General features: G+C 38.4%; 127 protein-coding genes, 1 tRNA gene and 6 pseudogenes (1 of these 134 running past the window's edge). 55 read left to right on the top strand and 79 right to left on the bottom strand.

Annotated elements, in window-relative coordinates; genetic code table 11:
• Positions 1 to 575: 575 nt before the first annotated feature.
• From TY21_RS09985 to TY21_RS09970, 5 genes are all read right to left on the bottom strand, one after another.
• On the bottom strand, positions 576 to 2,372 hold the full coding sequence (locus tag TY21_RS09985; protein WP_130589689.1) for a leucine-rich repeat domain-containing protein: 1,797 nt from the start codon (positions 2,370 to 2,372) through the stop codon (positions 576 to 578).
• Between the two features lie 538 nt (positions 2,373 to 2,910).
• Positions 2,911 to 3,132: a leucine-rich repeat domain-containing protein gene (locus tag TY21_RS11385; protein WP_052354285.1), complete on the bottom strand. Its 222-nt coding sequence runs from the start codon at positions 3,130 to 3,132 to the stop codon at positions 2,911 to 2,913.
• Positions 3,105 to 4,181 carry a leucine-rich repeat domain-containing protein gene (locus TY21_RS09980; RefSeq protein ID WP_197725062.1) on the bottom strand — a complete coding sequence of 359 codons (1,077 nt, stop codon included), beginning with the start codon at positions 4,179 to 4,181 and terminating at the stop codon, positions 3,105 to 3,107. Before TY21_RS09980 ends, TY21_RS11385 begins: the two co-directional genes overlap by 28 nt.
• Positions 4,182 to 4,714: 533 nt before the next feature.
• Positions 4,715 to 6,199 carry a leucine-rich repeat domain-containing protein gene (locus TY21_RS09975; RefSeq protein ID WP_130589688.1) on the bottom strand — a complete coding sequence of 495 codons (1,485 nt, stop codon included), beginning with the start codon at positions 6,197 to 6,199 and terminating at the stop codon, positions 4,715 to 4,717.
• Positions 6,200 to 7,058: 859 nt separating this feature from the next.
• Positions 7,059 to 7,265 carry a hypothetical protein gene (locus TY21_RS09970; RefSeq protein ID WP_042239907.1) on the bottom strand — a complete coding sequence of 69 codons (207 nt, stop codon included), beginning with the start codon at positions 7,263 to 7,265 and terminating at the stop codon, positions 7,059 to 7,061.
• A gap of 484 nt (positions 7,266 to 7,749) precedes the next feature.
• Here TY21_RS09970 and TY21_RS09965 point away from each other — a divergent pair, with 484 nt between their 5' ends.
• Both TY21_RS09965 and TY21_RS09960 read left to right on the top strand, forming a co-directional pair.
• Positions 7,750 to 8,046 carry a transposase gene (locus TY21_RS09965; protein ID WP_052354446.1) on the top strand — a complete coding sequence of 99 codons (297 nt, stop codon included), beginning with the start codon at positions 7,750 to 7,752 and terminating at the stop codon, positions 8,044 to 8,046.
• A gap of 96 nt (positions 8,047 to 8,142) precedes the next feature.
• On the top strand, positions 8,143 to 9,666 hold the full coding sequence (locus TY21_RS09960) for an Ig domain-containing protein (protein WP_042239898.1): 1,524 nt from the start codon (positions 8,143 to 8,145) through the stop codon (positions 9,664 to 9,666).
• A gap of 312 nt (positions 9,667 to 9,978) precedes the next feature.
• Here the strand turns inward: TY21_RS09960 and TY21_RS09955 are convergent, their stop codons facing one another.
• From TY21_RS09955 to TY21_RS09945, 3 genes are all read right to left on the bottom strand, one after another.
• The gene (locus TY21_RS09955; RefSeq protein WP_042239896.1) at positions 9,979 to 10,356 is read right to left on the bottom strand and encodes a hypothetical protein; all 378 of its coding nucleotides are present in this window, start codon (positions 10,354 to 10,356) and stop codon (positions 9,979 to 9,981) included.
• 150 nt (positions 10,357 to 10,506) lie between these two features.
• Complete coding sequence (locus tag TY21_RS09950; RefSeq protein ID WP_042239894.1) at positions 10,507 to 11,106, bottom strand: hypothetical protein; 600 nt, start codon at positions 11,104 to 11,106, stop codon at positions 10,507 to 10,509.
• Between the two features lie 659 nt (positions 11,107 to 11,765).
• On the bottom strand, positions 11,766 to 13,010 hold the full coding sequence (locus TY21_RS09945) for an aminopeptidase (protein WP_042239893.1): 1,245 nt from the start codon (positions 13,008 to 13,010) through the stop codon (positions 11,766 to 11,768).
• Between the two features lie 97 nt (positions 13,011 to 13,107).
• Between TY21_RS09945 and ndk (TY21_RS09940) the strand changes: the two genes are divergently transcribed.
• Together ndk (TY21_RS09940) and ndk (TY21_RS09935) are read left to right on the top strand one after the other, a co-directional pair.
• Positions 13,108 to 13,542 carry a nucleoside-diphosphate kinase gene (gene ndk, locus TY21_RS09940; RefSeq protein ID WP_042239890.1) on the top strand — a complete coding sequence of 145 codons (435 nt, stop codon included), beginning with the start codon at positions 13,108 to 13,110 and terminating at the stop codon, positions 13,540 to 13,542.
• Between the two features lie 73 nt (positions 13,543 to 13,615).
• Complete coding sequence (ndk, locus tag TY21_RS09935; protein ID WP_042239919.1) at positions 13,616 to 14,065, top strand: nucleoside-diphosphate kinase; 450 nt, start codon at positions 13,616 to 13,618, stop codon at positions 14,063 to 14,065.
• 128 nt (positions 14,066 to 14,193) lie between these two features.
• Here the strand turns inward: ndk (TY21_RS09935) and lptB are convergent, their stop codons facing one another.
• The 5 genes from lptB to folK form a co-directional block, all read right to left on the bottom strand.
• Positions 14,194 to 14,934: an LPS export ABC transporter ATP-binding protein gene (gene lptB / locus TY21_RS09930; protein ID WP_042239888.1), complete on the bottom strand. Its 741-nt coding sequence runs from the start codon at positions 14,932 to 14,934 to the stop codon at positions 14,194 to 14,196.
• Positions 14,935 to 14,937: 3 nt separating this feature from the next.
• On the bottom strand, positions 14,938 to 16,470 hold the full coding sequence (locus TY21_RS09925) for a hypothetical protein (protein WP_042239886.1): 1,533 nt from the start codon (positions 16,468 to 16,470) through the stop codon (positions 14,938 to 14,940).
• Entirely contained in the window at positions 16,467 to 17,252 is a 786-nt protein-coding gene (locus TY21_RS09920; RefSeq protein ID WP_042239884.1) for a hypothetical protein, read from the bottom strand. The genes TY21_RS09925 and TY21_RS09920 overlap by 4 nt, the downstream gene beginning before the upstream one ends.
• A 65-nt stretch (positions 17,253 to 17,317) precedes the next feature.
• On the bottom strand, positions 17,318 to 18,139 hold the full coding sequence (gene kdsA / locus TY21_RS09915) for a 3-deoxy-8-phosphooctulonate synthase (RefSeq protein WP_042239883.1): 822 nt from the start codon (positions 18,137 to 18,139) through the stop codon (positions 17,318 to 17,320).
• Positions 18,088 to 18,675: a 2-amino-4-hydroxy-6-hydroxymethyldihydropteridine diphosphokinase gene (folK, locus tag TY21_RS09910; RefSeq protein ID WP_232044363.1), complete on the bottom strand. Its 588-nt coding sequence runs from the start codon at positions 18,673 to 18,675 to the stop codon at positions 18,088 to 18,090. Before folK ends, kdsA begins: the two co-directional genes overlap by 52 nt.
• A 1,078-nt stretch (positions 18,676 to 19,753) precedes the next feature.
• Here folK and TY21_RS09905 point away from each other — a divergent pair.
• Complete coding sequence (locus TY21_RS09905; protein ID WP_158623067.1) at positions 19,754 to 21,079, top strand: leucine-rich repeat domain-containing protein; 1,326 nt, start codon at positions 19,754 to 19,756, stop codon at positions 21,077 to 21,079.
• A gap of 305 nt (positions 21,080 to 21,384) precedes the next feature.
• Here the strand turns inward: TY21_RS09905 and TY21_RS09900 are convergent, their stop codons facing one another.
• Positions 21,385 to 22,200 carry a DUF234 domain-containing protein gene (locus TY21_RS09900; protein WP_042239880.1) on the bottom strand — a complete coding sequence of 272 codons (816 nt, stop codon included), beginning with the start codon at positions 22,198 to 22,200 and terminating at the stop codon, positions 21,385 to 21,387.
• Positions 22,170 to 22,784: an ATP-binding protein gene (locus TY21_RS09895; protein WP_042239878.1), complete on the bottom strand. Its 615-nt coding sequence runs from the start codon at positions 22,782 to 22,784 to the stop codon at positions 22,170 to 22,172. The genes TY21_RS09900 and TY21_RS09895 overlap by 31 nt, the downstream gene beginning before the upstream one ends.
• Positions 22,785 to 23,260: 476 nt before the next feature.
• Between TY21_RS09895 and TY21_RS09890 the strand changes: the two genes are divergently transcribed.
• Positions 23,261 to 24,310: a Fic family protein gene (locus TY21_RS09890; RefSeq protein ID WP_042239876.1), complete on the top strand. Its 1,050-nt coding sequence runs from the start codon at positions 23,261 to 23,263 to the stop codon at positions 24,308 to 24,310.
• 505 nt (positions 24,311 to 24,815) lie between these two features.
• Positions 24,816 to 24,888 (top strand) — tRNA-Arg (locus tag TY21_RS09885).
• A 341-nt stretch (positions 24,889 to 25,229) separates the two neighbouring features.
• Here the strand turns inward: TY21_RS09885 and TY21_RS09880 are convergent.
• Positions 25,230 to 25,487, bottom strand: a complete 258-nt coding sequence (locus TY21_RS09880) for a KH domain-containing protein (RefSeq protein ID WP_039386287.1) — start codon at positions 25,485 to 25,487, stop codon at positions 25,230 to 25,232.
• A 212-nt stretch (positions 25,488 to 25,699) separates the two neighbouring features.
• Here TY21_RS09880 and TY21_RS09875 point away from each other — a divergent pair, with 212 nt between their 5' ends.
• Together TY21_RS09875 and TY21_RS09870 are read left to right on the top strand one after the other, a co-directional pair.
• Positions 25,700 to 25,960: a hypothetical protein gene (locus TY21_RS09875; RefSeq protein ID WP_042239862.1), complete on the top strand. Its 261-nt coding sequence runs from the start codon at positions 25,700 to 25,702 to the stop codon at positions 25,958 to 25,960.
• A gap of 29 nt (positions 25,961 to 25,989) precedes the next feature.
• A complete protein-coding gene (locus TY21_RS09870) occupies positions 25,990 to 27,000 on the top strand; it encodes a hypothetical protein (protein WP_130589448.1) in 1,011 nt (336 codons plus the stop codon).
• A gap of 198 nt (positions 27,001 to 27,198) precedes the next feature.
• On the opposite strand, the gene TY21_RS09865 is transcribed toward TY21_RS09870, so the two are convergent.
• From TY21_RS09865 to TY21_RS09830, 8 genes are all read right to left on the bottom strand, one after another.
• Positions 27,199 to 27,333, bottom strand: coding sequence for a D-aminoacyl-tRNA deacylase (locus TY21_RS09865; RefSeq protein WP_079979848.1), 135 nt, complete (start codon positions 27,331 to 27,333; stop codon positions 27,199 to 27,201).
• 160 nt (positions 27,334 to 27,493) lie between these two features.
• A complete protein-coding gene (locus TY21_RS09860) occupies positions 27,494 to 28,462 on the bottom strand; it encodes an RluA family pseudouridine synthase (protein ID WP_042239670.1) in 969 nt (322 codons plus the stop codon).
• Between the two features lie 64 nt (positions 28,463 to 28,526).
• Complete coding sequence (locus TY21_RS09855) at positions 28,527 to 28,871, bottom strand: hypothetical protein (RefSeq protein ID WP_052354413.1); 345 nt, start codon at positions 28,869 to 28,871, stop codon at positions 28,527 to 28,529.
• A gap of 6 nt (positions 28,872 to 28,877) precedes the next feature.
• Positions 28,878 to 29,147 (bottom strand): hypothetical protein, encoded by a 270-nt coding sequence (locus tag TY21_RS09850; RefSeq protein WP_130589686.1) that lies wholly within the window; start codon positions 29,145 to 29,147, stop codon positions 28,878 to 28,880.
• A 194-nt stretch (positions 29,148 to 29,341) separates the two neighbouring features.
• Positions 29,342 to 29,620, bottom strand: a complete 279-nt coding sequence (locus TY21_RS09845) for a hypothetical protein (protein WP_042239672.1) — start codon at positions 29,618 to 29,620, stop codon at positions 29,342 to 29,344.
• A 347-nt stretch (positions 29,621 to 29,967) separates the two neighbouring features.
• Positions 29,968 to 30,576 carry a regulatory protein RecX gene (locus TY21_RS09840; protein WP_042239675.1) on the bottom strand — a complete coding sequence of 203 codons (609 nt, stop codon included), beginning with the start codon at positions 30,574 to 30,576 and terminating at the stop codon, positions 29,968 to 29,970.
• Positions 30,577 to 30,593: 17 nt separating this feature from the next.
• On the bottom strand, positions 30,594 to 32,495 hold the full coding sequence (locus TY21_RS09835; protein ID WP_039386295.1) for a DNA topoisomerase IV subunit A: 1,902 nt from the start codon (positions 32,493 to 32,495) through the stop codon (positions 30,594 to 30,596).
• A 187-nt stretch (positions 32,496 to 32,682) separates the two neighbouring features.
• The gene (locus TY21_RS09830; protein ID WP_042239676.1) at positions 32,683 to 34,551 is read right to left on the bottom strand and encodes a DNA topoisomerase IV subunit B; all 1,869 of its coding nucleotides are present in this window, start codon (positions 34,549 to 34,551) and stop codon (positions 32,683 to 32,685) included.
• Positions 34,552 to 34,652: 101 nt separating this feature from the next.
• Between TY21_RS09830 and pseB the strand changes: the two genes are divergently transcribed.
• The 3 genes from pseB (at position 34,653) to TY21_RS09815 (ending at position 38,429) form a co-directional block, all read left to right on the top strand.
• Positions 34,653 to 35,672, top strand: coding sequence for a UDP-N-acetylglucosamine 4,6-dehydratase (inverting) (gene pseB, locus TY21_RS09825; protein ID WP_042239678.1), 1,020 nt, complete (start codon positions 34,653 to 34,655; stop codon positions 35,670 to 35,672).
• A gap of 54 nt (positions 35,673 to 35,726) precedes the next feature.
• Positions 35,727 to 36,755, top strand: coding sequence for a glutamyl-tRNA reductase (locus TY21_RS09820; protein ID WP_042239679.1), 1,029 nt, complete (start codon positions 35,727 to 35,729; stop codon positions 36,753 to 36,755).
• 189 nt (positions 36,756 to 36,944) lie between these two features.
• Positions 36,945 to 38,429: a glycosyltransferase family 39 protein gene (locus TY21_RS09815; protein ID WP_232044362.1), complete on the top strand. Its 1,485-nt coding sequence runs from the start codon at positions 36,945 to 36,947 to the stop codon at positions 38,427 to 38,429.
• Positions 38,430 to 38,886: 457 nt separating this feature from the next.
• Here TY21_RS09815 and TY21_RS09810 read toward each other — a convergent pair whose 3' ends face one another.
• The 4 genes from TY21_RS09810 to dnaB form a co-directional block, all read right to left on the bottom strand.
• On the bottom strand, positions 38,887 to 39,618 hold the full coding sequence (locus TY21_RS09810) for a lipoate--protein ligase family protein (protein ID WP_042239680.1): 732 nt from the start codon (positions 39,616 to 39,618) through the stop codon (positions 38,887 to 38,889).
• Entirely contained in the window at positions 39,611 to 41,506 is a 1,896-nt protein-coding gene (gene mnmG / locus TY21_RS09805) for a tRNA uridine-5-carboxymethylaminomethyl(34) synthesis enzyme MnmG (RefSeq protein ID WP_042239681.1), read from the bottom strand. Before mnmG ends, TY21_RS09810 begins: the two co-directional genes overlap by 8 nt.
• A gap of 85 nt (positions 41,507 to 41,591) precedes the next feature.
• Positions 41,592 to 41,678 (bottom strand): AURKAIP1/COX24 domain-containing protein, encoded by an 87-nt coding sequence (locus tag TY21_RS12000; protein WP_079979849.1) that lies wholly within the window; start codon positions 41,676 to 41,678, stop codon positions 41,592 to 41,594.
• Positions 41,679 to 42,020: 342 nt separating this feature from the next.
• A complete protein-coding gene (gene dnaB, locus TY21_RS09795; protein ID WP_039386302.1) occupies positions 42,021 to 43,466 on the bottom strand; it encodes a replicative DNA helicase in 1,446 nt (481 codons plus the stop codon).
• A 406-nt stretch (positions 43,467 to 43,872) separates the two neighbouring features.
• Here dnaB and rpoN point away from each other — a divergent pair, with 406 nt between their 5' ends.
• A complete protein-coding gene (gene rpoN / locus TY21_RS09790; RefSeq protein ID WP_042239682.1) occupies positions 43,873 to 45,357 on the top strand; it encodes an RNA polymerase factor sigma-54 in 1,485 nt (494 codons plus the stop codon).
• A gap of 555 nt (positions 45,358 to 45,912) precedes the next feature.
• The gene (locus TY21_RS09785) at positions 45,913 to 47,583 is read left to right on the top strand and encodes a SulP family inorganic anion transporter (RefSeq protein ID WP_042239684.1); all 1,671 of its coding nucleotides are present in this window, start codon (positions 45,913 to 45,915) and stop codon (positions 47,581 to 47,583) included.
• 378 nt (positions 47,584 to 47,961) lie between these two features.
• Here the strand turns inward: TY21_RS09785 and TY21_RS11995 are convergent.
• Both TY21_RS11995 and TY21_RS11710 read right to left on the bottom strand, forming a co-directional pair.
• Positions 47,962 to 48,184, bottom strand: a pseudogene (locus TY21_RS11995) (transposase).
• 6 nt (positions 48,185 to 48,190) lie between these two features.
• The gene (locus TY21_RS11710) at positions 48,191 to 48,316 is read right to left on the bottom strand and encodes a hypothetical protein (RefSeq protein ID WP_255350931.1); all 126 of its coding nucleotides are present in this window, start codon (positions 48,314 to 48,316) and stop codon (positions 48,191 to 48,193) included.
• A 137-nt stretch (positions 48,317 to 48,453) separates the two neighbouring features.
• Here TY21_RS11710 and TY21_RS11705 point away from each other — a divergent pair, with 137 nt between their 5' ends.
• The 7 genes and pseudogenes from TY21_RS11705 (at position 48,454) to TY21_RS09760 (ending at position 53,758) form a co-directional block, all read left to right on the top strand.
• The gene (locus TY21_RS11705) at positions 48,454 to 48,576 is read left to right on the top strand and encodes a hypothetical protein (RefSeq protein ID WP_255350932.1); all 123 of its coding nucleotides are present in this window, start codon (positions 48,454 to 48,456) and stop codon (positions 48,574 to 48,576) included.
• 180 nt (positions 48,577 to 48,756) lie between these two features.
• The gene (locus TY21_RS11700; RefSeq protein ID WP_255501499.1) at positions 48,757 to 48,882 is read left to right on the top strand and encodes a hypothetical protein; all 126 of its coding nucleotides are present in this window, start codon (positions 48,757 to 48,759) and stop codon (positions 48,880 to 48,882) included.
• Between the two features lie 113 nt (positions 48,883 to 48,995).
• Positions 48,996 to 50,462 (top strand): leucine-rich repeat domain-containing protein, encoded by a 1,467-nt coding sequence (locus TY21_RS09770; protein ID WP_197725061.1) that lies wholly within the window; start codon positions 48,996 to 48,998, stop codon positions 50,460 to 50,462.
• Between the two features lie 99 nt (positions 50,463 to 50,561).
• Positions 50,562 to 52,181 (top strand): leucine-rich repeat domain-containing protein, encoded by a 1,620-nt coding sequence (locus tag TY21_RS09765; RefSeq protein ID WP_130589685.1) that lies wholly within the window; start codon positions 50,562 to 50,564, stop codon positions 52,179 to 52,181.
• Positions 52,182 to 52,277: 96 nt separating this feature from the next.
• A pseudogene (locus tag TY21_RS11990) lies at positions 52,278 to 52,466 on the top strand (leucine-rich repeat domain-containing protein); the annotation flags it as partial.
• Between the two features lie 166 nt (positions 52,467 to 52,632).
• A complete protein-coding gene (locus TY21_RS11695) occupies positions 52,633 to 52,758 on the top strand; it encodes a hypothetical protein (protein ID WP_255350933.1) in 126 nt (41 codons plus the stop codon).
• A gap of 85 nt (positions 52,759 to 52,843) precedes the next feature.
• Positions 52,844 to 53,758 (top strand): annotated as a pseudogene (locus TY21_RS09760) (IS982 family transposase).
• A gap of 289 nt (positions 53,759 to 54,047) precedes the next feature.
• Here the strand turns inward: TY21_RS09760 and TY21_RS09755 are convergent.
• Positions 54,048 to 55,481 carry an F-box protein gene (locus TY21_RS09755; RefSeq protein ID WP_042242288.1) on the bottom strand — a complete coding sequence of 478 codons (1,434 nt, stop codon included), beginning with the start codon at positions 55,479 to 55,481 and terminating at the stop codon, positions 54,048 to 54,050.
• A gap of 601 nt (positions 55,482 to 56,082) precedes the next feature.
• Here TY21_RS09755 and TY21_RS09750 point away from each other — a divergent pair.
• The 4 genes from TY21_RS09750 (at position 56,083) to TY21_RS09735 (ending at position 59,781) form a co-directional block, all read left to right on the top strand.
• Positions 56,083 to 57,342, top strand: a complete 1,260-nt coding sequence (locus TY21_RS09750) for an exo-beta-N-acetylmuramidase NamZ domain-containing protein (protein ID WP_042242285.1) — start codon at positions 56,083 to 56,085, stop codon at positions 57,340 to 57,342.
• Positions 57,343 to 57,454: 112 nt separating this feature from the next.
• Positions 57,455 to 57,748, top strand: a complete 294-nt coding sequence (gene groES, locus TY21_RS09745) for a co-chaperone GroES (RefSeq protein ID WP_039386337.1) — start codon at positions 57,455 to 57,457, stop codon at positions 57,746 to 57,748.
• Positions 57,749 to 57,784: 36 nt separating this feature from the next.
• Positions 57,785 to 59,452, top strand: coding sequence for a chaperonin GroEL (gene groL / locus TY21_RS09740; protein ID WP_042242282.1), 1,668 nt, complete (start codon positions 57,785 to 57,787; stop codon positions 59,450 to 59,452).
• Positions 59,453 to 59,526: 74 nt separating this feature from the next.
• Positions 59,527 to 59,781, top strand: coding sequence for an FmdB family zinc ribbon protein (locus TY21_RS09735; protein ID WP_039386352.1), 255 nt, complete (start codon positions 59,527 to 59,529; stop codon positions 59,779 to 59,781).
• A 419-nt stretch (positions 59,782 to 60,200) separates the two neighbouring features.
• On the opposite strand, the gene TY21_RS09730 is transcribed toward TY21_RS09735, so the two are convergent.
• Together TY21_RS09730 and der are read right to left on the bottom strand one after the other, a co-directional pair.
• Entirely contained in the window at positions 60,201 to 61,040 is an 840-nt protein-coding gene (locus tag TY21_RS09730) for a 50S ribosomal protein L11 methyltransferase (protein WP_052354579.1), read from the bottom strand.
• A gap of 232 nt (positions 61,041 to 61,272) precedes the next feature.
• Positions 61,273 to 62,700 carry a ribosome biogenesis GTPase Der gene (gene der / locus TY21_RS09725; RefSeq protein ID WP_042242279.1) on the bottom strand — a complete coding sequence of 476 codons (1,428 nt, stop codon included), beginning with the start codon at positions 62,698 to 62,700 and terminating at the stop codon, positions 61,273 to 61,275.
• Positions 62,701 to 62,815: 115 nt separating this feature from the next.
• Here der and TY21_RS09720 point away from each other — a divergent pair, with 115 nt between their 5' ends.
• Positions 62,816 to 64,684, top strand: a complete 1,869-nt coding sequence (locus TY21_RS09720; RefSeq protein ID WP_042242299.1) for a SulP family inorganic anion transporter — start codon at positions 62,816 to 62,818, stop codon at positions 64,682 to 64,684.
• 159 nt (positions 64,685 to 64,843) lie between these two features.
• On the opposite strand, the gene TY21_RS09715 is transcribed toward TY21_RS09720, so the two are convergent.
• Positions 64,844 to 67,615 carry a hsp70 family protein gene (locus tag TY21_RS09715; protein WP_042242276.1) on the bottom strand — a complete coding sequence of 924 codons (2,772 nt, stop codon included), beginning with the start codon at positions 67,613 to 67,615 and terminating at the stop codon, positions 64,844 to 64,846.
• Positions 67,616 to 68,931: 1,316 nt separating this feature from the next.
• Between TY21_RS09715 and TY21_RS09710 the strand changes: the two genes are divergently transcribed.
• Positions 68,932 to 71,505: a hypothetical protein gene (locus TY21_RS09710; protein WP_042242273.1), complete on the top strand. Its 2,574-nt coding sequence runs from the start codon at positions 68,932 to 68,934 to the stop codon at positions 71,503 to 71,505.
• Positions 71,506 to 71,748: 243 nt separating this feature from the next.
• On the top strand, positions 71,749 to 74,430 hold the full coding sequence (gene mgtA / locus TY21_RS09705) for a magnesium-translocating P-type ATPase (protein WP_079979959.1): 2,682 nt from the start codon (positions 71,749 to 71,751) through the stop codon (positions 74,428 to 74,430).
• A gap of 492 nt (positions 74,431 to 74,922) precedes the next feature.
• Here mgtA and TY21_RS09700 read toward each other — a convergent pair whose 3' ends face one another.
• The 3 genes from TY21_RS09700 to smc form a co-directional block, all read right to left on the bottom strand.
• On the bottom strand, positions 74,923 to 77,004 hold the full coding sequence (locus TY21_RS09700) for a leucine-rich repeat domain-containing protein (protein WP_052354578.1): 2,082 nt from the start codon (positions 77,002 to 77,004) through the stop codon (positions 74,923 to 74,925).
• A gap of 927 nt (positions 77,005 to 77,931) precedes the next feature.
• A complete protein-coding gene (gene ltrA, locus TY21_RS09695) occupies positions 77,932 to 79,182 on the bottom strand; it encodes a group II intron reverse transcriptase/maturase (RefSeq protein ID WP_174232785.1) in 1,251 nt (416 codons plus the stop codon).
• A gap of 764 nt (positions 79,183 to 79,946) precedes the next feature.
• On the bottom strand, positions 79,947 to 83,498 hold the full coding sequence (smc, locus tag TY21_RS09690) for a chromosome segregation protein SMC (protein WP_042240566.1): 3,552 nt from the start codon (positions 83,496 to 83,498) through the stop codon (positions 79,947 to 79,949).
• A gap of 461 nt (positions 83,499 to 83,959) precedes the next feature.
• Here smc and TY21_RS09685 point away from each other — a divergent pair, with 461 nt between their 5' ends.
• Positions 83,960 to 84,883: a TerC family protein gene (locus TY21_RS09685; protein ID WP_042240563.1), complete on the top strand. Its 924-nt coding sequence runs from the start codon at positions 83,960 to 83,962 to the stop codon at positions 84,881 to 84,883.
• Here TY21_RS09685 and TY21_RS09680 read toward each other — a convergent pair.
• The gene (locus TY21_RS09680; RefSeq protein ID WP_042240558.1) at positions 84,857 to 85,318 is read right to left on the bottom strand and encodes a hypothetical protein; all 462 of its coding nucleotides are present in this window, start codon (positions 85,316 to 85,318) and stop codon (positions 84,857 to 84,859) included. The two genes, TY21_RS09685 and TY21_RS09680, sit on opposite strands and share 27 nt — an antisense overlap.
• 99 nt (positions 85,319 to 85,417) lie before the next feature.
• Here TY21_RS09680 and TY21_RS09675 point away from each other — a divergent pair, with 99 nt between their 5' ends.
• Positions 85,418 to 85,735, top strand: coding sequence for a hypothetical protein (locus TY21_RS09675; RefSeq protein ID WP_042240555.1), 318 nt, complete (start codon positions 85,418 to 85,420; stop codon positions 85,733 to 85,735).
• 221 nt (positions 85,736 to 85,956) lie between these two features.
• On the opposite strand, the gene proS is transcribed toward TY21_RS09675, so the two are convergent.
• From proS to prfB, 6 genes are all read right to left on the bottom strand, one after another.
• Positions 85,957 to 87,480: a proline--tRNA ligase gene (gene proS, locus TY21_RS09670; RefSeq protein ID WP_042240552.1), complete on the bottom strand. Its 1,524-nt coding sequence runs from the start codon at positions 87,478 to 87,480 to the stop codon at positions 85,957 to 85,959.
• Positions 87,481 to 87,806: 326 nt separating this feature from the next.
• Positions 87,807 to 88,817 (bottom strand): hypothetical protein, encoded by a 1,011-nt coding sequence (locus TY21_RS09665; RefSeq protein ID WP_042240549.1) that lies wholly within the window; start codon positions 88,815 to 88,817, stop codon positions 87,807 to 87,809.
• A gap of 592 nt (positions 88,818 to 89,409) precedes the next feature.
• A complete protein-coding gene (locus TY21_RS09660) occupies positions 89,410 to 90,135 on the bottom strand; it encodes a YebC/PmpR family DNA-binding transcriptional regulator (RefSeq protein WP_042240546.1) in 726 nt (241 codons plus the stop codon).
• 45 nt (positions 90,136 to 90,180) lie between these two features.
• Positions 90,181 to 90,858 (bottom strand): hypothetical protein, encoded by a 678-nt coding sequence (locus TY21_RS09655; protein ID WP_042240545.1) that lies wholly within the window; start codon positions 90,856 to 90,858, stop codon positions 90,181 to 90,183.
• A 46-nt stretch (positions 90,859 to 90,904) separates the two neighbouring features.
• On the bottom strand, positions 90,905 to 91,417 hold the full coding sequence (locus tag TY21_RS09650) for a GNAT family N-acetyltransferase (protein WP_042240542.1): 513 nt from the start codon (positions 91,415 to 91,417) through the stop codon (positions 90,905 to 90,907).
• Positions 91,414 to 92,509, bottom strand: a protein-coding gene (gene prfB, locus TY21_RS09645; protein WP_174232796.1) for a peptide chain release factor 2 whose coding sequence is annotated in 2 segments (ribosomal slippage) — positions 91,414 to 92,439 and positions 92,441 to 92,509 — 1,095 coding nt in all. Because the reading frame shifts where the segments join, the coding sequence is not laid out codon by codon here. Before prfB ends, TY21_RS09650 begins: the two co-directional genes overlap by 4 nt.
• Positions 92,510 to 92,969: 460 nt before the next feature.
• Between prfB and TY21_RS09640 the strand changes: the two genes are divergently transcribed.
• Together TY21_RS09640 and TY21_RS09635 are read left to right on the top strand one after the other, a co-directional pair.
• Positions 92,970 to 94,277 (top strand): DUF2851 family protein, encoded by a 1,308-nt coding sequence (locus TY21_RS09640; protein ID WP_042240537.1) that lies wholly within the window; start codon positions 92,970 to 92,972, stop codon positions 94,275 to 94,277.
• Between the two features lie 370 nt (positions 94,278 to 94,647).
• A complete protein-coding gene (locus TY21_RS09635; RefSeq protein WP_042240534.1) occupies positions 94,648 to 95,034 on the top strand; it encodes a hypothetical protein in 387 nt (128 codons plus the stop codon).
• A gap of 30 nt (positions 95,035 to 95,064) precedes the next feature.
• On the opposite strand, the gene TY21_RS09630 is transcribed toward TY21_RS09635, so the two are convergent.
• A complete protein-coding gene (locus TY21_RS09630; RefSeq protein WP_052354502.1) occupies positions 95,065 to 97,275 on the bottom strand; it encodes a UTP--glucose-1-phosphate uridylyltransferase in 2,211 nt (736 codons plus the stop codon).
• Positions 97,276 to 97,505: 230 nt separating this feature from the next.
• Here TY21_RS09630 and TY21_RS09625 point away from each other — a divergent pair, with 230 nt between their 5' ends.
• The 6 genes from TY21_RS09625 (at position 97,506) to TY21_RS09600 (ending at position 100,949) form a co-directional block, all read left to right on the top strand.
• Positions 97,506 to 97,781: an SWIB/MDM2 domain-containing protein gene (locus tag TY21_RS09625; protein WP_039386374.1), complete on the top strand. Its 276-nt coding sequence runs from the start codon at positions 97,506 to 97,508 to the stop codon at positions 97,779 to 97,781.
• A 101-nt stretch (positions 97,782 to 97,882) separates the two neighbouring features.
• The gene (gene lpxG, locus TY21_RS09620; RefSeq protein ID WP_042240531.1) at positions 97,883 to 98,863 is read left to right on the top strand and encodes a UDP-2,3-diacylglucosamine diphosphatase LpxG; all 981 of its coding nucleotides are present in this window, start codon (positions 97,883 to 97,885) and stop codon (positions 98,861 to 98,863) included.
• 4 nt (positions 98,864 to 98,867) lie between these two features.
• Positions 98,868 to 99,551 (top strand): 2-C-methyl-D-erythritol 4-phosphate cytidylyltransferase, encoded by a 684-nt coding sequence (gene ispD / locus TY21_RS09615; RefSeq protein ID WP_042240528.1) that lies wholly within the window; start codon positions 98,868 to 98,870, stop codon positions 99,549 to 99,551.
• A gap of 3 nt (positions 99,552 to 99,554) precedes the next feature.
• A complete protein-coding gene (truA, locus tag TY21_RS09610; protein ID WP_042240525.1) occupies positions 99,555 to 100,304 on the top strand; it encodes a tRNA pseudouridine(38-40) synthase TruA in 750 nt (249 codons plus the stop codon).
• 232 nt (positions 100,305 to 100,536) lie between these two features.
• Positions 100,537 to 100,671 carry a transposase gene (locus TY21_RS11985; RefSeq protein ID WP_079979892.1) on the top strand — a complete coding sequence of 45 codons (135 nt, stop codon included), beginning with the start codon at positions 100,537 to 100,539 and terminating at the stop codon, positions 100,669 to 100,671.
• A complete protein-coding gene (locus TY21_RS09600; RefSeq protein WP_079979889.1) occupies positions 100,665 to 100,949 on the top strand; it encodes a transposase in 285 nt (94 codons plus the stop codon). The genes TY21_RS11985 and TY21_RS09600 overlap by 7 nt, the downstream gene beginning before the upstream one ends.
• A gap of 246 nt (positions 100,950 to 101,195) precedes the next feature.
• On the opposite strand, the gene TY21_RS11980 is transcribed toward TY21_RS09600, so the two are convergent.
• Complete coding sequence (locus TY21_RS11980) at positions 101,196 to 101,408, bottom strand: leucine-rich repeat domain-containing protein (RefSeq protein ID WP_079979891.1); 213 nt, start codon at positions 101,406 to 101,408, stop codon at positions 101,196 to 101,198.
• Positions 101,409 to 101,825: 417 nt separating this feature from the next.
• Positions 101,826 to 103,028 (bottom strand): leucine-rich repeat domain-containing protein, encoded by a 1,203-nt coding sequence (locus TY21_RS11230; protein WP_052354501.1) that lies wholly within the window; start codon positions 103,026 to 103,028, stop codon positions 101,826 to 101,828.
• Between TY21_RS11230 and TY21_RS11545 the strand changes: the two genes are divergently transcribed.
• Entirely contained in the window at positions 103,023 to 103,205 is a 183-nt protein-coding gene (locus tag TY21_RS11545; RefSeq protein WP_042240522.1) for a hypothetical protein, read from the top strand. The two genes, TY21_RS11230 and TY21_RS11545, sit on opposite strands and share 6 nt — an antisense overlap.
• Before the next feature lie 311 nt (positions 103,206 to 103,516).
• Here TY21_RS11545 and TY21_RS09580 read toward each other — a convergent pair whose 3' ends face one another.
• The 3 genes from TY21_RS09580 to TY21_RS09570 form a co-directional block, all read right to left on the bottom strand.
• Positions 103,517 to 104,584 carry a leucine-rich repeat domain-containing protein gene (locus tag TY21_RS09580; RefSeq protein ID WP_130589684.1) on the bottom strand — a complete coding sequence of 356 codons (1,068 nt, stop codon included), beginning with the start codon at positions 104,582 to 104,584 and terminating at the stop codon, positions 103,517 to 103,519.
• Positions 104,585 to 105,124: 540 nt separating this feature from the next.
• Positions 105,125 to 106,396: a leucine-rich repeat domain-containing protein gene (locus TY21_RS09575; protein ID WP_197725059.1), complete on the bottom strand. Its 1,272-nt coding sequence runs from the start codon at positions 106,394 to 106,396 to the stop codon at positions 105,125 to 105,127.
• Positions 106,397 to 106,933: 537 nt separating this feature from the next.
• Positions 106,934 to 108,694, bottom strand: coding sequence for a leucine-rich repeat domain-containing protein (locus TY21_RS09570; protein ID WP_130589683.1), 1,761 nt, complete (start codon positions 108,692 to 108,694; stop codon positions 106,934 to 106,936).
• Between the two features lie 436 nt (positions 108,695 to 109,130).
• Between TY21_RS09570 and TY21_RS09565 the strand changes: the two genes are divergently transcribed.
• Positions 109,131 to 109,655 (top strand): IS982 family transposase, encoded by a 525-nt coding sequence (locus TY21_RS09565; protein ID WP_079979834.1) that lies wholly within the window; start codon positions 109,131 to 109,133, stop codon positions 109,653 to 109,655.
• 291 nt (positions 109,656 to 109,946) lie between these two features.
• Positions 109,947 to 110,216 carry a hypothetical protein gene (locus TY21_RS09560; protein ID WP_042239449.1) on the top strand — a complete coding sequence of 90 codons (270 nt, stop codon included), beginning with the start codon at positions 109,947 to 109,949 and terminating at the stop codon, positions 110,214 to 110,216.
• Between the two features lie 5 nt (positions 110,217 to 110,221).
• Here the strand turns inward: TY21_RS09560 and TY21_RS09555 are convergent, their stop codons facing one another.
• On the bottom strand, positions 110,222 to 110,428 hold the full coding sequence (locus TY21_RS09555; RefSeq protein ID WP_039386384.1) for a hypothetical protein: 207 nt from the start codon (positions 110,426 to 110,428) through the stop codon (positions 110,222 to 110,224).
• A gap of 12 nt (positions 110,429 to 110,440) precedes the next feature.
• Positions 110,441 to 112,600: a hypothetical protein gene (locus TY21_RS09550; protein WP_042239445.1), complete on the bottom strand. Its 2,160-nt coding sequence runs from the start codon at positions 112,598 to 112,600 to the stop codon at positions 110,441 to 110,443.
• Positions 112,601 to 113,302: 702 nt separating this feature from the next.
• Here TY21_RS09550 and TY21_RS11540 point away from each other — a divergent pair.
• Positions 113,303 to 113,437, top strand: a complete 135-nt coding sequence (locus TY21_RS11540) for a transposase (protein ID WP_130589682.1) — start codon at positions 113,303 to 113,305, stop codon at positions 113,435 to 113,437.
• 298 nt (positions 113,438 to 113,735) lie between these two features.
• On the opposite strand, the gene TY21_RS09540 is transcribed toward TY21_RS11540, so the two are convergent.
• A complete protein-coding gene (locus TY21_RS09540) occupies positions 113,736 to 114,419 on the bottom strand; it encodes an HAD family phosphatase (protein WP_052354374.1) in 684 nt (227 codons plus the stop codon).
• Between the two features lie 35 nt (positions 114,420 to 114,454).
• On the opposite strand from TY21_RS09540, the gene TY21_RS09535 reads away from it, so the two are divergent.
• Complete coding sequence (locus tag TY21_RS09535) at positions 114,455 to 115,288, top strand: D-Ala-D-Ala carboxypeptidase family metallohydrolase (RefSeq protein ID WP_042239442.1); 834 nt, start codon at positions 114,455 to 114,457, stop codon at positions 115,286 to 115,288.
• A 291-nt stretch (positions 115,289 to 115,579) separates the two neighbouring features.
• Here TY21_RS09535 and TY21_RS09530 read toward each other — a convergent pair whose 3' ends face one another.
• From TY21_RS09530 to TY21_RS09470, 14 genes are all read right to left on the bottom strand, one after another.
• A complete protein-coding gene (locus TY21_RS09530) occupies positions 115,580 to 116,722 on the bottom strand; it encodes a hypothetical protein (protein WP_042239441.1) in 1,143 nt (380 codons plus the stop codon).
• 1 nt (position 116,723) lies between these two features.
• A complete protein-coding gene (locus TY21_RS09525; RefSeq protein ID WP_042239440.1) occupies positions 116,724 to 118,181 on the bottom strand; it encodes an MBOAT family protein in 1,458 nt (485 codons plus the stop codon).
• 30 nt (positions 118,182 to 118,211) lie between these two features.
• Positions 118,212 to 120,050 (bottom strand): glycosyltransferase, encoded by a 1,839-nt coding sequence (locus TY21_RS09520; RefSeq protein ID WP_130589681.1) that lies wholly within the window; start codon positions 120,048 to 120,050, stop codon positions 118,212 to 118,214.
• A complete protein-coding gene (locus tag TY21_RS09515; RefSeq protein WP_042239435.1) occupies positions 120,040 to 121,314 on the bottom strand; it encodes a hypothetical protein in 1,275 nt (424 codons plus the stop codon). Before TY21_RS09515 ends, TY21_RS09520 begins: the two co-directional genes overlap by 11 nt.
• Before the next feature lie 68 nt (positions 121,315 to 121,382).
• Positions 121,383 to 122,330: a glycosyltransferase family 2 protein gene (locus tag TY21_RS09510; protein WP_042239433.1), complete on the bottom strand. Its 948-nt coding sequence runs from the start codon at positions 122,328 to 122,330 to the stop codon at positions 121,383 to 121,385.
• A complete protein-coding gene (locus tag TY21_RS09505) occupies positions 122,314 to 123,609 on the bottom strand; it encodes a glycosyltransferase (RefSeq protein WP_052354372.1) in 1,296 nt (431 codons plus the stop codon). Before TY21_RS09505 ends, TY21_RS09510 begins: the two co-directional genes overlap by 17 nt.
• Positions 123,610 to 124,428, bottom strand: a complete 819-nt coding sequence (locus tag TY21_RS09500) for an ABC transporter ATP-binding protein (protein WP_052354371.1) — start codon at positions 124,426 to 124,428, stop codon at positions 123,610 to 123,612. It lies immediately after the preceding gene.
• Complete coding sequence (locus TY21_RS09495; RefSeq protein WP_042239432.1) at positions 124,429 to 125,265, bottom strand: ABC transporter permease; 837 nt, start codon at positions 125,263 to 125,265, stop codon at positions 124,429 to 124,431. It lies immediately after the preceding gene.
• Positions 125,266 to 125,591: 326 nt separating this feature from the next.
• Positions 125,592 to 125,978 (bottom strand): hypothetical protein, encoded by a 387-nt coding sequence (locus TY21_RS09490; RefSeq protein WP_042239429.1) that lies wholly within the window; start codon positions 125,976 to 125,978, stop codon positions 125,592 to 125,594.
• A 298-nt stretch (positions 125,979 to 126,276) separates the two neighbouring features.
• Positions 126,277 to 127,191, bottom strand: coding sequence for an NAD-dependent epimerase/dehydratase family protein (locus tag TY21_RS09485; protein ID WP_042239426.1), 915 nt, complete (start codon positions 127,189 to 127,191; stop codon positions 126,277 to 126,279).
• Between the two features lie 25 nt (positions 127,192 to 127,216).
• Positions 127,217 to 129,286 (bottom strand): glycosyltransferase, encoded by a 2,070-nt coding sequence (locus tag TY21_RS09480; RefSeq protein WP_042239424.1) that lies wholly within the window; start codon positions 129,284 to 129,286, stop codon positions 127,217 to 127,219.
• A 57-nt stretch (positions 129,287 to 129,343) separates the two neighbouring features.
• Entirely contained in the window at positions 129,344 to 129,469 is a 126-nt protein-coding gene (locus TY21_RS11690) for a hypothetical protein (RefSeq protein WP_255501498.1), read from the bottom strand.
• Positions 129,470 to 129,472: 3 nt separating this feature from the next.
• Entirely contained in the window at positions 129,473 to 130,321 is an 849-nt protein-coding gene (locus tag TY21_RS09475; protein WP_042239421.1) for a glycosyltransferase family 92 protein, read from the bottom strand.
• Positions 130,318 to 131,058, bottom strand: a complete 741-nt coding sequence (locus tag TY21_RS09470) for a class I SAM-dependent methyltransferase (RefSeq protein WP_052354369.1) — start codon at positions 131,056 to 131,058, stop codon at positions 130,318 to 130,320. Before TY21_RS09470 ends, TY21_RS09475 begins: the two co-directional genes overlap by 4 nt.
• Before the next feature lie 539 nt (positions 131,059 to 131,597).
• On the opposite strand from TY21_RS09470, the pseudogene TY21_RS09465 reads away from it, so the two are divergent.
• Positions 131,598 to 131,888, top strand: a pseudogene (locus TY21_RS09465) (transposase family protein); the annotation flags it as partial.
• A gap of 209 nt (positions 131,889 to 132,097) precedes the next feature.
• Here TY21_RS09465 and TY21_RS09460 read toward each other — a convergent pair.
• On the bottom strand, positions 132,098 to 134,128 hold the full coding sequence (locus tag TY21_RS09460) for a leucine-rich repeat domain-containing protein (RefSeq protein WP_130589680.1): 2,031 nt from the start codon (positions 134,126 to 134,128) through the stop codon (positions 132,098 to 132,100).
• 382 nt (positions 134,129 to 134,510) lie between these two features.
• Here TY21_RS09460 and TY21_RS09455 point away from each other — a divergent pair.
• Positions 134,511 to 134,801: pseudogene (locus TY21_RS09455) on the top strand (transposase family protein); the annotation flags it as partial.
• A gap of 209 nt (positions 134,802 to 135,010) precedes the next feature.
• Here TY21_RS09455 and TY21_RS09450 read toward each other — a convergent pair.
• Both TY21_RS09450 and TY21_RS09445 read right to left on the bottom strand, forming a co-directional pair.
• Positions 135,011 to 136,693, bottom strand: coding sequence for a leucine-rich repeat domain-containing protein (locus TY21_RS09450; RefSeq protein ID WP_130589679.1), 1,683 nt, complete (start codon positions 136,691 to 136,693; stop codon positions 135,011 to 135,013).
• A 538-nt stretch (positions 136,694 to 137,231) separates the two neighbouring features.
• Positions 137,232 to 139,262, bottom strand: a complete 2,031-nt coding sequence (locus TY21_RS09445) for a leucine-rich repeat domain-containing protein (protein ID WP_130589678.1) — start codon at positions 139,260 to 139,262, stop codon at positions 137,232 to 137,234.
• Here TY21_RS09445 and TY21_RS09440 point away from each other — a divergent pair.
• Positions 139,257 to 139,529: a hypothetical protein gene (locus TY21_RS09440; protein ID WP_042239610.1), complete on the top strand. Its 273-nt coding sequence runs from the start codon at positions 139,257 to 139,259 to the stop codon at positions 139,527 to 139,529. The genes TY21_RS09445 and TY21_RS09440 overlap by 6 nt on opposite strands.
• Positions 139,530 to 139,808: 279 nt before the next feature.
• On the opposite strand, the gene TY21_RS09435 is transcribed toward TY21_RS09440, so the two are convergent.
• Both TY21_RS09435 and TY21_RS09430 read right to left on the bottom strand, forming a co-directional pair.
• On the bottom strand, positions 139,809 to 141,566 hold the full coding sequence (locus tag TY21_RS09435) for a leucine-rich repeat domain-containing protein (protein WP_197725058.1): 1,758 nt from the start codon (positions 141,564 to 141,566) through the stop codon (positions 139,809 to 139,811).
• Between the two features lie 563 nt (positions 141,567 to 142,129).
• The gene (locus tag TY21_RS09430) at positions 142,130 to 143,611 is read right to left on the bottom strand and encodes a leucine-rich repeat domain-containing protein (protein WP_197725057.1); all 1,482 of its coding nucleotides are present in this window, start codon (positions 143,609 to 143,611) and stop codon (positions 142,130 to 142,132) included.
• A 384-nt stretch (positions 143,612 to 143,995) separates the two neighbouring features.
• On the opposite strand from TY21_RS09430, the pseudogene TY21_RS09425 reads away from it, so the two are divergent.
• Positions 143,996 to 144,819, top strand: a pseudogene (locus TY21_RS09425) (IS5 family transposase).
• Between the two features lie 133 nt (positions 144,820 to 144,952).
• Complete coding sequence (locus TY21_RS11975; RefSeq protein ID WP_368668642.1) at positions 144,953 to 145,072, top strand: DUF6444 domain-containing protein; 120 nt, start codon at positions 144,953 to 144,955, stop codon at positions 145,070 to 145,072.
• On the opposite strand, the gene TY21_RS09420 is transcribed toward TY21_RS11975, so the two are convergent.
• Together TY21_RS09420 and TY21_RS09415 are read right to left on the bottom strand one after the other, a co-directional pair.
• Positions 145,050 to 145,334, bottom strand: coding sequence for a hypothetical protein (locus tag TY21_RS09420; protein WP_130589677.1), 285 nt, complete (start codon positions 145,332 to 145,334; stop codon positions 145,050 to 145,052). The genes TY21_RS11975 and TY21_RS09420 overlap by 23 nt on opposite strands.
• A gap of 29 nt (positions 145,335 to 145,363) precedes the next feature.
• Positions 145,364 to 145,624 carry a hypothetical protein gene (locus TY21_RS09415; protein WP_130589676.1) on the bottom strand — a complete coding sequence of 87 codons (261 nt, stop codon included), beginning with the start codon at positions 145,622 to 145,624 and terminating at the stop codon, positions 145,364 to 145,366.
• Positions 145,625 to 145,901: 277 nt separating this feature from the next.
• Between TY21_RS09415 and TY21_RS11135 the strand changes: the two genes are divergently transcribed.
• Together TY21_RS11135 and TY21_RS09410 are read left to right on the top strand one after the other, a co-directional pair.
• Positions 145,902 to 146,048 carry a hypothetical protein gene (locus TY21_RS11135; protein WP_158623064.1) on the top strand — a complete coding sequence of 49 codons (147 nt, stop codon included), beginning with the start codon at positions 145,902 to 145,904 and terminating at the stop codon, positions 146,046 to 146,048.
• Positions 146,049 to 146,107: 59 nt separating this feature from the next.
• Positions 146,108 to 153,001 (top strand): hypothetical protein, encoded by a 6,894-nt coding sequence (locus TY21_RS09410; RefSeq protein ID WP_042239295.1) that lies wholly within the window; start codon positions 146,108 to 146,110, stop codon positions 152,999 to 153,001.
• A gap of 72 nt (positions 153,002 to 153,073) precedes the next feature.
• Here the strand turns inward: TY21_RS09410 and TY21_RS09405 are convergent, their stop codons facing one another.
• A complete protein-coding gene (locus TY21_RS09405; protein WP_042239292.1) occupies positions 153,074 to 155,254 on the bottom strand; it encodes an ATP-dependent helicase in 2,181 nt (726 codons plus the stop codon).
• A gap of 243 nt (positions 155,255 to 155,497) precedes the next feature.
• Between TY21_RS09405 and TY21_RS09400 the strand changes: the two genes are divergently transcribed.
• On the top strand, positions 155,498 to 156,262 hold the full coding sequence (locus TY21_RS09400; RefSeq protein ID WP_042239289.1) for a polyphenol oxidase family protein: 765 nt from the start codon (positions 155,498 to 155,500) through the stop codon (positions 156,260 to 156,262).
• 316 nt (positions 156,263 to 156,578) lie between these two features.
• Here TY21_RS09400 and TY21_RS09395 read toward each other — a convergent pair whose 3' ends face one another.
• The 3 genes from TY21_RS09395 to TY21_RS09385 form a co-directional block, all read right to left on the bottom strand.
• Positions 156,579 to 158,453 (bottom strand): hypothetical protein, encoded by a 1,875-nt coding sequence (locus TY21_RS09395; protein ID WP_042239286.1) that lies wholly within the window; start codon positions 158,451 to 158,453, stop codon positions 156,579 to 156,581.
• A 101-nt stretch (positions 158,454 to 158,554) separates the two neighbouring features.
• Positions 158,555 to 159,175: a hypothetical protein gene (locus TY21_RS09390; RefSeq protein WP_042239282.1), complete on the bottom strand. Its 621-nt coding sequence runs from the start codon at positions 159,173 to 159,175 to the stop codon at positions 158,555 to 158,557.
• A 145-nt stretch (positions 159,176 to 159,320) separates the two neighbouring features.
• Positions 159,321 to 160,283: an SDR family NAD(P)-dependent oxidoreductase gene (locus TY21_RS09385; protein WP_042239280.1), complete on the bottom strand. Its 963-nt coding sequence runs from the start codon at positions 160,281 to 160,283 to the stop codon at positions 159,321 to 159,323.
• A gap of 89 nt (positions 160,284 to 160,372) precedes the next feature.
• On the opposite strand from TY21_RS09385, the gene TY21_RS09380 reads away from it, so the two are divergent.
• From TY21_RS09380 to hemH, 4 genes are read left to right on the top strand one after another with little or no spacing between them, the layout of a single operon-like run.
• Positions 160,373 to 160,984: an HAD-IB family hydrolase gene (locus TY21_RS09380; RefSeq protein WP_039386440.1), complete on the top strand. Its 612-nt coding sequence runs from the start codon at positions 160,373 to 160,375 to the stop codon at positions 160,982 to 160,984.
• An 11-nt stretch (positions 160,985 to 160,995) separates the two neighbouring features.
• Positions 160,996 to 162,645: an MBL fold metallo-hydrolase gene (locus TY21_RS09375; RefSeq protein WP_052354344.1), complete on the top strand. Its 1,650-nt coding sequence runs from the start codon at positions 160,996 to 160,998 to the stop codon at positions 162,643 to 162,645.
• Entirely contained in the window at positions 162,632 to 162,829 is a 198-nt protein-coding gene (locus TY21_RS09370; RefSeq protein WP_052354342.1) for a hypothetical protein, read from the top strand. Before TY21_RS09375 ends, TY21_RS09370 begins: the two co-directional genes overlap by 14 nt.
• Positions 162,830 to 162,831: 2 nt before the next feature.
• Positions 162,832 to 163,863, top strand: coding sequence for a ferrochelatase (gene hemH, locus TY21_RS09365; protein WP_042239276.1), 1,032 nt, complete (start codon positions 162,832 to 162,834; stop codon positions 163,861 to 163,863).
• Positions 163,864 to 164,166: 303 nt separating this feature from the next.
• Here the strand turns inward: hemH and TY21_RS09360 are convergent, their stop codons facing one another.
• Positions 164,167 to 164,463, bottom strand: partial view of an F-box/WD40 repeat-containing protein gene (locus TY21_RS09360; protein WP_042239273.1) — the 3' end only. It continues 1,311 nt past the right edge of the window; 297 of the gene's 1,608 nt are visible here — the last part of the coding sequence; the start codon falls outside the window, past its right edge; the stop codon is at positions 164,167 to 164,169.

Raw genomic sequence — 164,463 nt, 5'->3', positions numbered from 1 at the left:
GGAACTGCACAAGCCTCTAAGATAGGGAGCAGCAATTCATTGGGCAAGCTTTCAATAGATGCTGGAGAGATGGGATGCATTTTATTTCCTTGGGTAGTGATAACTTTTTCAGCATTTTAATTTTTTAAAGACAATATAAAAAATTAAAAAAGCAAGTCAAACGAATTCGTATCCTTATCAATGAAAAACAATTCACAGATAATCTACCTCGCTTTTTTTAGGTAAATTCAAGGAAAAGGGGTAGACTTTCCAAGCATTTAGGAGCAGCCACAGGTGTTAGCTATTAAGTGACGCGGCAATTTTGGTTTGGCTAAAAGAATGAGATTGATTCTTTGCTTTATTTAAAAAAATGGCTCTTTTTGGCGCAATGTTTTAATTCTTCTACCGCATGATGGAATACAATACGCCTAGCTTCTTCCTATCAAGAAAGGTTGTTATCCCAGCCATAACACCCTGCAGAAAAAGAGAGAAACTTCTTGCCATTATAAATGTGTAGGTTAGCTTAAGTTACTTAGTTGCGGGAAGGAAAGCGGATGACTTGTTTAAAGATAAGATCGCTAAATTTTTTTTTTATTTCATTTTAGCCCACCCAAATTTAAAAAGTACTTACGGTCAATCCGTAATCGAAAACGCTGCCTTATTTGTTCTGCAATATCTTTCAAAGGATTTTCCGCTAATTCAAGCTTTGTAAGCTGAGACAGCTGCCCGATTTCTGCAGGCAGGCTGGTGAGCTGGTTTTGATTTAATTTAAGCGTTTTCAGCTGAGACAATTGCCCGATTTCTGCAAGAAGACTGGTGAGCTGGTTTTGGCTTAAATCAAGCTCTTGTAGCCGAGACAACCGCCCGATTTCTGTAGGAAGACTGGTGAGCTGGTTTTGATTTAAGTAAAGCCATTGCAGCTGAGGCAGCTGCCCAATTTCTGTAGGCAGAGCGGTGAGCTGGTTTTGATTTAAGTAAAGCCATTGCAGCTTAGACAGCTGCCCAATTCCTGTAGGCAGAACGGTGAGCTGGTTTTGATTTAAGTAAAGCCCTTGCAGCTTAGACAGCTGCCCGATTTTTGCAGGAAGGCTGGTGAGCTGGTTTTCTCTTAAGTCAAGCGTTTGCAGCTGAGATAGCTGCCCGATTTCTGCAGGCAGACTGGTGAGCTGGTTTTGATTTAAGTCAAGCGTTTGCAGCTTAGACAGCCGCCCTATTTCTTCAAGCAGGTTGGTGAGCTGGTTTTGATTTAAGTAAAGATGTTGCAGCTCAGATAGCTGCCCGATTTCTGCAGGAAGGCTGGTGAGCTGATTTTGATTTAAGTAAAGCCATTTCAGCTTAGACAGCTGCCCGATTTTTGCAGGAAGGCTGGTGAGCTGGTTTTCTCTTAAGTCAAGCGTTTGCAGCTGAGATAGCTGCCCGATTTCTGCAGGCAGACTGGTGAGCTGGTTTTGATTTAAGTCAAGCGTTTGCAGCTTAGACAGCCGCCCTATTTCTTCAGGCAGGTTGGTGAGCTGGTTTTGATTTAAGTAAAGATGTTGCAGCTCAGATAGCTGCCCGATTTCTGCAGGAAGGCTGGTGAGCTGGTTTTGTCCTAAGTTAAGACTTTTCAGCTGAAGTAGCTGCCCTATCTCTGCAGGAAGGCTGGTGAGCTGGTTTTGATTTAAGTAAAGCCGTGTCAGCTGAGACAATTGACCTATTTCTGCAGGCAGAGCGGTGAGCTGGTTTTGATTTAAGTCAAGCGTTTGCAGCTTAGACAGCCGCCCGATTTCTGCAGGCAGGCTGGTGAGCTGATTTTGATTTAAGTGAAGCGTTTGCAGCTGAAACAATTGGCATATTTCTGGGGGTAAATAAGTCAAGCCTGCTTTAGATAAATCCAAAGCCGTGATGTTTTTACAATTTTCTTCAATCCAAGCTTTAAATAGCTCTCCTTTTTTTTCTAGAGGCAAGTGCTTAATTTCTTCTCGGCTCAAGTATTCTTCCCCACCAGGAAGTTTTTTCCAAAATAAAAGGCGATTAATATTTAAGAGATAAGAAGAGTAATTAGCCAGCGTTAAGCCTCTTTTTTCTTCTGTTTTCCATTTAAATTCCAAAGGAGAAAAAGACTTGGCTAAAGTAAAGATTTGCTTAAAGATTGCATTTACCTTTGCTGTTTCAGAAAGCTTTTCTTCTAGCTTATAAATCTTATCTACAATAAGAGCCTGCTCCTTAACATTTCCTTCAGGAACATGCACTTTATCTATTTGTCTATAAAGAGGGGGCATGACTTCAGTAGCCAGCAGATGATGCCATCTTTTACAGACGCTAAATAAGGAAGGAACTGCACAAGCCTCTAAGATAGGGAGCAGCAATTCATTGGGCAAGCTTTCAATAGATGCTGGAGAGATGGGATGCATTTTATTTCCTTGGGTAGCGATGACTTTTCAGCATTTTTATTTTTTAAAGACAGAATATAAAAATTAAAAAAAGCAAGTCAACCGAATTCGTATCCTTATCAATGAAAAAAAACTCACAGATAATCTACCTCGCTTTTTTTTCAGATAGATTCAAGGAAAGGGCAGAGACCTTCCAAGCATTCAGGAGCAGCCACAGGTTTTGGGGATCAGGTGAGCGGCAATTTTGGTTTGGTTAAAAGAAGGAGATTGATTCTTTGCCTTATTTGAGAAAAACGGCTCTTTTTGGCGCCTTGTTTTAATTCTTCTAACGAATGATGGAATACAATACACCTAGCTTCTTCCTGTCAAGGAAAGTTGTTCTCCCAGCCATAACACCCTGCAGAAAAAGAGAAAAACTTCTTGTCATTATAAATGTGTAGGTCAGTTCAAGCTTACTTAGTTGCGGGAAGGAAAGCGGATTACTTGTTTAAAGATAAGATGGCTAAAAGATTTTACTTCATTTTAGCTCACCCCCATTTAAAAAGTACTTATGGCCATCCTACAAGCGAAAACGCTGCCTTATTTTTTCTACAATATCTTTCAAAGGATTTTCCGCTAATTCAAGCTTTGTAAGCTGAGACAGCTGCCCGATTTCTGCAGGCAGGCTGGTGAGCTGGTTTTGATTTAATTTAAGCGTTTTCAGCTGAGACAATTGGCTTATTTCTGCAGGCAGGCTGGTGAGCTGGTTTTGATTTAAGTAAAGCCATTGTAGCTGAGACAATTGCCGATTTCTGCAGGAAGACTGGTGAGCTGGTTTTGGCTTAAATCAAGCTCTTGTAGCCGAGACAACCGCCCGATTTCTGTAGGAAGACTGGTGAGCTGGTTTTGATTTAAGTAAAGCCATTGCAGCTGAGGCAGCTGCCCAATTTCTGTAGGCAGAGCGGTGAGCTGGTTTTGATTTAAGTAAAGCCATTGCAGCTTAGACAGCTGCCCAATTCCTGTAGGCAGAGCGGTGAGCTGGTTTTGATTTAAGTAAAGCCCTTGCAGCTTAGACAGCTGCCCGATTTTTGCAGGAAGGCTGGTGAGCTGGTTTTCTCTTAAGTCAAGCGTTTGCAGCTGAGATAGCTGCCCGATTTCTGCAGGCAGAGCGGTGAGCTGGTTTTGATTTAAGTTAAGCCCTTGCAGCTTAGACAGCCGCCCTATTTCTTCAAGCAGGTTGGTGAGCTGGTTTTGATTTAAGTGAAGCGTTTGCAGCTGAAACAATTGGCCTATTTCTGGGGGTAAATAAGTCAAGCCTGCTTTAGATAAACCTAAAGCCGTGATGTTTTTACAATTTTCTTCAATCCAATTTCTAAGAAGCTCCCCTTTTTTCTCTAGAGGCAAGTGCTTAATTTCCCCTCGGCTCAAGTATTCTTCTCCACGAGAAAGTTTTTTCCAAAGTAAAAGGCGATTAATATTCAGCAGATAAGAAGAGTAGTTAGCTAAAGTAAAATATTTTTTTTCTTCTATTTGCACTTTAAATTCTAAAGTTGAAAAAGACTTGGCTAAAGTAAAGATTTGCCTAAAGATTGCATTTACCTTTGCTGCTTCAGAAAGCTTTTCTTCTAGCTTATAAATCCTATCTACAATAAGAGCCTGCTCCTTAACACTTCCTTGAGGAACATGCACTTTATTTATTTGCTTATAAAGAGGGGGCATGACTTCAGAAGCCAGCAGATGATGCCATCTTTTACAGACGCTAAATAAGGAAGGAGCTGCGCAAGCCTCTAAGATAGGGAGCAGCAATTCATTGGGCAAGCTTTCAATAGAGGCCGAAGAGATAGGATGCATTTTATTTCCTTGGGTAGTGATGACCTTTTATCATTTTTATTTTTTAAAGATAAAATAAAAAAATTAAAAAAAGCAAGTCAAACGAATTCGTATCCTTATCAAGGAAAGACAACTCACAGATAATTTACCAGCGCTTTTTTTTTCAGATAGATTCACGGAAAGGGGGTAGATCTTCCAAGCATTTAGGAGCAGCCACAGCTTTTGGCGATTAAGTGACGCGGCAATTTTGGTTTGACTAAAAGAATGAGATTGATTCTTTGCCTTATTTGAGAAAAACGGCTCTTTTTGACGCAATGTTTTAATTCTTCTAACGAATGATGGAATACAATACACCAGTTTCTTCCTATCAAGAAAAGTTGTCCTCCCAGCTATAACACTCAGCAGGAAAAGAGAAAAACTTCTTGCGGTTATAAATGTGTAGGTTAGTTTAAGCTTGCTTAGTTGCTGGAAGAAAACTTGTTTAAAGATAAGATGGCTAAAAGTTTTTTATTTCATTTTAGCCCACCCCAATTTAAAAAGTACTTACGGCCATTCTACAATTGAAAACTCTGCCTTATTTTTTCTGCAATATTCTTCAAAGGATTTTCCGCTAATTCAAGCGTTTGCAACTGAGACAGTTGTTCTATTTCTGCAGGAAGGCTGGCGAGCTGGTTTTGGCTTAAGTAAAGCCATGCCAACTGAGACAGTTGCCCAATTTCTGCAGGAAGGCTGGTGAGTTGGTTTTGATTTAAGTCAAGCGCTTCTAGTCGAGACAATTGACCTATTTCTGCAGGAAGACTGGCGAGCTGGTTTTGATTTAAGCAGAAGTATTGCAGCTGAGACAGCTGCCCGATTTCTGCAGGAAGGCTGGTGAGCTGGTTTTGATTTAAGTAAAGCGATTGCAGCTGTGACAAGTGGCTTATTCCTGCAGGCAGAGCGGTGAGCTGGTTTTGATTTAATTCAAGCGATTGCAGCTCAGACAATTGACCTATTCCTTCAGGCAGGCTGGTGAGCTGGTTTTGATCTAAGTAAAGCCCTTGCAGCTTAGACAGCTGCCCGATTTCTACAGGCAGAGCGGTGATCTGGTTTTCTCTTAAGCCAAGCGATTTCAGCTGAGACAGATGCCCGATTTCTGCAGGCAGAGCGGTGAGCTGGTTGTGATTTAAGTTAAGCACTCGCAGCTGAGACAGTTGCCCGATTTCTGCAGGCAGACCGGTGAGCTGGTTTTGATTTAAGTAAAGCCTTTGCAGCTGAGACAGCTGCCCGATTTCTGCAGGAAGACTGGCTAGCTGGTTTTGGCTTAAGTCAAGAGTTTGTAGCTCAGACAACTTCGCGATTTCTATAGGCAGAGCGGTGAGTTGGTTTTGGCCTAAGTAAAGCACTTGCAGCTGAGACAGCTGCCTGATTTCTGTAGGCAGACTGGTGAGCTGGTTTTGGTTTAAGGAAAGGGTTTGCAGCTTAGATAACTGGCATATTTCTGGGGGTAAATAAGTCAAGCCTACTCCAGATAAATCTAATTCCGTGAAGTTTTTACAATTTTCTTCAATCCAACCTCTAAGAAGCTCCCCTTGTTTTTCTAAAGGTAAATACTTGATTTTTTCTTGACTTAAGTATTCCGCTCCACCAGGCAGTGCTTTCCACATTAACAGACGATTAATATTTATAAGATAAGAGGCATAGTTAGCCAGAGTAAAATACCTTTTTTCCTGGGTTTTCCATTTAAATTCTAGCTCCGCAGGAGCAAGGGATTTAGCTAAAGTAAAGATTTGCCTAAAGATTGCATTTACCTTTGCTGCTTCAGAAAGCTTTTCTTCTAGCTTATAAATCCTATCTACAATAAGAGCCTGCTCCTTAACATTTCCTAGAGGAACATGCACTTTACCTATTTGCTTATAAAGAGGGGGCATGACTTCAGTAGCCAGCAGATGATGCCATCTTTTACAGACGCTAAATAAGGAAGGAACTGCGCAAGCCTCTAAGATAGGGAGCAGCAATTCATTGGGCAAGCTTTCAATAGATGCTGAAGAGATAGGATGCATTTTATTTCCTTCGGTAGGAATGACCTTTTATTATTTTTATTTTTTAAAGACAAAATATAAAAATTGAAAAAGCAAGTCAAACGAATTCGTATCCTTATCATCAGGGTAGGTATCAGCTAACTTGTTAAGCAAAGAGCAAGCTACTATGCCTTGTAGGCAATAGCTAGATATAGAAGGTTTTTGCTCAGCTTTGGGCCGACTAGACGTAGTATGCTTTTGAGTTGCTATCACTTAAGATTTTATAACCTGTATATATTTAATTTTTTTACATACTTATCTAATTGGCGTTTAGTATCGCTTGGACATGAAAACTCTTGCTGCATGGGCTTAATAAAGGCTTTGGCTTCTTTTTCACTGTCCTTAAGGTAATGCTTGGCTAAAGTAGGGCATTCTCTTTAACAGGTCACTTGGCTGAAGATAACTACCCATCTTTGTTCAACGCCTGCATAGCAAGAGGTACTCTCAAAAGCTCGATAGCTTCTATTATCTCTACAGTTTTGTCGTAAGGCGCTTCGAATATGAGTTCTTTGGCCTCCTTGGTTTGCATGGGAACAGGCGTGACAAATAAGCTTATTCTCTTTTAAAGGTTTGCAAGGGAGTTAGCGTATAAAGAGCACTATCTCCTACTTTATAGTCCAACATGATTTAGAGCATTTTTCCCCTGAGGAAAGACTTTAGGAGCATTTTTTTTAAATGCTATATTTCCTTTACAAGTCAATCACTACAAAGCCCTTAATTTCTTGCAAAGTTTACTATAAAACCAAACAAGTTAGATGACCAATAGGGCCACCTTTTTAAATTCTGCTTTAGCGGCGAACTTAATCAAAATCATCCTTTTATTTAAGCTATCTTAAGTTGATTAGATGGAAGCAGCTAGAGGAAGAATTTGATAAGATGTTTGTAGAAAAATAAGCCAACCAGCTAGGCCTGTAAGATTAGTTGCAGGGCTCCTTTGTCTTGCAACACATGGAGGAGATTTCTGATGAAAATAGGGTGTATCGATGGGTAGAGAACGCTTACTGACAATATTTTCGTGGGTATGGCTTTTAGCACCAGGCGCACCCATCCTACTTCTTTAATAAACGCGAGTTATCAGATAAGGAAATAGTTGAAAAAAGGCCTTCACATGTTTTAAAAGCATTTTGCACTAAAAAACTTAAAGCTGGAAGGTCAAAATGGTTGAAAAAGTTATCTACTTAATAATCTCCATTTTTTGCGGTGTAGATGATTTTTTGGAAGCAATTGGAGGTGGAATGACATACAACATGGGTTAAAAACCATTTAAAAACCACTCATTGAAAAAGCAATGAAAGAAGTAGAAGGCTAAAATGATCATTAAGTGAAGCGATGACTATTGTCATCATTTTTCATAAAAGTGGCTATAGAACGTTTAAAGATTACTCTATGCGACAGGTCATTCCCTTGCTGAAGACATATTTTCCTCATGTTCTTTCCTACCATAAGTTCCTCACTTTAATGAAAACATGCTTATTTGTCCTTTTTGTTTATTCACAAGCTTGCTTAAAGAGAGTGTATAGGCATTTCATTCATTGATTCTTCTACTCTATTGGCAGTGTGCCATAATCGTCGCATCCACTCCCTTCCAAGTTTTTAAAAAAATAGCCAAAAGAGGAAAAGCCTCTACCAGGTACTTTTATGGATTCAAACTACATTTAATTATTAATGATAAAGGAGAAATTCTTGCTTCTATGTTAACGCCAGGAAATATGGAGACCCAAGCCCCTGTTTCTGATCTATCTAAAAATATTTTTGGCAAAATGTTTAATGAGTTGGCTTACAGTTTAGGTAGAATTGAAGCAGACTTAGAGTGTTTTCTTATCCGATAACTCACGCTAATTAAGCTTTTATTAAGAAAAAACTTTGACGCCAAAAGCAAAAATATTCTAAAAGGAAAATTTCAAAAAAGTAAGGGGTAAAAAAAAATGAAAAAAATTTTAATATTTTTGCTTGTAATCATGGCAGCTTATAGCCATGTGTACAGCCAAAGCTGTGACCATGCTAGAGGAAGAACCCACAACGCCTTGATTCCTACTTTTAAATTAGCCTTGGCGCCTCGCCCTGCCACCGATGAAACGGCTATAGCTTTTTTTGGGGAAGTAGGCAGAAGGAATTATCGTGCCAATGGAACAGTAGGTTGGCTCTACAGCCATGAAGATCGATTCAAGCTTTCAGCTGAATATTTAACACAAAGATTAGGCTATCGTTTTTCCACCGGGAAAAAAGAACGGTGGATGCATCAGTATGCTCTTGGAGCTAAGTATCAACATGATTTTTATCATCAGTTTTTCAATAAGGTGGAGGCTACAGCCTATTACTCTTACGCCGCGTCTCACAATTTAAAGCCTAAGAGATGTAAAGATTTTCTTTACTGGCGCCGTATTGCTGGCTCTAGCAGCTATGGAGGCTCCCTAGGGATAATCATAACCCCTTGGTATTCCAGCCGCTTTCAGGTAGATGCAGATTTTGATAGCGTAAGCTACCGTCGAAAATATAGATCTAGAAAACATCTATCTGGCTTAGGGGCAAGCTTTGGCTATCAACAACAAATTGCTTCTCATTTTCTTCTTGATCTCTTAGCCGAATTTAAACGCCCTTATAATTATGGAAAAGTACGTTTAAGCTGGTCTCAGCCTGAATGGACAGGATTGACTATAGGATTATTTGGTGCACATACGCGAGGAAAATCTCACCTTCCCAACCTTACCACTGCAGGTATCGAGCTTACCTACGCTTTTGGAACACAAAAACAGATGGATAACAACGCCTGCAACCCCTGCTATTGTGACCCTGCTTTAGCAGGCTGGGTGAGTGCACCTGCAGTTTATATGCCTGAAGTGTTAGCGATTGCGGAAGAAAAAAGAAAGAAAATGATTGTGCCTCCCTCCTGCCATGAATTGAATTATTCTCCTATTCCTAATTTTATCTTTTTAGGTAATGAGCCCTATAGCTTTGATATCAGCCCTTATTTTAGCAACCCCAGTGGAGGAGCTTTAACTTTTAGTGCCTCCGGATTACCGGCAGGGGCAAGTATTAATCCAACGACAGGCCTCATCTCAGGGATAGGTTTACAAGATAATCAGGTATATAACATTGTCATCACGGCTACAGCTAGTGATGCTTGTGCAAGTGTAAGTCAATCTTTTACCATTAGCTTCCCCTGTGCTCCGCCTACATCGACTCCCCTAGAAAATCCAGTAAATTTGGCCATGCTTGGTGGTCAGCCCTATACCTTAGATCAAGTCACAGGACATTTTTTTAGTCCAAACGGTGAGCCCTTCACCTTTACGGCCACAGGATTACCTTCTGGCTCATCCATTAATCCCACAACAGGGGTAATCACAGGAATTTCAAGAGGATCAGGACCTGAATTTAGGGTGACTATTATAGGCACCACGCCTTGTGGTTCAACTAGCCAAAGCTTTGTTCTAACATTTTATTCGGCTTAAGCATGAAGTTTAGGTTGGTAAGCTAAAAATTAAAGGTTGGAAAAAAGTATACAAGAGGATAAAGAATAATGGGCATCGCCCCCTTTAGCAGGGGGCGTCTCGCTCTCATCGCTTGAATCCCTATGGTCCCACCTAACAATGAAAAATTTATAGGAAGAAATAGGAAAAAAGAGGATAGATAGGAGAACAGGAAGGTTTTAGAAAGAGCCGGGAAGTAGGGATTTTTCATCTCTCAGTAAAAAATTGCCCGTTTAAATTATTGCTTAGACATGAGCTGGTATAAGTAAAAGCACACTTCCTTCTTTAACATTTTTAATGAGCACATGTAAAAATCAATTTAACTTGCAAATCTTCGAGGAGAGATTTTTCGCCTTTAAGATTAGAAATTTTGTCTATTAATCTTCGTCTTACACTGTCATTTTGCTTAGCAAGAAGAACCAAATGATCTTTCAATAGGTCAACGTTAGAAGTAGTCAAAGGTACTTCTTTTAAGCTTTTCATCAATTCATTCGTATACTTATCAAGCTTTTTGGCGCTTTCTAACATTTTAATGGAAGAATTAACAGGGTGAGTCTCTATCCACTGACGCAACTCTTCTATTCCTCTATCTTCATCTTTTTTTTCTAAAATCTCATATTCTTGATAGGAGGGGGCTCCACATGAAGTAAACAAACTAAAAATATAATTCATTATTTCCTCTCTTTTTTATAGGTTAATGAATAAAAATATTAGAGCAAAACTCTACTTTTTTTAGCTAAGAAACTAGAAATTTGCTCATCGATTATAAGATGGACTTAAAACTATCATATTCCCTTTTGTAAAGACAGTCCATCAAAAGTTTTAAGGTTCGTCGCCCCTCGCTTTAATAATAGAGTTTAATAGGGGAAAAGCCATAAGGCTTGCTCCTATGAACATATCAGCGCTGCCAGCTCCTTGCCCGCCATCGGTAGCATTTAAAGCAAATATGGAAGATACACCTCGAGTAAAGGTAACAGTTGCACCTGCTAAAAGGTAGGTAGTACCCAAATTCCTATTATTCCCACAGGTCTCAAAGATATGATGACCAAGTTTTCTCACATAGTTGCCCCCAGGGAGCCCCCAGACGCCAGCTGATAAATACTTCACTTTTTTAATTGTAGAAGAAAGCTTCTCATCATATCTAATCGTACTATCCTTGATTGCTTCTTGCGCCTCGGCAGGTTTTTTCTTAGCTAGATCGAAAATTTTTTCCTTTAAATAGCTTTCACACTTTCCTTGAAAAGGCCCATCACTATTAAGCGTTTGAGAAAGACATTGCATGCAAGCGATGAATTTATTTGTAAGAGTAGCATTAGAGGCGTCAATATGGCTGATTACTGAAGTAATATCCCCTGTATTGAGCACATTGGAAGTTTGCCCTGCGGCATCGGTAAATGCTGTCATATTTATATTAACTACCATATCCTATTCCCTCAATCTTTTAAAAATATTGATTACTAAACTTAAACCTAATAGTTATTTTAAAACATAAGGATAAAGGATAAAAATATTACTTTCAAGAAAGAAAACCCTTTTAGTGAGAAAATTAATTATTTTTTCATCTAAATAATGAAGAAATCGAACTATGTTATTCTAATGCTTTAGCAGAAATTTATTATAAGTCACCTAGTAAACTTTCTACCTAGGAAATTTTTAAAAAAAGTTTAAAAACAGAGTTGCTGCTAAAATTATAAATAAATGCTGTTGGAAAAGAGGGGCCTATTTGCGAAAAAGCAAAAATTTAGCGAAGGGAATGAAATCCACAAGCTGCAAGGCCCTAGTAGAAAAAAACATTCAGGATAAACTTCCTTCTCTTAATCCATAAAGAATAGGCCACCTGCATTTTCTCTGCATCCATGTATAAAAGCTTTGTAAGGTAAGAAGGCTAAAGCCGCTAAAAAAGATGAGAGTAAAATTTCTATTTAAAATTTCACTAACTTATCCTTTTTTGTTATTTTTCTTGCTTAGTTTTATATCTTATAAAAGATAACTTAATGGAAAATTTTTAAACCTTTTCTATCAAATGCCAAGCATAAATTTTTGCTATTCCCCTCTCTTAATTTGGACTTGCGGCTACCCATTTACAACCCTTGCATCCATTGCCCTTTACAAATCAACTTAACCTTTTTACCTTCATAAGTAGTTGCCTCCACATCTACATGCTCATCCGAAATCATCATGTCGACATGTACGGTACTTACATTGCATCCTATATCTGCAAGCTGCTCAGGGGACATTGAAGGGCCTCCATCTATACACATACTATAGGCAAAACCCACGGCAATATGGCAGGCAGCATTTTCATCATACAAAATCTCTTCAAATATCTTACCAGTTTGGAATATCGGAGAGTCTGTCCCTACTAAAGCCACCTCACCTAAAAAGCGAGAACCTGCATCGTTATCGATATATCTTGCAAAATTTTCTTCCCCTTCACTAGCCTCAAAATGAACAAGTTTTCCTTCTTTAAATTCCAAATGCAAATCTTTAACTATTTTACCATTCACAAGTACAGGACGCGTAACTTTTACTTTACCGGTGGTTAAACGATAATCAGGAGTAGTGAAGCACTCTTCGGTGGGAATATTAGGCTCAAATTCCCCTCCAGGTCCTTGGCTTCCCCCTCCCACAAAAAGAGCTTGAGGGCTTAAAAAAACCTTTAAATCGGTATCAGGGCCTGTAAAATGCAATTCGCGAATTTTCATTTTAGTCAGGTGCTTGGCACGAGCTTGCAAGACACTATTATGTTTCTTCCATAATTCAAGGCAGTTAGGTTGATCAGCCCGGCAAATTTTGAAAATCTGCTCCCACAGTGCTTCACAAGCTTTTGCCTCCTCAAGTTCAGGAAAAACTTTTTTTCCCCACTGCGGGGTAGCTGCTGCTGCAACTGTCCACTGAACTTTCGACTTACTTACACCCTCAGTATAATATTTTTTAAGAGCTTTAAAATTACTATTGGAAAGAGTGTTAATTTTTTGAGGATTTAAATCTGTAAGGTTATCGGGAAGTTCACTACCAATCAATCGTAAGACAGCAGCTCCTTCTTTTACAAATTCTTCATATTTTTGACTAAGATAGTGAGGCACATACGCTAAATCATCGTCTTCTATCGAATCTAAGAGACGAGTTCGTATTAAACGAGGCTCAATAAAATCTACATTCACATGCTTGGCTCCTCGGCGATAAGCTATCTGGCAAAGCAGATGGGTAAGCTCACGATGGCAAATTTCTGCTGTAATGTTAACAATCTGTCCTTTTTGTACATTTAAGCCATGTTCTATCAGTAACTGTGCATAAGTATAGAGTTTTTGTTTAAAATCCATCATTTTTTTGAGCCTCAAAATGGTTTAATAGTGTGTATTTTTTTCAAGTTTGCTATACTACCTTTTATTTAATAACCTTTAAAGGAGGAAATAAAGAAGAATGACATCACAAGAACGCACACTCTCCATCATTAAACCAGATGCTGTAGGTAAAAATCAGATAGGTGAAATCATTGCTCGCTTTGAAAAAAATGGGTTAAAGATTGTGGCTGCTAAAATGAAACATTTAAGCCAGCAGGAAGCCGAAGGTTTTTATGCTATTCATAAAGAACGTCCTTTTTTTAAAGACCTTGTCAGCTTCATGATTTCAGGTCCTGTACTTATTACGGTATTAGAAGGTAACCAGGCCATCCTTAAAAACCGAGAAATTATGGGAGCTACTGACCCTAAAAAAGCCTCTCCAGGCACTATTCGTGCAGATTTTGCACAGTCTATCGATGAAAATTGCGTACATGGTTCAGATTCTGCTGAAAATGCTCAAACCGAAATTAACTATTTCTTTAAAAGCACTGAAATCTGCCCTCATACCCGTTAAAACTATAAGGATATTTACTATGTTAAGGACTACCCTATTTTTTCTATTTGCTTGTTTAGCTCCTTTTTCGCTAATGGCTGCTGCTGGCGATACTTCTCCTCAACAGACTTTATCTATGATAAAGCCTGATGGCATCGCGAACAAACATGTAGGTGAAATTATTGCACGTTTTGAGAAAAATGGCTTACAAATTTCAGCTGCAAAAATGCTCCATTTGACTGCCGAGCAAGCGGGTCAATTTTATGCAGTCCATAAAGATCGCCCCTTTTACAAAGATCTTATTAACATGATGAGTTCAGGGCCTGTCATGGTGATGGTACTAGAAGGCGAAGATGCTATAGCTAAAAATCGTCAATTAATGGGTGCCACCGATCCTTCTAAAGCTGCTGCTTCTACTATTCGTGCAGATTTTTCTAAATCCGTCACAGAAAATACTGTACATGGCTCAGATTCAGTAGAAAATGCTAAACTAGAGATTGCTTTCTTTTTTAAACCCGAAGAGATTGTCAATCCTATTAAGTAAGCATTTGTAGACTTTTACAAAAAGGGCAAAAAATTAAAAGTGGAGATAGAAGGGTCAAACCTCTGGTTTTATCCTTTTTCTCTGCTGCCCTTTTTTAAAATTTAATGCCTAGCAGTTCTATCGATCTTTTATAATTTAAAATCCTCTCCAAGGTAGGTACGTCGAGCCTGCTGATCATTAACTAAAGTATCGACTGTTCCGGATAGGATGACTTTTCCCTCGCTCACTAGATAACTACGATCGACAATAGAAAAAATCTCTCGTGCATTATGGTCTGTAATTAAAATGCTGATATTTTTCTGCGTCAAATGTGAAATCATCTGCTTGACCTCGTGAACCGATAGAGGATCAATATTCGCAAAAGGCTCATCGAGCATTAAAAGGGTAGGATCGGTCACAAGGGCTCTAGTAATTTCTAAGCGACGTCTTTCCCCGCCTGAGAGGGCTATAGCTTTTTTCTTGGCTAAAGGCTCAAGATGAAGTTCTTGTAACAACTTTTCTAAGCGTAATTTACGCTCTGCTTTATTTAATGGCAAGCACTCTAAAATACACATAATGTTTTCTTCAACAGTTAGGTAACGAAAAACAGAAGGCTCTTGAGCTAGATAGCCCATTCCCATACGTGCGCGCATATGCATAGCAGAACGGGTGACATCATATTGATTAAAAGATACAGTGCCTGCATCAGGGCGAATAAGCCCTACCGTCATATAAAAAGCTGTGGTCTTACCTGCTCCATTAGGACCTACAAGTCCCACGATTTCTCCTTTTTTAACGTAGAAAGATAGACCATTAACGACCTTACGTCCATTATAGCTTTTCTGAAGATCCTGAACCTCCAAACATATGTTATGCTCGTTATTATGCATGATCTAGATACCTATACCTATTTTTGCTTCAAAAGTTGGAAACCGTTCTTGCAACATCTTGCATTCCTTCTCTATAAAATTAAAACGCACATCGCCTATTCCTTGCACCCTATCTTTTTTCGTATAAGGATCTTTTAATACTTTTACAGAAGGGGCACTAATCTGCAAATGATTAGACCCATCCAGAAAAAGCACACGCTTTCCATAATCTGATAAAAACAACATTTCTTGGGTCTCTATATTATATTCTAAGCGATCAGAGATTGCTAGATGGGAAAATTGCTCTTGCTTTTCTTTGTCATTAGCCTTGCGCTTAAGCAACCAAACGCTACCCTTAAGAAATAATTTCACTGGCTTTAGCTGCTGAGCAATTTCATCATAATAAATAAAAACTTCATCAGCATACATCTCACCCATAGAGCCTGTAAGATGCACCTGCTGGCCCTTCATAACTTGGCCATTAGCATCACGTGGACTTTCCAGATGAGCCTGTCTTAACTTTCGATCCACTATAAGCTTATGGTAAGTAGAAAGAGTATAATCTAGATTTTTTGTCTTGTCTTGGTATTTTAAAACCGAAGGACCTCTACATTCAATCAAACTCACTTGCTTGCTTGCATCGATTGAGTGCCTGGATATATAAACCTTTTCAGGGGTTGTCAATTTGCCTAAACCTAAATAATCAATTTCAATTTGCTGATATAAAGTAAGAATATCTTGTTGCTCATCCCAGCTCATTGTTGCACAGGAAAAATTTATTTTATGGGCAGGCTCATAAGCTGTGCCTGTATAAAGAGAGCCGCTAGGTTTATCAAACTCTAATTGCCGCCTAAAAACATCCCAGTCAATTTTCTGAGCATCGATAAAATCTCCTTTAGGATTACTTAGGCGACACATTCCCGAGGATGTATTGGCTTGCAAAGATAAGATCCCCACCCTCTTAGTTTGCAAAGTGTTTTGCTTATCTAGAACAAAGGGTGACTTTGTTCTTTTATAGGTTCCATGATCAGCTTGCGCGAAAATTTCATGATTGTAATTGATAGTAACGTTAGGAGAGGCGGAGATTTCACTTATAGCAAGAGAAGATTTCCCCTCTTGTTCCTGCCGTTGCAGATAGATGGTCAGTTGATGGCTTTTAATTTCTAGAGGTTTAGTAAGAAGGGAAGCTTTCTCTTGAATGTTTTCTTTATAGACAACATATTCATGGTTAGGGCCATTCAAAAATTTTCCCACCAAGTTTTGAGCGTCTATTTCTGCTTCCGAGCAGCTCATCTGTCCACCATCTTGCAAGGCAATTTCAGCGCCTTGGACCATTTTAAGGTGAGAAAGGCTCCTTTTCTTAGTCTCTTTTGCTGGAAAAATAATTATTTCTTGAGCCTTCACCTTTCCTAATTCATGCTCAAGAAACACTTTGCCGCTTAGATGAACTAATTCTCCCTTGTAATGCATATTTTCTGCTTCAACACTCAAAGGTGTTGATTCTTCAGCAAGCAGACAATTGAAAAGGACACAAGATAAGAAGAGGTATTTTCTCATAAAATCCTACCGTCTGGACCAAAAAGTTTAGCTTTAAAATGATAGGCCTTTAAATGAAAAGCTTCTTCCTCGCCCTTCAAAGAAAATTCGACTTTGTCTGCTGTCCCTTGCATTAAAATTTTTTCCTGTTCGACTACTTCTTTTAGTTGATGACCGGCTATCGCATACCGTTTCATTTTTACTTTTTTAGCCACTAAAAGATCTTTTTTATAATGATACTCGGCTGTCTCTGCCTCTATAAAGCGTAAAAGTTGCATAGGACGCAATTCCAACCTACTTTCTGGAGACCAGGAAGAGGAAAGAGAGGTGGCATGAGCGGAACGTAGACGTAATTGCCCATCAGGTTGTAAAACAGCTTCCCGCCCATCAGGAAGAAGGTAATAAAGTTCTTCTTGCATCAAGCATTTAACATTTTGCAGATGTTCTACTACCTGAGGATGAGAATCTTGCTGCTTTAAAAGCAGCTGAGCCGCATCCGCTATTAAACGCATGTGCAAACGTTCGCCTCTTTTGTAAAAATAGATATCCTTTTGAACACCTTCTCTTTCTTGGCGTGCTGTATAAGAATTTAGCTGCATGGCAGACTTAGAGGATTGAGATGCGGCAAGCAGTTTACGATATTCTAGCTCATCTTTTTCATTCACATGCCCTATTTGCCAAACTATTCCGCTTAATAAGGCTACCATAAGCAAGATTATCAGCGCAAACTGAGGAGAAAGCAAAGAGACACGCTGACATTTAGGGGAGAATGCAAAAGGAGAAAAAGAATGTTTTTTGACCATGACCTGAGTTTTTTTAATTGATATAAGCTTTAAAAGCTTTTTTTAGCATGCTTAAGAAATAAGAGTTAGTGGCCCTGGATCAAATCATATAATTTCTCTAGTATAGTTAACAAAGCAGGTAAATCTTTGAAATCTAAAACAGAAGAAGCATCGCTTTTTGCTTCCGCTGGATGAGGATGAGATTCCATAAACAAGCAATTAGCCCCCGCACTGATAGCGGCTTTGGCTAAGATAGGAATAAACTCCCTTTGTCCCCCTGATTTATTTCCTAGCCCTCCAGGCAATTGTACAGCATGGGTAGCGTCAAAACACACAGGCACACCAAATCCCTGCATAATAGGGATCGCTCGCATATCACAGACTAGATTGTTATAGCCAAATGTCGCTCCCCGCTCAGTTAAGATAATATTCTCATTGCCAGCAGCACGGAATTTTTCTACCACATTAAGCATATCCCAAGGAGCCATAAACTGTCCTTTTTTTACAGTAACAGGAATTCCTGTTTGGGCAGCTGCATTAATAAGATCGGTTTGTCTACACAAAAAAGCAGGAATCTGAATTAGATCACAAACCTGACCTGCTGCCTGCGCTTCTTGGGGAGAATGCACATCGGTCACAATGGGCAAATCGAGTTCTTTTTTCACTTTTTCTAAAATGCGTAAACCTTCTTCCAATCCAGGTCCGCGGAAAGATTGGTAGGAAGAGCGGTTGGCTTTATCATAGCTAGACTTATAGATAAGATTAATATTGTGCTTAGAAAATAAATTTTTAAGCGCTTCTGCCGTTGCTAAGCAATGCTCTTCGCTTTCAATGACGCATGGACCTGACAAAATAGCTAAGGGTTGTCCTTTACCGATGGAGAATTTTCTAAAGGGTACAGTCTGCATAAGTTTTTCCTTGAAATTTCTGAAAGTAGGGTGACAGTTTCTTGATGAATATTGGGAAATTCTTGAAGGTATTTCCTTACATTAAAGGGCTCTAGAGATTTAGAATGGCCCGGTTGAGGAACAAATAAGTGAGTGACCAGGTCAGCTAGAGGGGCTATAACAAAAAGTCTTTCATGCCAATAAGGATGAGGAATTTGTAGATCGGGTTCATTCACTATTTCGCTTCCATAAAATAAAATATCTAAGTCCACTCTTCGGGGGGCTTCTTTAGGCTTTGCTTGCTTGCCTAAGCTTATCTCAATAGATTGCAATTGTCTTAACAGTTCTTGAGGTAAAAGAGTTGTTTTAAAGCGACAAACAGCATTGATATAAAATCTTTGAGAGATAGAGCTTACAGGTGTTGTACAATAAAAGCGAGAAACCTCTAAATCGTAAATGCTAGAAAGAGCAGCCATTTTTTCTATAGCATGGGATAAAATTGCATAGCTATCTCCCACATTGCCTCCTAAGCCTACATAAACTTCTGGCAGATGCATTTCAACCTTAATGGCTTTAGAACATTTATCGTATTCTTATCATAAGGATCTCCCTTAAATTTATCCAGCATAAATACTCTTCTACTAGGTGGAGTAAATCGGGTGCTGGCACAGATCCTAAATAGAGCCACAGACTATAATGGTTAAATATTAAAAGCAAAACGTCGTGTTAATCTTTTTCAGGGCAAAACAGGGTGCTTTGATAATTTTTTTTGGCATCTACTCCATTAAAAAGAGGCTTATCTATGGCTCAAGAGAAAATGGCTTAAAAAAGCTAGCGAAACATAAGCATTGCCTGCCTGGCTAGAGGACATGAATGTGTAAATGCAGCGATTGTATTAATGGATGCTCATTATAGCCACTAGGGAGGCTATGGATGAGATTTTGAATAGAAAGGCTGGCCATAGGATAGAAATTAAAGGTAATCAGAGTCATCTTAAAACCGAAGTGTATAACTTTTTTAGATAAGCAAAAGCAGTTAATTAAGAGAGAGGAGAGAAAATTACTCAAGAGTAAATTCATGAGAAAGATCATAGTCGCATAGAAATTTGCTAGGTGTGTAAGTCAATGCAGTGAGTAGCTTACCCATTAGGAGAAAGAGCATTTACTGCCAATGATTAAAGGCGTTTTGAAGGAATGATAGCAGCTAAAGTAGGGGATGTTACCTGCTATTATAAAAATGCAGGGGGCTAAAGAATCTACAAACTGAATGCGAGCCCAGGGGATTTCATAGAAAATAGTCTACATCAGGATAGTTTTAAAGAAGATGCTCATTAAGTGATAGAGGCTTTGGGGCTTAAAAAACATGGCTTTAATCAATCGCTTAGCTGCTCACATACTAAGAACTATCGATCCGTAACAAGCAATGACAGATACTCGATGAAATGCCATTTATGCACTTGATTATTTGAGAGGATTGTTAGGCAACAGCTTACCAAATAATTTTCATCACAATATTGGGAGAGGGAAGAACATTATAAAAAACCATGGTATTATAAGAGAATAGATTGTATTTTGTTTATTACATGTACAAGCACGCTATTAAAAAACCAATAAAAACATGTATAAAGGCCATACTGTGAACGCTAGCTCTTCTATCACCCTTGAGCAATTGCCTAATGAAATATTAGTCCCCATTTTAAAGCATTGTACCTCGCCTGCCCTTTTTAGCGTTTGTAGAAGATGGCATCATCTGCTAGCTACTGAAATCATGCCTTCTCTTTATAGGCAAATAGGCAGCATTCATGTTCCACAAGGAGATATTAGCAAGCAGTCCCTTATTGTGGATAAGATTTACAAGCTAGAAGGTGGGCTTTCTGAAACAGAAAAAGTCAAGGAAATTTTTAAGCAAACCTTTGCTCTAGCTAGCTCACTTTCTCCTATGGAGTTAGAATTTAAATGGGTAACTGAGGAAAAAAGATATTTTACCCTGGCTAATTATTCTTCCTATCTTATAAATATTAATCGCCTATTAATTTGGAGAAGCCTTCCTGGTGGAAAGGAGTACTTAGAGCAAGAGAAAATCAAGTATCTGCCTTTAGCAAATAAAGGAAAACTTTTTAAAGATTGGATTGAGAACCATGGTAAAGGGATCACAGAAGCAAATTTAGAAGGAAGTGGCCTGATCCTTTTACCTCCGGAGATAAAACAGTTTTCTCAGCTTGGTAGGCTTTCCCTAGGCAGCAACCAGCTCACCACCCTTCCTGCCGAGATAGGGCAGTTGTCTCATTTACAATGTCTTGGCTTGCAACACAACCAGCTAACTGCTCTTCCCGCCGAGATAGGGCAGCTGCCTCAACTGAAAGACATTTTCCTAAGCGGTAACCAGCTTACCAGCCTTCCCGCAGAAATCGGGCAGCTTTCTCAGCTGGAAAATTTTTACTTAGACAACAATCAGCTCACCTCTCTGCCGATAGAAATAGGGCGGCTGTCTCAATTGCAATATCTTGGCTTGCAACAAAACCGGCTAGCTGCTCTCCCTGCAGAGATAGGAGGCTTGTCTCAACTGTGCACTCTCCACTTAGACTACAACCAACTTACCACCCTTCCTGCAGAGATAGGGCAACTCTCCAAGCTGGAAATGCTTTATTTAAGCGAGAACCAGCTTGCCTTTCTTCCTCCAGAAATATGGCAACTTTCTTCACTCTACCACCTAGCCATAAGCAGCAACCAGCTCACCACGCTTCCTGCGGAGATAGGGCGACTTTCGCAACTGGAAGGCCTTCAATTAGACGACAACCAGCTCACCACTCTTCCTGCAGAGATAGGGCAGCTTTCACAGCTGAAAGTGCTTCTCATAGGCAATAACCCACTTACCTCTCTTCCTGCCGAGATAGCGCAGCTACCTGAATATTTATATCTTGCGTTGGAGCAAACTCTCCGCCAAATCCTTCAGAAAAATTAAAGCAGCGTGTTAAGCTGTACCTGTGGAAGGACTTGTTTTTATCATTTATAATACTAAAAGGACAAATTAGTAGGCATAGAAAATCTTAAAGATAGAGAGAGCCTGCGGCTTATTATAGAGATATAACATGAAGACAGTGGAATCGTATGAAGATTTAAGTTGGCCAAGCAAGGGACATAATTATTATTCTTTTCCTTGTTTGAAAAAACTCTATTTTTAAATTAATGCAGCCGTGAAATTTTTTGGGTAAATTGGGTCGCAGTAATTAACGTTTCCTTTTTCCTAGCTTATTAACCCCCTCATGCCTACCTTAAAACTTGTAGCACTTCATTTGCATCGATTACTTGTATGTTTTCAGGTAAGTCCAAGTCTTTAGGCTTTTCAGGAATAAATAATCCGTAAACAACTTGCTTATTAGATTGCCTAGCTGTAGGAGGAAGACCTTTATATTTTAATTCTTCAATAGTTTTATAGATCCATTGAGCGGAAGGGGGCTTTGCTATCCATTTTGCTTCTCCAATAAATAAAGCTTTACCCTCGACTGAATCAGCTAATATATCCCATTCTGAATCTTTCTTATGCCAATAACGGCTTGCCCTTCCAAAAGCAATATTGCTCAATTGATAGGGGAAACGTGGAACCGCGGCTCGACAAAGGTCTTCCCATGTGACAGAAAATATAGGCTGAAAGGAATTTTTAAGATAAGCTTGACGTTGGGCCGAGCTGATCTGAGTAAAATAACTGCGCTGAGGAGCTACAATTTCAAACCAAAAACGCATGAAAGGATCTTTTATTTTATAAAGAGTGCGTTTAGAATTATATTCAGTAGAACCAAAAGAAATCTCTCGCTCAATTAAATCAAGTTCTAATAATCGTTGAATTTGGCGCATAAAAGAAGTGACAGGCTGCCCAATGCGAGCTGCAATCTCTGATAGGCGATGGGCTCCTAGGCCTATGGCATCTAAAATAGGCCTTAAGCCTATGGCAGCTTCTTCTAAAAGCAAGTGATTAGGCTCATCGTTTAGTGCTCCAAGGGGATCTAAAACCAGCTGATCAATATTTTCAAAAAATGAGCCCCTATTGTTATTTACTAGTTCCCAATAACGGGGATGCCTCCCCAAATAGAATATGTTTCCACCATTTCTCGAGAACTTTTAATATTTAAACCTTCTGCCATGTAGCCTGCAGTTATAGGTTCTAGTTTAATAATTTCGTTAGCTCTACCAAACAAAGGAGCAGAAGCATCTAATACGGCACCTTGCATCATGCGTTGACTTGAGCCTGATAATGCCACAATCATTTTTGCTTTTTTCCCTTCATGATCAATAAATTTTTGCAGAACGCTAGCCAATTCAGGAGATGAAGAGATAAGATAAGGAAGCTCATCAATTATTAAGGGGCCGCGCCAGCCAGTATACATCGCCTCTTTAGCTAATCGCATGAATAAGGAATGCCAATCTGAATATTCAACGGCTGCAAAGTCCGGTAAAGCTTGCTGAAGGGCTAAAGCAAAATATTTTCTTTGGATGGCGGGGGCCGATTCATCTGCTGTATAGTAAATACCTTGGTATTTATGAGCCCATTCTAAAAGTAGACGCGTTTTTCCCACCCGCCTTCTTCCCCAAATAATAGCCATTGCTGCTTCCTCGCTATTAGCTAAGCGATCCAAGCGAGACAGCTCTTGCTGCCGATTAATGAATCTCATATACACTCTTTTTCTTATTAAAGATTATGCTTCATAGCATAATGTTTAATAACATAGTTTTTCAACATCTATTTATTCACACTCTTTTAGGCAAATACAATTTTCTCGTCATATATGAATCTTAAGAGGAAAGCTATTCCATTAACTTCATAGCTTAGCTTATGAGTAGAAAATTGAGAGATTTTATTAAATTGCAGATCTTAAAAAAGATAAACTTTCCCCGAGCAAGATCTAAGGCTAAAAAATTTCTTAAAAAAATTGCTGGTAGGTTAATAGAGAAGCCCTTTCAGAATTCTACCACTTAAACAAACGGTAGCAAGCTAAAAATTTACACGTTTTTTAAGCGCCTTTTTATTTTATAAAGCCTTGATTACATCATTCATTACAAGCAGCACCTTAAAAATAGAATAGAGTGAGAAATTTATTGCCAGTTGCTCATTTTTATGACACAATTAGAGAAAAGGTGTCATTAAAACTTGCCATTTCATCCTCATTTTACTATTACTATCCCGTTAGCATCCGCTCTTACAGCGATTGAACGCACGCGAGGTTTTTTAGAAGCTGCTAAGCTTTCAGAGAATTGGTTATCCAAAATGCAAGCCCGTGCACTAATTTTGGAAGCACATCATACCACTCATATAGAAGGGACTCACTTGAGCCTCGATCAGTCTAAAAAGCTGCTTTCGGGGGTGAAAATGTCGGATGTTAATTTTGAAGACGTAAAGGAATTATTAAATTATAAAAAGGCTTTTGATTTTGTCGCTGACTATGTTTTTTCCCGCGGGACCATTACTGAAGGCTTAATTAGAGAAATTCACAAACGCTTAGTCGAAGGTGTGCGAGGAAATAGTGCTCAACCGGGCCAATATAGAACCATTCAAAATTACGTAGCTAATTCAAAAACCAAAGAAATCATTTATACTCCCCCTGCACCCTATGATGTTCCCCTACTCATGGCTGAACTAGTCGATTGGTTACAACACGAAGAAAAGATCCCTCCTGTGCTGTTAGCTGGAATTGCCCAATTTCAGCTAGTTCATATCCATCCTTTTCTAGACGGTAATGGCAGAACAGCTCGGCTGCTATCCACCTTATGTCTTCATCGGTCGGGATATGATTTTAAAAAGCTTTTTACGATTAGCGAATATTATGATCGCAATCGACAGGAGTATTATCAAGCCATCCAGTCTGTTAGAAATAATCATATGGATATGACAAGCTGGCTGGAGTATTTTTCTACAGCATTAGAGACACAAATGCATGAAATCCAACTTAAAGGATCTCAGGCGATTAAATTGGATATTTTAGCCCTAAAATATAAACTGTCTGAAAGGCAAAAACAGGCCCTAGAAATTTTACTGGAAACAGAAAAAAAGTTTACTATTCAGGAATACGAGTTGCTCTGTCCTGGCATTAACCGACGTTCGCTCCAACGAGACCTTTCCCATCTGATAGAAATAGGGTTGATTTTACAGGAAGGGATCAAAAAAGCTACCCATTATAGAATTAACCCCAGCCTAGATTAATCTTTTACGACATTTTTATGACACCTTTTACGACAAAAAACCGTAAAATCAGTCATATAAAAAACGATAGAGAGGATAATCCCTCTCTCTTTTGGCTCCTTTATAAAAATTTTTCGCCTTAAAGAGAATGTCAAAAACACACATCTATACTTTTCTTTAAAAAGCTTTTTATTGATGAAAGAAAAACATATAATACGCTTTAAAAAAATTTAGCCTGCATACCCAACCCTCTGAAAGATGTCTCTCTGCTTAACGAAAAGGATTGTATAAAGTATGGAGGTGCATAAGGAGTAGCTCAAAAGCGTGTAACTACCGCTCTTTTCAATTAAGCTATTTCTCTAAGCTTATATTCCTTGCCATAAAAAGACCCAGTTCTATAGGTGAGTGGTATGTAGAAAAAAATAAGGACTTTTACTAAACACTTTTTTCTATCTTTATTTGACGTTTTATCCATTTGAACTTGAAAATAAGATAGAGATTACTGTATTGTTTTATTACTTGTTTTGGACTGATAGCTCAGTGGATAGAGCACCCGCCTTCTAAGCGGGTGGTCGTAGGTTCGAATCCTACTCGGTCCAATTTTACTTCCCTTCCCTATTTTTCTTTAATCTTTGATTACGTTGTAAACTTTATAAAAAAGCATTTTGAATTCTAGGCAATCATTTTTTCCCTGATTTAGGGATAATTCCAGTAGATTAGCAAGCACCTATTTAAATCAGAGGAGCAAACTATAGGGGGCATAGAATTTCAAGAAATCTAATAGAGAAGTTTAAAAAAACGATCGTAAGTAAAGCGAAAAGATTCAGCTAGTAAACCTTTGCAAAAATAAAGAAACATTTGCTTTTGCTGTTAGCTAAAGCGGATGAGGCAGAGTAAAGGAGGGATAGCCCATACAACAAACTTACCCTCCACCTTTTATTTAGCCTTCCTGCTTAACTGGATTACCATCTTCAAGTATTTCCAGATTCACACGAATGCCATTGCGGCTAGCCACAGACATTAAAAGAGTACGAATGGCATTAATCGTTTTACCTTTTTTACCTATGATTTTTCCTATATCCGATTTTTCAACCGATAGTTCAATAATCAGAGTTTGTGTTCCCCCAATCTCATTAATTTTTACCTTGTCAGGATGGTCGACCAGATTCTTGACTATGTATGCTACAAATTCTTTCATAGTTCGATCCTTTTTCAATGTGTATATTTGACAAAAGTTTTCCAAATTTAGACTTGTGTGGCCCTTATTCTGCCCTTACATCTAGGGTATCCCAATTATTTTTATAAATCTACATAAAATTTGTATATCTATTAAAGGGGGGTGTAATTAAAAGTGTTGGCAAGATAAGGAAGGATTAATACATACTGAAAATGTAGCAAAAGGAGGTTCATATGTTTAACGAAGAAGAAGTTAATAAAGTATTTAATCGCTTAAAGAATCATCCCAACTTATTAGAATCCATTAGAGAATTATTAGATATTACCGAAGGAGTTAAAGGGATTGAAGTGGCGGATGATGCGGAATTTGCTCTTATTCCCGAAGTTAGAGGCTTAGGAAAAAAATGCCTTGAGGATTGGGCAAAGCATCAAGTAAATGAACAAGAAGCTAAGGCTCGGGAAATGAAATTAAGACGGCACTCAAAAAAAAACTAAATTGGCATACAACATTTGGGATAGTAGGCATGGAAGAGAGATGCTTCCTACAAGCAGGAAAATTGATTAGACCCTTTTCCTTGTCTTCCAAGGTTAGATGTAGAGGGTATTCTTTACCGTTAGAGCGAGCAATAACCGACTTTGGAGCAGATATTGCGTTTGGAAAAGTAGGGGAAAAGATGAAGGAGCATTATGGAATTGAAGCTCCCTCTTCCATGGTTAGATTGATTACCCAAAAGCATGCAAGCAAAATAGCTAAGCTAAAAAAAGAAACGTCGAGCCAAGAAGCAATTATTATCAGTGAAACAGATGGGAGTATGGTACCCATTGTGGAGATAGATGAGGCCGACAAACAAGCAAAAAAAGATGCAAGAAAAGCACGGAAAGTATGTTGGAAAGAAGCCAAACTAAGTTTGGCAAGAGGCAAGGATAGAGCCAACCGCTTTTATGCTGGTAGTATTGGAACGGCAGAACAAGCGGGTCAACAGATGCTAGAATGTGCTTCTTTAGCGGGTCTGAAAGAAGGCAGCTATGTGCATGTCGTAAGTGATGGTGCTCCGTGGATAGCTGAACAAGTAAAGCTAAAATTTTGCAATCGAAGCGGTCACTTAATTGATTTTTATCATCTGTGTGAATATTTATCCGAGGCTGCGATTTGGTGCAATATTTTTGAGCCAAAAAAGTGGTTAGAAGAAAGTAAAGAGAAGTTAAAAGCTGGAAAAAGCCGAGAAGTTTTCAAAGAGATTGAAATTAAGTTCAAGGGGCTAGATCATCCTGAGCAGGAGAATGGCTTAGTGAGATGTTATAGATATATGGAAAAAAGACTGGATATGATGAATTATAAAAGCGCTTTAGATAAAGGCTTACCGATTGGTTCAGGCGAAATAGAGAGTAGCCATAGGCATGTGGTGCAAAAGAGGCTGAAAATAGCGGGAGCTTGGTGGAAGGCAGAAAATGCTAATGCGATACTGAACTTAAGAATAGGTAGATTAAATGGCCACTGGGAAGCTTACTGGAGTTCCTACAAAACTGCTGCTTAAAAAGAATTGCCAACACTTTTGTTTACACCCATTAAAGGGGTGATTTATAAAAAAAGCTCAGATTACCCCCTCATAAGAAAGCCCTTCTTCGCTAGGAATGAGCCTCTCGTTAATTAAATCGATTGGCTTGTGAGTACCAGCTTTAACGGGTTGAACATCTAGCCCCTTTCTTTTCCCAACTTGGCTAAAAATCTTTCACTAACGGATTTCTGCCAAAGACGAAGAGGCTTGCTTCCAAAGGTCAGGCCTTCTGCCTTTTTTGTAATTTCTATATAGAGTAAATTGACTAATTATCAAAAGTTTCCCTGCGATATTTGCTAAATAAAGATGCATTTTCTCTTGTTTACCTTAAAACCTCTTAGGAGACAAATTTGCTTGCCAGCCATATTATTTCCTTCAGTTGGTCGTTTTAATGAATTTCAAGAAAACTCTCGTCCTTTTTAGATTTTTGTTGAAACTTTTTCTCTACTCTTTAATGCTAGCTTTTTCAGCTTTAGGAAGAAATAGTCACCTTTTTCCCCTCCCCTGCATGTTTTATTAATTTTTCTACCCACACTCTCATATCCGAAGGTATGTCTGCTTTAAAGCTTAAAAGATGGCCTTTAACAGGGTGCTTAAATTGAAGAATATGAGCATGAAGAAGCTGCCTACTAACTCCATATTTTTTGTTTATCTGTAGATTTCCATACAGAGGATCTCCTAAGATAGGGGCTCCTAAGTGTTGCATATGAACCCGTATTTGATGAGTCCTGCCTGTTTTTAAATTGACCTGTACTAAGCTAAAAGGAGCGGAATGATTTTTGGTTTCACATACACTAATGGCCAGACGTCCTCCCTCTTCTAAAACCTTCATCTTTTGTCGGAAAACAGGATGTCGCCCAATAAAATTTCTAATTTCCTGGCTACCAGGATTACCTACACAGATAGCTAAATATTCTTTATAAACTTCTCGATTAGAAAACATTTCAATTAAACGGGTATGGGCCTCAGTAGTTTTAGCAGCCACCAGTAAGCCGGAAGTGTCCTTATCTAAGCGATGAACGATGCCAGGACGTGGATAAAGCTCCTCTACCTGATTTTTTGGTAGATTCTGGCAATGATAAATGAGAGCGTGTACGAAGGTACCAGTAGGATGACCAGGTGCAGGATGTACAACCATACCAGCCGGTTTATTGACGACAATCAGGTCATTATCTTCGTAAATAATATTTAAAGGAATAGCTTCCGGCTGCAGTCCAATTTCAGGGGTAAGGATATAATGGATATGGATTTCATCATCTACTAAGGGTCGATAACGTTTTTTAACTACTTCGCCATTAACAAAAATTCTTCCCTGCTCTATTAAATATTGAAAATATGTTCGAGAATGTACGCCTAAAAAACGCTGGGAAAGAATTTTATCCAAACGCTCTCCCTCTTCCTCCTCGCGGATAATCACACATTCACTTTCATCGTTTTTCATGCGAAACTTATATTTATTAGAGGAAAATCGACTCAACAGCTAATGAAAACTTCTATAGCCTTTTTTAAGCTTTCCTTTTTTTGTTTTTATAAGAAATAACCGCAGGGGCAACTTCCTTTTGAGGAAGGGCAAATAAGACTAGATTAGAGTGCGTATAATTGTAATCAGGTGCTAGCTTCTTTAAGAGGCTAAAAATATGAGCTTCTAAAAGCTCTAATTGCCCGACATTTTGTTCGTTACTAACGAATTTGCCTATATAGTGCTCTTCTTGATAAGTGACTTCTTCTAAATACCCACTGCCTGGCTGAAGGAAGAAATGAAGATATTCAGGAGTATTTTTTTCTAAGGCCCTTGTAAAGGCCTCATCTACTAAAAAGCCAAGAAAAAGTGAGGGGATAATAAAATTCATTATTATTTATTGTTGACTACGACCTTTTCTAAGAATCTCTTTAAAACGCTGCTGGTGCTTTTGCATGCCATTGCAGATGTTCATGGCTAAGCCTTGCATCATAGCCTTATGCATCTCTGGAGCCTTTTCTTTAAGATCAGACATGCTGCTAATGGTTGCAAATCGCTCACTATTTTGTGGAGATGCGGCCATGGAGGAAGGCGTAGTAGAGGAAGAAGTATTCATAGCCTCTGGTACACTAGCAGAATTTACTGCCTCGGATTTTTCTGCTCCCATATTGCTCCTTGAATTAACTAAAATTTATTTTTCTTCTATTGGCACTATAGCAAAAAAATGAAGAATTTACCAAATAAATTAGCTTTAGCTTTTCTTAAGTTTTGGTATAAACGCCCAATTAACCCTTCTAAAGAAAGTTAATGAGACAAAAAAACTTTAAGACTCTAGCTAGCTTAGTTGGCCCCTACCTGCGCTTAGCCTTCTGAGGCACGACGAGCTTCTTCTTGCACTTGCTTTAAATGGGCTTGCTGTTGAGCCATTCTACTGCATACATTCATCGCAATTCCTTGCATCATCGCTGAGTAAACTTCAGGAGATTGATCTTTTAATTCCGCTAAATTACTCACACTGCCTCCTTCTACCGCAGCGGGGTTAGTTGCCGAGCTCGCCGAAGGGGTGACAGCATTAGCAGGACTTACTGCTGCAGAAGAAGTTACAGTGGAAAGAGAGGTTATAGTAGGATCACTCATCATACACCTTCTGGTAAAAGATTTCTTCTCTTTCTTTATTATACTAAAATTATGATTTTACAAACACTATCTTATAATAATTTTAAGAATTATTCTTTTCCAGTTAAAGCTATCTATTTAATAAAAAAAGAAATTTTTTCACAGGGAAGATTTTATTTTTAGAAAAGGGCTATTTTTTATATGCTTTAATAGAAGAAAGCACTTAATCCTAAGAGGTAAAATTTTTAAACGTTAAGTAGCTAAATCTTAAAAATTTATTTTTTTCATGTTTTTTACTACCTCTTACGCGCTAGGGTAAAGAGAAAAGAGGAGTGCAAAAAGAAATAAGTAGAGCTAAGGGATAAATTTTATTATTCTTCTACTTTTAATGCATCTTTTACCGCTTGAATATCAAACCCTTTACGGATAAGGGCGGCAAAAACTTTTTGTTTTTCTCGATAATCAGCCAGATTGCGAGTTTTATATTTGGTATTTATTAAATGCTGAATGCTGTGCTGAGAAGTATTTGCTTGGACATACATTCCCACATATTTATGGGCTTCTACACGAGATATTCCTTTATTCATCAACTGGCAGATAATTCGTTGAGGCCCTGTATGACGAGCCAATTGCCTTTTAACAAATCCTTCAAGCCACTCATTATCATTTAAATAGCCTAGGCGTGTGCACTCTTGCAAAATTTCTTCTATAGTTTCCTCTGAAACTAGGTTTCTTTTTAACAATTTTTTCATTTGAATAGATAGATAGCTGCGCAAGGCAAGGCAATCTAAAGCGTATTTTTTAGCTTTGACATATTCTAACTTTTTAAACTTTTCTTGAAAGGCTGCTAAGCTATCGCTTTCTGGAAGCAAGGGTTGGCGTCCGAATATTTTGGTATGGATATCTCGCCAAGATTCCTCTTCAATAAATACAGTCATTAGCAAGCGAGATCCTTCTTTGGGCAGACAACTAATTTTCATGTGGCTCCCCTTTTTGATCACTTCATGAGAACGATCTTTTTTACAGGCCTTTGGTCCATACGAATTCCTTTGGAAGAAACACTTTTAACGGTGGTTGCAGCAAAATCAAATATGACTTTAGATTGCTTCTGTTTAATTTTGGGAATAAGCTGTAATTCTACACGCGCTTGCTCTGCAGTAGAAATATACTGTAGCTCCATTCCTTCTTCAATATAATTATAAATTTTATCCAAAATGAACTGAGTAATAATGAAGCGTTTAGCAAAACAAATATGAGTTTGAGGATTTTTGTAGGCTACATTTATAAGGGTTTTTTTGTCAGCAATACCTGCATACACGACTTTATTGCCGTTATGATGAACATATTGCTTTTCAGGTATATTAATCACAGTGTAGGTACCATCTTTAAACATAAGCAAAATCTTATCAAAATTTGTACATTCAAAAAGATTATTACCACCTACTTTAGTGCCGACAAATCCAGAAACAGGATCAAACCCTACTTTAACATTTCGTAGAGTCATTGCACGCTTATCTACTTGTTGGATAGCTTGTAACTGGGTGGTACGAGGATAAGCTTTGCCATATTTGTTAATTATTCCGCGAATGTAATTAATCGTAAACTTTTTAATATCTTTAAGATCTTTTTCTACTTTCGCTAGTTGCTTACGTGTAGCAGCAATTTCTTCTTGATTTTTATCTAAATCGAAACGAGAAATACGTCGAATGGGAATATTCAGCAAAGCTTCTCGATCTTCATAAGTAGGAATACGAGAAAGTTGCTGATGGAAAGGTTCTAAACTTAATTCTATCGCTCCATGAATTTTATCATAGGAAGAGATATTTTCAATGGTTTTATAAAGGCGATTTTCTATAAAGATCTGTTCCAAAGTCTTATTAAAAATTTTTTCATAGAGTTTTTTACGCTCAATTTCTAGCTCTTGAGATAAATAACCCTGTAGCAATTCGGTATGATACTCTAAGACTTCATTAACAGTAGGCTCCCAAGGTAAATTATCCTTAATGACTACAAGTGAAGAGTTTAATACTATTTCACATTCGGTATAGGCATGTAAAGCATCAATAAGATCGGGTGCATACTGTCCTCGCGGTAATTTGATCTCAATTTCTACTTTTTCAGCGGTGTAATCATTGATTGAATCAATTTTAATTTTGCCTTTCTTGGCTGCTTCATCAATCGAACGGATTAGTGATTCTGTGGTAGTTCCATAGCAAATCTCCGTGATCACCAAAGTCTTAGGATCTCGTATCTCTATCTTGGCACGCAGCTTGACTTTCCCTTTCCCTTTCTCATACTCAGAAGCATCCATGATACCGCCTGTAGGAAAATCGGGCACAATCGTATACTCGCGCCCCTCTAAGATAGCAATCTCGGCTTCCAGTAGCTCTACAAAATTGTGAGGGAGGATATGCGTTGCCATTCCTACCGCTATACCATCGGCACCTTGCATCAGCACTAAAGGAATTTTGGCAGGAAGCGAAATAGGCTCTTGATGGCGCCCATCATAAGAAGGAATCGTTTGGGTGAGTTCAGGATTAAACATGGTGCTTTGAGCTAAATCAGAAAGCCGTGTTTCAATGTAGCGTGCTGCTGCCGCAGGATCGCCAGTGAACATATTACCAAAATTTCCTTGCTGGTCTAGCAGGTAACCTTTATTAGACATATTCACAAGGGCTTCCACGATAGGCGCATCCCCATGAGGATGGTAGGCCATAGTTTGGCCAGCTACATTGGCCACCTTATGCAATTTGCCATCATGCATCATCCATAAAGTAAATAAAATACGCCTCTGCACCGGCTTAAGACCATCCACTACATTAGGAATGGCGCGATCTAAAATCACATAAGATGCATATTTAAGATAATTAAGCTGCATGAGTTGCTTAATGTCATCCATAAGATTTTATACTCAATAATCCATTTAGATAGTTTAGGGATACTAATAGCCAACAACACTATAGGCTTAACAAAAAAAAACCGTAATAAAAAAATAATAACGCAAATTTAATAAAACAGTTGAAACACCCTTTATTTAATGTTGGCTATATTTAGTAGGAGTTTCTTTTTATTTCTTGCCCGAAAGGCTATTTTTCTTTATTGCCTGGTTTATCTGCTGCTAGGGTAGCTATTTCTTTTAAAGAATCTTCATCTTCGTTGATTAAATTACGCATGATAAATTGCTTACGTTCCGGTGTATTCTTACCCATGTAAAATTGCACAGTCGTTTTAATATCAGAAAAAGCATGAATGGTTACAGGAAGAAGGCGGATATTGTGGCTGATAAACTGCTTGAATTCTCCTGGGGAAATTTCACCCAAACCTTTAAAACGGGTGATTTCTATTCCTTTTTTTAATTTAGCTACCGCTTTATCACGCTCTTCAGGGCTATAGCAATAATAAGTTTTTTCTTTATTCCTTACTTTGAATAAAGGTGTTTCTAGTATGTAGAGATGTCCATTTAAAACCAATCCTTCAAAATAGGTAAGGAAAAAAGTAATCAATAGATTGCGGATATGCATGCCATCCACGTCCGCATCGGTAGCTAAAATAACCTTCTGATAGCGAAGCTGAGAAATATCGTCTTCCACATTAAGGGCACTCATCAGATTAAACAATTCTTCATTTTTATAAAGTTGATCCAGTTTCATGCCATGCACGTTTAAGGGTTTGCCACGTAGAGAATAAACAGCCTGCGTAAAAGGATTTCTAGCAGCTACAATGGAAGCGCTTGCAGAATCTCCTTCTGTAAGAAAAATCATGCTCTTTTCTCCATCGGCAGTTCCATCTTGAAAATGACATTTGCAATCACGAAGCTTAGGAATTTTAAAGGAAATTTTTTTTTGCTTTTCTTTGGCCTCTTTCTTAACATTTGCAAGCTCTTTGCGAAGCTTTTCATTAAAAGCGATTCTCTCAATAATTTGATTAGCAGTCGTTGGGTTTTTATATAAAAGATCAATTACAGCTTCTTTTACTTCTTGAACGACCGGCCCACGCACTTCATTATTGCCTAATTTATTTTTAGTCTGCGATTCAAAAAGAGGATCTTTAACCTTAACAAGAACTGTTCCTACTATGCCTTCCCGTACATCCACCCCTTGAAAATTCTTTTTAGCATATTCATTGACGCCTTTTAAAAGACCTTCGCGAAAAGCTGATAAATGGGTACCTCCATCAGCCGTATATTGACCATTCACAAACGAAAAGTAGGTCTCTCCATAACTTTGCGTATGAAGAAAAGCAAATTCAAGCATTTTGCCACGGTAATGCAAAGGCTCATAAAAACGATCGTCGACGGCAACTTCAGCATTTAATAGATCGAGTAAACCGTTTTTGGACTCAATACGCTCACCATTAAAGTGAATCACCAATCCAGCATTCAAATAAGCATAATGCCAAAGACGTTTAATGATGTATTCTTTATGGAAGCTATATTTCTTGAAAATTTCTATATCTGGAATGAATTGCACAAAAGTGCCGTTAGGTTCTTTTGTAGTGCCTTCAATTTTGTGCTTTAAAACTCCTTGAGAAAAGTGGGCCTCAAAGTAATGGCCATCCCGATGACTGCGCGCTATAAAGCGGCTAGAAAGAGCATTTACCGCTTTGGTTCCCACACCATTTAGTCCTACAGAAAACTGAAAAACATCATCATTGTATTTGGCGCCCGTATTGATTTGGCTCACGCATTCAATCACTTTACCAAGAGGGATCCCTCGCCCATAGTCTCTTACGGCAATCATTCCTTTTTCTTCGTCTAATTCAATGACAATTTTATTCCCATGCTTCATAATAAATTCGTCAACACTATTGTCGATAATTTCTTTAAGCATGATATAGATACCATCATCTGGATGGGAGCCATCGCCTAAACGCCCTATATACATCCCCGATCTTAATCGAATATGGGATAAGGCGTCTAAAGTTTTTACGCTACTTTCGTCATATTGCTTTGCCATGAGTTAAACACTATGTTAAAAGGAATTTGAATGATTTATGGAAACAGAATATATAAAAACGAATTCTAAATCCAGGTTTTTGAACAGGAGCACCTACACAAATGCATACAACAAATTTTTTTAAAGATAAAACGTTATTGATTACTGGGGGCACCGGCAGCTTTGGACAAACACTAGCTAAGCGCCTACTCATAGAAGATCAATGTCGTAAAGTGATTATCTTCAGTCGAGATGAATGGAAGCAGTGGGAGATGCGTCAATCAGCTCCTATTTTTTCTCATCCTAAAATCCGCTATTTCCTAGGAGATGTACGCGATAAATCACGCCTTAAACGCGCTTTTAGTGAAGTTAATTATATTGTGCATGCAGCTGCTTTAAAGCAAGTGCCTGCTGCTGAATATAATCCTACGGAGTTCATTAAAACAAATATTATAGGTGCCATGAATGTAATTGATGCTGCTATCGATAGTGGCGTTGAAAAAGTTATGGCGCTTTCAACCGATAAAGCTGCCAATCCTATTAACCTTTACGGGGCGACTAAGCTATGTGCAGATAAGCTGTTTGTGGCAGGAAATTCCTATGTAGGCGCCCGTAGTCACCCTACCTTTGCTGTAGTACGCTATGGAAATGTGCTTGGTAGTCGAGGAAGCGTTATTCCTTTCTGGAAGAAACTACTAGCAGAGGGTGCCCAGGCATTGCCTATCACAGATAAAAGAATGACACGTTTTTGGATCACCCTTGAGCAATCTGTCGATTTCGTGCTTCAATCTTTTTTACGTTCCCAAGGGGGAGAAATTTTTGTGCCTAAAATTCCTAGCATGAAAATCGTAGATTTAGCTCAGGCATTTGCACCTGCAATCCCTCACAAATATACCGGCATTCGAGAAGGTGAAAAGCTGCATGAACTTATGATAGGCTTAGAAGATGCTCGTCATACCTTGGAATTTACCGATCATTATCTGATCATTCCAGAACTCTACCATCACGATGAATTACTGAAAGAGAAGCTATTAACACGAGGAGAGGGTCGACGATTGCCTGAAGATTTTTCTTATGCCTCCAACACTAATTCTCAATGGCTTGGAATTGAAGCTCTGCGTCAATTGATCCTCCAGCTTTGACCATAATTTTAAAATTATTTATAAGGGCGTAATTTATATCTATTAAGGAATGCCATGCGAATTGGAGTACTGGGAATCAATTATAAGCTTGCTGATTTGAAACTTCGAGAATTATTGGCTAAGGCTTGCCAAAAACGCTTGGGAGCAGGAACGTCTATGCATGGCCATCACCACTTTATTCTTCTCTCTACTTGTAACCGCACAGAGATTTATTTTTGCTCAGATGATTTAGCTGATACTCATACCTATCTTCTTAATATTTTTAGAAATGAAGTCGACATGCAATTTGATCAAAAGCTCTACTCTTATTTTGGACATGATTGCTTCTATCATCTTTCGCGCGTGACGGCAGGGCTTGATAGTGCTATCGTCGCCGAAACAGAGATTCAAAGCCAAGTTAAGCATGCTTACAAGATCTCTTGCCAATTTTCTCAGCTTCCCGAAGACATGCATTATCTTTTTCAAAAGTCTTTAAAGATAGCTAAAAAAATCCGCTCGCAACACCTTTTAACTCGCGCTCTTCCTGATATTGAACATGCGATCTTTAACACAGGCAGCCATTTTTTTAAAAATCTTTCTCAGGCTAAAATCCTTTTGGTGGGGGCCTCGGCTATCAATCAAAAAATTCTTCGCTTTCTGATGAGTAAAAATTTTACCGACATTACGATTTGTAATCGAACAAAAAAGCATGCTATCGATCTTGCAAAAACCTACCAACTTAACCTTTTAGAGTGGCAATCTCTTGCCCAATGGCATCAATTTGATTGGATTATCTGTGGCACGAAAGCTCCTCAGGCATTGATTAGTTACTCCCACTTACCTATTAAGGAAATTCCAGCTAAACTTCTTATAGATTTAGGGGTGCCTCGAAATATAGATCCTTCCATTGCTCGACATAATAAAATCACTCTTCTTAATATTGACCAAATTAATCGCATGCTTACCTTTCGCAAGCAAAAGCTTTACGAACATCTGACTAAGGCTGATCATGGCATTATCGAAGCTACTAAGCAGCACATTCATCTCTTTAAGCAAAAGCAAACTTATCGAGAGCAGTTACTAGCTGTAGGAATGGGCGCTTAAAGTTTTTTTAAGCTCCTTGCACTGCTTTTTAGGCTCCGGTAGAGGCTTATTTAATTTTTTCTTCTCAATTCTTACAAGCTATTGTATGATCGAGATAAAAAAATTGAGCGCACTACCATGCAAGGCTTCCTAAATTCTTCAAAAAACTTTCCCCTACTCCTATTTCTTGTCCTTGGAAAAGCTGCCATCATGATTTTAACCATTCTCTATAGCCCTATTGGCTTGGGACCAGACGAGGCTCAATATTGGACATGGAGCCAAGATCTTAGCTGGGGCTATTATAGTAAGCCGCCCGGCATTGCTTGGCAAATCTGGCTGGGCACTCATTTGTTAGGAAATACAGAGCTAGGGGTACGCTGTATGTCTGTGGTTTTAGCAGCCCTCTATCCTCTTTTGATTTACTCCCTAGCACGAGCTTGTAGATTAAAGCCTAGGACATGCTTTTGGGCAGGGCTCGTTATGGCTTTAACCCCTCTAGGCATAGCGGGGAGCTTTTTCGCTATTACAGATGGGGGGATGATGCTCTTTTGGATCTTAGCGTGCCTAGTGATCGCCTATTCTTTAAATAGAGGTCAGAGGCCTTCTTACTGGCTTTTAGGCCTAATCGTAGGATTAGGAGCTCTTTTTAAATGGCCTATCTATATTCTATGGCTAGGGATTCTTTGCTTTTTCCCTCTGTATCCTCTACTCATTCATCGCCATTTTTTGATAGGCTTAGCTATTTCTCTTTTAGGGCTTTTTCCTTCACTCGTTTGGAATGCCCAGCATGATTGGGTAACTTTTCGTCATGTTTTTTCTACCCTGTATGTCCCCCAAGTTCCTTTGCAGGCAAAATCTACCTTTTTTAATGGCAATTTTTGGGAGTTTCTAGGAGCTCAATCAGCCTTGCTCTCTCCTATTGTTTTTATACTTTTAATCCTTAGCTTTTACAGGTTATATAAAGAGCGGAATACTCTTCCTTCTGCTTTATGCTTTTGCGGTCTCCTTTGTTTTTCTTTGCTTAGCCTATTTTTAACGCTCTCTATTTTTAAAAAATTGCAAGGCAATTGGGGAGATTTTGCCTTTCCTTCAGGAATTGTATGCCTCTGTTGGTTTTGCTGTGAACGAGCGCAGAAAATGCTTTTTTGGCTAAAGGGAGGGCTCGTTCTCTCCATTTTATTATGTCTATTAGCTTTTCTACTCCCCTCTCTGCAGTTGTCCCTCCCTTTTAATACTCCTTATAAAATTAATCCCTTTAAGCACAACCTAGGATGGAGCACATTGCGCCAGGAACTGGCTACTCTAAGGGTAGATCCTGCCCAGGAATTTTTATTTAGCGATAAATACCAGATGAGTAGCCTCTTAAGCTTTTATAATCCAGCTCAGCAAAGAGCTTACTTTTTAAATTTACAGGGAGCAAGAAAAAATCAATTTTCCTTTTGGCCTAGCATGAAAGAAGAGCAGCTAGGAAAAACAGGCTATTTTATTGTAACTGAGAATCATCCCCATCTTGATCAGCTGGATGATCTTCAGATCCAGCACTACTGCCACTTACTTGCAAAATATTTTCAGACAGTTGAATTTAAAGAGAAAAAAATTCTTTTTTCCCTTGGCCATCAGAAAGTTAAAGAAGCTGCTTTATTTAAATGTATAAATTACCAAGGCCTCACCCCTGCTGATCCAGAGTTATATTGATCTTAAAGAAACACTTAAAAAAAAAATCAGGCCAATAAATTCTAAGAACTAATTATCAAGAGATAGGCGACAAAAAGCCCTTTCTTTTTCGATTTTAGAGCTTTACATCTAGAATATTAATAAGCGTTTACGTTATCATGAGATCATGAAAGCAGGATATTCTAGCTGCTGTTTGGGACTCCTTGGGAATATAAAGCCAATCAACGATAATTATTTTTTTGGGGGCTCACGACGCTAGCCATCCGTTGCCAGAATACGTGCTATTCGAGGCATCGATCGCTAGGGAGCGAACCCACCTATACAGACTGTGTTGATTACGCAGTTTTCCAAGCCCCTTACAGCGGCCCTTTTTACCCTCGCTGAGCTCTTTTTTTTAAGCTCCTTTATTTAAGCTAGCCCGTTGAGTCAAGCTCATTTCTCCATTTAACCTTAAAAAAGATAACCCCATTGCTCTTATTTAGAATAGATCGATTCTTTGAGAAGTTCTTCGATGAGGAATTTGGGTGACTTTGTAGGCTTCAGAGAGAGAGGAAATTTCAACTTTAAAATAAACCTTTAAGGTTTTTAAAAATCTATTCACCACTTCTTGCTTGCTTGGCAAATACTCACCTAACTTGCATAGGAAATTATCATGAGAGCGTCGTTCACGATAACCAGGCATTTTAGGGGGCATTTTTAGGTAAGCCATGTTTTCTGCCTGGTAGTCCCATAAAAATGAAGTATGATGTAGCCAACGATTTTTCGTCATATATTGAGCATTTCCTCCACATTTTCTCCCTTTAATCACATAATCATTCTCACATAAACGCAATTCTATCTCCTGAAAGACCAAACGATAAAAAATCTCGCTCCACTGGAAAACAGCATGAGGATAGCAGGGAATGCCTAGATCTGCCTGATTAAAAATAAAAGTTTTTATGATAGAATCCGCATCAATGAAAACGGTCCCTCCCCCGCTAAATCGGCGAATCAGTGGCACAGGCTGTTTTTGAAGTCTATTTAGATCAATGACTTTTTCAGGAGAAGAAGATATCCCCATGACGATGGCTTCTGGAGGGTTTGGGTTGATTAAACACCAATTACGTTGATCAACGCGCAAAAGAGCTTCTTCCAGCTGCAGCTGCTCGAGAATGGTAGATTGACTTAAAAGCAAAACATTAAGAGGGGGACGAAAGGGGGCCTTACTCACTTCCTTCACTGCTAGGAAAAGAAGAAAGAGCCTCTTGATTGACTAGCTCAGAATTTTTATTAGCATTAAACCGCACTAAGGCAATCATTAGAACAGAAATATCTGCTGGCGAAACTCCTGAAAGGCGTGAGGCCTGTCCTAAATTTAAGGGATGGGCATCTGCTAGTTTTTGTAAGGCTTCATTTCTTAAGCCTGTAATAGAGGCAAAATTGAAATCTTTAGGAATGAGAATATGCTCAAGATGAGCCAATTTAGCTACTTCGCTATGCTGACGTTGAATATACCCTGCATATTTTAAAGCAAGCTCGATCTGAAAGTTAATTTCCATGCCGTAATCCTGCATTTCAGCAGGATAATCATTTAACAAACTTGCATAATTATTTTCTGGGCGGCAAAGAAGCTGCGCTAAGCTATACCCTTTTCCTTTGAGCTGAACGAAAACTTTGTCAAGTCGATTCACACCTTCTTGAATCATTTTTTCTTTATATTTAAGAGAAGCATAGCGTTTTTCTTCTATCAAGCCAATTTCATAACCATAATGACGCAATCTAAGATCGGCATTATCTTGCCTGAGCAAAAGGCGATGCTCGGCTCGGCTAGTGAACATGCGATAAGGCTCATCTAAACCCTTAGTGACCAGATCATCGATCATTACACCAATGTAGGCTTCCGATCTTTTCAAGATTAACGGGGGCTTAGCTTGTACATGATGAGCTGCATTGATTCCTGCCATTAATCCTTGTCCAGCAGCTTCTTCGTACCCTGAGGTTCCATTGATCTGCCCCGCTAGAAAAAGTCCTTCTATCGTCTTACATTGCAAAGAGCTATCAATTTGCCCGCTTACTACATAATCATATTCGATAGCATAAGCAGGACGCATGATTTCAGCATTTCTTAAAGCAGGAATACTTTTAATGAAAGCCATTTGTACATCAAAAGGGAGAGAAGAAGAGACCCCATTCACATACACCTCTTCTGTTTTTAAGCCTTCAGGCTCCAGAAAAATTTGATGGCGCTCTTTATCAGCAAATCGCACGATTTTATCTTCAATCGAGGGACAATAGCGCGGGCCCACTCCGGTGATTTTACCTGAATACATAGGAGAGCGATGAATATTTTCTAAAATAATTTTTTTAGTTTCTTCTGTAGTATAAGTGATATAGCAAGATATTTGAGGCAAGCGATTGATTGGCTCATCATCGAAAGAAAACTTGACATTCGGATCGCCAGGCTGCTCTTCAGTGTGGCTATAATCGATCGATCGCTGGTTCACCCGTGGCGGAGTACCTGTTTTTAGACGTCCTAACTTTAAGCCTAGCTTTATCAAGCTAGCTGATAAGCCAACAGCAGGCTGGTCACCAGCACGGCCACCGGCATAATTGGTCTCTCCAATATGCAGCAAGCCTCGCATAAAAGTTCCGGAAGAAATCACTAAAGCTGAGCAATAGTAGAGAATACCTTCCTTGGTAATCACCCCTTGGATGCGATCTTGTTCAACAATTAATTCTTCAATGGTCCCTTGTTTAATTTCTAAGCCAGGCGTTTTCTCCAAGCGATGCTTCATCTCCAGCTGATAAGCAGCTTTATCGGCTTGTGCTCTAGGAGCCCATACCGCAGGACCTTTAGTAGCATTCAACATCCGAAATTGAATTCCTGTGCAATCGATAGCTTTGCCCATTTCTCCGCCTAGGGCATCGATTTCCCGGACAATATGGCCTTTAGCCACTCCCCCTACAGCAGGATTGCAGCTCATTTTTCCAATCGTATCCAAATTCATTGTTAATAAAAGTGTTCTTGCACCTAGGCGAGCAGAAGCTAAAGCAGCTTCGCAGCCTGCATGGCCAGCTCCCATGATAATAACATCATACTTGGTTGGATATTTCCACATAAAACTCAAAGATTAAAAGAAGTAGTTGAGAAGCAAAAGAGAACGCAGGGGTTCTCTTTAAAACTCTGCCAGCTTTTTTAGCCGGTTAGGTTTTGTGACGATCACGTCTACTACGCTTCTTGCGCTTATGCTTTGCAATTTTGTATCTGCGCTTCTTTTTTACAGATGACATAGTTTCTCCCAAACAACAGTTATATATTTTAAATTTAAACGCTTAAAGACTAATTTTGGGAATAATACTCTATTTGGGATTAAAAAGTAAAGTCATATCTTGAAGAGAAGAAGGGTTAAAACTTTTTGTCTTTCCTAGCAAATTTCTTTAAATTCATTAAAGCACCCATCAAGCTTCTTTTACTCTTATCCAACAACTCTTCAGCCTTCTTTAATTCTTGCTATAAACATCCAAAAAATTCATAAAAAGCATAAAGTACCGATAGACCGTGATAGGTTTAAACTCAACTAGTTATCTTCTTTGCTAAGGATAGGAAAAGAGCTAGAAAGGCCGAAGAACGCTTTAATTAAAATTACCAAATTCGGAGGCCATCTCTTTTTCTGCAGAGGCATTGGGGTCGTATTTAACAGGAATATAATTAGCAAACTGCACGATTTCTTTACGATAGGTAAAGTTAATACTTCCTACCCCGCCATGGCGGTTTTTAGCTACTATCAATTCAGCCATGCCAGGTTTATCCATAGGATCATAATATTCTCGCCTCAATAAGAATAAAATAATATCCGAGTCTTGCTCAATACTACCACTTTCACGCAAATCACTCATCATCGGACGATGTCCTTGACGCTCTTCTACTTTTCTTGACAGCTGGGATAGACATAGGACAGGAATATTAAGCTCCCTTGCCAAATTTTTTAGTAAACGTGAAATTTCTGAGATTTCATTCTGACGATTTTCCTGTCCTCGAAAAGAGCCGGAGCCTGTAATCAATTGCAAGTAGTCTATCACTAAAAACCCTATGCCGTAAGTTTCTTTCATACGTCGGGCACGTGCTCTTAAATCTGTAATTTTAAGTCCAGGCTGATCATCAATGACCATCACATGATTTTGCATCATATTGACAGCTGAAACAATCCTTTGGTATTCAATACCATTTAAAGAGCCTGTTTTAATTTTATCGGACTCTACTTCTGACTGAGAGCAAATAATTCGATGCACGAGTTGCTCTGCACTCATCTCTAAGGAAAAAACACCTACTGGCATATTGCTCTTAAAGCAGACATTTTCGGCGATATTGATAGCTAAGGCCGTTTTACCCATAGCGGGGCGAGCAGCAAGGATCATCAAATTAGAATTATTGAGTCCATTAATTAACTTATCCAAGTCGGTATAGAAAGTAGGAAGACCAGTAATACCACTTTCTTCCGGCCCACGTTCTTGATAACGAACCTGCCGCTCTTCTAAAGCTTTCAAAAAAGGAGTAGCCGTTTCAGCCTTAACGCCGGATAAAATTTGGCTAATCAGCTTACCTGTCGTTTGATTGGCAGTTTGGCTTATTTGATAAAAAAGTTGCTGGGCTTCATCTAGAGCACCCAGCACATCTTGTGGCTCTTCCAGGGCTTTTTTTTCAACCACTTGAGACGTATTAATCATGCGTCTTAAAATAGCTTTGTTGCGAACAATGTCGGTGTATTCTTCAATATAAGCGGAAGTACCAGCATATTGAGCTAAAGTTGTTATATAAGCAGCTCCACCTGCCGCTTTTAGCTTACTTAAGCGCTTTAACTCTTCACAGACAAGATGCACGTCAGCAGGCTTATCATTTTTATAAGAAGTCTTTAAAACCTCAAAAATGATTTTATGCTCGGTGTAATAAAAATCGGCCTCATCTAGGCCATCCGCCGCAATGTTAAGGCCGTTGACACTGGTAAGCATGCATCCTAGAACCATCATTTCAGATTCTTTAGAGTTAGGAGCCACGCGAACTTTAGAAGGATTATCTGACATATCCACATCCCATTAAATTTGGATAAACTATACTATAAACCTCTAGTTTATCCCAAGAAATTGCCGTTTACTTCTTTAGCTTTCTCCCTTATCCCTCTTTCACTTTCTTAATTTAAGGCGTTTATTATGAACAGCTTAAATATTTTTAATCCACGTTTTAGTAAATATTCATTTACATAGATTAAAGCTCACCATTAAAGAAATGCTATAAGTTAAGATTTATCGGCTATTAGCAAAAACAAGAGGAATAAAAATAGTTTAAGCCCTGAATTAATTGCAGGCTTGGCCTTATTTTTTTTAAGCTGTCTTGCAACCTACTAAAGCTCAAAGTGACATTCATCAGACATCTAAGGCTAAACTAAAAAAATTCTTGTCAATTCTATAAAAATCTTTTAAATAGTGAGGTATGAGTGATCCAATTTCTTTAAACCTATTAGCTCGCCAAGCCACAAGCCTTAAGCAAACGCAGCGCCTGATGATGTCGCCACAAATGCAACAGGCTATTCATTTGCTACAAATGCCTGTGCTAGAGCTTTCAGCAACCGTGGAGCAAGAAGTTCAACAAAACCCTTTGCTCGATTTTATTGAAGGAGAAGAGGAGAATTCTAATTTAAAGAAGTTAGAAGAAGAGAATGCAGAAATTCCTGAGGAAGGCGAACAACAACCTGAAAAAGAATTATCTTTTAATGAAAATGATTTTGAGATTATGAAAAAACTCGATGAAGAGTTTCGGGACTATCTATACGATCTTCCTCCTTCCAGCCATCGCACACAAGAAGAAGAAAAGCTTAAGACATTTCAGGAAAGCTCTATTTACGCTGAAAGTTCTCTTTTTGAATATTTAATGCAACAGGCAAAAGAATCTTTTGATCATGAAGAAGATAGAGCAATAGCTGAAGCAATCATTGGTAACTTTGATGAGAATGGATTTTTGCAAACTCCCCTTCAAGAAATTGCTGGGCTTTATAATTTTCCTATAGGAAAAATTAAAAGTCTTTTAAAAACAATACAAGCTTTCGAGCCCTATGGGGTTGGAGCCGCCAATATGCAAGAATCTTTACTTATTCAATTACGATGTCGCCAAAAGCACCATACTCTCGCTTACAAAATTCTTGAAGAACATTATGAAGACCTTATTCATAATCGCATTCCTTCTATTAATAAAAAGCTTGCTTGCTCCTCGGAAGAAATCTCAAAGGCTCTGCAAAAAGATATTTCTCGCTTGGATCTGCATCCTGGAACAGGACATTTCAAACATTTTGTCCAATATATTACTCCGGATGCTACTATTGAAATAAGCAATGATAACTTAGCTGTACGCATAAACAATGATTTTCTACCCTCCATGCGGATTAATAGACGTTATTTGCAGATGTTAGAGGATGAATCTCTTTCTTCAGATACCAAAGAGTTTATTCGTATTAAGTTATCCTCGGCTAAATGGCTCTTTAAGAATGTGCATCAGCGTAATGACACTCTTTTAAAAATCTTAGAACTACTTACCAACCAGCAAAAGGAATTTTTCTTGGATGATTGCGGCAAGCTTATGCCTTTAACAATGAAATCAATAGCCGAACAATTGAACTTGCATGAATCTACTATTGCCCGCGCAGTTGCTAATAAATATATCGATACTCCCCGCGGGATCCTTCCTTTGCGCTCCTTTTTTACAAACGCTTTACAGTCACAAAAAGGAGAAGACATTTCTTCCAATACCATAAAAAGCTTACTGAAGGAAATAATTAGCCAAGAAGATAAAAAACATCCTTTGTCCGATGCCAATTTATCTAAGCTATTAACGGAAAAAGGAATGGACTGCGCTAGACGTACAATAGCCAAATATCGAACCGAGCTCAAGCTAGGCAATGCTCAGCAAAGGCGCCAATATTAAAGCTTTGTTCTTAAAAAATATGGAAGAGTTAACAACTTACTTTTTATTTTTCCTTAATTTTCAACCGTTGAAGTGAGTTTAACACGGACTTAATGCAATCGATAAACTTGGGAGAAAGAGATCCTGACGACTAAGAAAAACTGCTTAAAAAATAGAGAAAAGATGATTTAGCTGAAAAATTTACGCCGCCTAGCATGAATGGTAAATTAAACTAAATATTTAGTTAATTTATAAACTTAAGAGCAAAGCCTTATTTTTAGCATGAATGAGCTTACATTTTAAGTTATGCTAGATAGAAAAGGATGAAACAGCCGCTTATAATTTTACTTTGGAAATATGCCGTTTTACCATTTCCTAGTAATGTAACCTACTAGCAGTTAATAAGCTAGTATGTTGAGCTAAAGTCGTTAAACTTAAACGATTGATTTCGCAGCAGGTGCAAATATAAAGGGAGCATGGAAAAAGAGACTTTTTCTTTTAGCCAAAAAATTATCTCTCCATCCTTGCAAGCTATTGTGCTGGGATACTGGCTTATTTAATTATGTAGGACAAGTTATGCAATCTAAATATACGGATTTTATTCCCAAAAGCATTGTATGTTTTCGTGAAGGTTATTCAAAAGAATACTTTTTAAATGATCTTTTTGCAGGAATCAGCGTAGGTGTTATTGCGCTTCCATTGGCTCTGGCTTTCGCCATTGCTTCAGGGGTGTCACCGGAAAGGGGATTATTTACAGCAATTATCGCGGGTTTTCTCATTTCTTTGCTGGGTGGTAGCCGTGTGCAAATTGGGGGCCCAACAGGAGCTTTTGTTATCATCGTAGATGCAGCCATACAAAAGCACGGATATGAAGGCTTAGCTTTGGCCACCCTCATAGCGGGTATCCTGATCGTATTGATGGGGTTGGCACGCTTTGGTGTACTTCTTAAATTTATTCCCTACCCTGTAATCACAGGGTTTACCACCGGCATCGCACTGATTATTTTTTCTTCGCAAATTAAAGATTTTTTTGGACTAGAGGCAGATAGAGTTCCCTCTGAGTTCCTTGAAAAGTATAAATTTTATTATGAAATCGCACCTACATGGAACCTATGGGCATTTTTAATTGCCTTTTCGACGCTTACCTTAATATTTGTATTAAGGCATTATCATCCTAGATGGCCAGGTGCAATCATTGCAATCACTCTAGCTACGACTGCTGCCTATTTTTTTGATCTTCCTATTGAAACTATTGAATCCAAATTTGGAGAAATCCCTAGAACTCTTCCCAGCCCAGCCCTTCCTCACTTTTCCTATGATCTTTTTAAAGCGGTACTCCCTGACGCCATTACAATAGCTTTATTAGGAGCCATAGAGTCTTTATTATCCGCTGTTGTGGCCGACGGAATGATAGGAACCAAACATAGATCAAATGGAGAGCTAGTGGCTCAAGGATTAGCAAATATAGGATCAGTAATCTTTGGAGGCATTCCAGCAACAGGAGCCATTGCCCGTACCTCAGCTAACATAAGAATGGGGGCCAAAACGCCTGTAGCAGGTATGATTCATGCCATTACCCTTCTTCTGCTTATGCTTTTTTTGGCTCCTCTAGCAGGGAAAATTCCCTTAGCGGCTCTGGCGGGTGTCCTAACATTTGTTGCTTGGAATATGAGCGAGCTGCCGCATGTTATAGAAATTTTAAAAGGACATCAGAGTGACGCAATTATTTTACTCATCACATTTTTACTAACCGTTTTGATAGATCTTACGGTTGCTGTACAAGTCGGTATTATTTTGGCAGCTCTGCTATTTCTGAAACGAATGACTGACAAAACTACCGTAGAAATTTGTCAAAATTTAGTGAAGGAGAATAAAAATGAAATAGCAGAACCTTCTGATGCTGAACTTCTTTTTCGAAAAGATATCCCCTCTGATGTGACAGTTTTCGAGATTAGAGGGCCATTTTTCTATAGCGTGGCTGATCTACTCGATGAGGTTCTTTTTCAATTAAACTATCACCCCCGAGTTTTTATTCTACGTCTTCATAAAACTCCCTTAATTGACGCGACTGGATTACGAGCTATTAAGCAATTTGGATTGAAGTGTAAAAAGAAAGGCATAATATTTATGCTCGCTGATGTCGATGATAAAAACTATGATTTATTTATTAACTCAGGAATAGCAGAAGCCATTGGAAAAGACCTTATGTTTAAAGACATTGAAGCAGCCCTTGCTTATTGTAAATAGTTAAAGTCATGGTTTGCCCCTAATTTTTTAGCGTTTATTATTCTCTGCCCCCAATGAAATTTAATGGCAGATAGAAAGCTTCGCTCCTTTACGGTTGGGCTGTTTGAAACTTCGTTTCTAGAGACAACTCTATTCTTTAAAAGTTACAAGTAAGCCTTTTGCCTCAATTATATGGATAATAGCCTCTTTTTCTTTCTATTTTTTATTAATCTACGCGAGTTATCGGATAAGAAAACACTCTAAGGTTGCTTCAAATTATACCTAAACTGTAAGCCAACTCATTAACTTTTGCTTTTCCATGCGAGTAAATTGCATGCAGGGCTTACAGGGCTCGTAAGCATAGGCCACTATTTCGCTGATTAGATTGACAAAAAAATTTCAAGCGCTGCGATGTCGAGGATGTTCGATTTGACAAGAGGTTTTCAATTTATTGTTAACGCTTTCAATCACCTCGCTTTTTTAATAAAATCTTATCTGCCAGTGACATTAGCTTGTTTTTCATATTCTTTCTAAGCCTATTAATAATTTCTAAGCCCCTGCCGTAAAGCTTGATAAACAATTGGTGAGATAAGTGAGTAGAGCAGGCGGATTTCACTCCCATCCCCTCTTAAAGCCGGACGGAAGCCTCTCGGCTCATCCGGCTCTCATTATCTAAACTGTTGGTATATAACCAAGCTTCCAATGAACGAATAAATTGGGAGAAGACTTTGCAATCTGTGCTATATAGTGACATGCTTTGATCTTGTGTCTATTGTATTTGCGATATTTTCGTTTTGTCCATTTACACACATAGTCATTTACGTTCCTCCATAGCCAGCTCCCTTACAAATCTTTAAAAGAGAACAAAGCTTATTTGTCACGCGTGTGCCCATGCAAATCAAAGAGGTAAAAGAACTCATATTTGAAGTGCCTTACGACAAAACTGTAGAGATAGTAGAAAGCTATCGAGCTTTTGAGAGTACCTCTTGCCATGCAGGCTTTGAACAAAGATAGGTAGTCATTTTCAGCCAAGTGAACTATCAAAGAGAATACCCTACTTAGCCAAGCATTACCTTAAGGGCAGTGAAAAAGAAGCCAAAGCCTTTATTAAGCTCATGCAGCAAGAGTTCTCATGTCCAAGCGATGCTAAGCGTAAATTAGATAAGTTTGCAAAAAAAATTTAAATATATACAGATGATTGAACTTCAAATTATAGCAACTCAAAAACATGCTACGTTTGGTGGGCCCAAAGCTGAGCAAAAACCTTCTATATCTAGCTATCGCCTACAAGGCACAGTAGCTTGCGCTCTAACAAGTTAGCTGATGCCCTCCTGGTGATAAGGATACGAATTCGTTTGACTTGCTTTTTTAATTTTTTTATATTGCCTTTAAAAATTAAAATGATAAAAGTTATCACTACCCCAGGAAATAAAATGCATCCTCTCTCTTCGGCCTCTATTGAAAGCTTGCCTAATGAGTTGCTGCTCCCTATCTTAGAGGCTTGCGCAGTTTCTTCCTTATTTAGCGTCTGTAAAAGATGGCATCATCTGCTGGCTTCTGAAGTGATGCCTTCTCTTTATAAACAAATAGCCCAGCTTCATTTCCCCCGGGGAAATGCCACTACCCAGCAAACTCTTATGTTAGCTAAAGTTTATCAACTCAATCCTATACTTACCTCTACTGAAAAAGCTTATCAAGTTTTTAAACAAGTTTTTACCTTAGCTAAATCTATTTCTCCTTTGGAATTTAAAGAGAAAACAGAAGAAAAAAGAGGCTTAACTCTGGCTAATTACTCTTCTTATCTCTTAAATATTAATCGCCTTTTACTTTGGAAAAAACTTCCTGGTGGGGAAGAATACTTGAACCGAGAAGAAATTAAGCACTTGCCTCTAGGAAAAAAAGGAGAGCTTCTTAAAGATTGGATTGAAGAAAATTGTAAAAACATCACGGCTTTGGATTTATCTAAAGCAGGCTTGACTTATTTACCCACAGAAATAGGCCAATTGTCTCAGCTGCAAAAGCTTAACTTAATAGAAAACCAGCTCACCACTCTGCCTACAGAAATCCGGCAATTGTCTCAGCTGCAAAGGATTGGTTTAAGCCAAAACCAGCTCACCGCTCTGCCTGCAGAAATCGGGCAATTGTCTCAGCTGCAACTGCTTTACTTAAGTCAAAACCAGCTCACCGCTCTGCCTGCAGAAATCGGGCAATTGTCTCAGCTGCAAGTGCTTTACTTAAATCAAAACCAGCTCACCGCTCTGCCTACAGAAATCAGGCAATTGTCTCAGCTGCAAACGTTTGATTTAAGCCAAAACCAGCTCACCAATCTGCCTGCAGAAATTGGGCAGCTGTCTGAGCTACAATGGCTTAACTTAAATCAAAACCAGCTCTCCAGCCTTCCTGGAGAAATCGAGCAACTGTCTGAGCTGCAAGAGCTTTACTTAAACAACAACCAGCTTACCAGCCTTCCTGCAGAAATCGGGCAGCTGTCTCAGCTGCGAGCGCTTAACTTAAATCAAAACCAGCTCACCAGCCTTCCTGCAGAGATAGGGCAGCTACCTCAGCTGCAAACGCTTAGCTTAGAAAATAACCAACTTACTTCTCTTCCTCAAGAAATAGGACAGCTACCTCAGCTGCAACTCCTTTACTTAAACAACAACCAGCTCACCAGTCTGCCTACAGAAATCGAGCGATTGTCTCAGCTGCGAGCGCTTTACTTAAACAACAACCAGCTCACCAGCTTGCCTGCAGAAATCGGGCAGTTGTCTCAGCTGACACGGCTTTACTTAAATCAAAACCAGCTCACCAGCCTGCCTGTAGAAATCGGGCAGCTGTCTAAGCTGCAAACGCTTGAATTAGCGGAAAATCCTTTGAAAGATATTGCAGAAAAAATAAGGTAGCGTTTTCATACGAATTCGTTTGACTTGCTTTTTTAATTTATTTATATTGCCTTTAAAAAATAAAAATGCTGAAAAGTTATCACTACCCAAGGAAATAAAATGCATCCTCTCTCCTCGACATCTATTGAAAGCTTGCCTAATGAATTGCTGCTTCCTATCTTAGAGGCTTGCGCAGTTCCTTCCTTATTTAGCGTCTGTAAAAGATGGCATTATCTGCTGGCTTCTGAAGTGATGCCTTCCCTTTATAAGAAAATAGCCCAGCTTCATTTCCGCAGGGGGAATGCCAATAGCCAGCGAACTCTTATGTTAGCTAAAGTTTATCAACTCAATCCTGGACTTACCTCTACTGAAAAAGTTTATCAAGTTTTTAAACAAGTTTTTACCTTAGCTAAATCTATTTCTCCTTTAGAATTTAAAGGGAAAACAGAAGAAAAAATAGGCTTAACGCTGGCTAATTACTCTTCTTATCTCTTAAATATTAATCGCCTTTTACTTTGGAAAAAACTTCCTGGTGGGGAAGAATACTTGAGCCGAGAAGAAATTAAGCACTTGCCTCTAGGAAAAAAAGGAGAGCTTCTTAGAAATTGGATTGAAGAAAATTGCAAAAACATCCTGGTTTTAAATTTATCTAAAGCAGGCTTGACTTACTTACCCCCAGAAATAGGCCAGTTATCTCAGCTGCAAGAGCTTAACTTAAATCAAAACCATCTCACCGCTCTGCCTGCAGAAATTTGGCAACTGTCTCAGCTACAATGGCTTCAATTAAGCCAAAACCATCTCACCGCTCTGCCTGCAGAAATCGGTCAACTGTCTCAGCTACAATGGCTTCAATTAAGCCAAAACCATCTCACCGCTCTGCCAGCAGAAATCGGCCAATTGTCTCAGCTGCAAACGCTTGATTTAAGCCAAAACCAGCTCACCAGCCTTCCTGCAGAAATAGGTCAATTGTCTCAGCTGCAAGAGCTTTACTCAAATCAAAACCAGCTCACCAACCTTCCTGCAGAAATCAGGCAGCTGTCTCAGCTGCAAACGCTTTACTTACATCAAAACCATCTCACCGCTCTGCCTGCAGAAATCGGGCAGCTGTCTCAGCTGCAAACGCTTTACTTACATCAAAACCAGCTCATCAGCCTTCCTGCAGAAATCGAGCAGCTGTCTGAGCTGCAAGGGCTTTACTTAAATCAAAACCAATTCACCAGCCTTCCTAGAGAAATCGGGCAACTGTCTGAGCTGCAAGAGCTTTACTTAAACAACAACCAGCTTACCAGCCTTCCTGCAGAAATCGGGCAGCTGTCTCAGCTGCGAGCGTTTAACTTAAATCAAAACCAGCTCACCAGCCTTCCTGCAGAAATCGAGCACTTGTCTCAGCTTACCAAGCTTGAATTAAAACAAAACCAGCTCACCAGTCTGCCTACAGAAATCGGGCGATTGTCTCAGCTTACCAAGCTTGAATTAAAACAAAACCAGCTCACCAGTCTGCCTACAGAAATCGGGCGATTGTCTCAGCTGCGAGCGCTTAACTTAAATCAAAACCAGCTCATCAACCTTCCCGCAGAAATCGGACAGCTACCTCAGCTGCAACGGCTTTACTTAAATCACAACCAGCTCACCAGCCTGCCTGCAGAAATTGGGCGGCTGTCTAAGCTGCAAACGCTTGAATTAGCGGAAAATCCTTTGAAAGATATCGCCGAGAAAATAAGGCAGCGTTTTCAATTGTAGAATGGCCGTAAGTACTTCTTAAATCGGAGTGGCTAAAATGAAATAAAAAATTTTTAGCCATCTCATCTTTAAACAAGTAATCCGCACTTAAATCATAACCATCTCACCAGTCTTCCTGCAGAGATAGGTCAGTTTTCTCAGCTGCAATTCCTTAACTTAGAGAACAACCAGCTTACCTCCCTTCCGACACAGATGGAGCAGCTATCTGAACGGTTAGATCTTAAGTTAAACGGAAATCCGCTGGAGAACATCTCAGATGAAGTTAAGCAGCGCTTTAGGATGTAACTGAAAAGCTAATTATCTTTACCATCTATAGCATTGAAAAGACAAAATAATATACTCAGAAGGTTTTAAGGATATAGAGGTAAGCGGCCACGGGGGTTATCAATTATTTTCTGATAAGTAAGACAAATTCTAGAGTTTATATTTACTTAATCATATATTGAATAGTATGCAATCTTCATATGAGCAGCTATTTGCAGAGAATGCAGAGCTAAGAGCCGAAAATGCGCATTTAAAAGCGGGGGTAAATAGATTAGAAAAGTTAATCAACGCGAGTTATCGGATAAGGAAATAGTTGAAAAAAGACCTTCACATGTTTTAAAAATATTTTGTACTAAAAAAGCTTAAAGCATGGAAGGTCAAAATGATTGAAAAAAGATATCCACTTATTAATCCACATTTTTTGCGGTGTAGATGATTTTTGTAAACAATTTGAGGTTAAATGACACACAACATGGGTTGAAAGCCACTTAAAACCACTCATTGGAAAAGCAATAAAAGAAATAGAGGGTCAAAATTATCATTAAGTGAAGCGATGATTATTGCCATCATGTTTCATAAAAGTGACTACACAACGTTTAAAGATTACTCTATGCGACAGGTCATTCCCTCGCTGCAGAAATATTTTCCTCATGTTCTTTCCTATAATAAGTTCCTCACTCTAATGAAAACATGCTTGTTTTCTCTTTTTGTTTATTCACAAGCTTGTTTAGGAGAGTGTACAGGCATTTCTTTCATTGATTCCACTCTATTAGCAGTATGCCACACCCGTCGCATCCACTCCCATCCTAGTTTTTAAAAAAATAGCAAAAAGGGGAAAAACTTCTACAGGGTACTTTTATGGATTCAAATTACATTTAATTATTAATGATAAAGGAGAAATCCTTGCTTATATGTTAATCCCAGGAAATGTGGAGACCCAAGTCCCTGTCTCTGATCTTTCTAAGAACATTTTTGGCAAAATGTTTGCCGACAAGTGATATATATCACATCAGTTACCTATCAAGCTCTACGACAAGGGCTTAGAAATTATTACTAGGCTTAGAAAAAATATAAAAAACAAGCTAATGTCACTGGTAGATAGGATTTTATTAAGAAAGCGAGGCATCATTGAAAGCGTTAACAATAAATTGGAAAACTCTTGTCAAATCGAACATCCTCGACATCGCAGCCCTTGGGATTTTTTTGTCAATCTAATCAGCGGAATAGCGGCCTATGCTTATGAACCCTGTAAGCCCTGCATTCAATTTACTTCTGCGGAAAAACAAAAGTTAATGAGTTGGCTTACAGTTTAAGGCATGATTTGAAGCAGCTTTAAATTGTTTTCTTATCCGATAACTCGCGTTAATCTCTTGCTCCTTGTCCTTTTCTTGCTGAAAAAGCTAGCATCTCATATAAGACAGCAAAAAAGGAAGTGCCAGCGGCTATTCGAGGATATGAGGAAAAGCTTAAAAATTTAAGAGTTGAATTACAATTTAAAGCCACCTAGCAGCTAACGAAACAGATAAGGAATATTCCTGAGGAAGAAACAAATTTTCCTGCCTTGCAAATGTTTTTGATCAAACGCCTTAGGCCTCTAACATCCTAACTGAAGAGGAAAGGTGCAAGATAAACAAGCGTATCTTTATGCTTATCATTACTTTGGGAAATACTTCCCTTTTTCTGACTGATGATTCCATCAAAATTCCATTGCTCTAGCCAGCCATCGGTATCACAACTGGCTAAGCTGCGTTTACTAGAATAAAAGCTTCTCAATTTGGCAATTACCTCTTTAGGTTCTCCTGGCCGCTTAACATAGAGGTGTTTCCCATCTAGATCGGTAAAAGAAAGTGGGTGCACTTCAAAGAAGAAGTCTAGATTAGCCGCAGTAATACAGTACTCTTTGCCTACCTGAAGAAATCTAATAGCACGAAAAGTCATCAGTTTCTCTCTTATAAATTTTCCATTAGCAGACTCATAACAGGCAATTGTTCCATCGCTAAACCCGACCACTAATTGGCTTTGATTATAGTCGCAAACCGTAAGCTTAACTTGCTTTTTCTTGAGATACTTATCTGAAGGTAAAGGCTCAAGCTCTCCTTCATATATTTTGGATCCATTTTCTGTATTCCATACTCGATACTCTCTTTTAGAGCCATTGTTCCATAACATCATCACTTGAGAATCATCAAACAGGCATAGCTCTTTAAGGGGTAATTCGATAATCTTACCTTCTAAAGAAATAAGCTGATCAGAAGGTAAGGAGGTAAAGTATCCCCCTAAATCTTTAAGAAGGTAAAGTGAACCATCTATACAATGAATCAAGGCTTGATTATCACGGCAGTCCATGCAAAGAATGGGATAGGCAAAAGATGTTTTTATCTCATGCCTCTCTGCTGTTGCTATATTAATTACCTTAATCTTTTTGCGTTCAGGCAGAAGAAGAAGAAGAAAGTTTTGCTCAAAATAGGCTTGCTCAAATGCTCCTAGGAAACATAGGGCTTGCTTAGCTCTAGGCTCATTGTCTTTCCAACGGTAGAGATAGCCCTCGGTAGTAAGCAAGTGAAGATGGTTGCTTTTCCAATGGATTAGATGGGCATGCTTATCCTTTAAATTATCAAAAATCAGCCTACCTGTCTTTCTGTTCAGTTTATAGAGCTGGGCTGTCCCCGCTGTCATTTTCAAAAAGGCTAGATCTTTCTTGACCTTTAATTCTAAAATCTCTGGGGAGCCAGTCAGAGGAAGCTTATGCATCTGATGATGAAAATATTCAGGAGAAAAAGAGGAGCGCAGCTTTCCAGGAACATACTTTTTCTTATAAATCTTTTTCCAGCCGAAGCGGGAAGTTTTAATTTGGGTAAGGTTGCTCCAGCGACGAAAAAATAGCTTTTTCCATAAAAAAGAGTCTTCTGCTAGCTGCTTCCATGGCTTACTAACTAAAGCAGCCATGCCTAAATCTTTTTCTGGCAATAAACTAAAGATAGCTACTTGTAGCTCAGTAGGTAGGTGATTAAAGCTAGGATTGAAATTTACTCCCATCGCTTTTTTCCTTTTTCATTCAAATTAATGTTAAAAAATCACACAGAGAAATTATTAAATAATTACTTATTAAGAAGCATACTATAAAAGAGATATTAGCATCAAATAATAATGATCTATATATACAATCATTAAACATCATCCATCTAATTGCCCTGTTAGGTTAAAAGCATAAAGCTACTCAGGATCTTTAATTGGCTAAGAAAATTTTGTGTACGCGGCCAACAGTGGTGTTAGAAAAGATTATAGGGATAAATTTCAGATGATCAGATCAATGATAAAAAGCTCTTCAGGCTTATTGGCAGCAGAATAAGCTGATTCTTAAGCACAAATAGACGATTAAGCGTCCGGGTTTTTGAAAAAAGAATAAGTTTAGAAATGACCTTTAAAAAAAAAGCAAAAGCGAGATGAAAATGATTTTCTTATCCCCTTTATAAATTCTGATTAAGTTCTGCTTTTGAGCCCCTGAATTTTAGTTAATACTCCTGCATGTATCCTTCATTAGGAAAGGTAGAAAAGAAACTTTTAGGATTTTTATTGCTTACTTTGTATATTCTATTTCACTTGCCTTTTTTAAACCCTTAGATATCCTTGCTTAAATATGCGCTATTTTCTCTCCTTGATTATCTTTGTTAATTTTTTAGTTAATTATTTACAAGCAGCTCCGACTCCGCAAGTTCAGGTTGGTGCAGATCTTTTATTTACAAAAGATTACGTTCACCTACTTAAAAACAAAAGAATTGGGTTAATTACTAACCATACTGCTGTCAACAGCCAAATGAAATCCACTGCTTCTTTGCTCCAATCTCATGCCAAGCAATACGATTTTATTCTTGCTGCTCTTTTTGCTCCCGAACATGGGATCACAGGTTCTGCCCATGCCGCTGAATTTATAAAAGATGAAAAGGACTCTGCTGGTATTCCTATTTTTAGCCTGCACGGTGCCACGCGTCGCCCAACAGATAAAATGCTCGCCCAGCTAGACCTACTTCTTTACGATATTCAGGATATTGGGTCACGCTCTTATACTTATATCACCACCTTATTTTACGTAATGGAGGAGGCAGCAAAACGTCAAATCCCTGTCATTGTTCTTGATCGTCCTAATCCTATTAATGGTAGGGTGATTGATGGTCCTTTGCTAGAAGAGAAATGGCGCTCGATAGTAGGCTACATTAATGTTCCTTATTGCCATGGAATGACAGTCGGTGAACTGGCGCGCTATTTTAATGATCAATCCAAAGTAGGTTGTCAGCTTGAAGTCATTCCTATGCGAGGATGGCATAGGAACATGACTTTTCAAGACACAGGCCTTCCGTGGATTCCTACCAGTCCTTATATTCCTGAAGCCACCACGGCTTATTACTATCCTGTGACAGGCATCTTAGGAGAATTACAAATAGTAAATACTGGCATAGGCTATACCCTTCCTTTTAAAGTCCTGGGAGCTCCCTGGATTGATGCTAAGATCTTTGCTCATCACCTCAATAGCCAAAAATTTCCAGGCGTTTACTTTGAACCTTTTTACTACCGTCCTTTCTATGGAAGGTTTGCTAATGAGGAGTGTAAAGGTGTCATCATTATTATAACTAACCATTTAATATATAAGCCTGTAAGCACTCAATATCTACTTATTGGAATCCTTAAAAGCCTCTATCCAAAAGAATTTAAAGAAGCTTTAGCTAATTCACAGGATCGTAAGGCAATGTTTTGTAAAGTTAATGGGACAGACAAAGTTTATCAGATTATAAAAGAAGAAAAAAATATTGTCTGGAAGTTGCGTAGCCTTCATGAAAAAGAAAGAGAAGCATTTGCCCATCAAAGAAAAAAATATTTAATTCCTTCCTACGCAGAAGATTAGCACTCTCATAAACAAACTGCTAAAAACCTTTATCCTTCTATTGACAAAAATTACACTAAAACCTAGAATCCGTATCTCCCTAAACAATTTTTCTAAACAGGAGCACTGTGCTATGACAAAAATAAAACCTCTTGGTAATCGCGTTTTAATTAAACGTTCCAAACCTCAGCCTACCAAAGGTGGTATCCTACTGCCAGACTCAGCACAAGAAAAACCAAAAGAAGGAGTGATTGTAGCTGTCGGTCCTGGTAAATTAAACGATGAAGGACAAAGAGAGCCCCTTAATGTACAAGTGGGTGATCGCATTTTATTCAGCTCATATGCTGGGACTGAGATCAAAAATAGTGATGAAGAAGATGAGCTTCTAATCATGTCTGAAGATGATATACTTGGTGTTCTTGCTTAACTGTGATTTCTATTCAAACTTTATGGAGCTCTACTTATGCCAAAACTATTACAATTTAACGAAGAAGCTTTAAAGTCCATCCTTAAGGGTGTGCGGACTTTAGCTAAAGCAGTCAAAGTAACCTTGGGTCCCAAAGGACGCAATGTGGTGATCAACAAAGGCTTTGGCTCTCCACTATCTACTAAAGACGGAGTAACCGTTGCTAAAGAAATTACTTTGAAAGACAAATTTGAAAATATGGGCGCACAACTTGTTAAAGAAGTGGCCTCTAAAACTTCCGATATAGCTGGCGATGGAACGACTACAGCCATTGTGCTTGCTGAAGCTCTTTTTAGTGCTGGTGTTAAAAATGTGACTGCTGGTGCCAACCCTATGGCAATCAAGCGAGGCATGGATCAAGCAGTGAATGTAACTTGCCAAGCTTTAGATCAACTAGCTTGTCCTATTAATACTCCCGAAGAAGTCAAGCAAATTGCTACCATTTCTGCTAACAATGATAGTAGCATAGGTGCCATTATTGCCGAAGCTATGGAAAAAGTTGGCAAAGATGGTATTATTTCAGTAGCCGAAGCCAAAGGTATTGAAACCACATTAGATGTGGTCGAAGGCATGCAATTTGATAAAGGCTATCTGTCTCCTTATTTTGTTTCTAACCCAGAAAACATGACGGTAGAATTATCCAACGCGGCTATCTTAATTACCGATAAAAAATTATCTACAGTTAAAGATGTAGTGCCTTTTCTAGAAAAAGTGATGGAACAAGGAACAAGGCCTCTTCTTATTATTGCTGATGATGTAGATGGAGAAGCTTTAGCCACTTTAGTTGTCAATAAACTTAAAGCCGGACTTCCCATTTGTGCCGTTAAAGCACCAGGATTTGGAGATCGTCGTAAGGCTATGCTTGAAGATATGGCTATTCTTACCGGAGCGACGTTAGTTTCAGAAGAAACAGGTCTTCGCATTGATCAAGTAGATAGCGAAGTTTTAGGACACGCTAAGACAATTAAAGTTTCTAAAGAAGAAACAGTGATTATTGATGGAGCTGGTGAGCTGAAAAAGATTAAAGAAAGAGAAAATCAGATTAAAGCCCAGATCAATCATCCAGCTGTCTCAACTTATGACAAAGAAAAACTTGAAGAACGCTTAGCAAAATTAGTAGGCGGAGTGGCTGTCATCAATGTAGGAGCAGCTACAGAAACGGAACTTAAAGAGAAAAAAGCTCGGGTGGAAGATGCCCTTCATGCAACGCGCGCAGCAGTAGCAGAAGGAATTGTTCCAGGAGGAGGAGTGGCTCTTTTACGTGCTATCAAGAGCTTAGAGTCACTTAAGTTACCTAGCGATGAAGCGATCGGGGTAAATTTAGTCCTTCAAGCTGCTTATGCACCAGCCACGGCTATTGCCAATAATTGTGGCAAGCAAGGTAATTTAATTGCCGAGAAAGTCTATGAATTTAAGGGAGCCTTAGGATACAACGGCTTAACCGACGAGTTCACAGATTTGATTAAAGCAGGCGTAATCGATCCTGTACGTGTAACTAAAACGGCTTTGATTAACGCCTCTTCGATAGCCTCTCTCCTTTTAACTACTGCTGCAATGATTACCGATAAACCAAAGCCTAAATCTGCTATGACCGGGGCTCCTGGTATGGGCGATATGGGTGGCATGGGTGGTATGGGTGGTATGGGTGGCATGGACATGATGTAAAAATACCAGCTAAAAAGTCTTAACCTAACCGGAAGTCAGCAATGTTGGCTTCCGGATTATTTCATGGAGTAATTATGCCTACCTATGCCTATCATTGTACAAGTTGTAATGCTAATCATGAAACTTTTCAAAAGATTAGCGAAGAACCCATAAAAATATGCCTATCTTGTGGAAAGCCTACCTTGCAAAGGGGCCCAGGAGGAGGAATTGGATTAGCATTCAAAGGAAAAGGATTTTACATTAACGATTACGGAAAAGGCGCCTCTTCTGGGGAAGAAAAAGCTTCTGGCCCAGATAACTGCGCCTGCGGCAAAAATAAATGCGAATAAAAAAAGAGCTTATTCACTTAAAACCCTCCTAGGGGCCTCTACTGAAAGCTCTTCGCATTCTCCGATAGGGTCGGCAACTTTTTTGTAAAACATTACGATCTTTTTCTAGGTATCTAATTTTTAGAGAATACTAAGAAAAACCTATAAAAGGCTTTAGCCTCCAAAGTTTGAGCTTTTAAAGCCTAAACTCTTTTAAAAATTTAATCCGGCTCTACAGCCTACAATTACAACTCTAACAAATTTCTTTTTTCCCGGAAGAAACAAGACAATTTTATTAGTTAAAAGCTTTAATTTAATAACAACCCTCCCACCTCTCCTTCCTGTAGGAATATGATAGCTAATTGAGCCGCTAGATTTAAATGAGAGCTTTTTAGAGAATGCTTCAAAGGAAATAAAGCTGGATTCTCCTAAGATAAAAGTTAAGGCTTGCGAATTTCAAATTGTAGACTTACCCACCCTTGTTCCTCCTGCTCTTTAAGCACTTTCCACCCCCAAGCTTGGGCTAAATGAAGGTAATCATGCTTTTGCTCAGATAAGATACCTGATACTAGGCAAATATCATGGTGACCATGGAGACATTTTAATGCCTCCCAAGCATTCTGCTGCTCAGCCATAATCATATTCATTAAGATTACAGGCGGTGCAGAGAGAGAAGAGATTATAAAATCCTGAGGGAGGCTAATGGTTACCTTATCCTGCATCTTATTTAGCAGAGCATTTTCTCGGGAATGCTTTAAAGCCTTAGGATCAATATCCAGAGCATACACATGTTTTGCCCCTAAAGCGACTGAACATAAAGCTAATACCCCACTGCCGCAGCCAATATCTACGACCTCTTTCCCCCATACATTATCATTTAACATATCCACTATTAATCGGGTAGTAGGATGAGAAAGGTCCCCAAAGCCAGCTCCCGGAATAAGTTTAAGCTGCTTCCCGTAAGAAGAGCAGGCATACGGTAAATCAATATGCACGCAGCCGTCATAAAAATTAAGACCATAGGCTTCCCATTGTGATTGCCAATCAATTTCTCCTAGCTCACTAGGCTCAGCAAATTGAATGAAAGGGAAAAGGTTCAGTAAAGACTTAACTGTCGGCTCATTTTCAGCCAAAATATAAATACGAGGAAAAGCTTTAAAATCTTCTTCCATATAAAGAGGGGTTAAGCCTGCCTCTTGCAACGATTCCCATGCTTCATCTAAAGAGGTTTCATTTTTAACATGTAAAGCAAAACATGGAAAAAGCTTCATATCATTCATGAGCTAACCTGGAAAGTCTGTTTACTTAGTTTTTCTTCAGAAAGCATTTATCTCCCCTCTCCTCTTTTTAATCTAGAGGTAATCACAACTCACAGAGAGTGGTTAAGCAAATACGCCTCTTCATAAAGGTTTAGAGCTTGATTAAAAATTATTTTAAAAGCCATCAGCTATAAATAAAGGGTAAAGGACTGAAAGAAGCTTTCTATTTTAAAATTATTGGATAACAAGAAACTTATAGGGTGTTTTCTTCTTCTTCAAAATCCTCGTAAGCCTGTACGATTTCATCATCTTCTTGATACTTTTCCTGAGGTTGAAGCTGACTTTTGGCCTTTCGTTCAGAGAAAGTAGTTTTTTTCTTTCCTTTTACATACAGCTCTAAAGGAACGCCTACGAATCCATAAGTTTCCCGGAACTGATTATAAAGATACTTCTTATAACTTTCACTCATCAGGTTAGGATAATTAACAAAGAGGATAAACTTGGGCGGCTGTACATCCACTTGCGCCATATAGTAAATCCTTAAGCGTTTACCGCCAATCATGGGAGGATGATTCTTCTGTAGCGCACTTTCAATAAATTTATTAAGCTGATGCGTAGGAATACGTTTTAAAGAATGTTCTTGCACGCTTTTAATTTCTTCAAAAAGCTTTTCAACATTTCTTCCCGTGGTAGCCGACATAAAGATCTTAGGACAATGACTTAAAAAAGAAACCTCGTCATTGATGTCTTTTAAACAATGTTCCATACGAAATCCTTTAACCAGATCCCATTTATTAAATACCAGAATACATCCTTTGCCACTTTCTTCGATTTTATTAGCAATCTTCTTATCCTGTACGGTCATACCCTGTTGGGCATCTAACATCAGCACACAAATATCTGCGCGTTCTATAGCCCTTTCCGTACGAATAGCTGCAAATTTGTCTACCACTTCATGTTCAGCATGCTTACGACGTATACCAGCTGTATCGATTAAGCGAAAATGATCATCTTGGTGGGTTACAGAGACATCTATACTATCCCTAGTCGTACCTGGAATGGGACTCACAATGCAACGCTCTTCATCTAATAGAAAATTAATAAGTGAGGATTTCCCTACATTGGGACGCCCGACAATTGCTACTTTGGTAGCCAAATCCTCTTCTGCTTGCAAGTCGTCTTGCTCTAGGTCTTCAAAGGCTTCCTCTAAAAGCTCAGCCATATGCCAGCCTTGCGCAGCAGATACTGAAATCATCTTCTTGATTCCTAGAGAGTGAAATTCATGCAGGAGGTATTCTTGGGCTCCATTATCAATCTTATTGACAGCCAAGCAAACAGGTTTTTTAGTTTTTAGCAAAATTTTTGAAATTTCTTTATCTAACTTGGTAATTCCCAGATGAGCGTCTACTACCATTACAATTGTGTCCGCTTCTTCAATCGCTACTTCCGCTTGGCGTAAAATATGCTCATTAAAATCTGCGTGCGAATGGTAATCCATCCCGCCAGTATCGATTACTTCAAAAGCTCTGCCAAAAAACTCAGCTTGACTATACAAACGATCGCGTGTAATTCCTTCAGCTTCATCAACAATGGCGATCTTTTTTTTACAGATACGATTAAAAAGAGCGGATTTTCCTACGTTAGGTCGTCCTACAATAGCTAGTTTAGGTAAATGTGTCATAACTCTATCGATTTTAATGTTTAGTTGACAAATCATAACATTTTAAATGTTAAAAATAAATAGACTTTTCTATAAATTTAATTTAGTATACTTGTGTAAAAACAAATCTCTTTTTATGGGCGCCAATTACCTTTCAGATGACATCTCATTTTCTCTTTTAAAAAGGGAAATTTCCGCTTATTCTTGGAACACTTTCCGCAGTGATGCAATCGCTGCTCTAACCGTGGCCTTGATTACTTTGCCTCAAGCGATGGCAGCAGCTCTTCTTGCCGGCCTGCCTTTATCGAGTGGTCTTTTTGCAGCCATTTATTCCTCTATTTTAGCGAGTCTATTAGGATCTTCACCTCAACTTGTAGTAGGTCCTAGTAACGCCATTGCTATTTTGGTACAAGCAGGCACAGCAGAAGTTCTTTATCATCATTATCGTGAAGTAGTCGGAGTAGATCGCGATATTATTGCTCTGCAAATCCTAACGCAGTTAACCTTTTTAACCGGTTTTTTACAGATCGTAGCAGCAGGATGCAAGTTAGGAAGGCTTACCCAATTTGTCAGCTATACCGTTATTATAGGATATATTGTCGGCACTGCCCTTGCAATGGTAATTACTCAATCCTACGTTCTCCTAGGCCTCAGCTTCATGCCTGGCGTCCATTCACTTTATGAACGAGGAGCCTATCTTTTAGCTCAATGGCGTAGCATCCATATTCCTACGACTTTGATAGGAATGGCAAGCCTGGCCTTGCTTATTTTTTTAAGACGCACCAATCAGCGTATTCCAGCAGCTTTTCTCTCTTTAATCTTTGCTGCTGTAAGCGTTTATCTTTTACAGATCCCCGCTATTGGCAATTTTATTGATCATTTCTTTGCCTTTGATGCCCAGCAATCAGTGCATAAAATTCTTTTAGTAGAAGACACCGGGGAATTAAAAAATGCTATTCCTCATGTTAAGTTATTCTTTTTTAATACCGGTATTATGAATGAATTGCTTCCTGTCTCTTTTGCTATTGCGCTCTTAAGTATCATGGAAACCACTTCCACTTCCAAATCAATCGCTGCGGGAACAGGCCATGCCCTTTCAATCAATCAAGAGATTTTCGGGATTGGAATGGGTAACTTACTGGCCTCTTTTATTGGAGCTATGCCTATCTCAGGCAGTGCTTCCCGCAGTAACCTTAATGTTACCTTGGGAGCCAAAACACGCTTTGCTAGTATTATGAACTCATTAGTTGTTGCCTTATTGTTAGGAGCTTTTGTCTTTTTCATCACCAAGATTCCTTTAACAACTTTTGCTGCCATTTTATTAATCACTGCCGCCAATCTTGTAAATCCTAAACAATTCCTTGTATGCATGAAGGCGACTAATTCGGATGCCTTAGTTTTGTGGGCTACCATCTTATCATGCCTATTTTTTAGCCTAGATGTTGCCTTCTACATTGGTATCATCATCTCGATTACATTATATCTAAAAAAAGCAGCTATTCCACAACTAATCGAATATGATTTTGACCAGGCAGGTGAGCTTATTAACCTCGATAGATCTGGTGCTCATAAAGAAAAAAACATACGTTTCATCAAAGTAGAAGGAGAACTTTTCTTTGGGGCAGCTGATTTGTTTCAATCCACATTGAAGTCCATTACAGAAGATGATAACAAAACTAAAGTTATCATTTTACAACTTAAAAATGCGCGCGATATTGATGCCACTTCCTGCCTTGCCTTGCAACAGCTGAATAATTATCTTAAAAACTCAGAGCGCCACTTAATCACTTGCGGAATTACGCCTCCTTTATGGGATGTATTTTGTGCCTCAGGGATTATTGAATCGTTAGGTAAGGAAAACCTTTTTGTCTTTGATGAGCGGCAGCCTCAGCATCATATGTTAAAAGCTTTATCACGAGCCCATGAACTTGTCAGCCATTCATCAATTTCTCCTCCTTCCCCAGAAGTAGAAACGCTTTTTACAAGCTTACCGACTGCCCCCTAATTCAAAACAATCTATTTATTAATTACTTGCCCACCCAGGCCTTTTAATAAACAAGTTCTTTAAAAAGTTTGCATCATACTTAATAACATAAGTGCTTAGCTTCTCTTAAGCTTTATACTCGTTCGGCTTTGCTCCTTATGATAAAAAGTTTTTCTATCCCTATTTTTCTCTTTCTAAAATTAAGCCGGCAGGTAATTTCTCACCAAAAGCCTGCTCTTGCTCTTGTAAGGTTAAAGTAGCAGTTTGAGTCAACATTCTCTGCAAATGCTCATGTTGAGGAAGAAGAGAAAAAGTGTTCAAAATATTATCTAAAGTAGTTTGCGAAATATCTACTTCACGATGAGCCGTTTTCCTAGCTAATTGACCTAGAAGATGAGCTAATGGATCGTGGGGAGAAAGCTTAAGTAAAGATTCAATCCATCTAGAGCACTCCTCGCTGGGAACTACATAGGCTAGAGATCCATAGATTAAATGACGGGCTCCTATACGACCCAAAGCCCAATAATCTGCAGCCACTGCTTCATCAGCACAAATGCGGGTGAGAATGGCTAGTCCTATTTTTCTTTTTAGGGCCAGATCGAGCCATTCAAATGAAGCTAACGTTCTTATTTTTTCTGAATAAGAATAGATATCATTTTTACTTTTAAGAATAATTTTAGAAGTCTTATTAGGTAATAGGGTGGCCAGAATATCATTAGCTAACTGAATTTGCTGGCCTTTATTTAAACCACCCGCTATGCGGCGATAACAGATCCACTGTTGAATGAGGCATTCAAAAGACTTGGCTAACTTAAAATCTCCTAAAATAATCTTCCATAATTCTTTGATGCGAAAATCATCCAAAGGATAGCCAAAGCCAGGTCGCAGAAAAAAGCCTATCATATTCCACCAGCGTGGCTCAAGATCAGCAGAGGCTTTACGTTGATCAGCTAAGCTTAACAAGGTATCAAACAATCCTCTCAATAGGCTTAAAGGCCAATCTAGGCGTGCTCTATCTAAATAATTCTCCAATTTTTCCATCATTTTTTCTGCTTTAGTCGAGCTTGTAAATATTTCGCGAAGATACTCTTGAGATGACTTTAAATAGGAGGAATCAAAACTTTCATCCTGGCGTTTCGACTCTAAGGAGGAAACATTATTTTCTTGGCCTGATATCTGCCGTACTTGAAATTCTAAAGGCCAGCGATGCCCGGTTGTTGGCGATTGCAACCATACTTCTAATGTGCCGATAGCTGTCAGCTTTATATGAAGCTTTACAGGGATATTATCTAGGACACTTTCAGAGAGCTGCTTTTTCCCTACACGCAAAATGGTATGAATGGCAGGCATTGCCTGCAGTTCTTGATTATCGATCTCTATTATATCTCCCTTTTGGTCATCTAAACGCACTTGTGATGTATATAAGCTAAACGAGACGGGTACATTGGGCCGCAATGAAAAAGTATGTTCACATTGATAGCTTGCACCTTCTTCAGCTCCTCGAGGCAAAAGAGTCAAAGCTTGGTTTGAAACTGTACCATCAAATTTTTTAACATCAATTCCTAGATAATAGGTTTTGGGGATTCCACTAGCTATCCTTACTCCATAGCCTCGACGTACTTTTCCATAGTAAGCGGCTCCTCGGGCCACAGCTATATCAAGACCTACGCTTTCCAAAATTTTTGTTTGTGAGCCCGGATACCATCTTTCCAATGAGCATATAAGAGCTTGCTGAAAAATAGTAGGCTTCATGGAACCCCCATTAAAAAGAATGTAGTCAGGAGCTTTTTGAAACTGCGAGCGCTTTAAGAACGTAGCTAAATGTTTGGTGATAGAAGGCTCTTCTTCGTAGGGAAGGCCTACCATCCGAAATCCTGTAGACCTGCGTAATTGAAGAGCTTCTTCAAGAGAATATTGTGCAAAAAACCCATTTAATAATAAATGAGCCACTTCTTGGCGTTTAACCTGGATAGATAAGCTTCCTTTAACTACCGCAGACCCTGAACCTTGCAACAAAACTGTAAAATGATCTACAGCAGAGGCTGCATTTTCTAGCAAAGCTTCCTTAGCAGCTTTAGCTTGATGTTTCAGCTGCAGCCATTGAATAAGCTGGAAATCTCTTTTTCCATACTCATGAGATAGCCTTTCTTCAAGATAGTGGGCAAGAGCAATATCCATGTTATCACCCCCTAATAACAGATGATCACCTACAGCCCTACGGTTTAAAGTTAGCTCGCTTTTTCCTTGCTGCACTTCTATCAAACTAAAATCCGTAGTACCGCCTCCTACATCACAGACAAGGATAGTTTGTCCTGCCTGCATCTGTTGCTGCCATTGATTTTCATGTAAAGAGATCCAACTATAAAAAGCTGCTTGGGGTTCTTCAAGCAAGGTTAAATGAATAAATCCTGCCATCTTAGCAGCCTCAACAGTTAAACGTCTTGCTACTTCATCAAAAGAAGCAGGAACTGTCAGAACAATCTCTTGTTGTTCAAACTCTGCCTCAGGATTCGATTTAGCCATGAGGTAATTCCAGGCATGACGAATATGGTTCAAATAATGCGCTGTGGCCTCCAAGGGGCTGATTTTTTGATCCGCTTCACTAGCTTCAGGGGGAAGGATTTTATCATTTCTATTAGCAACTGAATAGCTTAGCCAGCTTTTAGCCGACTGAACAAGCCGCGTGGGGACCCTAGCTCCGTGTGCATGGGCAAAAAAGCCTACAAATGTGTCATTATTTTTTTTCCAAGGCAAATCTAAAGCTGCTCCTTGCCACTCCATGGGAGCTGAAAGATATACAAAAGAGGGTAAGGTATGGCGTAGTCCTATATAGCTGGGCCCCAGCAGCTGAGGTACAGCAAAAGATTGAATGGAAGCTTTGGGATGTTGAGTATCCACATATGAAATGCAACTATTTGTCGTTCCTAAATCAATTCCAATAATATATCTCATCTCTTATTTCTCCCGTTTAAAGCTAAAGCTTCCAAAAAACACTTTAAAAAAAGGACAGGCAAGTGGGGTCACACTTGCCCCCACCGCTTTGGTTAATATCTTAGCCATGGCATCTATTTAGACTCTTAGCTATCTCTTAAGTTTTAATTAGAGATGGCTCAAGACATTTTATTAGCCATTTTAAATAGGATATTCCTGCTTGCCTGAATTAATATTGATATAAAGCTATAAAGCGTAGGGTTTCTGCCATGGCCTAACGATTATTAATAAATCCTTGCAAATAGGGCAGGCTCACCTATGGGGAGCTAGCATGTGAGGCAAGGGTAGATTTTTTTTAAAAATCTATAGGTTTTATTGAAACCCTTTGATCACTTTCTAGTGAAGAGCCATGTTAGATAGCAAGACAAGTTAGAATTAATTTTAAAAACATTTTGCCAAATAACAGTTTAGCAGCTCTTTTATCTAGTAAGACCTATTAATCCTTTAAGGGTTAGCGAGGTAGACTACAATATGTTTAAAAAGACCTTCTAATACTCAAACAGAGAAAAAGCCACGTGTAACCTTCATTCACCCAGATTATTGAAGGGATTTAATCGCTCTTCAGAAACTTTTATCTCTTAAATTTAAAAGAAGCTGCACCCGATTTCTTTGCCCGTCCGATAATACAAAGCTACTTTATGTTCTGCTTTAGCCCAAACCGGCTCCCTACAGCAAGGGCAAGGCTTACCAAGCTTATAGCATCTTGTATTTCCTAGGAAATTTTACATTTTCTTTAGTACATTTGCAAATTGTAATTGAGAATTTTCTCTACCTTGGGACTTTTTTAGTATGAGGATAGTTAGATAAGCTACCTTTAGTTAAGAGAAATGCAAAAGAAAAATATGACATACAACAATTCATTCCATCGGCACACCTTCCAGGAAGGTAAAAAGTAGAATAGCAACTTATGCAAGGAAAAAGAATAAAAAATTTTATTTCATTTATTTCCTCTTATTTGCCACAAGAATTATTTCTTTAATGGCAAACCTTGGTTTATTTGACATACAAAAATTCTTTTCCTATACTCTGTGATTATTTCTGTAGAGCAGGAAAAAGGTCAATTTTAAGCCATTTTCAAGAAGGAACGTATACGAGTGAATGGATAAGGTCTTAGTAGATGGAATCAATAGATCCTTCCATTTAAGCTACTAACTAAAGTCTTTTCCTTAAAAATTCATTAATCATAATAATTTGGAGTATTATTCATATTTTATCTGGTTATTTAAACTCTATTTTTATATAATAAAGTCAATTTTCATTTATTAGTGAGAAAAAATATGACACATGCCAGTGCTTTTAAAACATCTGCTTCTAGAAGATCTGAGAAAATGGAAGATTTAGATGTTGCGACGCTCGACAAGGATCAAGGCTCATCGTCCATTGTAAAGAAAGATTCAGCGGGCAGATCTTACACCATCTACACTGAAAATATTTACCATTCTAGCTATGCCTGGCGAGTAAAAAAAGGCTTAATAGCTTTGGCTGCTACCTTTTTTTCTTGTGGATTAGCATTGATATCAAAAAGTGTAAGAAAATTTTGGCACGAATGTATAAGCGGTATCGAAACTAAGCAGATTAAAGTCTTGACCAGGTTAAATCCGACCGATGAGAAAACCAAAAATATAGGTAGTAATAAATTTTCTTCTCCAACTCTACCTGAGCAAAAGCTTTCTTCAGTTAAAAAAGAGGTCAATCCTCTTCCCTCTTTTTCTTCTCCTACTTATCACTCTTTAGAAAAGGAAAAGCTTCCCTCTACGTTTACCCCGCAAGCTCTACCTGAAGAAAGCACCTCAATACCTAAGTCTGCTCTTTTACCTCAAAGCCAATCTCTACTTTTTCAACTCTTTTTTCCTTCTACTAAGGAAATTGAAAGCTTAAATACAAAAGAGATCCCTCCTATTCTTAGCTTAGAGCCAAAAGAGGCACAGCTAAATCAGCCAGGTAATCTTTTTACAGAAACGCATGATCGCTATCATAATCGGATAGAGGGTGTCATGAAGCAACCGCTGCATACATGGCTCCAAAGAGAAGAACATGAAATGCGACACATTACAGGCTTACAAAAAGAGAGCTTGCTTAGTTTTCAGAAGCGTATTGAGGATAGGCTCAATCAATTTAATCAATCTTTTCAGTTGCTACCTCGTTTTCGACGATTAGCAAAAAATCCTCTTCTCAAGGAGCTGAAAATTAAAGACCTCGAAGCTGCATGGGAGCAGTCGGCTCTTAAAATTTTTCTGCTAGATGAAGAAGAAGTGTCTAATATGAGCATAGACGCTATCAACAAATTATCTACTAGGCAGGCAAAGTTTCTAAGCCAGCAAGCCACGATGTTAAGAAAGAAAGAGCTTGGCTTAGCTATTAATTCCGCCGAGACTTTGAAAAAATTGACTTTATGGGATCTACGCCAAGTAAATATAAGTTCCCTTGAGCTGGTGATAGAGCATTTATCAAGCAATTTAATCGAATGCTTAACTGAAGAGCAAAAGTTAGGCCTTAATATCGATCTTCTAAGTGCTAAGCAGTTTAGAATTATTTACAAGAATGAAAAAAGTATCAAAGCTTTATCTGCAAACGCTCTAGTGATTGGCTTAAATAATGGCTTATTTGATGGAAAAATTAGTAGGCTAATCTCTTCTGAGCAAGTGAGAAATATAAACTTTACGCAAGTGAATCTAGATGAGCAAGAGCATAATCAAATGATCCTCAATACGATCATCGATACAATCACCAAGAAAGATAAGAGCTTACAAAGCCTTCAGCAGGCTAGCCTTTTATACTTATTGCCTTTCATCAACCCTATTTATCTTCGTCATTTAACACCAGAGCAAATTCAAGCGATTGATTTTAAAAATGAGAAAATTACACAGGCTATGGTTAGCGGGATAATAGGATGGAAAGGATGGCAGCGAACAAATTCACCTAGCAACCTTCAATTTTTTACGCCTCAGCAAATTATCAACTGCTTACAAAGAAATCTATTCAATTCTGAAGCTTTACAGTCTATCTCAGGAAAACAGGTAGAACAGCTAGATTTTACCCAATTGGATTTATATAAGCTCGAACAGGATCGCCTTATTTTTGTTTGCCTGAATACGATCATACACAGGCTCACTATACAAGACTCTAGTTTAAAAAGCCTCCAAGAGCCTAGCTTCTTATACTTATTGCCTTTTTTAAACCCCGTTTATCTCAATTATTTGACTCAGCAACAGATTCAACAGATTGATTTTAAAAAAGAAAACATTACGCAAGCTATGGTGGATGAAATCGTAGGAGAATCCAGAACAAATGGAATAAAAAATACCATAGAATTTTTTGAACCCCAGCAAATCATCGACTGCCTACAAAGAGATTTACTCAGTCCTGAAGCTGCGCGTCTACTTTCTGCAGAAAAAATTAAGCAGATAGATTTCACTAAGATTGAACTTCTTACGCTCTCTCCTGCTAGTAAGGCTGCTATCAATGTTTTTATGCATACTCTTACTATAAAAGATAAGAGTCTACAAAACCTTGGGAAGAGTAGCCTTTTATATTTATTGCCGATTATACCGCTTTCCTTACTTAATTATCTTAGCCGTGAACAAATCCAAGCGATTGATTTTAAAAAAGAAAGCATAACCCCAGACATGCTAAAAGGAATTCTAGGAGTCGATCACACATCTAGGCCTATAAAAACTTTAGAATTCTTTATGCCAGCGCAAATTATAGACTGTTTAAAAAGAGATCTATTTGATATGCGATCAGCTCTCTCTTTAACTCCTCAACAAATTGCTCAAATAGACTTAAAAAAAATTGAACCTAAAACCATGGTTATCCTAGCTCTTATTCGCCGCCATTCACTTAAAAATTAAGAGAACTTAAAGTTTACCTAATAAACTGCAAGCGGTTAGAATGGAAGATTGTTTCTAAGTCTTAAGTTATTGTTTCTTAAGACTAAAAAACATTTTCTGGAATAAGGCTAGCAAGAGAGTTTAACTAAAAATTAGACGCACTACTTGAATTTTTTAGATAAGCAGTCTGGCTCGATTAAATGCCTGTAAATTTCTCTATCCTACTTAAGGCCTTCAATTTTTTCTAAAAAGGGAATCCCCGAGATGAGAAAGTTTTTTCTCAGTAAAGTTTCTTTCCCCCTACTTCCTAAATTTTCTCTGCGTTCTCCTATACTTCCTGAAGAGAGCAGGCAAACTTTTTCTCTTTTAACTCCCTTTTTAAACATCTCTTCTACAGAAGTATTGCTAAAATTAAATACAACGCTTAAGGGATTAAGGACTAATGAAGCTAAAGCTAGACTTGAGAAGTATGGGCTAAATGATATTAAAGGCGATAAACCTGCTAATAAATACACTCTGCTATTAAAGTATTTTATTAATCCTTTTATTGTTTTGTTGGTAATGCTTGCAGGCATTTCTTTATTTTTAAGTAATATAGACGCAGCCATTATTATTTCAGTGATGGTAGCTATCAGCGTGATAATAAGATTTTTTCAAGAGTGGCAGTCGAAAAAGACGGCAGCGAAACTTAAGGCCATGGTAAGTACCCAAGCAACCGTGCTGCGGCGTGAAGACTCGAATAGTGAACCCCAAAAACAAGAGATAGATATTAAGCTTTTAGTACCTGGCGACATTATCCATCTATCAGCGGGAGATATGGTACCAGCAGATGTGAGATTACTCTCTGCCAAAGAATTATATGTTAGCCAGTCATCCCTATCAGGAGAATCTTTACCCGTCGAAAAAGAAGCTATTTCTCATCCTGCTAGGAGCACAGAAAATTTATGGGAAATGCCCCATCTTTGTTTCATGGGCACTCATGTTTTCAATGGAACTGCTCTAGCAGTTGTCCTAACAACCGGAGAGCATACATATCTTGGTGGAATGGCAAAAAGCATAACCCACCCTCGTCCCCTAACCGCTTTTGACATAGGAATTAGTAAGGTCAGTTGGCTGCTCATTCGGCTAATGTGCATAACAGTCCCCATAGTTTTTTTGTTGAATGGATTCATTAAAGGAGATTGGCTGGAGTCTTTACTGTTTGCGTTGTCAGTAGCCGTAGGTCTAACACCTGAAATGCTTCCTATGATTATAACTGTTAATCTTGCTAAAGGTGCCGTAAGCATGTCTCATCATCGGGTAATCGTCAAGCACTTAAATGCCATCCAAAATTTTGGAGCTATGAATATCCTTTGTACAGATAAAACAGGCACACTTACTCAAGATAAAGTCATCCTAGAGAGGCATTTAGATATCGAGGGAAACGATAATCAAGAAGTGTTGCTTTTTGGTTATTTAAACAGCTTTTATCAAACCGGCCTCAAGAATCTTCTAGACAAAGCTATCTTAGAACATAGCGAAATAGAAAAAACTTTAGATTTAAGAACCAATTATAAAAAAATAGACGAAATTCCTTTTGATTTCGTGCGTAAAAGAATGTCTGTTATCGTAGAAAAAAATGCGCATGAACATCTTTTAATCTGTAAAGGTGCCTTTGAAGAAGTTTTAAGCCTGTGTAGTGGGGTCAAAATAAAAGGCTCTACTCTTTCTTTGTCTCTTTCTCTCAAAGATAAAATAAATAACTTAGCGAAGGAACTTTATCAAGAAGGCATGCGTATTTTAGCTGTGGCTTACAAATGCGTAGAGCCTACTGAAAGCAAGGAATATACGGAAAAGGATGAAAAGGAGATGGTACTTCTCGGCTTACTAACTTTTCTTGATCCTCCTAAATCAACAGCAGCAGAAGCCATCGCTCAATTACGCTGCCAAAATGTTCAGGTTAAAATTTTAACAGGAGATAATGAGTGGGTAACCCATCGAATTTGTCAATGGGTCAATCTTAAAGTTGAGAATTCTCTTACCGGGCATGAACTTGAAAAAATGAACGATAAAGAACTTTCAAATGTAGTAGACCACACAACCCTTTTTACTAAATTAACGCCTCTTCAAAAATCTAGAGTAATTGCCTCATTAAAATCTAATGGCCATATAGTAGGGTATTTAGGAGATGGAATTAATGATGCTCCTGCCCTTTGCGAAGCTGATGTAGGGATTTCTGTTGATACAGCTGTCGATATCGCTAAAGAATCAGCTGATATCATCATGCTAGAGAAAAGTTTACTTTTTTTAAACGCTGGGGTGGTCGAAGGGCGTAAGACCTTTGGTAATATTCTCAAATACCTAAAGATGGCTTTAAGCGCAAATTTTGGAAATGTGTTTAGTATTCTAGGAGCTAGTGCTTTATTTCCTTTTCTACCTATGTTGCCTATTCAATTACTAATTCAAAATCTTTTGTATGAGATTTCACAAGCGACCATACCTTGGGACCACGTGGATCCAGAGTTTTTAGCCTATCCTCAGCGTTGGGAACGTGGAGATATAGCTAAATTCATGCTGGTGGTAGGGCCTATAAGCTCAATTTTTGACTATATAACTTTTGCCGTTATGTGGTTCATTTTTGCTGCCAATACTCCTGAGAAACAATCTATATTCCAAACGGGCTGGTTTATAGAAGGATTACTTTCTCAGACATTAATCGTACACATGATTCGAACTCCCAAGATTCCTTTTATTCAAAGCATGACCGCATGGCCGCTTACATTAACAACATGGGTAATTATAGCTATAGGAATTTACCTTCCTTATGCATGCATAGGAGCAAGTATTGGATTGGTACCTTTGCCCTGGAGTTATTTTCCTTGGCTATTAATTATTTTATTAGGGTATTGTCTTCTCACCCAGCTAGTAAAAATGTGGTTTATAAAAAAGTTTGGACGTTGGCTATAAAAGCTTTCCAGTTTGCCGGGGAAAGCTATTAGCTTAATAGTTCGCTAGTAGGGCTTTAAACCAATAGCGTTTACTTATTGACAAGGTAAAAAAATTTACTTTTCTTTAGAAAAAAATTATAGAGTTTAAATAGCTCGAGGTGCATACCTAACTGATTCGGCAAGCTATTCTAAATCAAGAGATAGCAAGGAAAAAATTTCGTTCCCTTTTAAAATACCCTCCTAGTTTTTTAAGCCTACAATAAATTATAGGGTTATAAGCAGCTCCATATGCAATCATACCTTTAAAAAAGCTAGAGTCTTAAGTTAGGAAAGATAGTTAGTGAAGGCTTAGCTTCTTCTTTAAAGCGTAAGGCTTGCTTTTTTTTAAATGAAGTAGGGAATAAAATACAAACTTTTTTAGCCGCAGATGGAAAATGCTGCCATATTTCGCCTAAGATGTTTTTCAGCAAATTTCTTATTAACTTAAGTTCAAATAGCTCAGTTGCTAGCTCTATCTCCGCAGAAAAGGGGTAAGTTGGCTGCGCTCTAAGCAAAGGTTTTCAAGCTGAAAAAGCTGCCTTATCTCTTCTACAGGAACAGTAGTAAGCTGGTTGCCCTCTAAGTCAAGTATTTTCAAACGAGAGAGTCGCCCTATCTCCGCAGGAATAGCGGTTAGCTGATTGTTGCTTAGCCAAAGCTCTTGCAGCTTGGAAAGCTGCCCGATTTCTGGAGGAATAACGGTTAGCTGGTTGTTATTTAATAGAAAGCTTCGCAATTCGTTAAGCTGCCCTATCTCTGTAGGGACGCTGGTAAGCTGGTTGTGCTCTAAGTTAAGCATTCGCAGCTGAGAGAGTTGCCCTATTTGTGCAGGAAGACTGGTAAACTTGTTGTGATTTAACACAAGGCCTAGCAGCTCGGTAAGCTGTCCTATCTCTGTAGGAATAGTGGTTAGCTGGTTGTGGTCTAAGTAAAGCCTTGTAAGCTGAGAAAGCTGCCCTATCTCTGCAGGAATAGTGGTTAGCTGGTTGTTGCTTAACCAAAACTCTTGCAGCTTGGAAAGCTGACTTATCGCTGTAGGAACAGCTATTATCTGATTATTATCTAAGGTAAGAGTTTGCAGCTGCGATAAATGCCCTATCTCTGCAGGAATAGCGGTTAGCTGATTGTTGCTTAGCCAAAGCTTTCGCAGCTTGGAAAGCTGCCCTATCGCTGTAGGAACAGCAATTATCTGATTATTATCTAAGGCAAGAGTTTGCAGCTGCGATAAATGCCCTATCTCTGCAGGAATAACGGTTAGCTGGTTGTTGCTTAACCAAAGCCCTTCCAGCTCGGAAAGCTGTCCGATAGCTGTAGGAATAACAATTATCTGATTATTATCTAAGGCAAGAGTTTGCAGCTGCGATAAATGCCCTATCTCTGCAGGAATAGTGGTTAACTGGTTGTTGTTTAATTGAAGCTTTCGCAGCTCAGAGAGCTGCCCTATCTCTGCAGGAAGAGTAGTAAGCTGGTTGTTGCTTAATCTAAGAACTTCTAGCCAAAGGAGCTGTCCTATTTCGGCAGGAAGAACGGTGAGCTGGTTATCGTTTAGTAAAAGCCAAGTTAGCTCAGACAGCTGTCCAATCTCTGCAGGAACAGCGGTGAGCTGGTTATCATTTAAGAAAAGTCCTGTTAGCTTAGAAAGCTGCCCTATCTCTGCAGGAACAGCGCTAAGCTGATTATCGTTTAGTAAAAGCCAAGTTAGCTCAGACAGCTGCCCAATCTCTGCAGGAACAGCGGTGAGCTGGTTATCATTTAAGAAAAGCCCTGTTAGCTTAGAAAGCTGCCCTATCTCTGCAGGGACAGCAGTGAGCTGGTTGTACCCTAAGTTAAGGTTTGTGAGCTGCGAGAGCTGTCTTATTTCGGCAGGAACAGCCGTTAGCTGGTTATCGTTTAGTAAAAACCACGTTAGCTTAGACAACTGCCCAATCTCTGCAGGAAGAGTGGTAAGCTGGTTGTTGTTTAACGAAAGCTCTTCCAGCTGCGATAATTGCCCTATTTCTGGGGGTAAAAGGGTTAAGCCAATTCCTTCTAACTGTAAACTCGCAATATCTTTGCCATACCTTTCAATCCACTCTTTAAAAAGCTCTCCTTTTTTTGCTAAAGGCAAATACTTGATTTCTTCTTGCTCTAAATATCCCTCTCCACCAGTTAATTTTTTCCACATTAAAAGGCGATTAATATTTAATAGATAAAAGGCGTAATTAGCGGCTGTAAAACACTTATTTTCTGCAGGGTTATTTATAAATTCTAGAGGTGATAGAGATTTAGCTAAAGTAAAGGTTTGCTTAAAGATTGCCTTTACTTTTTGCATTGGAAGAAGCTCATGGTCTAGCTTATAAATTTCATCTAAAATAAGAGCATGCTTGCTAACATTTCCTGGAGGAAAATGAATTTCAACTATTTGCCTATAAAGAGAAGGCATGACTTCAGTAGCTAGAAGATGGCGCCATTTTCTACACACATTAGATGAGGAAGGTGTGGCGCAATATTTCAAAATGGAAGTTAGTACTTCATTAGGTAAGTGCTCAAGGGCAATAGAATTATTAGTATGCATTTTATAGCCTTTATTAAGATTTATCTAAATCCTTAAGTCTCTTTTTAATGAAAAAGATATAAAAAAAACCCAAAGCATGCAAGGAAATGCTAGCAATAGATTCAAAGATTAATTCTCTTTTCAGACTATAGACTTGGTTCCTTTAAAAGATGCTATATTGTTTTTCTCTTAAGAGCTTCGGTTTGCATTCCTCTTTTACTATACCTTGATATAGGTGCATTGATGTTCTAGCCTCGCTTTATCTTCAAACTGACTTTCGATCTTTTGCTTAGGAAATTGATTGTTTAAAAAGACTTGTCTTATTTTCCTAAACTGGCTTTGTATACTAAGGATTAGCTTGCATTCCTATAAGAACAGAGAATTAAAATCTTCCAAGTATCCCAGCCAAGTTTTTGCCAAGCTTTTATGAGGTGAATTAAAGATCAGGTAATTGAAACACAATGATTGATTTGCAAAGCTTTTCGGCTCTTTTCCCCTTTAGTTATTTGAGACCTTCTGTCTTTCAGCCCTTCTAAATGATGACGATAGCATCATTATAACCGTTTCTCAATAGCATATGCACAATAGCGGGCGCGCTTTTATTATTTGCTAAGCACTTTTTGCTTTCATCGCCCTGGCTAATTAAATTGGGACTAGACTCACCTTAAGCTTTCTTTTTAGCCAGGGTGTTTAATTCCTCAATCTGTATGATAAAACCCTATAAACCCAGTTTCTCTCTCCTCAACAGGTTATTCGAATTTGAAAAAAGGCCCTCTGTATCCCTACACAATATTACTCAGATAGCTTTTTAAGCGTATAAACAGATGATTGCGCATTTAAAAAATTTAAGTCTTTATTATACGCTTTGAAAAAAGTCGAGTAGCGCGAGGGGATCACACCCTCACGCTCTCACAGTTCCGTACGTGAGCCTCTCAGCTCATACGGCTCCTATTGTCTAGTCGCAGGTATGGCGCCCATTTTCCAGTGAGCAAATAGCTGAGGTTCTCGTTTTGCGATCCCTCCCAACCAATGCATTGCCCTTCTGCTGTGGCCTCTTAACTTCTTGTATTTCCTTTCCGCCCACCTTGCTAATGTACGGTTTGCAACATTGAAAATTTGATAGAGTTCTGATTTGTAATATTTACCATAGTAGTTGATCCAACCTCTTATCATGGGGTTAAACATTCTTGATAAATCTACAATCTTCTTGTCACTGCGCAGATGCATTTTCCAACTTCTCATCGTACTCGTTATTGCTTTCTTTGCTTTATTGCTTACTGCGGGACTAAAGTTGATGAAGAGCTTTCCATACCGATTCTTTGATCTTCTGGCTCTAAAAGTATATCCCAAAAAATCAAATTTCTCGTTTAGGTATCTTTTTCTTCGTTCATCATCTTTGCAATAGACGATTTTTGTCTTTGCAGGATGCAACTCCAGTTTGCATTGAGCTAAGCGTTCTGCAATAGCTTTCTTTATTTCGTTGGCTTGCGCTTCCGTTTGACAGTGAACCACTATATCATCAGCATAACGCTCGAATGGATTACCTGGATAGCATTTCCTCATCCATTCGTCTAAGGCATAATGAAGAAATAGATTGGCTAGTAAAGGGCTGATTACACCCCCTTGTGGAGTCCCTCTATCTCTTTTTATAAGTTTCCCGTCTGCATCTTGCTCTGGCGCTTTTAGCCAGCGTTCTATATACAGAAGAATCCATTGGCTTTCGGTGTGTTTCCTTACGGCTCTCATCACGAGCTCGTGGTCTAAATTATCGAAAAATCCTTTGATATCAAGGTCAATAACATAGTCGTTGCGCCAACATCTCTGTCTAGCGACTCCTACGGCTTCTAACGCTGATTTTCCAGGTCTGTACCCATAAGAATCAGGATGAAAATGTGGGTCAATCTCTGGCTCTAGATACAGCTTAACGACCATCTGTGCGATTCTGTCTGATACTGTGGGTATTCCCAGCTTTCTCAGCTTTCCATCACTTTTTGGTATGGCAACTATCTTTACGGGAGGCGGAAAGTAGCTCCCCGACGATAGGCGATTCCAAAGTTTATACAGATTGTCTTTAAGATTCTTTTCAAATTCTTCTATAGACTCTTCGTCAACACCTGCTGCTCCTTTGTTAGCTTTTACTCTCTTGTATGCTTCCCATACAATGGATTTAGAAATACAATACGACTTTGCTGTATTCATCGATTCCTCCTGTTTCCAGTTGTTCGATTAATCTTAAGCTAAACAATATAGTCCCCTTCGCTCCACCTCCATTACAGAGGTCTCCTCACTACTACGGGCTATTCCGCCCCTGTTCCTTGCATCGGTACTCTGGTTCTTATGGGGCTTCCATTTGAACTTCTCCCTTTTCATCAAGGCGACAGGTTCCCACGTTCCGTATAAGAGCCTGTAGTTAAGTTCACGTCACCTTTATGCCGGATGCCATCTAAGCAGTTAATATTAGGTTTCCCTTAGATTTGTCCTGGGTTAACTAAGACCCCCCAGTTTTGACATCATCCCTATGCTTTCGACACGTCATCAGTGATTCATTTGCATTCGTCTCCTTAACTCTCACCTGATATAGTCTTGCTATACCTTTTCCTTAACGCTCACCACATGGGCTCTTTACCCATGCAGCTTAAGGTGGTTTGTAACCTATGCCTAAGTCATCGGTTACTAGGGGCCTTCCCTAATCTCTTGTACAGCATCTTTGACCCGCCGTTGGCTTGTCAAAGTTCGTGGCGCACCTTAGTCTGCATAACCAACCCTCTGAAACATGTCTCTCTACTTAGTTCGAGGGGTTTTTATAAAGTACGGGGCTGCATAAGGAATCTCTTAAAGGCGTATTATAAAAAGAGAAAACACATTACCTTCTATTAAATTTTTTAATAACCTCAACATTTTTATTTAAAAAACTCCTCTTTTTTAAGAAATTTGACTTTTATCCTTTTCTCTCACCACCTAATCTATAAAGTAGATGCAGAAACAGTGTGATTGGAAAATTCGAGAGAGAGAAGTTTAGATATTCCTCGTTCTTGCATCGAAACACCAAAGAGCACATCGGCAATCGACATGGTAATTTTATTATGGGTAATGATGATAAATTGACATTTTTCTAAGAAGTGTTTTACGACATTGACAAATCTTTCCACATTCGTATCATCCAAGGGAGCATCAATTTCATCTAAAATGCAAAAAGGCGCAGGCTTAACTTCAAAAATAGCAAATAATAAAGCTAAGGCTGTTAGGCATTTCTCACCCCCAGACAACAAGTTAATCGAACGCATCTGCTTACCGGGGGGCTGCGCAATAATTTCTATGCCTGCTTCCAGAATATCTTCTGTTTCTGTAAATTGAAGATCAGCTTCCCCTCCATTAAATAAAATTTTAAAGTTTTTCTTAAAGTTCTGGCAAATCAACTCAAAAGTTTCCTTAAAAATCTTTCTACTTTCTCCTTCTAAATGAGCAATGATTTGTATAAGCTCTTGTTTAGATCCATTCAAATCATCAATCTGTTGATTCAAAAATTCGTAACGAGCTTTATGTTGATCAAATTCATGGATAGATGTCATATTGATATCACCTGCAGACTCTATCGTTTGGCGTAAAGCACGAATTTTCTTCTCTCCTTGCTCCATACTTTTTTCTAAAGGAAGATTTAAAGCTTTAACTTCAGGGATAGTTATTTGATAGCGCTGCTGCAGTTCATTCTCTAATGATTGTCTGGAAGATTCTATATGAGCTAACTGAATGGCCGTTTGATGCAGCTCATTTTCTAGTTGTTTTAACTCATGGTAGTACCGAGATAATTGCTCATCCATTCCAGCAAGGGTTAATTTTTTTTCTGCAACTATTTGCTCTTTTTCTGCAAGCAAGTTTACCAATCCTTTCAAATTGCCTTCCGTCTTTTCTAGCATGGAATCAAATTCTTGCACACTTTGCTTGAGCTGTATTTTTACTTGCTGTCCATTTTCAATCTCTTCTAACAAATGCTCTTCGTGTTGCTGGCTCTCCAAATCCTTCACCTCTAATACATTTAAGGCATGGATAAGCTTGCGATTTTCTTCGGCTATCTCCTGTAAAATAGCCTCTTTTTCTTGCATCTCATGACGGGCACTTTTAAGAAGATGTAATCTTTTCTCTACTTCTTCATGAAGGGAGGTGGATAATTTTTGCTCAATCTCTAAGGTTGTTTTGGCATCATGATATTTTAACTTAAGTTCGCTAAGAAGGTTTAAGAGTTGCTCGCTAACTAGCTCAAGAGCTCTATTTTCGGCTTCAAGCTGCTTAACTTCATTTAACGCTTTTTCTAGATCTCCTTGTGTTCGTTGTAAAGCAAAGTTTACTTCTACCAGCTTCATTTCCTCTCGACGAATACCCTTATCCAGCTCGTTTCTTTCTAATTGAAGTTGGGCGTGTCTTTCTTTTAATTTTTTCAATCTGGTCTGAAGATTATTTATTTGCAGCTCTTTTTCCTCTACGCTTTTATGTAAAGCTTTAAGTTCAGCTTCACGTAGAAAAACATTATTTTCCCCTTGAGAAATCGAGAAAAAGACACGATGCCTATCGATATAAGAACCGTCTATTATCCAAATGCTAGCTTCAGGGAAACTTTCAGAAAGCTCTTCAGCCTGCTCTAATGTTTCGACGATAAAACAGTCCTTCAAAAATTGCTTTAAGCCTACAGGAGCCCCAACAAGCTGGGCTAACTCTTTAGCCTTGGGAGAGAGAGGAGATAGCTCGAGGGATGATGCAGTAAGACGATCGAGGCAGATTAAAGAAAAGTCTTTTAGCTTATTTGCGGCTGCATATTCTATTACCTCTTTAAGATGCTGAGATGTATGGACCACTAAAGTTTGTGCATAAGGCTTCATGATCTGCGCTAAAGCCTTTTCAGCTCCCTCTTGGGGGGTTAGATATTCATATAAGCCATAAATCTTATTGTATAAAGGGCTTTTAATATTAGAGGATTCTTGCAAAAGGTGTTTACTGCTAGCTGTGAAGCCTTCTTTATCTTCGCGCAATCTTATGAGAACATTCTGGCGTGCTTTATCTTCAGCTAGCTCACTTTGAGAGCTTATATAATTAGATTGAAGGACATTAATCTCAGCACTCAATACCTGAATCTGCTGTTCTTGCTCATTTAAAATTTCTCTTTGGTTATCTACAATTTCAACAACTTCTTCCACAATTTTCTTCTTTTCGATAACTTGAGATTGCAGTTCTTTAATTAGCTCATTCAAGCGTTCTTGCCGGTTCAGTAAATATTCTCGGCGTTCTTGATGGTTCTCTAATCGCACATTGTTTTGCTTAAGATTACTTTCTATCTCATTTTCAGCTTGCACAAATTTTATCAACTTGTGCTGAGCATGCTGATATTGTTCGCGCACGGCAGACAACTCGTCTTCCATACTTTTAACTTTATCGCGTTGCAGTTGCGAAGCTGTTAACATTTGTTGTAAGCACTCTTCCCTCTCTTGCTGCTGTTTCTGTATGTTAACTTTTTCAGCTTGTCGCATCTGCCGTTTTTCTAACATATTTTCCAGTTCGTGCTGCCAGCGCTTTTCTTTTGTAACCGTTTCTTTTAAACGCTCTTGATAGGAAAGTTTTTCGCGTCTCTTAATTTCTTTTTCACTTTGAGTTTGATAAAGCTTTTCTTGCTGCTTGCGTAAATCCAATTCACTTTCTTCTTGAATAGCTTTGGCTGCTTGTAATTCTTTTTTCATTTCTTCTATTGTCGTTAACATTTCTGCATGCAACAACTTCTGCGTCTCTTCTTTTTTAAATATCTCTTGGCATCTATGTTGTAAGTTGTCATATTTAATAACAAAAATGCCTTTTTCCAAAATTTCTAATTGTTGCTTGTGCTCTTTAAAAAGGCGCGCTTTTTCAGCTTGCTGCTCCAAAACAATGATTTGCTTTTCAACTTCTAAATGAATATCCTTAACTCGCATAAGATTCTGATCGGATTGCTCTAACTTGCGCAAAGCTTCGCGTTTACGTTGCAAAAAACGAAGGATTCCTGAAGCTTCTTCAAAAATATACCTCCTTTCTAAAGGAGTATAGTTAATAACCTGGTCAATTTTCCCTTGCTCAAAGATAGAATAAGCATCTTTCCCCATACCAGAATCAAGCAAAAGGCTATGGATGTCTTTAAGGCGTACTTGATGGCCATTGATAAAGTATTCGGATTCCCCACTGCGGTGAAGGCGTCGCATAACAGCTACTTCTGTATATTCAATGGGTAAAGTCTTGTCAGAGTTATCCAATACTATAGCCACTTCGGCAAAATTAAGAGCTTTACGTGTAGAGGTACCAGCAAAAATAACATCATTCATTTTATGCCCACGCATAGACTTAGCAGATTGCTCACCCAACACCCATCGAAAAGCGTCAGCAATGTTAGATTTTCCACAACCATTGGGGCCTACAATAGCTGTAATCCCTTCGTTAAATTCAAGAGTAGTGCTTTCTGCAAATGACTTAAATCCAAAAAGTTTTATCTTTTTTAATTGCATACTCCAGCCTTTCCTTTATCTAATAATTGCCTTCTAGGATATAGAATGAAAGATTCTGTTTCAATATAGAATAGGCCTAGCAGCAAGCTATCTTAGGAAGCGGTCTGTCCTTTTAAATAGAGCAAAAGAAAGCTTGCTTATAAAGGAAAGGAGTTAAGTTCTATCGAACAGGAGAGGGTCTCTATAAAAAACAAGCAAAAAACATAAAAAACTTTATTTCTTTTTCAAAAGAGTTTAAAAAGAAAATTCTTGAATAGCCTGCAAAAAGAGGAGGCTTTCTGCAAAAGCTAATTTTTTTAAAAAATCAAAAGGTAAAGTAAATTTCCACTGCTTTCATTACTTAAAGCTAAAAATCTAAAAAGATAGGGAAAAATAACAGCGCAGGAAAATGAGAGACGGCGAGCAAAAATTCCACTCATTCAAGAATATAAACGATTATGAAGGCTTAAGGTATCAACCCTATGTTTGAAAACACGATCAGTTTTTGGCTTCTTTTCAATCTTGCCATTCTAATATTTATTTGGTTGGATTTTAAATTCTTTCATGCTAAAGAAAAAGCACTCTCCATAAAGACAGCCCTCATTGCTACAAGTTTTTGGATTGGCCTCGCCCTAGCTTTTAATTTAGGGATCTACTGGACAAGAGGGCTTGAAGATGCCTTAAGTTTTTTAACGGGCTATCTTATTGAATATTCTTTGAGTATAGATAATCTATTTGTTTTTCTCATTATCTTTTCTTATTTTAAAGTTCCCGAGCGCTACACTCATAAAGCTCTTTTATGGGGCATTTGGGGAGCTATCGTTATGAGGGCCTTCTTTATCCTATGCGGTATAGCTCTAATCCAGACTTTTTCATGGGTAATCTATTTATTCGGTGCATTCCTTATCTTTACAGGTATTAAGTTAGGGAAGACTTCAGGTGCGGGTAATTCCCCCGAAAACAACCTAATTATTAAAATTTTTAAACGCTATTTTCCTTTAACAGAAGGCTATGAAGGCGATAATTTCTTTGTAAAAAGAGAGAAAAAACTTTTTGCTACCCCTCTTTTTCTTGTACTTTTAGCTATCGAGACCACTGACGTTGTCTTCGCTATTGATTCCATCCCGGCCATTATGGGTATTACTCAGGATGCAATGATTATTTACTCTTCTAACATTTTTGCAGTTTTAGGGCTGCGCTCCCTTTATTTTGCTCTAGCGAACATGCTACGCCTTTTTCATTATCTTCATTATGGCTTAGCTATCATTTTGATATTTATTGGATTAAAAATGCTGCTTTCAGGGTTTTTACATTTTCCTATTGGGGTGACCTTAAGTGTAATATTCATTATTCTTGTTGCTTCTATTGGATTGTCTTTTTTAAAAAACCAACATAAGAGTGAGTAACCCTACTAAAAATCCCATTAATGCCCCATAAAATAATAGAGTATAGAGCTCTGAGTAAACTAAAGGTAGAAGCAATTTTTCCACTTCTATTCTAGAAGATAGATAGATGAAGGCTTTTTCTTTTAAAGCAGGCATTCTTTTTAAAAGGTTCTCTTTGACTAAACCTTGAACTTTTCCTGATACTGCCTTAGTAAAAAGCATAGCACCCATAGGAATCTGATTTTTCAAATCTTCTATAATTTCCTGCAAATTATCTTCCAAAAGCTCCTGAGCATTAGGCAATAAATCCGTCTGATTGAGAGTTTTACCTAATTGAGCAACCAAGTCATGCTGGCTCCTCTTTAGCTTTCTTCTTAGCAGAAAGTAGGTCATAAGCACGCTCACTATTCCTATTACAGCCCCACAAACAGGAAAAAAATAAATTAGATTTAGCACGGTCCATCCTTGAAAAAAGCAGTAAATACTAATTAATAATTGAATTTTATTTAATTTAATGATAAAGTGTTAGTTATCGTTCATTTAAAGAGGTTATTTATGTTTTCTGCCGACATTTTAGAAGAAAAACTCAATATAAATGAAAGGAAAATGCGAGAGCTGGCTATTCGTTTAGAAAAGCTAGATGAAGATACGCATGCTTTTTTAGAAGAACTGGAAATTTCTCCCGAGCAATTGACCACCTTTATTTCTCAAAAAGAAAATTTCACTGATGACAATTGGCAGGAGCTTCAACAACAAAAAAAACAGATGGACGACAAATTAGAAACAGAGCTTAACAATATTCGCAATCCTCTACAATCTAAGCAAATCTTTTCCTCTTTAAATGTAGCTCGCCATTGGCTATATGTCCGATAGCAAGCCCTCAATTTTTATTGCTCTAGCCTAAAAGCTTTAGGAGACTCCTTCTATCCTCTCCCTCTCCAAATTTTTGAGTCTACTTGAAATGCTCCAAGAGCTTTTTATGACATTTGGTAAGTTTCTCTCTATAAAAAATCTAACAGCTTAAAGCCCTTTTTAAGAAAAAACTCAAAAGGCCAGAGATTAGAGCCTTAGAATACTAGGCAATAAGGCTAGGATTAATAAGATTTTGCAAATATAGCATCTAAGGTAGCAGGTTTCCCAGTCAAAATGCAATGGCCCTGCGTACCGCTTTGATGCATGGGCAAGCAGCGGATAGAGACTTTCAATTCATCAAGCATTTTTTCTGTTCCCTCTTCTCCACACCATTTGGCCAGAACAAATCCGCCATGAATTTCGGGCTTATCCAGGTTAGAGGGAGTAAAAAAGCTTTTCATCTCATCAAAAGTATGGATATCGCGACGAATATTTCCATCCCGGAATTTTTTAGCTTGCTGATAGAGGGCCGATTGAATCTCCTCTAATAACCTTAAACTTTCAGTAGGAATCTGCTCTATTTGTATGGAAAGTTTTTCTTTATGAGGTTTATCTCTTCTATAAACAATTACCGATTGTTTTTCTATATCGCGTGGTCCTACCTCAATGCGCAAAGGCACTCCTTTTTTAATCCACTCCCAATTTTTTTCTCCACCTCGTTTGTCGCGTTTATCAATCCACACGCTGAGAGGTCTCCCTGCATATTGAACTTCTTGCAAGCTGCTTGCAATCTTCTCCGCATAGGCCCACACTTCATCTTCCATCTCAGGTTTCGGGACTACAGGAATGATTACAATTTGCTTTGCTGCTATACGTGGAGGCATTCTTAGGCCATCATCGTCGCCATGGCACATAATCATACCCCCAATCAGACGAGTAGTAATTCCCCATGAAGTTGTAAACCCATACTCCACCTGCCCTGCTTTGTTGCTAAAGCGTATATTAGAAGCTTTAGCAAAATTTTGCCCTAAATAATGCGAAGTTCCCCCTTGTAATGCTTTACGATCCTGCATCATCATTTCAAGAGTGTAGGTGCTTACAGCTCCCGGAAACCGCTCACCGGGAGATTTTTCTCCTATGATAACAGGAAGAGCCAGAACGTTTTCTACAAATTCTCTATACATTTCTAGCATCCGCAGGGTTTCATCTAAAGCCTCTTGGGCGGTAGAATGTACAGTATGCCCTTCTTGCCATAAAAATTCGGTAGTGCGCAAAAATATGCGGGGACGCATTTCCCAACGTACCACGTTCGCCCATTGGTTAATTAGCAAAGGTAGATCCCTATAAGATTCTACCCAACGTGAAAAAGACTCTCCAATAATTGTTTCTGAAGTAGGGCGAACAATAAGCGGTTCTTCTAATTCTCCGGTAGGAACTAAACGACCATTTTTCTCTTCTAAACGATGATGAGTAATAACAGCACATTCTTTAGCAAATCCTTCTACATGCTCAGCTTCTTTTTCTAAATAGCTTAAGGGTATAAAGAGAGGAAAATAAGCATTTTCGTGCCCGCTTTTTTTAATGCGCTCGTCAAGCTGGCGTTGGATATTCTCCCAAATTGCATAACCCCACGGCTTGATAACCATACACCCTCTGACAGGAGAATTCTCGGCCATATCAGCTGCTTTAACTACCTGCTGAAACCATTCGGCATAATCTTGTTCGCGTGTAGGAGTAATGGCGCTTTGGACTTTAGCTTGAGACATTTGATACTTCCATTTCATTTATGAAAGCAATTAATCTAGCGTGTTTTATGTTATCCTACAAGGAAAAGTCTACTTAGCATAAAGAATGGAATTTACTTTGCATCCCTACTACTAAAAGTCTCCAAATAACCTCTCGTTTACTCAATTAAACAAACCTAGGCTTAAGCCAGGTAAACCTTTCTCTTGCAAGCGTTGCATTTCTCAGTTTGCCTAAGAGGGTAAGAAATGAACGTTATTAGATTTTTTAAATTTTAGAGAGCAAGAATAAAAAAGAGCTTTGGCACTATTCTCCAAAACTCTAAGAAATTTTATGGACACTTGATAATCTACAAATGAGGCTCTACGACTATAAAGCTGTGCGACAAATTAGAGGATTCCTGGCTTTTAGATAGATTGGTCTTTTCCAACTCCTGTTTCTGGTCGATTATCTGATCAATAAATTGGTAATGGGCGTACTGTTTTTCTAATTCTTCTTTCAGTCTTTTAACTTCGCTTTTTAAATTTTGAATTTCTAGTTCTCGGTTATCCTTTACATTAATGACGCCTTTAACAGTTCCCCCTTCTAAATTGCTTTCCGTTTTCATCTGGACTCTATACTTATCAAAACAGTGAGGAAGAATAGATAGAATAGAGAGCAAGCGCGCATTCAAATCAAGATAGTCTTTTAAGAGGTTATCACAATCTGATGATTCCTCTTCTTTTTCTTGCCGCCTAGCGAGGGAACGCATGTGATTAAGGAGAGAAAGCACTTGTTGTACTTGCACCTCATTTTCACCTTTCTCTTTTAAAAAAAGCACAATGGTTTGTAAATCTTTTTCAACATTTTTTCGGCCCTCTTCTAAAGTCTTTAGATAACTCTTAATCATCTTATTTTTATCTTCTATTTCTGCTTCTTTTAGCCGCAGTTGCGCATGTAAAACATTTATTTCACTCGTATGCTTTTCTATATTGTTCTCCGCCTTGAGGAGATTTTCATTAGCATTTTTAAGATATTCGTCAATTTTATTATAATTATGCGTCCTTTCAGGAAGCTGAGGATTAATAAGAGGATGAGATTTGTTAGGGTGGCTAAGACGCTCAATATAAAAGGAGCCTACTGCGCTGCTCAAACATACTAATCCACAAGCCAATGCAGCTACTAGCATAGGCAAGGTTGAAAAGCCAATGGCAGCTACGCCACAAGCTACTGTAGCCACTCCTCCGATAACAGCTCCACTCTTGAGTAGATAGTAAGGCAAAGGGAGCGTTTTGCGCCCATTTAAATTGCCTTTTTGGTTTTCTGCCAACCGCGGGTTTTCTAACATACTTACTATTTTAGAGTTTAATACACTCGTCATAGATACCTCCTAATATTACAAGCCCAATAAATTCATCTATATATTCAAAAATATATTTTACACAAGTAAAAAGCAAATTGCTCTTTAACGATTAATTCTTTGGTATTTACTAAATAGATAGGCTAAATGGCTAGCGGTTAACAAACTATTAATATTAAATATCCCCCAAGATTTTTATTTAAATGTTTATAAACAGTTCTCTTAAAAGGTAATGTAGATAAAGTTAAATAAAAGAAAGTAAGCAAAAGAGTCACGCTTTCTAAATTTGCTGCTTAGCTTTCTTAAGCTTGTCATTAGAAAAATTAATAAGGGGTAACAACCACCCTGTTTTTAAGTATGACAGGAAAAAACATCAAAAAACTTTAAACATTTTTTTTAAAATCTGGCTACGAGGGAGAAATGAATAAAATTTTATGTGCTCTTTAGAACTAGCTTAAGAAAAAATTGGGGAAGGTGGGGGTAAGACTTCAACAAACTCTTCTTCGTACAAGGCGATTATTAAGATGGAAGCAAAGAAAAAAAAGCCTTAAAGCTTTTTAAGCTTCGATGGGAAAGATAAAAAATTAAGCCGAGAATTCCTTCTATGCGTTACTTATTCTGAAAAGTTCATGTTATGATAAACAGCATCTACATCATCCAGCGCTTCTAACCATTCTATTAAGGCCAAGTTAGCTTTTGCGCACTCTTCATTACATTCTATAAAAGACTTAGGTATCATTTCTAAGCTAGCTTCCTCGCATGCAATATTCGCTTGATTTAAGGCTTCTTTAACACTATATAAAGCAGTAGGATCTGTGGTGATGAGATAGATCCCATCTTCACTATCAAAGTCTTCTGCGCCTGCTTCTGTGGCTTTTAAAAACAGCTCTTCTTCAGGGGCCTGCCCTTTATTAATCTGAAGAATGCCTTTACGATCAAAATTGAAAGATACGGCACCAGGCGTAGCGATCGTTCCTCCCCTTTTATTGGTAGCAATGCGCATTTCAGAGGCTACACGATTTTTATTATCCGTCATCACTTCAACAATAATTCCTACTCCTCCATGGCCATACAATTCATACATCATCTCTGTATAATCTGCTTGATCGGCATTAGAAGCTTTTTTAATGTTCCGTTCTACAATTTCATTAGGGACATTTGCCGCGCGTGCTTTTTCCAAAGCTAACCTTAAGCGAGGATTGTTTTTTACCTCTGGGCCTCCTCCCACCTTTACAGCGCTAATGATCTCTTTGGCAATACGAGAAAATATTTTGCCTTTTTTAGCATCTGCTTTTCCTTTTCTATGTTTAATATTTGCCCATTTACTATGGCCAGCCATGATAAAATTCCTTTAATTTATAGAGCATTTTTTAAATCTGCAAGCTTAGTCAAGATGCGCGAAAAGGTGCACCCGATGTTTTTTAATCCATTGGTGGGCTATGTCAAAATGCTCGTAACTTTCTTCTTTTGCTTTAAATTCTTTGCTATGAATGCGATGTAGGCCTTTTTCGTCCATGTAAGAAGGACAAATATGATGCAAAATTTCGTGGAAAATAACGTAGTTAATCACATACTTTGGGATGTTCGTGTTATCCAACAAACGATTAATTTTTATTAGCTTAAGAGGGTGATGATAAAGGCCAAAAGTCACACACCTTTTATTAAGTTGAGTATGTTTGCCAAACCACGTAATAAATAATTTTACTTTCCCTTCAAAATATTGATCATTAAGTTCATCGTAAAGATGTTGGAGATTATAAACCTTTCCTTGGCAAGACAGTTTGGATTTGTCTAAGGTATGCGAATAATCAAGCTTTTTAAGGCTATTTTCCATAAAGATTTTGATCTCAGAAGAAATCATCTTATGCTCTTGGCGAATGTAACAAGCCAAAGAATCTAAAACATTTTGAGGAGCCTCTAAAAACATGCGATGTAAAGAAACTTTCGTACAATCAGTTTCCCATCGTACACTTAACATAGTAGAGCGGTTGTCATTAATTTTCAGCTTTAATTTAATACCTGATAAATTTTCGACTTCTTGTTGAAAAACAGTTAGTGTCATAACATAATAAAATTATTTTAATAAAAAACAAGAAATTCTTAAACTATTACAACAAACGTTCCATGAAAACTCGTCCGACATAGAAGCCGTCTTTTTCTTTAATCCAATGCGTCTGCCTTCCAAATTCTCGAAAGCCCATACGAGTATAAAGATGAATGGCAGGGTTTTCTGCATAGACTTGGAGATGTAATACTTCAATCTTAAAGTTTTCTTTCGCCATATGGCTAAGATTACTGATTAGCAAAGTTCCTACACCTTGCCCTCGCATTTCAGGTGCCACAATAATACCAAATTCACACTGATGAGCAAGTTTCCGGTAGGGCTGTAAATATAAGGTAGTAATTCCACAGGGAACGCCCTCTTTGGTGGCTGTTAAGCTGCATTTATACCGGCTAAACCCTATCCACCGTGCCACTGCATCATCTATTTCAACTTCATCAAACATAGGAAACCAACGGGCCACGCTAGGATCTAAAAGCCATTGCTTCAAATATTTTCCATCACTTAAATCTGAATAGCGCAGCTCTATTCCTTCTGGAGAGTTTTTTTTCTCTGTCATTCAAACTCCTTCAAATAAGCATTTACAAAATCATCAAGTTCACCATTCATCACTGCTTGGATATCTCCTGATTCATGTTTAGTTCGAGTATCTTTAACTAAAGTATAGGGTTGGAAAACATAATTACGGATTTGACTGCCCCAGGCAATTTCTTTCTTTTCACCTGAAAGTGCTTTAAGAGCGTTCTCTCTTTCTGTTACTTCTTTCTCATATAATTTTGAGCGCAACATCTTGTGACAGGATTCTCTGTTTTGCACCTGGCTTCGTTGAGTCTGGCTAGAGACCACAATTCCGGTCGGCAAATGTGTCATTCGTACAGCTGAATCCGTTTTGTTAACATGCTGTCCACCAGCTCCAGAGGCACGGTAAGTATCCACTCGGATCTCCTCTGGCTTAATATCGATCACAATATCATCAGTAATTTCTGGAGTTACATCTACGGAAGCAAAACTTGTATGCCTTTTGGCATTGGCGTCAAAAGGAGAGATACGCACCAAACGATGGACACCCTTCTCAGCTTTAGCATACCCATAAGCAAATTCTCCATCAAATTTAAAGGTAATGCTTTTTATACCAGCGACGTCGCCTTCTACCCTATCGATCAACTCTACTTTCCATCCGCGTTTAACTGCCCAACGTTGATACATACGAGATAACATCAAAGCCCAATCGCAAGCTTCTGTTCCTCCTGCCCCTGAGTTAATGCTTAAGTAACAATTTTTATTATCTAGCTCACCCGCAAGCATTTTGCGAATTTCTAAATCATTTAATTTTTTCTCTACTCCATCCAGTTCTTGGACTAATTCATTCACTAATGCTTCATCCCCACTTGCATAAGCTTCAGGCAAAAGTTCTTTAAGATCGCAGAAAAGCCCCTTGCAATTTTGATAAGGAACGCTCCAAGCCTTTAAAGTGTTTGCTTCCTCGATTACTAGCTGAGCTTTTTCGTGATTTTCCCAAAAAGAGGACTTCTCCATAAAAGCTTCTAATTCTTTAATGCGTGCTTCTTTGGAAGCTAAGTCAAAGATACCTCAACATATGCAAAAGTTTATCTTCGATAATTTTTAAACGTTGCTGAGTTTCCGAATTCATAGGTTTCCTTATAAGTTAAGAACTGTCAAATAATATATCTCATAGAGCCATAAAAAGTCAAAGTAGATATAATTGCTTTTTAATAGGGTACCTACGTTCTTCCTACTCATTTTTTCGTTAAATTTAGTTTAATCTATTTCCACTTCTTTTGATAATAGGTAAGGCACAAAAAATTAAACATAAGAAGAAGTTTTACAACTTTGTCTATAGATTATTAAATTTTTTAATTTACTTCTTAAAATAGGATAGAAAAGTTTAACTTTACCATCTAGGGGTGGAGAGTTGTTAACCTCCTATATTAGGAAAATTTAATTTAGATTTAATTATCAAAAGAATTTAAAGAGCAGCCTCTTATTTTATTTAAATGATTTTATATCTTAAGCTCTTTATAAGCTTTTTTTCTTGTGCAAAAAAAAAGCAATATTTTAAATAGATAGATATTGAAAGGTGGGTAGCAGTCATGCACGTTTCCCTTTACGAAGAAGAAAATGAGTGGTATTCCAACTTATTAGCTATAAACAGCTATAATGTTGCTGAAACCAAATATCCTTATCTTTATTGGACTGAAAACCACCTCCAAGCCATGTGGTGGGAGCAAAAATATTTTAAAAACTTAAAAACAAGCGATCAGCTACCCATTACAGTCATTTCCCCAGGGATATGGAATCATGAAGCAGGCCCTGTTTTCCTAAAAGCTCATCTTAAAATTGGCGATCAGGAGCTAAAGGGGGACATTGAAGTTCACCTAGAGGGTGAGTCTTGGGCAAATTTACAGCATGACTCTGATAACCGTTACAAAGAGGTTATTTTACATGTCTGTTTATGGCCTCCCCTTTCTGCTGCGCCTACCCAACTAAAGAATGCAAAAGGAGAGAAGGTTTATCAAACTTACCTAGCTCCTTATCTGACAATTTCGCAAACGAGAATCCTTCAACTTATCGATATTGAACAATACCCTTATCGAAAATTTTTGGGAAATAATCCCTCTTGCTTTTCACCCTCTAGCTCTTTTGTAGAGGAAAAAATATTTAATCTTTTGCCCTCATCTGTAAGTTGGGGGCTTGCCCAAAAAGTTCAATATCTTAAAGGGCATATGGAAGATGCCCGCCTTCTTCTACCCACTGGAATTGCTATGGCCTTAGGAGGCAAGCAAAATGCGGAAGCGTTCTTTGAATTATTTATAAGGCTTCTAAAATACAAAGATAAAACTGAGAATGAACTTCTAAGTATAGCTTTAGGAATGAGCGGTTTTTTTGCTGAAAAATACAAGTTAAAATGGAAAGATTCCCTCTTTTATCAGGAGCTTCTTCAAATTTATACTCAGTTTTCCACCCTTATCCCTCACTCAATTCGTCTTTTACTAAACCAAATAAGGCCTTTAAATCATCCCATCAGGGGGATAGCTTATTTAGTCAAATTAATTCAAGACCCTTTAATGCCCTCCTTATTTACCGAAATATATGCATGCTGGCACCAGGGCTGGCCTGAAGCTTATTTGAAAAAAGATTGGAAGCTACTACTCAATAGAATTAAAGATCGATTACCCTCTTACTCGGACGAATATTGGAGGCATCATTATACTTTCGAAAGTCAAAAGCAAGCCTTACCTATACCTTTATTAAAAAAAAGTTGGAAAGATAGGGTGATTCTTAATACTGTCTTACCCTTACTATCTAGCGAAATAATTCAAAAAAACAACCCTTCTGAAATTAAAGCTTTTCATAACTTTTATTCTTTTCTTAATCGTGTGAAAGATGATGAGACATAAATCTTTTTCGCTCGTCCTTTTATGCCAATCATTCCTAAACAATTTTATAAAGCAAAGTTAAATCACGAAAATAAAATTTTACTATAACCCCATCTTTAAACAGTATAGTAAAGGCCATTTAAAATAATTTTCCTTTTAATATAAAAAGTGATAGGATGAGATAATTATAAAGTTAAAGAACTTTTGACAAGCTCAAACTTTATCGAAAGCAAAGAAATTAAAAATTTTCCATTTCTTGTTAGCTTGCCTCTTTGTTGCAAGAAAATGAGGCAAATCGTATAGTAAGGATATTTTCTTTCTGAAAAAATGCAAGCTCGGTTGGTTTGAAATATTTTTTATTAACATTCAAAAGAAATCCTGGAGGATTTTTATGGTCGAAACTACTAATGTACAAAGCACGGCTTCTTTAAGTGTAAGATCACTAGGAGATACTGTAAAGTCAGGCGCAACATGGCTAGGGCGCCAATTTAACCATGGCGCTAGAGCAATTAAAACACTTGTAGCCAGAATGTGGTTTGCAACTGTTGATTTTTTTAAAAATTTCCCTGCTTATCTCCGCTCTGGTTACGGTGTTGGAGCTATCTTAGGAACAGCTGGTCTCTCTGGATTAGGAGCAAGCTTGACTCTTAAATCTAAAAAGCAGCAGGTTGCTCGCGCTGTTGCCACAGTAGCAGCAGGTGCGTTACTATTTGTTGCAGGCGCAGTGATGTTTGCTTTTGGCTGCAATCCTGTTACCTTTTCTCGCCATACCTTTTAATCCAGGTACATGTTTAACACTTAGACGCATTCATGTGTCTAAGTGTTTTTCTAAAATCATCCTATCCTCTTTATCAAAGAAATAGGTAAATAGGGGACGAGGAACCCTTATTTGCTCTCTAATAAACGTTAGTTCTCCTTCTCTATTCTGAGCAATTAGACGCTCTCCATCAGCCACCTCAATCTCTAGGTCTCCTTCTAAAGTTACATTTTCAGCAATAAATTCTGAACACCCTTTCAAGGTAATCTTCAAAGATTCTTCTCTAATAATTTGCTTTTTCCAATAAGAAGAGGAAAGCTTTTTATTAATTCCTCGATTAACCACGTATACATTTTTCAACACACAGCGTCCTACCTTTTCACTATACGTGATGATCCCCTGGGCATTTTTATGGCCTACTATATTTTCTGCATAAATTAACAGACTGCCTTTTATATTCACTTTTTGCAGAATAAGCTCAGAAATTTCTAAGACCATCTCGGAATTTAAACTTAAACTTCCTCCATGAATTTTTTGAGCAATTACCGAATATAAAGGGCCTAGAGCGGGATGAAAGGAGGTAATACAAGTAGGCCCCTCTTGAATGTATTTATCCTCATTAGGAACTTCGGGAAGCTGCATTTTGCAATAATGAGTAAACAATTCGTAATGATTTTGTAGTTGATCCCAGTAGCATCCTTCAGGGGTTTCCAAAAAAGATTGTCCTTCTGTAAATGCTCTTTTTGTCACCGAAATTGTTTTCCTTCTTTGGTTATAGGTAACAAACGTACGGAGGTCTTTAGCTTGCAAATGCTCTTGCCTTTGAAGAAAATGAGTAGTCATTCCATCGGCAATATTTTGCATAAGCGATTCTAAACGTCCTGCATACACCTGTTGTCTTCTTCCTTCTAAAGAAAGGCAAGTGACCTTATGTTTCATGTTAATTAACATGCCAGGAATTGGGCAACTATCCACTAAATTTTTAATCGCCATTAAATCAATGAATAGTATATTAGTGTTTGCAGGAAGCGCCGAGTAAAAGCCTCCTTGCTGTTCAGCTATTTCTGGAATGTTTCTTTTTACAAAATCTGGATATTCAATATTGGAAATGCAGTACTCATACCCTTGATTACTCTCTTTCTCTATCAGCACATTCATACCTTCAGCTGTATTTAACAGGCGCGGACAGGAGGCAAATCCTAAACTTTGGTTATTTAGAATTCCACACCCGCTAAAAGCAAGCAGCCCATAATCAGTCGAAGCGGCAGGGTTATTGATCTGCCTCACCAGAGCTTTAGTGTAACCTTTCTTTAACAAACGATCGATCACACCTGCTTCTACTGCCAGTTTCCAAATCACTCCATGTCCACCGGGCTTAAAAATAACTTTCATGGATTCTGCCACTGCCCAGTTTCCTTGCTTAGTCAGGACAGGCACTAAAGGCTGCTTAAAGAAATCAAACGTATCTTGCGGCCGCCCAAACCAACTCGACCGCTTACAGATATCGAAGACATGCCTATAATTATTTTTCTCATCAGAAGTCATCATAGCCACTGGAACAATTAAATATTTTCCCTTCAATTTATAATATAGGTATTCGCGCGCTTGCAGATCGCGAATTAATCCTTCTAATAATGTTCTCCCCTCAAAGAGCAGTTCTGCTGAAGGCAAATCTTCGCCAGTTTTTTCATCCTGCAATTTTAAGCGATCCCCCGCTCCACCTACTGGATATATTTCTGCTATCAAAGGCATCTTTTCCACAGCCTCTCGAATCGCCTTCCTTACAAAAGAAGTTTCCTGGGATATATCGTAGCCTGGCGGCTTACTATAACGTTCCGCAGTTGGTAAAAAGTTATCTTCCTTCTTCTCTAATTCTTTTTCTTCAATAAGCTGTAACATCATACAATGATAGCCAACCAAGCCACCCATCATTGCATAAAAGTTTTCAACAGGTGCTAAGCTTTCAATTAATTGATTAAAAGCTAAATGAGGATTCGAATGTTGATGCATCCCTTGAAAAATTATAGGTCCTTGGCCTAAAGCTAATAAAGACTTAATAATGACTTGTGCGTGTGCATTACAGCAAAAAAGAAAATCCTTTAAGCAGGAGTTTTGTTGTAGAAAAGCTTGTACTTCGAGATTTCGATCCAATATGTCAAGCCGCTCGTCAATCTTCTTAGCGTTTTTCAATTGCTCATTAAGAGATTTTAACCTTTTAAGGCTATGTTTGATAGAATGAATAGCAGAAGTAGATGTGGACATGGTATTTTTCTTTTACTTGGTTAAGATGGAAGCATTTATAGCAAAGAATTTGATTTTATCCCTAATCCAATAACCGATCTTAACGCTTTTTTCTTATAATTTCTTTTGACTTATAAATGAAAACAGCGCTACAAAGAATCCCCTAGCTAGGAATGTTACCAAGACAATCTAGTTAACTTGATTTAACAGTAGGAAGAAAGAAATATCCTTTAACAACGCATAAGGAGTAAATGATGGCAAAAAAAAATTCGGCCTTTATGAAACCCGTACAGGTGAGCCCTGAATTGGCAGAAATCGTCGGACAAGGCTCTATGCCGCGTACGGAGATCACAAAAAAAGTATGGGAGTATATTAAAAAGCATAATCTTCAAGATGCTCAAAATAAAAGAAATATCAATCCTGATGCTAAATTAGCTAAGGTTCTTGGAAATCAGAGTATTGATATGTTTAAAATGACAAGCAAGATTTCTAAGCATATTAAAGAGCCAGAAGCAGCTAGTTCTTAGACTCTTCTATAAAAATGCTAATCTTTAATGCCTTATATATTAATGGTTAGCATTTTTTTCTTTTCATTTGTAAGGTTCTTCCTTAAAATTTTAACAACTCCATGAAAAAAAACCATAGACTCAACAAATTTATTATTAATTTGCCTAATTTTTTTTGGGACCTTTGGTGCTGTCTGTCGATTATAGGGATTTGGCCACGTTTTATTGAAAATAAATTGGTTAGTAAGACCTTCAAAAGGTTTAAGATTCCCTATTTGCCTAAAGATCTACAAGGATTAAAAATAGCCCAATTTTCAGATTTACATCTTCATCCTCAAGTTTCCCAGCGATTTCTAAAAAAAATTAAAAGAAAAATCGAAAGCTTCCAACCTGATATCATTGTATTTACAGGAGATTTTCTTTGTTTTTCTCTTTCTCGTGACTTGATGAGGCTCGAGCAATTTTTTGCTTCGTTAAAAGCGCCTTACGGATGCTTTGCCGTTCTAGGTAATCATGACTATAATGCTTTTGTTTCTGTAAATGAAAAAGGAGAGTATGATGTCCTCCCATCTTCTACGGGCTCCATAAATAAAGTTTTGAAACGTTTATGGACAAATAAAATTTTGGCAAGAAGAGTAACAGATCATGCTAGGGCGGTAAAACCTCATGAGGAATTGGAAAAAGCTTTAAAAAACACTCATTTTCGATTACTAAAAAACGAATCCCTGTTGGTTCCTATAAAAGGTAGCTTTATTAATATAATTGGCTTGGAGGAGTATTCCACAGGTCGACATGCCCCTAGATTAGCTTTTCAAACTGTTGATCCCCATTTCCCTGGACTTGTCATTGCTCACAATCCAGACATTGTACCTCATTTGCTAAATTTTTCCTGGGATGTTATCCTATGTGGACATACCCATGGAGGCCAAGTTAATCTTCCCTGGCTATGGAAAAAATTTACTTTAATGGAAAATCCTTACTTGAAAAAAGGTTTAATATGCATGCAAAATAAATGGATTTATGTCAACCGGGGCATAGGGAGTATCATGCCCTTTCGATGGTTTTCTATGCCTGAACTCCTTCTGTTGACCTTAGAGGCTTAAAATCATGACTTCTCAAGAAGTAAGCGTTATTCTTTTATGTGGGGGCCAAGGTTTGCGCATGCAAAATGCTACTCCTAAACAATTTCTCACTCTCCATAATAAGATCATCGCTACTTATAGCTGGGATGTTTTTAAAGCCCTACCTGAGGTGATTGAAATTGTAGTAGTTTGTGACCCTGCCTATCAAAATTTTTTTGCTTCTCCCGACCTTTCAGTACCGTTAAAGTTTGCCTGTCCTGGTAGGCATCGGCAAGACTCTGTTTTCAATGGCTTAAAGGCTCTTACCTCGCAAGCAGGCTTTGTCTGCATTCATGACTCTGCTCGCCCTATTATTACCCCTCCCCTAGTGCAACGTGTCTTAAAAGCAGCCTTCCAGCACGGAGCCGCCGCAGCTGGCATGCCTATTAAATTTACGATTAAAGAGCACGACGGAAATCATATAGTCAAGCAAACGCCTGATCGCTCCACCTATTGGGAAGTTCAGACGCCTCAAGTAGTTCGCAAAGATATTTTGGAACAAGGCTTTGCTTATGCTCTTGAAAATCATTTAAAGGTCACTGACGATGTCTCCTTAGTCGAACATCTAGGACATCCCGTCAAATTAGTTGAGGGATGCTATACAAATCTTAAGATTACCACGGCCGAAGATCTTATTCTGGCTAAATATCTGCTCCATGAGCCTAGCTAGAAGATGAAAGAATATAATTATAAAATGATTATTGCCTATGATGGCACTCAGTACAATGGTTGGCAGATTCAACCTAATGGTATAGCTATTCAGCAAAAGATTGAGGAAACCCTTAAGATAGTGCTAAGACATCCTACCTCCTTAATAGGGTCAGGAAGAACAGATGCTGGAGTCCATGCTTTAGGACAAGTGGCTAACTTTAAAACCTCCCTTCGAATTGAACCTAGACGTTTCTTGCATTCTCTAAATGGAATATTGCCTAAAGATATTCGCATCCATAGCTTAGAAAATGTTCCTCTTAACTTTCATGCCCGCTATAGCGCAAAAGGAAAGATTTACCATTATTATCTTCATCTTAAGCCTACTTTAAATCCTTTCAATCGCTTGTACTCCCTCCATGTGGGCGAGAATATAGACAGCGATTCTTTAAAAGAAGCAGCTCAACTTTTTATAGGCACTCATGATTTTACTGCCTTTGCCAATGAAGCCCATTCAGGAGTTGCGGCCCATGACCCCATAAGAACTCTCCAAAGGCTTGACGTCGTTCCTACCAAGGAAGGTTTGTGCTTAGAATTTGAAGCCGAAGGCTTCCTTTATAAAATGGTGCGCAATATTACGGGTACTCTTCTAGAAATTGCTTGTAATAAACGTTCAATTTCCTCTATTCCTGAGATTTTTGCCTCTAAAGACCGCCGCTGTGCTGGTAAATCCGCTCCCCCGCACGCTCTATTTCTTATGAAGGTCATCTATTGAATTTCATCTCTTTAGCTAGCTATCTTGTCTTGCCTGCCTTAGAAGAGGTCTCTTTGGTCTTCAACAGCCTTAAAACCTCTTGTTGCAAACCTTTAGGTTACTAAATTTCTTTTTTCCTCCTATTCTGCCCTCTACCTCTTTCTTTTAAACCAAGGAAAGGAAATAGTTAAAAAAAGCCCTTCACAATATACAGGCATCTCGTTTGCCGATTTTACTCTATTGACAGTATGTCATACATGCCGTATCCACCCCCCTCCTAGTTTTCAAGAAAATAGAAAAAAGAGGAAAAACCTCTACAGGGTGCTTTTATAGATTCAAACTACATCTAGTGATTAAGGATAAAGGGGAAATTCTTGCCATATATTAACACCAGGAAATGTAGAGACCCCTATCCCTGCTCCTGATCTATCTAAAAACATTTTTGGCAAAATGTTTGCCGATAAAAGCTATATATCTCATCAGTTATTTATCAAGCTCGATGACAAAGGCTTAGAAATTATTACCAAGCTTAGTAAAAACATAAAAAACAGGCTAATGTCACTGGTAGGTAAGATTTTATCAAGGAAACGGGGCATCATTGAAAGACTTAACAATAAATTGAAAAACTCTTGCCAAATCGAACATCATCGACATCGTAGCCCTTGAAATTTTTTTATCAATCTAATCAGCGGAATAGTGACCCATGCTTACAAACCATGTAAGCCCTGCATTCAATTGACTTGCATAGAGAAACAAAAGTTAATGAGTTGGCTTACAGTTTAGGTATAATTTGAAGCTGCCTTAGAGTGTTTTCTTATCCGATAACACGCGTTAATCTATATTCTTAAAAACTTTGGAGGATGCCCATTGCTTTTTTAATATTATAGGTTATAAAGACATCTACCTTTTCAGCTATAGCTTGAAAAACTGTTTTACTTCGGCTGAAATGTTTTCTAGTAGATTCCCCTTTAGCTTAAAATTTAATAGTTTAGGTAGCTGCTCTATCTCTGCCGGAAAGGCTGTTAGTTGGTTGTCGCTTAAGTAAAGCGCCTGCAGCTTCGATAGCTGCTCTATGCTTGCGGGAAGAGTAGTTAGCTGGTTATTGTATAGCCAAAGATATTGCAGCTGAGATAATTACCTTATCTCTATTAGAATGGAGGCCAGCTGATTGTTGCTTAAGCACAGGTCGTATAGCCGAGAAAATCGACCTATCTATGCAGGAAGCAAGGCTAGTTGGCTGTATCTTAAGGAAAGTCTATTAAGCTGAAAAAGTTACCCTCTCTCCGGGGGAATATTGGTAAGATGTTTATTATCTGAGTTAAGGCATTGCAGCTTCGATAGCTGCCCAATCTCTGTAGGAAGGGTGGTAAGCAGGTTGCCACTTAAGTGGAGCTTTTGCAGCTTCGATAGCTGTCCGATTTCTGTTGGCAGACTGGTGAGCTAGTTTTGATTTAAGCGCGGATTACTTGGTTAAAGATAAGATGGCTAAAAGTTTTTACTTCATTTTAGCTCACCCCCATTTAAAAAGTACCTATGGCCATTCTACAATTGAAAACGCTGCCTTATTTTTTCGGCGATATCTTTCAAAGGATTTTCCGCTAATTCAAGCTCTTGCAGCTCAGACAACTGCTCGATTTCTGTAGGCAGAGCAGTGAGCTGGTTTTGATTTAAGTAAAGCTCTCGTAATCGAGACAGCTGCCCGATTCCTATAGGCAGGCTGGTGAGCTGGTTTTTATTTAAGTAAAGCCATTGTAGTTGAGACAGCTGCCCAATTTCTGCAGGCAGAGAGGTGAGATGGTTTTCTCTTAAGTCAAGCCCTTGCAGCTGAGACAGCTGTCCAATTTCTGTAGGCAGAGCGGTGAGCTGGTTTTGATTTAAGATAAGCTCTTGCAACTGAAACAATTGCCCGATTTCTGCAGGCAGAGCGGTGAGCTGGTTTTCTCTTAAGTCAAGCGTTCGTAGCTGAGACAATTGACCTATTTCTGCAGGCAGAGCGGTGAGATGGTTTTCTCTTAAGTCAAGCGTTCCCAGCTGAGACAGCTGCACGCTTTCTACAGGCAGGCTGGTAAGCTTGTTTCCTCTTAAGTCAAGCGTTTGCAGCTGAGACAGCCGCCCAATTTCTATAGGCAGAGCGGTGAGCTGGTTTTCTCTTAAGTAAAGCTCTTGCAGCTGAGATAACTGGCATATTTCTGGGGGTAAATAAGTCAAACCTGCTCTAGATAAATCTAAAAAAGTTAAGCCTTTACAATTTTCTTCAATCCAACCTCTAAGAAGCTCCCCTTTTTTTTCTACAGGCAAGTGCTTAATTTCTTCTCGGCTCAAATATTCTTCCCCACCAGGAAGTTTTTTCCAAAGTAAAAGGCGATTAATATTTACAAGATAGGAAGAGTAGTTAGCCAGAGTAAGATACCTCTTTTCTTCTATTTGCACTTTAAATTCTAAAGCTGAAAAAGACTTGGCTAAAGTAAAGATTCGCCTAAAGATTGCATTTACCTTTGCGGCCTCAGAAAGCTTTTCTTTTAGCTTATAAATCCTATCTACAATAAGAGCCTGCTCCTTAACATTTCCTTGAGGAACATGCACTTTACCTATTTGCTTATAAAGAGAAGGCATCGATTCAGAAGCTAGCAGATGATGCCACCTTTTACAGACGCTAAATAAGGAAGGAACTACGCAAGCCTCTAAGATAGGGAGCAGCAATTCATTGGGCAAGCTTTCAATAGATACCGAAGAGATAGAATGCATTTTATTTCCTTGGGTAGTGATGGCTTTTCAGCATTTTTATTATTTAAAGGCAATATAAAAAAATTAAAAAAGCAAGTCAAACCAATTCGTATAGATTTAAGGAAAGGGGGGGCCTTCCAGGCATTTAGGAGCAGCCACAGGTTTTGGCGATTAAGTGACACGGCAATTATGATTTGACTAAAAGAATGAGATTGATTCTTTGCCTTATTTGAGAAAAACAAAACGGCTCTTTTTGGCGCAATGTTTAAATTCTTCTATTGAATGATGGAATACAATACGCCAGTTTCTTCCTATCAAAAAAAGTTGTTTTCCCAGACATAGCAATCTGCAGAAAAAGAGAGAAACTTCTTGTCTTTATAAATATGTAGTTTAGTTTAGACTTGCTTAGTTGCCGGAAGGAAAACGGATTACTTGTTTAAAGATAAGATGGCTAAAAGTTTTTTATTTCATTTTAGCTCACCCCAATTTAAAAAATACTTATGGCCATTCTACAATTGAAAACGCTGCCTTATTTTTTCTGCAATATCTTTCAAAGGATTTTCCGCTAATTCAAGCATGATAAGCTGAGACAATTGCCCAATTTCTGCAGGCAGGCTGATGATCTGGTTTTCTCTTAAGTCAAGCCCTTGCAGCTGAGGCAGCTGCCCAATTTCTGCAGGAAGGCTGGTGAGCTGGTTTTGATTTAAGTAAAGCCCTTGCAGCTGAGACAGCTGCCCGATTTCTGCAGGCAGAGCGGTGAGTTGGTTTTGATTTAAGTAAAGCCCTTGCAGCTGAGGCAGCTGCCCGATTTCTGCAGGCAGAGCGGTGAGCTGGTTTTGTTTTAAGTAAAGGTTTTGCAGCTGAGACAGCTTTCCGATTTCTGTAGGCAGAACGGTGAGCTGGTTTTGGCTTAAATCAAGCCCTTGCAGCTGAGGCAATTGCCCGATTACTGCAGGCAGACTGGTGAGCTGGTTTTGGCTTAAATCAAGCCCTTGCAGCTGAGATAACTGGCATATTTCTAGGGGTAAATAAGTCATGCCTGCTTTATATAAATCTAAATTCGTGATGTTTTTACAATTTTCTTCAATCCAATCTCTAAGAAGCTCTCCTTTTTTTTCTAGAGGCAAGTGCTTAATTTCTTCTCGGCTCAAGTATTCTTCCCCACCAGGAAGTTTTTTCCAAAGTAAAAGGCGATTAATATTTAAGAGATAAGAAGAGTAATTAGCCAGCGTTAAGCCTTTTTTTTCTTCTGTTTTCTCTTTAAATTCCAAAGGAGAAATGGATTTAGTTAAGGTAAAAACTTGTTTAAAAACTTGATAAACTTTTTCGGTAGAGGTAAGTCCAGGATTGAGTCGATAAACTTTAGCTAACATAAGAGTTTGCTGAGTATTGGTATTCCCTTGGGGGAAACGAAGCTGTGCTATTTTTTTATAAAGAGAAGGCATCACTTCAGTAGCCAGCAGATGATGCCATCTTTTACAGACGCAAGATAAGGAAGGAACTGCGCAAGCCTCTAAGATAGGGAGCAGCAATTCATTGGGCAAGCTTTCAATAGATGCCGAAGAGATAGGATGCATTTTATTTCCTTGGGTAGGGATAACTTTTCAGCATTTTTATTTTTTAGAACAATATAAAAATTAAAAAAGCAAGTCAAACGAATTCGTATCCTTATCAATAAAAAAAACACTCCCAGATGACCTATGAGAGTTTTTATTTCAGATAGATCCAAGGAAAAGGGGGGAGGGGCTTCCAAGCATTCAGGAGCAGCCACAGGTTTTGGCGATTAAGTGATGCGGCAATTTTGGTTTGGCTAAAAGAATGAAATTGATTCTTTGCCTTATTTGAGAAAAACGGCTCTTTTTAGCGCAATGTTTTAATTCTTCTATCGACTGATGGAATACAATACCCCTAGCTTCTTCCTGCCAAGAAAGGCTGCTCTCCCAGCCTAGCAATCTGCAGAAAAAGAGAGAAGCTTCTTGTTATTATAAATCTGTAGGCTAGTTTAAGCTTGCTTAGTTGCTGGAAGGAAAGCGGATTACTTGTTTAAAGATAAGATGGCTAAAAGTTTTTTATTTCATTTTAGCTCACCCCCAATTTAAAAAGTACTTAAGGCCATTCTACAATCGAAAACGCTGCCTTATTTTTTCTGCAATATCTTTCAAAGGATTTTCCGCTAATTCAAGCTTGGTAAGCTTAGACAGCTGCCCGATCTCTGCAGGTAGAGCGGTGAGCTGGTTTTGATTTAATTCAAGCCATTGTAGCTGAGACAATTGACCTATTTCTGTAGGCAGGCTGGTGAGCTGGTTTTGACTTAAGTAAAGCCATTGCAGCTGAGACAGTTGCCCGATTTCTGCAGGCAGAGCGGTGAGCTGGTTTTGGCTTAAACCAAGCCATTGCAGCTTAGACAACCGCCCGATTTCTGCAGGCAGACTGGTGAGCTGGTTTTGATTTAATTCAAGCGCTCGCAGCTGAGACAATTGACCTATTTCTATAGGCAGAGCGGTGAGCTGGTTTTGATTTAAGTCAAGGGTTTGCAGCTGAGACAGCTGCCCGATTTCTGTAGGCAGAGCGGTGAGCTGGTTTTGGCCTAAGTGAAGCTGTAGCAGATTAGACAGCTGCCTGATTTCTGCAGGCAGAGCGGTGAGCTGGTTTTGATTTAAGTTAAGCTGTAGCAGATTAGACAACTGCCCTATTTCTGCAGAAAGGCTGGTGAGCTGGTTTTGATCTAAGTAAAGATATTGCAGCTGAGACAGCTGCCCGATTTCTGCAGGAAGGCTGGTGAGCTGGGTTTGATTTAAGTAAAGCCTTTGCAGCTGAGACAGCTGCCCAATTTCTGGGGGTAAATAAGTCAAGCCTGCTCCAGATAATTTTAAAGCCGTGATGCTTTTACAATTTTCTTCAATCCAATCTCTAAGAAGCCCTCCTTTTTTTTCTAGAGGCAAGTGCTTAATTTCTTCTCGGCTCAAGTATTCTTCCCCACCAGGAAGTTTTTTCCAAAGTAAAAGGCGATTAATATTTAAGAGATAAGAAGAGCAATTAGCCAGCGTTAAGCCTCTTTTTTCTTCCGTTTTCTCTTTAAATTCCAAAGGAGAAAAAGACTTGGCTAAAGTAAAGATTTGCTTAAAGATTGCATTTACCTTTGCTGCTTCAGAAAGCTTTTCTTCTAGCTTATAAATCCTATCTACAATAAGAGCCTGCTCCTTAACATTTCCTTGGGGAACATGCACTTTACCTATTTGTCTATAAAGAGGGGGCATGACTTCAGTAGCCAGCAGATGATGCCATCTTTTACAGACGCTAAATAAGGAAGGAACTGCGCAAGCCTCTAAGATAGGGAGTAGCAATTCATTGGGCAAGCTTTCAATAGAGGCCGAAGAGATAGGATGCATTTTATTTCCTTAAGTAGTGATGACTTTTCAGCATTTTTATTATTTAAAGGCAATATAAAATAATTAAAAAAGCAAGTCAAACCAATTCATATCCTTATCAAGGAGAAACAACTCGCAGATAATTTACCACGCTTTTATTTCAGATAGATTCAAGGAAAGGGTGGAGACCCTACAAGCATTTAGGAGCAGCCACAGGTTTTGGAAATTAATTGACGCGGCAATTATGATTTGACTAAAAGAATGAGATTGATTCTTTGCCTTATTTGAGAAAAACGGCTCTTTTTGGTGCAATTCTTTAATTCTTCTAACGAATGATGGAATACAATACGCCTAGCTTCTTCCTGTCAAGGAAAGTTGTTCTCCCAGCCTAGCAATCTGCGGAAAAAGAGAGAAACTTCTTGTCATTATAAATGTGTAGGTTAGCTTAAACTTACTTAGTTGCGGGAAGGAAAGCGGATGACTTGTTTAAAGTAAGATGGCTAAAAGTTTTTTATTTCATTTTAGCTCACCCCCATTTAAAAAATACTCATGGCCATCCTACAATTGAAAACGCTGCCTTATTCTTTCTGCAATATCTTTCAAAGGATTTTCCGCTAATTCAAGCTTGGTAAGCTGAGACAGTTGCCCGATTTCTGCAGGAAGACTAGTGAGCTGGTTTTGGCTTAAACCAAGCCTTTGCAGCTGAGACAATTGCCCGATTTCTGTAGGCAGGCTGGAGAGCTGGTTTTGATTTAAGTAAAGCTTTTGCAGCTGAGACAGTTGCCTGATCTCTGCAGGCAGACTGGTGAGCTGGTTTTGGCTTAAACCAAGCCTTTGCAGTTGAGACAATTGCCCGATTTCTGTAGGCAGGCTGGAGAGCTGGTTTCGGTTTAAGTAAAGCCATTGTAGTTGAGACAGCTGTCCAATTTCTGCAGGCAGAGCGGTGAGCTGGCTTTGATTTAAGAGAAGATATTGCAGCTCAGACAGCTGTCCAATTTCTGTAGGCAGAGCAGTGAGTTGGTTTTGATTTAAGAGAAGATATTGCAGCTCAGACAGCTGTCCAATTTCTGTAGGCAGAGCGGTGAGCTGGTTTTGGCTTAAGTCAAGCTCTTGCAGCTGAGACAATTGCCCGATTTCGGCAGGCAGAGCGGTGAGCTGGTTTTGGCATAAGTGAAGCTGTAGCAGATTAGACAGCTGCCCAATTTTTATAGGCAGAGCGGTGAGCTGGTTTTGATCTAAAAGAAGATATTGCAGCTGAGACAATTGACCTATTTCTGTAGGCAGGCTGATGAGCTGGTTTTGATTTAATTCAAGCCTTTGCAGCTGGGACAATTGCCCGATTTCTGTAGGCAGGCTGGTGAGCTGGTTTTGATTTAAGTAAAGCGATTGTAGTTGAGACAGTTGCCCAATTTCTGCAGGAAGGCTGGTGAGCTGGCTTTGATTTAATTCAAGCTTTTGCAGCTGAGACAATTGCCCGATCTCTGCAGGAAGACTGGCGAGCTGGCTTTCATTTAATTCAAGCGTTTGCAGCTGAGACAATTGGCCTATTTCTACAGGCAGAGCGGTGAGCTGGTTTTGATCTAAGTAAAGCCCTCGTAGTTGAGACAGCTGCCCGATTTCTGCAGGAAGACTGGCGAGCTGGCTTTGATTTAATTCAAGCTTTTGCAGCTGAGACAGCTTTCCAATTTCAGCAGGGAGGATGGTGAGCTGGCTGTGGTTTGAGCGAAGCCGTGTCAGCTGAGACAATTGGCCTATTTCTGGGGGTAAATAAGTCAAGCCTTCGCACAATAAATTTAGCAAAGTTAAGTTTTCACAATTTTCTTTGATCCAATCTCTAAGAAGCTCTCCTTGTTTTTCTAAAGGTAAATACTTGATCTTCTCTTGATCTAAAAACTCCCCTCCACCAGGCAGTCTTTTCCACATTAGCAGGCGATTAATATTTATAAGATAAGAGGAATAATTAGCTAGCGTATAATATCTCTTTTCCTGGGTTTTCCATTTAAATTCTAACTCCGCGGGAGCAAGAGATTTAGATAGAGCAAAGGCTTGTCTAAAGATTGCCTTGACTTTTTCTATTTCTGAAGGTCTATCTTCGAGCTTATAAATTTTATCTACAATAAGAGCCTGCTTGTTAATATCTCCTTGAGGAAAGTGCATTTTACCTATTTGCTTATAAAGAGAAGGCATGACTTCAGTAGCTAACAGGTGGCTCCATCTTTTACAGACGCTAAATAAGGGAGGAGCTACGCAAGCCTCTAAGATAGGGAGCAGCAATTCATTGGGCAAGCTTTCAATAGATGCCGAAGAGATAGGATGCATTTTATTTCCTTGGGTAGTGACGACTTTTCAGCATTTTTATTTTTTAAAGGCAATATAAAAAAATTAAAAAAGCAAGTCAAACCAATTCGTATCCTTATCAATGGAAAAGCAACCCACAGATGATCTACCACGCTTTTATTTCAGATAGATCCAAGGAAAGGGTGGAGACTTTCCAAGCATTCAGGAGCAGCTACAGGTTCTGACGATTAAGTGACACGGCAATTTCGATTTGGTTAAAAGAATGGGATTGATTCTTTGCCTTATTTGAGAAAAACAGCTCTTTTTGGTGCCTTGTTTTAATTCTTCTACCGCATGATGGAATGCAATACGCCTAGCTTCTTCCTGCCAAGAAAGGTTGTTCTCCCAGCCTAGCAATCTGCCGAAAAAGAGAGAAACTTCTTGTCATTTATCACTTCTACTCTATTGACAGTATGCCATACTTGTCGCATCCAATCCCTGCCAAGTTTTTAAAAAGATAGCAAAAAGAGGAAAAACCTCTACAGGGTGCTTTTATGGATTCAAACTACATTTAATTATTAACGATAAAGGGGAAATTCTTGTTTATATGTTAACGCCAGAAAATGTGGAGACCCCTGTTTGTGGTCTGTCTAGAAACATTTTTGGCAAAATGTTTGCCGACAAGGGATGCATCTCTTCCCTATTGTTTATCAAGCTTTACAGCAAGGACTTAGAAATTATTACTGGGCTTAGAAAGAATATGAATAACAAGCTAATGTCATTGGTAGGTAAGATTCTATTAAGGAAACGGGGCATTATTGAAAGACTTAACGATAAATTGAAAAACTCTTGCCAAATCGAACATCATCGATATCGCAGCCCTTGGAATTTTTTTGTCAATCTAATCAGCGGGATAGTGACTTATGCTTACGAGCCCTGTAAGCCCTGCATTCAATTGACTCGCATGGAGAAACAAAAGTTAATGAGTTGGCTTACAGCCTAGGTATAATTTGAAGCTGCCTTAGGATGTTTTCTTATCCGATAACGCGCGTTTATCAAGCTATTTATCTTGGTAAATTTTAAGTGGCTGGCTGAGCTACTACTCGTAAAATTTGACATAAAGTAGCTTTTACTTTTAAGATTTATAGAAAATCAACTAGCTTTTTCCACGTACCGCAAATGGCTTACATTTTTATTAACCTATTAACTTAGTCTTTTTGCTGTCCTTTAGCATATCTAAAGAAAGACAGAGCAATAAAGTTAAATTAAGCTAAATATTACAAAAGAAAGATATATGACTATTTATTCTACTCCTACCGCCATGCCTCTTTACCGGCACCCTACAGGAAGGCTTTTTCGGTCCCATCCGCAAGGAGGTTACGAGGAGCAAACTCCCGACGGATGGATTCCCGTTACTAACAGTCATTTAATTCGCTCTATCCAAGAAGATTCTTTTAGTATTTCCCCTACACCTCCTGCCTTAGCTTGTCGTAGCTTGGCAATTTATTCTCAACCCACCACAATCCCCTCGCATCTCTTTCTTAATCTCTTAAAAAAGAAGTAATTTTTTTAATGATTGAGAAGAGTCTTATATTTTTCATGGATAGTTAGAGCTTCTGCCTCTGGAACACTATAGCCATCTTGTTCAATTAGATGGAAAATATCTTGGTTGAAGGACTTGTCTTCCCATTGGTCCGTATCAAGTCGACGGATTTCTACTGTTCCTTCGGTAGTACGTGCAATAAATGCTGGGGTAACATAATAACGCCAATCCATAGCTAATCTCCTTTATCCTATTTTTATTTGATCTATTCCTGCTCCAAATAAATTTAATTGTACCTGCTCACACAATTTAATTACGCTCCTTGGATTAGATAAGCCAGTACTTTCTAAAATTTTCTCACGTGAAGCACTATCTTCTAACTTGCGCATGACCTGATCTAAGAAGCGATGGGACATTTCTTTAATGGATTCATTTGTGCCATCATGAACTTGAAGAAAATGGAACTGAACTTCTCCCATAATTCTTTTTCCAGTATACGGTGTTTTTAAGTAAACCTTTGCATGAATACCCACATAGCCACTGGAATAATCTTCTTTAAACTTATTAGAAAAAACTATTTCATATCCTCTTTTTTGAGATTCTTTGGCAAATATATGAATAGCTTGGCGCATTTCATCTATATTGTTGGCAATAAAGGTAGTACGTATGGTGTCATTCAACTTCTTTACCGCCCCTGAAAAATCTGCCCCATTACCTGCCCATATGCTAGCTTTCCTATCCATACTTACTTGAGTTTTGATAAGAAATTGGCTTTCGTCCCCATGAAAAGAGTAAACGCCACTTTCCTGGCAAGTAGCTGCTACCATTGCTAAAAACTCGCTTTTCACTTCCAAAGCGCTATCGTGCAATTCTGTAATAGTGGAAGCATCATTTGTCCAGGATAAATGAGCTAAAGAATTTCTTTCAGTCTGATAGTCTTTTTCCAGATTTATCTTGTGGGCAATTTTTTCTTTTCGCTCCTTCCAGGCTTCCCTTATCAATGAAGCTTTATCAGGGATCACCCCTTGTACGCCTTCCAATAAAATTAAAGAATGGCTTCCTGCATATTTATCCGCATGATGGGCAGCCATACGTAAGTTTTGAGCAACCTTATCAGTTAGCTGTTCTCCCTCTAGAAGTTTTAAGACCTCCCTATTAAACTGAAGGACCCCCACATTCTTTCTGATGGTTTGATCTTGTAGCACATCGCAGACTAGGAAGGGTAAGACCAGCTTACCATCTACATTTCCTACCATTCTAGTTTTCAATAGCTCTTGTTTTTTACCAGCAGGTATTTCATTTAATTCTCGGATCCTTTGCTGAAGAGAAGATGAGGAAATAGCTAGCAATGTTGTGTAAATTTCAGGATAGATTTTCTCCATGACTGCTAAATTATCTATTATAGTTGAGTGAGCTTCTATAAGAAAATCTTTATACTTCTGTTCTACTGGCTCTCCTTGTTCTAACCTTTGTAAAAACTTAACATAAGCTCCTGGCGCTCCTTGTACATATCCTAAAGCCTTTAATTTTTCTTCTGTTGAAAGCTTCATTAGCTCTAAAATAGCTTCTTGGTCTTCTGCAGATATAAAATCTGTCTGAACCATGGCACCTGGCCCCTTAATTATTCCTTTTTCATTAAGACTTTCAAGAAAAGAGGGAGAACCTAATCCTTGCTCATGCAAGACTAAAACCACTTTTTTTCCTTCTTTCTGTAATTCTTGTGCTAAATTTGCTATTAGCTCGGCTATTTCTAAGGCTTCTCCTTCTAAGGAAGCAGTGTTAACGAGGTCAAATTCATCTAAAAGAATAGTATCAGAAGAAGATTCTAATAGGCCTTTTTTGATACTTTCATAATTTTCCTGCAACCATTTTAATTCATGGCCTTTTAGCTCATAATAACCCTCGCGCCATAGATGTTTTTGCTCTTGGCCAGTGCTTTCATGCAATTCGAAATAGGAAGTAAGAAACCTCTTTTTTAGATCAAATGTTGTAGGGTCTTTAACCGCTAAGCGAATTTGCTCAGATTTACCGGTTCCCGGTGCACCATGTACAATACAAACCCCATGAATTTTTAAAGCTTTTTTTATGGCAATGACAACAGGTAACCTCTCTTTTACGCTCTGCGTCGGTTGGTGGGAGCTTTTTGTAGACTGGTGAAAATGAGCAGCCCATTGCACCTTAGAATCGCAACTAGACCTCTCCTTACCAATCTCTTGGATGGTATGACGACGAGCTGCTGCGGGGAGTGAGAGACGTCCGGTAGAGTAAGACCGAGAATAAAGAATACTTGTGCGCAACATGATACGGTGAACTTCTAAAGTACTTTTAGTTATAGCCTTACAAGTATGGGACAGAGCAGTATGCTGCCCTACGCCACTAAATAATGTTTTTCGTAAAGGTATCATTACTTTCTCCTTTCTTCTAACTTAACGATCATTAATAAGAATTCTTTTACATTTTAACTATTTTTTAATTATATATTATTAACAATATATAATTAAAAACAATTTTTTTTAAATAACAAAAATAAACTTTATAAAATAAGCTACATTTTATTATTTATTAACAATTTATATTTAAAATATAATTAGATAAAAAATAAAAGAAAAATAGAAAAAGTCTAAAAACGCCTTTGAATAAAAACTTAAAGAAAATATACCAGAAAAAATAAATAAATAGTTAAATATTTAAAACAACTATTTGTATAAAAATTATTGTTAAAATAAGTTTAACTTTCACTATATAAAAAAACAGGTGTTTTTACATACTAACTTATTATTTTTAAAAGCTTATTATTGAGATTATGCTTGCATAAAGAGCTGCTCAAAAGTATGTAATTACAATCGCCTAGTGGTTCTAAAAAAGATGACAATGCTAATTAGGAGATTGTAGAAAAAAACTAAAGCTTGGATAAATATCTTTTGATGTTTATCAAGGTTCATGAATATTAACTTTTCCTTTCACTTGCTATAGCATCTGCTTGAAGAGCTGGATTATATTAAAGAAAAATATAGCTTTTAAAGCTTTATTCAAATCATGAAGCTATCATTTTAATAGTAAAAGATTTAAATGTGTGAGGTGTTCTTTTTTTAAGAAGGAGAAGAGATATGCCAGGAAGTTTTGAAGGACTTACAGATACTCAATGGAGAATCTTACAACCGCTTTTGCCGCAAAGCTCTTCGAAAAATTTAAAAGGAAAGCCTCATACTCCCTGGAGAAAAATCTGTGACAGCTTATTTTGAATTTTGATTACAGGGTCACGTTGGTGGATCTTCCTAGAGGACCGAATTGGGGATCAAGATCGGCTACTCATCGGTGGCTAGGTAAATGGCAAGAAGATGAAACTTTAGATAGCTTGCTAGCGCCATTAAAGGAATGCGCGGATATGGGACTAGAATGATTAATTGGGAAAAACTAATATTTTTATTAAAAGCAAGGTGATTAATAGCTGGCCGTTCGATAGAAGCAAAGAATTTATTAAATATTTTTAAGAGAAAAGGTAGATACAAGTAAAAAATACGAGCATGCAAAAGTATTAAGCTAGAACCCTAGACTTTCTAGCTTTTGCGAATTATTTAAGACGTTAAAGTCGACGACACGAATCACATTTGAAGGGAGGTTATCATAAGCAGCTTTTGAAACGAGCACCGGCTGAGCAGAAGTTTGCAAGAGAGCTTTAATACCTCTTGGAGTATCTTCAAAGCCAATAATATTATCTTGGTAATCGGCAAGTTGTTTGATAGCAGTAAGGTAGCTTTCTGGATGAGGTTTAGGGTGAGTGTAAAATTCGCGGGTAAACCAATAAGGGATGGTATTGAGGATAGGAAGCTGACAGCGAACAGTATCCACAAGCGCCTGCGGAGAATGAGTAACAACACAACGCTTGATATTAGCTTTGTTTAAAGCCTCTAGCAGTTCCTGCACTCCCGGCATAAGTTGAATATCCTGGTGTAAAAGTTCAATCACTTTTTCTCTTTTACATGCATACAGAACATCCCAGTTAGGCTCTACTTCATAAAGGGCGGGCAGCTCGCGATAAATTTCTTCCTTTAAGCCCTCCGCATGATAATGAGCAGCTTGGCAATAGCGTGCAAAGCTCCAGTCAAGATTAAAACCATATTTCTTACACATGTACTGATAGGCTTTAAAATGAATTTCTTCGGTATTAACTAATAAACCATCGAAATCGAAAAGAAACAGTTGATAATCATCTATCCAATGCATAAGCTAATGATTCCAATTTTAGTTAATTTATTCATATGAAATACTTTTCTGTTGTTTTAACTTTCCTTCTAGCCTTTTTTCTTAGCGGTTGTTTTTTCTCTGAAGAAGCAGAAAGTGAACGAGCACGCCTACAAAATGCAATAGGAGAATATATCTATCGCCGCCACAACGAATATCTTTTTAAGCCCGAGCCTGCTACTCAATCAGCTCCAATTCTATATTCCTGGGAAAACAACTCTTTTCATTCTATTACTAAAGAATATTTTCGTTGTAAAGGCAGTAGCCTTAATCCTCCGCATGTCGTTCAACGCAAGCAAGAGACCTTACGTTTTTTCGACTGTGGAGGAGCGGAACGTCATAGTTTGCCTTTGCATAATGATAAGGAATTTGTCTATCCTATTCTAATTAATTTGCTTAATTACCTCCAGCATAAATCAGGTAAAAAGATTGTCATTACCTCGGGCCATCGCTGCCCTCAGCATAACGTTTATGTAGATGATTCTCTAGAGAACCAGTCATCTAAACATATGATTGGGGCAGAGGTTTCTTTTTATGTTCAGGGGTGGGAAGATAAACCAGCAGAAATTATTAAGCTTATTCATCACTATTATTTGGAAACACCTAAATATAAAGGATTAAAAGATTTTCAAGAGTTTAGCCGTTATGAAAAGCAAGATACGAATGTCTCTACGCTGCCCTGGATGAATAAAGAAGTGTTTGTAAAGCTTTTCAAAAAAAAGGAGGGGCGTAATTTTGATAATCGCCATCCTTACCCTTATATTAGCATCCAAGTACGTTACGATATGGAGACCCAAACAAAAGTATTTTATTCCTGGGAAAAAGCCCATCGAAACTTTTTACGCCAATAAAACATAGTATATAAAAAAAGTTTATATAGTTTCTCAAAAGAACATTAAATAAATAGAGGAAGAGGCTATAAAAGATTTGAGGTAGGTTGGATAGAAAAAAAATCTAAAAAGAGGCATGGCGAGGACAAAACCTCCTGAGCTACTGCTTTATAATACGCTCTTTGAGCCACTTCTTACGCCATCATTTACATCATCATACCCTCTCTTTAAGGAGAGAGAGCTTTCGGAAAGGCAATTCCCTTTTTAGACACTCTAGCTATAGTTTCTTTAAACGATTAAAGCCGCCCTCTCCTAAATATTCAGTTGATTTCGCAGCCAAATAGCCAAGTCAAAATTTTTTTCTATCCAGTCATCTCTTTGCTTACGTATTTTTGTTAGATGTAATTCAACTGTTTGCGGATTTAATAAAAAACCAGCCTCTTGCTCTTGGCAGCCATTTTCTTTCCCATACACACGATCCAGTATAATCTGCCCATACAAAGGGGTAAAGTGAGAGATCTCGAAAAAACGTCTATTAGAGTTACCTATTGATAAATCTTCTTGATTAAAAGCGCAGAAGCCGGAGAAATCGTAGATAGGGTAAATGGCACTTAGCTGGCGTTTCAAATTTTCTAAAGCTTTCCAACAATTACATTGATAAAGCGCTTCCCAATAGTAAACATGGGCTGGACTAAAGACTACTTTCAAATCAATATTGTTTTCCTGACACCTCTGCACAAGCTTTCTAAACATAGCCACTTTTTTATCATCAATTTCATAATTATTGAAGATTAACCTTTTCTCTTCTTTCAAAAATTGCACAGGGTTTTCGACAATTATTGGATTAAGAAGGATAAAATCATTTTCATCAATCTTAACATAATAGCCAGCCACCTCTTCTAGCTTTTTAGGATTTATATTGTGTTCAAAAGTAGACCAACTAAATTTAATAGTTTGTTGTGACAATAAGCACTGGGCCCAGTCGGAAAAAGAGAGAGAAGCCCTTCTCAATCGATCTTCCCTATATTCTGCTACAGGCTCAAGCTGGCTTGCAAATGCAAAAAAGTCTAAACTAAGAAAAACTGCTTTCAGATCAGGTTGGTTATACAAAGCATGTTCAAAGTAGCCAAAGATTTCGTCAAAGCGAGCTCCGGAAAAAGCTGCCTTATAAGCTTGCCCTCCAGCTAATTGATTATAATAGGTTAATGGAAAACCTGCACGTACACGTGAGGATCCTAACATAATAGCTGTCGGCTTTTTAACTATAATCTTAGCTGCCTTATCAAATCTTTCCTGTGTGCTCTCTAATTTTTTATCATTAAATCCAACAATTATAGGAGGCTTAAAGTAATCAAAAGGATCTATTAAATAATTAAAAGAGACAATAAATATAAGAGCAATTAGGGTAGCAATGAAAAAAGCAGTAAGAAAGAGATGATGGTTTTTATTAGGCATATTAGAATTGATAATAAAGAAATTCAGTAACGGCATCCAAATCTATCAGGCAAATAATAAAGATCGCACTCAAGCTTAAACCTGATAAAATAGGATATTTAATAAAACGTTCTTTCCACCACATGCTATTGGGAAGTAATAAGGTAGCTAACAGACAAGCCAAAATTTTTAGCAAATCGTAGAGGCGTACATTGGAAAAATGAAGCCTTTCAAAAGTCACTCCATAAGCTTTCAAAAAGGCTAAGCTATATTCATATTTTTCAGGAAGGATTACTCCATTATAACCAAACAATCCCTCTAATATCATCCAAGCTCTATGTAAATCAGGAGAGCGGAAGATAACAAAAGCCACTACCACGCAGAAAAAAGTAAAACACTGTCCTAGAAGAGGTGATAACTTAATATTAAGCTTACGCCATAAATGATTAATCATAAGAAAAAAACCATGGCAGAGCCCCCACACCACAAAGGTCCAATTAGCCCCGTGCCAGGCTCCACCAAGGAGCATAGTAATCAACAAATTAGCTAATTTGCGGGTCTCCCCATATCTATTCCCTCCTAAAGGTATGTATAAATAATCTCTTAAAAAGTTAGAGAGCGAGATATGCCAGCGCCGCCAAAAATCAATTATTGAGGTGGCTTGATAAGGAGAGTTAAAATTAAGCGGTAGTTGAATATTAAAGTAGAGCCCTAGCCCAACAGCCATATCTGAATAGCCAGAGAAATCAAAATAAAGCTCTATAGAATAAGCTAAGGCCCCTATCCAAGCTTGTAAAAAAGGGATTAGAGTTTGATTTTGATCAAAAACCGGGGTGACATATCCATACATGGCATCAGCAATGAGGACTTTTTTGGCTAATCCTATGACGAATAAAAATGTTCCTTGGGCAAAATTGTAACTAGACCATTGATAGTTGGCAGGGTTGTCAAATTGCGTAATCATTTCTTTATGGTGCAATACCGGGCCTGCGATTAAATGAGGAAAAACTGTTACGAATAGGCTGTAAGAGCACCACCCTCCTGGAACGGCCCTCGCTTGATAAACATCTACAAGATAGGCTATTTGAGTAAATGTAAAAAAAGAGATTCCTAAGGGTAGAATGATATCTAATAATTTTATCTCAGAAGATAAAAAATAGTTAGCACTGCTAATAAAAAAATTAAGATATTTAAAATAAAGTAAAAGAGCCAGATTGAATGTTAAGCTTAATAGTAGATAAAGCTTTTTTCCTTGGCTTGTAGAAGCATTATATATCTGATTGCCTGCTATATAATTAAAAAGAATGGATGCACATAATAAAGGAACAAACCGCACATCCCAGTAAGCATAAAAGATTAAAGAACTGATTAGCAAAAACAGCTGAGCACCTTTCTTAAGGTGAAAATAGCAGCAAACAAAAAATATTGCTACCACTATAGGAAGATAGATAAAGATGAAAAGGTAAGAGTTAAATAACATCTTCGCTCATTTTTATTTTTAATAATCCCTCTAATATTCTGTCTTTTCAAGATCTTCGAAGTGGATTTTTTCATTCTCCCATAATTTCTGAACAAATCGACGATGCACCCAGGACAAAGTTTCATAGTCCTCTATATTGACTTTTTTACGAGAAATGCTCTCATGATGAACTCCTACTGCAAAGGGAGTATATAAACAGTGCAGCCCTTTTGCACGCACTTTAACTGCTAAAGCAGTGTCACTAAATGCTATAGGGAACCATACTTCGTCAAATCCGTTTACTTCAAGGAAGGTCTTCTTTTTAATCATGCAGCAAGCAGCTGTAACGGCTGCTGATATTTTCAAAAAATTAGTTTTCCTAAGGTGGTGAAATTTTTCTAGCCTCTCTTCATGGTGCCAAGATTTCATAAAAGCGGCTCCTGAGGATTCAATGATCACGCCTCCATGCTGCAATAAGCCATTAGGGTAATTTAAGCGGCAACCGACTAGTCCAATTCCAGGCTGTTCGATCCAACGGCACATCTCTATTAAACCGTCAGCATCTAAGTCTACATCATTGTTAAGAAAAAGGATATTTTCTATATCTTTAGCTATTTTAGTTTCCCTAACCGCCCTATTATTTAAACGTGAATAATTAAAGGGCTCCTCTACTCGAATAACTTCTACCCCCAGTTCCCTCAATTTTTCTGCTATAGAAAAGTCTTGGCTATTATTATCAATGGCAGTCATTTTCACGCGGACATTTTTTTGCTTCATGATATGATTGACAGCAGATAAGGTGAGACGGAAATGATCTTTATAAAGCATGATTACATGCACTTCAGGAATACTAAGGAGCTGAGGGATCGCCCTTACACTTGATTTGGAATAGCCTGGCGTCCAATTCCAGTTTAATTTTTTACTTATTGAATAATTTTCGAAAGATTTAAGAATATTTCTTAGCGCAGGCAAATTTGAATAGTGGATCTCTTGCTTAATTTTATTTTCTTCTCTAATCGCATAAAGAGGCAAAGGTACTTTATGAAATAAAGCCCCGGCTGCTTCTAATCTTAAAGGTAAATCAAAAGTGTGTATTCCTTCACTTTCTTTAAGCAATCCCCCAATTTTTTCCCAAAGATTTTTAGGAATAAGCAAAGTATGTCCTAGGTCATCATTAAACACATAGGGAAAACAAGGCCGTTGCGGCTTAAGAGTACGAGTTTTTGGAAGGGGCATACAGTGATGATCGATTTGATATTCATCACAGAATAATACAGTAAAATCTTTTTCACCCATAAAATTAAGAGTTTGCTCATAGCGATAGAATAGATCAGGCCTCATCCAATCTCCTACCGGCAAGATAAACAAGTAATTGCCCTGAGAGAAGCTAGCTAAAGCATTTATTACCTCACTTTGAGAAAGATTTTTTTCAAAATTAAATACTTTTAAGCTTGCCAATTCGTTAGGAATGAAATGATTGAGTAATTTTTTTATTTCTTTGTCCGACTCTTTGGAAATAGCTAATAAAATTTCTTTATAGGGAGCTGTTATATCTAAAGCCGTCCTAAGTGTTTGCTTAAGATATTTTCTAGGGCATTGAGTCGCATCAATTAAGATAGAGTAATAAAATCTATTATTGTCTGGTAGAAGAGCATGTAATCCTTGAACAGTTTCTTTTAATCTATTCCATTTAAAGGATTGGTTATCCTCAAGCTCTATATTTTCCTCTAAATGTTTAGTAAATTTTTCTAGATATAAAAAATGCTGCTTAAAATAAGAGAGTAAATAAGAAAAAAAGCATCTTTTTTGAAAACCGCGTAATAAATATCTCGCTGAGACACCTAAGTATGTGGTACAAATCCTACCCAATTTTTTTATTTTACTCATCATACCAGCTCACAAGGACCCTCTCTTGCTGAGAGAGTGTTTTTAATATATCGCTTACCAATAGAAACATGGAGTAAACAATACCACTTGTTAAGGAAATAAGAAAAGGATTGGTAAACCCAGAGAGAAGCCATACGCCAAAAAGACCTAAAAAAGCCAGCTTTAATCGATTAAAGGGTGGCGCAAATAGTTTGTAAGCTATGATAGCTACCGGAATCATTAAAATAATAAAGCCTAAGATTCCAAATTGCATGAGAAAAGCAATCCATTGAACCTCATAAGAGTGGTGCAAATCTCCTCCCCTTACTAACTTTTCCACATATCCTCCAAGACCTTTCCCTAATAAAGGATAAATATCAAGCTCTTCCATCAAGGCGTTAATCTGATCTACGCGCACTTGATCAGACATCTGGTTATCATGGCTAAAAAAGCGCTCATAAATAAGAATTTGTACTTTTTCTATTCCTATCCAACTTAACCCTAGAATAGCGACTAGCGTGGTTAAAATCGCCATTCTGAAAAATCCTTTAAAGTTTAAGGTAAAGGCATATAAGATTATACTTATTCCCACCACCCCATAGAGGAAACGTGAGAAACTAAGAAAAATTGCAGGCAAAGTAATTAGCAGAAATAGCCATTTAAAATTTTTGCTTAATCCTAAGTTTAATCGATTACCTTGTAATACGAAAAGCAGTAAAAAAGGCGTGATAATATCTACTGAGGTTTGCAAGCGGGATAAGTTACCTTGAAGCATGGCCATGCTCATATAACGAACCCCTAAAAGGTCTAATAAATGAAACATGTCTATAATTTTCAAAAGGTGGAGAACGACTACTGTCACTTTAATTGTCGAGTAGGCAAAATTAGAATAGATAATCACTTTTAAAATTTTTTCCTTAGTCGTTAAATCTTCGTGCACTAGATTCAAAGTCATGATGACAGTAGCAATAGTGATGGAAAAAATTTTAAATTGATCGAAGCCGCTATTTAACCATTCATTTTTTTGCCAATGGCCAATAAACATCCAAATCAACAAAAAACTTAAGGAAATGCAAGCAAAACAGATGAGGCGAAGTTGATGCATTGTCAAACGCACTCTAAAAAAGCTATAAAAAATCATTAGACAAAAACACCCAAGAAACAACCCACTTTTAGGGGTCATCATTCCATGGTTACCGTCGGAGGGGAACGTTAAGCCTATGACGAGCATGGCAAAATAGGGCCATACCCAAAAAGAAAATTTTAATAAATTGGCATTTGCTAGCATACCTACTCTTTATAAGCATGGTTTATTGTTGATAGGTAATTTTAAGGGTAAGGAGCTGTTTTTTCCTATCACCCTAAGAAAAAATCCGCTAGGTTTCGCACCCATCCCTGCTTAAAAAACCCATGACAGTAAATTGTTTTTTTTCTCTTCATCCAAGGAAGATGAGCAAGCATTAAGAAATCTTTTAGGATCTTTTGCTGCGAGAGGCTTAGCAACTGCTGATAGCGGTGAAAAAAAATGAAAGCCTGTTGAAATTTTTTTTCATCAGCCTGGCGCCACTTATGCAATTTTTTCTTTATATTACAAAAATTAAAAAATTTCTGAGCCCCTAATGTATTTGTGGAATGTTGCCTATAGTAGAGAGTAGCCTCATTAATGACCCCTATTTGGCCGAAGGTCGAGGCGATTAAAGCTAACCACCAATCATGCATAAAAGCTTCATGAGGGATAGGCCTGGCCAGTTCATTCATGAGACGATTGATCATTATCGTGCACCCGGTCACTACATTTTGCGCCAGTAGTTTATTTAAGCTAGAAGAATGAGGGGACTTAAGATAAGTATAATGCCAAAAAGAGGGGTCTAGCAAATTTAAACTTTCATCTACCACGGTTAGGTCGCTATGGACAAGCAAAGGAAGTTCCCCATACTTGTTTTCCATGGCTATCATGCAAGAAAGAGATTTTTCAACTTTATTAGGCTTCCATACATCATCCTGGTCAGAAAACATCAGATAAGAAGAGGTCGAAGCTTGCATCAGCTGGGAAAAATTAGCTTTTACTCCTTGACGCTCTCTACCTTGGAAAAAGGTTATCCTATCAGGAAACTTAGAAAGAAAGCTTTCAATAATTAAGGGGGTATTATCTATGGAAGCATCATCTCTAATTAAAAGATGAATATCAGGATGAGTTTGCTTTAACAAAGACTCTATTTGCTCTGCTAAATACCTTTCCCCATTATAAGTGGCCAGAAGGATATCAACCTTCCGAGGGTTAGAAAAGCTAAGTTTTGATTCCATTATTCCGCCTTATCCACCATCTTTCCACTAAAGTCCACGGATGGCATTTTTGAAACTGATAATACAATATTTGGGCAAGATCATAAGCAAAATAATTTTTAAGAGGATTATTTATTAAATGCTCAATAATTTCTTCAAGAGGAGCGACTGCTTTTTCCCATACAAGCTGCTCCCTTAGTTCTTTAAGATTGCTTTTTATTCTTAGCGTTTCAGCTGAATCATCTATTAGCTGGCTTATCGCTAAGACTAAAGCCTGAATATCTTGTGCGGGTACAACTTTGCCAATTTTATTTTTCAAGACGAGTTCTGCAAAGACATCCCCCTCAGTAGTAATAAGGGGCAAGCCTGCCCAAATATAATCTAAGAGCCTGGTGCGAAAAGAATATTGAGTTTCCAGATGCTCAAAATGTGTGGATACCCCAATATTTGCATCCAAAAGAAAATTTTCCCGTTCTTCATAAGGTATCCATTGTTCATTAAAGAAAACAAACTGATCTTTAATTTTTAAGTCTTCCGCTAGCTTAATTGCTTTATTGGCCATACTCATGATAGGAATGCTGGCGTTAGGATGTCTGATTCCCATAAAAACTAGCTTTATATCGCTTCTTTGCTTAGAAAGTTCCTTAACCGCACGAATAAGAGTCAAAGGATCAAACCAGTTCCAAATACCTCCTCCCCATAAGAGAAGCTTATCGGAAGCTTTAATATTAAATTTTTCGCGAAAACCGCTTTTAGATTGAATAGCAGGGCGGGAAGGAATCCCAAAAGGGGCGATGCCTACTCGTTTATGTAACGTTTCATCTTGATCATAAATGGTAGGGGAAATTTTTTTTAAACTTAATAAAGAGCCCATCCAAAGATCTCTTTGCCGATGATTGGCGCAAATTACGGCATCAGCCATGCGTAGATTGAAATTAATGGTATGAATAATCGCACGATTAAGATGTTTTCTTACTTTAAGTGCTGAGGGCTTAAAAATTTCTAAATGCTCTAGAGGCTCAGGATCATAGGCATCATAGATAAGAGGAATTTTATAACGCTTAGCATGGAAGGCAAGGCTTTGGTCAATAGTTTGAGTGATGATAACATCTATCTTTTTAAACTCGATGGGACCTGTGCTTATCGTAAACGTAGTGGAGACTTGATCAGTTTGATTAGGAACATGTAGAGTCACTTGATGGTTTTTAGCAAGTGCATGCGCAAATTCCCAATAACGAATGGCCGGTCCCGCCATTGATTTTCCCAAGGTATCTAAGCAATTTAAAAGTATTCTTACCATTTAACTCGTCAGGTTTCCTTGAATTTTTTGCTCATAGGCTTTTATACATTTTTCTATAGAACCGACCTCAATCTGGCGTCCATTCTCTAAGTAAATTCCTTTATTACAGATTTCTAATAAAGAATGGGTATTATGGCTGACAAAGATGATCGTTCTGCCACTCAACGCCAGCTCACGCATTTTTTTTATACATTTAGCTTGAAAAGGGGCATCGCCTACAGCTAATACTTCATCGAGGACCAGCACCTGAGGATCTAAGTAAGCGGCGATGGAAAACCCTAGGCGCGTGTACATCCCACTTGAATAGCGCTTGACTGGCGTATCTAAAAATTTTTCAATCTCTGCAAATTCTACAATCTCATCAAATTTTCGAGCAATTTCACGTTTGCTCATTCCTAATATAGCCCCATTTAAAAAGACATTTTCTCTTCCTGTTAGTTCAGGATGAAAGCCTGTGCCTACTTCCAATAGGCTGGATATCTTTCCTCGAAGGAAAATTTCACCATCTGAAGGCATGATGATGCGTGATAGCAACTTCAGCAAGGTAGACTTTCCTGCCCCATTGCGGCCAATAATCCCAAATCGGTCTCCTTCTTCTATGGCTAGTGAAATGTCTTTTAAGGCCCAAAATTCTTCTGTTTGCTTTTCTTCGGCAGCTGCTGCTGCTCGGCGTTTATGGCCCCCCATTCTCTTCCAAAAGCGACGTCCGTGCATAGCCAATGTCTCTACAAGTGTCGTTTGCCCTAGGGGAGGTTGATCATGGAATATCGTATACTTTTTCGAAACATTTTTTAATTCAACGATATTTAAATTACCCATTTATAACCTATCTACAAAAGAGCGTTCCATTTTACGAAAATAAAGAAAACCGGTAACTACTAAAATAAGCGTAACAACAGCAGAAGTAGCGATGGAATAAACCAAATGAGGGTAGGTAAAACCAAAAAGAGACCATCTAAATCCATCTATAATTCCTACCGCAGGATTCAAGCAGTATAGCCAGATCCATTGGCTAGAAATCTCGCTGCTGCTGTAGCCTACAGGAGAAATAAACATGCCAATTTGGACAACAAAAGGAATTAAAAACCTACAATCTTTAAATTTTACTGTCAAAGCGGAAAGCCAAAGAGATCCTCCCTCACTTAATAGCAGGGCCAGCATAATAAAGATAGGTAACCCCATCAGTGTGGTAAAATTTAAAGGCTGAACAATAAAACAAAAAAAGAACAACAAAATCATGCCTATGAGAAAGTCTGCAAAATGTACAGCAATTTGTGCGGTAGGGATGATAATACGAGGAAAGTAAATTTTAGAGATTAAATTGGCATGATGGAGAATGCTCGTTGAACCTTCCACAATAGCATTAGAACATAATTGCCAAGGAAGCAAACCGGCTAAAACAAAAGAAGCGTAGTTAATATTTCCCGAAGAAAGATGAGCGATTTGCCCAAACACCAGCGCAAAAATCCCCATATTGATAAGAGGGCGGATGACTGCCCAGGCTATTCCAAAAAAAGCTTCCTTGTAGCGCACTAAGATATCGCGCCATGCAAAAAAATATAAAAGTTCCCGATAATCGATTAAATCTTTGAGATATTGGGCTTGTCTTATATGGGGATTGATTCTCAGCAAAAAAGGCTTCGTAGGCTTGTTCATAAATCAAAACAACACTATTAAAAGGCATAAAAAAGTTTATTTTAGACGCTTCGCTTGTTTTAATACAGTACTTTTAACAAGATCCTCTCCCCTCTTATTTCTCTCTAATTCTTTGAAATCTACGAAGGGCTCTTTGATATCCTAGGATGGTGGCCTGGAATAGTAACCTGCTAAGTAGCTTCCAGGTTAAGGAATAGCCTTATAAGCAACACTGTCTACATGATGTGCTTTAAAAAAGTTTTATCCTCGCCATCTTTTTAGCAAGGATAGAAAATTCTTATGTTGAAAGGCTATTACTATTTATTATCTAAATCTCAAGTGAGTTTTCAATACTTGTACCTTCTCCAAGTTTTTAAATAATTTAAAACGCTATCAAATATAGGAAAAAAATCTTCAAGTGACTGGTCATGAAAATCTCTAGAATTTTCAGAAACCGTACAAATATTTTTCTTTTCAAATTTTTTCCTAGTGATTTCTTCCACATTTTTTGAAAGAGTAGCGCTTATCGAAGCAAATTCACTGTTTTTTTGGTAATGGTCTTCTCTTTTTTTTAAAAGGGACTTAACGAAATGATTAATAAGAATCTCTTTTTCTTTAGGGGAAAAAGTTAAATTAATATCATAGTCGCACTCGCGCACCGTAGCTTGAAGCGCTTTTTTTTCAAAAGCAGGTTTAATAAAGTCTTGCTTTATTTCTCTCATGATTGGATTCATCATTTACCCTTATTTTACTCGTTAGCCCTTTATTATTTACCAATATAAATGTAGGTCTTTCTTAAAATTAAATAAAGTCATAAGGAAAAATTTACTATTACAAAATTTTTCTAACATTCGGCTATATTTTGCTTCGATGCCTGTGCTACTTGTCTCATTAAAGAAATTATATTTATTTAATTTAATAAAATTTTTCAATGAAACGGTAGGGAGGAGTTGTTTTAAAAGTCTCTAAAAAATATATAAGTATCCTCTCAGGGGTAAGCAGAGATATGGGTTAGAGCGCAGGTAATAGGTTTTAAGATGAAGCCAGTGCTGAATGAATACTTGCCCACATTTTCTCTAAGCCTTCTTTTAACTCTATTTTTGGGTGCCAGTTAAGAGTTTGGCTAATTAGCTTTGGAGATAAAACGCTAAAAGTAGGCTTACAGCTATGATTGAGTAAGTTAACATTAATTTTTCTTTTAGAGATTGCTTCTATGGTATCTAAAACTTCTTTTAAAGAAGTTCCTTGGCCAGAGCCCACATTAAAGACTTGCACTAAAGCTTTTTCAGGAGGATTATTAATGATTAAATGAAAAGCATGGGAAAGATCATCTAGATGGATGTAATCCCTTACGCTATTAAGAGAATCAATAATATTTAAGGTAGAATTATCTATTAATTTGGAAAAAATGACTCCAATGAGTCCATTTGTACGCGTAGAAGGAAGAAGAGCACCATAAGGGTTACTTATCCGCAATACAGTCCCCCGAATTCCATACTTTCTGCAAAATAAAGCTAAATAATTTTCTACCGCTAGTTTATTAATACTATAACTACTCCAAGGATGGGGAGGATCTGACTCCTGATGGGAAACTAAAGAGCTTTTTTGATACATATTTCCTCCACTACTTGCAAAAATAATATGACCTTGAGGATTAGCTCGGGCATAGGCTTCAAAAAGAGTAAGAGAAGATAAAAGATTATGAGAAATATCAGAAAAAATATCTTCATCGGAGGTCCATGGATTGTTTACCCAAGCTAAATGGATCAAAACGTCGGCCTGTTGGACAAAATTATTGATATCCACAGGATTGTTTAGATTTCCTATAAATTGCTGTTGAGAAGGGATGGTAGAAATAGGTTGACGAACAAGGCGTTTATGAGGGAAAGGAAGAAAATTACAAAGGTGATTTCCTATAAAACCTGTACTGCCCGTAATTGCGATCATAGGCGCTCATTTAAAATAGTTGATTTTATAAGACATTCATTGAAGATTTGCTTTTTAACGATAGTTCTTCTTTAATTTTTGAGATAGTTATTTCTAATGAAAATTTCTCATTAAAGGTTCTCTGGGCATTGAACGCTAATTGACGTGCTCGCAAAGGATGATTAATAGTCTCCACTAAAGCCTTTTCTAAAGCTTTAGCACTAAAAGAGCGACATAAATAGCCGGAATAATTATGCACAATAGCTTCCGAACACCCATTCACATCGGTAGAAATAATAGGAACACCTAAAGACATGGCCTGCAAAAGAGATAAGGGCAAACACTCTAACACAGAAGATTGAATAAATAGGTCTGCCTCATTGTAAAAGGAATCCAATTGATGGATATCGATACAAGAAATAAGATGAATGCGTTCTTGCAGATTCGCGCTAAGAATCTTTAAAATGATGTCTTGATTATAACTATCTAAAGAGTCGGGTAAACCTACTAGGGTCAGACTCACATCCTCAGGGATTAACCCTTTTTTTATACAGGCAATAAAGGCATCCACAAGTAAATGAAAACCTTTCCTAGGAGTGCTAAACCCTATAGAAAGAAGGTTCTTGATAGGCTTATGAGAAGCTAAAGATAAACATCCTCCTTTTAATCCACTCCAATATAATACTTTTCCTGAGACATCTAAAATACTGTTCCAAATATTTTTCGTGCTTTCCGATCCGAACCAAAAATTGAATCTTTTTTTATAACTCACCCTCTTTAATAAGTGAAAAGCTAGGTTGGTTTTAAGATAAATAGTAGGAGAAAAAGATTCATGGATATACCAGTAAATCTTTTTAAAAGGAGCAAACAGTAAAAGTGGTAACACAAGAGCAGAGCTGGCTGCACTGTTAACAATAATAGTGGAGGAAGCCCTTAGGTTTAAATAAAGAGTGACCCAAATGAGTGCCCCCAGACGCTTCCATTTCCCGATAGGTTCATCCCACTTTAAGCAGCCTGCAGGAGCTATAAAAAGAGGAATATTAAATTTTTCATATTCATTTTTCAAAGGACCTTCGCGCATGGAGATGACAGAAACTTTGTAGCCTTGGCCTTTAAGAGAGATAGCAAGATCTAACACTAGCTTAGATCCTCCTCCACCCGGCGCTAAATCGTGTGTAATAAGGGTAAACTTCTCAGATTTTCTACTATAATGAGAAAAATTATTGTTGAAATTTACCGAAGAGCTATTGAATTTGGTAATCTTGGGCGTACAGATAAACCGAGTCAAAATGCTTCCCAAATTTATCGCATTTTTGGCTTTGAGAAATGCTTTAGATCCCTCATAAGGAGAAGGAGCATTTTTATTTAAAGAAGCAGAACGAGTGACCGTCACAAAATAATTGAGATAGATCTCTTCACGCTCCTTTTGGCTAAGCCTGATCTCTTCCTGGGAAGCATTCTCCTCTATATAGCGATAGTAATAAAGATTCTCATTTAAAAAGCTAATCTCATAATTTATAAGAGAGCGAACAATATAATCCAAACTGCCTTGATATTTATACTCTCTATAAGCACCTACGCTTGTGTGAAGCTCTTGTGAAAAAAATATATTACCGTAGGTCATGGCAAGATTAAAAGTCATAAAAGCTTCTTCAATATGTTCAAGTTGGATAACTTCAAACATTTTTTCTTCATAGATTCTTTTTTGAGAAGCATCAAAGCAATGTCGCCGGCTATCTTGATCTACTAAATCTACGCGTGTAAAGATAAAATGCATTTGAGAAGCGATAGCTTTGTCTACCAGCCTTTCTATCCTATTAGGCGCAAAATAGTCTTGAGGAGAGAGAAAAGTTAAATAATCTCCTTGAGCAATTCCTAAACCTCTGTTGATAGCTTCAGCAAGAGTTTGAAAATTTTCTTGAAGGTAAATGCATTTATATTTCGTAGATTTTATAAAATCTTGAATGATAGAAGAGGAAGGAAGAGTAAAATGGCTGTCTAAAAGAATAACTTCCAGAGAAGCATATGTCTGTGCAGCTACTGAGGTTAAGGCAGCCTCTAAGTAGTCGTAAGGGCCGCAAATAGGAATAATTAAAGACACCAAAGGAGTTTTCATAGATTAAATTTTATTTAAACTTTACAGTGTACTTATTACGGGCAAGCACCTGTTTTATCAGCTTGCCACGTTCGTGTCAACCGGTGGCACGGTTTCTCCTCTATCCTTGCGAATAATTTTTGAACGCTTTTTCCTATCCACATTGCTTAGAGGGTTATCTAGCCCTTCTTGATGCTGATCCATTCATTAGTCATAATTATTAAAATTTTTAATTATATCATCATACTCTATATTGTATCCTTTTTCTATCTCTAGCACAGATTCTATAGGCTGGCCCCACTTTATTCGACGAGCAAGCTTAGTGTTGATTAAAAAGCTTTTATCCCGGCACCAATAATGATTAATTCTAAAAATGTTAACACTGTTTTTCGCTGTAAAAGCACCATGGACAAGTTCTTTGTTTTCATTCACGGCAAATTTATTAGTAGAGTAGATAAAACTATGAGGATTCATGATATCTACCACATAGGCAGGCTTAACAATAGATTTAACATGCAAATCACCATCTACTGCTCCTCTATGCACTAATAGATCGGTCAATTTTTGCCCTTCAGGAATGTAGTCTACGTTACTTGTTCCATACATTACCCAATTGGCTACCACGCCTGCAAATTCTTCATAATTCTTTAAAGCTTTTCTCAAATTTTTGTAAGGCAGCGTAAAAAGAAATTCATCGGTATCAATGATGGCGCACCATTTAGATTCTTTGGTAATTTTTTTCAAGCAGTGCATGTAAGCTTGAGTTTGAATGCTATTCCACTCTATAACATTTTGGCTACCATAATTCCATTCTATTACCTCAATAAATCCTTCCCTTTCATATTGATCTAGATAAGGTTTCCATACGTTGACAGGTCCATTATTATATAAATAAAAATGTTGGACACCTTGATGCTTATGAAATTCGATCCATTCAGGCATATAAGGAAGATCATCTTCCATAAAAATTGCACAACTTGATAATTCATACTTATAGCCCGCATATAGGGTCTGTAAGATTAAGAGCCACCCACAGAAGATTAAAAAACGCTTCATAAGTTTCTGATTTCCTCGCCTTTTCTTACTACTACTGTAAATCCATTGCCTACTTTGTCATCGATGTCTTGGACAGCTACTACCTCCCAGCCATAATGCTTGCATATATCTAGCATATCTTGAGTAACCCAAACTGACCAATGATGGTGATCGTCTTCTTTAGGGGCAGTCAAATGTTCATGACGATAGATAATTTCCTCTAAAGAAGTACGTGGTCTATTTTTATCAAAGGTCCGCTCTTTATGAGGAATAATCATATAAACATATCCTCCTGGCTTTACGACGCGCAGCCATTCCTTGATAGCTTTTATAGGATCAAAAAAATGCTCAATGACATGAGAATTGATTACAAAGTCAAATGCATTATCCTTAAAAGGGAGATTATCTCCGCTTGCCACTATGTCAACTTTCAAGGCATGTCCTGCTGTCTTTTCCTCTGCTCTTTTGAAAGGTGTGGAAAGCTCGTCGCTATAATCGACATTAAGAGTTTTTAATCCAAAAGGGTTATGGGCAGAACCTCCAATTTCAATTCCTCTTAGCCCATCTAGTAATTTGTGAGCTAAAGCGCTTTCTTGGAAAGCATTTCTTCTATAAAAGGTAGGATTGAATTCACCAGCTCTCACACTTTCTTTAGAAGGAAGAATAAGTAAGGATCGAATGGTGTTTGATCTGAGGCCTACAAAAAAAGTAAACCAACAGACAGCCACTAAAAATACTATCCATTTCACATGCTGCATGATTATTTCCTTTATGGGCACAAGTTATAAGGGTTAAAACACTTTATATTTTCTATAAAAAACTTGTCTACTGGATTTCTTAAGTTTAAAACCTCTACATTCTTGGCAGGATAAAAAAATTTATAAATATTTAAGAGACGGGTGTTTTTGATTTGCTGAAAAGTTGTGCTTATTTATATTTTCAAGTTTTAACTTTTACACCTTATAAGTTCAATAGTTGGTAATAAGCACACCTGCCAGGATATTTTAACAAAATCAAAGAAAGTAAAATAATTTAACGATTCCCTCTTTCATCTTAGGGAAGCCTCTTTTCTTCATGCGAGCTTTTCACAAGTTTACCGGCTAACTTGTTACGTTAAAAAAGAAATTAAGCTTAGGTATATGTTTGAAAGTAAGCCGTCACGGGGTATCAATTATTTCTTGATAAATAAAGTAATTTGTAGAGTTTGTATTTGCTTAATCATATATTAGACCTCTTTCGAAACTGAAATAAAATGCAAATTTTAGTAAAATGGTGACTCAACATTTAAGGAGACACCATGAAATTTGATAAGATAGAGAAATTAGATGATGAACGCTTCCGACGATTGACAGGGGTCAAGCGTACCACCTTTGATAAAATGGTGCAAATTTTACAGCAAGCCGATAAGGCCAAGAAGATTAAAGGTGGGCGTAAATATAAACTAAGTCTAAAAGACATGTTGTTGATGGCCTTGGAATATATGCGCGAATATAGGACCTATTTTCATATTAGCCAAAGCTATGGAATTAGTGAAAGCTCAGCTTATAAAGCGGTGAAATGGATTGAAGATACGTTAATCAAGCATCCAGAAGAAACAGATAAGATTATAGCAGGCTATTTCACAATGCACGACTTTATGAGCAGCACTTATCAAGGCAATATCATTAGGATTTGATGGTTTGCATAGGTTATGCGAAGCTTGGTCTGGCTATTTTTATGAAACTCTTTTTGTTTTCCATCTATTGCCCATTTTTATAGAAATAGTTACTTCTAAGTACTCTTGTAGGATACCATTCCTTATAGGAACCGCTGCCTTATTTTCTCGGCGATATCTTTCAGAGGATTTTCTGCTAATTCAAGCTGATACAGATTAGACAGCTGCTCGATTTCTGTAGGCAGGCTGGTGAGCTGGTTTTCTCTTAAGTCAAGCGTTTGCAGCTGAGACAATTGCCCGATTTCTGCAGGAAGACTGGTGAGCTGATTCTGGTTTAAGATAAGCCATTGCAGCTGAAACAGTTGCCCGATTTCTGCAGGAAGGCTGATGAGCTGGTTCTGATTTAAGTAAAGCGTTTGCAGCTTAGACAGCCGCCCAATTTCTGCAGGAAGACTGGCGAGCTGGTTTTGATTTAAGTAAAGCGTTTGCAGCTGAGACAGCTGCCCGATTTCTGTAGGCAGACTGGTGAGCTGGTTGTGATTTAAGTAAAGCCGTTGCAGCTGAGACAATTGCCCGATTTCTGCTGGAAGACTGGTGAGCTGATTCTGGTTTAAGATAAGCCATTGCAGCTGAAACAGTTGCCCGATTTCTGCAGGAAGGCTGATGAGCTGGTTCTGATTTAATTCAAGCGTTTGCAGCTGAGACAACTGCCCTATTTCTGCGGGAAGGCTGGTGAGCTGGTTTTGATTTAATTCAAGCCATTGCAGCTGAGACAGCTGGCCGATTTCTACAGGAAGACTGGCGACCTGGTTTTGTCTTAAATCAAGCCTTTGTAACTGAGGCAATTGCCCAATTTCTGCAGGAAGGCTGGTGAGCTGGTTTTGATTTAAGTAAAGCACTCGTAGTTGAGACAGCTGGCCGATTTCTGCAGGAAGACTGATGATCTGGTTTTGATTTAAGTGAAGCTTTTGCAGCTGAGACAATTGCCCGATTTCTGCGGGCAGAGCGGTGAGCTGGTTTTGGCTTAATTGAAGCCATTGTAGCTGAGACAATTGAACTATTTCTGCAGGAAGGCTGGTGAGCTGGTTTTGATTTAAGTAAAGCCCTTGCAGCTGAGACAATTGACCTATTTCTACAGGCAGGCTGATGAGCTGATTTTGATTTAAGTAAAGATGTTGCAGCTGAGACAATTGGCCTATTTCTGCAGGAAGGCTGATGAGCTGGTTTTGATTTAAGTAAAGCACTCGTAGTTGAGACAGCTGGCCGATTTCTGCAGGAAGACTGATGATCTGGTTTTTGCTTAAGTGAAGCTCTTGCAGCTGAGACAATTGCCCGATTTCTGCGGGCAGAGCGGTGAGCTGGTTTTGGCTTAATTGAAGCCATTGTAGCTGAGACAATTGAACTATTTCTGCAGGAAGGCTGGTGAGCTGGTTTTGATTTAAGTAAAGCCCTTGCAGCTGAGACAATTGACCTATTTCTACAGGCAGAGCGGTGAGCTGGTTGTGGCTTAATTCAAGCCTTTGCAGCTGAGATAATTGCCCGATTTCTGTAGGCAGGCTGGTGAGCTGGTTTTGATTTAAGTAAAGCCATTGCAGCTGAGATAACTGGCATATTTCTGGGGGTAAGTAAGTCAAGCCTACTTCAGATAAATCTAAATCCGTGATGTTTTTACAATTTTCTTCAATCCAATCTCTAAGAAGCTCTCCTTTTTTTTGTAGAGGCAAGTGCTTAATTTCTTCTCGGTTCAAGTATTCTTCCCCACCAGGAAATTTTTTCCAAAGTAAAAGGCGATTAATATTTAAGAGATAAGAAGAGTAATTAGCCAGAGTAAAATACCTTTTTTCCTCTGTTTTCCATTTAAATTCTAAAGGAGAAATAGATTTAGCTAAGGTAAAAACTTGTTTAAAAACTTGATAAACTTTTTCAGTAGAGGTAAGTCCAGGATTGAGTTGATAAACTTTAGCTAACATAAGAGTTCGCTGGGTAGTGGCCTTCCCCTTGGGGAAATGAAGCTGTGCTATTTTTTTATAAAGAGAAGGCATCAACTCAGAAGCCAGCAGATGATGCCATCTTTTACAGACGCTAAATAAGGAAGGAACTACGCAAGCCTCTAAGATAGGGAGCAGCAATTCATTGGGCAAGCTTTCAATAGATGCCGAAGAGATAGGATGCATTTTATTTCCTTGGGTAAGAATAACTTTTCTGCATTTTTATTTTTTAAAGATATATAAAAAAATTAAACAGACAAGTCAAACAAATTCGTATCCTTATCAATGAAAACAACTCACAAATGATCTATCAGCGCTTTTGTTTCAAATAGATTCACGGAAAGCGTGAAGACCTTCTACGCATTTAGGAGCAGCCACAGCTTTTGGGGATTAAGTGACGCGGCAATTTTGGTTTGGCCAAAAGAATGAGATTGATTCTTTGCCTTGTTTGAGAAAAACGGTTCTTTTTGGTGCCTTGTTTTAATTCTTCTACTGAATAGACCTCTTTCGAAACTGGAATAAAATGCAAACTTTAGTAAAATGGTGACTCAACATTTAAGGAGACACCATGAAATTTGATAAGATAGAGAAATTAGATGATGAACGCTTCCGACCATTGACAGGGGTCAAGCGTACCACCTTTGATAAAATGGTGCAAATTTTACAGCAAGCCGATAAGGCCAAGAAGATTAAAGGTGGGCGTAAATATAAACTAAGTCTAGAAAACATGTTGTGGATGGCATTGGAATATATGCGAGAATATAGGACCTATTTTTATATTAGCCAAAGCTATGGAGTTAGTGAAAGCTCAGCTTATAAAGCGGTGAAATGGATTGAAGATACGTTAATCAAGCATCCAGAAGAAACAGATAAGATTATAGCAGGCTATTTCACAATGCACGACTTTATGAGCAGCACTTATCAAGGCAATATCATTAGGATTTGATGGTTTGCATAGGTTATGCGAAGCTTGGTCTGGCTATTTTTATGAAACTCTTTTTGTTTTCCATCTATTGCCCATTTTTATAGAGATAGTTACTTCTAAGTACTCTTGTAGGATACCATTCCTTATAGGAACCGCTGCCTTATTTTCTCGGCGATATCTTTCAAAGGATTTTCCGCTAATTCAAGCGTTTGCAGCTTAGACAGCCGCCCGATTTCTGCAGGAAGACTGGTGAGCTGGTTCTGATTTAAGTAAAGCTTTTGCAGCTGAGACAGTTGCCCAATCTCTGTAGGCAGAGCGGTGAGCTGGTTTTGGCTTAAATCAAGCCATTGCAACTGAGACAATTGACCTGTTTCTGCAGGCAGACTGGTGAGCTGGTTCTGGTTTAAGTAAAGCCCTTTCAGCTGAGACAACTGCCGGATCCCTGTAGGAAGTCTGGTGAGCTGGTTTTGATTTAAGTAAAGCCCTTTCAGCTGAGACAGCTGCCCAATCTCTGCAGGCAGAGCGGTGAGCTGGTTTTGATTTAAGTAAAGCCATTGCAGCTGAGACAACTGCCCTATTTCTGCGGGAAGGCTGGTGAGCTGGTTTTGATTTAAGTCAAGCCATTGCAGCTTAGACAATTGGCCTATTTCTGCAGGAAGGCTGGTGAGCTGGTTTCCTCTTAAGTCAAGCGTTTGCAGCTGATACAGTTGCCAAATTTCTGCAGGAAGACTGGCGACCTGGTTTTGGCTTAAATCAAGCCTTTGTAACTGAGGCAATTGCCCAATTTCTACAGGCAGGCTGGTGAGCTGATTTTGATTTAAGTAAAGATGTTGCAGCTGAGACAATTGGCCTATTTCTGCAGGAAGGCTGGTGAGCTGGTTTTGATTTAAGTAAAGCACTCGTAGTTGAGACAGCTGGCCGATTTCTGCAGGAAGACTGATGATCTGGTTTTTGCTTAAGTGAAGCTCTTGCAGCTGAGACAATTGCCCGATTTCTGCGGGCAGAGCGGTGAGCTGGTTTTGGCTTAATTGAAGCCATTGTAGCTGAGACAATTGAATTATTTCTGCAGGAAGGCTGGTGAGCTGGTTTTGATTTAAGTAAAGCCCTTGCAGCTGAGACAATTGACCTATTTCTACAGGCAGAGCGGTGAGCTGGTTTTGATTTAACTCAAGCCATTCCAACTGAGACAGCTGCCCTATTTTTGCAGGCAGAGCGGTGAGCTGGTTTTGATTTAAGTAAAGCCATTGCAGCTGAGATAACTGGCATATTTCTGGGGGTAAGTAAGTCAAGCCTGCTTCAGATAAATCTAAATCCGTGATGTTTTTACAATTTTCTTCAATCCAATTTCTAAGAAGCTCTCCTTTTTTTTGTAGAGGCAAGTGCTTAATTTCTTCTCGGCTCAAGTATTCTTCCCCACCAGGAAGTTTTTTCCAAAGTAAAAGGCGATTAATATTTAAGAGATAAGAAGAGTAATTAGCCAGAGTTAAGCCTCTTTTTTCTTCTGTTTTCTCTTTCAATTCTAAAGTTGAAAAAGACTTGGCTAAAGTAAAGATTTGCTTAAAGATTGCATTTACCTTTGCTGTTTCAGAAAGCTTTTCTTCTAGCTTATAAATCTTATCTACAATAAGAGCCTGCTCCTTAACATTTCCTTGAGGAACATGCACTTTACCTATTTTCTTATAAAGAGGGGGCATGACTTCAGTAGCCAGCAGATGATGCCATCTTTTACAGACGCTAAATAAGGAAGGAACTACGCAAGCCTCTAAGATAGGGAGCAGCAATTCATTGGGCAAGCTTTCAATAGATGCCGAAGAGATAGGATGCATTTTATTTCCTTGGGTAGTAATAACTTTTTCAGTATTTTTATTTTTTAAAGACAATATAAAAAAATTAAAAAGCAAGTCAAATCAATTCGAATCCTTATCAGTGAAAAACAACTCATAGATAATCTACCTTGCTTTTTTTTTCAGATAGATTCAGGAAAGGGGGGAGACCTTCCAAGCATTTAGGAGCAGCCACAGGTTTTGGAAATTAAGTGACGCGGCAATTTTGATTTGCCTAAAAAAATGAGATTGATTCTTTGCCTTATTTGAGAAAAACAGCTCTTTTTGGTGCCTTGTTTTAATTCTTCTACCGCATGATGGAATACAATATGCCTAGCTTCTTCCAGTCAAGAAAGGTTGTCTTCCCAGCCATAACACTCTTCAGAAAAAGAGAGAAACTTCTTGTCGTTAAAATGTGTAGGCTAGTTTAAGCTTGCTTAGTTGCGGGAAGAAAAGCGGATTACTTTCTTAAAGATAAGGTGGTTAAAAGTTTCTTATTTCATTTTAGCCCACCCCAAATTAAAAAGTACTTACGGCCATTCTACAATTGAAAACGCTGCCTTATTTTTTCGGCGATATCTTTCAAAGGATTTTCTGCTAGTTCAAGCTTGGTAAGCCAAGACAACCGCCCGATTTCTGCAGGAAGACTAGTGAGTTGGTTTTGTCTTAAGTTAAGCCTTTGCAGCTGAAACAATAGACCTATTTCTGCAGGCAGAGCGGTGAGCTGGTTTTGGTCTAAGTGAAGCTGTAGCAGATTAGACAGCCGCCCGATTTCTGCAGGCAGACTGGTGAGCTGGTTTTGATTTAAGTAAAGCCATTGCAGCTTAGACAGCTGCCCTATTTCTGCAGGCAGAGCGGTGAGCTGGTTTTGATTTAAGTAAAGCCATTGTAGCTTAGACAGCTGTCCGATTTCTGCAGGCAGACTGGTGAGCTGGTTTTGATTTAAGTAAAGCCCTTTCAGCCTAGACAGCCGCCCTATCTCTGTAGGAAGACTGGTGAGCTGATTTTGATTTAAGTAAAGCGCTTCTAGCTGAGACAATTGACCTATTTCTGCAGGCAGGCTGGTGAGTTGGTTTTGATTTAATTTAAGCGTTTGCAGCTCAGACAGCTGCCCGATCTTTGCAGGAAGGCTGGTGAGCTGGTTTTGATTTAATTCGAGGCATGCCAGCGTAGACAGCTGCCCGATTTCTGTAGGCAGAGCGGTGAGCTGGTTTTGATTTAAGTAAAGCCATTGCAGCTTAGACAACCGCCCGATTTCTGCAGGCAGAGCGGTGAGCCGGTTTTGATTTAAGTAAAGCCCTTGCAGCCGGGACAACTGTCCTATTTTTGCAGGCAGAGCGGTGAGCTGGTTTTGATTTAATTCAAGCCTTTGCAGCTGAGACAATAGACCTATTTCTTCAGGCAGGTTAGTGAGCTGGTTTTGATTTAAGTAAAGCCATTGCAGCTTAGACAATTGCCCGATTTCTGCAGGAAGGCTGGTGAGCTGGTTTTGATCTAAATCAAGGGTTTGCAGCTGAGACAATAGACCTATTTCTGCAGGAAGGCTGGTGAGTTGGTTTTGATTTAGGTAAAGCCATTGCAGCTCAGGCAATTGACCTATTTCTTCAGAAAGACTGGTGAGTTGGTTTTGATTTAGGTAAAGCTCTTGCAGCTGAGGCAGCTGCCCGATTTCTGCAGGCAGAGCGGTGAGCTGGTTTTGGCCTAAGCGAAGCTGTAGCAGATTAGACAGCTGCCTGATTTCTGCAGGCAGAGCGGTGAGCTGGTTTTGATTTAATTCAAGCCTTTGCAGCTGAGACAATAGACCTATTTCTTCAGGCAGGTTAGTGAGCTGGTTTTGATTTAATTCAAGCCTTTGCAGCTGAGACAATAGACCTATTTCTTCAGGCAGGTTAGTGAGCTGGTTTTGATTTAATTCAAGCCTTTGCAGCTGAGACAATAGACCTATTTCTTCAGGCAGGTTAGTGAGCTGGTTTTGATTTAAGTAAAGCCATTGCAGCTTAGACAATTGCCCGATTTCTGAGGGTAAATAAGTCAAGCCTACTTCCCATAAATCTAAAGTCGTGATGTTTTTACAATTTTCTTCAATCCAATCTCTAAGAAGCTCTCCTTTTTTTTCTAGAGGCAAGTGCTTAATCTCTTCTCGGCTCAAGTATTCTTCCCCACCAGGAAGTTTTTTCCAAAGCAAAAGGCGATTAATATTTAAGAGATAAGAAGAGTAATTAGCCAGCGTTAAGCCTCTTTTTCCTTCCGTTTTCTCTTTAGATTCTAAAGTTGAAAGAGATTTGGCTAAAGTAAAGATTTGCCTAAAGATTGCATTTACCTTTGCTGTTTCAGAAAGCTTTTCTTCTAGCTTATAAATCCTATCTACAATAAGAGCTTGCTCCTTAACATTTCCTTGAGGAACATGCACTTTACCTATTTGCTTATAAAGAGGGAGCATGACTTCAGAAGCCAGCAGATGATGCCATCTTTTACAGACGCTAAATAAGGAAGGAACTACGCAAGCCTCTAAGATAGGGAGCAGCAATTCATTGGGCAAGCTTTCAATAGATGCCGGAGAGATAGGATGCATTTTATTTCCTTGGGTAGTGATGACCTTTTATTATTTTTACTGTTAAAAGCAACAATAAAAAAATTAAAAAAGCAAGTCAAGCGAATTCGTATCCTTATCAATGAAAAACAACTCACAGATAATCTACCTCGTTTTTTTTCAGATAGATTCAAGGAGAGGGCGGAGACCTTCCAAGCATTTAGGAGCAGCCACAGGTTTTGGGGATTAAGTGATGCGGCAATTTTGGTTTGGTTAAAAAATGAAATTGATTCTTTGTATTTGAGATAAAACGGTTCTTTTTGATGCCTTGTTTTAATTCTTCTACTGAATGATGAAATACAATACGCCAGTTTCTTCCTATCAAAAAAAGTTGTTCTCCCAGCCATAGCAATCTGCAGAAAAAGAGAGAAGCTCCTTGTCGTTATAAATGTGTAGGTTAGTTTAAGCTTGCTTAGTTGCCGAAAGAAAAGGGGATGACTTGTTTAAAGATAAGCTTGTTTAAAGATAAGATGGCTAAAAGTTTGTTATTTCATTTTAGCTCACCCAAATTAAAAAGTACTTGTTATTCTACAATTGAAAACGCTGCCTTATTTTTTCGGCGATATCTTTCAAAGGATTTTCCGCTAGTTCAAGCGTTTTTAGCTGAGACAGCTGCCCAATTTCTGCAGGAAGACTGGTTAGCTGGTTTTGATTTAAGTAAAGCCCTTGCAGCTGAGACAATTGACCTATTTCTGTAGGCAGAGCGGTGAGCTGGTTTTGGCCTAAATCAAGCCATTGCAGCTTAGACAGCTGCCCAATTTCTGCAGGCAGAGCGGTGAGCTGGTTTTGATTTAAGTAAAGCCGTGTCAGCTGAGACAATTGACCTATTTCTGCAGGCAGGCTGGTGAGCTGGTTTTGATTTAAGAAAAGCCCTTTCAGCTGAGACAATTGCACCATTTCTGCAGGAAGACTGGTAAACTGGTTTTGATTTAAGTAAAGCGTTTGCAGCTGAGACAGCTGTCCGATTTCTGCAGGCAGAGCGGTGAGTTGGTTTTGATTTAAGCCAAGCGTTTGCAGCTGAGACAATTGCCCGATTTCTGTAGGCAGGCTGGTGAGCTGGTTTTGACTTAAGTAAAGCCATTGTAGCTGAGACAGTTGCCCGATTTCTTCAAGCAGACTGGTGAGGTGATTTTGATTTAAGTCAAGCGTTTGCAGCTGAGACAGCTGCCCGATTTCTGCAGGAAGATTGGTGAGCTGGTTTTGATGTAAGTCAAGCGTTTGCAGCTGAGACAGCTGCCCGATTTCTCCAGGCAGATTGGTGAGCTGGTTTTCTCTTAAGTCAAGCGTTTGCAGCTGAGACAGCTGCCCGATTTCTGCAGGAAGATTGGTGAGCTGGTTTTGATTTAAGTAAAGATATTGCAGCTGAGACAATTGGCCTATTTCTGTAGGCAGAGCGGTGAGCTGGTTTTGATTTAAGTAAAGATATTGCAGCTGAGACAATTGCCCGATTTCTGCGGGCAGAGCGGTGAGCTGGTTTTCTCTTAAGCCAAGATCTTGCAGCTGAGACAGCTGCCCGATTTCTACAGGAAGGCTGGTGAGCTGGTTTTGATTTAAGTAAAGCTCTTGCAGCTGAGACAGCTGTCCAATTTCTGCAGGAAGGCTGGTGAGCTGGTTTTCTCTTAAGTCAAGCCCTTGCAGCTGAGGCAGCCGCCCTATTTCTGCAGGCAGAGCGGTGAGTTGGTTTTGGCTTAAGTTAAGCTCTTGCAGCTGAGATAACTGGCCTATTTCTGGCGGTAAATAAGTCAAGCCTGCTCCAGATAAATTTAAAGCCGTGGTATTTTTACAATTTTCTTCAATCCAATCTCTAAAAAGCTCCCCTTTTTTCTCTAGAGGCAAGTGCTTAATTTCTTCTCGGCTCAAGTATTCTTCCACACCAGGAAATTTTTTCCAAAGTAAAAGGCGATTAATATTTAAGAGATAAGAAGAGTAATTAGCCAGAGTAAAATACCTTTTTTCCTCTGTTTTCCATTTAAATTCTAAAGGAGAAATAGATTTAGCTAAGGTAAAAACTTGTTTAAAAACTTGATAAACTTTTTCAGTAGAGGTAAGTACAGGATTAAGTTGATAAACTTTAGCTAACATAAGAGTTCGCTGGGTAGTGGCCTTCCCCTTGGGGAAATGAAGCTGTGCTATTTTTTTATAAAGAGAAGGCATCAACTCAGAAGCCAGCAGATGATGCCATCTTTTACAGACGCTAAATAAGGAAGGAACTACACAAGCCTCTAAGATAGGGAGCAGCAATTCATTGGGCAAGCTTTCAATAGATGCCGGAGAGATAGGATGCATTTTATTTCCTTTGGTAGTGACACTTTTTCAGCATTATTATTTTTTAAAGACAATATAAAAAAATTAAAAAAGCAAGTCAAACCAATTCGTATCCTTATCAATGAAAACAACTCACAAATGATCTACCAGCGCTTTTGTTTCAAATAGATTCACGGAAAGGGTGAAGACCTTCTACGCATTTAGGAGCAGCCACAGCTTTTGGGGATTAAGTGACGCGGCAATTTTGGTTTGGCTAAAAGAATGAGATTGATTCTTTGCCTTGTTTGAGAAAAACGGCTCTTTTTGGTGCCTTGTTTTAATTCTTCTACCGCATGATGGAATACAATACGCCTAGCTTCTTCCTGTCAAGAAAGGTTGTTCTCCCAGCATAGCAATCTGCAGAAAAAGAGAGAACCTTCTTATCGTTATAAATGTGTAGGTTAGTTTAAACTTGCTTAGTTGCCGGAAGAAAAGCAGATCAGACAGCTGCCCGATTTCTGTAGGCAGAGCGGTGAGCTGGTTTTGGCTTAAGTAAAGCCGTGTCAGCTCAGCTCACCCCAATTTAAAAAGCACTTACAACCATTCTACAATTGAAAACGCTGCCTTATTTTTTCTGGAATATCTTCCAAAGGATTTTCCGCTAATTCAAGCTCGATAAGCTGAGACAGCTGCCCAATTTCTGCAGGCAGAGCGGTGAGCTGATTCTGGTTTAAGATAAGCCCTTGCAGCTGAGACAATTGACCTATTTCTGCAGGCAGGCTGGTGAGCTGGTTGTGGTGTAAGCTAAGCACTTGCAGCTGAGAAAGCTGCCCGATTTCTGCAGGCAGAGCGGTGAGCTGGTTTTGATTTAAGTAAAGCGCTTGCAGCTCAGACAGCTGTCCGATTTCTGTAGGCAGAGCGGTGAGTTGGTTTTGATTTAAGCCAAGCATTTGCAGCTTAGACAGCTGCTCAATTTCTGCAGGAAGACTAGTGAGCTGGTTTTGATTTAAGAAAAGCCCTTTCAGCTGAGACAATTGCCCTATTTCTGCAGGAAGACTGGTAAGCTGGTTTTGATTTAAGTAAAGCGTTTGCAGCTGAGACAATTGCCCTATTTCTGCAGGCAGACTGGTAAGCTGGTTTTGATTTAAGTAAAGCGTTTGCAGCTGAGACAATTGCCCTATTTCTGCAGGCAGACTGGTAAGCTGGTTTTGATTTAAGTAAAGCGTTTGCAGCTGAGACAATTGACCTATTCCTGCAGGCAGAGCGGTGAGCTGGTTTTGATTTAAGTAGAGCTCTTGCAGCTGAGACAGCTGTCCAATTTCTGCAGGAAGGCTGGTGAGCTGGTTTTCTCTTAAGTCAAGCCATTGTAGCTGAGACAGCCGCCCGATTTCTGCAGGAAGACTGGTGAGCTGGTTTTCTCTTAAGTCAAGCGTTTGCAGCTGAGACAGCTGCCCGATTTCTGCAGGAAGACTGGTGAGCTGGTTTTGATGTAAGTCAAGCGTTTGCAGCTGAGACAATTGCCCTATTTCTGAAGGTAGATAAGTCAAGCCTGTTATAGATAAATCCAAAGCCGTGATGTTTTTACAATTTTCTTCAATCCACTCTCTAAATAGCTCTCCTTTTTTCTCTAGAGGCAAGTGCTTAATTTCTTCTCGGTTCAAGTATTCTTCCCCACCAGGAAGTTTTTTCCAAAGTAAAAGGCGATTAACATTTAAGAGATAAGAAGAGTAATTAACCAGAGTAAAATCCCTCTTTTCTTCTATTTGCACTTTAAATTCCAAAGGAGAAATAGATTTAGCTAAGGTAAAAACTTGCTTAAAAACTTGATAAACTTTCTCGGTAGAGGTAAGTCCAGGATCGAGTTGATAAAATTTAGCTAACATAAGTGTTTGCTGGGTATTGGCATTCCCTGGGGGGAAATGAAGCTGCGCTATTTTTTTATAAAGAGAAGGCATGACTTCAGTAGCCAGCAGATGATGCCATCTTTTACAGACGCTAAATAAGGAAGGAACTACGCAAGCCTCTAAGATAGGGAGTAGCAATTCATTAGGCACGCTTTCAATAGAGGCCGAAGAGATAGGATGCATTTTATTTCCTTGGGTAGTAATAACTTTTTCAACATTTTTATTTTTTAAAGACAATATAAAAAAATTAAAAAAGCAAGTCAAACGAATTCGTATCCTTATCCATGAAAAACAATTCACAGATGACCTAAAAGCGCTTTTGTTTCAAATAGATTCAAGAAAAGGGAGGAGACCTTCTAAGCATTTAGGAGCAGCCACAGCTCGTGGGGATTAAGTGACGCGGCAATTTTGGTTTGGCTAAAAGAATGAGATTGATTCCTTGCCTTATTTGAGAATAACGGCTCTTTTTGGTACCTTGTTTTAATCTTCTACTGAATAGACCTCTTTCGAAACTGAAATAAAATGCAAATTTTAGTAAAATGGTGACTCAACATTTAAGGAGACACCATGAAATTTGATAAGATAGAGAAATTAGATGATAAACGCTTCCGACGATTGACAGGGGTCAAGCGTACCACCTTTGATAAAATGGTGCAAATTTTACAGCAAGCCGATAAGGCCAAGAAGATTAAAGGTGGGCGTAAATATAAACTAAGTCTAGAAAACATGTTGTGGATGGCATTGGAATATATGCGCGAATATGGGACCTATTTCTATATTAGCCAAAGCTATGGAGTTAGTGAAAGCTCAGCTTATAAAGCAATGAAATGGATTGAAGATACGTTAATCAAGCATCCAGATTTTGCTTTGCCGGGACGTAAAGAACCGTTGAAAAGCGATACGGAATATGAGGTTATTTTAATTGATGCTACAGAAACGCCTATTGAGCGCCCTAAAAAAAACAAAAGCGCTATTATTCATGGAAAAAGAAAAAACACACCCTAAAGACGCAGCTTGTAGTCGATAAAAAAAGCAAGAAAGTGATTTGCACTTCCTATGGTAATGGTAAAAAGCATGATTTTAGGCTATTTAAAGAATCCCGAGTTAAAATCCATCCAGAAATAAAAGTATTAACAAATTCAGGTTACCAAGGATTAAAAAAGCTGCACATTCAAACACTGATGCCTAAGAAAAGAGTAAGAAAAATCCTCTAAAACGAGGACAAAAAAGCAAATCAAAGTTTATCAAGAGAAAGAGTTGCCAATGAAAATGTCATTGGCCTCCTTAAGCGATTTAAAATCATAGCAGATCGCTATAGAAATAGACGTAAAAGATTTGCACTTCGCTTCGACTTAATTGCAGCAATCTATAACTGGGAATTGAATATGTGAGTTTCGAAAAAGGCCTATTGAATAGTATGCAACCTTCATACGAACAGCTAGTTAGAGAAAATACAAAGCTAAGAGCTAAAAATGCGCAGTTAAAAGCCGTGGATAAATAGATCGAAAAAGATAATCATTAAGCTTGAAGCGCGTATTGTCCAGTTGGAGGCTTAAGCTTAATCAAAATTCCAAGAATAGCTCCAAGCCGCCATCCACTGATCAAAAAGCTAATCCTTACCTTACACCCACATCAGAAAAATGATTGCTTCTTGACTCGACGCTTCTTTTTTTAGCTTAGCTATTTTGCTTGCATGCTTTTGGGTAATCAATCTAACCATGGAAGAAGAAGCTTCAATTCCATAATGCTCCTTCATCTTTTCCCCTACTTTTCCAAACGCAATATCTGCTCCAAAGTCGGTTATTGCTCGTTCTAAAGGTAAAGAATACCCTCTACATCTAACCTTAGAAGATAAGGAAAAGGGTCTAATCAATTTTTTTGCTTGTAGGAAGCATCTCTCTTCCATACCTACTATCCCAAATGTTGTATGCCAACTTAGTTTTTTTTTGAGTGCTGCCTTAATTTCATTTCCCGAGTCTTAACTTCTTGTTCATTTACTTGATGCTTTGCCCAATCCTCTAGGCATTTTTTCCCTAAGCCTCTAACTTCGGGAATAAGAGCAAATTCAGCATCATCCGCCACTTCAATCCCTTTAATTCCTTCGGTAATATCTAATAATTCTCTAATGGATTCTAATAAGTTGGGATGATTCTTTAATCGATTTACTACATTATTAACTTCTTCTTCGTTAAGCATATGCAACCTCCTTTTGCTATACTTTCAGTATGTATTAATCCTTCCTTATCTTGCCAACACTTTTAATTACACCCTCTACCAGAAAGTATAGGAATATTTCCTTGACGAAATAAAGAAAGCTCATTTAAAAGTCTAAATTTGTTTTTTTAACAAAACTATTTGTGATTTAACTCTCTCTTCTAAGGAATAAAATTATGCAAATTTCCTCCCCTCTAGACTATGATTATTCCCGCCCATCATTCACTGCGATGCTTCTTTAAATCAGGTGAGCAGCGAGATGGCAAGAATTGAAAGGGAAGTCTATCGCTTAAGAGGACTCATAGGCGCTTTTGATGAGACAATGCAGGAAAGTGCTGCTCTGACAACGGATGTGAGGGATGCCTATTTACAAGAGCTAAGGAAATTAGAGCCTAACTCCTTTTAAAGTTTTCTACCTAAATATTAATAGTAGTTATAAAAAAATCAAAAATTTAGAGAATTTATATGCAAGCAACTCCCAGCTTAGGCCTGTCGCCTCGTATTTTTTATCAAGAGCCCCCACTAGAAACAGAAGGTAGTGTGAGCCTGTTATCTGTTTCTCCAGTTATCGAGGAAGACAAAGACTATCATTCTCCATCTCCTTTTAATACCTCTATATTCTCCACCAATGGTACGCCTGAGGAAAAGCTTTTAATGCAGCGCCTGACAGCCTATTTAGGTAGAGAAAAAGATTTGTTAGGAGAAACTCTGGCTCACCTTCAAGCTGAAAGTTCTCTTTATACCTCCGAGGAAAAAAGTAAACTAGCTAAGCTTTTGCCTACTCTGAAGCTACCTTGGTTTATAGTCACAGAAGAGCAAAGAAAGGAAATAGTAGAACAGGGGATAAGCGTAGCTTCATATCCACGTTTACAACCTTTTCATAAAGTGTTAGCTGCTATTGTAGATACTATAGACTCAATTACAACTTCCTCCTTTAAAGACAAGCTAAAAATCTTAGAGGCCTATTATACTAACTTTATAACTCAGCTCCTTGAGGCCTCTAGCTTAAGAGAGCGAGAGGCTTTGCTAGCCTTGAAAGCCCAAGTCTGTGGGGATTCCGTGGGTTTTCTTCTCCTTGATATAAACAAAGCGCGCGCTATGCTTTCTATCGATGAGTTAGGCCTGCCTTGCCGCACCAATACCCATGGCAGGCATGCCGTCGCTTCTTTAGAAGGCTTACACTGTAAAGCTAATCCTACTGCTGCTGTGGTCTCTGATTATCTAAACCCTGCTTGGGAATATGCGGCTACTTCTTTAACTCAAGCTTTTTCTCCCACCTCTTTAATTGCAGCCCCTACCTCTTTCCTTAAAATCTCCAACGTCTTAACCTTCAACTGGCAAGCCTCTTTGGATCAGGAGGCCAAAAAAGCTTTTAAACAGCAACTATGGCAGGGCAAAACCTCTCAGCAAATCTTCAAAGATCAGCCTGAGCTTAAAGAGAAATTATGCAAGGTTGCTTATTTGGAAGCCCGTACAGTACAGGTAGGCTATACCATCGGGCATGCTAATGAAAGTATACGTCCTCAAGCTATTTTGTTAGCTGACCTTATTAGCGTTTTAGAAATGTTTGATTTATTGTGTGATGAACGCTTACTGACGGCAGAAGAGGTTATTGAAAGCTGGCCCTTTCTTTTAAAAGAAGTGCATAAGTCTTATCCTTCTAATCCTCACGAGCTTTTCCGCGCGTATAGAACCTGGATGGAGCAGCTGCCTGAAGAGCAGCTTTTAAGCGAATTTTCTTCTAAGGGAGAGTTTAGCCTAAAATCTGAAGAGCAAGGCTTACGTGCTTTTCATGAAGATTATTTGAAAAGTAAAGAAGAAAATAACTTTTGGCAACTTTTAGCCCTATTAAAGTTACATCCTAAGCTAGCTTCAAAAGCTTCTTTAGCCTCTTTAATCGACCTACCTTTAGCTTTACGCTGGATCGCTAAGCTTTTTCCAGGAAAGTCTATAGGAGAGCTTTTTTGCCTTATCCCTCCTTTACTAAAAAAAATTGATAAAGAAGCGTTTAGCAGCCTAGTCATCGCTAGCCTCCTTATTCTCCCTAATGATGGTAAGGCCGATAACTACATTATAGAGCTTATTTGGAAAGATCAAGAGATAGAAAGCTTAAGGCTGGCCTGCATTGATAATGACCGCGCTTTTGAGCCTGCTATTATCCCAGCAAAACAAGGACATGGCATTCATTTAAAATGCCTGCCTTTATTGCTTAAAGGATGCATGAGCCAACCGATCGCTAACTCAGTTAAAGAATTTATTTTGAATTTAAACCCCCGTGATTTTTTGCTACAATGGATCCAGCAATTAGACCAAAGAAACCAGCAGTACCAAAGGCTTATTCATCAAAAAAACTTAACGAAAGAAGATTTTTTAGATGAAGCAGCTGATCAAAAGCTAGATATTCCCCTTTTACTGCCTAAACGATTATTGTCTACGTTTTTTACAAAATTGCAACTCCTACAAGATAAGCTTAAACAAGATCATGTGACTCACTATGACCTTTTTCAAGCTTTAGAGCCAACTGCTTTTGCCTGCTATCAAGTCCTAATGCAAAGGCATGCTAATCCTTTAGATGCACTGCTAGCCCTACATCGTCAACGCACAAACGTGGAAGCTCTCCTAGAGCCTACCACTTTAACTGCAATGGATACTCTCCCCTTTTTGGTGCCTTTAGAAGAAGAAGCTAGCGACTTTCTAGCAGTCCTTAACTGGTCAGCCCCTATTCCTGTCTTGCTTGATTCCCTGAAGATAGTCAGTGCTCTCTCCTTCTGCCCTCGTCTTCCTCTTTCTTTGATGCAAAAGCAGAATTTTTTGCTGATTGCTATCCAACTAGGCAAAGCCTCATTAGTTAAGTTGGCCCTGCACTTAGGAGCTAAAGCTAACCATGCCGATGAAGCTGGACAAACAGCTTTGCATAAACTGATGCGCACCTATGATTCACCTCACTTAGATGAAGGGCAAGTATTTTCCATTGCTGATCTTTTGCTAGCCCAAGAAGATACTGACCCTAATGCTGTCGATGATCAGCATTCTCCTCCTCTTTTTCCTCTCATTAATCGTGCTATCCATGCCCCCACCCGCTTTTCTTTTTTATTAGCCAAGCTGGTTAGCAAGGGAGTAGATTTAGAATACCCTGATCACTTTCATCAAGGAAGAACGCCCTTAGAAAAAGCCATCGCCGATAACAACTTATTGGTATTTATCGAGCTAGCTAAAAAAGGAGCAGGCGTTAAAACGCATCCGGCTAGAATTTTAGAATTTGCCAAAATGCATGCGCAAAACTCTGAGCTTGGAAAGGCTTTGCATCTTTTAGAAGCTCAATTGCCAGCCTTTGCTTACCTGCGCTCTCTTGCACTATTTACCCTACCAAGCACTGGCCAAGGCTTTGAATGGGAAGGAGTAGATTCAGGTCGAGCCAAATTACACCCCCTAGTCATGCAACAGCTTCCATTAAATGCAGCCTTAGATTTTATTAAGCTTCCTCGCACCCATGGACGCAGTGCAGTCGTAGCAGTAAGTTATCTACATCGCAAATTGCATTTTAAACCTCACCCTGAGATGGCAGGTAGGGAATATGCAGTAGGAAGTCTCCATCGTGTGCTCATTGGACATGGCACACCGGAAACCGAGCTATTTAAATGCTACAATGCCCGTCGCAACGCTTACCCTCTATTAGTTTCGGAAACAAGTGAAGGACAAAACTTAGATGACGCCTTAAAAGCAGGCAATACATTAGCTAATTTAGACTTACACCGCGTGCATAATATGATGCTCCTAGCTATGCTAGTTAACCCAGAAGATGGCAAGCCTGATAACTACATCTTGCAATCTTTTATCAATCATCAAGGTGAGCAAAAAGAGCAGCTAGTTTGTGTCGATAATGATCACGCTTTGATTCCTTCTTTTTCAACGGAAGGAAAGTTGCAAGTCAAATGCATCCTATTTTGCTTAAACCAAATGCAAGAAGCTCTTCATCCTAAAACGAGAGAACGCTTTTTGCAAATTGATCCATTAGAAATATTACGCACTTGGTTAGCAAACTTGGACATACAACAGCAGCGCTATACTAAACTCTTTACCGAAGAAGAGCGCGACTTTGCCTATGCTTACCATAAGCAAAACCCTGTAATTTCTATTCTCTTACCACCTAGGACGGTAGCCAAGATTTATCAAAAGCTTACCCGCCTGCAAAGGGCTTTAAATAATAATCTTGATTTGACCCCTCTAGAGCTTTTAATCCGCTTAGACCCTCCTTTAGGAAAATATTACGAGCACCTTTTACAAGATACTAGAGCCCCAATCTATAGCCGTTTCTTAAAAGGTCCAGGGCAATTTTACGAAAAAAGCCTTCATGGCTTAGTAACCTCAAGTACCAGTCACTCACTTTTAAAATCCAGTAATATGCCTACTAAAGATCTAGTTAAACATGAAGAACGCTATATCCCTAAAGAAGCATTAAAAGAGCTGCAGACTTTAATGAGTCAAAGCCATCCTAACTATCTCCGTGCCGTTGCTGCGTCCATACAAAAAGGAAATATTGCACCTTTTCACGAGCTTTTGACTGACGACTTGCGTGAAAATGCCCTAGCATTTATAGATATTTCTCAGCAAAAGCAAGAACTTGCTCTGCTAAAAGCCATGACCTCCTCCTCTTTTGAGACTTTATCCTTACATCACTGCCAATCTTTAACGGAGGCCCTTTTAAAAAACCTAATCGTAGCTTCTGCTGCTCTTAATAAGCTAGATGCTAGCCATTGCTCCTCTTTAAAGTCTTTTTCTTTCCCCGAATTATCTTGTTTAACTCATCTTAACCTCTCTAACTGCCCTCATCTTTATAAGCTTGGCTTAAAAGCCCCTAAGCTACGTTTTCTTATTTTAAAAAATAATCAAGCCTTGACCTCGCTACAGTTAGACGCCCCTCTTTTAGAGGAACTCGAGCTAGAGGGGTGCCTAAGTCTTTCGGCAAAACAAATTCAAGCTTTAGCTAAAAGCTGTCCTCATCTCAGGCGTATAACTTTGGCTGGCTGCGATCTTTCTTCTTTGCCTCATTATAAGCTTATCCATCAACACCCTTTACTTATTCGATATAACTTAGAAAATTTTTCTTCTCAAGTCATGGAGCAGCTGCAAGGCCTACTTAATAATTCTCTTAATAAATGGTGTTCTAAGACACAAAGGCTACCATACGAGGAGCTCAGCGCTTTACTAGATGGGCTTAGAATAAATAAATCCCTTGTTCACCTAAGTCTTAAAGCAGGGACAATAGATAATGAAGGCAGTATCGCTTTAGCTAAAGCCCTCAAAACGAATACTTCGCTTACTAAACTACTCCTTTCAAGCGATCAGATAAGGAAGGAAGGCGCTAGCGCTTTAGGCAAAATCCTAGAAATTAATGCCTCAATCACTAAACTAGACCTTTCATGGAATGAGATAGGCAAGGAAGGGGCTAGCGCTTTAGGCAAAGCTCTAGAAAAGAATACTTCGCTCACTGAGCTAAATCTTGATATGAATAAGATAGACAATGAAGGTGCTAGCGCTTTAGCTAAAGCATTAAAGAGTAATGCCTCGTTCACTAAGCTAAATCTTAATAACAATAGGATAGGCAAGGAGGGCGCTAGCGCTTTAAGCAAAGCCCTCGAAACCAATAATTTGCTCACTGTATTAAAGCTTTATAACGATAGGATAGGCTATGAAGGTGCTAGGGCTTTAGCTAAAGCCCTCGAAACCAATACTTCGCTTACTGAACTAGACCTTTCAGGGAATGAGATAGGCTATGAAGGTACTAGCGCTTTAAGCAAAGCCCTCGACACCAATATTTCGCTCACTAAATTAAACCTTAGTTCTAATAAGATAGGCAAGGAGGGCGCTAGCTCTTTAGCTAAAGCCCTCGAAACCAATACCTCGCTTACTGAACTAGAACTTTCAGAGAATGAGATAGGCTATGAAGGTACTAGCGCTTTAAGCAAAGCTCTCGAAACCAATGCCTCGCTTACTGCACTAAGCCTTTCAAGGAATAAGATAGGCTATGAAGGTACTAGCGCTTTAAGCAAAGCTCTCGAAACCAATACCTCGCTTACTGAACTAGACCTTTCAGGAAATGAGATAGGCTATGAAGGTACTAGCGCTTTAAGCAAAGCCCTCAAAACCAATACCTCGCTTACTGAACTAGACCTTTCAGGGAATGAGATAGGCTATGAAGGTACTAGCGCTTTAAGCAAGGCCCTCGAAACCAATAATTCGCTTACCCTACTAGTTCTTAACGACAATCAGATAGGCTATGAAGCTGCAAGCGCTTTAGGTAAAGCCCTAGAAACCAATCATTCGCTCACTATACTAAACCTTAAAGGCAATGAGATAGGTCTTGAAGGCGCTAGTGCTTTAGCTAAAGCCCTAGAAACCAATAATTCGCTCACTACACTAGATCTTTACAACAATGAGATAGCCTATGAAGTTGCTAGCCCTTTAGCTATAGCCGAAGCTGATAGAGCTTTAGCTAAAGCCGAAGGCGCTAGCGCTTTAGCTAAAGCCCTAGAAACCAATCACTCGCTCACTGCACTAGATCTTTACAACCATGAGATAGGCAATGAAGGCGCTAGCGCTTTAGGCAAAGCTCTTGAAACGAATACCTCGCTTACTAAGTTAAACCTTAGGTCTAATAGGATAGGCTATGACGGCTTTAGCGCTTTAGCTAAAGCACTTGAAACGAATATTTCGCTCACTGAACTAAATCTAAGCGGGAAGAATTTCACAAATTATGAAGCTATTAAGGCTTTAGCTAAAGCCTTGGAAACCAATACTTCGCTCACTTCCCTGGGCCTATCTTGGAATATTAATAGCAAAAACCCAACGCTAGCTTTTATCCGTGAATCTTTAAAAAGAAATCAAACGCAGCGGCAACCATTGGAAGGGCAAAAATCTCAAGCAGCTTCTTTAGCAGAAAAATTGAATTCTAGCCACGAGAAGAAAGCGCTAAAGCACGAGGTAAATTATTTAGCTCAGGCTGATCATACTTTTTCTACAGAAAATTTCCTTCCAGGTGAAAGAAGGGTTTTGGATTCTCTTTCTGCTGATTCTGTTTCCCTGCTTGCCTTGCAGCTATGGAATGTGCTCAACGGCTATTTTGCATCAAACGACTTTCAAGAAGCAGATGATGAAATCAAGAGAACGACAGCTCATTTTCAAATTCAGTTATTAGATCTTCAGCATTGCGATTATTCTCTATTTAGCCAACAAAAGCTTCAGCAGGCTCAAAGTTATTTAATCAATATTTCCTCTTACCTAGCTCACAAAAAGATAATTTCACCCGATTATTTGCTTACTGGGGAAAAAGAAAATGAGGAAAGAGAATCCTCATTCTAATCGAGACAAGGGCCGTTTAACAAAAACACCCTTTTTATACCTTAAATAAACTGTTTAGATTAATCAAGTGAATTATAACATTTTAAGCTTAGCATATTTAGCGACAATGCTTCTTTCGCGATTATCTTTAGAAAAAAAGATTTTGTAGGTAAGCCCTAGAGAACTTTGATAAACCTCACGAATGATCCCTATCCCAAACTCTTGATGAAAGATAGCAGCTCCTATTTCATAGTGATCAAACGATTGATCCTCGCCTCCATTTATGCTTGGCTCGCCCTTTTCTTCCGGATAGTCTTTAGGTCTAAAAGTTGGAAGTGGCGATGGATGGATACGTTCTAAGTATTCTCTGGGCACCTCACGCATAAAACGACTAGGGAGCTGATGCCGTGCCATGCCCCACATATATCTATATTGGGAGTGTGTTAAATATAAACATTCTTTGGCACGCGTCATTCCTACATAGAAAAGACGTCGTTCTTCTTCTAAAGCCTCAAGCTTATCTTTAGAATTAACATGAGGAAATAAATCCTCTTCTATTCCCACTAAAAAAACGACTTTAAATTCTAATCCTTTTCCATTGTGAATAGTCATTAAGCTTACGCGATCTTTCTTGGTATCGGCCTCGTCTAGGCTAGACTTTAAGGTAAGCTCTTCTAAGAAAGCCCTTAAAGTCGCGTCGACAGCGGTTTGTTCCCATTCAATTGCTTTGGTAATTAAAGCATCCAAATTCCCTTTACGATCTTCAAAAGACTCGGGATCCTCAGCTAAAAATTGAAGATAGTCGGTCTCATCTATGGCAGCCCGCACTAATTCTTGTAAGGAAGCTGATTTAGCCACTTCTCGCAAACGATAGATAATCCCTAAATATTGCTTTAAAGCTTCTTTTTGCTTAGTAGCTAGCTTAATAGGATGCTGCAAACCTTTATCTTCAGCAATAGCTTCGCAATAAGCTAAAATTGACAATTGCTCTTTCGAGGCTGCCAGGCGAATTTTTTCTAAAGTAGCTGCTCCTATTCCTCTGCGAGGGATATTGAGGCTCCTTAAAAAAGAAATATAATCGGTCCCTGAATAAACCATACGCAAGAAAGATAAAATATCTTTAATTTCGCGTCTTTGGTAAAAAGATAAACCTCCTACAATCACATAGGGGATCTGGCGATATAGAAAATAATCTTCAAAAGCGCGTGATTGATTATTGGTGCGATAAAACACTACTATTTCATTATAGGGAATGCCTTGCTCACGATGCTGGCGAATTTTATCGGCTACAAAATCCGCTTCATCACGCTCAGTATCGCTAGCATAAAACTTTATTTTTTCTCCTTTACCTAAATCACTCCACAGCTGTTTTTCATAGCGATTGGCATTATGAGCAATCACAGCATTCGCCGCTTCTAAAATATTGCTACAACTACGATAGTTTTGTTGTAGGCGAAAGATCTGAGCACCAGGATAATCTTTTTCAAAATTTAAAATATTATTAATGTTGGCTCCCCGCCAGGAATAGATAGATTGATCCGGGTCCCCTACCACAAATAAATTGCCGTGCTTTTGCACTAAATAATTTAAAATTTTATATTGAGCTTCATTGGTATCTTGATATTCATCGATAGATAAAAATGTCCATCGATCCTGGTATTGTTCACGCTTATCGGGATGTTCTTGAAAAAGCCTTACTACCAAAAAAAGAAGATCATCAAAATCTACGGCGTTGTAATGTTTTAACTTAGTTTGGTAGAGAGAATAAACACGAGAAAGATATTCCTCGGCCGGTGAAGACATATAACTGACTTTAATATCTTCCGGCCTTTGCAAAGCATTTTTAGCTTTTGAAATCAATCCTCGAAAGGTCTTAGTATCCATCTTTTTATCTTTAATTTCCAACTCCGCTAGGCAAGCTTGAAGCACTTTATGGATGTCTTCTTCATCATAAATGGTAAAGTCACGCTCATACCCTAAAGCTTGGATAGATTCACGTAAAATTCTGGCTCCTAAACTATGAAAAGTACATAGAAGAGGGGCTTGCCTTCCTACTAAGATGCGAATACGCTCGCGCATTTCTTCAGCAGCTTTATTAGTAAAAGTTAAACCTAGGATTTGAGAAGTTGGGACTCCCATTTCAATTAAAGAGGCTATACGCGAAGTAACAACCCGTGTTTTTCCTGAACCTGCTCCTGCTAATACCAGAATAGGGCCTTCAATAGCATTCACTGCCCCAAGTTGCTCTTCATTTAGCTGAGATAATAAAGTCATAAGAAGTTAAGCCTTAAACAAGGTAAAGATTATGAATTTTATAAGTATAAATCATTTATTTCCAGAGATCTTCTTAAAATTCGCTTTTTAAGTAAAAATTATTCAACGTTCTTTTTGCTAGCCGTATAAATCTTTTGCACATAATAGGTTTTAATTTTTTTCCCTTCCTTAAGTTTTTTTGCAGAAATCTTGAAATAGAAGCGCTAGTGATGTAAATATAGCAGGTAACCAAAGGCTTTCTACATGCAACGTCGCGAATGCCAGGGAATTTCATGGCTTGAATTTGAACTTTTAGCGCCTTTTAAAAATCTTACTCATGGCATCCTTTTACGTCATGGAGGATATAGTACAGATTTGTTTGCAAGCTTAAATATGGGCTTTAGCTTGCAAAACCTCCCCGAAAATAAAAATGTTAAGCTTAATCGCGAAAAAGTAAAAAAGATTTTTGCTTTTAAAAACCTTTACGACTGCCAATTAGAGCACGCTGATAAAATTGTAGAAATTACTCATAAAAATAAAGGTTTAAGGCCTACCTGTGACGCTTTATCAACTGTATTGCACGATACAGTATTGATGATTACCCATGCAGATTGCCAAGCTACAATTTTTTACGATCCTGTTCAACAAGCTATCGCCAATGTCCATGCGGGTTGGAAGGGAAATGTACAAAATATTTATGGCAAAACTGTAAATTTCATGAAGCACCATTATGGATCCTTTCCCGATAATTTACATGTCTGTATTTCTCCTAGCTTAGGGCCTTACGATGCTGAATTTATTCATTATCGTCAGGAACTACCTCAAGCCTTTTGGGAATTTCAAATGAGCCCATGCTATTTTGATCTATGGACGATTGCTAAAAATCAACTTTTGCAAGCAGGCGTCTTAGAGCATCATATTCAGATTGCACAAATAAGTAACTTTTCTCATCCGGAAGATTATTTTTCTTATCGTCGCGAGAAAATTACAGGCCGCCATGGAACGTTTGTGGCCATAAAGTCCTCCTAGACTTTCAAGCATAAGATGAATGGTAGCTAATGATTTTGTAGCAGGAAATGTTTATTTAATTTGATACTCAGCCGTCTTATTTCTTATCTTGGGCGGCCTTGCAATGTCTACCACCGGTCGTTCTCTGTCTAGAAAATTATAAAATCCCCAAAAAAACGCCTTTAGCTTTTAGATAGACTCCCTCCCTTATTCAATTATCCCTATAAGAGCGTGTTCAAGTAAAAAGAGAAGCATGATTAAAGCCTTCTTTAACCTTTTTGAAAAAGACTATAAAAACAGAATGACTTAATGGTTAAACTTAACAAAAAAGCAGAGATTAGCTGCAGTTTTTCTCACAAAACTTTTGTGGATCTAATTCCACTGTTTCTATCAATAGGGTCGATGTAACAATAGGCCATAATCTGCCAAAAGTTTTGTGGTTTTTATACAAAGCTAGCAAAGATTTTTTTATACTCTTTAAAAGACTGGATTTATCGATGCCCTCATGCTCAAAATGGTGATAAACGGCTTGATAGCAATCTTCCTTTAAACTTAGAGCCTTTTGCTGGAGTTCGCGTGCTCTTGTTTTTACTCGTTTATTTTTTAAACCATATTTCCTTGCTAAGCTTTCGATAGGTACAGGACATTTGCTAAAAATAGTTCGTATAGATTGACGAAAAAAGATTAAAACTTTTCTATTTTGGCTAGCTTGAAGTAAGGGTTCAATGATATGCTGATAAACAGGAAGGTTTCCTTGGGCAGCTATAAAGACTATTTCTTCTAATCCTATTGAATCTAAATACCCCGAAGGAATGCAATCCTTAGTGGATTTTAATCGGCCTTTTCCATCGAATTTAAAATATTCAACATTTAGATAACGAGGAGTATTTTTTTCTTCTACAAAAAAACGAATGAGCAAACGCAAAGGTTCGGCATAGGCTCTATTCATCTTCGACAATTTGCTTTTCTTATGGGTATGCCAGGCAATGCTTTCTAAAGAAGTGGGAAGGTTTTCTATGATTGCATATCTTCCTTTAGGATCTATATACTTAAATTGGGGAGTGGCAAGAGCCCAAAAAAATTCTTCTGACCTTAAAAGCTTGCTATATTCAAAACATAGCTTATTAGGCCCTACTACAAAAAGAACCTTTTCATATTTTTGAGAAGTATGGGGTTTAAAGATTTCGAAAACTTTATAAAGATTAGGCAATTGAGTGGTCTCATGACCTTTAAGGGAGTCCCCCAGTTCAAATAGATGTTCCTGGTTTTTCTTATCCCTAAAATAAAAAGGTTGATTAGCTTTGATAAGCTTGCAACCTTGCTGCAGCTCTTCACGCCATTGCACATGCTTTAAATCAAATTTTTCTAAAAGAAAGCAACCTTCTTTAATTAAAGTCTTCTCTAGTGAAATTAAATCAGCTCCTATATTTTCCTTTCGATAATGAGGAAGGCTGAGGATAAGACTTTTCATGCCCTCATGAAACAATTCAATCTCAAATTTTCCCTGTTCTTTTGCTTGGTGGATTCTTTTTATAAACTTTAACAGCGATTTTTGCTCTTTAGCTGCAACTTGTGAGGGTTGCTGGATTGGCTCTTTGCAAATTACCTTTTGAAAAATGTGAAAGGGAAGCTCTCCTGCCGTCATTCCTTCTAGAGCCATAATTTTCACGTGCTTTCTTAAAGATTTAAAAGAAGTTTTATCATAAAAAGGTTTATCTTTTTTATGATAAATCTCAGGAAAATGAGCATGTAGAAAGGTATTTAATTTCCGGCTTTTTTCTGATCGCACCAATTCTATTAAAGGGTAAGTAGCTTGGTAAAATAGCTGAATTTGCTCTCTCGCATTATTGACTACAGGAAGAGCAGCATGGTTTTTACTATTTGCAAAGCGAGCATTTAAATACTCTTGATAAGTGCTATCGAGGAGGCGGTAGCGAAATTTTTCAAGCTCTTGATAAATGGCATGTGTAGCTTTTATAGCCGCATTAAGTTTTTTTTCAAAAAAAGCACTGCCCACCAAAACGTTTGCAAAAAAATAGAGCAAGCGAAGAACCCTACCTCTCCAGCCTGCAGAAGAACAGTAAAGCTTATTTCCCCATAAAGAGGGGACAAGATGGATAATTTCTTGATTAGAATGCGCGGCTGCATAAATATTTTGAAAGTTATGGGAAATTAACTCTAACGACTGTTCAGGTAGTTTGGGTCCACTCACACACTTATTTCCATTTTTTAAAACGGCATCAATAGTGCTGCCTCTATTTTTGGTCTATTTTAAAAGCATGCCACTATTCATGAATAAATGAAAATTTGATCCTATTCATTGAGGTATTCGAAAACGCGCTTAGGAGCAGGGAGACTATCTTGGTATTCTTTCTCAGCTTCTTTCTCAATAAGAGCAATTTCTTTGCTTTTATTATAAGTTTCTATACGATTGCACCACTGATCATTTTGCGTATTTTTAACGTCGAAGTCATAATAATAAACCATCCCATTTTCCAGTCCCATCCACCCCACATATTTTGAATCTCCATATAGTCCCCAAAAACTTTGAAAGTCCACATGAATCAAAAGATTTTCAGCAGAAAAATTAGGAGCTAGACGAGAAGAAGTTAGGGGATTGGATTTTAGATTCTGTAAAAGCTCTTCTACCACATCCACGAGTTGAGCTCGTGCTTGGTAGAGCTCTAGAATATTTTGGGTACGAAAATTTAAGCAAAGGCGATGAACACTGTCGGTGCTGTTATAATAAGCCCAGGCATCATCTAAATGCCAGCGATGCTGATGAGCTAAACGGGTTGCTTGACGTATGGCTGCCCGCGTAAAAGCATCTGAACTATAATCTTTACTTATAGGTGACTGAGCTTGCGAACGTTGAGGACCTTTACAAGCAGCTAGAGCAGTTAATAAAAGGCAGAGGGTCAAAAAAATTCTCATAAATAAACCAAGCTAATTTCTTAAAATACGCATATTATTTGTTTAAAAGATATTTGAAAAGAAAAACATGTTGTTCATCTTCCATCTTCTGTTGGGTTGTCTCAATAGATAGTTTAATATTATTTATTTACTTACCTTACCGCTTTTAAGCTATTTTTGTGGAACAATAATTTAGATACCATTTCACAAACTGAGGAATTCCTTCCTCAAGCGTAGTTTTAGGCAAAAATCCTAATATCTGTTGGCTCGCCTGTATATCAGCATAAGTTTCTAAAACATCCCCAGGCTGCATAGGTACAAATATCTTTTCAGCTTTTTTGCCTACAGTTTCCTCAATGATCTCTACCATTTTTAAAAGATCTACCGGCTGATGATTACCAAGATTAAAAATTTCATTTTTGCCTTCCCGATCTATAGAAGATTTAATACCTTGGACAATATCGTCTATATAGGTAAAGTCCCTTCTCATTTTACCATGGTTAAAAATATGGATAGGTTTTCCCTCAAGGATAGACTTAGTGAATTGGAAGTAAGCCATGTCGGGGCGTCCCCAGGGGCCATATACAGTAAAAAAGCGCAATCCTGTAATAGGTACTCGATATAAATGGTAATAAGTAGAAGCCATGAGTTCGTTAGCTTTTTTTGTCACCCCATAGAGGCTAGCCTGATGATCCGTTCGATCTTCTATAGAGAAAGGTATCTTTTGGTTTAATCCATAAACGGAAGAAGAGGAAGCATATACTAATTGAAGGGCTGGAAATTGACGGCAAGTTTCTAAAACATTTAGGAAGCCTTCAATATTTGCCTTCAAATAAGCTTGAGGATTTTCTAAAGAGTAACGTACTCCTGCTTGTGCCGCTAAATGAATAAGATGGCTAATTTGATGGTGGGCAATTAGCTCGTATAAAAAGTTAGCATCGGTGATGTCCCCTTCAAACAAAGCAATCCCATGTTTTTCTACCTCCTTAGCCCGTGCTCTTTTAAGCAAGGGGTCATAATAATCATTAAAATTATCTATACCAATAACATGATCCCCGCGCTTTTTCAAAGCTTTGGCCAAGTGAAAGCCTATGAAGCCAGCAGCGCCAGTAATTAAAACATGTTTCATCAAAATCTCTTGTTAGATCATAATTATAAAAGAGCAAATAGTGAATAAAATTTTTGCAATCCCCACATTTTATAGCAGATCCCAATTGTATGGCAAATCCTTCTCCATCTATTATCGCAGCCTTCGACTTCGACGGAACTTTAACCTACCGCGATTCTCTTTTACCCTTTTTAAATTTTGTAGTCGGTTCAGCTCTTAAAAGAAAAAATCTTTGTTTAGAAAGCTTTCATTTTTTCCAATATCTTCTAGGATATCTCTCCCGCCAACAACTCAAAGAAGCTTTGCTTACTCGTTTTTTAAAGGGAAAAGAACGTCATGAGATAAAAATGTATGCCGAGAGATATGCTAAAGAAATTTTACCTACACTCCTTCGTCCTCAGGCCATAGAAAGAATTCGTTGGCATAAAAATCAAGGACATCGTTGCGTTTTAATAAGTGCTAATCTTGATATTTACTTAAAACCCTGGGGGCAAGCGGTAGGTTTTGATAATATCATTGCTTCGCGGGTAGCTTTTTCGCCTCAAGGTTATCTCACAGGATACTTACAAGGATTAAATTGCCGAGGAGCGGAAAAGGTTCGCCGTTTAATAGAGGAAGAAGGGCCTACAAAAAACTATATTTTGTACGCTTATGGGGATAGCCAGGGAGATCAGGAGCTATTACAGTGCGCTAACTTTTCCTTTTATCGCCGATTAAATTAAGTAAGATAATGATGGCAAATTCCTCTAAAAAAGATCTGATGGAAAGTAATTTTGAGGGCTTAATTCCTGGACCTGCTGAAAGTGATCAATCCTTTACTGAGAGAGTAGCCTATTGCTTGAATTTAAACAGTCAGATTACTCAAGAGCTGTTGCAAGAATTTCCCTTTGCTGTAGAAGAATCTCCACGTTCTGCCAATATTTTAAAAGAAGGGTGCCAAGAAATACAAAAGCTCTATGATATATTTCCTACGTGGGTGCCTCTTTTCTTTAGTAATTACAAATTACTTCCCTGGCATGGCGGATGCACATGGATTTTTCAACAGACAGATGATTATCCGGCTTATCCTTTCCTGCAGCTAAGGAAGAATTTACAAAATTCTACCCATTATGGGAAATTTTATACCCGTAAGGAATTAATAGCTCATGAATTGTCGCACATAGGGCGGATGAGGTTTGAAGAGCCTATATTTGAAGAAATTTTAGCTTACCGCTCTTCACCTTCAAGCTTTAGAAGGTTTTTTGGACCCATCGTTCAAACCTCCACTGAAAGCTTAATTTTTGTTTTTCTTCTTGTTTTGGTTGTTGCTTTAGATATCTTAACCCTTGAGCAGGAAAGTAAAACTTTCTCCTATCTTTCTAAATTAGGACAATTATTCCTTATAAGCTCGCTTCTATATGCTTTAATACGTTTATGTTTTCGACAGTACCAATTTAAAGTAGCCCTTAAAAACTTGCGACAGATCGTTTTAAATAAAACCGCTGCCGATGCTATTATCTATCGACTTACCGATGCAGAAATTATTAATTTTAGCCGTTTATCCCCTAAAGAAATTTACGCTTATGCTTTTGAAAGAAAAGATAGTTCGTTACGGTGGACACTTATCTACAAAGCTTATCTAAGCAAACACCGTCTTTCTGATCATTACGATGGCTCTCTTTATCATAATAACCCTCCCACGAAGCGCTCTTTTAAAGATTTTATTCATTGGATGTGGGAAAGTAAGCCTAGAAAATGGCCTGAAAGCATTCCTATAAGCCAGCTTGCCAAACCTCTTACACAGATAAATGATGATCACCTTAGGCTTACCTTTGTTAATCATGCTACTATACTGATTCAGTGGGGAAATATTAATATACTTACCGATCCAATTTGGTCTAAACGTTGCAGTCCATTCTCTTGGATGGGACCTAAAAGAGTGCACTCACCGGGTATATGCTTTGAAGATTTACCTCCTATTCATCTCGTGCTTCTGAGTCATAATCACTACGATCACATGGATATACCTACCCTGCGCCGAATACAAGCCCAACATCACCCTAAATTCATCACCGGATTAGGTAATAAAAACTATCTCAAGAAAAAAGGCTTGAAAGACATCGATGAACTTGATTGGTGGGAAGCAATCAAAGCAAACAACTTTGAGATCATCTTTACACCCGCTAGACATTTTAGCATGCGAAATCTCTTTAATAAAAATAAGACCCTTTGGGGAGGTTTTATCATCAGGAAAGACCTAGAGTGGATTTATTTTGCAGGAGATACAGGCTATGCGCAGGTTTTTGAGAAAATTAAAGCTAGATTTGGCTCTCCTCGGATTTCTTTATTGCCTATTGGAGCCTACGAACCCCGTTATGGAGCCTTTTCATATGTCTCCTTCTGATGCCGTCCAAGCACATATAGATTTAGCTTCTAAAAAAAGTATTGCTGTACATTTTGGAACCTTTCGACTTTCCGATGAAGCTATTGATGATCCGGAAAAACAGCTTAAAATGGCCTTAAAATTTTATCGCCTCGCTGAAGAAGACTTTATCGTGCTCAAGCCTGGCAAAACATATCAAGGATAAGTATGTATCATTCCCCTATCGGTATCCTTCTTGTCAATTTAGGTACCCCTGACTCTCCTCAACCCAAAGATGTGTATAAATATTTGGTCGAATTTCTAACCGATGAGAGGGTAATAGACCTTCCTTGGCTACAACGGCAGCTACTTGTAAGAGGCATTATCATTCCTGCACGCTACAAACAATCGGCTAGATCCTATCAAAACATTTGGACAGCTGAGGGATCACCTTTGATGGTATATGGGAAAAGAGTAAGGGACGCCTTACAAAAAGCTTTAGGTGATAATTTTTATGTAGAGCTGGCGATGCGCTATCGAAATCCTTCCTTAGAAAAGAAGCTGTTGCTGCTTTTAAACAAAGGAATTAAACAACTGATTATCCTCCCTCTATTTCCTCAATATGCTTCAGCATCTACGGGATCAGTTTATCAAAAAAGCATGGAAATTTTAAAAAACCAGATATCTTTACCTAAAATTACATTTATTAACTCCTTTGCTGACCACCCTGCTGTCATCCAGGCCTTTTGCCATGTTGCTCTTAAGAATAACCTAGCAGAATACGATCATTTCTTGTTCAGTTTTCATGGACTTCCCCAGAGGCAAGTAATAAAAGCTGATAAAAATAATTACTGTTTAAAGTCACAAAACTGCTGCCAACAGGCTTGCCAAGAAAACGTTGATTGTTACTCGGCTCAGTGCCATCTTACGGCCCATGCAATCATAGGACAACTCAATCTGCCTACTGAAAAGACTAGCTTAGCTTTTCAGTCACGCCTAGGCAAAGATCCATGGCTAGAACCTTTTACCCCTCATGTGATCAAAGAGCTTGCTAGGCAAAATAAAAAGAAAATCTTGGTGTTTTGTCCCTCCTTTGTGTGTGATTGCCTAGAAACTACCTTTGAAATTGGCGTAGAGTATGCGGAAGAATTTAAGAAAATGGGAGGGGAGCGCTTAGATATTGTTCAAGGGCTTAATGATGAAACTGTATGGATAAAAGCTCTTGAAAAAATAGTAAGGGAAAACAGCTCGCAATTTTAAAATACTTTCCATGATAAATCTTGCTAAGGTAAGAAGCCATTCTTACTTTTTTTTGCAAAAAAGCGATAATCGCGGAAGCTGTGAGAGCATTTATTAAATACAGGACTCTAAAAAATTTAAAAAAATAGGAGTTTTAAAGCTAGAGCCTATAAAGGCTAACACTTTTTTAATGCTATAGGCTTTAGAAAACTTTGTCTATCCTTGAAAAGAAATCCAATCTCTCACAGCTATCCCTGCTAGTTAATAAGCACGACTTTTTAAATACATGATTGCGCAAGAACAAAAGCCTATTGAAACGGGATTCTATTCTTCTTTTTTTCTTCTTTTTAACGAAGATGGTGGAGAAGAGTCTGCTGGATAGGGAATCTCTTTTTCCTCTTTCTGGCTTTTATCAATCCTAGACTTTCTTTTCTTAGACTCTAAGGGGATAGTTTCTTCCATTAAAATCTCAGGCGTTGCTTGCTTTTTTTCTTCTTTTATTTCTTCTGCTGCCCCATCAGCAATTAATTCTCCTTCAATATCAAAGAAATCAATCACTGTATTACCAATCAGTAATTGCCGTCCGTTAGGAGAAAAACTTAAATTGTCATTACAAGGCAG

It is taken from the genome of Neochlamydia sp. S13 (genome assembly GCF_000648235.2).
Lineage (GTDB): Bacteria > Chlamydiota > Chlamydiia > Chlamydiales > Parachlamydiaceae > Neochlamydia.
The sequence above is the reverse complement of the archived record's forward strand: the minus strand, read 5'-3'. Positions and strand labels throughout refer to the sequence as shown.

Coding starts and splice junctions, on each gene's coding strand:
- TY21_RS09985 (WP_130589689.1), bottom strand. CDS start 2,372: ATGCATCCCATCTCTCCAGCATCTATTGAAAGCTTGCCCAATGAATTG.
- TY21_RS09980 (WP_197725062.1), bottom strand. CDS start 4,181: ATGCATCCTATCTCTTCGGCCTCTATTGAAAGCTTGCCCAATGAATTG.
- TY21_RS09975 (WP_130589688.1), bottom strand. CDS start 6,199: ATGCATCCTATCTCTTCAGCATCTATTGAAAGCTTGCCCAATGAATTG.
- TY21_RS09970 (WP_042239907.1), bottom strand. CDS start 7,265: ATGGGTGCGCCTGGTGCTAAAAGCCATACCCACGAAAATATTGTCAGT.
- TY21_RS09960 (WP_042239898.1), top strand. CDS start 8,143: ATGAAAAAAATTTTAATATTTTTGCTTGTAATCATGGCAGCTTATAGC.
- TY21_RS09955 (WP_042239896.1), bottom strand. CDS start 10,356: ATGAATTATATTTTTAGTTTGTTTACTTCATGTGGAGCCCCCTCCTAT.
- TY21_RS09950 (WP_042239894.1), bottom strand. CDS start 11,106: ATGGTAGTTAATATAAATATGACAGCATTTACCGATGCCGCAGGGCAA.
- TY21_RS09945 (WP_042239893.1), bottom strand. CDS start 13,010: ATGATGGATTTTAAACAAAAACTCTATACTTATGCACAGTTACTGATA.
- ndk (WP_042239890.1), top strand. CDS start 13,108: ATGACATCACAAGAACGCACACTCTCCATCATTAAACCAGATGCTGTA.
- ndk (WP_042239919.1), top strand. CDS start 13,616: ATGGCTGCTGCTGGCGATACTTCTCCTCAACAGACTTTATCTATGATA.
- lptB (WP_042239888.1), bottom strand. CDS start 14,934: ATGCATAATAACGAGCATAACATATGTTTGGAGGTTCAGGATCTTCAG.
- TY21_RS09925 (WP_042239886.1), bottom strand. CDS start 16,470: ATGAGAAAATACCTCTTCTTATCTTGTGTCCTTTTCAATTGTCTGCTT.
- TY21_RS09920 (WP_042239884.1), bottom strand. CDS start 17,252: ATGGTCAAAAAACATTCTTTTTCTCCTTTTGCATTCTCCCCTAAATGT.
- kdsA (WP_042239883.1), bottom strand. CDS start 18,139: ATGCAGACTGTACCCTTTAGAAAATTCTCCATCGGTAAAGGACAACCC.
- folK (WP_232044363.1), bottom strand. CDS start 18,675: ATGCATCTGCCAGAAGTTTATGTAGGCTTAGGAGGCAATGTGGGAGAT.
- TY21_RS09895 (WP_042239878.1), bottom strand. CDS start 22,784: ATGAGATTCATTAATCGGCAGCAAGAGCTGTCTCGCTTGGATCGCTTA.
- TY21_RS09880 (WP_039386287.1), bottom strand. CDS start 25,487: ATGAAAGAATTTGTAGCATACATAGTCAAGAATCTGGTCGACCATCCT.
- TY21_RS09875 (WP_042239862.1), top strand. CDS start 25,700: ATGTTTAACGAAGAAGAAGTTAATAAAGTATTTAATCGCTTAAAGAAT.
- TY21_RS09870 (WP_130589448.1), top strand. CDS start 25,990: ATGGAAGAGAGATGCTTCCTACAAGCAGGAAAATTGATTAGACCCTTT.
- TY21_RS09865 (WP_079979848.1), bottom strand. CDS start 27,333: ATGCATCTTTATTTAGCAAATATCGCAGGGAAACTTTTGATAATTAGT.
- TY21_RS09860 (WP_042239670.1), bottom strand. CDS start 28,462: ATGAAAAACGATGAAAGTGAATGTGTGATTATCCGCGAGGAGGAAGAG.
- TY21_RS09855 (WP_052354413.1), bottom strand. CDS start 28,871: ATGAATTTTATTATCCCCTCACTTTTTCTTGGCTTTTTAGTAGATGAG.
- TY21_RS09850 (WP_130589686.1), bottom strand. CDS start 29,147: ATGGGAGCAGAAAAATCCGAGGCAGTAAATTCTGCTAGTGTACCAGAG.
- TY21_RS09845 (WP_042239672.1), bottom strand. CDS start 29,620: ATGATGAGTGATCCTACTATAACCTCTCTTTCCACTGTAACTTCTTCT.
- TY21_RS09840 (WP_042239675.1), bottom strand. CDS start 30,576: ATGAAAATTAGTTGTCTGCCCAAAGAAGGATCTCGCTTGCTAATGACT.
- TY21_RS09835 (WP_039386295.1), bottom strand. CDS start 32,495: ATGGATGACATTAAGCAACTCATGCAGCTTAATTATCTTAAATATGCA.
- TY21_RS09830 (WP_042239676.1), bottom strand. CDS start 34,551: ATGGCAAAGCAATATGACGAAAGTAGCGTAAAAACTTTAGACGCCTTA.
- pseB (WP_042239678.1), top strand. CDS start 34,653: ATGCATACAACAAATTTTTTTAAAGATAAAACGTTATTGATTACTGGG.
- TY21_RS09820 (WP_042239679.1), top strand. CDS start 35,727: ATGCGAATTGGAGTACTGGGAATCAATTATAAGCTTGCTGATTTGAAA.
- TY21_RS09815 (WP_232044362.1), top strand. CDS start 36,945: ATGATTTTAACCATTCTCTATAGCCCTATTGGCTTGGGACCAGACGAG.
- mnmG (WP_042239681.1), bottom strand. CDS start 41,506: ATGTGGAAATATCCAACCAAGTATGATGTTATTATCATGGGAGCTGGC.
- TY21_RS12000 (WP_079979849.1), bottom strand. CDS start 41,678: ATGTCATCTGTAAAAAAGAAGCGCAGATACAAAATTGCAAAGCATAAG.
- dnaB (WP_039386302.1), bottom strand. CDS start 43,466: ATGTCAGATAATCCTTCTAAAGTTCGCGTGGCTCCTAACTCTAAAGAA.
- rpoN (WP_042239682.1), top strand. CDS start 43,873: ATGAGTGATCCAATTTCTTTAAACCTATTAGCTCGCCAAGCCACAAGC.
- TY21_RS09785 (WP_042239684.1), top strand. CDS start 45,913: ATGCAATCTAAATATACGGATTTTATTCCCAAAAGCATTGTATGTTTT.
- TY21_RS11710 (WP_255350931.1), bottom strand. CDS start 48,316: ATGTCACTATATAGCACAGATTGCAAAGTCTTCTCCCAATTTATTCGT.
- TY21_RS11705 (WP_255350932.1), top strand. CDS start 48,454: ATGCAAATCAAAGAGGTAAAAGAACTCATATTTGAAGTGCCTTACGAC.
- TY21_RS11700 (WP_255501499.1), top strand. CDS start 48,757: ATGATTGAACTTCAAATTATAGCAACTCAAAAACATGCTACGTTTGGT.
- TY21_RS09770 (WP_197725061.1), top strand. CDS start 48,996: ATGCATCCTCTCTCTTCGGCCTCTATTGAAAGCTTGCCTAATGAGTTG.
- TY21_RS09765 (WP_130589685.1), top strand. CDS start 50,562: ATGCATCCTCTCTCCTCGACATCTATTGAAAGCTTGCCTAATGAATTG.
- TY21_RS11695 (WP_255350933.1), top strand. CDS start 52,633: ATGCAATCTTCATATGAGCAGCTATTTGCAGAGAATGCAGAGCTAAGA.
- TY21_RS09755 (WP_042242288.1), bottom strand. CDS start 55,481: ATGGGAGTAAATTTCAATCCTAGCTTTAATCACCTACCTACTGAGCTA.
- TY21_RS09750 (WP_042242285.1), top strand. CDS start 56,083: ATGCGCTATTTTCTCTCCTTGATTATCTTTGTTAATTTTTTAGTTAAT.
- groES (WP_039386337.1), top strand. CDS start 57,455: ATGACAAAAATAAAACCTCTTGGTAATCGCGTTTTAATTAAACGTTCC.
- groL (WP_042242282.1), top strand. CDS start 57,785: ATGCCAAAACTATTACAATTTAACGAAGAAGCTTTAAAGTCCATCCTT.
- TY21_RS09735 (WP_039386352.1), top strand. CDS start 59,527: ATGCCTACCTATGCCTATCATTGTACAAGTTGTAATGCTAATCATGAA.
- TY21_RS09730 (WP_052354579.1), bottom strand. CDS start 61,040: ATGAATGATATGAAGCTTTTTCCATGTTTTGCTTTACATGTTAAAAAT.
- der (WP_042242279.1), bottom strand. CDS start 62,700: ATGACACATTTACCTAAACTAGCTATTGTAGGACGACCTAACGTAGGA.
- TY21_RS09720 (WP_042242299.1), top strand. CDS start 62,816: ATGGGCGCCAATTACCTTTCAGATGACATCTCATTTTCTCTTTTAAAA.
- TY21_RS09715 (WP_042242276.1), bottom strand. CDS start 67,615: ATGAGATATATTATTGGAATTGATTTAGGAACGACAAATAGTTGCATT.
- TY21_RS09710 (WP_042242273.1), top strand. CDS start 68,932: ATGACACATGCCAGTGCTTTTAAAACATCTGCTTCTAGAAGATCTGAG.
- mgtA (WP_079979959.1), top strand. CDS start 71,749: ATGAGAAAGTTTTTTCTCAGTAAAGTTTCTTTCCCCCTACTTCCTAAA.
- TY21_RS09700 (WP_052354578.1), bottom strand. CDS start 77,004: ATGCATACTAATAATTCTATTGCCCTTGAGCACTTACCTAATGAAGTA.
- ltrA (WP_174232785.1), bottom strand. CDS start 79,182: ATGAATACAGCAAAGTCGTATTGTATTTCTAAATCCATTGTATGGGAA.
- smc (WP_042240566.1), bottom strand. CDS start 83,498: ATGCAATTAAAAAAGATAAAACTTTTTGGATTTAAGTCATTTGCAGAA.
- TY21_RS09685 (WP_042240563.1), top strand. CDS start 83,960: ATGTTTGAAAACACGATCAGTTTTTGGCTTCTTTTCAATCTTGCCATT.
- TY21_RS09675 (WP_042240555.1), top strand. CDS start 85,418: ATGTTTTCTGCCGACATTTTAGAAGAAAAACTCAATATAAATGAAAGG.
- proS (WP_042240552.1), bottom strand. CDS start 87,480: ATGTCTCAAGCTAAAGTCCAAAGCGCCATTACTCCTACACGCGAACAA.
- TY21_RS09665 (WP_042240549.1), bottom strand. CDS start 88,817: ATGACGAGTGTATTAAACTCTAAAATAGTAAGTATGTTAGAAAACCCG.
- TY21_RS09660 (WP_042240546.1), bottom strand. CDS start 90,135: ATGGCTGGCCATAGTAAATGGGCAAATATTAAACATAGAAAAGGAAAA.
- TY21_RS09655 (WP_042240545.1), bottom strand. CDS start 90,858: ATGACACTAACTGTTTTTCAACAAGAAGTCGAAAATTTATCAGGTATT.
- TY21_RS09650 (WP_042240542.1), bottom strand. CDS start 91,417: ATGACAGAGAAAAAAAACTCTCCAGAAGGAATAGAGCTGCGCTATTCA.
- TY21_RS09640 (WP_042240537.1), top strand. CDS start 92,970: ATGCACGTTTCCCTTTACGAAGAAGAAAATGAGTGGTATTCCAACTTA.
- TY21_RS09635 (WP_042240534.1), top strand. CDS start 94,648: ATGGTCGAAACTACTAATGTACAAAGCACGGCTTCTTTAAGTGTAAGA.
- TY21_RS09630 (WP_052354502.1), bottom strand. CDS start 97,275: ATGTCCACATCTACTTCTGCTATTCATTCTATCAAACATAGCCTTAAA.
- TY21_RS09625 (WP_039386374.1), top strand. CDS start 97,506: ATGATGGCAAAAAAAAATTCGGCCTTTATGAAACCCGTACAGGTGAGC.
- lpxG (WP_042240531.1), top strand. CDS start 97,883: ATGAAAAAAAACCATAGACTCAACAAATTTATTATTAATTTGCCTAAT.
- ispD (WP_042240528.1), top strand. CDS start 98,868: ATGACTTCTCAAGAAGTAAGCGTTATTCTTTTATGTGGGGGCCAAGGT.
- truA (WP_042240525.1), top strand. CDS start 99,555: ATGAAAGAATATAATTATAAAATGATTATTGCCTATGATGGCACTCAG.
- TY21_RS11545 (WP_042240522.1), top strand. CDS start 103,023: ATGCATTTTATTTCCTTGGGTAGTGATGGCTTTTCAGCATTTTTATTA.
- TY21_RS11230 (WP_052354501.1), bottom strand. CDS start 103,028: ATGCATTCTATCTCTTCGGTATCTATTGAAAGCTTGCCCAATGAATTG.
- TY21_RS09580 (WP_130589684.1), bottom strand. CDS start 104,584: ATGCATCCTATCTCTTCGGCATCTATTGAAAGCTTGCCCAATGAATTG.
- TY21_RS09575 (WP_197725059.1), bottom strand. CDS start 106,396: ATGCATCCTATCTCTTCGGCCTCTATTGAAAGCTTGCCCAATGAATTG.
- TY21_RS09570 (WP_130589683.1), bottom strand. CDS start 108,694: ATGCATCCTATCTCTTCGGCATCTATTGAAAGCTTGCCCAATGAATTG.
- TY21_RS09560 (WP_042239449.1), top strand. CDS start 109,947: ATGACTATTTATTCTACTCCTACCGCCATGCCTCTTTACCGGCACCCT.
- TY21_RS09555 (WP_039386384.1), bottom strand. CDS start 110,428: ATGGATTGGCGTTATTATGTTACCCCAGCATTTATTGCACGTACTACC.
- TY21_RS09550 (WP_042239445.1), bottom strand. CDS start 112,600: ATGATACCTTTACGAAAAACATTATTTAGTGGCGTAGGGCAGCATACT.
- TY21_RS11540 (WP_130589682.1), top strand. CDS start 113,303: ATGCCAGGAAGTTTTGAAGGACTTACAGATACTCAATGGAGAATCTTA.
- TY21_RS09540 (WP_052354374.1), bottom strand. CDS start 114,419: ATGCATTGGATAGATGATTATCAACTGTTTCTTTTCGATTTCGATGGT.
- TY21_RS09535 (WP_042239442.1), top strand. CDS start 114,455: ATGAAATACTTTTCTGTTGTTTTAACTTTCCTTCTAGCCTTTTTTCTT.
- TY21_RS09530 (WP_042239441.1), bottom strand. CDS start 116,722: ATGCCTAATAAAAACCATCATCTCTTTCTTACTGCTTTTTTCATTGCT.
- TY21_RS09525 (WP_042239440.1), bottom strand. CDS start 118,181: ATGTTATTTAACTCTTACCTTTTCATCTTTATCTATCTTCCTATAGTG.
- TY21_RS09520 (WP_130589681.1), bottom strand. CDS start 120,050: ATGATGAGTAAAATAAAAAAATTGGGTAGGATTTGTACCACATACTTA.
- TY21_RS09515 (WP_042239435.1), bottom strand. CDS start 121,314: ATGCTAGCAAATGCCAATTTATTAAAATTTTCTTTTTGGGTATGGCCC.
- TY21_RS09510 (WP_042239433.1), bottom strand. CDS start 122,330: ATGGAATCAAAACTTAGCTTTTCTAACCCTCGGAAGGTTGATATCCTT.
- TY21_RS09505 (WP_052354372.1), bottom strand. CDS start 123,609: ATGGTAAGAATACTTTTAAATTGCTTAGATACCTTGGGAAAATCAATG.
- TY21_RS09500 (WP_052354371.1), bottom strand. CDS start 124,428: ATGGGTAATTTAAATATCGTTGAATTAAAAAATGTTTCGAAAAAGTAT.
- TY21_RS09495 (WP_042239432.1), bottom strand. CDS start 125,265: ATGAACAAGCCTACGAAGCCTTTTTTGCTGAGAATCAATCCCCATATA.
- TY21_RS09490 (WP_042239429.1), bottom strand. CDS start 125,978: ATGAATCCAATCATGAGAGAAATAAAGCAAGACTTTATTAAACCTGCT.
- TY21_RS09485 (WP_042239426.1), bottom strand. CDS start 127,191: ATGATCGCAATTACGGGCAGTACAGGTTTTATAGGAAATCACCTTTGT.
- TY21_RS09480 (WP_042239424.1), bottom strand. CDS start 129,286: ATGAAAACTCCTTTGGTGTCTTTAATTATTCCTATTTGCGGCCCTTAC.
- TY21_RS11690 (WP_255501498.1), bottom strand. CDS start 129,469: ATGGATCAGCATCAAGAAGGGCTAGATAACCCTCTAAGCAATGTGGAT.
- TY21_RS09475 (WP_042239421.1), bottom strand. CDS start 130,321: ATGAAGCGTTTTTTAATCTTCTGTGGGTGGCTCTTAATCTTACAGACC.
- TY21_RS09470 (WP_052354369.1), bottom strand. CDS start 131,058: ATGCAGCATGTGAAATGGATAGTATTTTTAGTGGCTGTCTGTTGGTTT.
- TY21_RS09460 (WP_130589680.1), bottom strand. CDS start 134,128: ATGCATCCTATCTCTTCGGCATCTATTGAAAGCTTGCCCAATGAATTG.
- TY21_RS09450 (WP_130589679.1), bottom strand. CDS start 136,693: ATGCATCCTATCTCTTCGGCATCTATTGAAAGCTTGCCCAATGAATTG.
- TY21_RS09440 (WP_042239610.1), top strand. CDS start 139,257: ATGCATTTTATTTCCTTGGGTAGTGATGACCTTTTATTATTTTTACTG.
- TY21_RS09445 (WP_130589678.1), bottom strand. CDS start 139,262: ATGCATCCTATCTCTCCGGCATCTATTGAAAGCTTGCCCAATGAATTG.
- TY21_RS09435 (WP_197725058.1), bottom strand. CDS start 141,566: ATGCATCCTATCTCTCCGGCATCTATTGAAAGCTTGCCCAATGAATTG.
- TY21_RS09430 (WP_197725057.1), bottom strand. CDS start 143,611: ATGCATCCTATCTCTTCGGCCTCTATTGAAAGCGTGCCTAATGAATTG.
- TY21_RS09420 (WP_130589677.1), bottom strand. CDS start 145,334: ATGGAAGAGAGATGCTTCCTACAAGCAAAAAAATTGATTAGACCCTTT.
- TY21_RS09415 (WP_130589676.1), bottom strand. CDS start 145,624: ATGCTTAACGAAGAAGAAGTTAATAATGTAGTAAATCGATTAAAGAAT.
- TY21_RS11135 (WP_158623064.1), top strand. CDS start 145,902: ATGGCAAGAATTGAAAGGGAAGTCTATCGCTTAAGAGGACTCATAGGC.
- TY21_RS09410 (WP_042239295.1), top strand. CDS start 146,108: ATGCAAGCAACTCCCAGCTTAGGCCTGTCGCCTCGTATTTTTTATCAA.
- TY21_RS09405 (WP_042239292.1), bottom strand. CDS start 155,254: ATGACTTTATTATCTCAGCTAAATGAAGAGCAACTTGGGGCAGTGAAT.
- TY21_RS09400 (WP_042239289.1), top strand. CDS start 155,498: ATGCAACGTCGCGAATGCCAGGGAATTTCATGGCTTGAATTTGAACTT.
- TY21_RS09390 (WP_042239282.1), bottom strand. CDS start 159,175: ATGAGAATTTTTTTGACCCTCTGCCTTTTATTAACTGCTCTAGCTGCT.
- TY21_RS09385 (WP_042239280.1), bottom strand. CDS start 160,283: ATGAAACATGTTTTAATTACTGGCGCTGCTGGCTTCATAGGCTTTCAC.
- TY21_RS09380 (WP_039386440.1), top strand. CDS start 160,373: ATGGCAAATCCTTCTCCATCTATTATCGCAGCCTTCGACTTCGACGGA.
- TY21_RS09375 (WP_052354344.1), top strand. CDS start 160,996: ATGGCAAATTCCTCTAAAAAAGATCTGATGGAAAGTAATTTTGAGGGC.
- TY21_RS09370 (WP_052354342.1), top strand. CDS start 162,632: ATGTCTCCTTCTGATGCCGTCCAAGCACATATAGATTTAGCTTCTAAA.
- hemH (WP_042239276.1), top strand. CDS start 162,832: ATGTATCATTCCCCTATCGGTATCCTTCTTGTCAATTTAGGTACCCCT.